199 protein-coding genes, 2 tRNA genes and 1 pseudogene (1 of these 202 cut by a window edge) are annotated in these 228,637 nt (G+C 72.8%); 103 read left to right on the top strand and 99 right to left on the bottom strand.

What is annotated here, in order from left to right; genetic code table 11:
• A partial coding sequence (locus BMY61_RS28305; protein ID WP_075004098.1) for a beta-N-acetylhexosaminidase occupies positions 1-1,736 on the bottom strand: 1,736 nt, incomplete at its 3' end.
• A gap of 221 nt (positions 1,737-1,957) precedes the next feature.
• On the opposite strand from BMY61_RS28305, the gene BMY61_RS28310 reads away from it, so the two are divergent.
• Positions 1,958-3,316 carry a Tim44 domain-containing protein gene (locus tag BMY61_RS28310; protein ID WP_236655880.1) on the top strand — a complete coding sequence of 453 codons (1,359 nt, stop codon included), beginning with the start codon at positions 1,958-1,960 and terminating at the stop codon, positions 3,314-3,316.
• 8 nt (positions 3,317-3,324) lie between these two features.
• Here BMY61_RS28310 and BMY61_RS28315 read toward each other — a convergent pair whose 3' ends face one another.
• From BMY61_RS28315 to BMY61_RS28325, 3 genes are all read right to left on the bottom strand, one after another.
• The gene (locus tag BMY61_RS28315; RefSeq protein ID WP_042443363.1) at positions 3,325-3,876 is read right to left on the bottom strand and encodes an SMI1/KNR4 family protein; all 552 of its coding nucleotides are present in this window, start codon (positions 3,874-3,876) and stop codon (positions 3,325-3,327) included.
• Between the two features lie 12 nt (positions 3,877-3,888).
• A complete protein-coding gene (locus BMY61_RS28320; protein WP_052438372.1) occupies positions 3,889-7,836 on the bottom strand; it encodes a DNA/RNA non-specific endonuclease in 3,948 nt (1,315 codons plus the stop codon).
• Positions 7,837-7,938: 102 nt separating this feature from the next.
• On the bottom strand, positions 7,939-8,859 hold the full coding sequence (locus BMY61_RS28325; protein ID WP_042443360.1) for an MBL fold metallo-hydrolase: 921 nt from the start codon (positions 8,857-8,859) through the stop codon (positions 7,939-7,941).
• An 82-nt stretch (positions 8,860-8,941) separates the two neighbouring features.
• Between BMY61_RS28325 and BMY61_RS28330 the strand changes: the two genes are divergently transcribed.
• Positions 8,942-9,811 carry a LysR family transcriptional regulator gene (locus BMY61_RS28330; RefSeq protein WP_042443358.1) on the top strand — a complete coding sequence of 290 codons (870 nt, stop codon included), beginning with the start codon at positions 8,942-8,944 and terminating at the stop codon, positions 9,809-9,811.
• Between the two features lies 1 nt (position 9,812).
• On the opposite strand, the gene BMY61_RS28335 is transcribed toward BMY61_RS28330, so the two are convergent.
• Entirely contained in the window at positions 9,813-11,984 is a 2,172-nt protein-coding gene (locus BMY61_RS28335) for an MMPL family transporter (protein WP_042443355.1), read from the bottom strand.
• A 480-nt stretch (positions 11,985-12,464) separates the two neighbouring features.
• On the opposite strand from BMY61_RS28335, the gene BMY61_RS28340 reads away from it, so the two are divergent.
• The 4 genes from BMY61_RS28340 to BMY61_RS28355 are packed head-to-tail and all read left to right on the top strand — an operon-like array spanning position 12,465 to position 18,014.
• Positions 12,465-13,880 (top strand): glycosyltransferase family 2 protein, encoded by a 1,416-nt coding sequence (locus BMY61_RS28340; protein ID WP_042443555.1) that lies wholly within the window; start codon positions 12,465-12,467, stop codon positions 13,878-13,880.
• Complete coding sequence (locus BMY61_RS28345; RefSeq protein ID WP_042443353.1) at positions 13,877-14,890, top strand: glycoside hydrolase family 26 protein; 1,014 nt, start codon at positions 13,877-13,879, stop codon at positions 14,888-14,890. The genes BMY61_RS28340 and BMY61_RS28345 overlap by 4 nt, the downstream gene beginning before the upstream one ends.
• On the top strand, positions 14,890-16,653 hold the full coding sequence (locus tag BMY61_RS28350) for an ArnT family glycosyltransferase (RefSeq protein WP_082014773.1): 1,764 nt from the start codon (positions 14,890-14,892) through the stop codon (positions 16,651-16,653). The genes BMY61_RS28345 and BMY61_RS28350 overlap by 1 nt, the downstream gene beginning before the upstream one ends.
• 11 nt (positions 16,654-16,664) lie before the next feature.
• Positions 16,665-18,014, top strand: a complete 1,350-nt coding sequence (locus tag BMY61_RS28355; RefSeq protein ID WP_042443351.1) for a UDP-glucose dehydrogenase family protein — start codon at positions 16,665-16,667, stop codon at positions 18,012-18,014.
• Between the two features lie 138 nt (positions 18,015-18,152).
• On the opposite strand, the gene BMY61_RS28360 is transcribed toward BMY61_RS28355, so the two are convergent.
• Positions 18,153-20,210, bottom strand: a complete 2,058-nt coding sequence (locus BMY61_RS28360) for an ArnT family glycosyltransferase (protein WP_052438371.1) — start codon at positions 20,208-20,210, stop codon at positions 18,153-18,155.
• Positions 20,211-20,448: 238 nt separating this feature from the next.
• Here BMY61_RS28360 and BMY61_RS28365 point away from each other — a divergent pair, with 238 nt between their 5' ends.
• The 5 genes from BMY61_RS28365 (at position 20,449) to BMY61_RS28385 (ending at position 26,312) form a co-directional block, all read left to right on the top strand.
• On the top strand, positions 20,449-21,090 hold the full coding sequence (locus BMY61_RS28365; RefSeq protein ID WP_042443349.1) for a TetR/AcrR family transcriptional regulator: 642 nt from the start codon (positions 20,449-20,451) through the stop codon (positions 21,088-21,090).
• Positions 21,087-22,613: an MFS transporter gene (locus BMY61_RS28370; protein ID WP_042443347.1), complete on the top strand. Its 1,527-nt coding sequence runs from the start codon at positions 21,087-21,089 to the stop codon at positions 22,611-22,613. The genes BMY61_RS28365 and BMY61_RS28370 overlap by 4 nt, the downstream gene beginning before the upstream one ends.
• Positions 22,614-22,723: 110 nt before the next feature.
• Positions 22,724-23,248 carry a PadR family transcriptional regulator gene (locus tag BMY61_RS28375; RefSeq protein WP_042443345.1) on the top strand — a complete coding sequence of 175 codons (525 nt, stop codon included), beginning with the start codon at positions 22,724-22,726 and terminating at the stop codon, positions 23,246-23,248.
• Complete coding sequence (locus BMY61_RS28380) at positions 23,245-23,955, top strand: ABC transporter ATP-binding protein (protein WP_042443342.1); 711 nt, start codon at positions 23,245-23,247, stop codon at positions 23,953-23,955. The genes BMY61_RS28375 and BMY61_RS28380 overlap by 4 nt, the downstream gene beginning before the upstream one ends.
• Positions 23,952-26,312 carry an FtsX-like permease family protein gene (locus BMY61_RS28385; protein WP_042443340.1) on the top strand — a complete coding sequence of 787 codons (2,361 nt, stop codon included), beginning with the start codon at positions 23,952-23,954 and terminating at the stop codon, positions 26,310-26,312. The genes BMY61_RS28380 and BMY61_RS28385 overlap by 4 nt, the downstream gene beginning before the upstream one ends.
• A gap of 43 nt (positions 26,313-26,355) precedes the next feature.
• Here BMY61_RS28385 and BMY61_RS28390 read toward each other — a convergent pair whose 3' ends face one another.
• Together BMY61_RS28390 and BMY61_RS28395 are read right to left on the bottom strand one after the other, a co-directional pair.
• The gene (locus tag BMY61_RS28390; protein WP_042443338.1) at positions 26,356-27,222 is read right to left on the bottom strand and encodes a carbon-nitrogen hydrolase family protein; all 867 of its coding nucleotides are present in this window, start codon (positions 27,220-27,222) and stop codon (positions 26,356-26,358) included.
• A 44-nt stretch (positions 27,223-27,266) separates the two neighbouring features.
• Positions 27,267-28,790, bottom strand: coding sequence for an APC family permease (locus tag BMY61_RS28395; RefSeq protein WP_042443336.1), 1,524 nt, complete (start codon positions 28,788-28,790; stop codon positions 27,267-27,269).
• Between the two features lie 141 nt (positions 28,791-28,931).
• Here BMY61_RS28395 and BMY61_RS28400 point away from each other — a divergent pair, with 141 nt between their 5' ends.
• Together BMY61_RS28400 and BMY61_RS28405 are read left to right on the top strand one after the other, a co-directional pair.
• Positions 28,932-29,534 carry a TetR/AcrR family transcriptional regulator gene (locus BMY61_RS28400; RefSeq protein WP_042443334.1) on the top strand — a complete coding sequence of 201 codons (603 nt, stop codon included), beginning with the start codon at positions 28,932-28,934 and terminating at the stop codon, positions 29,532-29,534.
• 35 nt (positions 29,535-29,569) lie between these two features.
• Entirely contained in the window at positions 29,570-30,427 is an 858-nt protein-coding gene (locus BMY61_RS28405) for a hypothetical protein (RefSeq protein WP_042443332.1), read from the top strand.
• A gap of 9 nt (positions 30,428-30,436) precedes the next feature.
• Here the strand turns inward: BMY61_RS28405 and BMY61_RS28410 are convergent, their stop codons facing one another.
• A complete protein-coding gene (locus BMY61_RS28410) occupies positions 30,437-31,696 on the bottom strand; it encodes an MFS transporter (RefSeq protein WP_042443330.1) in 1,260 nt (419 codons plus the stop codon).
• A gap of 163 nt (positions 31,697-31,859) precedes the next feature.
• Between BMY61_RS28410 and BMY61_RS28415 the strand changes: the two genes are divergently transcribed.
• The 4 genes from BMY61_RS28415 to BMY61_RS28430 all read left to right on the top strand — a co-directional run bounded on the left by BMY61_RS28415 (position 31,860) and on the right by BMY61_RS28430 (position 37,132).
• On the top strand, positions 31,860-32,744 hold the full coding sequence (locus BMY61_RS28415) for a helix-turn-helix domain-containing protein (protein WP_042443328.1): 885 nt from the start codon (positions 31,860-31,862) through the stop codon (positions 32,742-32,744).
• A gap of 10 nt (positions 32,745-32,754) precedes the next feature.
• A complete protein-coding gene (locus tag BMY61_RS28420) occupies positions 32,755-33,543 on the top strand; it encodes a class I SAM-dependent methyltransferase (RefSeq protein WP_042443326.1) in 789 nt (262 codons plus the stop codon).
• 22 nt (positions 33,544-33,565) lie between these two features.
• Positions 33,566-35,791, top strand: a complete 2,226-nt coding sequence (locus BMY61_RS28425; protein WP_042443324.1) for an MMPL family transporter — start codon at positions 33,566-33,568, stop codon at positions 35,789-35,791.
• 171 nt (positions 35,792-35,962) lie between these two features.
• Positions 35,963-37,132, top strand: coding sequence for a serine hydrolase domain-containing protein (locus BMY61_RS28430; RefSeq protein ID WP_042443322.1), 1,170 nt, complete (start codon positions 35,963-35,965; stop codon positions 37,130-37,132).
• Positions 37,133-37,147: 15 nt separating this feature from the next.
• On the opposite strand, the gene BMY61_RS28435 is transcribed toward BMY61_RS28430, so the two are convergent.
• Together BMY61_RS28435 and BMY61_RS28440 are read right to left on the bottom strand one after the other, a co-directional pair.
• Entirely contained in the window at positions 37,148-38,743 is a 1,596-nt protein-coding gene (locus BMY61_RS28435) for a DUF262 domain-containing protein (RefSeq protein WP_042443320.1), read from the bottom strand.
• Between the two features lie 24 nt (positions 38,744-38,767).
• Entirely contained in the window at positions 38,768-39,661 is an 894-nt protein-coding gene (locus BMY61_RS28440) for an oxidoreductase (protein ID WP_042443318.1), read from the bottom strand.
• A gap of 105 nt (positions 39,662-39,766) precedes the next feature.
• Here BMY61_RS28440 and BMY61_RS46530 point away from each other — a divergent pair, with 105 nt between their 5' ends.
• Together BMY61_RS46530 and BMY61_RS28450 are read left to right on the top strand one after the other, a co-directional pair.
• Entirely contained in the window at positions 39,767-40,306 is a 540-nt protein-coding gene (locus BMY61_RS46530) for a VOC family protein (RefSeq protein WP_042443316.1), read from the top strand.
• Between the two features lie 64 nt (positions 40,307-40,370).
• Entirely contained in the window at positions 40,371-41,096 is a 726-nt protein-coding gene (locus tag BMY61_RS28450) for a type 1 glutamine amidotransferase (protein ID WP_169791835.1), read from the top strand.
• Positions 41,097-41,153: 57 nt separating this feature from the next.
• On the opposite strand, the gene BMY61_RS28455 is transcribed toward BMY61_RS28450, so the two are convergent.
• Complete coding sequence (locus BMY61_RS28455; protein ID WP_218162006.1) at positions 41,154-41,588, bottom strand: MmcQ/YjbR family DNA-binding protein; 435 nt, start codon at positions 41,586-41,588, stop codon at positions 41,154-41,156.
• A 24-nt stretch (positions 41,589-41,612) separates the two neighbouring features.
• Complete coding sequence (locus BMY61_RS28460; RefSeq protein ID WP_042443312.1) at positions 41,613-42,518, bottom strand: LysR family transcriptional regulator; 906 nt, start codon at positions 42,516-42,518, stop codon at positions 41,613-41,615.
• A gap of 110 nt (positions 42,519-42,628) precedes the next feature.
• On the opposite strand from BMY61_RS28460, the gene BMY61_RS28465 reads away from it, so the two are divergent.
• The 3 genes from BMY61_RS28465 (at position 42,629) to BMY61_RS46535 (ending at position 45,715) form a co-directional block, all read left to right on the top strand.
• Entirely contained in the window at positions 42,629-43,600 is a 972-nt protein-coding gene (locus tag BMY61_RS28465) for an NHL repeat-containing protein (protein ID WP_143094561.1), read from the top strand.
• A 124-nt stretch (positions 43,601-43,724) separates the two neighbouring features.
• Complete coding sequence (locus tag BMY61_RS28470) at positions 43,725-44,990, top strand: flavin-containing monooxygenase (protein WP_042443308.1); 1,266 nt, start codon at positions 43,725-43,727, stop codon at positions 44,988-44,990.
• Positions 44,991-45,463: 473 nt separating this feature from the next.
• Entirely contained in the window at positions 45,464-45,715 is a 252-nt protein-coding gene (locus BMY61_RS46535; RefSeq protein ID WP_042443306.1) for a hypothetical protein, read from the top strand.
• Between the two features lie 28 nt (positions 45,716-45,743).
• Here BMY61_RS46535 and BMY61_RS45335 read toward each other — a convergent pair.
• Positions 45,744-46,019: pseudogene (locus BMY61_RS45335) on the bottom strand (IS5/IS1182 family transposase); the annotation flags it as partial.
• A gap of 192 nt (positions 46,020-46,211) precedes the next feature.
• Here BMY61_RS45335 and BMY61_RS28480 point away from each other — a divergent pair.
• The gene (locus BMY61_RS28480; RefSeq protein ID WP_161791207.1) at positions 46,212-47,066 is read left to right on the top strand and encodes a HEAT repeat domain-containing protein; all 855 of its coding nucleotides are present in this window, start codon (positions 46,212-46,214) and stop codon (positions 47,064-47,066) included.
• A gap of 236 nt (positions 47,067-47,302) precedes the next feature.
• Positions 47,303-47,512: a serine protease inhibitor gene (locus tag BMY61_RS28485; RefSeq protein ID WP_042443302.1), complete on the top strand. Its 210-nt coding sequence runs from the start codon at positions 47,303-47,305 to the stop codon at positions 47,510-47,512.
• Here the strand turns inward: BMY61_RS28485 and BMY61_RS28490 are convergent.
• The 4 genes from BMY61_RS28490 to BMY61_RS28505 all read right to left on the bottom strand — a co-directional run bounded on the left by BMY61_RS28490 (position 47,464) and on the right by BMY61_RS28505 (position 53,538).
• Positions 47,464-48,945 carry an aspartate ammonia-lyase gene (locus BMY61_RS28490; RefSeq protein WP_082014772.1) on the bottom strand — a complete coding sequence of 494 codons (1,482 nt, stop codon included), beginning with the start codon at positions 48,943-48,945 and terminating at the stop codon, positions 47,464-47,466. The genes BMY61_RS28485 and BMY61_RS28490 overlap by 49 nt on opposite strands.
• Positions 48,942-50,483 carry an APC family permease gene (locus BMY61_RS28495; protein WP_042443300.1) on the bottom strand — a complete coding sequence of 514 codons (1,542 nt, stop codon included), beginning with the start codon at positions 50,481-50,483 and terminating at the stop codon, positions 48,942-48,944. Before BMY61_RS28495 ends, BMY61_RS28490 begins: the two co-directional genes overlap by 4 nt.
• Positions 50,484-50,615: 132 nt before the next feature.
• Positions 50,616-51,980, bottom strand: coding sequence for an aminotransferase family protein (locus BMY61_RS28500; protein WP_042443298.1), 1,365 nt, complete (start codon positions 51,978-51,980; stop codon positions 50,616-50,618).
• Positions 51,981-52,026: 46 nt separating this feature from the next.
• Positions 52,027-53,538, bottom strand: coding sequence for an aldehyde dehydrogenase (locus BMY61_RS28505; RefSeq protein WP_042443296.1), 1,512 nt, complete (start codon positions 53,536-53,538; stop codon positions 52,027-52,029).
• Positions 53,539-53,666: 128 nt separating this feature from the next.
• Here BMY61_RS28505 and BMY61_RS28510 point away from each other — a divergent pair, with 128 nt between their 5' ends.
• Complete coding sequence (locus BMY61_RS28510) at positions 53,667-54,272, top strand: TetR/AcrR family transcriptional regulator (protein ID WP_042443544.1); 606 nt, start codon at positions 53,667-53,669, stop codon at positions 54,270-54,272.
• Positions 54,273-54,429: 157 nt separating this feature from the next.
• On the opposite strand, the gene BMY61_RS28515 is transcribed toward BMY61_RS28510, so the two are convergent.
• The 3 genes from BMY61_RS28515 to BMY61_RS28525 are packed head-to-tail and all read right to left on the bottom strand — an operon-like array spanning position 54,430 to position 56,764.
• The gene (locus BMY61_RS28515) at positions 54,430-55,617 is read right to left on the bottom strand and encodes a M20 family metallopeptidase (protein WP_236655879.1); all 1,188 of its coding nucleotides are present in this window, start codon (positions 55,615-55,617) and stop codon (positions 54,430-54,432) included.
• Complete coding sequence (locus tag BMY61_RS28520) at positions 55,614-56,294, bottom strand: DUF1028 domain-containing protein (protein WP_042443294.1); 681 nt, start codon at positions 56,292-56,294, stop codon at positions 55,614-55,616. Before BMY61_RS28520 ends, BMY61_RS28515 begins: the two co-directional genes overlap by 4 nt.
• Complete coding sequence (locus BMY61_RS28525) at positions 56,291-56,764, bottom strand: RidA family protein (protein WP_042443292.1); 474 nt, start codon at positions 56,762-56,764, stop codon at positions 56,291-56,293. The genes BMY61_RS28520 and BMY61_RS28525 overlap by 4 nt, the downstream gene beginning before the upstream one ends.
• Before the next feature lie 151 nt (positions 56,765-56,915).
• Here BMY61_RS28525 and BMY61_RS28530 point away from each other — a divergent pair, with 151 nt between their 5' ends.
• Positions 56,916-57,821 carry a LysR family transcriptional regulator gene (locus BMY61_RS28530; protein WP_042443291.1) on the top strand — a complete coding sequence of 302 codons (906 nt, stop codon included), beginning with the start codon at positions 56,916-56,918 and terminating at the stop codon, positions 57,819-57,821.
• Here BMY61_RS28530 and BMY61_RS28535 read toward each other — a convergent pair.
• Positions 57,818-59,125 (bottom strand): YhgE/Pip domain-containing protein, encoded by a 1,308-nt coding sequence (locus BMY61_RS28535; protein ID WP_042443289.1) that lies wholly within the window; start codon positions 59,123-59,125, stop codon positions 57,818-57,820. The two genes, BMY61_RS28530 and BMY61_RS28535, sit on opposite strands and share 4 nt — an antisense overlap.
• A gap of 61 nt (positions 59,126-59,186) precedes the next feature.
• On the bottom strand, positions 59,187-59,468 hold the full coding sequence (locus tag BMY61_RS28540; RefSeq protein WP_052438369.1) for a hypothetical protein: 282 nt from the start codon (positions 59,466-59,468) through the stop codon (positions 59,187-59,189).
• 79 nt (positions 59,469-59,547) lie between these two features.
• Between BMY61_RS28540 and BMY61_RS28545 the strand changes: the two genes are divergently transcribed.
• Positions 59,548-62,796, top strand: coding sequence for an AfsR/SARP family transcriptional regulator (locus BMY61_RS28545; RefSeq protein WP_042443288.1), 3,249 nt, complete (start codon positions 59,548-59,550; stop codon positions 62,794-62,796).
• A gap of 24 nt (positions 62,797-62,820) precedes the next feature.
• Here BMY61_RS28545 and BMY61_RS28550 read toward each other — a convergent pair whose 3' ends face one another.
• The 3 genes from BMY61_RS28550 to BMY61_RS28560 all read right to left on the bottom strand — a co-directional run bounded on the left by BMY61_RS28550 (position 62,821) and on the right by BMY61_RS28560 (position 66,042).
• On the bottom strand, positions 62,821-63,582 hold the full coding sequence (locus tag BMY61_RS28550) for an ABC transporter permease (RefSeq protein ID WP_042443286.1): 762 nt from the start codon (positions 63,580-63,582) through the stop codon (positions 62,821-62,823).
• Positions 63,579-64,535, bottom strand: coding sequence for a daunorubicin resistance protein DrrA family ABC transporter ATP-binding protein (locus BMY61_RS28555; RefSeq protein WP_042443284.1), 957 nt, complete (start codon positions 64,533-64,535; stop codon positions 63,579-63,581). Before BMY61_RS28555 ends, BMY61_RS28550 begins: the two co-directional genes overlap by 4 nt.
• Positions 64,536-64,662: 127 nt before the next feature.
• Complete coding sequence (locus tag BMY61_RS28560) at positions 64,663-66,042, bottom strand: lipase family protein (RefSeq protein ID WP_042443281.1); 1,380 nt, start codon at positions 66,040-66,042, stop codon at positions 64,663-64,665.
• Between the two features lie 159 nt (positions 66,043-66,201).
• Between BMY61_RS28560 and BMY61_RS28565 the strand changes: the two genes are divergently transcribed.
• Positions 66,202-68,715 carry a bifunctional lysylphosphatidylglycerol flippase/synthetase MprF gene (locus tag BMY61_RS28565; protein ID WP_052438368.1) on the top strand — a complete coding sequence of 838 codons (2,514 nt, stop codon included), beginning with the start codon at positions 66,202-66,204 and terminating at the stop codon, positions 68,713-68,715.
• 61 nt (positions 68,716-68,776) lie between these two features.
• Positions 68,777-69,955, top strand: coding sequence for a serine hydrolase domain-containing protein (locus BMY61_RS28570; protein WP_042443279.1), 1,179 nt, complete (start codon positions 68,777-68,779; stop codon positions 69,953-69,955).
• Between the two features lie 10 nt (positions 69,956-69,965).
• On the opposite strand, the gene BMY61_RS46540 is transcribed toward BMY61_RS28570, so the two are convergent.
• Positions 69,966-70,127 (bottom strand): hypothetical protein, encoded by a 162-nt coding sequence (locus BMY61_RS46540; protein WP_161791206.1) that lies wholly within the window; start codon positions 70,125-70,127, stop codon positions 69,966-69,968.
• 177 nt (positions 70,128-70,304) lie between these two features.
• On the opposite strand from BMY61_RS46540, the gene BMY61_RS28575 reads away from it, so the two are divergent.
• The gene (locus BMY61_RS28575; RefSeq protein WP_042443277.1) at positions 70,305-71,066 is read left to right on the top strand and encodes a S1 family peptidase; all 762 of its coding nucleotides are present in this window, start codon (positions 70,305-70,307) and stop codon (positions 71,064-71,066) included.
• 15 nt (positions 71,067-71,081) lie between these two features.
• Here the strand turns inward: BMY61_RS28575 and BMY61_RS28580 are convergent, their stop codons facing one another.
• The gene (locus tag BMY61_RS28580) at positions 71,082-71,702 is read right to left on the bottom strand and encodes an L-threonylcarbamoyladenylate synthase (protein WP_042443274.1); all 621 of its coding nucleotides are present in this window, start codon (positions 71,700-71,702) and stop codon (positions 71,082-71,084) included.
• Positions 71,703-71,839: 137 nt separating this feature from the next.
• Between BMY61_RS28580 and BMY61_RS28585 the strand changes: the two genes are divergently transcribed.
• Positions 71,840-72,454 (top strand): TIGR03086 family metal-binding protein, encoded by a 615-nt coding sequence (locus tag BMY61_RS28585; protein ID WP_042443272.1) that lies wholly within the window; start codon positions 71,840-71,842, stop codon positions 72,452-72,454.
• On the opposite strand, the gene BMY61_RS28590 is transcribed toward BMY61_RS28585, so the two are convergent.
• The 4 genes from BMY61_RS28590 to BMY61_RS28605 all read right to left on the bottom strand — a co-directional run bounded on the left by BMY61_RS28590 (position 72,427) and on the right by BMY61_RS28605 (position 76,071).
• On the bottom strand, positions 72,427-72,651 hold the full coding sequence (locus BMY61_RS28590; RefSeq protein ID WP_042443267.1) for a hypothetical protein: 225 nt from the start codon (positions 72,649-72,651) through the stop codon (positions 72,427-72,429). The two genes, BMY61_RS28585 and BMY61_RS28590, sit on opposite strands and share 28 nt — an antisense overlap.
• 155 nt (positions 72,652-72,806) lie before the next feature.
• On the bottom strand, positions 72,807-73,022 hold the full coding sequence (locus tag BMY61_RS28595) for a DUF3040 domain-containing protein (protein WP_042443265.1): 216 nt from the start codon (positions 73,020-73,022) through the stop codon (positions 72,807-72,809).
• A 112-nt stretch (positions 73,023-73,134) separates the two neighbouring features.
• Positions 73,135-74,871, bottom strand: a complete 1,737-nt coding sequence (locus BMY61_RS28600; protein ID WP_143094563.1) for a methyltransferase — start codon at positions 74,869-74,871, stop codon at positions 73,135-73,137.
• Positions 74,872-74,904: 33 nt separating this feature from the next.
• A complete protein-coding gene (locus tag BMY61_RS28605) occupies positions 74,905-76,071 on the bottom strand; it encodes a 4-hydroxybenzoate 3-monooxygenase (RefSeq protein ID WP_042443263.1) in 1,167 nt (388 codons plus the stop codon).
• A gap of 295 nt (positions 76,072-76,366) precedes the next feature.
• Here BMY61_RS28605 and BMY61_RS47950 point away from each other — a divergent pair, with 295 nt between their 5' ends.
• Positions 76,367-78,250 (top strand): putative Ig domain-containing protein, encoded by a 1,884-nt coding sequence (locus BMY61_RS47950; protein WP_063773185.1) that lies wholly within the window; start codon positions 76,367-76,369, stop codon positions 78,248-78,250.
• A gap of 76 nt (positions 78,251-78,326) precedes the next feature.
• Here BMY61_RS47950 and BMY61_RS28615 read toward each other — a convergent pair whose 3' ends face one another.
• Positions 78,327-78,914 carry an isochorismatase family protein gene (locus BMY61_RS28615; RefSeq protein ID WP_042443258.1) on the bottom strand — a complete coding sequence of 196 codons (588 nt, stop codon included), beginning with the start codon at positions 78,912-78,914 and terminating at the stop codon, positions 78,327-78,329.
• Positions 78,915-79,028: 114 nt separating this feature from the next.
• On the opposite strand from BMY61_RS28615, the gene BMY61_RS28620 reads away from it, so the two are divergent.
• Complete coding sequence (locus BMY61_RS28620; protein ID WP_143094572.1) at positions 79,029-79,991, top strand: GlxA family transcriptional regulator; 963 nt, start codon at positions 79,029-79,031, stop codon at positions 79,989-79,991.
• 128 nt (positions 79,992-80,119) lie between these two features.
• On the opposite strand, the gene BMY61_RS28625 is transcribed toward BMY61_RS28620, so the two are convergent.
• Complete coding sequence (locus BMY61_RS28625; protein WP_042443254.1) at positions 80,120-81,823, bottom strand: SulP family inorganic anion transporter; 1,704 nt, start codon at positions 81,821-81,823, stop codon at positions 80,120-80,122.
• Positions 81,824-82,161: 338 nt separating this feature from the next.
• Here BMY61_RS28625 and BMY61_RS28630 point away from each other — a divergent pair, with 338 nt between their 5' ends.
• From BMY61_RS28630 to BMY61_RS28645, 4 genes are all read left to right on the top strand, one after another.
• Positions 82,162-82,425, top strand: a complete 264-nt coding sequence (locus BMY61_RS28630; RefSeq protein ID WP_042443252.1) for a hypothetical protein — start codon at positions 82,162-82,164, stop codon at positions 82,423-82,425.
• A 100-nt stretch (positions 82,426-82,525) separates the two neighbouring features.
• Positions 82,526-83,356: an HlyD family efflux transporter periplasmic adaptor subunit gene (locus BMY61_RS28635; protein WP_042443251.1), complete on the top strand. Its 831-nt coding sequence runs from the start codon at positions 82,526-82,528 to the stop codon at positions 83,354-83,356.
• Entirely contained in the window at positions 83,353-85,578 is a 2,226-nt protein-coding gene (locus BMY61_RS28640; RefSeq protein WP_236655878.1) for an NHLP family bacteriocin export ABC transporter peptidase/permease/ATPase subunit, read from the top strand. The genes BMY61_RS28635 and BMY61_RS28640 overlap by 4 nt, the downstream gene beginning before the upstream one ends.
• Before the next feature lies 1 nt (position 85,579).
• Complete coding sequence (locus tag BMY61_RS28645; protein WP_042443248.1) at positions 85,580-88,498, top strand: NHLP bacteriocin export ABC transporter permease/ATPase subunit; 2,919 nt, start codon at positions 85,580-85,582, stop codon at positions 88,496-88,498.
• Positions 88,499-88,521: 23 nt separating this feature from the next.
• On the opposite strand, the gene BMY61_RS28650 is transcribed toward BMY61_RS28645, so the two are convergent.
• The 4 genes from BMY61_RS28650 to BMY61_RS28665 all read right to left on the bottom strand — a co-directional run bounded on the left by BMY61_RS28650 (position 88,522) and on the right by BMY61_RS28665 (position 92,781).
• Positions 88,522-90,192 (bottom strand): penicillin-binding transpeptidase domain-containing protein, encoded by a 1,671-nt coding sequence (locus BMY61_RS28650; RefSeq protein ID WP_052438367.1) that lies wholly within the window; start codon positions 90,190-90,192, stop codon positions 88,522-88,524.
• Between the two features lie 137 nt (positions 90,193-90,329).
• Positions 90,330-90,671, bottom strand: coding sequence for a hypothetical protein (locus BMY61_RS28655; protein ID WP_042443246.1), 342 nt, complete (start codon positions 90,669-90,671; stop codon positions 90,330-90,332).
• 87 nt (positions 90,672-90,758) lie between these two features.
• Complete coding sequence (locus tag BMY61_RS28660; RefSeq protein WP_042443244.1) at positions 90,759-92,114, bottom strand: sialidase family protein; 1,356 nt, start codon at positions 92,112-92,114, stop codon at positions 90,759-90,761.
• 100 nt (positions 92,115-92,214) lie between these two features.
• Entirely contained in the window at positions 92,215-92,781 is a 567-nt protein-coding gene (locus tag BMY61_RS28665) for a hypothetical protein (RefSeq protein ID WP_052438366.1), read from the bottom strand.
• A 566-nt stretch (positions 92,782-93,347) separates the two neighbouring features.
• Here BMY61_RS28665 and BMY61_RS28670 point away from each other — a divergent pair.
• Complete coding sequence (locus BMY61_RS28670) at positions 93,348-94,205, top strand: lytic transglycosylase domain-containing protein (RefSeq protein WP_143094565.1); 858 nt, start codon at positions 93,348-93,350, stop codon at positions 94,203-94,205.
• A 356-nt stretch (positions 94,206-94,561) separates the two neighbouring features.
• Here the strand turns inward: BMY61_RS28670 and BMY61_RS28675 are convergent, their stop codons facing one another.
• The 3 genes from BMY61_RS28675 to BMY61_RS28685 all read right to left on the bottom strand — a co-directional run bounded on the left by BMY61_RS28675 (position 94,562) and on the right by BMY61_RS28685 (position 96,736).
• Positions 94,562-96,187, bottom strand: coding sequence for a DEAD/DEAH box helicase (locus BMY61_RS28675; RefSeq protein ID WP_075004099.1), 1,626 nt, complete (start codon positions 96,185-96,187; stop codon positions 94,562-94,564).
• Positions 96,188-96,273: 86 nt separating this feature from the next.
• Positions 96,274-96,347: transfer RNA gene (locus BMY61_RS28680), tRNA-Met, on the bottom strand.
• 74 nt (positions 96,348-96,421) lie between these two features.
• On the bottom strand, positions 96,422-96,736 hold the full coding sequence (locus BMY61_RS28685; protein WP_042443242.1) for a DsbA family protein: 315 nt from the start codon (positions 96,734-96,736) through the stop codon (positions 96,422-96,424).
• A gap of 103 nt (positions 96,737-96,839) precedes the next feature.
• Here BMY61_RS28685 and BMY61_RS28690 point away from each other — a divergent pair, with 103 nt between their 5' ends.
• From BMY61_RS28690 to BMY61_RS28730, 8 genes are all read left to right on the top strand, one after another.
• Complete coding sequence (locus BMY61_RS28690; RefSeq protein ID WP_082014768.1) at positions 96,840-97,595, top strand: response regulator transcription factor; 756 nt, start codon at positions 96,840-96,842, stop codon at positions 97,593-97,595.
• Complete coding sequence (locus tag BMY61_RS28695) at positions 97,592-98,989, top strand: sensor histidine kinase (RefSeq protein WP_042443240.1); 1,398 nt, start codon at positions 97,592-97,594, stop codon at positions 98,987-98,989. The genes BMY61_RS28690 and BMY61_RS28695 overlap by 4 nt, the downstream gene beginning before the upstream one ends.
• 124 nt (positions 98,990-99,113) lie before the next feature.
• Complete coding sequence (locus tag BMY61_RS45340; RefSeq protein ID WP_143094566.1) at positions 99,114-99,602, top strand: hypothetical protein; 489 nt, start codon at positions 99,114-99,116, stop codon at positions 99,600-99,602.
• Positions 99,599-100,567 (top strand): FAD:protein FMN transferase, encoded by a 969-nt coding sequence (locus BMY61_RS28710; protein ID WP_042443236.1) that lies wholly within the window; start codon positions 99,599-99,601, stop codon positions 100,565-100,567. Before BMY61_RS45340 ends, BMY61_RS28710 begins: the two co-directional genes overlap by 4 nt.
• The gene (locus BMY61_RS28715) at positions 100,564-101,295 is read left to right on the top strand and encodes a ferric reductase-like transmembrane domain-containing protein (protein WP_042443235.1); all 732 of its coding nucleotides are present in this window, start codon (positions 100,564-100,566) and stop codon (positions 101,293-101,295) included. Before BMY61_RS28710 ends, BMY61_RS28715 begins: the two co-directional genes overlap by 4 nt.
• Positions 101,292-102,644, top strand: coding sequence for an NADH-ubiquinone oxidoreductase-F iron-sulfur binding region domain-containing protein (locus BMY61_RS28720; RefSeq protein ID WP_082014767.1), 1,353 nt, complete (start codon positions 101,292-101,294; stop codon positions 102,642-102,644). Before BMY61_RS28715 ends, BMY61_RS28720 begins: the two co-directional genes overlap by 4 nt.
• A gap of 5 nt (positions 102,645-102,649) precedes the next feature.
• Positions 102,650-102,874 (top strand): ferredoxin, encoded by a 225-nt coding sequence (locus tag BMY61_RS28725; RefSeq protein WP_236655877.1) that lies wholly within the window; start codon positions 102,650-102,652, stop codon positions 102,872-102,874.
• 94 nt (positions 102,875-102,968) lie between these two features.
• A complete protein-coding gene (locus BMY61_RS28730) occupies positions 102,969-103,574 on the top strand; it encodes a hypothetical protein (protein WP_042443234.1) in 606 nt (201 codons plus the stop codon).
• 18 nt (positions 103,575-103,592) lie between these two features.
• Here BMY61_RS28730 and BMY61_RS28735 read toward each other — a convergent pair whose 3' ends face one another.
• Genes BMY61_RS28735 through BMY61_RS28745 form a run of 3 tightly spaced genes read right to left on the bottom strand, consistent with a single transcriptional unit; the run spans position 103,593 to position 106,320 of the window.
• Complete coding sequence (locus BMY61_RS28735; RefSeq protein WP_052438364.1) at positions 103,593-104,375, bottom strand: hypothetical protein; 783 nt, start codon at positions 104,373-104,375, stop codon at positions 103,593-103,595.
• Positions 104,372-104,941 carry a CPBP family intramembrane glutamic endopeptidase gene (locus tag BMY61_RS28740; RefSeq protein WP_042443230.1) on the bottom strand — a complete coding sequence of 190 codons (570 nt, stop codon included), beginning with the start codon at positions 104,939-104,941 and terminating at the stop codon, positions 104,372-104,374. The genes BMY61_RS28735 and BMY61_RS28740 overlap by 4 nt, the downstream gene beginning before the upstream one ends.
• Positions 104,938-106,320: a hypothetical protein gene (locus tag BMY61_RS28745; protein ID WP_143094567.1), complete on the bottom strand. Its 1,383-nt coding sequence runs from the start codon at positions 106,318-106,320 to the stop codon at positions 104,938-104,940. The genes BMY61_RS28740 and BMY61_RS28745 overlap by 4 nt, the downstream gene beginning before the upstream one ends.
• A gap of 231 nt (positions 106,321-106,551) precedes the next feature.
• On the opposite strand from BMY61_RS28745, the gene BMY61_RS46545 reads away from it, so the two are divergent.
• Complete coding sequence (locus BMY61_RS46545) at positions 106,552-108,675, top strand: ribonuclease E domain-containing protein (RefSeq protein ID WP_042443226.1); 2,124 nt, start codon at positions 106,552-106,554, stop codon at positions 108,673-108,675.
• Positions 108,676-108,711: 36 nt separating this feature from the next.
• On the opposite strand, the gene BMY61_RS28755 is transcribed toward BMY61_RS46545, so the two are convergent.
• Positions 108,712-110,412: a DUF1003 domain-containing protein gene (locus BMY61_RS28755; RefSeq protein WP_052438363.1), complete on the bottom strand. Its 1,701-nt coding sequence runs from the start codon at positions 110,410-110,412 to the stop codon at positions 108,712-108,714.
• A gap of 129 nt (positions 110,413-110,541) precedes the next feature.
• Positions 110,542-110,952: a hypothetical protein gene (locus BMY61_RS28760; protein WP_042443225.1), complete on the bottom strand. Its 411-nt coding sequence runs from the start codon at positions 110,950-110,952 to the stop codon at positions 110,542-110,544.
• 77 nt (positions 110,953-111,029) lie between these two features.
• Between BMY61_RS28760 and BMY61_RS28765 the strand changes: the two genes are divergently transcribed.
• From BMY61_RS28765 to BMY61_RS28775, 3 genes are all read left to right on the top strand, one after another.
• Positions 111,030-111,524 (top strand): MarR family winged helix-turn-helix transcriptional regulator, encoded by a 495-nt coding sequence (locus BMY61_RS28765; protein ID WP_042443223.1) that lies wholly within the window; start codon positions 111,030-111,032, stop codon positions 111,522-111,524.
• Between the two features lie 67 nt (positions 111,525-111,591).
• Positions 111,592-113,412 carry a chloride channel protein gene (locus BMY61_RS28770; protein WP_042443221.1) on the top strand — a complete coding sequence of 607 codons (1,821 nt, stop codon included), beginning with the start codon at positions 111,592-111,594 and terminating at the stop codon, positions 113,410-113,412.
• A gap of 74 nt (positions 113,413-113,486) precedes the next feature.
• Positions 113,487-113,563, top strand: a tRNA-Met gene (locus tag BMY61_RS28775).
• A gap of 64 nt (positions 113,564-113,627) precedes the next feature.
• Here the strand turns inward: BMY61_RS28775 and BMY61_RS28780 are convergent.
• The 3 genes from BMY61_RS28780 to BMY61_RS28795 all read right to left on the bottom strand — a co-directional run bounded on the left by BMY61_RS28780 (position 113,628) and on the right by BMY61_RS28795 (position 118,480).
• A complete protein-coding gene (locus BMY61_RS28780; protein ID WP_063773184.1) occupies positions 113,628-115,076 on the bottom strand; it encodes an Ig domain-containing protein in 1,449 nt (482 codons plus the stop codon).
• Positions 115,077-115,372: 296 nt separating this feature from the next.
• A complete protein-coding gene (locus tag BMY61_RS47955; protein ID WP_236655876.1) occupies positions 115,373-117,523 on the bottom strand; it encodes a putative Ig domain-containing protein in 2,151 nt (716 codons plus the stop codon).
• A 360-nt stretch (positions 117,524-117,883) separates the two neighbouring features.
• Entirely contained in the window at positions 117,884-118,480 is a 597-nt protein-coding gene (locus tag BMY61_RS28795) for a PadR family transcriptional regulator (protein ID WP_042443220.1), read from the bottom strand.
• 92 nt (positions 118,481-118,572) lie between these two features.
• Between BMY61_RS28795 and BMY61_RS28800 the strand changes: the two genes are divergently transcribed.
• From BMY61_RS28800 to BMY61_RS28810, 3 genes are read left to right on the top strand one after another with little or no spacing between them, the layout of a single operon-like run.
• On the top strand, positions 118,573-119,709 hold the full coding sequence (locus BMY61_RS28800) for an LLM class flavin-dependent oxidoreductase (protein ID WP_042443219.1): 1,137 nt from the start codon (positions 118,573-118,575) through the stop codon (positions 119,707-119,709).
• Complete coding sequence (locus BMY61_RS28805) at positions 119,706-120,494, top strand: SDR family NAD(P)-dependent oxidoreductase (protein ID WP_042443218.1); 789 nt, start codon at positions 119,706-119,708, stop codon at positions 120,492-120,494. Before BMY61_RS28800 ends, BMY61_RS28805 begins: the two co-directional genes overlap by 4 nt.
• Positions 120,494-121,444 carry an alpha/beta hydrolase gene (locus tag BMY61_RS28810; RefSeq protein WP_075004101.1) on the top strand — a complete coding sequence of 317 codons (951 nt, stop codon included), beginning with the start codon at positions 120,494-120,496 and terminating at the stop codon, positions 121,442-121,444. Before BMY61_RS28805 ends, BMY61_RS28810 begins: the two co-directional genes overlap by 1 nt.
• A gap of 36 nt (positions 121,445-121,480) precedes the next feature.
• Here the strand turns inward: BMY61_RS28810 and BMY61_RS28815 are convergent, their stop codons facing one another.
• Positions 121,481-121,903: a hypothetical protein gene (locus BMY61_RS28815; protein ID WP_143094568.1), complete on the bottom strand. Its 423-nt coding sequence runs from the start codon at positions 121,901-121,903 to the stop codon at positions 121,481-121,483.
• A 228-nt stretch (positions 121,904-122,131) separates the two neighbouring features.
• Here BMY61_RS28815 and BMY61_RS28820 point away from each other — a divergent pair, with 228 nt between their 5' ends.
• The 4 genes from BMY61_RS28820 to BMY61_RS28835 all read left to right on the top strand — a co-directional run bounded on the left by BMY61_RS28820 (position 122,132) and on the right by BMY61_RS28835 (position 125,942).
• Entirely contained in the window at positions 122,132-122,554 is a 423-nt protein-coding gene (locus tag BMY61_RS28820) for an HIT family protein (RefSeq protein ID WP_075004107.1), read from the top strand.
• 86 nt (positions 122,555-122,640) lie between these two features.
• Positions 122,641-124,008 (top strand): GH1 family beta-glucosidase, encoded by a 1,368-nt coding sequence (locus tag BMY61_RS28825; RefSeq protein WP_042443210.1) that lies wholly within the window; start codon positions 122,641-122,643, stop codon positions 124,006-124,008.
• Between the two features lie 74 nt (positions 124,009-124,082).
• Complete coding sequence (locus BMY61_RS28830; RefSeq protein WP_042443208.1) at positions 124,083-125,348, top strand: MFS transporter; 1,266 nt, start codon at positions 124,083-124,085, stop codon at positions 125,346-125,348.
• A gap of 36 nt (positions 125,349-125,384) precedes the next feature.
• On the top strand, positions 125,385-125,942 hold the full coding sequence (locus BMY61_RS28835) for a DUF421 domain-containing protein (protein WP_042443206.1): 558 nt from the start codon (positions 125,385-125,387) through the stop codon (positions 125,940-125,942).
• On the opposite strand, the gene BMY61_RS28840 is transcribed toward BMY61_RS28835, so the two are convergent.
• Positions 125,936-127,354 carry a hypothetical protein gene (locus tag BMY61_RS28840; protein WP_052438360.1) on the bottom strand — a complete coding sequence of 473 codons (1,419 nt, stop codon included), beginning with the start codon at positions 127,352-127,354 and terminating at the stop codon, positions 125,936-125,938. The genes BMY61_RS28835 and BMY61_RS28840 overlap by 7 nt on opposite strands.
• 187 nt (positions 127,355-127,541) lie before the next feature.
• On the opposite strand from BMY61_RS28840, the gene BMY61_RS28845 reads away from it, so the two are divergent.
• The 3 genes from BMY61_RS28845 to BMY61_RS28855 all read left to right on the top strand — a co-directional run bounded on the left by BMY61_RS28845 (position 127,542) and on the right by BMY61_RS28855 (position 129,897).
• Positions 127,542-128,237, top strand: coding sequence for a DedA family protein (locus BMY61_RS28845; protein WP_052438359.1), 696 nt, complete (start codon positions 127,542-127,544; stop codon positions 128,235-128,237).
• Positions 128,238-128,303: 66 nt separating this feature from the next.
• Positions 128,304-128,792, top strand: a complete 489-nt coding sequence (locus tag BMY61_RS28850) for a MarR family winged helix-turn-helix transcriptional regulator (RefSeq protein ID WP_042443204.1) — start codon at positions 128,304-128,306, stop codon at positions 128,790-128,792.
• A gap of 7 nt (positions 128,793-128,799) precedes the next feature.
• Positions 128,800-129,897, top strand: coding sequence for an MFS transporter (locus tag BMY61_RS28855; protein WP_052438358.1), 1,098 nt, complete (start codon positions 128,800-128,802; stop codon positions 129,895-129,897).
• A gap of 21 nt (positions 129,898-129,918) precedes the next feature.
• Here the strand turns inward: BMY61_RS28855 and BMY61_RS28860 are convergent, their stop codons facing one another.
• A complete protein-coding gene (locus BMY61_RS28860) occupies positions 129,919-130,872 on the bottom strand; it encodes a GlxA family transcriptional regulator (protein ID WP_042443203.1) in 954 nt (317 codons plus the stop codon).
• Positions 130,873-130,965: 93 nt separating this feature from the next.
• Here BMY61_RS28860 and BMY61_RS28865 point away from each other — a divergent pair, with 93 nt between their 5' ends.
• The 3 genes from BMY61_RS28865 (at position 130,966) to BMY61_RS28875 (ending at position 134,020) form a co-directional block, all read left to right on the top strand.
• Complete coding sequence (locus BMY61_RS28865) at positions 130,966-131,148, top strand: hypothetical protein (protein ID WP_042443201.1); 183 nt, start codon at positions 130,966-130,968, stop codon at positions 131,146-131,148.
• Between the two features lie 93 nt (positions 131,149-131,241).
• On the top strand, positions 131,242-132,048 hold the full coding sequence (locus BMY61_RS28870) for a slipin family protein (RefSeq protein WP_042443199.1): 807 nt from the start codon (positions 131,242-131,244) through the stop codon (positions 132,046-132,048).
• 130 nt (positions 132,049-132,178) lie between these two features.
• Complete coding sequence (locus BMY61_RS28875) at positions 132,179-134,020, top strand: ABC transporter ATP-binding protein (RefSeq protein ID WP_042443197.1); 1,842 nt, start codon at positions 132,179-132,181, stop codon at positions 134,018-134,020.
• 55 nt (positions 134,021-134,075) lie between these two features.
• Here the strand turns inward: BMY61_RS28875 and BMY61_RS28880 are convergent, their stop codons facing one another.
• The 6 genes from BMY61_RS28880 to BMY61_RS28905 all read right to left on the bottom strand — a co-directional run bounded on the left by BMY61_RS28880 (position 134,076) and on the right by BMY61_RS28905 (position 140,125).
• Positions 134,076-135,521 (bottom strand): glyceraldehyde-3-phosphate dehydrogenase, encoded by a 1,446-nt coding sequence (locus BMY61_RS28880; protein ID WP_042443195.1) that lies wholly within the window; start codon positions 135,519-135,521, stop codon positions 134,076-134,078.
• 152 nt (positions 135,522-135,673) lie between these two features.
• Entirely contained in the window at positions 135,674-136,357 is a 684-nt protein-coding gene (locus tag BMY61_RS28885; protein ID WP_042443192.1) for a pyridoxamine 5'-phosphate oxidase family protein, read from the bottom strand.
• Between the two features lie 144 nt (positions 136,358-136,501).
• Complete coding sequence (locus tag BMY61_RS28890; protein ID WP_042443191.1) at positions 136,502-137,107, bottom strand: SUKH-4 family immunity protein; 606 nt, start codon at positions 137,105-137,107, stop codon at positions 136,502-136,504.
• A gap of 117 nt (positions 137,108-137,224) precedes the next feature.
• Entirely contained in the window at positions 137,225-138,364 is a 1,140-nt protein-coding gene (locus BMY61_RS28895; RefSeq protein ID WP_042443189.1) for an acyl-CoA dehydrogenase family protein, read from the bottom strand.
• On the bottom strand, positions 138,361-139,173 hold the full coding sequence (locus BMY61_RS28900) for a TIGR03084 family metal-binding protein (RefSeq protein ID WP_042443187.1): 813 nt from the start codon (positions 139,171-139,173) through the stop codon (positions 138,361-138,363). The genes BMY61_RS28895 and BMY61_RS28900 overlap by 4 nt, the downstream gene beginning before the upstream one ends.
• Positions 139,174-139,249: 76 nt before the next feature.
• Positions 139,250-140,125 carry a helix-turn-helix transcriptional regulator gene (locus BMY61_RS28905; RefSeq protein ID WP_042443503.1) on the bottom strand — a complete coding sequence of 292 codons (876 nt, stop codon included), beginning with the start codon at positions 140,123-140,125 and terminating at the stop codon, positions 139,250-139,252.
• 181 nt (positions 140,126-140,306) lie between these two features.
• Between BMY61_RS28905 and BMY61_RS28910 the strand changes: the two genes are divergently transcribed.
• A complete protein-coding gene (locus BMY61_RS28910; protein WP_082014764.1) occupies positions 140,307-140,963 on the top strand; it encodes a YbhB/YbcL family Raf kinase inhibitor-like protein in 657 nt (218 codons plus the stop codon).
• A gap of 28 nt (positions 140,964-140,991) precedes the next feature.
• On the opposite strand, the gene BMY61_RS28915 is transcribed toward BMY61_RS28910, so the two are convergent.
• Positions 140,992-142,593 (bottom strand): long-chain-fatty-acid--CoA ligase, encoded by a 1,602-nt coding sequence (locus BMY61_RS28915; RefSeq protein ID WP_042443186.1) that lies wholly within the window; start codon positions 142,591-142,593, stop codon positions 140,992-140,994.
• Between the two features lie 96 nt (positions 142,594-142,689).
• Entirely contained in the window at positions 142,690-143,586 is an 897-nt protein-coding gene (locus tag BMY61_RS28920) for an oxygenase MpaB family protein (protein WP_042443183.1), read from the bottom strand.
• Positions 143,587-143,647: 61 nt separating this feature from the next.
• Between BMY61_RS28920 and BMY61_RS28925 the strand changes: the two genes are divergently transcribed.
• Positions 143,648-144,289, top strand: a complete 642-nt coding sequence (locus BMY61_RS28925) for a dienelactone hydrolase family protein (protein WP_042443181.1) — start codon at positions 143,648-143,650, stop codon at positions 144,287-144,289.
• Positions 144,290-144,304: 15 nt separating this feature from the next.
• Here BMY61_RS28925 and BMY61_RS28930 read toward each other — a convergent pair whose 3' ends face one another.
• Positions 144,305-144,559, bottom strand: coding sequence for a hypothetical protein (locus tag BMY61_RS28930; RefSeq protein ID WP_042443180.1), 255 nt, complete (start codon positions 144,557-144,559; stop codon positions 144,305-144,307).
• 101 nt (positions 144,560-144,660) lie between these two features.
• Here BMY61_RS28930 and BMY61_RS28935 point away from each other — a divergent pair, with 101 nt between their 5' ends.
• The gene (locus tag BMY61_RS28935; protein WP_075004102.1) at positions 144,661-147,342 is read left to right on the top strand and encodes an alpha/beta fold hydrolase; all 2,682 of its coding nucleotides are present in this window, start codon (positions 144,661-144,663) and stop codon (positions 147,340-147,342) included.
• Entirely contained in the window at positions 147,339-148,220 is an 882-nt protein-coding gene (locus BMY61_RS28940; RefSeq protein WP_042443177.1) for an ABC transporter permease, read from the top strand. The genes BMY61_RS28935 and BMY61_RS28940 overlap by 4 nt, the downstream gene beginning before the upstream one ends.
• A 34-nt stretch (positions 148,221-148,254) precedes the next feature.
• On the opposite strand, the gene BMY61_RS28945 is transcribed toward BMY61_RS28940, so the two are convergent.
• Entirely contained in the window at positions 148,255-148,848 is a 594-nt protein-coding gene (locus BMY61_RS28945; RefSeq protein ID WP_042443175.1) for a helix-turn-helix domain-containing protein, read from the bottom strand.
• A gap of 81 nt (positions 148,849-148,929) precedes the next feature.
• Here BMY61_RS28945 and BMY61_RS28950 point away from each other — a divergent pair, with 81 nt between their 5' ends.
• Positions 148,930-150,537 carry a bifunctional NAD(P)/FAD-dependent oxidoreductase/class I SAM-dependent methyltransferase gene (locus BMY61_RS28950; RefSeq protein ID WP_042443173.1) on the top strand — a complete coding sequence of 536 codons (1,608 nt, stop codon included), beginning with the start codon at positions 148,930-148,932 and terminating at the stop codon, positions 150,535-150,537.
• Here BMY61_RS28950 and BMY61_RS28955 read toward each other — a convergent pair.
• On the bottom strand, positions 150,534-151,217 hold the full coding sequence (locus BMY61_RS28955; RefSeq protein WP_075004103.1) for a response regulator: 684 nt from the start codon (positions 151,215-151,217) through the stop codon (positions 150,534-150,536). The genes BMY61_RS28950 and BMY61_RS28955 overlap by 4 nt on opposite strands.
• Positions 151,214-152,494 carry a sensor histidine kinase gene (locus tag BMY61_RS28960; RefSeq protein ID WP_082014763.1) on the bottom strand — a complete coding sequence of 427 codons (1,281 nt, stop codon included), beginning with the start codon at positions 152,492-152,494 and terminating at the stop codon, positions 151,214-151,216. Before BMY61_RS28960 ends, BMY61_RS28955 begins: the two co-directional genes overlap by 4 nt.
• 133 nt (positions 152,495-152,627) lie before the next feature.
• On the opposite strand from BMY61_RS28960, the gene BMY61_RS28965 reads away from it, so the two are divergent.
• The 4 genes from BMY61_RS28965 to BMY61_RS28980 all read left to right on the top strand — a co-directional run bounded on the left by BMY61_RS28965 (position 152,628) and on the right by BMY61_RS28980 (position 156,394).
• On the top strand, positions 152,628-153,578 hold the full coding sequence (locus tag BMY61_RS28965; protein ID WP_042443491.1) for an ABC transporter ATP-binding protein: 951 nt from the start codon (positions 152,628-152,630) through the stop codon (positions 153,576-153,578).
• The gene (locus tag BMY61_RS28970) at positions 153,575-154,444 is read left to right on the top strand and encodes an ABC transporter permease subunit (protein WP_042443171.1); all 870 of its coding nucleotides are present in this window, start codon (positions 153,575-153,577) and stop codon (positions 154,442-154,444) included. Before BMY61_RS28965 ends, BMY61_RS28970 begins: the two co-directional genes overlap by 4 nt.
• An 88-nt stretch (positions 154,445-154,532) precedes the next feature.
• Positions 154,533-155,579, top strand: coding sequence for a S66 family peptidase (locus BMY61_RS28975; RefSeq protein WP_042443169.1), 1,047 nt, complete (start codon positions 154,533-154,535; stop codon positions 155,577-155,579).
• A 74-nt stretch (positions 155,580-155,653) separates the two neighbouring features.
• Complete coding sequence (locus BMY61_RS28980) at positions 155,654-156,394, top strand: SAM-dependent methyltransferase (protein ID WP_042443168.1); 741 nt, start codon at positions 155,654-155,656, stop codon at positions 156,392-156,394.
• On the opposite strand, the gene BMY61_RS28985 is transcribed toward BMY61_RS28980, so the two are convergent.
• From BMY61_RS28985 to BMY61_RS28995, 3 genes are all read right to left on the bottom strand, one after another.
• Positions 156,360-158,372: a hypothetical protein gene (locus BMY61_RS28985; RefSeq protein ID WP_052438356.1), complete on the bottom strand. Its 2,013-nt coding sequence runs from the start codon at positions 158,370-158,372 to the stop codon at positions 156,360-156,362. The two genes, BMY61_RS28980 and BMY61_RS28985, sit on opposite strands and share 35 nt — an antisense overlap.
• A 9-nt stretch (positions 158,373-158,381) precedes the next feature.
• Positions 158,382-158,774 (bottom strand): VOC family protein, encoded by a 393-nt coding sequence (locus BMY61_RS28990; protein ID WP_042443166.1) that lies wholly within the window; start codon positions 158,772-158,774, stop codon positions 158,382-158,384.
• A gap of 160 nt (positions 158,775-158,934) precedes the next feature.
• Entirely contained in the window at positions 158,935-160,101 is a 1,167-nt protein-coding gene (locus BMY61_RS28995) for a hypothetical protein (RefSeq protein WP_042443164.1), read from the bottom strand.
• 439 nt (positions 160,102-160,540) lie between these two features.
• Here BMY61_RS28995 and BMY61_RS29000 point away from each other — a divergent pair, with 439 nt between their 5' ends.
• From BMY61_RS29000 to BMY61_RS29010, 3 genes are all read left to right on the top strand, one after another.
• Entirely contained in the window at positions 160,541-162,295 is a 1,755-nt protein-coding gene (locus BMY61_RS29000) for a discoidin domain-containing protein (protein WP_042443162.1), read from the top strand.
• An 85-nt stretch (positions 162,296-162,380) separates the two neighbouring features.
• Entirely contained in the window at positions 162,381-165,431 is a 3,051-nt protein-coding gene (locus BMY61_RS48860; RefSeq protein ID WP_201777520.1) for a glycoside hydrolase family 3 C-terminal domain-containing protein, read from the top strand.
• Between the two features lie 224 nt (positions 165,432-165,655).
• Positions 165,656-166,411: an alpha/beta hydrolase family protein gene (locus tag BMY61_RS29010; protein WP_042443160.1), complete on the top strand. Its 756-nt coding sequence runs from the start codon at positions 165,656-165,658 to the stop codon at positions 166,409-166,411.
• Between the two features lie 44 nt (positions 166,412-166,455).
• Here the strand turns inward: BMY61_RS29010 and BMY61_RS29015 are convergent, their stop codons facing one another.
• The 3 genes from BMY61_RS29015 to BMY61_RS29025 all read right to left on the bottom strand — a co-directional run bounded on the left by BMY61_RS29015 (position 166,456) and on the right by BMY61_RS29025 (position 171,760).
• Positions 166,456-167,478, bottom strand: a complete 1,023-nt coding sequence (locus BMY61_RS29015; RefSeq protein WP_042443159.1) for a LacI family DNA-binding transcriptional regulator — start codon at positions 167,476-167,478, stop codon at positions 166,456-166,458.
• A 228-nt stretch (positions 167,479-167,706) separates the two neighbouring features.
• Complete coding sequence (locus BMY61_RS29020; RefSeq protein WP_082014762.1) at positions 167,707-170,286, bottom strand: RICIN domain-containing protein; 2,580 nt, start codon at positions 170,284-170,286, stop codon at positions 167,707-167,709.
• A gap of 193 nt (positions 170,287-170,479) precedes the next feature.
• Positions 170,480-171,760, bottom strand: coding sequence for an ROK family protein (locus tag BMY61_RS29025; RefSeq protein ID WP_201777519.1), 1,281 nt, complete (start codon positions 171,758-171,760; stop codon positions 170,480-170,482).
• A 160-nt stretch (positions 171,761-171,920) separates the two neighbouring features.
• Here BMY61_RS29025 and BMY61_RS29030 point away from each other — a divergent pair, with 160 nt between their 5' ends.
• From BMY61_RS29030 to BMY61_RS29045, 4 genes are all read left to right on the top strand, one after another.
• Positions 171,921-173,228 (top strand): extracellular solute-binding protein, encoded by a 1,308-nt coding sequence (locus BMY61_RS29030; protein ID WP_042443155.1) that lies wholly within the window; start codon positions 171,921-171,923, stop codon positions 173,226-173,228.
• A 153-nt stretch (positions 173,229-173,381) separates the two neighbouring features.
• A complete protein-coding gene (locus tag BMY61_RS29035; protein ID WP_042443153.1) occupies positions 173,382-174,344 on the top strand; it encodes a carbohydrate ABC transporter permease in 963 nt (320 codons plus the stop codon).
• Positions 174,341-175,192 (top strand): carbohydrate ABC transporter permease, encoded by an 852-nt coding sequence (locus BMY61_RS29040; RefSeq protein ID WP_042443151.1) that lies wholly within the window; start codon positions 174,341-174,343, stop codon positions 175,190-175,192. The genes BMY61_RS29035 and BMY61_RS29040 overlap by 4 nt, the downstream gene beginning before the upstream one ends.
• Before the next feature lie 48 nt (positions 175,193-175,240).
• A complete protein-coding gene (locus BMY61_RS29045) occupies positions 175,241-177,229 on the top strand; it encodes a hypothetical protein (protein ID WP_042443149.1) in 1,989 nt (662 codons plus the stop codon).
• Between the two features lie 63 nt (positions 177,230-177,292).
• Here the strand turns inward: BMY61_RS29045 and BMY61_RS29050 are convergent, their stop codons facing one another.
• Positions 177,293-178,213, bottom strand: coding sequence for a S41 family peptidase (locus tag BMY61_RS29050; RefSeq protein WP_042443147.1), 921 nt, complete (start codon positions 178,211-178,213; stop codon positions 177,293-177,295).
• A 55-nt stretch (positions 178,214-178,268) separates the two neighbouring features.
• Between BMY61_RS29050 and BMY61_RS29055 the strand changes: the two genes are divergently transcribed.
• Positions 178,269-178,766, top strand: coding sequence for an ArsR/SmtB family transcription factor (locus BMY61_RS29055; RefSeq protein WP_042443146.1), 498 nt, complete (start codon positions 178,269-178,271; stop codon positions 178,764-178,766).
• A 25-nt stretch (positions 178,767-178,791) separates the two neighbouring features.
• Here the strand turns inward: BMY61_RS29055 and BMY61_RS29060 are convergent, their stop codons facing one another.
• Positions 178,792-179,841, bottom strand: coding sequence for an ROK family protein (locus BMY61_RS29060; RefSeq protein WP_063773182.1), 1,050 nt, complete (start codon positions 179,839-179,841; stop codon positions 178,792-178,794).
• A gap of 103 nt (positions 179,842-179,944) precedes the next feature.
• Positions 179,945-181,627 carry a glycoside hydrolase family 27 protein gene (locus BMY61_RS29065; RefSeq protein WP_042443144.1) on the bottom strand — a complete coding sequence of 561 codons (1,683 nt, stop codon included), beginning with the start codon at positions 181,625-181,627 and terminating at the stop codon, positions 179,945-179,947.
• 316 nt (positions 181,628-181,943) lie between these two features.
• On the opposite strand from BMY61_RS29065, the gene BMY61_RS45355 reads away from it, so the two are divergent.
• Positions 181,944-182,720 carry a sigma 54 modulation/S30EA ribosomal C-terminal domain-containing protein gene (locus BMY61_RS45355; protein WP_075004104.1) on the top strand — a complete coding sequence of 259 codons (777 nt, stop codon included), beginning with the start codon at positions 181,944-181,946 and terminating at the stop codon, positions 182,718-182,720.
• Positions 182,721-182,798: 78 nt separating this feature from the next.
• Here BMY61_RS45355 and BMY61_RS29075 read toward each other — a convergent pair whose 3' ends face one another.
• Both BMY61_RS29075 and BMY61_RS29080 read right to left on the bottom strand, forming a co-directional pair.
• Complete coding sequence (locus tag BMY61_RS29075; protein ID WP_042443140.1) at positions 182,799-184,220, bottom strand: sensor histidine kinase; 1,422 nt, start codon at positions 184,218-184,220, stop codon at positions 182,799-182,801.
• Positions 184,217-184,990 carry a response regulator transcription factor gene (locus BMY61_RS29080; RefSeq protein ID WP_082014761.1) on the bottom strand — a complete coding sequence of 258 codons (774 nt, stop codon included), beginning with the start codon at positions 184,988-184,990 and terminating at the stop codon, positions 184,217-184,219. Before BMY61_RS29080 ends, BMY61_RS29075 begins: the two co-directional genes overlap by 4 nt.
• Positions 184,991-185,128: 138 nt before the next feature.
• Between BMY61_RS29080 and BMY61_RS29085 the strand changes: the two genes are divergently transcribed.
• Both BMY61_RS29085 and BMY61_RS29090 read left to right on the top strand, forming a co-directional pair.
• Positions 185,129-187,348, top strand: a complete 2,220-nt coding sequence (locus BMY61_RS29085; RefSeq protein WP_174514471.1) for an MMPL family transporter — start codon at positions 185,129-185,131, stop codon at positions 187,346-187,348.
• Positions 187,345-188,049 carry an LmeA family phospholipid-binding protein gene (locus BMY61_RS29090; protein WP_143094569.1) on the top strand — a complete coding sequence of 235 codons (705 nt, stop codon included), beginning with the start codon at positions 187,345-187,347 and terminating at the stop codon, positions 188,047-188,049. Before BMY61_RS29085 ends, BMY61_RS29090 begins: the two co-directional genes overlap by 4 nt.
• Here the strand turns inward: BMY61_RS29090 and BMY61_RS29095 are convergent.
• The 4 genes from BMY61_RS29095 to BMY61_RS29110 form a co-directional block, all read right to left on the bottom strand.
• Entirely contained in the window at positions 188,043-188,711 is a 669-nt protein-coding gene (locus tag BMY61_RS29095; RefSeq protein WP_042443135.1) for a response regulator, read from the bottom strand. The genes BMY61_RS29090 and BMY61_RS29095 overlap by 7 nt on opposite strands.
• The gene (locus tag BMY61_RS29100; protein ID WP_042443478.1) at positions 188,708-190,042 is read right to left on the bottom strand and encodes a sensor histidine kinase; all 1,335 of its coding nucleotides are present in this window, start codon (positions 190,040-190,042) and stop codon (positions 188,708-188,710) included. The genes BMY61_RS29095 and BMY61_RS29100 overlap by 4 nt, the downstream gene beginning before the upstream one ends.
• Positions 190,043-190,186: 144 nt before the next feature.
• Positions 190,187-191,374 (bottom strand): acyltransferase family protein, encoded by a 1,188-nt coding sequence (locus BMY61_RS29105; protein WP_042443133.1) that lies wholly within the window; start codon positions 191,372-191,374, stop codon positions 190,187-190,189.
• A 9-nt stretch (positions 191,375-191,383) separates the two neighbouring features.
• Positions 191,384-192,379: an alpha/beta hydrolase gene (locus tag BMY61_RS29110; protein ID WP_042443131.1), complete on the bottom strand. Its 996-nt coding sequence runs from the start codon at positions 192,377-192,379 to the stop codon at positions 191,384-191,386.
• Positions 192,380-192,647: 268 nt separating this feature from the next.
• Between BMY61_RS29110 and BMY61_RS29115 the strand changes: the two genes are divergently transcribed.
• Both BMY61_RS29115 and BMY61_RS29120 read left to right on the top strand, forming a co-directional pair.
• On the top strand, positions 192,648-193,556 hold the full coding sequence (locus BMY61_RS29115; RefSeq protein WP_042443129.1) for a PfkB family carbohydrate kinase: 909 nt from the start codon (positions 192,648-192,650) through the stop codon (positions 193,554-193,556).
• A gap of 327 nt (positions 193,557-193,883) precedes the next feature.
• Complete coding sequence (locus tag BMY61_RS29120; RefSeq protein WP_042443127.1) at positions 193,884-194,321, top strand: lytic transglycosylase domain-containing protein; 438 nt, start codon at positions 193,884-193,886, stop codon at positions 194,319-194,321.
• Here the strand turns inward: BMY61_RS29120 and BMY61_RS29125 are convergent.
• The 3 genes from BMY61_RS29125 to BMY61_RS29135 form a co-directional block, all read right to left on the bottom strand.
• Positions 194,315-195,367, bottom strand: coding sequence for an LLM class flavin-dependent oxidoreductase (locus BMY61_RS29125; RefSeq protein ID WP_042443125.1), 1,053 nt, complete (start codon positions 195,365-195,367; stop codon positions 194,315-194,317). The genes BMY61_RS29120 and BMY61_RS29125 overlap by 7 nt on opposite strands.
• A 95-nt stretch (positions 195,368-195,462) precedes the next feature.
• Positions 195,463-196,344, bottom strand: a complete 882-nt coding sequence (locus BMY61_RS29130) for a diacylglycerol/lipid kinase family protein (protein WP_042443120.1) — start codon at positions 196,342-196,344, stop codon at positions 195,463-195,465.
• The gene (locus BMY61_RS29135) at positions 196,341-197,990 is read right to left on the bottom strand and encodes an FAD-binding oxidoreductase (RefSeq protein ID WP_042443118.1); all 1,650 of its coding nucleotides are present in this window, start codon (positions 197,988-197,990) and stop codon (positions 196,341-196,343) included. Before BMY61_RS29135 ends, BMY61_RS29130 begins: the two co-directional genes overlap by 4 nt.
• Before the next feature lie 65 nt (positions 197,991-198,055).
• On the opposite strand from BMY61_RS29135, the gene BMY61_RS29140 reads away from it, so the two are divergent.
• From BMY61_RS29140 to BMY61_RS29150, 3 genes are read left to right on the top strand one after another with little or no spacing between them, the layout of a single operon-like run.
• A complete protein-coding gene (locus BMY61_RS29140; RefSeq protein WP_042443116.1) occupies positions 198,056-198,682 on the top strand; it encodes a TetR/AcrR family transcriptional regulator in 627 nt (208 codons plus the stop codon).
• Positions 198,683-198,730: 48 nt separating this feature from the next.
• Positions 198,731-200,281 (top strand): glycerol-3-phosphate dehydrogenase/oxidase, encoded by a 1,551-nt coding sequence (locus BMY61_RS29145; RefSeq protein ID WP_042443475.1) that lies wholly within the window; start codon positions 198,731-198,733, stop codon positions 200,279-200,281.
• A 42-nt stretch (positions 200,282-200,323) separates the two neighbouring features.
• Positions 200,324-200,812 carry a hypothetical protein gene (locus tag BMY61_RS29150; RefSeq protein WP_042443114.1) on the top strand — a complete coding sequence of 163 codons (489 nt, stop codon included), beginning with the start codon at positions 200,324-200,326 and terminating at the stop codon, positions 200,810-200,812.
• On the opposite strand, the gene BMY61_RS29155 is transcribed toward BMY61_RS29150, so the two are convergent.
• Genes BMY61_RS29155 through BMY61_RS29165 form a run of 3 tightly spaced genes read right to left on the bottom strand, consistent with a single transcriptional unit; the run spans position 200,792 to position 202,683 of the window.
• Positions 200,792-201,481: an SMI1/KNR4 family protein gene (locus BMY61_RS29155; RefSeq protein WP_042443112.1), complete on the bottom strand. Its 690-nt coding sequence runs from the start codon at positions 201,479-201,481 to the stop codon at positions 200,792-200,794. The genes BMY61_RS29150 and BMY61_RS29155 overlap by 21 nt on opposite strands.
• Positions 201,482-201,518: 37 nt before the next feature.
• Positions 201,519-202,259, bottom strand: a complete 741-nt coding sequence (locus BMY61_RS29160) for a hypothetical protein (RefSeq protein ID WP_042443110.1) — start codon at positions 202,257-202,259, stop codon at positions 201,519-201,521.
• Between the two features lie 7 nt (positions 202,260-202,266).
• Entirely contained in the window at positions 202,267-202,683 is a 417-nt protein-coding gene (locus tag BMY61_RS29165; RefSeq protein WP_042443108.1) for a DUF5997 family protein, read from the bottom strand.
• 99 nt (positions 202,684-202,782) lie between these two features.
• Between BMY61_RS29165 and BMY61_RS29170 the strand changes: the two genes are divergently transcribed.
• From BMY61_RS29170 to BMY61_RS29180, 3 genes are all read left to right on the top strand, one after another.
• Positions 202,783-203,580, top strand: a complete 798-nt coding sequence (locus BMY61_RS29170) for a LysR family substrate-binding domain-containing protein (protein WP_042443106.1) — start codon at positions 202,783-202,785, stop codon at positions 203,578-203,580.
• A gap of 138 nt (positions 203,581-203,718) precedes the next feature.
• Positions 203,719-204,618, top strand: a complete 900-nt coding sequence (locus tag BMY61_RS29175) for an NAD(P)-dependent oxidoreductase (protein WP_042443105.1) — start codon at positions 203,719-203,721, stop codon at positions 204,616-204,618.
• A gap of 120 nt (positions 204,619-204,738) precedes the next feature.
• A complete protein-coding gene (locus tag BMY61_RS29180) occupies positions 204,739-205,239 on the top strand; it encodes a cupin domain-containing protein (RefSeq protein ID WP_042443103.1) in 501 nt (166 codons plus the stop codon).
• Between the two features lie 13 nt (positions 205,240-205,252).
• On the opposite strand, the gene BMY61_RS29185 is transcribed toward BMY61_RS29180, so the two are convergent.
• On the bottom strand, positions 205,253-206,278 hold the full coding sequence (locus BMY61_RS29185) for a LysR substrate-binding domain-containing protein (RefSeq protein WP_082014758.1): 1,026 nt from the start codon (positions 206,276-206,278) through the stop codon (positions 205,253-205,255).
• Positions 206,279-206,348: 70 nt separating this feature from the next.
• On the opposite strand from BMY61_RS29185, the gene BMY61_RS29190 reads away from it, so the two are divergent.
• Both BMY61_RS29190 and BMY61_RS29195 read left to right on the top strand, forming a co-directional pair.
• Complete coding sequence (locus BMY61_RS29190; protein ID WP_169791834.1) at positions 206,349-207,425, top strand: YeiH family protein; 1,077 nt, start codon at positions 206,349-206,351, stop codon at positions 207,423-207,425.
• A 149-nt stretch (positions 207,426-207,574) separates the two neighbouring features.
• A complete protein-coding gene (locus BMY61_RS29195) occupies positions 207,575-209,830 on the top strand; it encodes a HelD family protein (protein ID WP_042443468.1) in 2,256 nt (751 codons plus the stop codon).
• Here BMY61_RS29195 and BMY61_RS29200 read toward each other — a convergent pair.
• A complete protein-coding gene (locus BMY61_RS29200; protein WP_042443101.1) occupies positions 209,790-210,980 on the bottom strand; it encodes a DUF2306 domain-containing protein in 1,191 nt (396 codons plus the stop codon). The two genes, BMY61_RS29195 and BMY61_RS29200, sit on opposite strands and share 41 nt — an antisense overlap.
• A gap of 91 nt (positions 210,981-211,071) precedes the next feature.
• Entirely contained in the window at positions 211,072-211,608 is a 537-nt protein-coding gene (locus tag BMY61_RS29205) for a helix-turn-helix transcriptional regulator (RefSeq protein WP_042443100.1), read from the bottom strand.
• Between the two features lie 61 nt (positions 211,609-211,669).
• On the opposite strand from BMY61_RS29205, the gene BMY61_RS29210 reads away from it, so the two are divergent.
• On the top strand, positions 211,670-212,041 hold the full coding sequence (locus tag BMY61_RS29210) for a cyclophilin-like fold protein (protein WP_042443098.1): 372 nt from the start codon (positions 211,670-211,672) through the stop codon (positions 212,039-212,041).
• Positions 212,042-212,063: 22 nt separating this feature from the next.
• Here BMY61_RS29210 and BMY61_RS29215 read toward each other — a convergent pair whose 3' ends face one another.
• Together BMY61_RS29215 and BMY61_RS29220 are read right to left on the bottom strand one after the other, a co-directional pair.
• Positions 212,064-212,435 carry a hypothetical protein gene (locus tag BMY61_RS29215; RefSeq protein WP_042443096.1) on the bottom strand — a complete coding sequence of 124 codons (372 nt, stop codon included), beginning with the start codon at positions 212,433-212,435 and terminating at the stop codon, positions 212,064-212,066.
• A gap of 215 nt (positions 212,436-212,650) precedes the next feature.
• Positions 212,651-213,415, bottom strand: a complete 765-nt coding sequence (locus BMY61_RS29220) for a HEAT repeat domain-containing protein (protein ID WP_342342540.1) — start codon at positions 213,413-213,415, stop codon at positions 212,651-212,653.
• Positions 213,416-213,468: 53 nt separating this feature from the next.
• Here BMY61_RS29220 and BMY61_RS29225 point away from each other — a divergent pair, with 53 nt between their 5' ends.
• Positions 213,469-214,083 (top strand): GNAT family N-acetyltransferase, encoded by a 615-nt coding sequence (locus tag BMY61_RS29225; protein ID WP_042443095.1) that lies wholly within the window; start codon positions 213,469-213,471, stop codon positions 214,081-214,083.
• A 52-nt stretch (positions 214,084-214,135) separates the two neighbouring features.
• Here the strand turns inward: BMY61_RS29225 and BMY61_RS29230 are convergent, their stop codons facing one another.
• Complete coding sequence (locus tag BMY61_RS29230) at positions 214,136-216,424, bottom strand: discoidin domain-containing protein (protein WP_042443093.1); 2,289 nt, start codon at positions 216,422-216,424, stop codon at positions 214,136-214,138.
• Between the two features lie 160 nt (positions 216,425-216,584).
• Positions 216,585-217,784: an ROK family transcriptional regulator gene (locus BMY61_RS29235; RefSeq protein WP_042443091.1), complete on the bottom strand. Its 1,200-nt coding sequence runs from the start codon at positions 217,782-217,784 to the stop codon at positions 216,585-216,587.
• A 193-nt stretch (positions 217,785-217,977) separates the two neighbouring features.
• On the opposite strand from BMY61_RS29235, the gene BMY61_RS29240 reads away from it, so the two are divergent.
• The 4 genes from BMY61_RS29240 to BMY61_RS29255 are packed head-to-tail and all read left to right on the top strand — an operon-like array spanning position 217,978 to position 222,511.
• The gene (locus tag BMY61_RS29240) at positions 217,978-219,306 is read left to right on the top strand and encodes an ABC transporter substrate-binding protein (RefSeq protein ID WP_042443090.1); all 1,329 of its coding nucleotides are present in this window, start codon (positions 217,978-217,980) and stop codon (positions 219,304-219,306) included.
• Positions 219,299-220,255 carry a carbohydrate ABC transporter permease gene (locus BMY61_RS29245; RefSeq protein ID WP_042443088.1) on the top strand — a complete coding sequence of 319 codons (957 nt, stop codon included), beginning with the start codon at positions 219,299-219,301 and terminating at the stop codon, positions 220,253-220,255. Before BMY61_RS29240 ends, BMY61_RS29245 begins: the two co-directional genes overlap by 8 nt.
• Positions 220,248-221,111 (top strand): carbohydrate ABC transporter permease, encoded by an 864-nt coding sequence (locus BMY61_RS29250; RefSeq protein WP_075004105.1) that lies wholly within the window; start codon positions 220,248-220,250, stop codon positions 221,109-221,111. The genes BMY61_RS29245 and BMY61_RS29250 overlap by 8 nt, the downstream gene beginning before the upstream one ends.
• Before the next feature lie 59 nt (positions 221,112-221,170).
• Complete coding sequence (locus tag BMY61_RS29255) at positions 221,171-222,511, top strand: GH1 family beta-glucosidase (protein WP_042443086.1); 1,341 nt, start codon at positions 221,171-221,173, stop codon at positions 222,509-222,511.
• Positions 222,512-222,673: 162 nt separating this feature from the next.
• On the opposite strand, the gene BMY61_RS29260 is transcribed toward BMY61_RS29255, so the two are convergent.
• The 4 genes from BMY61_RS29260 to BMY61_RS29275 form a co-directional block, all read right to left on the bottom strand.
• A complete protein-coding gene (locus BMY61_RS29260) occupies positions 222,674-223,156 on the bottom strand; it encodes a hypothetical protein (protein WP_042443085.1) in 483 nt (160 codons plus the stop codon).
• Between the two features lie 61 nt (positions 223,157-223,217).
• On the bottom strand, positions 223,218-223,487 hold the full coding sequence (locus BMY61_RS29265) for an ArsR/SmtB family transcription factor (protein ID WP_052438355.1): 270 nt from the start codon (positions 223,485-223,487) through the stop codon (positions 223,218-223,220).
• Positions 223,488-223,523: 36 nt separating this feature from the next.
• Positions 223,524-223,910: a helix-turn-helix domain-containing protein gene (locus BMY61_RS29270; RefSeq protein ID WP_042443083.1), complete on the bottom strand. Its 387-nt coding sequence runs from the start codon at positions 223,908-223,910 to the stop codon at positions 223,524-223,526.
• Positions 223,907-224,305 (bottom strand): type II toxin-antitoxin system RelE/ParE family toxin, encoded by a 399-nt coding sequence (locus tag BMY61_RS29275; protein ID WP_236655873.1) that lies wholly within the window; start codon positions 224,303-224,305, stop codon positions 223,907-223,909. The genes BMY61_RS29270 and BMY61_RS29275 overlap by 4 nt, the downstream gene beginning before the upstream one ends.
• Before the next feature lie 107 nt (positions 224,306-224,412).
• On the opposite strand from BMY61_RS29275, the gene BMY61_RS29280 reads away from it, so the two are divergent.
• Positions 224,413-224,925 (top strand): hypothetical protein, encoded by a 513-nt coding sequence (locus tag BMY61_RS29280; RefSeq protein WP_042443080.1) that lies wholly within the window; start codon positions 224,413-224,415, stop codon positions 224,923-224,925.
• Here the strand turns inward: BMY61_RS29280 and BMY61_RS29285 are convergent.
• The 3 genes from BMY61_RS29285 to BMY61_RS29295 form a co-directional block, all read right to left on the bottom strand.
• The gene (locus tag BMY61_RS29285) at positions 224,922-226,127 is read right to left on the bottom strand and encodes an MFS transporter (RefSeq protein ID WP_236655872.1); all 1,206 of its coding nucleotides are present in this window, start codon (positions 226,125-226,127) and stop codon (positions 224,922-224,924) included. The genes BMY61_RS29280 and BMY61_RS29285 overlap by 4 nt on opposite strands.
• A gap of 194 nt (positions 226,128-226,321) precedes the next feature.
• Positions 226,322-226,729, bottom strand: a complete 408-nt coding sequence (locus BMY61_RS29290; RefSeq protein ID WP_042443077.1) for a PaaI family thioesterase — start codon at positions 226,727-226,729, stop codon at positions 226,322-226,324.
• A gap of 45 nt (positions 226,730-226,774) precedes the next feature.
• Positions 226,775-227,248 (bottom strand): MarR family winged helix-turn-helix transcriptional regulator, encoded by a 474-nt coding sequence (locus tag BMY61_RS29295; protein WP_042443075.1) that lies wholly within the window; start codon positions 227,246-227,248, stop codon positions 226,775-226,777.
• Between the two features lie 124 nt (positions 227,249-227,372).
• Here BMY61_RS29295 and BMY61_RS48475 point away from each other — a divergent pair, with 124 nt between their 5' ends.
• The 3 genes from BMY61_RS48475 to BMY61_RS29305 all read left to right on the top strand — a co-directional run.
• Positions 227,373-227,495, top strand: coding sequence for a hypothetical protein (locus BMY61_RS48475; RefSeq protein WP_269083954.1), 123 nt, complete (start codon positions 227,373-227,375; stop codon positions 227,493-227,495).
• A gap of 44 nt (positions 227,496-227,539) precedes the next feature.
• The gene (locus BMY61_RS29300) at positions 227,540-228,142 is read left to right on the top strand and encodes a mycothiol-dependent nitroreductase Rv2466c family protein (protein ID WP_143094570.1); all 603 of its coding nucleotides are present in this window, start codon (positions 227,540-227,542) and stop codon (positions 228,140-228,142) included.
• A 143-nt stretch (positions 228,143-228,285) separates the two neighbouring features.
• A protein-coding gene (locus BMY61_RS29305; RefSeq protein ID WP_042443074.1) for an NADP-dependent isocitrate dehydrogenase crosses the window boundary here: on the top strand, positions 228,286-228,637 show its start. It continues 1,868 nt past the right edge of the window; the window shows 352 of its 2,220 coding nt (coding positions 1-352); the start codon lies at positions 228,286-228,288; its stop codon lies beyond the right edge, outside the window.

Consider the following 228,637-nt stretch of genomic DNA (forward strand, 5'->3'; position numbering starts at 1 on the left):
GTCGTCCCGGTGACCGTACCGCTGTACCCACCGGCCACCGAGTCGGCCACCGTCGAACCCGAGACACCGTCCATCGTCCAGTGGTCCACCAGCTGGATCGGTCGGGCCGGCCAGGTCACCTCGGGCGTGCGGTAGTAGCCGTACCCGAGGACGTCCCAGCGCGGTCCTTGGACGGCGATCCGCGAGGCGAAGTCGGTCCAGGCGGTCGACCCGGTCAGCACCGATGCCGGGGACCAGCCCTCCTCGGCCAGCGCGGGCAGACGGGGCAGGAGCATGAAGTCCGCGTAGCCCTCGATCTGGCCGGTCGTGTACGACGCCGGGACGGAGTCGGCCCAGAGCGCGCCCTCCACGCCGATGGTCGGGTCGCCGGGAACCGTTCCCGCGGGGATGCCGGCGGCGGACTCCAGCGCGGTGGTCGCCGCCGACGGATCCCAGCCGTACGCCTTGGAGAGCGGCACGTACCCGGCCCAGGTCAGGCCCAGGGGTGTGTTCGCGTCGTACTTCATGTCGAAGTAGGCGTGGGGCGCGGGGGCTTCGATGAGCTTCTCCCCGCGTTCCAGGCCGGTGGCGACACCGGTGTTGTCGCCCGCCCAGTACTCGAGTACGGAGTTGGTCGGGATGGTGGTGTCCTGGCCCATCTCGTTCCATCCGACGGGGGTCCTGCCGGACGAGGCGACGGCACCGGCCGCGCTCGACACCCACGCCCGGTACTGCGCCGCGGTGCCCGAGAACTCGTCGCCGCCTATGTGGAAGTAGCCGCTGCTGCTCATGGGGGCGATCTCGGCCGTGACCTTGTCCAGGAAGGTCTGGACGTCGGCGTCGTCGGCGGAGTTGTTCGGGTCGATCGGGATGTCGGCGGGGTCCTTGCCGGTGGCCATGGACGTGACCGCGGCCCCGGTGTGCGCGGGGCCGTCGACCTCCGGCACCACCGCGATGTACCGGGCCGCCGCGTAGGCGACGATGGCCTTGTAGTCGGCCTGGGTGTAGAAGCCGGGCCCGCCGTCGACGGCCCCGGAGGCCACCGGGATGTTGCTCCCGATCGTGGTCAGGTCCGGATAGGCGTTGATGGCGATGCGCCAGCCCTGGTCATCGGTCATGTGCAGGTGCAGCACGTTCAGCTTGTACATCGCGGCCTGGTCGATGACGCGCTCGACGGCCGCGACCGGGTAGAAGTGGCGCGCCGTGTCGATCATGATCCCGCGGTAGGCGTAGCGCGGGCTGTCCTGGACCGTCACCGACGGGACGGTCCAACTCACTCCCGCCTGAACCGTCGTGGACTCGATCTGCGCCGGCAGGAGCTGCCGCAGGGTCTGCACGCCGTGGAAGAGGCCGGCTGCGGTGTTCGCCGTGACGACGACCGACTTGGACGTGCTGCTCAGCGTGTAACCCTCCGGGCCGAGCGAGGACGGCCCGGTCGCGTCGAGGACGATCGAGTCCGCCGCCGTGTTTCCGCCGGAGACGACCGGCAGCGCCAGCCCGGTCGACGGGCGGGCGAGCCCCGCGAGAGCGGCCGCCACCCCCGCGACGTCGGTCGCCGGCGTGGTGACGGTGATCGACGTGTTCGTGTCGAAGGTGAAGGCCCCACCGGAGCCCGCCGCCTCCGAGGCCGGCTGGGGGACCACAGCCGGCAGCGCCGCCGCTCCCACTGCGGCTGCCGGTTCCGGCGTGCCGACGGCCAGCGGCAGCGCGCCGACTAACGCGAGTGCTGCGGCGGCGATGAATCGGATGGCTTTCATGGGATGGGGTTCTCCTGTCAGGCAGATCCGCGGACAAGGGGCGGTGCGGCGAACAGGGAGAGCATTGGGCTAGACCAATCGAGCGGGTCCAGGCCGCTGGACCATAGCAAGCGGTGACGCGACTGAACAGTGGCGAAGGCCCCAGCGTTCCGGGCGGACTCCCCTGGCCGCCCGGCTTGTAGGCTGGCCTGGAACATCTCTGTTTTCCTGGGGGAGGCCCGGTGCGTGCCCGTCGGTGGATAAGTGTGGTCGCGGGAGTCGTCGCGCTGAGCAGCCCGACGGTCGCCCACGCCCGTGGCGGAGGCGGCAGCCACGGGTTCCATGGCGGTGGGAGCAGCCACAGCGGTGGCTCCCACGGGTCGAGCGGCGGCTTCGGCCACGGCATCGGCGGCTTCGGCCATGGCTTCGGGTTCGGTTTCGGCAGCGGCTTCGGGGCCGGTGGCGGTGGGCTCCTCCCCTTGCTGGTGCTCGTCGCCGTGGTCCTGTTGATCCTGTGGCTGAGGTCCCGGCGCCGGAAGGCGGCGCAGACGGCCGGCCTGAACACCGTGTCGGACCGCACCGCGCACCGCTCGGACACCCAGGCGCGCGAACGCGCCGCCCAGGTCGGAGCACGGGTCGACGCCATCGCCGACACGGACGCGACCTTCGACCGCGCCGCGCTGGAGCGCCGTGCCGTCTGGCTGTACACGACGGCCCAGCGTGCCTGGACGGCACGCGACCACGCCACGCTGCAGCAGATCCTCTCCCCGGTGCTCTACGGCAAGTGGGCCGACGAGCTGCGCGACTACGAGTCGCGCGGCGAGGTCAACGTCGTGGAGATCCTGTCCGGCCCCGTCGTCGAGCTGGTCGACGTCGCGAACCGTGCGGGTGAGGTGAACGACACCGTCACCTTCCGGATCACGGCCACGCTCAACGACGTCGTCCGCCGCACCTGGGGCGGGGACTCCTTGCGCAAGGACGGCTCGACGAGCCCGGTCGAGTACTGGACGCTGCGCAAGAACCCGGTCGGCGAGTGGATCGTGTCGTCGGTGGAGCAGGCGGCCGAGGGAGCGCACCACCTGACCAGCGCCATCGAGACGGACGGCTGGGACCAGAAGGAGGTCGCCCGGGAGGCGGTCCTCGAGGTGGCCGGAAGGAGCGCGGCCAGGGGCGCGGGCGACCTCCTGTCGCTCACCAACATCTCGTGGAGCACGGACGCCGACGCCGCCGTCGGCGACCTGAGCGTGCTCGACGGCCGGTTCGACCGGTCGGTTCTCGAGGTCGCCGTCGAGCGGTTCCTCGAGGAGTGGGTCATGAACGACGGCAGCCTGGACTTCACGTCCGTGCGCACGGCCCACCGGACCGTCATGCGTGACGCGGTCATCACGTCGGTCAAGGTCCACTCGCTGGTCTCACGCGACCCGATCGTCTTCCGTGTCACGGTCGACGCGGAGGGCGTCTACTACGAGGTCGACCGCCGGACCGAGCAGGTGCTCCGCGGTGACGCGCGCAAGCGCCGGCCGCTCACCTTCGCTTTCGGCCTGCGGCTGGACGACACGTCGGCCGGCGCATGGAGCGTGGTCGCCGCCCACGCGGAGTAGCCGGGAGGCTAGACGGGCCGGTCGAACGGCTCGAAGGTGTGCGGCGTGGTGGGGAAGTCGTCGGTGAGGATCTCGGAGCGGATCCCGCCGCGGAGGAGGCCGAGCAGGAGCGGCGCGAACCCGAGGTCGAAACGCTCCCACCACTCGCCGCGGGCCTCGTTGACCATCACGGTCCAGGCGTCGGGGTCCTGCTCGGGCCGGGCCAGCCAGTAGAGGAACTCGCCGTTGTCGGTCGAGGCGAACGGGATCAGGCGGGCGCCGGGGTCCCCGAGCTCGGCGGGGCGGTCCTCGGCGCTGTCCCACAGGTAGTCGAAGGCCTCGGTGCGCTCCTCCGTCGACTCCGCGAGGTCGTAGTTCTCGTTGGGGCAGTCCGGCTCCAGGAGGTACAGGTAGCCGTCGAGGTACCCGCCTCCGACGTGCTCGACGAACTCCTTGTAGTCGCCGGGCAGCGCCGTCCCGAGCGTGCTCTCGACCCCGGCCCAGTCCACGGCCCGGTCCTCGGCCCGGTTCCGGCGGGATCCCTGGAGGAGCTGGGCGAGCTGCTCGACGGCTTCGTGCATGGCTGCTGCTTCCTACTTCCGCTTCTTGTTGCAGATGCTGATCACGTTGGTGCCACCCACGGAGCCCTTGGGTTGGAACTTGAAGCCCTTGTTGCCGTAGGCCTCGATCGTCACGCCCTTGGGAAGCAGGCTCCTGCCACTGTAGACGGGCGTCACCCGGTACCTGATGATCTCTCCGTTGTCGACGGCCTTGCGCACCTGGCCCTCGAGGTCGCGCATCACCGGTGTGTTGGCGTACTGGTGCATCGTCACGAAGTTGCGGGGGTCCTTGTTCGACCCTCCCAGCTGTGCGCCGAGCAGGTGGGCGCGGTTGTAGCCCTGGCCGGTGACCCACCCGGCCGGATCGACCTTCGGATCGGTCTTGCCGCCCATCATGTCCGACGACAACAGCGCCTCCACGCCGCGGGCGCGGCCGAGCCGGTCGAGCTTCTTGTACACGACCCGCCCGCCCCAGCTGGGGTCGCTCTCGTCGACGGCGCTGAGCCCGAGAGGGTCGCTGCTGCTGTGCGGGTTGGGGACGTAGGCGTCCGGGTTCGGCGAGGGGGCCAGACCGAGCGGATCGGGACTGGTGTAGCGCGCCGTCTCGGGGTCGTAGTAGCGCAGGACGTTGTAGTGGAGGTGCGTCTCCGGGTCGTAGTACTGGCCGGGGAAGCGCAGCGGGGTGTAGGTGGCGCTGGTGGCGGGCCAGGTGGTGTGGCCCCACAGGGTGGGCGTCGTGCGCCAGGCGACGGTTCCGGTCGCCGGGTCGACCAGCTCGGTCGGGGTGCCGACGAGATCGGTGACGATGGCGAAGAACCGGCGGTCGGTCTCGTCCCGGTCGGTCTCCTCCCGGGTGCCCGGGGCCGGGGCCCGGGTGATGGTCTCGCTCTGGGAGACGGGCTGCGCGCCGTTGTGGTCCCAGGTGAGCGTGTAGGGGCCGGGCAGGTAGGCGGCCCGCGTGGTCTGCTCGGCCAGGATGTGGCCGTCCCAGGTGAAGTCGGTCTGCTCCTCGACGGCCGAGCCGTCGGCGCTCAGCCGCTGCTTGGCGATGCGACGGCCGAACGGGTCGTACCGGTAGCGCCAGCAGGCCCCGTCGGGCGTGGTCACCTGGACGAGGTGGTCCTCGGCGTCCCAGGTGTACTGCCAGGTGTCGGGCTTGCGGGACAGCCTGGTGACCCGGCGTACGGTGATGCGCCCGACGGCGTCGTACTCGTACCGGACCCGCCCCGCTCCGGTCAGCAGGCCGTCCTGATAGGTGCGTTGCCCCACGGCGGCCCTGCCCCGCTCCGTGGCGGGCCAGTCGGCGGAGGTGAGGTTCCCGGCCGCGTCGTAGGCGTAGGACTCGGTCCAGGTCGCGGCGCGGACCGAGGTGACCCGGCCGAGCCGGTCGAGGTCGAAGGCTCGCGGGCCCGACAGACTGTCGCTGACGGCGGTGAGCCGGCCGTCGTCCCGGTACCGGTAGGAGCGTTCGTTGAGGACGCGCGACTCCCCCGGCACGTCGGAGCGCAGCACCTCGCCGAGGAGCCGATGGCGTTCGTCCCAGCTGCTCTCGAGCACGAGCCGTCCCGCGACGGTGCGGCGCCGTTCGCGGCCGGCGATGTCGTGGACGAAGTCGATCCGGCCGAGCGGTGTGCAGAGGGCGGTCGCCTGCCCTGCCGGGTCGTAGGCCCAGGAACTGGCGTGGCCGGCCGGGGTGGTCCGCGTCAGCCGCTGCCCCAACGCGTCCCAGGTACAGCTGACGGTGCGTCCGTTGACCGACTCCGACAGGACGTTGCCGAGGTCGTCCACGGTTCGCACCAGGTCGGCGTCGGGGTTGGTGGCGCGGACCAGGTTCCCTGCGGCGTCATAGGCGAAGGTCGTGATCCGGCCCGCGGCGTCGCGCAGGACGGTGTTGCCCACCTGGTCGTACCCGTAGTGGATCTCCTGGCCGAGGGCGTTGGTGACGGTGACCGTCTGTCCGGCGCCGTCCAGGAGGTAGCGGACGGCCCGGCCCTGGAAGTCACGCTCGCCCACCAGCCTTCCGGCCGCGTCGTAGCTGTAGGTCCACTGCCGGCCGAGGGCGTCGGTGACGCGGGTGAGCCTGAGGTTGGCGTCGTAGTCGAACGCCAGGCGGGAGCCGTCGGCCGAGGTGCGCGCCGTGAGCACCGAGAAGGGTCCGTACTCGAAGGAGCTGACCTGGCCGAGTTGGTCGGTGTAGACGAGCAGGTTGCCCTCGTCGTCGTAGGCGAAGGTCTCGACGGGCCCCGCTCCGGTCCGACGTGTCGTCAGACGACCTTCGGTGTCCCAGGTGTAGCGGACGGTGGTGCCCAGCGGGTCGGTCTCGGCGGTGACCCGGCCGAAGGCGTCGCGTTCGTACCGGATGACCGCCCCGGTCGGGTCCGTCACGGCGACCGGCAGGCCTGCCGCGTCGCAGTCGAGGCGGGTGGTGTGCCCGAGGGCGTCGGTGCTCGAGGCGAGGTGGCCGTTGTCGTCCCAGCCGTAGCGGGTGACGCCGCCGGCGGGGTCGGTGAGCGAGATACGGCGGCCGGAGTCGTCGAACTCCTGCCGCCAGGCCGCACCGCCGGGATACACGATCTCCGTCGGGACGCTGAGGTCGCCCGCGTAGGACAGGGTCGACACCCGGCCGTCCGGCCCGGTGACGGAGACCAGGTCCCCGGCGCCGTCGTAGGCGTAGCGGGTGGTCCGGCCGAGGGGGTCCGTCTGGGACAACAGGCGGTCGTGGTCGTCACGTTCGAAGCGGGTGGTGTGGCCCAGCGCATCCGTCCGCGCGGTGATCTGGGCCCGGTCGTTGACCTCGAAGCGCGTGGTGTTGCCGTAGGCGTCGATCTCGCAGTGCGTCCGCGACCCCGTGGCGGGATCGACGTCCCCGTACTCGAACCGGAAGCGCAGCAGGCCCTCCGGGCCACTCTCGTCCACGACGCGGCCCGACTCGTCGTAGACGTAGCGGTACTCGGTCCCGGCGCGGTCGCGCCACGAGACCACCCGGCCGGCCGCGTCGTTGACGTAGCGCGTGGCCCGGCCCGCCGAGTCGTACACCGTGACCAGGTGTCCGTCCTGGTAGCCGTAGCGCACCAGCAGCTGGTCGTGCCCGTCCTCGCCCGCACCCGCCAGACGGAGCGCCGTGATCCGACCGCTGTCGACGGTCGCCAGCAGTCGGTAGCCGCCGGAGTGGCTGATCGACGAGGGGGCGCCGTCCTGGTCGTAGGCGAGGTCGATCCGCCCGCCCTGGCCGTCGCGAACGCAGGTGAGCAGCGCTTCCGGAGTCCCCGCGAACGGGGTGAACTCCCGGACCGTCCCCTCGGAGCGGTCCGTCAGCGTGTAGCGGCCGGTGTGCACGTCGACGGCGAGCTCGCGGATGGCCGTCCCCGCGGGCGACTGGACCGGGTCGCCGGGCTCGGGATGCGGGTAGGCCTGTGCGGTGCGGTCGGCGGCAAGGTGGACGACGCCCTCGTCGTCGAGCTCCAGGCGCTCGTCGAACGGGCAGATCCAGCGCGGGCCCATCCAGGTCCCCGCCTGATAACCGGACTCGAAGGAGCGGGTGAACTCCAGCGGCATGGCGGCGGGCAGTTCCACGTCCACCTGGTTCATGAACATCCGCCCGGTCGCCATGTCGACCGGCTCGCCGCCCTCGCAGATGGTGAACGGTCCACGGCCCGCCTCGTGCGGGTCCTTGACCTGATCGCGACCCCGTCCGGGTCGGCCGGACGGCCCCCGGCCGCGCCCGCCGTCCCTCGGGCCGGGCACGCCTCCGTGGTCACCACCGTGCGGCTCGCCGACGTGCGGCGCGTGCGCGTCCTTCTCCGCGGCCTTGGCGAGATCCGCGGCGGTGCGCGCCTCGTTCTCGGCGGCGTGCTCGGCGACCTGGCCGGCCTTGTGCTCGGTGTCCTTCAGGATGCCGTGGTAGGCGTTCGAGAAGTCCTCCGCCAGGCCCTTGCCGACCCTGCGCGCCGCCCTCTCGAACGCCTGGGCTATCTGACCCACACGTGCCCCCGCCCGTACGCCTGTTCCAAGTCCACGTCAGAAACACGCTAGCAAAGCGTGGGTGGCGCTCCGGCAGGGGTCACGGCGGGGCTTCGGCCACCGTCATGCGTGCTCGGCACACAGGCAGGCGACGCCGGGGGCGATCCATTCCCGACCGGTCCACTCCGGGTGCCGTTCGATCAGCAACGCCTTGACCTCCGCCGCGATCTCCGCCTCCCCCATCGCCGAGTCGCGGCGCCGCCAGGTCTCCTCGCGCAGCTCGCGCAGGTAGGCGGCGACGTCGGCAAGCACCTGCGGACCGCCGACGTCGCCGTGGCCGGGCACCACGATCCTCGGCCCGGCCGCGGCCAGGCGGTCCATCACGTCCGCCCAGCCCAACCCCGAGACGTCCGTGTCGTGGGGCGGGAACCAGGGGAAGATCGCGAACTGTCCGGTCTCGGCCAGGTCGCCGGTGAACAGCACGCCCGCGTCCGGCACCTCGACCACCTGGTCACCCAGGGTGTGGCCGCGGCCGGTGGGCCGGAGCAGCACGGTGCGGTCGCCCAGGTCCAGCTCGCGTACGCCGTCGTACACCTCGTCCGGCCGGGGCACCCGGACGTCGTCGAGGCGCGTCGCGACCGCTCCGCCGAAGGAGCGGAACATCTCCAGGTAGCCGGGGCCCTTGGTGCTCAGGTCGGTGGCCTGCGCCCGGTTGACGAGATACGTGGCGGCACCGTCGAAGACCTGGGCGCCGAAGGCGTGCTCGGGGTGGAAGTGCGTGGTGGTCAGGTAGAGGCGGCGCCCTCCGGCGACCTCGGCGGCCAACGACAGGACCTGCTCGGCGTTGGCGGTGCCCATGCCGGTCTCGACGACCAGGACGGCGTCCCTGCCGCCGATGATGCCGATGTTGGGCACGAGGGGGACCCGCCGGTTGGGGATCACCAGAAGATCGGGGGCCACCTCCTCGGCGCCGCAGGTCTGCACGGCCGGGTCGGGCAGCGGTCCGTCGACCAACCGTTCGTTGGGCAGTAGCTCGTCACTCATGCTCCGATTCCACGACCGCGCCTCCGCCCGCGTCCAGGACCGGTTCGGACGGCCCGATACCGCGCGGGTATCATCCCAGCTCATGGAGGTACGCACGCTGCGCTACTTCGTCGCCGTCGCCGAGGAGCTCCACTTCGGCCGGGCCGCGACCCGCCTGCACATGAGCCAGCCGCCCCTCAGCCGCGCGATCCGGCGGCTCGAGAGCGATCTCGGGGCGACGCTGTTCCGGCGCTCCCCCGCGGGCGTCGCACTCACTCCGGCCGGGGAGACGCTGCTGGTCGAGGCCCGGCTCCTGCTGGACCGGATCGAGCAGATCCGGGTCCGGGTCGCCGCGGCGGCCGGTGCCGCGACCGTCACCGTCGGCCTGCTGGGCGACAGCAACGACCGCGACGCGCTCCGTCTGGCCACCGCCTACCGCGCCGGCCACCCGGGCGTCGAGGTCCGGATCCGGGAGACCGACCTCACCGACCCGACCTGCGGGCTGCGGGCCGGCCTGGTCGACGTCGCGCTCACCCGAGCACCCTTCGACGAGACCGGTCTGACGGTCCACCAGTTGCGCGCCGACCCCGTCGGCGCCGTCCTGCGCGCCGACGATCCGCTCGCCCGCCGCGCCGAGTTGCGACTCGCCGATCTCGCCGATCGCCGCTGGTTCCAGTTCCCGGACGGGACGGACGAGTGGTGGCGGTCCTACTGGAACGGCGGCGAGCGGCGCGAGGGGCCGACGGTGCGCGCCGTGCAGGAGTGCCTCCAGGCGGTGCTGTGGAACGGCACCGTCGGCCTGACCCCGCTCGGCCACGACCTGCCGCCGGAACTCGTCGTCGTGCCGTTGACCGACATGCCGCCGAGCCGCGTGGTCGTCGCCGCCAACGCCGGCGACGACCGTCCCCTGGTCCGCTCCTTCCTCACGGCTGCGGCCGCCGCCTACCGCGCGCGGCAGGCTCCGGGCTCCTGACTCAGTGCGAGAAGCGGATGTCCGGCAGCAGTCGGGCCAGCCCGCGCGGGCAGGCCCAGGCCGAACGACCCAGCAGGCGGAGCAGGACCGGGAGCAGCACCAGACGGATCAGGGCGGCGTCCAGGAAGACCGCGACACCGAGGATGACGCCCATCTCCTTGGGCGGCAGTGGGCCGGACAGGGCGAAGGTGAAGAACACCGCGACCATGACGCCCGCCGCCGCGAAGATCACCCGGCCGGAGTGCCGCAGCGCGCCGGTCACCGCCCGGTGCGGGTCTCCGGTGAGCTCGAAGTGCTCCTTGGCGGCCGCGAGCAGGAAGACCGTGTAGTCCATGGCGATCGCGAAGATCATCGCGAAGAAGAACACCGGTGCCCAGCCATCCAGGAAGCCCTGCGGGGTGAACCCCAGCAACCCGGAGCCGTGGCCGTCCTGGAACACCAGGCGGGCGACGCCGAACGCGGCGGCCGTGGACAGCAGGCTGGTGAGCGTGCCCGCCAGGGCTGCCAGCGGAGCGCGCAGCGCCAACAGCAGCAGCACGAAGCCGAGACCCAGGACGACGCCGATCACCAACGGCGTCCTGGCGTCCAGCGCGGACTGCAGGTCGAGGTTCTCCACCGCGGCCCCGCCGACGAGCGCGTGCTCCGGCAGGGCGGCGCGCAGGTGGTCGACGGTCGCGCCCAGCGCCTTGCTGGACGGGTCGACCGTCGGGACGGCCTGCACCATCACCAGGCCGGAGCCGTCGGTCGCGGACTGCGCGGGGGTGACGGCGGCGATGCCGGGTGTCGCGCCGGCGGCGGCGCGGACGGCGTCGGCCTCGGCGGCCGGGGCGACGATCTGCAGTGTGCCGGGCATCCCGGGACCGAAGGCCGCCTGGACCGCCGTGTACCCGACGCGCGCCGAGGCGTCCGGCGGGACGACGGTGATCGACGGCATGGCGGTGCGCAGGCCGATCAGCGGCGCGGCCAGGGCGAGCAGGACCACCAGGGCCGGCAGGCCGTAACGCAGCGGGTGCCTCCACAGCCGCTCGCCCCAGGAGGCGAAGCGCGGCGAGCCGTCGGCCTCCTCGGTCTCCGACTCCGCGGCCTTGCGGGCCCACGGCAGGCGGCCGTTGTCGACCTTGCGGCCGAGCCTGCCGAGGATCGCCGGGAGCAGGGTGAGCGTCGCGGCCAGCACGAAGGCGACGGCCAGCATGATGCCGGCGGCCATCGAGCGGAACGCCGGGACCGGGACGAGCATCACCGCGGAAAGGCTGACCAGCACGGTCGCCCCGGACAGCGCCACGGCCTTGCCGGCGGTGTCCATGGTCTCCGCGACGGCCTCCACGGCGTCGCCGCGCCTGGCCAGGGCCGCGCGGAAGCGCACCACGAGGAAGAGCGCGTAGTCGATGCCGAGGGCGAGCGCGAACATCATCGCGAAGTTCATGGCCCAGATCGACACCGGTGTGAGGTGGTTGAGCAGCACCAGCGCGCCGGCGGCGGAGGCCAGCCCGGAGATGGTGAGCAGCAGCGGCAGCCCGGCCGCGACCATCGAGCCGAACGCCAGGACCAGGATGGCCATGGTCACCGGCCAGCTCATGATCTCCGAGTGCAGCATGGCGTTGTGGTTGGCCTCGTTGAAGTCGCTCCACAGCACCGAGGAGCCGGTCGCGGAGACGGTCACCCCGTGCCCGGACAGGGCTGCCAGCGGGGCCTTCAGGTCGTCGGCGGCGCGCACCATGTCGTTGGTGTCGGCCCTCGCCCCGGCCAGCAGGATCGCGGTGCGCCCGTCCTTGCTGACGGTGGCGCCGGGCTGCGGGGCGACGACACCCGCGACGCGGTGGTCGGCGCTCAGCAGGGCCGTCGCCTCGGCGATCACCGACCGCGCGGCCGGGTCGTCCACCGTCCCCCTGTCGGTGTGCACGACCACCTGCAGGGCGGAGGAGGCGGCGCCGCCGAAGTGCCGCTGCGCCAGGTCGCGCACCTGCACCGACGCCGAGCCGTCGGCCTGCCAGCCCGCCCCGGCCAGGTCCGTCATCGCCTTGGGCGCCAGGGCGCCGAGGCCGGCGATGACCACCAGCCACAGCACCAGGGTCACCCGGAACCGCCGCGCGGCCGCGGAGCCGATCCGGCCCAGCAGGCCCGCACGCGACGGCGCCGAGTCCGGACGCGGGGGCCTGACCTCGACCACGCTCATGCCATCTCCTCCTCGAATGAGGCATTCGGATACCCCCATGGGTATCGCCTGCATCGAGGATAGGCATACCCAGGGGGGTATCGCAAAGTTTGATAACAGTTTGAATTCCAACTGTTTAGGATGTCCACTTCACACCACTTCGTGGCGACTTCTCCATCTGATCTTCACACTGTGCTCTTGTACGCTCCATGACTCTGGTTGCTCTTCGTCGCCTGAATCCGACCGGATCAGGACGACGGAGATGTCAGGGAAGGGTTCCTTGTGAGCGTCACGCGCGTTCCTTCGAGCGACCGCAGGTCAGGGGCACGGACGTCGCACCGCCGGCGCGGTCGGCGCTCGACGGCAACCGCAGCCGTACCCCGGCGGACCGTCGAGGAAGGCCTGCTGCCGCAGCCGCCCACCGACCGGGAGAAGTACGCGTACACCGCGCGTCGGCTGTGGATCCTCACCCTGTGCTCGGTGGTCAGCTTCAGCTGCCTGGTGGTCAGTCAGGTCGCCCTGGCGCGCTCGACCCGCTGGCTCTGGCTCTACCTGCCGTTCCTGGTGTTCACGGTCGTCTACTACCTGATCTCGCTGCGGGTCAACGGCTTCACTCGCGACTTCGACCTGAAGGCGCACCGGGCGAAGGTCCGGGCGTGGCGCCCGCAGGTGTACCCGACCGTCGACGTCTTCCTCCCCGTCTGCGGCGAGCCGATCGAGGTCCTGCACAACACCTGGACACACGTGGCGCGGCTGCGCGACCGCTACCCCGGGACGGTCACCCCGTACGTCCTGGACGACTCCGCGAGCCCGGCGCTGGCCGCGATGGCGCGCGACTTCGGCTTCGTCTACGGCACCCGCCCCAACCGCGGCTGGTTCAAGAAGGCCGGCAACCTGCACTTCGGCTTCGAGCAGTCGGACGGCGAGTACATCCTCATCCTGGACGCCGACTTCGCGCCGAGGCCGGACCTGCTGGAGGAGCTCGTCCCGTACATGGCCGACGACCCCCGCGTCGGCATCGTGCAGTCGCCGCAGTTCTTCCGGATCCTGGACTCGCAGAACTGGATCGAGCGCGGTGCCGGCGCCGTCCAGGAGCTCTTCTACCGGTCGGTCCAGGTCTCCCGTCAGCGGCACGACGGCGCCATCTGCGTCGGCAGCTGCGCCGTCTACCGGCGTGCGGCGCTCGCGGAGAACGGCGGCACCACGCTGATCGAGCACTCCGAGGACGTGCACACCGGCTTCGACCTGCGCGGTCTGGGCTGGGACCTGGCCTACGTGCCGGTGGCGCTGTCCACGGGCGTCTGCCCGGACACCGCGGGCGCGTTCTTCAACCAGCAGTACCGCTGGTGCTCGGGCTCGATGAGCCTGCTCGGGAGCGCGAAGTTCTGGAAGGCGAAGCTGCGCTTCAGCAGTCGGCTCTGCTACATGTCGGGCTTCTTCTACTACATCCACACGGCGCTGTTCACCTTCGCGTCGCCCGTCATCCCGATCTTCCTGCTGGTCGTCATGCCGGACAAGCTGCGGATCGACAACATGGCCCTGGTCATCCCGAGCCTGGTCTACACGACGCTGGTCTTCCCGCTGTGGCACCGCAACCCGTACCGCCTGGAGGCCTGGTCCGCCCGGCTCATGTACGGCTGGGCGCACGTCTTCGCGATCTGGGACATCGTCCGCCGCAAGCGGATGGGCTGGCAGCCCACCGGGTCCAACGGCGCGAAGAAGAACAAGACCCGACGCTTCTGGATCGGCCTGTACGCCTGGAGCGGCGGCACCGCGGTGGTCTGGGTCGCCACCGCCCTCTGGCGCATGTTCACCATGACCCCCATCGATTTCGCCCTGGTGCTGTCCTCCGGCCTGTTCTACGCGGTCGTCGTGGGACGCGCCCTGGTGCAGCCTCGCTCCCTGGATGCCGCATGACACCCCGCCACACAACGGTCCGGATCCGGTCCGCGGCCGTCGCCGTGCTCTGCCTCGTGCTCGTCCTCGCGGGCTGCGGCAGCAGCCGGCACGACTCCTCGGGCGGCCAGGCGGACGCGGGCGCCGCCTCCGCCGCCGCGGCGGCGCCGAGCACGCCCTACGACGTGACACCGCTGATCAAGCCGAGCCGCAAGTACCTCGGCGTGGCCCTGGCCACGGTGCCGAAGTCGATGACGGAGTACGACGCCTACTCGAGGGCGATCGGCAAGCGCCCCGACCTCGTCGAGTACTACGCCTCCTTCGGCGACGGCTTCGACGCCCAGGGCGTACGGCGCATCTACGACGACGGCGGCCTGCCGTACATGGCCTGGGAGCCCTTCGAGCCGTCCCTCGCCTCGATCGCCTCGGGGGCTTCGGACGCCTACGTCACGTCGTTCGCGCGCAGCGTCCGGGCGCTCAACCTGCCCCTCGCGATCAGTTTCGGGCACGAGATGAACGGCAACTGGTACGCCTGGGGCATGACGAAGGCCACGCCCGAGGACTTCGTGAAGGCCTGGCGCCACATCCACGACCTCTTCGAGCAGGCCGGGGCGACCAACGTGATCTGGGCCTGGAGCCCGAACGTGATCAACCCTGTGCCCTCGATCGCGCTCAAGCCCTACTACCCGGGCGACGCCTACGTCGACTGGGTGGGCATGATCGGCTACTACACGGTCACCGGGCAGAACACGTTCGACCAGCTCTTCGGACCGACCATGCGTCAGGTCCGGCAGTTCACCAGGCGGCCGTTCGTCATCGCCGAGACCGCCTCCCAGCTGGGCCCGCGCCGCCAGACCGACGTCGACGACCTCTTCGACGGCGTCGCCGCCCACGCCGACGTGGTCGGCTTCATCTGGTTCAACGTCCCCAAGCGGGCCGACTGGCGCATCCAGTCCACTCCCCACGCCCTCGCCGAGTACAGGAAGCGCGCCGCCGCGGACCTGTTCGGATTCGACGTTCGGAAGCCGTGATGGACCAAGAGTTCTACGACGTCCAGACCTACCGGTCCGTCCCCGCGCAGGGGCCCGGGCCCGGAACACCGGACGGGACGACGCCCGAGGAGTTCTACTGGTTCGGCGGCGACGACGCCGAGGCGCCCCAGCAGCTCGGCTACGAGGTCTACGAGCACTTCGCACCGGCTCCGGTGCCCGAGTTCGACCCCGCCTTCGACCCCGCGTTCGCCCCGGAGCCCGAGTACGAGATCCCGGAGGTCCCGGAGACCGGCTGGTCCGTCGCGGGCGGCAGGCGCCGCTCCTGGATCGGCCGGATGCTGCTGCTGAGCGTGCTCGTGGTCCAGGCCATGCTGTCCCTGCGACTGCACAACACCGCGTTCCAGGACGAGGCGCTGTACCTGTTCGCCGGCCACCAGGAGCTCGACCACCTGCTCCACGGCACCCCCCTGCCGATCGACTACTCCGGCTACTTCTCCGGCTCGCCCTGGCTCTACCCGGTCCTGGGCGCCGCGGCCGACAGCGTCTTCGGCCTGACCGGGGCCCGCCTGCTCAGCCTGCTGTTCATGCTGGGCGCCACCGTCCTGCTCTACGCGCTGAGCCGCCGGCTGTTCAACGAGCGCGTGGCCCTGTGCGCGGCCGCCTTCTTCACGGTCCTGCAGTCCACGATCACCCTCGGCTTCTTCGCGACCTACGACGCGCCCGCCATCTTCCTGCTCGCCCTCAGCGCCTGGATCGTGGTGCGCACCAACCGCGCGACGCCGCTCGCGGTGCTGCTCGCCGCGCCCGTCGCCGCCCTCGCGGTGGCCGTCAAGTACGCGGCCGGGCTGTACCTGCCCACCCTCGTGCTGCTGGCCGTCCTGGTCGGCTGGCCCTACCGGGGCCGTGCCCAGGCCCTGGTGCGCGGCCTGCTGCTGGCGCTCGGCACGGGCGGCCTGCTCGGCGCCGCCATGGTGTTCGGCCACATGACGGCGGGCCTGCAGACCACCACGACCTCCCGCGTCCAGGGCACCGACAGCGCCGCCAAGCTGCTGTCGGAGTCGGCGCAGTGGGGCGGACTGATGTTCGCCGTCGCCTGCGGGGGCGCCCTCGCGTACATCGTGCGCGAGCGCATGCACGAGGCGGTCGACGTCACCGCCGTGCGCAGCACCCGCCGTTGGCGCGCCGCCCTGGCGCTGCTGCTGTGCGGGACCGCGCTGCTGGCCCCGGCGTACCAGATCCACCTGCACACCTCGACGTCGCTGCACAAGCACATCGGGTTCGGCCTGCTGTTCGCCGCACCCATGGCCGGCATCGGCATCACGCGGTTGATGGGAGCCCACTTCCGCCAGCCCCAACTCGGCATCCTGGTCTGGGTGGTGATGCTGGCACTGGGCCTGTCCCAGTCGACCGCGCGGTTCACCAGCTGGCCCGACTCCACGCAGATGGTCCAGGTCCTGGGCCGACACACCAGCCCCACCGGCCGGTACCTCGCCGAGACCCGGGAGGTCCCCGTGTACTACCTCCACGGTGCGACGAAGGCGAACCAGTGGACCTCCACCTACGGCACCGGCTACAGCTACCGCGACGCCCACGGGCGGGTGTACCAGGGCGCCGACGGGTACCGGCACGCCGTCGCCGACGGCTGGTTCGACCTGATCCTCCTGGACGGCAAGTCCACGCCGGCCATGGACGCGGTGATCCGCCAGGCGATCACCACCGACGGCACCTACCGCCTCATCGCCTCCCTGCCCTTCACCACCTCCCAGGGACCGGGCACCTACCAGATCTACTCCAAGCCCTGAGAGGCCCCGGAATGCGCATCACCGTGATCGGCACCGGCTACCTCGGAGCCACCCATGCGGTCTGCATGGCCGAGCTGGGCCACCAGGTGCTCGGCGTCGACGTCGAACCGGACAAGGTGGCCGCGCTCCAGGCCGGCCGGGTGCCGTTCTACGAACCCGGCCTGGCCGAGCTGTTGGCGAAGCACGTGGCGAGCGGGCAGCTGCGCTTCACCACCTCCTACCAGGAGGCCGCGCGCTTCGGGCAGGTGCACTTCTCCTGCGTCGGCACCCCGCAGCAGGCGGACAGCCACAAGGTCGACCTGCGCCACGTCGACGCCGTGATCGAGTCGCTCGCCCCCTGGCTCGAAGGCCCCGCCCTGGTGGTCGGCAAGTCGACCGTCCCGGTCGGCACGGCCGCGCGCCTGGCCGCCCGGCTGGCCGAGCTCGCCCCCGCGGGCAGCGCGGCCCGGCTCGCCTGGAACCCGGAGTTCCTGCGCGAGGGGTTCGCCGTCGAGGACTCGCTCCGCCCCGACCGGCTGGTCCTCGGCATCGACCGGGACGCCCCCCGGGCCGACCAGGAGCTGGCCGAGCAGCTGCTCCGCGAGGTCTACGCGCCGCTGCTGGACGCGCGGACACCGCTGGTGGTCACCGACTTCGCCACGGCGGAGCTGGTCAAGACCGCCGCGAACGCCTTCCTCGCCACCAAGATCTCCTTCATCAACGCCATGGCCGAGATCTGCGAGGCCAGCGGCGCGGACGTCACGCAGTTGGCAGCCTCCCTGGCCCACGACGGCCGCATCGGCGGGCGGTTCCTGCGCGCCGGGGTGGGCTTCGGCGGCGGCTGCCTCCCCAAGGACATCCGCGGCTTCGCGGCTCGCGCCGAGGAGCTGGGCGTGGGCGAGGCCCTGTCCTTCCTGCGCGACGTCGACGCGATCAACCTGCGCCGCCGCGAACGCGTCGTGGACCTGGCCCGCGAGTTGTGCGGGGGCGACGTCGCCGGACGCCGCGTCGCGGTGTGGGGAGCGGCCTTCAAGCCCGACTCCGACGACATCCGCGACTCCCCCGCCCTCGATGTCGCCATGCGACTGCACCGCCTCGGCGCCGAGGTCACCGTCTTCGACCCCAAGGCCGCCGACAACGCCCGCAAGCTCCGCCCGGAGCTGGGCTACGCGCTCGACCCCGTGGACGCGGCGCGCGACGCGGAGGTGGTGCTCCATCTGACGGAGTGGCAGGAGTTCCGGGCCCTGGACCCGCGCCAGGTCGGCGCCGTCGCCGCCAGGCCGCAGATCGTCGACGGGCGCCCGGATCGCCCCGGAGCCGGCCTCGATGCGGACACCTGGCGCGCCGCCGGCTGGACCTACCGGGCCCTCGGCCGTCCCTGACGCCGCGCCGCCATCGCGTCGAGGATCGCGCGCATGGACGACCGGCCGGCCTCCGGTAGCTCCGTCGTTCCTGCTGCGGGCGGCTGCGGCGGCCCGGAGCCTTCGAGTGACACACGCGGGCGGGGAGGCCGCCTCGCCTCACCGGCAGTCGTACACCGCCACGGCACCGTCGTCCGTGAGGGGCCGGCAGACGGCCTCGACCAGCTGGACCCGGGGGTCGGCGCCGAGCAGCATGTTCTTGTCGGGAACGACGGCGAAGGAGATCTGCCCGGCGTGCATCTCCGACCCGATCGTGTCGACGGTCGGGAAGGGGACGTCACCGGTGAAACCGCCGACCGGCTCGAGCTCGGCGACGCCGCCCATGACGTAGCCGGCGGCCACCGACGAGGCGAAGACCAGGATCCGGGTGTGCCGCCTGGACTCCGCGTCGTGGTACACGCGCCCTCTGGCCAGCAGCAGTTGCCAGCGGGCCGCCGTGAACGACGCCTGCACGCCACCGCCGTAGCCCCTGATCCGCCCGCGTGCCGCGGCCGCCGCCGGGGTCGGCCGGACCAGCGTGCCGGTGGCGGCGAGCGGGGTGTCGAAGGCTCCCCCGGAGCGCTCGAGCAGCCAGACGTCCGCGACGACCGGCCCGGCGACCAGGGCCAGGCCCATCGCCGTCGCGGTGACCACCCCGCCGGTCACCCGCAGCCGACTTCGGCCGCCCTGGCCGGAACGAACGGCCCCGGAGCGGAACAGCACGACGGCCCCCGCCCCCGCGGCCGCGCCGACGACACCCACCGCCGCCCCGGCAGCGGCCTCGCCGTGACCGGCCAGCAGCGCCGCGCACCAACCGGCCTCCACCACCAGTGCCGACCCGAGCAACCACGTGGCCCGCCGGCCGCCGATGCGCGCGGCCGACCACAACCGCGCCAGACCCGTCCCGGCGAGCGCGGCGAGCGGAGGTATCAGCACGCTGACGTAGTAGTCGTGCATGAGATGGCTCGCGCTGAACACCGCGCCGTAGGTGCCGAGCCAGACCACCCACAGCCAGGCCGCCGCCCGCACCGGGTCCGGACGCCGGCCGGACTGCTTGCGCAGGCGCCGCCAGGAGGCCGGTCGACGCCGCAGCAGCAGGGCGGCGCCCGCGACGGTCAGCGGCCAGAGCCAGGCGCAGTCCGGGGCGAGCAGGCCCACGAAGAGGCGGTGCCAGGACGGTGACGAACCGTAGGAGGTGAGTCCGGCCTCCTGGTACCCCGGATCGTCCGCCCGCTGCTGCGCGGCCTCCCGCGCGTGCGCGGTCGGCGTTGCCAGCGGCGCCAACCCGAAGAGGTCGTTGTCGTCGAAGCGGCTCACCCCGTTGTACAGGAAGACCTGCTCGAACTCGGAGTTGTGCGTGCTGCCGTCCACGACCGGCCGTGACGCGGCGGGGGTGAGGGTGACCGCCACCACCCACACCAGCGACAGGCCCGTCGCCAGCAGCCCGAGCACACCTGTCCACAGCAGTCCGCGACGCCGTCCGGGGCGCGGGTCGGATGCCGGCTCGGAACCCGGGTCCGAACCCGGGTCGGAACGCTCGCCGGGACGCAGGCCGACCAGCAGGGCCACGGCGAGTGCGGGCAGCACGAGCCACGCCTCGGCCATCTTGGCCTGGAAGGCGACCGCGATCCAGAACGCCGCCATCAGCACGGACCGGCGCCGGTTCCGGGTGACCGCCCGCAGGACCGCGTCCGCCGCCAGGACCAGGCAGAGCAGGTAGAGCGGCTCGGGGAGGTTGCCCCGGGTCGAGGAGACGACCACCGGCGTCACCGCGAACAGGGCGGCGGCGATCAGCCCGGCCGCGGTGCCCGCGATCCGGCGGACCGCCCGGTAGAGCACCAGCACCGTCAGCCCGGTCTCGACGACCTGCGGCAGCACCATCGCCCACACCGAGTACCCGAACGCCCGCACCGACAACGCCTGGACCCACAGCGCCCCGGGCAGCTTGTCGAGCGTCATCGTGCCGCGCAGGTCGAAGGCGCCGTAGAAGAAGTTGTGCCAGTCGGCCGCCATGCTGCGGACCCCGGCGGCGTAGTAGGTCTCCAGTCCCTCGGTGGTGAGTGACCATGCCCCGAGGCCGGCGGCGACACCGGCAAGGACCAGCACCAGCAGCCGCGCCCAGGTGAACAGGCCGAGCAGTCGGCGGAGCAGAGCGGGCACGATGCGGGTCCGATCCATGGTCAGGGACTGATTCGACGACGCATCATGACGACCGCCCGCCGATGGATCAAGCTCGCGCCGGTCCGCGCGTCCGCGTTGTCCGGGTGCATCCGAAAGGTGACCGCGGAACGGTCACCAGACGCGTCGGCTTTACGAGACGGAAGAGTTTCGATACGCTTCAGTTCCGATACACCGTCGTTCCGATACTCTGGTGTTCCGATACCCGTCCGTTCCGAATGGTGGTGACCCGCAGCCGATGACCTCGACCACTCCCGTCCCCGGCCGCAAGCGCGACGCCTCTCGCGACGACGCGCTGCGCCAGGCCGCGCTCGAAGTCCTGGCGGAGGTCGGCTACGACCGCCTCACGGTCGACGCCGTGGCCGCCCGCGCCGGCGCGGGCAAGGCGACGTGCTACCGCCGCTGGGCGAGCAAGGCCGAGCTGGTCGTCGACGCGGTCAGCCACATCAAGGCCAAGCTGGAGCAGCCGAACACCGGCTCCCTGCGCGGCGACCTGATCGCGCTGACCTCCCACGCCACCGCTCGGGACGACTCGTTCCGGGTGGACGTCCAGTCCGGGCTCCTCACGGGGCTCGTCCGCGACGCCCAGCTGCGGGAGGTCTTCGCCGAGCAGTTCGTGGCGCCGCGCAAGGCCGTCTTCCGCACGATCTTCGAGCAGGCGGTCGAGCGCGGCGAGATCACGCCCGCCCCCAACGTCGAACTGCTCTCGGACATTGTCCCGTCCATGGTCTTCCACCAGCTCCTCACGACCGGACGGCCGCCGACCCCCGAGTTCGTCCTCAGGGTCATCGACGAGATCGTCCTCCCGCTCGCCCAGGCGACGCCCGAAGCCAAGAACCAGCAGCAGAACCAGAACCAGACAAGGACTCCCTCGTCATGAACGAGTCGACAGCCCAGCCCCTCGACCCCAGGCGGTGGCGGGCGCTGGCCTTCATCGGCCTCGCCCAGCTGATGGTCGTCCTCGACGGCACCATCGTGAACATCGCCCTCCCCTCCGCGCAGCACGACCTCGGCATCTCCGACGCGAACCGCCAGTGGGTCGTCACCGCCTACGCCCTGGCCTTCGGCGGACTGCTGCTCTTCGGCGGGCGCATCGCCGACCGCTGGGGGCGCCGCCGCGCCTTCATCATCGGCCTCATCGGCTTCGCCGGCGCCTCCGCGCTCGGTGGCGCGGCCGTCAACACCGGCATGCTGCTGGGAGCCCGCGCGCTGCAGGGCGCGTTCGGCGCGATCCTCGCCCCGGCCGCACTGTCGCTGCTGACGGTGATGTTCACCCAGCCCAAGGAGCGCGCGAAGGCGTTCGGCGTCTACGGCGCGATCTCCGGCGGCGGCGCCGCCATCGGCCTGATCCTCGGCGGTGCGCTCACCGAGTACGCAAGCTGGCGCTGGACGCTGTACGTCAACGTCCTCTTCGCCGTCGTCGCCGTGGCCGGCGCGATCTTCGAGATCAAGGAGCCGCACGGCAGCCGGAACACCAACCGTCTGGACATCCCCGGCATCCTCCTCGCCGGCTCGGGCCTGGCCTCGCTGGTCTACGGCTTCAGCAAGGCCTCGACCGACGGCTGGAGCTCGTCGACCACGCTCGGGTTCATCATCGCGGCCGTGGTGCTGCTGGCCGCGTTCGTGTTCGTCCAGGCCCGCACCAAGGCGCCGCTGCTGCCGCTGCGCGTGGTGCTGGACCGCAACCGCGGCGGCGCGTACCTGACCATCGGCATCGCGGTGGTCGGCATGTTCGGCGCGTTCCTCTTCCTGACGTACTACCTGCAGGTCGTGCTCGGCTACAGCCCGCTCAAGAGCGGCCTGGCCTTCCTGCCGATGGTCGTCGGCATGATGATCGGCGCGACGCAGGTCGCCGTCCGACTGCTGCCCAAGGTCCCGACGCGGGCGCTGATGGTCCCCGGCGCGCTGATCGCCGCCGCGGCGATGCTGATCCTGACGCAGATCTCGGTCGGCGGATCGTACGCGACCCACGTCCTGCCGGCGCTGCTGATGCTGGGCTTCGGCATGGGCCTGGTCTTCATGCCGGCGATGAACCTGGCGACCCGTGGCGTCAAGCCGCAGGACGCGGGCGTCGCCTCGGCGATGGTGAGCACCTCGCAGCAGGTCGGCGGCGCGATCGGCACCTCGCTGCTGAGCACCATCGCCAACAGCGCCACCGCGAACTACGCCTCCTCTCACGCGGCGCAGGTCCACTCGAAGGCGGACGGCGTGCAGCTCGGACTGCAGGCGATGGTCCACGGGTTCTCCGTGGCCTACTGGATCGCCGGGGGCCTGCTGGCCCTGGCCGCCCTGTCGGCGGGCCTGCTGATCAACGCCCGCCCGCAGAGCGGCGGCCCGGACGTCCACGCGAGCGGCGACGGCACCAAGGCCACCGAGGACGCCCCTCCGGTCTTCGCGCACTGACGCCTCCCAGTCCCGGAAGAGCGCCCGGCCACGACGCACCCGCGTCGCGGCCGGGCGCTTTTCGGACCAACTATGCACCACGTGTATACGTGGTGTGTATAGTCACTGCCATGACCATCGGACACACCCTGCTCGGGCTGCTGGAGTCCGGGCCGCGCCACGGCTACGACCTCAAACGCGCCTTCGACGAGCGCTTCGGCCACGACCGCCCGCTGCACTACGGGCAGGTCTACTCGACGATGGCGCGGCTGCTGAAGAACGGCCTCGTCGAGGTCGACGGCGTCGAGCCCGGGGGCGGTCCGGAGCGCAAGCGCTACGCCATCACCGACGCCGGGCTGACCGACGTCGAGCAGTGGCTCGCCTCCCCGGAGAAGCCCGAGCCCTACCTGCACAACACCCTGTACACCAAGGTCGTCCTCGCGCTGCTGACCGACCGCAGCGCGCAGAACATCCTGGACACCCAGCGGGCCGAGCACCTGCGCCTGATGCGCGAGCTCACCCGTCGCAAGCTCGACGGCGACTTCGCCGACCAGCTGATCTGCGACCACGCCCTGTTCCACCTGGAGGCCGACCTGCGCTGGCTCGAGCTCACCGCCGCCCGCCTGGACCAGCTCCGCGCCGAGGTGACCGCATGACCGGGAACGCTTCGACCCTCGAGTCCGAGCCCGTCCTCAGCGCGACCGCGCTGCAGAAGGCCTACGGCGCCACCCCCGCCCTCGACGGCGCCGACTTCGAGATCCACGCGGGCGAGACCGTCGCCGTGATGGGCCCCTCCGGCTCCGGCAAGTCGACGCTGCTGCACTGCCTGGCCGGGATCGTGCGGCCGGACGCGGGCGTGGTGCGGTACCGGGGGCAGGAGCTGTCCGCGATGGGCGACGCCGAACGCAGCGCGCTGCGCCGGGAGGAGTTCGGCTTCGTCTTCCAGTTCGGACAGCTGGTCCCCGAGCTCACCTGCCTGGAGAACGTCGCACTGCCGCTGCGCCTGGCCGGGGCCCGGCGCCGGGACGCCGAGCAGCGGGCCGCCCGCTGGCTGGAGCGGCTGGAGGTCGCCGAGCTGGGCCGCAAACGACCCGGCGAGGTCTCGGGCGGTCAGGGCCAGCGGGTCGCGGTCGCACGGGCGCTGGTGGCCGAGCCCCGCGTGGTCTTCGCCGACGAGCCGACGGGCGCGCTCGACTCCCTCAACGGCGAGCGGGTGATGCAACTGCTCTCCGCCGCCGCGCGGGAGACCAGGGCCGCCGTCGTCCTGGTCACCCACGAGGCCAGGGTCGCCGCCTACTCCGACCGCGAGGTCGTCGTCCGCGACGGCCGGACCAGGACGAACGTGTCGGCGGACGTCCGGTGACCGCCGCCACCACCTGGTTCAGGGATCTGCGCCTCGGCGCGCGCTTCGCCGTCAGCGGGCGGGAGGGCTGGTTCCGCACGCTGCTGACCGCCTTCGGCGTCGGCTGCGCCGTCGCCCTGCTGATGCTCGCGACGGCGCTGCCGGGCATGATGAACGCCCGCAACACACGCGGCGCGGAGCGGGATCTCAGCTACTACGGCGGCCCGCTGGCCGCCTCCGCCACGACCCTGCTCGTCCGTGACGCGAACACCACCTTCCACGGCGACGACGTCCACGGGGAGCAGGTCAAGCCCGAGGGGGCCCGGGTGCCGACCCCGCCCGGCCTGCCGGCCTGGCCCGCGGACGGCACGATGTACGTCTCCCCGGCGCTGCGCGCACTGCTCGCCTCGCCCGAGGGGTCGCTGCTCAAGCAGCGGCTGCCGTTCCGCGACGTCGGCACCGTGGGCGACGCGGGCCTGGTCGGCCCGAGCGAGCTGGCCTACTACGCCGGGGACGCGACGCTCGCCGCCCCGGCGGACGGCTCGCACGCCCCGGACGGCACCTACCGCACGAACAGCATCGGCGGACGCGCCGTCACGGACGGGCTGTCGCCGATCCTGATGCTGCTCACCGTGATCACCTTCGTGGTCCTGCTGGTGCCCGTGGGCGTCTTCCTCGCCACCGCGGTGCGGATCGGCGGGGAGCGGCGCGACCGCAGGCTGGCCGCGTTGCGGCTGGTCGGCGTCGACATCCGCGGCACCCACCGGGTCGCGGCCGGCGAGGCGCTGGTCGGCGCGGTGCTCGGGGTGCTCTCGGGCTTCGGCATCTTCCTGCTGGCCCGCCAGTTCGTCGCCTCCGTCGACCTGCTGGGCCTGAGCGTCTTCCCCTCCGACATCGCGCCGAACGCGGCCCTGGTCGGCTGGATCACGCTGGTGGTGCCGCTGCTCGCCGTGGCCGTCACCACGCTGTCACTGCGCGGAGTCACCATCGAGCCGCTCGGCGTGATGCGCGGCGGCGCGCCGCTGCGGCGCAGGCTCTGGTGGCGGCTGCTGGCCCCGGCGGTCGGTGCGGCCCTGCTGCTCTCGATGCGGCTCGGCTCCGACTTCACCGGCTCGGCCCAGCGTCAGCTCGTCGCGGGGGTGGTGCTGCTGCTGGTCGGCGTCACGATGCTGCTGCCCTGGGTGATGGAGCGGGTGGTCGGCCGGTTGGGCGGCGGGCCGGTGCCCGTCCAGCTCGGGAGCCGGCGGCTCCAGCTCTCCGGCGGCACCGCGGCGCGGGCCGTCAGCGGGGTCGCCGTCGCCGTGGCGGGCGCGATCGCGGTGCAGAGCCTGTTCTCCGCCTCGTCCGGCCAGTTCACGGTCGACACCGGCCGGGACCTGACCCGCGCCCAGGCGGGGATCAACGGCTCCGTCATCGACGCCGCCCAGGGCGCCGCCGTCGTCTCCAAGCTGCGCGCCACCTCCGGGGTGCTCGGCGCGACGAGTCTGCTGAGCGACTACACCGTGGCCGTACCCGGCTCGGACCAGCAGCTCACGATCCTGGTCGGCGACTGCGCGACGCTGGTCGAGTACGCCTCGATCACCGACTGCACGGACAGTGCGGTCGGCGGTGCGTGGCTGGTGAACAACCCGCCCGCGGGTGATCCCTCGGACGTCCAGCAGCCTCCGCTGCGTCCCGGCGAGCGGGTGGACCTGCACGGCACCGACCTCGGCTCGCAGCACCGGCTCCGGCCGGACTACTGGAGGATCCCGGCCACCCTGCGGACGGCGGCGCCCCGTCGGGGCCCGGACGGGATGCCCCGCACCGGTCTCTTCGTCACCCCGGCGACCCTGGCCCCGCAGCGCCTCGGCGAGACGTTCCTGACCAGCGCGATCAGCCTGTCGTCCAGCGACCCGGACGCCGTCGAGCGTGCCCGCACCACTGTCTCCCTCGCGGCCCCCGGACTGACCGTCGACTCCTACACCACGACCACGACCGACCGGAAGTTCGCCAACATCCAGCGCGGTCTGATGGTCGGCGCGATCGTCACGCTGCTGCTGATCGCCATCGGCATGGCCGTCTCGACCACGGAGCAACTGCGGGAACGCAAGCGCCTGCTGGCCGTCCTGGTGGCCTTCGGCACCAAGCGTTCGACGCTGGCCCTGTCGGTGCTGTGGCAGAGCGCCGTGCCCGTCGTGATCGGGCTCGCGCTCGCGCTCGTCGGCGGTCTCGGGCTCGGCGCGCTGCTGATGCGGACGACGTCCAGCGCCGTCCACTTCGACTGGGGCGTGGTCGCCACGATGCTCGGCGCCGGCCTGGCCGCGGTGGCCGTGGCCACTCTGCTCAGCCTCCCGGCGCTGTGGCGTCTGATGCGGGCGGACGGCCTGCGGACCGAGTGACGCCGAAGCCCGCGCGGGGAGGGGCCCGCGCGGGCTGCCGCGATTACTCCGCCCAGTCCGGGGCGCGGAACGAGCCGCCGTACATCGGCAGTTCGATGGTGTGTCCGTAGCGCGCCAGTTGGCTCCAGGGCCGGTTGATCCCGGCCGAGCCGTACTGCCGGACGCGGGTGACGGCGTCCAGGTCCAGGACGTCGACGAGGACCTCCTCCCCCGCGCCGGCCTGCTGGCGGACCGTCCCCTCCGGGTCGACGATCGCGCTGCCGCCGACTCCGCAGGGGTCGGCGGCGTTGACGTTGACGACGTAGAGCTGGTTGGTCCAGGCGTTGGCCCGGGCGCAGACCAGCTCCATCTCCCGGTCGCGCGTGGTGGTCAGCGTCGGCTGGATCACCACCTCCGCGCCCAGCCAGGCCAGCTGACGCACCGTCTCCGGGAAGGAGCCGTCGTAGCAGATGGCCAGGCCGACCTTGCCGACGCCCGGGATCTCGAAGACGGTGAAGGAACTGCCCGGGGTCGCGGTCTCGTACGGCTGCCAGGGGAAGACCTTGCGGTAGCGTGCCGCGATCTCCCCCGCCGGTGAGATCGCCAGGGCGGTGTTGTACACCTGCCCGTCCTCCGCCCGCTCGAAGACCGTGCCGGGGACCAGCCACAGCCCGGTCTCCCGCGCAAGCTCACCGAGGCGCTCCGTCAGCGCACCCGGCAGGGGCACCGCCGCGCGCCTCATCCAGCCCTTCGGCGCGGGCCGCAGCAGGGGGCCCTCCGCCGCGAGGAAGAGCTCAGGAACGACGACCAACTGGACGTGCGGGAACAGCTCCCGGGTCAGCCGGGTCTGCTCGGCGAAGCGCTCCCAGCTCGCTTCGAGGTCGTGAGGGACGGGTGCGGTCTGCAGCGCCGCGATGGCGAGAGTGCGCATGGTGCTCGGTTTTCCCATCGGTGGGGTTCGGGTGGGCCGGCTGGTCAGCTCGGGTCGGTCACGGTCTGCGCCGCGATCTCGGCGCGTCCGTCTCGGAAGAAGCGGGGGAAACGGGAGCGCGCCACCAGCATCACCGGCACGCCCAGCGCGATGGAGCCCACGCCCAGCAGGAAGACCCCGCCGACGCCGTCGAAGGAGGTGCTGCCGTAGTCGGGCTTGACCATGTCGTAGGCGCTGCGGGCGAACGCGGCCAGCATCATCAGGCCGCCCAGCGCCGGCAGCACGCCGCGCAGCAGCAGGTCGCGCGGGGATTCGCGCAGCCGGGCGCGGAAGTGCCAGACGCAGGCCAGCGCGGTGGCGCCGTAGTAGCAGGCGATCAACAGGCCGATGGAGAGGATCGCGTCGCCGAGGAAGCGGGAGGAGACCAGCTCCAGCAGCACCAGCACGCCACCGGCCGCGCCGCCGAAGAAGACCGTGCCGAAGGACGGCGTGCGGTGGCGTGGGTGGATCCGGGCGAAGGCGGCCGGCAGGGCGCCGTGCGCGGCCATGGAGAGCGTGCCACGCGGGTTGCTGACGAGACAGGTCAGCAGGGCCGAGATCGCCGAGACGGCGACGGCGAGCTTGACCACCGTCGCCAGGGCGGTGCCGACGACCGGGGGTGCGAGGGTGGCGAGCACGTCCGTGGCGTTGGCGGCGTTGCCGAGCCCGAGACCGCTCGTGCCCGTCCCGGCGAAGGCGACGGCGGCGTAGGCGGTGAAGAGATAGGTGCCGAGCAGCAGGAAGGTGGAGACCAGCACGGCCCGTCCGGGCACCTTGTCGGCGTCGCTGGACTCCTCGTTGACGGTGATCAGCGCGTCCCAGCCCCAGTAGATGAAGAGGCAGAGCAGCACCGACTCGGCGAAGGAGCCGGAGTCGCCGAAGCCGAAGGGGTTGATCCAGGCGAGCGAGGGTGCCGCGGCGCCGTGCCGCACCAGGGCGGCGAGACCGAAGCCGAAGAGGGCGAGCAACTGCAGCGCGAGCAGCACGTACTGGACCCAGGCGGCCAGTTGGACACCGCGCCGGGCGACCAGGGTGGTCGCGGCGATCAGCAGCAACGCGGTGGCCGTCGTGGCCAGGGCGTTGTTCGCGAGGCCGGCGAGGCCGACGACGTCGAGCAGGTAGCTCGCCCCGACCTGGGCCAGCGCGGTCATGGCGATCAGCGTGGCCATCTGGGGCACCCAGCCCCCGGTCAGCCAGCCGGGCATCGGGCCGAAGGCGCGGGTGGTCCAGACGAAGGTGGTGCCGCAGTCGGGCATCTCCCGGTTGAGCTCGCGGAAGGCGAAGGCGGTCAGCAGGATCGGGACGAACCCGACCAGCAGGGCGGCGGGGGCGAGGTGGCCGACGACGAGGGTGACCAGGCCGAGGGTCACCGCGATGGAGTACGCGGGGGCGACGGAGGCGAGTCCGAGGGCCACGGCGGCGAGCAGGCCGACGGAGCCGCTGCGCAGGCCCTTGTCGCCGGGCTCACCCGCCGCCGCAGCGGGCGGGGCGGCTGCGGGCTGGTGCTCGGTGGGTGGATTGAGCGTCACGGTGGGGCTCCTGACAGCAGGGGGCGGGACGCCGGGTTTGTTAAACGTGGATTTAAGAAGCACCGTGCGAGGCTGTCAAGAGCAAGGGCTTCCTTGTTAAAGTTCATACGAGCAGACAGGCCGGCGACAGCGAGGGACACCATGGCGGCGAAGAAGGGCGGCAGCAAGGAGGCCCGGCGGGCGGAGCTCAGCCGCGCCGTCGAGCGGGCGCTGCTCGCCCGCGGCCTGGAGGGCCTGCGCCTGCGCGACGTCGCGGAGGAGGCCGGAGTCACCCCGGCGGCCGTGCTTTACTACGGCGATCTGGACACCCTCGTCCACAGCACCTACCGGCAGGCGATCGAGCGCTTCAGCCTGGAGCGCGAGCAGGCCGCCGACCAGTTCCCCGACGCCCGGGACAAACTGACGGCCTGCATCGACAAGGGGGTGGCCTCGGGCCCGGAGGACGCACTGACGCTGCTGCTCTTCGAGTACTGGCCGCGCTCGCTCCGCGACGCGAGGGTCGCCGCCCTGGACAGCGCCCTGACGGAACGCCAGGTGGCGGTCTACGCCTCGATCCTGGTCCTCGGGCAGGCCCAGGGCCACTTCGTGCTGCCGGACCCGCCGCGCCAACTCGCTGCCAGCTTCGTCGCCCTGGAGGACGGCTACCAGATGGAGATCCTGGCGGGCCGCCGCAGCCGCGCCGAGGTGCTGCGGGCGATCCACGCCTTCGCACGCGCCGTCACCGGATACGACCCGGGGCAGTAGGGTCACCTCCGGACCGAACGGAAGAGGGACAGCAGGTGACACAGCAGGAGGACGGCCCGGGCTTTCTCGCCGCCCCGGATCGGTGGGCCGTGTGGCAGGGCGTCGCGTACCCCTGTTGGGGCCGCCCGGCCCTGTGGCCGCGGTTGGCGCTCCGGGCCCGCGACGACGGGCGCGCTCCGGCGGGCCTCGAACGACTCGACGACGACTCCGAGCACCGCTACGTCCACCTGGTCGACCCCGACCGGCTGGACGCCTGGCACGAGACGCACTGGACCTTCCGCTGGCGCGGCGAGCCCTTCCAGAGCTGCGGAATGCCGGACCCCGCCACCGCGCGGGGCCGCTACGAGGGCGAGGACGAGGAGTTCGCCCGGCTGCACCTGAATCGGCCGAACCACCGGGAGGGCGACTACCCCCTCGACGAGATCACCGACGTCGTCGAGCACCGCACCGACCTGCGCGCCCTGCGCGACGAGCGCCTGCGACTGCTCGCCGGGACCGACGGCTACCGGCCGCGCGCGTTCGCGGTCGTGGACGGTCGCGAACTCCCGGCCGCCCTGCAGGCGGACGCGTCAGGACGCGTCGCCGTCGGCGAGCCGGGTCAACAACATCTCGTCCGGGCAACGGAGTTGGAAGCCTGGTGGCGAGTGCACTGGACGTACGTCATGGACGACCAAGACACGCACTGCGGCAACCATCCCTTCAGCGCGCTCGGCCCGGAGCGCGACTGTGTGAAGGGCGAGTACATCGGCAACGCCACCTACGGCCTGGTCATGCACACCTACCTGCTGGACGAGGAGACGGGCCCCGACGGCCGCCGGATGTACACGAGCACCTGCTATCCGGACCGGATCACCGAGCTCACGAAGCACCGCACGGACCTGCTCGCCGACTGAAACCGCAGGTCAGGCCGGGACGGGCAGCGCCGAACGGCTCAGGTAGCGACGCTCGGTGGCGGTGGAGAGCGCGAGCAGGAGCGCGGCCAGGGCGGCGGCGCAGGTGACGGCAAAGGGCGCCGACGGGCCCGCCGCAGCCGCCGCCCAGCCCGCCACCGCGGTGCCGAGCGACTGGGCCAGGGTGATGCCGCTGACCAGTCCCGCCATGGCCTCGCCCAGCCGGCTCTCCGGCACGGTCCGCTCGACCAGCCCGAAGACGGTGATCATCTGGGGTGCGACGGCCAGCCCGACGCAGCCCACGGCGAGGGCCAGGCCGGCCAGCGTGCCGCACAGCAGCGGGAGCAGCAGGGCGGCCACCAGCAGCAGGACCGTTCCCGCGCGCAGCCGGGCCGGGAGGCCGAAGCGCGCCGGCAGGGCGGCCACCGCCACACCGGCGCAGGCGCTGGCCCCGCCCATCAGCGCGTAGATCAGCCCGGCCGCGCCGGGACGGCCCAGCTGCTCGGTCGTCGAGGTCACTCCCACCTGGATGGAGCCGAAGGCCACGCCGAGCAGCGCCATCGTGGCCAGCAGCAGCGCGTAGGGCGCGGCGAGCAGCCGGTCCTCCCGGCGGTCCGACCGATCCACGGACGCCCCGGCGACCGTCGACGGAGCAGGGGCACGGCGCGCATCGCTTCCGGGCGGCGCGCTCGGGTGCAGGGCGAAGAGGGTGCCGCAGGAGCCGACGAGGGCTGCCGCGAGCAGCATCGCCGCGGCCGGGGCGACCAGGGCGGCCAGCAGGCCGACCAGGGCGGGGCCGGTGGTGAAGGTCAGCTCGTCGATCAGCCCGTCGAGCCAGAGGGCCGCCGACGCCGGGCCGGAACGCCCGGCCGCCAGGTGCAGCCAGCGGCTGCGCGCCAGGGGGCCCACGGCCGGGGTCGACAGGCCGGCCAGCGCGGCCGGCAGGAGCTGCCAGCCCAGCGGACTGCTCCAGTGGGACGCCGCGACCAGGGCGAGCAGCGCGACGGCGTTCACCACGGCCAGCGGCAGTCCCACCCGCCGCTGCCCGTGCCGGTCGGCGCTGCGGCCCGCCACCGGCCCGCCGACCGCCTGACCGAGTGCCAGCGCCCCGGTGACGGCCGAGCCCCGCCAGACGCTGCCGGTCTGCTGACTGGCCATCAACAGCGTGCCGATCGGCGCCATCGCGGCCGGCAGACGACCGAGCAGTGACCAGGTGAGCACCCTGCCCCCGGTCAGCTCCACGGCGCTGCGGCACTTCTCCATGACGGACATCGCACGTCCCCCTCGGGCCGCCTCGGGACGCCCGCCTCCCCGACACGGCCCCGCGGTGACGACGTGCGGGTGGATCTTGACCGTAGTCCGTCCGGACCTGCGGCCGCATCGTAGGAAGCTCTGAAACAGGGCCTGTTGAGCCCCTGCCGGATACCATTCGAGGATGGGATCCGGCACGGGGGAACGTGACGAGACGATCCGGTGGGATCTCGCCTGCCCGGCAAAGCCCAGCCGGGTGGCGGGGACGAGCATGGCGGGATTCCGTGACCGCGGGGACGCGCCGGTGGACCTCAGGGTGGTCCCGCATCCCACCGTGACGCTGGCGCTGGTGTTCGGCCCGGGCACCCCCTTGGTGGACGACCCCGCCGGGGGACGCCATCGCGGCAGTTTCGTCGCCGGTCTCGGGACGGGGTCGGCCGGCGAGGTCCGGGTGCGCGGGGAGGAGATCGCGGGCGTGCAGGTCCGCCTCTCCCCCGCCGTGGCCTTTGCCGCACTGGGTGTCTCCCCGGACGAGTTGAGCGGCGCCGTGGTGACGCTCGACGAGCTGTGGGGCCGGGAGGCGGCGCGGATCCGCGAGCGGTTGGACGAGGCGCCGACGTGGCAGCACCGCTTCGCGCTGACGGAGGAACTGCTCGCCCGCCGCTGCGCCGAAGCACCGCCGGCGCACCCGGAGGTCGTCTGGTCCTGGCGCCGGATCGTGGCCGGTCGCGGCCTGGTCCGGGTCGAGGAACTGGCGGCCGAGGTCGGTTGGAGCCGCAAGCGGCTGTGGTCCCGCTTCCAGGCGCAGATCGGGCTGCCGCCCAAGCGGGCCGCGAACCTGGTCCGGTTCGACCACGCCGTGCACCGCCTGGCCGCGGGCGACCGCGCGGGCCGCGTCGCGGCGGAGAGCGGCTACGCCGACCAGTCCCACCTGCACCGGGACATCGCCATCCGCACCGGCGCCACCCCGGCGACCGTGCCCGGTTCACCGTGGCTGGCCGTCGACGCCCTCAAGTGGGGCAACCGGGCGGGGAACATTTCTTCAAGACCCGGGCGGCCGCCCCTGTGACGCTGCGGGTATGTCGAACAATCCCGATGACCTCCCCGCGCCGTCCCCGCTCCGACCTCGTTACGGCGTCGACGCGCCCGCCTTCGTCGCGTTCACCGGCGCGGTCGGCGCCGCCTGCTGCCTCGCCGCCGCCCGGTGGCGGTCAGGACGAACGCCCGCACGCACCGTCACGGCCGCCCTGGGCGCGACCGTGCTCGCCTCCACCGGCGTCTACCTGCACACCACGCTGCGCGGCAAACTGCGTTTCTGGGAACACGAGTTGGACCGGCTCGGGCTGAAGGGCGACGAGCAGCTGCTCGACCTCGGCTGTGGGCGTGGCGCCGTGCTGATCGCGGCGGCCCGGCGACTGCCCAGGGGACGCGCCCACGGTGTCGACCTGTGGTCCGGCACGGACCAGAGCGGCAACGGCCCCGAGGCCACGCTCGCCAACGCCGTCGCGGCCGACGTCGCCGACCGGGTCGAGGTGCACACCGCCGACATGACCGCGCTCCCGTTCCCGGACGACTCCTTCGACCTCGTGACCAGCGCGCTGGCCATCCACAACATCCCCTCCCGGGAGGCCCGCCGGCGCGCGCTCGACGAGGCGGTGCGGGTGCTGCGCCCCGGCGGGCACCTGCTCGTCGCGGACTTCTGGTGGGCGGCGCGCCAGTACACCGCGCACCTCGGACAGGGCACGCTCCGCCCGCTCGGCCCCGGCTACTGGTACGGCGGCCCATGGCTGGGCGTCACACTGCTGCGCGCCGTCAAGGACCACCCGTCGGCGGGCGCGGCCAACACGGCGACTGCGGACTCGCACTGACCGCGGAAGGGAACGGAGGATCATGTCAGCTCTCGCGCGCTGGTGCTACCGGCACCGCCTGGTCGTGATCGCGACCTGGGTCGGCCTTCTGCTCGCCCTCGCGGCCTTGTCGCAGGCGGTGGGGACGACCTACGACAACTCGCTCACCCTGCCGGGGACCGACTCGGGCAGCGCCCAGCAGCTGCTGCAACAGGGGGCACCGGCCCAGTCGGGCGACGACGACCAGATCGTGTGGCACGTCCGCGACGGACACGTCACCGATCCCCGGGTCGAGGAGCGGATCTCGGGGATGCTCACGCAGGTCTCCCGGCTGCCCGAGGTCGCCTCGGTCACCGGCCCGTACCGGCCGGGCGGCGGCGTCCAGGTGAGCCGGGACGGACGCACCGCGTTCGCCGCGGTGACCTTCACCCGCGCCGCGGACAACCTGGACCACGCGGACGTGAACCGGGTCATCGACGCGGCGGTCGCCGCCCGCGGGCCGGGCCTCGACGTCGAGCTCGGCGGCAAGGCGATCGCGGGCGCCGAGGAGACGCCGGCCTCGAACGCGTCGCTGATCGGCGTCGTCGCGGCCGCGGTCGTCCTGCTCGTCGCGTTCGGGTCGGTGTTCGCGATGGCACTGCCCATCGTGACCGCCGTGGCGGGGGTCGGCAGCGGCCTGCTGCTCATGGCCCCGCTCAGCCATGTCATGTCGGTCAACGGGATCGCGCCGATCCTGGGTGCGCTGATCGGTCTCGGCGTCGGTGTCGACTACGCCCTGTTCGTCGTGACCAGGCACCGGCACGGCCTGCAGTCGGGGCTGAGCCCGGAGCGGGCGACCGTGCAGGCCCTGAACACCTCCGGCCGGGCGGTCCTGTTCGCCGGCGCCACGGTCTGCGTCGCCCTGCTCGGGCTGCTCTCCGTCGGCCTGGACTTCATCGACGGGCTCGCCGTCCCGGCGGCGATCACCGTGGTGTGCACGGTGCTCGCCGCCGTCACGCTGCTGCCGGCGCTGCTCGGGGCGCTCGGGGTGCGGGTGCTGAGCCGCAGGCAGCGCCGTGTGCTGCAGGCCGGTGGCGCGGCGGGGGCCGGGAACACCGAGGGGTTGTGGGCCCGCTGGTCGCGCGTCGTGCCGCGGTTCCCGGCCGTGCTCGCCGCGTTGGGTCTGGCGGTGATGCTGGCGGTGTCCGCCCCGGTGCTGCACCTTCGGCTCGGTTTCGCCGACGCGTCCAACGACCCCCGCTCCACGCACACCTACCGGGCGTACGAGATGGTCGCCGAGGGGTTCGGCCCCGGCTTCAACGGCCCGCTGTACCTGGTGGCCGAGACGCGGACCGCGGCCGACCGCGCCGCGCTGGCCCGGCTCGACCGCGCGCTGGGCTCCCTGCCGGGCGTGGCCGCCGTGGAGACCGTGCCCGCCCGGTCCACCGGGACAGCGGACCCGAGTGGCGCGACGGAGGCGACGGGACCGGCCGTCGTGGTGACGCAGGTCCTGCCCACCACCGCCCCGGAGGACCGCGCCACCTCCGACCTGATCCACCGCCTGCGGGACACGGTCGTCCCGCAGTTCACCCGCGGCACCACGCTGGACGTCCACGTCGGTGGCCTGACGGCGACGTTCGTCGACTTCGCGGCGGTGACCGGCGACAAACTGCCCTGGCTGCTCGCCACGATCGTGGGCTTCGGCTTCCTGCTGCTCGTGCTCGCCTTCCGCAGCCTGCTCGTCCCGGCGGTCACGGCGGTGCTCAACCTGCTGTCGGCGGCGGCCTCGTTCGGTGTCCTCACCGCGTTCTTCCAGTGGGGCTGGGGCACCGACGCCTTCGGGATGGGCGCACCCAGCCCCATCGAGGGCTACCTGCCGGAGCTGGTGCTGGCGGTCCTGTTCGGCCTCTCCATGGACTACCAGGTGTTCCTGGTCAGCCGGATGGCGGAGGAGTGGGCGCTGACCCGGGACAACGCCCGTGCGGTGACGGCCGGGGTCACCCACACCGCCCGGGTGGTCACCGCGGCGGCGCTGATCATGATCGCGGTGTTCACCGCGTTCGTCCTCACCGGTCAGCGCAGCATCGCCGAGTTCGGCGTCGGACTCGCCGCCGCCGTGGCGCTGGACGCCTTCGTCCTGCGGACCGTGCTCGTCCCGGCGGTGATGTACCTGTGCGGCCGGGCCAACTGGTGGCTCCCCTCCTGGCTGGACCGGCGACTGCCCCACCTGGCGGTCGAGCCGCCCACGCAGGAGCCGGCCGCTCCCGCCCCCGGCCCCGCGCTCGTCTGACCGCGCGGAGCCGCGTGGTGGTGCGTCCCGGTCGAACCGGGACGCACCGCCACGGCATACCTGGGGTTGTCCCCATGGTCCGTAGGGAGCCACCCCCATGGGCGGTGCGGGCGATCGCCGCCAGGCTGGAGGGCGACCACCGCCGTCCCTCGACCGACGAGGTCTCGTCCCATGCGCCGTCCACGCCTTGTCCTGCCGGCCGTCGTCGCCGCCACCGCTCTGCTCGCCTGCGGCGCTGCGGTCACCCCGCCCGCGTCAGCCGCCACCGGCTCCCCACCCCCGCTGTCGGCCGTCCTGCGGACCGCGACGACGCGGGCGGTCGCCGACGGCTACCCGGCCGCGATCGCCTACGCCCGCCGGGGCGACGTGAGCGCCACGGCCGCCGCCGGGCTCGCCGACGTCGCGACCGGACGCCCGGCGCGGCCGGGTGACCGGTTCCGGATCGCCAGCAACACCAAGTCCTTCGTCGCGACCGTGCTGCTGCAGCTGGTCGCCGAGCACCGGCTCGGCCTCGACGACCCCGTGGCCAGGTGGCTGCCCGGCGTGATCTCCGGGGCCGGCAACGACGGCCGGCGGATCACCGTGCGCGAGCTGCTGAACCAGACCAGCGGCCTCTACGACCCCACCACCGACCCGGCGTTCTTCGCCCCCTACCTGGAACGCCACGACATGAGCTACGTCTTGACCCCTCGCCGGGTCGTGGCCGAGGCCTCGGCCCACCGGCCGCTCTTCGCGCCCGGCACGCGGTGGAACTACTCCAACACCAACTACCTGGTGGCCGGTCTGGTGATCGAGGCCGTCACCGGTCACAGCGCCGGGCGCGAGATCACCGACCGGATCCTGCGCCCGCTCGGCCTGACCCGCACCACCCTTCCGCTCACCGATCCGCACATCCACGGCCGTCACCTGCACGGCTACGACCTGTCCGGGCACGACGTCACCGTCTTCAGCCCGTCCTACGACTGGACCGCCGGAGCGATGATCTCCACCCTCGACGACCTGGCCGCCTTCGACCGGGCCCTCTTCTCCGGCCGGCTCCTGCCCCCGGTCGAGCAACGCGCCCTGGAGACCGCCCCGAAGGTCCCGGGCGACGACGGCTACGCACTGGGCGTGACCCACTCGACGGTCGACTGCGGCGCCGGCCACGAGGCCACCGTCTGGGAGACCGACGGCGGCGGCCCGGGCTTCACCAGCCTCTCCCTCACCTCCGCCACCGCCGCCGATCGCCAACTGGTGCTGGTCGGCACGGTCTTCGACCTCGGCCAGGACCTCCGCCACCAACGCCCCGTCCCCGCCTCGACCGCCTTCGACCCGGCCGGGACGGCGGTGTTCTGCCACTGAACGCCCGTCGGCGGCTCAGAGCTGCCACTCGGTCGCGAGCACCCTCATCAAGTCCGCGTGCCGCTGCCCGACGATCTCTGGGGTCCAGTCACCGCAGGTCAACACCTGAACCGTGAGGGCGAAGTTGCTGATCCCGTTCTTGGTGGAGAAGTAGCGCGACTTCTTGTCGGCGAAGTCGTAGTTCTGCGCGGCCGAGTTCTTGGCCCGGCTGAGGAGCACCAGGTTGCCCAGCCGATGGGTCCACAGCTCCCGCGCGTCGTCGTCGAAGAGCTCGGCCCACCTGGACCCGCTCGACGGCTTCTGCGGCAGGACGTGCTCGACGGTGATGACCGGGTGGTGGTAGCTCACCCCGGACCCGGCGGACAGGGCTTCGTCGAGCCGCAGCAGCACGTACTTGCGGATCTTCTGCTCCTGGTAGAGCCGGCCGTCCAGCCGTGCCAGCGTCTCCGCCCGTTCGACCGGGGTCAGCTCGAACGAGGGCGAGTCGAGGCCCCGTCCGTCGGCGAGCTCACGCAGCAGGTCGGCGTAGCGGGTCACGCGCGGCGTGGTGTAGACGCGACGGATCAGCATGCTGGCGGCCAGGCGCTCCAGCGCACGGAAGAAGCGGTCCAGCTCCCCCGGGTCGTGGCGGTGGTGCCGCAGGGCCCAGAGCGCGGGCGGGCGCCAGTCGTTGTTGTCGAGCTGGGCCAGGCGCCGGAACCAGCCGTTGACCCTTTCGTCGGCCGGTTCGTCACCGGTCGCGCTCGTGTAGCTCTGGTCCCGGATCTGCTGGTACGCGTCCGCGTACGGGATCACCACGTCGTCGACGAAGGTCCGGGCCCGGTCCGGCATGTACTGCGAGAGGACCTGCTCGGGAATGGCGAAGATTATCCGTATGTGGAGGAAGAGGTCGAGGAAGCCGTCGCGGCCGAGCGCCTCCTCGGCGTCCTCCCAGCTGGTGGCGCAGGCGTCCGAGGCCTCCTCGGAGAGGGCTCCGATGATCCGGGACTTGAAGATGTCGGTCGGTGACAGGTCCAGGCCGCGGGCGTTCATGACGCTGAAGATGCGGTGCGCGCTGTCGAGGTCCGAGGTGCTGACCAGGACGAGGAAGGTCCGCTCGGACAGCCGCTGGTGAAGTGCCTTGGCATTGGCCAGCACGGCGCGTTGCGAGTCCGTTCCCAGAGCGCCGGGCTTCAGCTCGAGAAGAGCGGGGAGGGCACCCGCGGTCTGGACGTACTTGGCGAAGAAGGCCGCGTCCCGGTCCCGCAGCCTGAGCCTCGGCCTGCTCTCCAGCCCGCGGACGCGGCTCCCCGGCTCCGCCACCATGACGTCGAGCTCGTGGCGCAACTCCTGGTCCGGAGCGAGGTCGCGGAGCACCGCGAGCAGGATGGTCAACGTCGTCAGCCGCTGTTGCCCGTCGATCACGTCGGCGAGCGGCGCGCTGCTGCTCTTGACCAGCACGACCGAACCGAGGAAGTAGGGCTCGCCACCGTGGCGCTCCAGCGCCTCGAGAAGGTCGGAGAGCAACTGGTCGGCCTGCTCGACTCCCCAGGCGTAAGGACGCTGGTAGTCCGGGATCCGGAAGTCGTAGTCACTGCTGAAGACCTTGTGCAGTGGGAAGTACCGCTGGATCCGACCGGTGGGACGGCCGGTGCCCTACGGGGTCGGGAACGGGAAGGCGACACCGGTCAGGCCTTCCGAGACGGCCCAGAGACGGCGGGCCCGTTCGGGATCGCGGGCGTTGTCGCTGAGGACCGCCGGGGCGGGGTGGCCCTTGAGCTCGCCGCGACCGTCGGGGCCGGTGTAGCTGCCGCCGGGCAGGGCCTGGGTGGCGGCGAAGAGGACCGGCAGGGCGCCCATCTCCTCGGACTGCGCCATGAACCGGTTGGTGAGGGACATCATGGCGCGCTGCACCGCGCTGCCCGTGCCGCGCTGCAGGTTGGTGGCCGCGTAGCCGGGGTGGGCCGCGTGCGCGGTGAGGGGCGAGCCGGCCGCGGCGAGGCGGCGCTGGAGCTCCTGGACGAACAGCAGGTCGGCCAGCTTGGACTGCTGGTAGGCCCGCCACGGGCTGTAGGAGCGCTCCGAGTTGAGATCGTCGAAGTCGATGTCCACACCGGGCCGGCGGTGGGCGTTGGAGGCGACGCTCACCACCCGGTCGGTGAGCCTGGGCAGCAGCAGGTTGGTGAGAGCGAACGGCCCGAGGTGGTTCGTGCCGAGCTGCATCTCGAAGCCGTCGACGGTGCGGCGCTCCGGGATCGCCATCACTCCCGCGTTGTTGACCAGCACGTCCAGCGGGCCCTCCCAGCCGGCGGCGAAGCGCCGCACCGAGGCCAGGTCGGCGAGGTCCAGCTCCCTCACCTCACAGCTCCCGCCGCAGGACCGCGCGGCGTCGGCGCCACGCCGGGTGTCCCGGACGGCCAGCACCACGTGCGCGCCGACGCGGGCGAGCTCGCGCGAGGTCACCAGGCCCAGACCGCTGGTCGCGCCGGTGACCACCACCGTCCTCCCGGTCAGGTCGGGCAGGTCTGCGGCGGTCCACTTCTCACCCATGCCTCGATTCTGGCCCCCGGCGCGGGCAGCGGCGAGTGGGTGGACTCCGCCGACGGGCGGTCCGGCCTGCTGCCGACCAGGCACTCCCGGACGCACACTGGCCCTATGAACGCCCCCGAGCCCGGACCCGATCCCGCGACCGTCGCCGCCCGCGCCGCCGAACGCGAACGTCTGCGCGCCGCCCACCTGCTCCCGCACGGGCGCCGACCCGCCTCCTCCGCCCGCGGCATCCACCACACGGCGCTGATCAGCAGCGATGTCGAGCGGACCATCCGCTTCTACCAGGACCTGCTGGGCTTCCCGCTGACCGAGCTGATCGAGAACCGCGACTACCCCGGGTCCTCGCATTTCTTCTTCGACCTGGGCAACGGCAACCTGCTGGCCTTCTTCGACTTCCCCGGCCTGGACGTGGGACCGTATGCCGAGGTCCTGGGCGGGCTGCACCACATCGCAATCTCCGTCGAGCCCTCGCACTGGCAGCGCCTGAGACAGCGTGTCGCGGACGCGGGCGTCGCCCACGAGGTGCACAGCGACGTCTCGCTCTACTTCCGTGACCCCGACGGCGCCCGCATCGAGCTCATCGCGGACCCGCTGGGCGAGATGTACGGCAGCCGGATCCTGGAACAGGCACCGCCCGCGCCGTGACCGCGCTCGGCTCCGCATGAGACGCTCTTCGCTCCGGAGGACGTCAGGTGGAGGCGGGACGGCTGTGAGGATCCTGGTGGTCCAGCACGAGGACGGGACCGGTCCCGGCATCGTCGGCGAGGCACTGGAGGCCGCGGGCCTGCGCCTGGACCTCCGGCATCCCTGGGCGGGCAAGGCGCTGCCGGACTCGTTGGCCGACCACGACGCCCTGCTGGTCCTCGGTGGTGCGCCCAACTGCGAGGACGACGCGGCGGCGCCGTGGCTGCCACAGGTGCGAGCGCTGATCCGGGAGGCGGTGGAGCGGGAGGTCCCCTTCCTCGGCATCTGCCTGGGCGCGCAGATCGCGGCGTCCTGCCTGGGCGGCACGGTGGTCCGGCGCGCCCGCCCGCCGGAGATCGGCGCGGTCCCGCTGCGCCGACTCCCGGCCGTCACCGACGACCCGGTCCTCGGGGCGGTACCGGACGGCGCGCCGGCCGCGCAGTGGCACTGGGACGAGATCGCCGGCCTGCCGCCCGGCGCGGTTCCGCTGCTGACCGGCGACGACTGCGACCACCAGGCGTTCCGCGTGGGCCCGGCGGCCTGGGGGGTCCAGTTCCACCCGGAGGTCCTGGGCGCGGAAGTCGCCCGGTGGGCCGCGTCCGACGGTCCGGCGACGCGGGCGGCGGGCGCCGACCCGGACGCCGCCGTCGCCTCGGTCCGCGCGGCGGAGCCGCGGCTGCGCGAGACCTGGACCGCGATGTCCCGCGCCTGGGGCGCGGTGGTCACCGCCCGCGCGACGACGCCGCACTGAGCGGCGCCCCGCCTGCGGCCACCCGGCCACGCTCCGGCCGGCCCGAGACCGCCCGGACTACCCGGACCCGGTGCGCCCCTGTGCGGCCTCCCAGGCGCGGCGGCGGGTGGCGGAGGTCTGGGACATCCACGCGTCCTCGATCAGCTCCCGCAGCAGGCGCCGGCTGATCTCACCGAGCCGGCTCGCCCGCACCAGCACCGACGGGTGCCCGTCGAAGTGGGGCGTGGTGAAGAACGGCGTGCAGGGGTCCTGGACCAGCGCCAGCTTGTCCTCCTCGTCGGGCACCCAGATCACGATGACGTCGGGAAGCCGCTCGCCGTGCTCGTCCAGCGCGTCCGGGCGCGGGGTGCGGAAGAAGACGAACGACCGGCCGCCGACCTGGTAGATCGCGTTGCCCGCGCGCTCGCCCTCGACGAGCGTCACATGGGGCATCGCCGAGGCGAGCTCGTGCACGTCGGCGACGCGGGCGGGTCGGGAGTCCCGTGGCGGCACACCCCTACGGTACGCCGGGCCCGCTCACCCCGCCGGGAGCCAACCCTCGCGGCGGGCGAGTCCGCGAGCCGTGTCGAGCAGCAGCTCCAGCGCGGGCGACAGGCCGGCGCGCTTCCAGACCATCCGCAGCCGCAGGGGCGGCAGGTCGTCCGCGAGCGGGACGGTCGCGGTTCCGACGGGCCCGCGCCCCGTCACGCTGGCCGGGACCAGGGTGAAGCTGCGGCGGTCCGTCAGATCCAGGTGGCTGAGGCCCTGGATGGGGTTCTCCGCGTACTCGAAGACCTCCCCGGTCCTCGCGAGGGCGTCGGCCATGAAATCGTGCCGGTCCGGCGCCAGGCGTCTCGGCGTGTGGAAGAAGCGCTGCCCGGCGAACTCGGCCAGGGCGACCGGGCCGTGGCCGACCAGCGGGTGGCCCTCGTCGACGATCGCGACGACGCGTTCGCGGCGCAGGGTCTCGTGGACGTACTCCGACCGCGGCGGGATGTCGCGGGAGAGGACGAGATCGTGGGTGTCGGACCGCAGCCCGGCGTCGAGGTCCGGCGTCCAGCCCTCGCGAGCCTCCAGGGTCACGCCGGGGTGGCGCTCCCGCATCGCCGAGACGAGCCTCGGCACCGTCTCGAACACGGCGGAGTAGATGTAGCCGACCCGGACGGTGCCGAGCTCACCACGTCCGGCCAACACCGTTCGCTCCAGCAGCCGTTCGCTGTCGGCCAGGATCGTCCGCGCGGACTCGACGAAGACCCGACCGGCCTCCGTGGGCCTCACCACGGGCCGCCGCTCGAACAGCTTCACACCCAATCGTCTTTCCAGCGCCCCTATCTGACGACTCAACGGCGGCTGCGCCATCTGCAGCCGCTCGGCGGCACGTTGGAATCCCCCCTCGTCGGCGACGGTGAGCACGTACCGCATCAGTCGCAGATCGATCCCCATACCCGGAGGGTATCCGCACACGACGCAAACGGTCTTGGACGGGCGGCGCCCGGCTTCACGAGACTGAGGGCGACGACCAGCGGTCGGATCGCTGATCGATGGAGGGGAACATGAAGAAGCTCCTGCCCGTCACGGGCGCGCTCGTTGCACTGACCCTGTCGCTCGGCGCGCTCGCGGGCCCTGCGGCCGCATCGGCCACCGCCACGCCCGCGCACGTCCTGGCCCACTTCGACTTCACCGAGCACCAGACCCCGGAGAACCTCGCGGTGGAGCCAGGCGGCGCGGTCGACCTCACCTTCTCCGTGGCCCGGCAGGTCGCCAGGGTCCAACCGGACGGCAAGGTCCGCGTGTTGGCCACCATGCCGCTGCCGAAGGACGGCGGCGCGAACACGCCGGTCCTCGGCTTCGCGGCCACGATGGGCCTGGTGCGCGGCGGCGACGGCACCGTCTACTTCCTCTATGCCGCCGGAAGCCGGAAGTTGACGGGCGTCTGGCGACTGCGGCCGCACGGGCGCCCGGAGCGCATCGCCGCACTGCCCGCCGACAGCCTCCCCAACGGCCTTGCCCTGGACGGGCACAGCGGCACACTCTACGTCGCGGACAGCGCGCTGGGCCGAGTCTGGTCCGTCCCGGTCGGCGGCGGGCGGGCGACCGTCTGGAGCGACGCGTCCGAGCTCGCGGCCGTGCACTACCTGGGTGCCAACGGCATCAAGGTCCACGATGACGCCGTCTGGGTGTCCAACACGGACCAGGGCACCGTCGTACGCATCCCCCTGCTGCCGGACGGCCGCGCGTCCCGGGACCCGCAGGTGTGGGCGAGCGGACTGGACGCGGTGGACGACTTCGCCTTCACCGGCCCGGGCCCGCAGCTCCTGGTCGCCCTGAACAAGAGCGACCAGGTGGTCCGTGTCGACCAGGGCGGGGTCGTCACCCCGGTCCTCGGTCCGGCGGACGGCCTGGAGAACCCGAGCTCGCTCGCGGTCGACGCCGGCTCGGTGTACGTCGCCAGCGCCGCATACCTCACCCACGTCGACCCGAACCTGCTGACCGCCTCGCTGGGCGCGCTGACCGGCCGAGACTGAACATCTGCAAAACAGATCACTCACAGCGAAAACCTCTATTGGACAGAAAACCGGCCCCGTTCGAGGATTTCTGGTGCGGCGCGGCAGCAAGCCGCGCACCGCCCGAGCGGAGGTTGAGGCTGACATGCCGAGTGAAGAGACCGAAGTCGTCGTCGTCGGGGCCGGTCAGGCAGGCGTGGCGATGAGCGAGCACCTGGGCGCCCACGGCATCCCGCACGTCGTCCTGGAGCGGCACCGGATCGCCGAGCGCTGGCGCACCGAGCGCTGGGACTCCCTCGTCGCGAACGGGCCCGCCTGGCACGACCGGTTCCCCGGGCTGGAGTTCGCCGACGTGGCCCCCGACGCCTTCGCCTCCAAGGACCAGGTCGCCGAGTACTTCTCCGCGTACGCGGAGAAGATCGGCGCCCCGATCAGGTGCGGCGTCGAGGTGACCTCGGTGCGCCGTCACGCCGGCCGGCCCGGCTTCCGGGTCGAGACCTCGACCGGCCCGATCGACGCACGCTTCGTGGTCGCGGCCACCGGCCCGTTCCAGCACCCGGTCATCCCGCCGGTCGTCCCGGACGGCGCCGTCCCGGTGCAGATCCACTCCAGCGGCTACCGCAACCCCGGGCAGTTGCCCGAAGGTGCCGTCCTCGTCGTCGGAGCCGGCTCCTCGGGCGTCCAGATCGCCGACGAGCTGCGCCGCTCGGGCCGCCGCGTGCTGCTCTCCGTCGGCCCGCACGACCGTCCCCCGCGCGAGTACCGCGGCCGGGACTTCTGCTGGTGGCTCGGCGTCCTCGGCCTCTGGGACGCCGAGACGCCGCCCCAGGGCGCCGAGCACGTCACCATCGCCGTCAGCGGCGCGCGCGGCGGCCACACCGTGGACTTCCGCGCACTGGCCGCAGACGGCATCGAGCTCCTCGGCATGACCGCCTCCTACGAGGCGGGCGTGCTGCACTTCGCCCCCGACCTGGCGGCGAACATCGCCGCGGGTGACGCCAAGTACCTCGCCCTGCTCCAGGCCGCCGACGCCTACGTCGAGCGCAACGGCCTGGACCTCCCCGAGGAGCCGTCGGCCCACGTCCTCGGCCCGGAACCGGCCTGCGTCACCGACCCCCGCCTCTCCCTCGACCTGGCCGAGGCCGGCGTCACCTCCATCGTCTGGGCCACCGGCTTCGCCACCGACTACTCCTGGCTCGACGTCGACGCCCTCGACGACCGCGGCCGCCCCCGGCAGCACCGCGGCGTCTCCAGCGAACCCGGCGTCTACTTCCTCGGCCTCCCCTGGCTCTCCCGCCGCGGCTCCAGCTTCATCTGGGGCGTCTGGCACGACGCCCGCCACATCGCCGACCAGATCACCATCCAGCGCAGCTACCTCACCCACGACGCCGCACGGCGGTCGGAGGCGTAGGAGCACACGCCCACGAGAGGTGACTCAGGCGGCCCGTCGCTCGACTCCCCGCAGCACGGCCGGTGCCGGCCGGGTTCGCCGCGGCGGACCGGCCGTCAGCAGCGGGGCGCGGGCCTCACGGTGAGCGCCCCAGCCGGCGGAGCACGCGGGCGAGGTCGAGCCGGCCGGGCGCACCCCAGGACGGCTGCAAGGCCGCCCCGCGGTAGAGGGTGACCAGTTCGGCTGCGGCTCTTCCTGCTGATGACCAACCGCATCCGCCGAGAACCGGCGGCCGCAGGGCCGGTGGCCCCACCTGGGTCAGCTCTGCGAAATGGGCTTGCGGTCCGGCGGGTGACGGTGGGGACACCACCCCGTAGGACGTTGTTTCCCTCGGTCCCGGCCGACCGCAGTGGGTGTCGCCCGTGAGGTGACCCGAATGCCTGCGGGGTGGCAGCATCGCCTCGTCATCGCGGGCATCCGAGGAGGTCAAGGGCGTGCTTCAGGGCGACGAAGTGGTGCGGGCCCTTCTGGCGGCCGTGGCGACGCTGGAGGATCTCGTCAAGGTCGGAACCGACTCGCAGATGGCCTTGAGCGCCCTGGAAGAGATCGCGTCTGAGCTCGACACGATGGACCCGGTGGAGAACCGGCGGTTCATCGAGGCGTTGGACCGTGTCGCTGCTGCCGAGCCGGACCGTGCCGTCTGGATCCAGGCCGTTCCGAGTGCGCTGGGCATTGGGCGGATCTGATCAGCCGGCCGTCAGGCGCCGGAAGCAGAGGAAGGCGGCGGCTACGCCGACGAAGCCGCCGACACCCCGCCAGCCAGGACACCGTCCGCTCGGCCACCCATCGGTGGCGGCCCAGGCGACCGGAGGTCTCGATCCCACCGCGGGCGGTCCGGTGCGGGATCCCCCGGCCTCGAAGCCATCGGCGCAGGTAGTCGTCGTATCCCGTGTCCGCGTGGAGCTTGCCCGGTCGCCGCCGGCGTGCTCCACGTCGGGAACGGATCGCCGGGATGCCCCGAACGAGCGCCTGCAGGACCAGGTTGTCGTGGGTGTGGCGGCCGAGATGCAGATCTGCCGGCACAGCGCCGACCACCTCCCTGCGGACGCCGGACGACCCTCCCCGGAACCACCCGCGCGAGCAACTCCCTCAGCTCGTCAAGCACCAGACGCTCGGCAGGACCCTCCACACCCGGCCCGACGCGGCATTCAGCCAGGGGGAACGGTGTCTAAGGTGAGCTGCATGGCAGGGACGGATCCGGGAGAAGGCCGCGCCGAGCGCGCCGCGTTGAGGCGTGCGTTGGAGGAGTTGGACGCACGGCTGGCCGTGAGCGCCGGGCGTGGGCCTGGGGCCCGTCTTCGGTTGGAACCCTTGGTGGAGACGCTGCGGACGCCGGAAGCCGCGTTCCTGCAAGCGGAGCTGGAGCAGCGGCTCGCCCACCACGTCGCCGCGGACGATTCCTTCGCTCGCGACCGGATTGCCCACGCCCTGGCGGGTGCCTGCGGCCGAGAAGCCCTACCGGCGGTGTTGCGTGCCATGGTGACCGATCGCAACGAGGACGGGGACATGCTGCATGTCGACATCCTCGATCTCTTCGAAGCCTGGCCGGAGGCCGCGTTCGAGCTGTCCATGGACTACACCGCTTCCGACGATCCGGGGCTGCGGAAAGTCGGCCTCTGGGGCGTGCGCTACTTCGACTCGCTCGGCACCAAGTACTTCGACCTGGTCGCCGACGCAGCCGGCGACCCGGACCCACGGGTGCGCGCCGATGTGATGACCACCCTCGGCTCGGCCTTCGCCCTGGGTGATCCCTCGCGGGCCCTGGCTGTCCGGATCGCCGGCACGTCCGACCCGGTGCCCGAGGTCCGACGAGCCGCCGCGGCGTCCCTCTGGCCGGCGCGAGAGGGAACAGCCACCGACGCGTTGCTCGCCCGCACCCGCGACCCTGACAGCCTGGTCCGATACTGGGCCGCACTGGCACTGTCCGGAAGGCCCGCCCCCGAGGTCCGCGTCGCACTCGAACGACTCACGGCGGACGAGGAGGCGGTGGTGCGCCGCGCTGCCCGCCAGGCCCTCGCGCCAACCCGGTGGCCATGAAGAGCTCCTCGGGCAGCAGCCTGAGCAAGCGGCTCGGAATTCGGCAACCGTGCCGTCATGCCCCGTCATGATCTTGAGATCCTCTGCAGCCGGATCTGCCCACCGTGGCCAAGGGCCTCCGGCACCCGGGACCCCCCGGGACGCCCGGGACGCCGGGCCGGAATGCCCGCAGGTGTGGAACGGACGCCGCGCGTCCGACGGGTTCCCGCCCCGCGGGCCGGGGAAGACCTGACGCCATGACCGACACCGGAAAGACGAGTTGGCCCGAGTTGACGGGCCTCGACGTGGTCGAGGCGGAGCAGGTCGTCCGCCGCGAGCGCCCCGACCTGAACATCGCGGTCTGCGGACCGGGGACCTTCCTCACTGCGGACTACCGCAAGGACCGGCTCGTTCTGCGTTACGACCCGGAGACCCGCTGCGTCACGGACGTCCCCTCGGTCGGCTGACCGCCGCCGAACGGGCCCGGTCCGGCAGGCCCGAGGGCGAGGCGTTCCGGGCTGAGCAGGAGGTCCAGTTCGGCCTCGGACAGCAGGCCGCGTTCCAGGACCAGTTCGCGGACGCCGCGCCCCGTCGCGAGCGCCTCCGCGGCGACCGCGGTCGCCGCGGTGTAGCCGATGGACGGGTTGAGTGCCGTGACCGTGCCGATCGAGTGGGCGACACCGTGGCGCAGGTGGTCGGCGTTGGCCGTGATGCCGGTGACGCAGCGTTCCGTCAGCGTCCAGCAGGCGCTGGTCAGCAGGGAGAGCGAGTCCAGCAGGCTGTGGGCGATCACGGGCTCGAACGCGTTCAGTTGGAGCTGGCCGCCCTCCGCGGCAAGGGTGACGGTGGTGTCGTGGCCGATGACGCGGAAGGCGACCTGGTTGACCGCCTCCGGGATCACCGGGTTGACCTTGCCCGGCATGATGCTCGAACCGGCCTGGACAGCCGGGAGGTTGATCTCGCCCAGGCCCGTGCGCGGGCCGGAGGAGAGCAGGCGCAGGTCGTTGCAGATCTTGGACAGCTTCACCGCGATGCGCTTCAGCACGCCCGAGAGCTGCACGAACGCGCCGACGTCCCAGGTGGCTTCGACGAGGTCCACGGCGGTGGTCAGGGGCAGGTCGGTCAGGTCGCGCAGACGCGCACACACGGTGGCCGCGTACTGCTCGGGCGCGTTGAGGCCGGTGCCGATCGCGGTGCCGCCGAGGTTGATCTCCAACAGCAGCCGGCAGGCCTCGCCGAGGCGTTCCACGTCCTCGCGGATCGTCACCGCGAACGCGCCGAACTCCTGGCCCAGCGTCATCGGCACGGCGTCCTGCAACTGCGTGCGGCCCATCTTCACCACCGGGGCGAACTCCACAACCTTCGCCGAGAACGCGTCGGCGAGGACGGTCAGCGTGGTGCGCAGCTGCCGCGCGCCGATCTGCAGGGCGATGCGGACGGCCGTCGGGTAGGCGTCGTTGGTGCTCTGGCTGAGGTTGACGTGCTCCAGCGGGTGGAGCTCCGCGTAGTGGCCGCGGGGGTGGCCGAGGAGTTCCAGGGCGCGGTTGGCGACGACCTCGTTGGCGTTCATGTTGCTGGAGGTACCGGCGCCGCCCTGGATGACGTCGACGACGAACTCGTCGTGCAGATGGCCGGCGCGGATCTCCTGGCAGGCGCGGACGATGGCGTCGGCGCGACGCCGGTCCAGCAGCCCGAGCTCGTGGTTGGCCTGCGCCGCCGCCTGCTTGACGCAGGCGAGGGCGACGACGAGCTCGGTGTGGGCGCTGATCGGGGTGCCGGTGATCGGGAAGTTCTCCACCGCGCGCAGGGTGTGGACGCCGTAGTAGGCCTCGGCGGGCACCTCGCGGTCACCGAGCAGGTCGTGCTCGACCCGGTGCGGACCGGTCACGGTGGCGGTCATCGCTGGTACTCCGGGAGTGCGGGGTCGGCCTGGACGCCGGGGCCGGGACGCCCCGCGCGGCGGTCCAGGCGGGCGGCGGTGACGCGCCCGAGGGCGCCGAGGGCGAGCAGGACCGCGACCGTGCCGAGCGTGAACGCCTCGAAGACGGTGCGCGAGACGCCCCAGGTGGCGGTGAAGTCGTAGCTCACGCCGAGGGCCTTCTCCAGCACACCGGGGAAGAGCGCGATCCAGGAGCCCAGCACGATGAAGGCGTAGACGAGCACCAGGCTGATCCGGAAGCCCCAGGCCCCGAACGGCACCCGGTAGGGCCGTGCCACGTTCGGGTGATTCCTGCGCAGGACGCCCAGCGCGGGGATGACGGAGAGATAGGACAGGAGCAGCGTGGTGACGGCGACGGTGAGGACGACCTTGAAGTCGGCGGCGGCCGTGCCGTTGACCAGCAGGGTGGCGGCGAGCATGAAGACGGTCGCGGTGACGCCGGAGACGAGGTTCATCCGGACGGGCGTGCCCAGGCGCGGGTGGAAGGCGCCCAGCGCCCGGCTGAAGAAGCCGCCGTCGGCGGCGGCCATGGCCTGCATCCGGTCGCTGACGATCATCCAGGCACTGCCCTGGGTCATCAGGACGAAGACGAAGAGCACGCTGACGGTGGTGAGCAGCGCGTGGCCGGCGCTGCCGTAGCTGCCGAAGACGAGGGAGGCGGCGTCGAGGAAGCCGGCCACGCCGGTGATCTGCTTGGCGGGCACCACGGCGAGGATCGCGAAGACGGGCAGCAGGTAGCAGCAGGCGGCGACGGCGCCGGAGACGCCGATGGAGACGGGCACGTCGCGCTTGGGGTTGCGCATCTCCTCGCCCGCGGCGTTGGGGGCCTCGAAGCCGACGTAGGCGAAGAGCAGGATCGGCACGAGCGCGAGGAAGCCGCCGGTGGTGGGGGCGAAGGTGGTGCCCGACAGGCCCTTGAAGCCGTGCTGGAGGCCGTAGCCGAACGCGGTCGCGGTGACGATGAGCATGACGGCGACCTTGGCGATCGCCCCGACTGTCGTGATCCACTTGCCTCGCCGCAGCGAGACGACGGCGGTGAGAATCGAGACCCAGATGAAGACCAGCTTGAAGACGTAGTCGGCCACGGTGCCGCTGCCGAGGTGGGTGACGTGCCCGTCCCAGGCGGCCGCGGCGGCGAAGACGAGCGAACCGCCGAGCCAGACGGGGTTGGTGACCCAGTAGAAGAGGGTGGTCAGCGCGGCGGCGGTGCGGCCGAAGGCGAGCCGCACCCACACGTAGGGGCCGCCCTCCTGCGGGAACGCGGCGCCGGTCTCGGCGAAGAGCAGGGCGTAGGGGACGAGGAAGAACAGGGCCAGCAGGGCGGTCCAGGTGACGGCCTCGCCGCCGCCGGTGGCGATCTGGCCGATCACGTCGGCGGAGATCACGGCGGCGACGCCGAGCGCCATGATGTCGAAGCGGCCGAGGCTGCGGTGCAGGTTCGGCACCGAGTCCGATCTGTCGTCGGGTACCTGACCGTCCGTTGCGGGAGCGGTGGACATGGCGGGGCTCCTCAGTGCGGGGAAGTGGGGTGGCCGGGCCGTTCCGGCGGCCGGCGGTGCCGGTGGGGGTGTGGAACGGCCCGGGTTCAGAGGAGGTGCGGTACGTGGGCGCGGGATCGGCCGCTCAGCCGCTCAGCCGCGCAGCTCGCCGTTCGGCCGGACGCGCTCCAGGACCTGGCGCATCGCGTCGACGGCCTCCTTGGCCTCCGCCTCCGTCATGATCAGCGCCGGGGAGAGGACCAGGGAGTGCGCGCAGTCGCGGACGATGACGCCGGTCTCACGGCGGATCACGTCCGGCAGCAGCGGCTGCAGCATCGGCAGCGGCTCGCGCGTGGCGCGGTCGGCGACGAGTTCGACGGCGAGCATCATGCCGACCGAGCGGATCTCGCCGACCACCGGCAGGTCGCCGAGCTGGGCCTCCAGCTCGCGGTGGAGGTGGCCACCGATCTCGGTGGCGCGGGCGAGCAGGCCCTCGCGCTCGATGATGTCCAGGTTCTCCAGGGCGACGGCGGCCGCGACGGGGTGGCCGTTGTAGGTGTAGCCCATCGGGAAGCCGTGGTCGGCGAGGAGCGCCTCGGCGACGTGGTCGCCGACGAGCAGCGCGCCCAGCGGGATGTAGCCGGAGGTGATGCCCTTGGCGGTGACGATGATGTCCGGGCGGACGTCGAAGTACTGGGCGGCGAACCATGTGCCGACGCGGCCGTAGGCGGTGACCACCTCGTCGAGGATCAGCAGGATGCCGTGCCGGTCCAGCACCTCGCGCACCCGCGGCCAGTAGTCGGCCGGCGGGACGAGCATGCCGCCGACGCCCATGATCGGCTCGCCGATCATCGCGGCGATGTTGCCGGGGCCGATCTCGGCGATCCGCTGCTCCAGCTCGGCGATGAGGAAGTCGCAGGGGTCCTCGCCGTGGTAGAGCTCGCTGCGGTACGGCCACGGCGGGGTCAGGTGGGAAACGTGCGGCATCATCGGGGCGAAGCCCTCGTGGTAGACCGGGAAGCCCGTCGCCGAGCCGCCGCCGTAGCCGATGCCGTGGTAGGCCTTGTTGCGGGCCAGGATCCAGGTGCGGTTCGTCTCGCCGCGGCGGTGGTGGTAGTAGCGCGCCATCTTGATGGCGGCCTCGTTGCCCTCGGAGCCGCCGGAGGTGAAGTAGACGTGGTTCAGGCCCTCGGGGGCGATCGAGGTGAGCTTGGTGGCCAGCTCGATCGCGGGGTCGTTGGAGAACTCCCAGAAGCTGGTGAAGTACTCGAGCTTGGCCATCTGCTCGTAGGCGGCGCGGGCCACCTCCTCGCGGCCGTGGCCGATCTGGGCGAGCCAGAGACCACCGGTGGCGTCGAGGTAGGAGCGGCCGTCGATGTCGGTCAGGCGGCAGCCGGAGCCCTCGGTCATCACGACGCGCTCGGTGACGGAGCCCGGCAGGTAGGGGTGGATGATCCGGGCGCGGTCCGCGTCGCGCAGCTGGTCGGGGGTCATCGGGGTACGGCTCGTGCGGCTCATGGTGGTGCCTTCCGTGCGGGGGTGGGAAAGAAGCTCGGGGCGTACGTCAGCCGTAGGAGATCCAGGTGGTCTTGAGGCCGGTGTACTTGTCGAAGGCGTGCAGCGAGAGGTCGCGGCCGAAGCCGGACTGCTTGAAGCCGCCGAAGGGCGTGGCGGGGCTCAGCGCGTCCACGGTGTTGACCGAGACCGTCCCGGCGTGGAGCGCCTCGGCGGCGCGGTGGGCACGGCCGAGGTCGCGGGTCCACAGGGAGGCGGCCAGGCCGTAGGGCGAGTCGTTGGCGATCCGGACCGCGTCCGCCTCGTCGCGGAACGGCAGGACGGTCAGCACCGGGCCGAACAGCTCCTCGCGGGCCATGGGCGCGTCCTCGGGCAGGCCGGTGACGATCGTCGGGTGCAGGTAGGCACCGAGGGCCAGGTCACCGTGGTCGGGGCGGGTGCCGCCGTGGACGACCCGGCCGCCGGCCGCGCGGGCCTCCTCGACGGCGGCGAGCAGACGCTGCGCCTGGGCCTCGTCGACGAGCGGGCCGAGGCGGGTGGCCGGATCGAGCGGGTCGCCGGGGACGTAGGCGGCGGCGTGCTCGGCGACGCGGGCGGTGAACTCCTCGGCGATGTCCGCGTGGACGAGCAGGCGGGTGTTGGCGGAGCAGACCTGGCCCGCGTTGAAGCAGAAGCCGAAGGCGGCACGCTCGGCGGCGGCGTCGAGGTCCGCGTCGGGGAAGACCAGGTTGGGGCTCTTGCCGCCCGCCTCCAGCCAGACCTGCTTGCCGTTGGACTGCGCCGCGTAGGAGAGGAAGAGCCGCCCGACGGCGGTGGAGCCGGTGAAGGCCAGCACGTCCACGTCGGGGTGGAGGCCGAGCGCGCGTCCGGCGGTCTCGCCGAGGCCGGGGACGACGTTCAGCACGCCCGCCGGAATGCCCGCCTCGACCGCCAGCTGCGCGAGCAGCAGCGCGGACTGCGGCGACTGTTCGGCGGGCTTGAGCACGACGCTGTTGCCGGCGGCCAGCGCCGGGGCGAGCTTCCAGGAGGCGAGGTCGAGGGGGAAGTTCCACGGCACGACGGCGCCGACGACGCCCAGCGGCACGCGGCGCACCAGCGCCAGGTTGCCGGGCGCGGCCGGGGCGATCTCGTCGTAGAGCTTGTCGACGGCCTCGGCGTGCCAGGCGAAGCAGCCGGCCGCGCCGGGGACGTCGACGGCGAGCGCCTCGGCGACGGGCTTGCCCATGTCGAGCGAGTCGTACAGGGCGAGCTCGGGGCCGTGCTGCTCGATCAGCTCGGCAAGGCGCAGCAGGCGCTTCTTGCGCGCCTCCGGCGCGAGGCCGGACCACCGTCCGTCGGCGTAGGCGGCCCGCGCGGAGCGGACGGCGTCGTCGACGTCGGCCGCGTCGCAGGCGGCGATCTCGGCGAGGGCCTTGCCCGTGGCCGGGTCGGTGTCGGTGAAGGTGGCGCCGGAGCGGGCGTCGCGCTGCTCGCCGTCGACGAAGGCGCGGGTCCGCGGGGTGAGCCCGGCGGCCAGGCGCTGCCAGTCGGCGTGGGAGAGGGGGGAGGTGGAGTCACTCATGGGAGGGGGTCCTCAGGTGTGCTCGCGAGTTCTTTGATGCGAGATTCAAACAATGGGTGAAGCCCGCGTCAATGACCGGAGCCAGTTTGGTATGGAAAATTTGATGCACGTGTCAGAGAATGCGTGACATGGCACGACCGAAAAACCAGGGAGCCCGCCGCGGGGCGCTGATCGACGCCGCCGGGCGGGCCATCGCGGAGCGCGGCATGGCGGGGCTCCGCATCAAGGACATCGCCGCCGAGGCGGGGGTCTCGGCGGGATCGGTCCTGTACTACTACCCGGAGCTGGACGACCTCGTCCTGGCGGTCCACCAGGACGCCGTCGAGCGGTATCTGACGCAGCGCCAGGCCGAGACGGAGACGCCCGGAGGCGACCCGGTGGCACGGATGCGGGCGGCACTCGCGTCGGGCCTGCCGCAGGGGCCGGAGGACGCGGTGCACCGGCTGCTCTTCGAGCTGCACGGCCTGGCCGACCGCAGCGCCGGGCACGCCGCGCTGATGGGCTCGCTCTTCGCCCGCGAGGTCGCGCTGTACTCGATGCTGCTCGAGATCGGCGTGGTCGCGGGCGCGTTCACGCTCACCACCACGGTGGCCGACGCCGCCCGCAACCTGGTCGCCCTGGAGGACGGCTACGGCCTGCACATCGTCGCCCGCAACCCGGTCGTGGACCGGGCCACGGCGCTGGGCCTGCTGACCGCGCACGCCCGCGCCGTCACCGGCTGCCCGGAGCTGTAGGGCTCCGCCCGGGGCCCACCCCCGGCGGACCTGGCGGCGGGCTCGAACCCGGTGCGGGCTGCCGGCCTCGCCGGACGCCGTCCGGCCTCGACCGGGCCCCCTCGAGCCACGGCGGCCTGCGGCCGACAAGGCCGAGCCGGAGCGGCCCCGCCCGCCCTCAGCCCCCGCCCGCCGCCAGGTCCGCCGCCGTCAGCGCCAGCGCCAGGGCGCCGTCGAGCAGGGCGGCGTCCGCCGTCGCGGTGGCGCAGGCGGCGGCGAACTCGCGCTGATGGTTGACGGCCGGCAGCGAGCCCACCCCGATGTAGGGGTGCAGGGCGCGCACCACGCGGGAGACGTTGCCCATGTCGGTGGAGGCCCGGTTCATCCGCGCCGCCGGATCGCCCGGCGGCGCGAAGCGGCGGCCGATCCCCTCGGCGTTGCGGCGGTAGCGGGCGACCAGCTCCGCGTCGTTGCGGAACTCCGAGTACGGCGGGCTCTCCGGCTCGATCTCCAGCGCGCAGCCGGAGGCCAGCGCACCGGCCCGGAAGCACGCCTCCACGCGGCCCTGGATCCGGTCCAGCTCCTCCAGGCTGGAGGCGCGCACGTACCAGCGCCCCTCCGTCCGTTCGGGGATCGCGTTGGGCGCCTCTCCCCCGCGGGTCACCAGCCCGTGCACGCGCGTGGTCGACGGCAGTTGCTGGCGCAGCAGACCGATACCGACCTGGGCGACGGTGAACGCGTCGGCCGCGTTGCGGCCCTGCTCGGGGTAGGCGGCCGCGTGGGCGGCCCGGCCGGTGTACTGGACGTTCAGGTGCGCGACGGCGAACGGCTCGGCCTCGGCGACGTCGACCGGGCCGGGGTGGACCATCATCGCCACGTCCACGCCCTCGAACGCCCCTCGCTCCAACATGAGGATCTTGCCGCCGCCGCCCTCCTCGGCCGGGGTGCCGAGGACGGTGACGGTCAGCCCGAGGTCGTCGGCGACCCGGGCCAGCGCGCCGGCGGCGCCGACGGCCGCGGCGGCGATGAGGTTGTGTCCGCAGGCATGGCCGAGTCCGGGCAGCGCGTCGTACTCGGCGCAGAGCGCGACGTGCAGCGGGCCGCTGCCGATCCGGGCGGCGAAGGCGGTGGGCAGCTCACAGACCCCAGGCGTGACGGCGTAGCCGAGCTCGTCGAGGAGGGAGGCGGTCCAGCGGGCCGCCTTCTCCTCCTCCCAGGCCGTCTCGGGGTTGGCGTGGAGCCGGTGCGAGAGGCCGGTCAGTCGGTCTTCGAGAGCACCGATCGTGTCGCGGAGCACCGCGCGCGCGGAGTCGGGCGCTTGCGCGAGAGCGGTGCTCGCACCGGTGTCCACCGCTCCGGTGCTCACAGGTCCCCCGGCACGCCGTAGCTGGGCGCCCGTTCGGGGGCCAGGGCGCGCTGGACGTAGGCGTCCTGCTGCGGTTCCCACCGGCGCCACAGCATGCCGAGCTCCGCGACCGGCTCGCCCTCGGTCCAGTCGACCCGCAGGTCGACGACGGGCCACGGCACGGCGTCGGCGACCAGCAGGCCCGCCGAGTGCAGCGGCCCCTCCTCGCCACCCGCCGCCAGACCGGCGGTCAGCGCGTCCAGCAGCCGCTCCGCCAGGGGAAGTTCCGAGGACGTCGCGGTAAAGGCGTCGACCATGGACTGCGGCACGCCCGCGTGCAGCAGCATGTTCCCGGCACCCACGCACTCCGCGCCGACCGCCTGCGCGTACGTGCCGAGCGCGTGCTCGCCGGAGAACGCGGCCGGGCTGCCCTCGGCTCCGACCGCCGTCAACTGGCGCCAGGCGATCAGGGTCTCGGTCTCGGCGGTGTGCCGCACCGCGTCGGACGCCGACGACCCGGCGGCCATGAGGTCCAGCAGCCACGGGCCGAGCCGGGGGTCGGTGACGTTCTGCGTGCAGACCGCCCCCACGCCCGCCCGCACGTGCGCGCAGCGGGCGGCGACCGCCGGGCTGGAGGAGGCGATGACCACGCCGACCTGCCCGGTGCGGGAGCACCGGGCGGCGAGGGAGAGCGTCACAGCAGCTCCCCTCGCTCGGCCGCCTTCGCGTGCCGGATCCCGGCGGCCTCGGCGCGGCGCGAGGCGGGGATGACGGCGGTCGCGTCGATCTCCACCAGCCACTCCGGTCGAGCCAGGGCGGAGACCACCAGCCCGGTGGAGACGTAGTGCACGCCCTTGAGCCAGCGGCCCATCACCTTGTAGACCGACTCGCGGAAGCGGATGTCGGTCAGGTAGATGGTGATCTTGGTGATCTCGTCCAGCGCGCTGCCGGACTCCTCCAGCAGCATGGCGATGTTGGCCATCGCCTTCTCCGCCTGGGCCTCGACATCGCCCACGCCGACGCTCTCGCGGGTCTCCAGATCCTGCCCGATCTGGCCGCGCAGGTAGACGGTGCCCTCGGCGACGACGGCCTGGGCGAGGTCGTTGGCGAGCCGCTGCTCGGGATAGGTGTCGGCCGTGTTGAAACGCCGGATGCGGTGGTGGACCATCAGTTCGCCTCTCCCGGGGCTGGTGAAGTGGGAGTCCTCGGCCGGAGGGCCGCACCACCACTATGGAATCGGGACTTCCGCCGGTAAAGCAGATCTTTTAGTGTTGGGTCATCTCCAAATCAGATACCGAATCCCAGGACGAGGTGCGGACATGGCGGAAGCGGTCGGGTTCACCCTGGCGCAGCTGCGGTACTTCGTGGTGGCCGCCGAGGCCGGCAGCATGACCGCGGCCGCCGAGCGGCTGCTGATCGCCCAGTCGGCGGTCTCCACGGCGGTGTCGAACCTGGAGCACCAGCTCGGCGTCCAGCTGTTCATCCGCCGCAAGGGCAAGGGCCTGGTGGCCACCCCGGCCGGGGAACGCCTGCTGCTGCAGGCGCGCGAGCTGCTCACGCACGCGGCCGACGTGGCCGCCGAGGCACGCGGCGGCGAGAGCGGGCTGAGCGGCCCGGTCCGGCTCGGCTGCTTCGTCACCCTCGCGCCCTTCGTCCTGCCCGGCCTGCTGGCGGCCTCGGCCGAGCGCCACCCGCAGCTCCAGGTGGACGTCCTCGAAGGGGAGGCGGACGAGCTCGACCGGGCCCTGCGCACCGGCCGGATCGACTTCGCGCTCACCTACGATCTCGGTCTCGGGCCCGGCATCGCGCGCGAGACCATCGCCTCGCTCCCGGCCCACGCGCTCGTCCCGGCCGACCACCCGCTGGCCTCCCGCGGCGCGATCGACCTGGCCGAGCTGGCCCACGAGCCGTTCGTGCTGCTCGATCTGCCGCACAGCCGCGACTACTTCTTCGCCCTGGTCACCGCGACCGGCGTCACCCCCGTGGTGCGGCACCGCTCGCACAACTACGAGGCGGTCCGCTCCCTGGTCGCCCTCGGTCACGGCTTCTCCGTCCTGCACCAGCGCCCGGCCACCGACCACACCTACAGCGGCGCCCGCGTCGCCGTCCTGGCCCTGACCAACGAGCATCCGCCCCTCGACCTGGTCCTCGCCCGCATGGACGGCGTCCGTCAGACCGCCCGCGCGGCCGCCGTGATGGACCTCGCCCACGAACTGCTGTCCTAACCGGCAGCAGGGACCTGCGGCTGCGGAGTGAGGCGCTTGAGCCCCTTGCGGTCGTAGTAGCGGGTCATGCCGAAACCGAAGAGCAGGGCGGCGACCGTGCCGATCGCGATCATGATCCAGGCCCGGGTCAGGCCCGCGTCGGCGCGGGCGTCGAAGTAGAGGATCGACCGCACTCCGGCGCTGAGTTGGCGCATCGGCTCGAACGCGCCGAGGAAGCGGTAGAAGGCCGGGGTCGCCTCCAGCGGCACGGTCGCCCCGGAGGAGGGCAGGGCCAGGGCGATGAAGACGAACATCGACACCAGCTGCCCGATGCTGCCGAACGCGGCGTTGATGGCCTGGACGCCGAGCCCCACGGCCAGGCAGGCGCAGTAGGAGAAGATCCACAGCAGCGGGATGTGCGCGGCGTCCATGCCGAGCACGGCGATGCACGCCACCATCACCAGCGTCGTGGTGAGCACCGAGATCCCGGCGGTCATGGCCATCTTGAGCACCAGCGTCTGGGTCCGGTCGATCGGGACGGTCGGGCGGCGGGTGTGCCAGGGGCCGATCTCACTGTCCGCGTAGCCGAGCGAGGTGTCCACGCCGTTGTGGACCAGGTTGCCCCCGATGAAGCCGCTGAGCACCAGCAGCAGCGTGTAGTAGAACGCGCTGAGCCCCAACCCGCTGTGCTGCCCGATGGGGTGGCCGACCTGCGTCACCACGGCGACCGGATCGGCCAGCAGCAGCCGGGTGGTCGCGTCGGTGCCCGCCGTCGTGGGCGAGGCGGTCAGCTGCCTGCCGATGGCCAGCGAGGCCTGGTGGGCGGCGTTCTGGTTGATCTGCGAGGCGAGCGAGGAGCCGAGGCTGCCCACCCCGGGGTTGGTGAGCACCGTGATCGTCGGTCGGGCCTTCGCCTCGGCCGTGGTCAGCGCCGTGACGGAGGCGGTGAAGTCTGCCGGGATCACCAGCGCGCCGTAGATCTTGCCGGAGGCCAGCTGGTCCTGCGCCTCGGCCTGGCTCACCTGCCGCCAGTCCACCGAACCGGCGGGCGAGGCCGCGACGATCGAGCGGGCCACCTGCGTCCCGAGGTTCTCGCGCTGCCCGGGCGGCGGCGCCCCAGTGTCCGCGTTCACCACGGCGACCGGCAGCCGGTGCAGGTTGCCGTTCGGGTCGATCACCCCGCCCATGTAGAGCAGTGACAGCACCAGCGCCACCAGCGAGGCGAGCACCGACGGGATCAGCCACAGCATCGGACGCCGCAGCAGTGCACCGGCACGGATCTGCCGCGCGACGTCGCGACCACGCGACGGGATCGGGGAGGCCATGAACCCTCACGCTAGAGCGCATGCCCCGGCGCCCCGCCGCACGACACGCTCCCGACACCACTCAGCTGCTGTGCAGGGCGGCGTCACAGTCCAGGCAGTGACGGGCGTGGTGCTCGGGCGGGTACCACGGGGCGTCGGGTCCGGCGGGGGTGTAGGGCTCGGGTTCGAGCTCGTCCGAGGAGACGCCGCAGAGGGTGCGCGGGAGTGGGGCGCCGGGGGCGCGGGGGTCGGGCTCGGCGGCGTGGACGGCGCGGACGCGGGCGCCGATGTCGGTCTCGCCGACGTCGGGGTCCACCACCTCCGTCGCGGGTTCCAGCTCCAGCAGGACGACGATCGCTGTCACGGTTCGATCCTGCGCCCGCCCGCGGGCCCGCGCATCCGCAGGCGGCGGCAGCACGCGGCCCCCGTGGCAAAATCAGCGGGTGCAGATCGCGATACTGGGGCCCTTGGCGGTGCGCACGGCCGACGGCGAGGTGGCCGACGTGCCGGGTGCGCGGTTGCGCGGACTGCTGGTGGCGTTGGCGCTCCGGCCGGGGAACGTCGTCCCCAAGGGGGCGCTGGTCGACTGGATCTGGGGCGAGCAGCCGCCCGCCGACGCGGCGAACGCCCTGCAGCGGCTGGTGTCGCGACTGCGCAAGCTGCTGCCGCCGGGCGTGATCGCGGGGCAGCCGGACGGCTACCGGCTGCTGGTGGCGCCCGACGACGTCGACGCCGTGCGGTTCGAACGCCTCGTCAGCGCGGGCCTGGCCCAGGGCGAGGACGTCTGCGCGCGGGCGCGGCTGCTGGGCGAGGCCCTCGGGCTGTGGCGCGGCGGCGCGCTGCAGGACGTCGGGCTGCCGGACAGTGCCGCGTGCGAGGCGGCGGTGGTCCGGCTGGAGGCGATGCGGCTGGCCGCCACGGAGGAGCGGGTCGACGCGGAGGCCACCCTAGGGCGCGGCCCGGAGCTGGTGACCGAGCTGACGGATCTGGTGGCCGCGCATCCGGTGCGGGAACGGCTGGTGGCCGCGTTGATACGCGCGCTCGCCGCGGCGGGACGGGACAGCGAGGCTCTGCTCGTGTTCCAACGCGCACGGGAGGAGCTGGCCGACGCCCTGGGCGTCGACCCCTCGCCGGAGCTGTCGGCGCTGCATGTCGCGCTGCTGCGCGGCGAGTTGGGGCGACGACACGTGCCGCAGCGGCGGGGGACGGCGCCGCGGGAGGCGGTCCGCCGCACCAACCTGCGGGCCGAACTGACCAGCTTCGTGGGCAAGGACGGCGAGGTCGTGGCGGTCCGCGAGCTGCTCGCCGGGCACCGCCTCACGACGCTGGTCGGCCCGGGCGGTTCCGGCAAGACCCGGCTGGGCGTGGAGACCGCGCGCACGCTGCTCGACGATCTGCCGGACGGCGCCTGGCTGGTGGAGCTCGCGTCCGTCGGCACGAACACCACCGCGGACACCGGGGCAGGCGACGGCGATGGCAGCGACGTGGCACAGGCGGCGCTCGCGGCGCTGGGCCTGCGCGACGCCCTGCTCGGCGACACCCCGCACGCCGATCCGACCGAGCGGCTGATCGCCGCCATCCGCGAGCGCGAGACGCTGCTGGTCCTGGACAACTGCGAGCACCTGGTCGAGTCCGCGGCCGTCTTCGCGCACCGGGTCCTCGGGGAGTGCCGTGGGCTGCGGATCCTGGCCACGAGCCGCGAGCCGCTCGGCATCACCGGGGAGGCGCTGTGGCCGGTCGAGCCGCTGGCCCTGCCCGGGCCGGGTGCGACGGCGGGCGAGATCGCGGCCTCCCCCGCCGTCCGGCTGCTGCGCGACCGGGCCGGGGCGGTGCGCCCGGACCTCACCACAGACGCGGGCTCACCCGCCACGCTCACCACGATGGCGCGGATCTGCCGGGCCCTGGACGGGATGCCGCTGGCGATCGAGCTGGCCGCGGCCCGGCTGCGCACGATGACCCTCGACCAGCTCGCGCACCGGCTCGACGACCGGTTCCGGCTGCTGACCGGCGGCAGCCGGACCGCGCTGCCGCGCCACCGGACGCTGCGCGCGGTGGTCGACTGGAGCTGGGAGCTGCTCAGCGACGCCGAACGCGCGGCGCTGCGGCGGCTCGCGGTGTTCTCCGGCGGGGCGGGCCTGGAGGCGGCGGAGCGGGTCTGCGCGGGTGAGGGCGTCGAGCCCGAGGACGTGCTGGAACTGCTCACCTCGCTGGTCGAGAAGTCGCTGCTGCTCGCGGAGAGCGTGGAGGGGGCGCCGGGCACGCAGGGCGACGCCGCCCCGCGCTACCGCATGATCAACACGATCCGCGAGTACGCGGCCGCGCGCCTCGCCGAGGCGGGCGAGGCGGAGCGGGCCCGTCTCGCGCACCTGGCCTGCTTCACCGAGCTGGCCGAGGCCGCGGATCCGCATCTGCGCCGCGCCGAGCAACTGGAGTGGCTGGCCGTGCTGGGGGCCGACCACGACAACATCGGTGCGGCGATGCGCGGCGCCCTCGCGGCGGGCGAGGCGCAGGCGGCACAGCGCCTCGCCGCCGGGGCCGGCTGGTACTGGTGGCTCGGCGGCCACCGGGTCGAGGGCATGGAGCTGATCGGCGCCGCCGCGCGGATGCCCGGCGAGTCGACGGACGGGGTCCGGGCCATGGTCTACGGGCTGGTCGTGCTGTTCGTCAGCTCCGGCCGGGGCGACGAACAGCAGGTGGCGGAGTGGATCCGCGAGGCCCACCGGTTCAGCCGGCACGGCCGGGGCGACTACCCGCTGCTGGGCCTGATCGACGCGGTGGAGCGCCTGCTGCACGGCCTCGACCAGTTCCTCACCGCGTTCGAACCGCTGCTGGAGGACGCTGACCCGTGGATCGCCGCGCTGGCCCACCTGCACATGGGCAAGACACGGATCATGCTCGGCCAGGGCGGCCGGGAGGCGGACGCCTACCTGGAGGCGGCGCTCGACCGGTTCCGGGCGATCGGCGAGCGCTTCGGCGTCTCCTTCGCGCTGACGGAGCTGGCGGACCGGATCGCCGTGCGCGGCGACTTCGCCACCGCGTGCGCGTCCTACGAGGAGGCGATCGCGGTCGTCACCGAGCTCGGTGCCGTCGAGGACGTCATCCGGATGCGGTCGTTGCAGGCGAAGCTCTACCGGCTGCTGGACGACGCACCGGGTGAGGCGGCGGCCCTCGACGAGGCGCAGCGCTGCGCGGAGCGGGTCACCTGGCCGAACGCGCTGGCCGAACTGGCCCTGGCGAGAGCCGACCTCGCCCGCTGGGACGGCGACGCGCAGCAGGCGCGGCACCAACTCGACCTCGCCACCGACCTGCTGGGCGAGGACGCGGCGCTGCCGAACATCCGTGCCCTGCGGCACGACGTGCTCGGCCGGCTGGCGGAGGACCTGGACACCGCCCGCGCGCACGCGGCGGCGGCATGGGCGGCGACCGCGGAGGCGGGCATCGCGCCGCTGACCGCGCAGGTGCTGGTCGGCGTCGCGGAGTTGGCGCTGCGCCGCGAGGACCCGGAGCTGGCCGCGCGGCTGCTCGCCGCGAGCGCACAGGCCCGCGGCCTGCCGGACCGCTCCGACCCGAGCGCGGCGCGCGTCGAGGACGACGCACGGAACCGCCTCGGTGACGTGGCGTTCGCCGAGGCGGTTCAGCAGGGCCAGGCGGCCGACCGGTCGCAACTGGTCGAGGCCGCGCTCGCGCCGTAGGCACCAGCGGGCCGGACCCCGGGATCAGGCGCGCTTCCGGAAGGTGGAGACCGCCCAGAGGTAGCCGACGACCGCGAACCCGACGCACCAGGCGAGGGCGACGACCAGGTGGCCGGTGTCCGGGTGGCCGGTCAGCAGTCCGCGCAGGGTCTCGATGACCGGGGTGAAGGGCTGGTACTCGGCGAACTGCCGCACACCCGCGCCCATCGTGTCGGCGGGGACGAACGCGCTGCTCAGGAAGGGCAGCATGATCAGCGGCACGGTGGCCATACCGGCCGACTCGACGGTCCTGGCGGCCAGGCCCATGGCGACGGTGAGCCAGCTGAGCGCGAAGGAGAGCAGCAGCATCAGGCCGATCGCGCCGAACCAGTCCAGGGCACTGGCGTGGGGACGGAAGCCCATCGCGAAGCCGAGGCCGATGATGGCCGCGTCGGCGATCAGGGCGCGCACGGTCGTCGAGACGACGTGGCCGGCGAGCACGGCACCGTGGGAGACGTCCATGGCCTTGAACCGGTTGATGATGCCCTTGGTCATGTCGCCGTTGACGGCGGCGGCGGTCGGTCCGAGGCCGTAGCCGATGGCCATCACCAGCAGGCCCGGCACCGCGTAGTCGACGTACTTTCCCTGGACCTTGAAGGCCCCGCCGAAGACGTAGACGAACATCAGCATCATCACCAGCGGGAACAGCACCGCGTTGAACAGCGCGACGGGGTTCCGGAGGGTGTGCTTGGCGTTGCGGCGCAGCATGACGGCCGAGTCGCCGAACGAGGTCGCGAGGGTGCTCATCGTGCGTTCGCCTCCAGGGCGTTCGTGTGGGTGGTGTCGGTGCGGCCGGTGAGGGCGAGGAAGACGTCGTCGAGGTCGGGGGTGTGCACCGAGAACTCCTCGGCGTTGACCCCGTGCTCGTCGAGGCGGTCGAGCACGGCCCGGAGCGAGCGCGAGCCCCCGTCGCTGGGCACCCGCAGGGTCAGCTCCTGGTCGTCACGGGTGGCGCCGGCGAGGATCGCGGCCGCCGCGTCGAGCTCGTGGGCGGCGGTGAAGCGGAGCCGCACGTGGGTGCCGGGCACCTGGCGCTTGAGCTCGGCGGGCGTGCCCTGGGCGACGATCCGGCCGTGGTCGAGGACGGCGACCTGCTCGGCGAGCTGGTCGGCCTCCTCCAGGTACTGCGTGGTGAGGAAGATGGTGGTGCCGTCCGCGACCAGCTCGCGGACGATGTCCCACATCGCGCGGCGGCTGCGCGGGTCCAGGCCCGTCGTCGGCTCGTCCAGGAAGATCACCTGCGGGCCGCCGACCAGCGTCATCGCCAGGTCCAGCTTGCGGCGCATGCCGCCGGAGTAGGTCGAGGCGAGCTTGTCGGCGGACTCGACCAGGTCGAACCGCTCCAGCAGCCCGGAGACGACCCGCCCGGCCGGGCGGATCCGCTTCAGGTCCGCCATCAGCTGCAGGTTCTCCCGGCCCGACAGCAGCTCGTCCACCGCGGCGAACTGGCCGGTCACGCCGATGAGCCTGCGGACCTGCCTGGTCGCCGTCGCGACGTCGTGCCCGGCGACGTGCACCGTGCCGGCGTCGGCCCGCATCAGGGTGGTCGCGATGTTCACCGTGGTCGTCTTGCCTGCCCCGTTCGGGCCGAGCAGGGAGAAGACCGATCCCGAGGCGACCTCGAAGTCGATGCCGTCGAGCACGACCTTGTCGCCGTATGCCTTGCGCAGTCCCTGGACCGCGATCGCCGAGTTCCTCATGACCACTACGGTCGAGGGCGGTCCTGTCACCGCTCTGTCATCGGGCTGACACGGGCCCTGACACCGCGGCGCCGGTGCATCGCCCCTGGTCGGAGCGGTGCACCGGCGCCTGCCCGGCGCGGGGACCCTAGGAGCCCGGTGTGGTGACCTGCTCCGGGGCCAGCGAGTTGCCCGCGGCGATGTCGCCGCAGCTGGACGGGGCGGTCCGGCCTGCGAAGCGGTCGGCCAGCCAGCCCAGCGCGGTGGGGGCCCAGGCGACGGCGGTGCCGATGTGGCTGAGCAGGTTGAACTGCTGGTACTGGATCGCCCGGTCGCCGGTGGCGCAGTACTGCCGGGCGAGGGCGCGCACGTCGCCGGCGACCATCACACCGTCGCCGGTGCCGATGCCGGGCACGTTGCTGAAGGTGCCCTCGAAGACGCCGCCGTCGCCCTGACCGATGTAGCCGGGGACGGTGGGCGAGGCCGCCGAGCCGAGGTTGATCTTGTTGACGGCGTCGACGAAGGCCGGCACCGAGTCGGGGTTCGCATACTGCGGCTTGGCCATCTGCTTCCAGGTGAGCCCGGGGTGCTCGCCGAGCGCGTTGACGATCGAGGCCTGCTGCATGGAGTTGTAGATCTCCAGGCCGTAGCTGCTCAGGTAGGGCTTGAGGTCGAGGCCGTAGGAGCGGGCCACACCGATCAGCGCCATCGGGATGACGCCGGTCCACACCACCGAGCCGTCGACGTAGCGCAGGTTGTGCGCCGGGTCCACCAGCAGACCGCCCTCGGCGAAGCCGACCAGCCGGCGGTTGACCTCCGGCGCGTAGGCGGGGGCCAGGGCGGCGGCCCAGTCGGTGGCGATCGCGCCGCCGGAGTAGCCCATCAGCCCGAAGCGGGTGTCGCCGTCCACGCCGGTGCCGTCGGCCCGGGTGGCGGCCCGGATCGAGTCGAGCGTCGCGGCGCCGTACTCCGGGCCGGCCGCGAAGTCGGCGGTCTGGCCCTCGGTGTCGGGGATGACGACGCTGTAGCCCTGGGCCAGCAACGGGACGAGCAGGACCGTCTCGGCGTTGGGGATGACGCCGCCCAGGGTGAGGTTGCCCGCGATGGCCCGGGAGGGGCTGTCCGCCGGGTTCAGCGAGTCGTAGAACGACTGGTAGGAGACGGCGCGGGTGCGGTCTCCGGTGAGGCTGCGGATCACCGAGGTGACGCCGGCGACGGGCCGGTTCTGCGCGTCGACGGTGCGGTAGAGCAGCTGGATCACGGTCAGCGGCGTCGGGATGCCGAGGACGTGGTACGGCAGCGTCCGCTGTTTCAGCACGGTGCCGGGCGCGATCGACGCCAGCGGGGTGCTGCCGTCGTAGGTGTAGAACGGGTCGTCCGTCGCCGAGGTCGTGACCCGCTGACTCGCGATCGCCGTGGTGGCGGCGGATGCGTGGGGCGCGGCGACGGCGGAGACGGCGGGAGCGGCGGCGGCTGTCGTGGTGGCGACGACGGCCGTGGCCAGGAGCCGGACGGCGGTTCTGGGCATGGGTCCTCCACGGTTCGTGAAACGGCTCACACGGACCTGACGCCGGAGTAAGTTACCGCTTGGTAAGTCACCTGCCCAGAGATCTGACCGAAGTTCATCAACATCGCAGGTCAGCGGCGTGCCCGCGCCGCGGCGGGCGAGCGGTGGAATCCTGGAGACATGACCGGAGCTGCTCTCGAGCAGACGGGTGGCGGTCGACTGCACCGCTGGTGGGCTGCGAGCGCCGGCGTCCTCGGCATCCTCGCCAAGGCGCCGCTGTCGCTCACCTTGGTCGTCGTCTTCCTTGTTCTCGGCCTCGGCGCGCGCGGCGCGACCGACTGGGCGGGCCTCGGCACCTCCACGGTCGCCGAGGGGCGCTGGTGGTCCCTGTTCACCTACGGCGTGTGGGAGTACGGCACCTTCGGCTTCCTCGTGGCGATCGGGCTCACCCTGATCACCCTGCTGCCCGCCGAACGACGCCTCGGCTCCGTCAAGGCCGGCTCGCTCTTCCTGCTCTGCCAGGTCGGCGGCGGCCTGCTGGCCGTCGCGGCCATGGAGATCGGCGGTGTCGCCGGGGACGGCTGGCTGGGCGGCCTCATCGGCAACCGGACCGTCGGCCCCACGCCCGGCCTGGTCGGGGTGGGGCTGGCCTTCAGCGCCACACTGACGGCGCTGTGGCGACGCCGCCTGCGGCTGCTGCTGGTGACGGGCACGCTGCTGTTCCTGTTCTACGCGGGCGAGGTCGTCGACCTCGCCCGGACCGGCGCCGCGGCGATCGGCCTGACCGCCGGCGTGCTGCTGTTCACGAAGCGGCGCTCGCTGCGCGACCTGCGGCTGCTGCCGTCCTCCCACGCCGAGACGCGGCTGCTGGTCGCGGTCTTCGGCTCGGTCCCGGCGCTCGGCCCGCTGGTCACCTGGTTCACCCGCGACCACGACGGACCGCTCGCGCTCTACCGCGAGCTGTTCATCGGCGTGGACACCTCGGCCGCCTCCGTCGACGCGGCCTGCGCCGGCCCCCTGGCCGGCACCCAGGGCTGCACCAACGCCCGCGTCGACTTCGCCCTGGCCAACAGCCCCGACGTGTTCGTCTACTGGGTGCCGCTGCTGCTCATCGCCGTGGTCGCGGTCGGACTGTGGCGCGGGCGCAGCATGGCCTGGTGGGCGGCGGTGATCCTGCGCCTCCTGCTGCTCGCGGCCCTGTTGCGCTACTTCCTGCTCAAGCACGAGACCGCCACCGGGTCCTTCACCCTCTACTCGATCCTCCAGCTGTGCGTCCCGACCGCGATGCTGGTGGTGCTCTTCCTGACCCGGCGCCACTTCCGGATCCGGGCCGAGCGGGAGACGGTGCTGACCTTCCTGTCGATCGCCGTGCTCACCTTCCTCGCCGTGGGCGCGGTCTACATCAAGTTCGGCTACGACGCGCGCGCCGAGTTCGACCCCGTCCCCGCCTTCCACCAGCTCGTCTCCGACTACCCCAAGCGCCTGGTGCCGCCCGCCTACCTGCCGTTGATGGGCAAGCACCTCGGCACCTTCCTGCCGGTCACCCTGCACGCGAAGGCGCTGTGGGAGTTCACCGGGCCGGTGTTCTGGCTGATCGTGCTGGGCGGGCTGCTGGTGGCCTTCTGGCGGGCCGGGGTCCGCCACAAGGTCGACAGCTCCGCCCCCGCCGAGGAGCTGCTGCTGCGCCACGGCGGATCGACGCTGTCGTGGATGTCCACCTGGCCGGGCAACGACCACTGGATCTCCCCCGACGGCGGGGCGGCGATCGCGTACCGCGTCATCGGCAACACCGCGCTCACGCTGGGCGGCCCCTACGGCGATCCGGCGAGCCGTGGACCGGCCGTCGCCGAGTTCACCGCGAGCTGCGACGACCGGGGCTGGACGCCGTGCTTCTACAGCGTCTCCCAGGAGACCAAGGACGTGACCGACGCGCTCGGCTGGTCCTCGCTCCAGGTGGCCGAGGACACCCTGCTGCTCCTGCCCGACCTCGCCTTCACCGGCAAGCGGTGGCAGGACGTGCGAAGCGCCCTCAACCGGGCCGGCAAGGCGGGCGTGAGCGCCCACTGGTACACCTGGCCCACGGCGCCGATCGCCGTGCAGGAGCAGGTCCGGGCCCTGTCGGAGGAGTGGGTTGCGGACAAGGGCCTGCCGGAGATGGGCTTCACCCTCGGCGGCCTGGCCGAACTGGAGGACCCCCGGGTGCGCATCCTGGTCGCGCTGGACCAGGAGAACACCCTGCAGGGCATCACCAGCTGGCTGCCCTGCTACCAGGACGGGCAGCCGGTCGGCTGGACGCTGGACTTCATGCGCCGCGGCAACGGATCGTTCCAGGGCGTCATGGAGTACCTGATCGCCACCGCGGCGCTGACGTTCAAGGACGAGGGCGCGCAGTACCTGAGCCTGTCCGGCGCGCCGCTGGCCCGGATGGACCGCGGCGAGCAGGCAGCCCCGCTGCAGCGCCTGCTCGACGTCCTCGGCCGTGCGCTCGAACCGGCCTACGGCTTCCGCTCGCTGCTGCACTTCAAGGCGAAGTTCCAGCCCACCTACCTGCCGCTGTACCTGGTCTATCCCGACCCCGCCCAGCTGCCCGCCATCGCCAACGCGATCGGCAAGGCCTATCTGCCGCATGTGACGACCGGTCAGATGCTGCGTCTGAGCCGCCGTTTCACCGCCGGCCAGACCCGTTGGGGTTGATCCCGGCCCGCACCGCGCGTGGCGGGCTGCACTCGGGCCCGGCGGGGCCTATCGAGGAGGTATGCGCCTCGGAATCCGCCACCGCAACCGCCTGGGCATCGCCGCGACGATCGCCGCCGCCTGCCTCGCGTCCGTCCTGCCCGCGGCGTCCGCCCCGGCGGCGCCCCGACCCGCGACGGCGCGCCCGTTGCCGGACACGGCGGCCCACCTCGACCGGGTCATCCAGGAGACGGCCGCCCAGGCCGGCGTCCCCGGCGTCATCGTCGGCATCTGGCGGCCGGGACACGCGCGCTACGTACGCGCGTTCGGCCTCGCGGACAAGGCCGACTGCACGCCGATGAAGCCCGACCTGTTCATGCGCATCGGCAGCGAGACCAAGACCTTCACCGTCACCGCACTGCTCCAGCTCGTCGACCAGGGCGTCGTCGGCCTCGACGACCCGATCGCGAGGTACGTCGCGGGCGTCCCGAACGGGCGCGACATCACGCTGCGCGAGCTCGCCGGGATGCGCAGCGGCCTGTTCGCCTACAGCAAGGACAAGGGTTTCCAGCACCTGCTGCAGACCCAGCCGCACCGGCAGTGGACCCCTCGCGAGCTGCTCGCCATCGCGTTCCGCCACAAGAACCAGTTCACGCCCGGGACGCGGTTCGACTACTCCAACACCAACACGGTGCTGCTGGGCCTCGTCGTCGAGAAGATGACGCACCGCACGCTGCGCGACGACTTCCGCGACATGATCACCCGACCCTCGGGCCTGGACCACACCTTCCTGCCGGTGGCCGCGGAGTTCCCACGCCCCCACGCGCACGGCTACACCGACGAGACCCCGACCGGCGCCGAGGCCGACGCGACGGACTTCAACCCCAGCTGGGGCTGGGCGGCCGGCGCGATGATCTCGGACCTGGAGGACCTGCGCCACTGGGCGGTGGACGTCGCGACCGGCCGGCTCCTGAAGCCGCAGACGCAGGCGGAGCGCCTGAACGCCCTCCCGACCGGCGCCCCGGGTGACGCGTACGGCCTGGGCATCGACATCAACCACGGCTGGGTCGGCCATGCCGGATCCCTGCCGGGCTACCAGAGCCTCACCGTCCACCTGCCCGCCGAGCAGGCGACGCTGGTGATCCTGCTGAACACCGACATCCCGTCGAACGGCGAGAACCCGAGCACCCTGCTCGGGCGCGCGATCACCCAGGTCATCAGCCCGAACAACGTCTACGGCGACGCCTCCGACCAGAGCTGACCGGCCCGCCTCAGTTCCAGTTCTCCTCGACGCGGGTCCGCTCGGCCTCGATCAGCGGGCGGACCACGTCCTCCACCGTGCGGTGGGAGATCTCAGCGAAGCCCTGGAGCCAGTCGACCAGGTCGGCGGGCAGGTGAAGGGCGATCCGGCGGATGGGGGGCTGCTCGGGCAACGGGGTCTCCTCTCGGTACGGTCCATTCCAGCACGGCGTTCCAGGGGAGGGCGTTCGCGCAGGTCAGAGCGGTGGAAACGTTCCACCGTCCCGGGCTGTCGTGATCTTGTGGTCAGGCCGCGGGCGGCGGCCTCATCGTGGTGGCGAAGGGACCGCCGAGAGGGAGAAGAGAACACGATGACGTCGATCACGCGACGGGTGGCCGGGCTGCTGACGGGTGCCGCCGCGCTGGTGGCTGCCGCGACCGTGCCCGCCGCGGCCGTGCACGGGGGGACGCAGGTGTCCGTCTCCGCCGCGCCGTACGCGGTGACGCTGGAGCTGCCGGGCGGACAGGAGTTCTGCGGTGGGTCGCTGATCGCGCCCACCAAGGTGCTCACCGCGGCGCACTGCGTCGTCAACGCGCCGAACCCGCTCCAGCTCACGGTCGTGTCCGGCCGGACGGACCTGCGCACCACCGCGGGCACCACCCGCCGTGTGGTGCGGTTCCAGGTGGACCCGGAGTGGAACGCCAACCGGTTCACCCACGACGCGGCCGTGCTCACCCTGGACCGCCCGCTGTCGTCCCCCACGATCCCGCTCGCGGGCGCCAAGGACACCGCCCTGTACGGCTACGGCCGCACCGCCACCGTCTACGGCTGGGGCTACACCGCGACCGGCGTCCCGGGCACGCACCTGAAGGCCGCGACGCTGCTGCTGGAGCCGCTCAAGGCCTGCGCACCCTGGACGGACCCGACCGACACCCCGCAGCTGAAGGTCTGCGGTCGGCCGCGTCCGAGCACGACCGACAGCGTCTGCCCGGGCGACTCCGGAGGCCCGCTGGTCGAGAACGGCGTGCTGATCGGCATCGTCTCGGCCGGCAACAAGTACTGCGACGGGCAGAACCCCGACTCGGTCTTCACCCGCGTCAGCACTGTCGCGCCGGAGCTCGGCCTGTCGTAGGAACGACGGCCGCGGCTACTCGAAGCGCGAGGTGTCACCGGCGCCCCGGCGGACGATCTCCGCGGCGCCGCTGGAGAAGTCGACCACCGTGGTGGGCTCGGTGCCGCAGTCGCCCGAGTCGAGGACCGCGTCCACCTGGTGATCGAGGCGCTCCTTGATCTCCCAGCCCTGGGTCATCGGCTCCTCCTCGTCGGGCAGCAGCAGCGTGCTGGAGAGCAGCGGCTCGCCCAGCTCGGCGAGGAGCGCCTGGGTGACGACGTGGTCGGGGATGCGGACGCCGACCGTCTTCTTCTTGGGGTGCAGCAGCTGCCGCGGCACCTCGGCCGTGGCCGGGAGGATGAAGGTGTAGCTACCGGGAGTCGCGGCCTTGATCGCACGGAACACGTTGTTGTTGATCTGCACGAACTGGCCCAGCTGGGCGAAGTTCTGGCACACCAGCGTGAAGTGGTGACGGTCGTCCAGCCGGCGGATCGACCGGATCCGGGCCAGGCCGTCGCGGTTGCCGAGCTGGCAGCCGAGGGCGAAACACGAGTCGGTCGGATAGGCGACGAGCGAGCCGGACCGGATCAGGTCGACCACGTTGTCGAGGATGCGGGGCTGGGGATTCTGCGGGTGCACGTCGAAGTACTTCGCCATTCGCCGAGCGTACGGGATCAGGCCCTGAACCCACCCGCATCACGGCTCTCGTCCACCCTCCTGGGTGTGAACCGGTCCTGACCGGGAAGTCTCATGGCCCGGGCGCAGACCCGGTGCACGAGGCGAGGAGTGACGGCATGGTCACCTACCGACGGGACGACGCACACGCGCTGCCGCAGAACTACACCGCAGCGCTGGACCTCTTCGGGCGGTTGGTCCGCCAGGTCGATCCCGGGCAGTGGGGCCTGCCGACGCCGTGCCGGCGCTGGACCGTGCGCGATCTGGTGCACCACGTGACCGTCCAGCACCTGTGGGTGCCGCCGCTGCTCGCGGGGGTCCCGGCCGCGGTGGTCGACGACCGGGTGGACGGGGACCGGCACGCGGAGGACCCGGTGCTCGCCTGGAAGCGGGCGTCCGCCGAGGCCGAGGAGGCCGTCCACACCAAGGGCGCGCTCGACCGGCCGGTCACCCTGTGGACGGGCCCGGCGCCCGCCACGCACCTGTGCAGCCAGCTGGCCATGGACACGGTCGTGCACGCCTGGGACCTGGCCCGTGCGATCGGCGCCGACACCCGGCTGCCGGACCCGCTGGTCTCCTTCGCGCTGCGCGAGCTGTCCGGCTACGCCGACCGGCTCGCCGCCTCCGGCCTGTTCGACCGGCCACGGCCGGTGCCGGCGCACGCCGACTCGCAGACCCGCCTGCTGGCGCTGACCGGCCGGGACGGTCAGACCGGGGTGGTCACCTCGTCGTAGGCGGCCCAGCAGGACGGGCAGCGCCCCTCCATCCGCACGTCGTCGATCAGCAGGATCTCCTGGAGCTCGCCGACGGGCGAGGTGAGCCGACCGCACAGGCCGAGCAGGCTGCCGTGCCGCACCACGTGCCAGTGGTGTCCGTTCCGGGCCATCTCACCCGGCTGGTGCTCGGCCCTGAGTTCGTACTGGCTGCTCATGTCTCCCTCTCCACGCCTGATGACCCGCGTCTGCCCCGGCGGCGCCGGCTCACACGTCCGCGCGGGCCTCCGCGATCGAGTCGAGTCACAGAAATCGAGAGCGGAGCCGCAGCACGCACTCCCCCGCGCCGACGGTCTCCGTCACCCCGAACCGCTCACCCGCCCGCAACGGCCTCACCGCCCGCTCCTCCCGCTTCGCCGCCGTCCCCGCACGCGCTGGAACGCCGACGGGGCAGCCAGCGCCGACGGCGGGGCCGCATGCTGCGCAGGGCGAGGTCGAGGGCCTCGTCCTGGCCGCGCAGCTGCTCCTCGATGAAGGCCAGGGTCCGTCGCTCCCGCTGGGTGAGGACCGGGCCGTCTCGTCGCTCCACGAGGCACCTCCTCGCATCCGTGTCCGCGCGCCTGCCCCGTCTGCGCGGACTCATGCAGCCGGTGTGAGGCCGCCGCCCGCACCCCGGAACCCGCCGTCACGCCGGGTCCCCCCTACGCGTGCGAGGGCGCCGACGCGTAGGGCCTGGGCAGCAGCGCCCTGCGGGCGTGCAGGACGCTGCCGTCCAGCGGCAGCGGGCCGCGGCCGACGAGGGTGAGCCCGGCGGCGGCGAGCAGGCGGGCGTAGTGGTCGGCGGTGCGCTCGCGGCCGCCGACGTTGCACATCATGTGCAGGTCCCAGGCGGTGGCCAGCGAGGGGGAGCCGTCGGCCGGCAGGACGCGCTCGACGACCAGCAGGTCGGCGTCGGCGGGCATGGCCCGGGCGCAGTGCCGCAGGATCTCCACGCAGCGCTGGTCGTCCCAGTCGTGCAGCACCCGGGACAGGACGTAGACCTGGGCGCCCGGCGGCACGTCCGCGAAGTCCCCGGCGACGTAGGCGCAGCGGGTGCCGCACCCGGCCGCGTCGAGGGTGCGCCGGGCGGCGGCGACGGCGTGCGGGCGCTCGAGGAGCACCCCGCGCAGCCGCGGGTGCGCGGTCAGCAGGCGGCCGATCAGCTCGCCGTTGCCACCGGCGATGTCGACGACGGTACCGGGGGTGGGCGCCTCGCCCGCGGCGGTGACGACAGGGTGCGCGGTGAGCGGCTCGAAGAGGCGTGAGCTGGCGGCCATGGACCGGTCGAACAGCTCGGCCAGCTCGGGGTGGCGGGCGAAGTGGTCGAAGTGGTTCTCGCCGAAGAGGTGGTCGAAGGCGACCTCGCCGGTCCGCACGGTGCGCCCGAGGTCCGCGAAGGACCGGTAGAACGGGCCGCCGTACATCAGGGCCAGCGGCCGCATCGAGCCGGGGCTGTCGGCGCGCAGCAGCGCGCCGACCTCGGTGAGCCGGAACGCGTTCCCCTCCTGCGCCACCACGCCGAGCATGGCGAGGTAGCGCAGCAGCCGGGCCAGGCTCTCCGGGTGGGCGCCGACGGTCGCGGCCAGGGCTTCGGGGGTGGTCGCCTCCTCCCGGTCCAGGCCGTCGGGCACCCGCAGGTCCGCGAAGGCGGCCAGGGCCTGCGTGGTCCAGGCACCGGTCAGCAGCCGCAGGAGCGTTTCGGCGGGCTGCCGCGCGCGGTGCTCGTCGAGGTGGGCGGCCAGCACCTCGCGGTGGTCGCCGGGGGCGTAGAGCTCGACCCGGCCGTAGCCGGCCTTGGAGTCGGCGGGAGCGGTGAAGTAGAAGACCGTGCCGTCCTCGTGCGGGTTGTAGCCGCCGCCGTCGGCGGCCGCGCCGTGGCGGGCGAGGATCGCGCGCATGCCGCGCAGCACCAGCGGATCGGGGCTGTCGACCTCGAAGGCGAGGTGCGCCTCGTGCTGGTGGGAACGCTCGCTCTCGGCGATCGGGGTGAGCACGGAGCCGCGCGGCACGTCGAGCGCGAACACCTCGACGGTGCGGTGCTCGCCCTGCGGGCCGGCCACGGGCGGGCGCAGGATCCGCACGTCCAGCTGCGCGGGCTCCCGCCCGTGCCGCGCGGCGAGGCGGTCACGGACGACGACGCTGGGCAGCGCGCCGACGTCCGACGCCAGCCCGCAGTCGGCCAGTTGGGCGCGGAGTGCCTCGTCCGACGGCGGGAAGAGCAGCAGCGCGGCGTGCGAGAAGCGAGAGCGGTCGACCAGAGCCCGCAGCTCCACTCCGTCGAGGCCGGGCAGCAGCAGGGCGAGCAGGGAGGCGGTGTCCTGCTCCCTGACGAAGTCGACTGTCGCGCGCAGGCGGGCGGCGTCGGTCGGGACCGCCGTCAGGGCAGGGGGCATCGTCATCTCGGTTCTCAACTCTCGGAATCGGAAGGGGCGTCAGACGCCGACGTAGTTCTCGGCGAACCAGTCCTGGTGGGCGCGCGAGGTGCGGAGCGACTCCAGCCGGGATCGCCGGAGCCCGTCGTGGAACAACGTTTCGCCGTCGGCCGCCGGCGTGCCGTGCAGGAGCTGGACCATCCAGTGCGAGAACTCCTGGGCCCGCCACAGGTGGGCCAGGCACGCGGCGGAGTAGTGGTCGAGACCGGCGGGGTCGCCGTGGGCGAGGTCGTCGACGAGCGCCCGCGCGAGGAGCTCCGCCTCCAGCACGGCGAGGTTGGCGCCCTTGGCGGCGGAGGGGGCGAGCAGACCGGCGGCGTCGCCGGCGAGGAGGAGCGAGCCGTGGCGCAGCGGTTCGAGGACGTCGGACTCCAGGTCGACGACGGTGCGCTGGACGATCCGGCCCCGGTGCAGGGCACCGTGCTCGGCGGCGCCGAGCCGCAGCTCCAGCTCCTCCCAGATCCGCTCCTCGGACCAGGCGTCGGCCGGGAGGCCGCGCTCCCACTGGAGGTAGTAGCGGGTGACCTCGGGGGTGCGCGCCATGTGTCCCGCGAAGCCGCGCGGGTGCACTGCGTAGCCGACCGCGTCCAGGCTCGGCGGCGCCTCGGCGAGCAGCCCGAGCCAGGAGACGCCGTGGTCACGGTGGTGACGGCGGACCGCGCCGGGCGGCAGGGAGCGCCGCGCGGCGCCGCGCCGGCCGTCGCACCCGGCGACGTAGCGGGCGTGCCACCGCTCCGACCCGCCGTCCGGTTCCTGAACCGTGACGGAGGGCCGGTCGCCGTGGGCGTCGAGCACGGCGAGGGCCTTCGTGCCAAAGCTGATCCGTCCGCCCGCGTCGAGGTAGTGCGCCAGCAGGTCAGCGACGAGCTCCTGCTGCGGGTAGACGGTGTGCCGCTCGCCCCGGCCCAGGGTGCCGTAGTCGAGGCGGAACCGGCCGCCCTCGGTGCGGAACTCGCAGACGGCGTGCTGCGTGCCGCGCCGGCGCAGGCCGTCGGCGAGGCCGTGGCGTTCCAGGATCCGTACGGTGTTGGCGGCGAGGTACCCGGCCCGTGCGCGGGCGTGCAGGTCGGCCTGCTCGGCCCGCTCCAGGATGGCGCAGTCGATCCCGTTCGCGTGGAGGAGGTTGCCGAGCACCAGCCCGGCGGGCCCGGCTCCGAGGATCACCACGTCGGCGGTGGTGTCCGTTCGAGTTCTCTGACTTGGCGTCACAGGGAGTCGATCATAAGGACCGGATTGTCCCTACCCGGACAAGATTCACCCGTATGCACCCGGAAGCTCGCAATTCTGCGCAATCCGGTACCGCCCCGGCCGTTCACCTGACTCATAGCGAACACACAGCAAGTGAACTTCCGCGTAGGAGTGGCGGATTCCTCTTGTCATGCTCACGCGCGGGCAGCACCGTGTCCGAGGCGGCCTGATCCGGTCGCCACGCAGCGATTCGGGAAGCCTTCGGGAGACCACCGTGAACCGGAAGATCCGAACGGCCGCAGTCACGCTCGCGGCCACGGCCGCGGCGTTGGCCGGCCTCACCGCGCCCGCCATGACGGCCGCGCACGCGGCCACGTCGGTGCCGCACTTCGACCACGTCCTCGTCGTGATCGAGGAGAACCACGCGTACAACGAGATCATCGGCAGCTCCTCGGCGCCCTACATCAACAACCTCGCCTCGCAGGGCGCGGTGTTCACCCAGTCCTTCGCGGTCACCCACCCCAGTGAGCCCAACTACCTGGAGCTCTTCTCGGGTTCGACCCAGGGCACCACCTCCGACAGCTGCCCGCACACCTTCTCCGGGCCGGACCTCGGCGGCGAGGCCCTCGCCGCGGGCGACAGCTTCACCGGCTACTCCGAGTCGATGCCCTCGGACGGCTACACCGGCTGCACCAGCGGTGAGTACGCCCGCAAGCACAACCCCTGGTCGTTCTTCTCGGACGTGCCCGCGGCCGACAACCGCACCTTCGGGGCCTACCCGAGCGACTACACCACGCTGCCGAAGCTCGGCTTCGTCGTCCCGAACCTGCTCGACGACATGCACGACGGCACGATCCAGCAGGGCGACAGCTGGCTGCAGAGCAACATCGACGGCTACGCGCAGTGGGCCAAGACCCACAACAGCCTCCTCGTCGTCACCTGGGACGAGGACGACTCCAGCGAGAGCAACCAGATCCCGACCCTGATGGTCGGCGCGGGCGTGACGCCGGGTCAGTACAGCGAGAACATCACGCACGACAACGTGCTGCGCACCCTCGAGGACAGCCTCGGCGTGGCGGCGACCGGCAACGCCGCGAGCGCGACGCCGATCACCGACGTGTTCGGCGGCACCCCCGCGAACACGGTCACCGTGACCAACCCGGGCACGCAGTCCTCCACCGTCGGCACCGCCGCCTCGGTGCAGGTCGCCGCGAGCGACTCCGCCTCCGGCCAGACGCTCACCTACGGCGCGACAGGCCTCCCGGCCGGCCTGTCGATCAACTCCTCGACGGGCCTGATCTCCGGCACGCCGACCACCGCCGGCACCTCGACCGTCACCGTCACCGCCACGGACCCGACCGGCGCCTCCGGCTCGACGTCCTTCACCTGGACGGTCAACGCGCAGCAGACCGAGACGGTCTCGGTCACCAACCCGGGCAACCAGACCGGCACCGTCGGCACCGCCGTCTCCTCGGTCCAGGTCTCCGCGAACGACTCGGCCGGCAAGGCGCTGAGCTACTCGGCCACCGGTCTCCCGGCGGGCCTGAGCATCTCCTCCTCCGGTCTGATCTCCGGCACCCCGACCGCCGCGGGCACCTCCAACGTGACCGTCACCGCGACCTCCGGCACCGCGTCCGGCTCCGCGTCCTTCACCTGGACGGTCAACCCGAGCGGCGGCGGCTGCACCAGCCCCGGCCAGAAGCTCGGCAACCCCGGCTTCGAGACCGGCAGCGAGTCGCCCTGGACCATGACCTCGGGCGTGCTGAACAACGACACCACCTCCGAGCCCGCCCACAGCGGCAGCTGGGACGCGTGGCTGGACGGCTACGGCGCCGCCCACACCGACACCCTGGCGCAGTCCGTGGCCGTCCCGGCCGGCTGCAGCTCGACCTTCTCCTTCTGGCTGCACGTCGACTCGGACAAGACCGGCACCACCGCGAGCGACACCCTCAAGGTCCAGGTCCTGAACAGCGCGGGCACCGTCCTGTCCACGCCGGGCACCTACTCGAACCTCAACGCGGCCTCCGGCTACACCCAGTACTCCTTCAACCTCTCCGCCTACGCGGGCCAGACGGTGACGCTGAAGTTCACCGGCGTCGAGGGCTCCGGGGCGCAGACCAGCTTCGTCGTCGACGACACGGCGCTGAACGCCTCCTGAGCACCTGAGCACCACCCTTCGAACCCGACACGGCCGCTACCCCCGGCGGCCGTGTCGTCTCGTTTCTCACGGTCCCTCACGCCAGCGCGGACCCGTGGGCCACGACCACGCCGTACAGGTCGTGCACGGTGGCCAGCGCGGCCTCGTGCAGCTGCCGCGCGGACACCGCGCCGACGGGCGTGTCCAGCGCGCGGGTCGCGCAGGCGTCGGCGACGACCGTCACCCGGTCGCCGCGCAGGAACGCGCCCTGAGCGGTGAACGCCACGCACAGATGGGTCATGAACCCGGCGACGATCACGTGATCGCGAGCGGCCGCGTCGACGAGCTCGGCGAGCTCGGTCTCCAGGAAGGCGTTCGGCGCGGTCTTCACCACCGTCGGCTCACCCTCCGCCGGGGCGACGGTTGGGTGGATCCGGCCGATCTCGGCCCGGATGTCGTACGGCGTGCCCGGGCCGCCGTCGTTGACGACGTGGATCACCGCCGCGCCGGCCGCACGGGCCCGGGCCAGCAGCTCGGCGCCCGCCTCCAGCGCCTCCTTCCAGCCGTCGAGCTCCATCACGCCCTCGGTGTAGGTGTTCTGGTAGTCGATCAGGATCACCGTGGAGTCGGCCAGTCGCGCCGGGGTCGCGTCGAAGCTGTTGAGGTCACGCAAGGTCGTCGTCATGGCTTCGACGCTACGATCCGGGCGGAGGATCGGACAATGTCGTCCGACTTGCAGATACGGACATGGAAGCGAAGGAACGCGCAGGTGGGAGCGGTCGCACGACGCCTGGTCATCATGGTGTTCGAGGGGGTGGACCTGCTCGACGTCACCGGTCCGCCGGAGGTCTTCGCACTGCTGCAGCGCGAGACGGCGGACGCGGCCGGCTACCAGGTGCTGCTGGCCGCGGCCACGCTGGAGCCGGTGCGTACCGCCGCCGGGGTGCGCATCCTGCCCGACGTGACCTTCGCGCAGGCGGCCGAGCGCCGGATCGACACCCTGCTGGTCCCCGGCGCCGTCGAGATGGACCCGCAGCGGCGCGTACGCGCCCTGACCGATCCGGAACTGGTTTGGCACGTCAAGGAGTTGGCGGCGCGTTCGCGACGTGTCGCCTCGGTGTGCGTCGGCGCCCACCTGCTGGCCGCCGCCGGGCTGCTGGACGGCAAACGGGCCACCACGCACTGGTCCACGGCGGACCAGCTCGCCCAGGAGTTCCCGGCCGTGACGGTGGACGCCGACCCGATCTTCATCCGCGAGGGCCGGGTGTGGACCGGCGCGGGCATCACCGCCTGCCTGGACCTGTCGCTGGCGCTGGTGGCGGAGGACTTCGGCGAGGCGGTGGCGCTGCGCGTGGCCCGGCAGTTGGTGATGTACCTGAAGCGGGAGAGCGGTCAGAGCCAGTTCAGTGTGCCGACGGAGCCCGCGGCCACCACCACCCGCCGCGTGGACGAACTGCGCCACCACATCCTGCGCCACCTGGACGCCCCACTGACCGTGACCGACCTGGCCCGCCACGCCAGCATCAGCGAGAGGCAGTTGGCGCGGGTCTTCAGGACGGAGCTCGGCGTCACCCCGGCGGCGTACGTGGAGTCCGTCCGTCTGGAGGCCGCCCGCAACCGGTTGGAGGCCACCGACGACACCCTGGAGCGCGTGGCCGCCTCCTGCGGCTTCCACACCGTGGACACCCTGATCCGCGCCTTCCGCCGCGGGCTGGACACGACACCCACGGAGTACCGCAGGCGGTTCCGCACCCTGGGGTGACCGCCCGGACCGGGGCATCCACTACGGCGTGACCAGGCGGGCGACGGCCTCGCGGTTCGCAGCGGCGGTGGCCGGCGTAGCGGGCTTCGGCTGGTAGGACATGCGTAGGGCTCCTTCGTCGTGCGGGGTCACTTCGAGGGGGCGCCGAGCGGCGCGTGGCTGAAGGCGTCGACGGCGTCGCCGACGGTGTCGAAGATGCGGCCCGGGCCGAGCTGCCTGCCCAGGCGGCTGGTCCCGATGAACTCGCGGGTCCACACCCGTGGGCGGCCGATCCACAGGTCGGCGTCGTGGTGCGCGAGTTCCTCGCGCAGCTCGCCGATGGTGTCCAGGACCTCGACGCCGAACCGGTAGCTCGCCGTCAGGTCGAGCACGACGACGCGGGCCCCGGCCTGCACCGCGAGGTCGACGACGGCGTTCTTGACCCGGGACGCGTTGCCGAAGAAGAGCGTCCCGTCGGGGCGGGCGACGAGCAGACCGGGCGTGGTGACGGCTTCGTCGTGCTCGTCGGCGTCCGCGTACACCGTCGTGCCGGGGAGGTGGCCGAGGACGGAGACCTTGGGGCGGCTGGCGGCGGCGATGAAGAGCAGCAGCGAGAGCAGGACGGCCAGCAGCAGGCCGGGCAGCAGGTCGAAGACGAGGACACCCATCAGCGCGGTCGCCGCGACGGCGAAGCTGGGTCGGTCGCGCTCCCAGTAACGGCGCATCTCCTTGACGTTGAGGAAGCCGCGGACGGCGACGACGACGATCGCGCCGAGGACCGGCTCGGGCAGGTCGGTGAAGAGCGGCGTGAGGAACGCTCCGGTGATCAGCACCAGCACGGCGGCGACCACCGAGACCATCGGGCTGCTACCGCCCGCCGACTCGGCCGCGGCCGAGCGCGAGGCGCTGCCGGAGACGGCGAAGCCCTTGAACAGGCCGACGGCGGCGTTGGCGGCGCCCATGGCGGTCATCTCGCGGCTGGCGTCGACCTGGTCGCCGTGCTTGCGGGCGAAGCTGCCGGCGATGGAGAAGCCCTCGGCGAAGCAGATCAGCGCGACGCCCATGGCGCCGCCCGACATGGAGACCCAGTCGTGCAGCGGCATGCTCGGCCAGGCCGGGGTGGGCACCGCGCGTGGGATTCTGCCGACCACGTCGACGCCGTGGTCCTTCAGGTCGAGCGCGGCGGACAGGACGATCCCGGCGACCAGGACGATCAGTGCGGCGGGCAGCCTGGGCAGGAACCGTTCCAGCACCAGCAGCGCCACGATCGCCAACGCGCCGACCAGGACCGTGGCCCCGCTCCAGGCGCCGATCTCGGACAGCACGTGCCACAGCCGCTGGAAGAAGTTGCCGTCCCCCGTCGACTGCCCGGTGAGCTTGGACATCTGCCGGACGATCATGGTCAGCGCCATGCCGAACAGGAAGCCGACCAGCGCCGGTTCGGCGAGGAAGTCGGCGATGAAGCCGAGCCGGCACAGGCCCGCGACGATCAGGGCCGCGCCCGCCATCAGCGCGAGCGCGGCCGAGAAGACCGCCGCCTTGTTCGGGTCGGTGGTCAGACCGGAGACCGTCGCCCCCGAGAGCACGGAGGCGGCGGACGTGGCACCGACGATCAGGAACCGGGAGCTCCCGAAGAGCGCGTAGGCGAGCAGCGCGATCGGGGCGGCGTAGAAGGCGTTCTGCGGCGGGACGCCGGCGATCTGCGCGTACGCGACGCACTCCGGCACGATCAACGCCCAGGCGGTGGCCGCCCCGAGGGAGTCCGGGCCGAAGCGCTTCCACCGGTACCGCGGGAGCCAGCCCCCGACCGGCCACCGTCGCCCCGCCCGTTGCCCGGGGATCGTCTCCGCCATCAGCCCTCCCTCGTGCCCACGTCCTCTCCATCCTTTGGGCACTCCTGCGGACCGCGACGCCGGTGGGCCGGACGGGTGACGCACATCCGGACACACCGCCCGCGCCGGGACATCACGACTCGCACGCAACCCTCCCGGGGTCTTTCACAGCGTCGCCACCAACGCCCGCGATTCATGGACGATCATGAATGCGAACCGCCCGGAATGTTCACAGAAAATCCGGGCCGACCTCGGTGGACATATATCCGAGCAGACTGGTTGGATCATCACAGGAAAGGGAGCCGGGAATTTCGGTTCCCCCTGTTGGAAATACCCAGAGCATTGAGAGGAAAGTACTCATGCGCAGCGACTTCACGCCTCAGGTCGAGACCCGCGAGATCGACGACACCGACCTGGACGGCGTGGCCGGCGGCATCGGGCTGGGCGCCGGCATCGGCATGAACAGCGGCCTCGGTGCCGGTCTGCACCTGTCCGGCGTCTCCGACACCCTGGGCGCCGTCGGCAACGCCCTCCCCGTGGGCGGCCTGGTCAGCACCGTCACCGGCCTCACCGGCACCACCGGCACCGTCTCCGGCCTGACCGGCCTGCTCTCGGGTATCTGACCCGGATATCCGATAGCCGGGCGGAAAAGCCCGGATCCAGGCCCTGGGACGCTTTTCGTGCCCAGGGCCTGAATCACGTCCTGGATTGAGGAAAAACCCTGTGCAGTTTCGGCAGAAAGCCCTTGCCAAACAGCGGTCGCCCGAGGACCTCCAGGTGCCCGCACAGCTGGCCCGGCCGCAGGGGCGGTTCGTTCTCCTGGTCACGGCGGCCGTGCTGGCCGCCGCCGGCTACTGGGCGGTGACCGGAACGATCGCCACCCGGGTGAACGAGCCAGGGATCCTCGTCCACGCGGAAGGCAGCTACGTCCTGCAGAGCCCCGTGGCCGGACAGGTCGTCGCCGTCTACGCCCGCGAGGGCGACACCCTGGCCGCGGGAGCCCCGCTCCTCGGCGTCCGGACCGGTCCCCGCCAGAAGCTGCAGACGGTGCGGACGGTCGCCGCCGGCCGGGTCGGCACGCTGGTGGCCGCACTCGGCTCGGTCGTCGCGACCGGCTCCGACGTGGCGACGGTGGAACGCGTCACCGGCCCGGACGAGCCGCTGGTCGCGGTGGTGTACGTGTCGGCGGACAGGGCCGCCGCCATCCCGGCCGGCGCGGCCGTGGACCTCACCGTCCAGTCCGTGTCCGTCCAGCAGTACGGCCTGCTGCTCGGGCGGGTCGCCCAGGTCGGCAGCAGCCCGCAGTCGCCGCAGCAGATCGCCGCCTTCCTCGGCAGCGACCGGCTCGGCCAGGCGTTCGGCGGCCAGGACGGACCGGGCGGACAGGACGGGAAGGTGGCCGTCGTCGTCCGGCTGGAACGGTCCGCGGCGACGGCGTCCGGCTACGCCTGGACCTCCGCCGAGGGCCCGCCGGGCCCGCTGCGCTCCGCCGTCCTGGTCAGCGCCGCCGTGCAGTTGCCCGGCCGGCACCCGATCGACTGGATCCTGCCGTGAGCCCCCGACACGGCGACGCGCCGACCCAAGGGCGGCGCCGCGCCGCCCCCGCACCCCGCACCAGGCGTCAGCGGACGGTGCGCACCCCCACCGTGCTCCAGATGGAGGCCGTCGAGTGCGGCGCCGCCGCACTCGCCATGGTGCTCGGCCACCACGGTCGGCACGTGCCGCTCGAGGAGCTGCGGCTCGCCTGCGGCGTCTCCCGCGACGGCTCGCGCGCCGGCAACGTGCTGAAGGCCGCCCGTCGATACGGCCTGACCGCCAAGGGCATGCAGATGGAACCCAGCGCCCTGGCGACCGAGGTGCACGCACCGGCCGTGCTCTTCTGGGAGTTCAACCACTTCGTCGTCTACGAGGGCACTGTCGCCCGGCCCGGCCGGCACGGGGTCCGGCTCAACGACCCCGCGAGCGGACGCCGGTTCGTCGACGCGGAGGAGTTCGACACGGCCTTCACCGGCGTGGTGCTGACCTTCGAGCCCGGCCCGGGCTTCCGGCCCGGCGGCCGACGGCCGGGCGTGCTCAGCGGCCTGCCCGCACGGCTGCACGGCACCCGGGGCACCACCGCGGCGGTGCTCGTGGCGGGTCTGCTGCTGGTCACCGTCGGCGCGGTGGTGCCCGCGCTCAGCCGCACCTACATCGACGACTTCCTGCTGGGCGGCCGGACCGAGGCGCTGCCGGTGCTGTTCGCGGCGCTGGCCGCTTCGGTGCTGCTGACCGCCGTGCTCACCGGCGTGCAGCAGGCCAATCTGCTGCGCGGCCGGATGATCGCGTCGACGCTGACCAGCGCGCGGTTCCTGCGCCACCTGCTGCGGCTGCCCGTCCCGTTCTTCGGCCGACGCAGCCCCGCCGACCTCGTCCAGCGCCTGCAGTCCAACGACTCGGTGGCCGAGACCCTGGCCCGCGACCTCGCCGCCGCCGCGGTGGACACCGTGGTCGTGCTGCTCTACGCGGTGCTGCTGTGGACCTACGACCCGCCGCTGACCCTCCTCGGCGTCGGCGTCGCCCTGCTCAACGTGGCGGCGCTGCGGCTGGTGGTGCGGCTGCGGGGCGCGGGCGTGCAGAAGCTGCGCGCGGACAGTGCCCGACTGACCAACACCTCCTACAGCGGGCTCCAGTTGATCGAGACGATGAAGGCCACCGGCGGCGAGACCGGCTTCTTCCGGCGCTGGGCCGGACAGCACGCGGTCACCCTCACCGGCGAGCAACGGCTCGGCCTGCCGAGCGCGGCGCTGGCCGTGGTGGCCCCCACCCTGGCCGCGCTGAACAGTGCGCTGATCCTGCTGATCGGCGGGCTGCGCGCGGTGGACGGCCGGATCTCGGTCGGGCTGCTGATCGCCTTCCAGGCCCTGGTGGCGAGCTTCACCGCGCCCGTCACCCGGCTCAACGCGGTGGCGGGCCGGGCGCAGGACTTCGCCGCCGACGTGGCCCGGCTGCGGGACGTCGAGAACTTCCCCGTCGACCCGGTGTTCGCGCGGTCCCGGTCCGGCGGCGGCGCGCGCCGACTGAGCGGGCACGTGGTGCTGCAGGAGGTCACCTTCGGCTACAGCTCGCTCGACGAGCCGCTGCTGCGCGGCTTCTCACTCGACGTCGGGCCCGGCCGCCAGGTGGCGCTCGTCGGCGGGTCCGGCAGTGGCAAGTCCACCGTGTCGCGGCTGATCTCCGGACTCCACCTGCCGTGGAGCGGCGCGATCAGCATCGACGGCCGACCGCTCGAGGAGATCCCGCGCACCGTCCTGACCGCCTCGGTCTCCTTCGTCGACCAGGACGTCTTCCTCTTCGAGGGCACCGTGCGCGACAACGTGGCGCTCTGGGACCCGTCCATCTCCGACGAGGCGGTCACCGAGGCGCTGCGCGACGCGGCCGTGCTCGACGCCGTCCGCGCGCGGGCGGGCGGCATCCACGGCCGGGTCGAGCAGGACGGCCGCAACTTCTCCGGCGGGCAGCGGCAACGGCTGGAGATCGCCCGCGCCCTGGCGCGCCGGCCCAGCGTGCTGGTCCTGGACGAGGTGACCAGTGCCCTCGACGCGGAGACCGAGCAGCTGGTCATGGACAACCTGCGCAGGCGCGGCTGCGCGTGCGTGGTCATCGCCCACCGCCTGAGCACGGTGCGCGACAGCGACGAGATCGTCGTGCTGGAACGCGGCGTCGTCGTCGAACGCGGCCGCCACGAGGAGCTGCTCGCCACGGGCGGCGCCTACGCGCGACTGGTCAGGGAGCACTGACGTGACCTCCGTTCACCCGCCGGTCCACGCCGACGCCTCGGGCCTCACCACCCTCGCCACCCTCGGCACCCTCGGCACCCTCGGCACGCCGGTCGACTGCACGGGGCTGCGGCGGCTGTCCCTGGAGGGGCCCGACGTGGTCTGGCTGGTCGTCGCGGGGGCGATGGACCTGTTCGCCGTCGACGAGGCGCTGCAAGGCCGTTGGCAGCCCCTGGGTCGGCTGGAGCCGGGGGAACTGCTGCCCGGTCCGGCGGTCGGCCCCCGGCACACCCTGGTCGGCCGACCCCTGCCGGGCTGCGTGCTGCACCGGATCCAGCTCCGGGAGCTCTTCTTCCACCCCCACCACTCCCCCGAGTGGTCCGGCTACGGCGCCGGCGGCCTGCTGTCCCCGCTGGAGGACGCCTTCGCACAGGGCGTCGGCCACGGACTGCGGTTGCTCTTCGAGGCGTGTGCCGACGGATGGGACTTCCGGGAGTTCGCCGACGAGGACATCCAGTGGCTGTCGCTCGCTCCCGGCAGCCTGGTCCACGGGGCCGTGCACGGTCACGCGACGGCACGCGACCTGTTCATCGAGCCGACGACCTGGCAGCGGCTCGTCGACCAGCAGAGCCGACTGCTGTTCGCCCTGGACCGCTGGATCGACGAGCTCGAACGCGCCCACCAGGACCGGGCGGAGGCCGGCGTCCAGGCGGGCGCGGCTGCCCGTGCCCAGGCCGACCGGGCCCTGCTCACCTCCCTCAGCGGATCGCCGCGCGACCGCTCCCAGCGCAAGCGCTCGGACCACGACCGCTCGGACCACGGCCGAGGCGGCGACCGGTCCGCAACGGCCCCCGCCACCGACGACGCCACGCTCACCGCCTGCCGCCTCGTCGCGGCGGCGGCCGGGATCGTGATCACCACGCCCGTCACCGGTGCCCCAGCCGAGGACGGCGCGGACGGCGCGGACGACCGGCAGTCGCCCGTCGAGCGCCTCGCCACGGCCTCCCGCTTCCGCACCCGACCGGTGCGGCTCTCCGGGCGCTGGTGGCGCGAGGACGCCGGACCGCTGCTGGGGTTCCGGGCCGGCTCCGGGGCCCCCGGCGCGCTGTTGTGGCGCCGTGGCGGCTACACCTGGGTGGACCCGACCACCCGCCGCCGCAGCCGGATCTCCGAGAGCAACGCCGACCACTTCGCACCCGAGGCCCTGCTCTTCCACCGGCCGCTCCCCGAGCAGCCACTGACCCTGTGGCGACTGCTGCGGTTCAGCCTGCACGGCACCCGGGCGGACCTGTACCGCCTGGTGCTCAGCGGTCTGGTGGCGGTGGCTCTGGGCACGCTCGTCCCCCTCGCCACCGGGCAGGTGCTCGGCACCTACGTGCCGAACGCCGAGAGTGACGCCGTCGTCCGCACCTCGGTGGCGATCCTCGCCACCACCCTGGTCTCGGCCGCGTTCCTGCTGATGGAGAACGTCTCGATCCTGCGCCTCGAGGGACGCGTCGAGGCCACCCTGCAACCGGCCGTCTGGGACCGGCTGCTGCGCCTGCCGACCCGGTTCTTCGCCGGGCGCTCCACCGGGGAGCTGGCGTCGGCCGCGATGGGCATCAGCGCGATCCGCCGGATCCTGTCCGGGGTCAGCTCGGTGGCCGTGCAGGCGGGCACCGTCGCCGTGGTCAACCTGGTCCTGCTGCTCGGCTACAGCGTCCCGCTGACGCTGGCCGCGCTCGCGGTGCTGGTGGTGATCGGGGCGGTCTTTCTCGGCCTGGGGCTCTGGCAGCTGCGCCACCAGCGGGCGTTGACCACGCTCACGAACAAGCTCAACAACCGCGCCTTCCAGACCCTGCGCGGCCTGCCCAAGCTGCGCGTCGCCGGGGCGGAGGACTTCGCCTACGGGGCCTGGGCGACCGAGTTCGCCCGCAGCCGCGAACTGCAGCGGCGGGTGGGCCGGATCCGGAACCTGACCACCGTGTGCAGCGCGGTCTACCTGCCGCTGTGCATGCTCGGCCTGTTCGCGCTGCTGGCGGGGCCGGCCCGGGGCGCGCTCTCCGCCTCCGGCTTCCTCACCTTCGCCTCCTCGCTCACCATGGTGCTCACCTCGGTGACCCAACTGACCGGCTCCCTGCTGGCGGTGGCTGCAGCGCTGCCGCTCTTCGAGCAGCTGCGGCCGGTCCTGGACGCGGCCCCCGAGGTGCCCGGCGGCAGTGCGCTGCCCGGGACCCTGTCCGGCGCGATCGAGGTCGCCAACCTGTCCTTCCGCTACGACGAGGACGGCCCGCTGGTCCTGCACGACCTCTCCTTCCGCATCGAGCCGGGCGAGTTCGTGGCCGTGGTCGGCGCCAGCGGGTGCGGCAAGTCGACGCTGCTGCGGCTGCTCGTCGGGTTCGAGCGACCCACCACCGGCGCCGTGCGCTACGACGGGCAGGACCTCGCCGGTCTCGACCGGGCGGCGGTGCGCCGCCAGTTGGGCGTGGTGCTGCAGGACGCGCAGCCGTTCGGCGGCTCGATCCTGGACTGCGTGCGCGGCACCGAGCCGCACACCGTCGAGGAGGTGTGGGAGGCCGTCGCGATGGCCGGCCTGGCCGAGGACGTCAGGGCGATGCCGATGGGCCTGCACACCGTGCTGGCCGACGGCGGGGGCACCGTCTCCGGGGGCCAGCGCCAACGCCTCATGATCGCCCAGGCCCTGGTCCGGCGCCCGCGCATCCTCCTGTTCGACGAGGCCACCAGCGCCTTGGACAACGAGACCCAGGGCATCGTCACCGCCGCCACGCGCGCGCTGCACGCCACCCGGGTGGTGATCGCCCACCGGCTCTCGACGGTGATGGACGCCGACCGGGTGCTCGTGCTGTCGCACGGGCAGATCGTCCAACAGGGCACGCCCGCGCAGCTGCTGGCCGAAACCGAGGGGCTCTTCCGCGAGCTGGTCCGCCGCCAGCTGGGCTGACGACGGACCGTGGTGGGTCCGGGTCAGCCCGCCAGCAGCACGTCGCGGGCGACGTAACCGGCCGACAGGACGCCCTCCTTGCCGCCGATGACGAGCGCGTCGACGGCCAGGTGGTTGGCGGTGTCGTAGGCGGCGAACCAGCCGTTGGTGCCCGTCGCGGTCTCCGCGGTACCGGTCTTGGCGCCGCCGTTGATGCCCGTCATCCGCGGCTCCGCGGTGCCGTAGGAGGCGGTCGCCGTGAGCAGCATCATCTGCCGCAGCGCGGACGCGGTGGCCGTGGTGATCGGGCGCTTGGCCGACTGCTGCGCCAACCCGGGCACCAGGATCGGCTGGTGGAAGGCGCCGTCGGCGATGGTCGCCGCGACCGAGGCCATGGCCAGGGTGTTCATGGTCACCCGGCCCTGCCCGATGGACTGCGCGGCCACCTGGTTGGTGCTGCCGCCCTCGTCCGGCACGTTGCCGTCGGTCGTCGGCACGCCGATGTTCCAGTCGCCGATGCCGAACACGTCCTGGGCCTCCTCGCGCAGGTCCCCGGAGTGCAGGTGGGCGGTGGCGGCGTCGATGAAACCGGTGTTGCAGGAGATCGCGAAGTCCTTGGCGATGTCGGCCTTCGGGTCCATCTCGTTCTGGAAGTTGTGGAAGGTCTGACCGTTGATCACGGTGCTCTTCACGCACGGGGACGAGGAGGCGGGGGTGAGGCCCGCCTTGTCGAAGAGTGCGGCCGAGGTGATCATCTTCATCGTCGACCCGGGCGCCGCGGCTCCGTTGAAGGCCGCGTCGCCGCCCCGGAAGGCCATCGCCCGGATCTCGCCGGTGGTGTAGTCGATCGCGACGACGTCGGACGGCATGGTGCCGATGTGGGAGTCCTTCACCGCCCGCTCGGCGGCGGCCTGGAGGCCGGCGTCCAGCGTGGTACGGATCGTGCCGGACACGGCCGGGTGGATCACCCGCAGCACCTTGGCCGTGGCGGTCCCGCCCTCCTGCGTGATCGAGACGCCCCGGCCGGGCGTGCGGGTGGCCTTGCCCGCGTAGCGGGTCTGCAGGGCATGCAGCACCCCGGCGAGCGAGGGGTAGGCCTTGCCGGTCAGCACCACGCCGTGGCGGTCCTCGACCTTCGCCGTGGTGGCCGGGATGCTCCCGTAGGTCAGCGACTGGCCGCTCTGCAGCCCGGGGTAGAGCACCGAGGGCGCCCAGTGGACCAGCGGCTTGCCGTCGACGACCACCACGTCGGCCGTGCCGGTGTAGTCGAAGCTCCCGCCGCCGCCGAGGGCGGCGGTCGCCTTGAACGAGGTGCGCAGCGCGTCCGCGACCGCCGGGTCGGGCGTGCCGGCGGCCACCCCGGTGAACGAGACGGCCGTCGTGTGCAGGCCGAGACCGTAGGTCTGCAGAGCGGGCTGGGCGGCGGTGGGCTGGTCGGTGTCCTGCGCGGCGGCGGTCGTGTCCGCGCCGGCCCAGGAGGCGAGGAACGCCTGCGTCGCCGCCACCGCCTGCACGGCCGTGGGCTGGGTGACCACCGGCACGTGGGCGGCGGGCTTGGCCGCGGGCTGCGAGGCGTGCGCGTAGGCAAGGGCGGCCACGGTCCCGGCGCCCCCGACGGCCACCGCGGCGATCGAGGCGATCAGCCACTTCCTGCTCCGCCGCCGGGAGGCGCGGTCGTCCCCCGACCACGTGGGCATGTCGAGGTCGCGCTGCATGATCTCCCCGGAGGACTGGGTGCGGACGGGCGCAGAGGCGGAAGGAAGCAGGTAGATCGTATGGGGCTTTCCGGAACGCCCGTCACCCACTCCCGGATTGTGGACGTTTCGTTACACGCCGTCACGGCTGCGGGTCGTCACGGCTGGGGTGGGGCGTCCCAGCGGTAGAGGTCGGGCATGTTGTGCCGGCCGCCGTCGTTCTGGTTCACGATCTCCGCGTTGGCCGTGTAGGAGGTCCCGTCCTTGAAGACCACCACGCAGCGCAGGTGGGCGGTGTCGCCGCGCATCGTGTCGCGGACGTGCGGGGTGCACGACACCGAGGCCACCGGCCGATGGTCGACGTTGGTGATGTGGTTCTGGATCGCCGTCTGCAGCTCGTAGTAGGCGTCGGTGTTCGGTCCGCACCCGGCCGCGCCCGCGAGAGTGAGGAGCGTCGCCGCCGAGGCCAGGATCCGTCCGCCGGTTCGGGCCGTCGTCATCACGCACTCCTGGTCGTTCGGTCGTCGTTCCGTCGGGGGCGCGGCAGAGCGTAGCGCGATCGGGGTACGCCGTCCGTCACCGTGGCGTCACGGAATGACGACGCCCACGGTGGAGGCCCAGATGTCGTCCTTGGTGGCCGTCGGCGCGACCGCGCTCCCCCAGGCCAGGGCGAGGCGGGTCGGTGTCAGCGCGGAGAACCCGAAGGTGTCGCCGGGCCACACCGAGCTCGTCCCGAAGCCCTGCGAGACCTGGACCGGCGCCGACAGCCAGCCCTGGGTGGTGGAGAAGGTCCGCAGGTACTGGGCGTAGCCGCGCGGGTCACTGTCGGAGAGCCAACCCACGTAGGCGATCCCGGCGGGCCCCGCGACGACCTGGACGACGTGCGGCACCTGGAGGGTGTCCGCCGGCGCCTGGACCGGAGCGGACCAGGTGGCGCCGTGGTCCCGGGAGTACGAGAGCCAGCCGGTGTCGCTGCTCGCCCCCTGGGTGTCCCACGTCGCGTACAGGGTGCCGTCCGGGCCGAGGGCCTCGGCGCCGTCGATCCACCACTCGGCGGTGTTCATCGTCCCGACGGAGGCGCCGACGGCGACGGGCGGGGAGAAGGTCGCGCCGCCGTCCGTGGAGCGTGTCGCGTAGAGGGAGGCGACGGTCAGGGTGTCGGTCGGGATGTTCGTGACGGCGTAGCCCTGGTAGACGACGTCGAGCGAGCCGTCCGGCTCGACGGTGATCGGCGCGCTGTCGGCGCCGCTGTTCGGGTAGCCGGGGCTGATGTGCGTCATCGCGGACCAGGTCCGCCCGCCGTCGGTGGACTTCTGCAGGACCGCGTTGACGTCCCCGGTCGCGAACGAGCAGCTGCCGCTCGTCGCGCACAGGAAGGTCACCGCGGCCGAGCTCGGCCCGTAGTCCCAGGTGAGGTAGAGCGTCCCGTCGGGTGCGGCGGCGATGAAGTCCCGGTCGCCCCAGTTGCCCGCGTCCGGCGGGGTGATCACGCCCGCGGTCCGGAAGCTCGCACCGTGGTCGGTGCTGACGTCGACCGTCGGATAGGTCTGCCCGGCACGGGACACCATGAACGCCACGTAAACGGTGCCGTCGGGCGCGACGGTGACGGCCGGGTCCCAGGACCGACTGCCCTTCTGCCCGATGCTGCCGGGCATGGTGAGCGGTGTGCCGAAGCTCGTCCCGCCGTTCAGCGAGGCCGAGAAACCGATGCCCTTGCACCCCATCCACGCGTCGTAGACGCCGCCGACGGCGGGGTCGGTGGCCTGGATGGTCTCGGCGTCCTGCCCCGCGCAGGAGGCGGAGAGATTCACGGGCGGGGAGGCGTTGTAGGAGGCGGTTCGGGGCGCGGCGTGCGCGGGGACGGCCGCGAGGGCGAGTGCGGCGACGACGCCGACGGCGAGGGTACGGGCGCGGGTACGGATGCGGATCCGGGCTGCCTGCACGTGCTGGTCTCCTTTGCCGGAAGGGGACTTGCGCAGTACAGCGATCCAGTGCAGCAGACGGGGGCCGGTACCACCAGAGTTGTGGCAGCACCTGCGGGACTCAGGGAACGACGGTCACGTCCAGTTGCCAATGCGTCGTCACTTCCGCTGGGGCACCCAGGTGTTGGCGGGTGTCGGCGGACAGGACGGCGGTCCCGGCGGCCACGGCCCGGGCGGTGGCGTCGACGGCCCCGGCACCGACGGTGTCGTCGAGCAGGGCCACGACCTGCGGAGCGCTGGTGACCACGGCCCGCCAGGGGGCGCCGGGCCGGGCGTCCAGGGTGATCCGGATCCGGGTGCCGACGTGGACGCAGACGCTGCGCACCTGGTCACCGCCGCCGGGAAAGGTGACGTCCACGGTGCCGCCGAGGCAGCCCGGACGACTGCTCGGCGTACCGGCCGCCCCCGCCGGGGTCGACGCTGTCGCGGTGGTCGGCGTTCCCGGCGCCGCGGAGGCGCTCACCCCGTCCACCGACCCGCCGCTCGCCGTCGGGCTCCCCACGAGCGACGGGACCGGTGCGACCGCCGCACCCGTCGGAGCGGCGGCGGGCCCACCACCAGCGCAGGCGGAGAGCCCGGCGACGGCCAGGACGGCTGCGGCGACCAGCGCGGTGCGGGGGTGAGGCATCGAGGCTCCCGGGGTCACAGTGGCGTCTGCGCGCGTTGGACGCCACTCGCCTCCTCCCGGTTCCGAGGTCCGGTGCGATAGGACCCGGCACGGCCCGGTGCGACCCGGCACGGCCCGGTGCGACCCGGCGCGACGCGCGACTGTCGATCTTGCCCGGTTTTGGTCGTGACCGGCCCGTGACCCGAATCGGCGCCCGCGGGTTCGATTCGTGGACGACCGTGCCTTGGCGCGCCCGGCCCGGCCCGCGATCCCACCCGCGGAGACCTCTCCGTGACCTCTGAGACGCAGGTCACCGACCCCGTGTGGCGTGCCGCACGTTACCGGCGGTATGGCTTGCTCCGCTTGTGAAGGGCATGTGACGGTGCTCGAGGCAGGCGGACCGATCGCCTGCCGGGAGCACGGTGACCGGCGCCCAGCGCCGACCTGTCAAACACCGAACGCTCCCCTGCTCGGTCGGGCCGTGCCCGAATGCCGCCGAGCGCACCCTGCGTTGCGACGCCGTCCCGGCGTGCGCGTGGTTCCGTGCGCTCTGCGGTGGTGGGCAGCCCCCTCGACATCGGAGTGTCATGCGTCCCCGGATCCGTCTTTCCCTCGTGCACCTCAACAAGCGCCTCTCCGCGGTGCGCATGAACAAGCGCATCACCGCCGGCGTCGGCGCCGCCCTCCTGGTCACCGGCGCCGCGACCGGTACCGCCGTCGCCCTGACCGGCAGCGACACCCCCCACACCGCCGCCGTGGCCTCCACCTCGGCCGTGGCGCGCCCCACCACCAACACCGCCAACCGCTCCGAGCAGCGCGCCCCGCTGGCCTCCGCCTCCGCCTCCGCGGACGCTGCCAAGGCCGCCGCCGCCGCGAAGGCGAAGGCCGACGCCGAGGCGAAGGCCAAGGCGGACGCCGCTGCGAAGGCGAAGGCCGAGGCCGACGCCAAGGCCAAGGCGCAGGCGCAGGCCGCGGCCCAGGCGCAGGCGGCTGCCGCCGCCAAGGCGAAGGCCGACGCCGCCGCGAAGGCCCAGGCGCAGGCTCAGGCCGCTGCCGCCGCGAAGGCCCAGGCCGCTGCTGCGGCTGCGGCTGCCGCCGCTGCGACGCCGACCTACTCCAACGACCTGAGCGGCTGGATCGCCCAGGCCCAGGCGATCCTGTCCGCCGACGGCGACCACGTTCCGCCGGCCGCCGCGATCCAGGCCCGCGCCATGACCGAGTCCTCGGGCAACCCCAGCGCCATCAACAACTGGGACTCCAACGCCGCCGCCGGCACCCCGTCCAAGGGCCTGATGCAGGTCATCGACCCGACCTTCGCGACGTACGCCCTGCCGGGTCACACCGACATCTGGAACCCGGTCGACAACATCGTCGCCGCCGTCCGCTACGCGAACGCCACCTACGGCGCCTTCGAGAACGTCGCCTACGGCAGCAGCGGCTACTGACCTCACCGGTCACCCGCACCCCCCAACACCCCGGGCCCGCCCAGCTCCCACGCTGCGCGGGCCCGGGGTGTTGCGTTGCCCTTCTGCTCGTCGGGGCTGCGGCGGTCGGTGCCCTTGAACGCGAACCAGCGAGCGCGAGCGCGGCGCACGCGGATCCGATCCGTCCTGTCGATCAGGCGGCCTTGTCAGCCGGTTGCCGCCCCGGGCCGTTCACCGAACTCGCAGGGGAAACCCCGGTCGACAAGGCACCGGGGCAGCAGCTCTCGGACACGAGTGCGCCGCCTGGAGGCCGACGGAGCCGACAAGCCGAAGAGGCGCCGTCCGCATACGCGGACGGCGCCTCTTCGGGGTGTCGGTCAGGCCTGGCTCTGGCCGCGGCCGCGGCCGTCGGGGCGGGGCTGACGGCGGGGGCGGTTGTTGGAGGCGGCGCGGGGGCCGGACTGGCCGGCGCGGGGGCTCTGCTCGCCCTGGCCGCTGCGGCCACTGCGCTGGGGGCGGCCCGAGCCCTCGGCACGGCGGGGGCGCTGCGAGCGCTCCGCCCGCGGCGCGGGCGCCGCCGCGGTCTGGACCGGGACGGGGATGGTGACCGGGACGCCGGACGGGCGCCGGGCGCCCGTGATCCGGACCAGCTCCGGGTCGCCAGGGCGGACCCGGTCGTCGTTGGGCCGGACGCCCGCGTCCCGCAGCAACTGCGTCATCTCACGGCGCTGGTGCGACAGCACCAGGGTGACCACGGTGCCGGACGCGCCCGCGCGGGCGGTGCGGCCGCCGCGGTGCAGGTAGTCCTTGGGGTCGGTCGGCGGGTCGACGTTGACGACGAGGTCGAGGTCGTCCACGTGGATGCCGCGGGCCGCGACGTTCGTCGCGATCAACGCGGTGACCTGGCCCTGCTTGAACTGCTCCAGGACCCGGTTGCGCTGCGGCTGCGACTTCCCGCCGTGCAGGGCCGCGGCGAGCACGCCGTTGGCGAGCAGGTCCTTGGCCAGGCGGTCGGTCGCGCGCTTGGTGTCCACGAACATGATCACGCGACCGTCGCGGGACGCGATCTCCAGCGTCACGTCGCGCTTGTCGCCGTCGTTCACGTAGAGCACGTGGTGCTCCATGCTGGTGACCGCGCCGGCGCTCGGGTCGACGGAGTGGGTGACCGGGTCGCTCAGGAAGCGGCGGACCAGGCGGTCCACGTTCTGGTCGAGGGTCGCGGAGAACAGCAGTCGCTGCCCGTCCGGACGGACCTGCTCCAGCAGCGCGGTGACCTGCGGCAGGAAGCCCATGTCGGCCATCTGGTCGGCCTCGTCGAGCACGGTGATCTCGACGCGGTCGAGACGGACGTCGCCGCGGTCCAGCAGGTCCCGCAGGCGACCGGGCGTGGCGATGAGCACGTCGACGCCGCGCTTCATCTCGCCGGCCTGGCGGCCGATGGACAGGCCGCCGACAACGGTGGCGACGCGCAGGTTGACGGCGGTCGCGTAGGGGGCGAGCGCGGCGTGCACCTGCTGGGCCAGCTCGCGGGTCGGCACCAGGACCATCGCCAGCGGCGCCTTGGTGTCGGCGCGGCGTCCGGCCGTGCGGGCCAGCAGTGCGAGACCGAACGCGAGGGTCTTGCCGGAGCCCGTGCGGCCGCGGCCGAGGACGTCACGTCCGACCAGCGCGTTGGGCAGGGTGGCGGCCTGGATCGGGAACGGCTCGGTGACGCCCTCGCGCACCAGCGTCGCCTTCAGGGCGCGCGGCAGCTCCATGTCCTCGAAGGACGCGACCGGCGGCAGACCCGGCGTCTCCGGCGTCGGCACCTCGAACTCGCCCTGCGGGGCGAGGACCTGACGCTTCGCCGGACGGCGCTTCGGCGCCCCGTAGGAGGAGCCGGCCGAGGGGCCGCCACGGCGCTGGCCGCCGCCCTTCTTCCCGGCGCGCTCCTCCGGGGAGAGGGGACGTCCGAAGCGCGTCGCCGGACGCTGATCGTTGGACCGATTGGTGCGGTGGTTCACGACGGACCTTCCACAGGGAGCCACAAGAAGAAGCCACAAAAAAGCCCTGTGGGCCCGGCCTTCTGGCCGGGCCCACAGAGTCGTAGTAGCGGGGACAGGATTTGAACCTGCGACCTCTGGGTTATGAGCCCAGCGAGCTACCGAGCTGCTCCACCCCGCGTCGGTACTTGAACCGTAACAGAGTTTCGCCGTCCATGTCGGATCCGCCGGGTGTGACGGCGCCCACGATGCCCCTCACTCGGCGGCCGGAGTCCCCCCGGCCAGGGCGGCCCGCAGCTCGTCGACGCCCGGAGCGCCCTGCACGGCACCGCTCGCGGACCGGTAGAGACGGCAGGACAGGCTCGGCACCGCCCCGGGCACCGCGAACGGGTCGACGCCGTCGACCAGCAGGGTGGGCGACCCCGTCATTCCGGTGGCCGCGGCCTGCTCGGCATCCCGCACCTCGACCCACTCCACCAGAACCTTCCGCCCGGCCAGCGCGGCGTCGAGCCGCTCGCCGACCAGTCCGGCGTTCGGGCAGTCCGGGACGGTGAGCACCGTGATCCGCATCGTCGACTCCTCCCGCTCTCCTCGCTCCGGTCTCTCGACGCTCCATCCTCTCAATACCGGGTTCAGGACGAGAGCGGAGGCAGCGGGGTTCTACGCTGGGGCAATGGCACAGGTCGGCGACACGGCAGCGGGAGCGGGACCGGCGGCGACGGCGGGTAACGCACTGGCCGTGCTGGTCGTGGAGGACGACCAGGGGATCGCCGACTCGCTGGTGCGCGGCCTGACCCGGGCCGGTTACCTGGTGCGCCGGGCCGGGACCGGAGCGGAGGCGCTGGCCGCGCGGCCCACCCCCGACGTGGTGCTGCTCGATCTCGGGCTGCCGGACCTGGACGGGGTGGAGGTCTGCCGACGGCTGCGCCGCCAGACGGACGCCGCCATCATCGTGGTCACCGCGCGCGGCGAGGAGGCCGACCGGGTGGCCGCCCTGGACGAGGGCGCGGACGACTACCTGGTCAAGCCGTTCGGCCTGGCCGAACTGCTGGCCCGGCTGCGCGCGGTGCTGCGTCGCACCCGGCCCAGCGGCGGCGAACTGGTCGTCCACGGGCCGCTGACCGTGGACCCGCGCACCCAGCGGGTCACCGTCGGCGGGCAGGAGGTCGCGCTGACGCCCAAGGAGTTCGACATCCTGCGCTGCCTGGCCGTGGACCCGGGCCGGGTGGTGACCCGGCAGGAGATCCTGGAGCGTGCCTGGGACGCCCACTGGTACGGGCCGACGAAGGTGCTGGACGTCCACATCGCCGCACTGCGCCGCAAGCTCGGCGTGCCGGGCCTGGTGGAGACCGTCTACGGCCGGGGCTTCCGGCTGGGCGACACCGACGCCGCGACGACCCCCTCGGCCGTCCCGGGGCCCGACGCGTGACCAGGCGCATCGCCCTCAGCGTGCTGAGTCTCGTGCTGGCCCTGCTGGTGCTCGCCGTGGTGCCGCTGGGCATCTCCATCACCGCCCGGGAGAACGACTCCTTCCGCGAGGAGACCGCCGCCCGGGCGCGGACCGTCGCCTCCGCCGCGGAGGAGCACCTGTCGGACCATCGCTCCGACGCGGACGCCCGTGAGCAGCTCGACGCCGCCGCGGCGCGTGGGGACTGCGCCCAGGTCTACGACGCGCACGGCACCCTCCTCTACGCGACGCCCTGCCCCACCGGCGCCCTGCCGCCCGGCGCGCCGGCCGAGGTGCTGCGCACCGGGAAGCCGCAGTCCGCCCAGCGCGACGACCGGTTGACCCTGGCCGTCCCGATCGGCGACACCGTGCCGCCGTCGGGGGCGCTGGTCTACTCCCGTTCCACCGACGGCCTGGACGAGCAGTTGCTGGCCATCTGGGGCTGGCTCAGCCTGTGCGCGCTGGGCGCACTCGGCGCGGGCGTGCTGGTGGCGGTGCGGTTGGCCCGCTGGGTCAGCCGCCCCCTGGTCGACCTGGACGAAACGGCGGCCCGGCTGGGCGAGGGCCGGCTCGACGCCCGCGCGACGGTCACCCGCGGCCCGCCCGAGGTGCGCCGGCTCGCCACCACGTTCAACACCATGGCCTCCCGCACCGAGAACCTCATGCACGGGCACCGCGCGGTGATCGCCGACGTCTCGCACCAGCTGCGCACCCCGCTCACCGCGTTGCGCCTGCGGCTGGACCTGCTGGCGGCCGACGCGGACCCGGAGACCGCACAGGAGCTGGGCGGCGCGCAGGACGAGATCGCCCGGCTGTCCCGGCTCGTCGACGGTCTGCTCGCGGTCGCCCGCGCGGAGAACTCCGTCCCCCGGCAGGTGGCGGTGCGCCTCGACGCCGTGGTGGCCGACCGGATCGCCGCCTGGGAGCCGGTGGCCGAGGAGCGCGGCGTCCGGCTCGCCACTCAGGGCCCGGCCGGGCTGACCGCGCTGCTGACCTCCGGCGATCTGGAGCAGGTGCTCGACAACCTGTTCGCCAACGCCCTGGACGCCGTCCCGACTGGCGGCCGGATCGTCGTCCGCGCGGTGCCGGACCCGAAGCAGGGCGAGGTGCTGCTCTCCGTCGTCGACGACGGCCCCGGCATGGACGAGGCGGCACGGGAGCGGGCGTTCCGCCGGTTCGACACCGGGCGGGCGAGCGGCACCGGGCTGGGCCTGGCCATCGTGCACCGCCTGGTCACCGCGAACGGCGGGCGGGCCGCGCTGGAGCCGACCCCGGGCGGCGGCCTCACCGTCCGACTGTGGTTGCTGGCCGCCCCGGTGGCCTCGCGTTCCGAGCGGCGGGAGCGCCGCGACCGCCGGGATCGGCCGAACGACTGAACCGTCCGCATGCGGACGCTGCATGTTTGCCACTTCTTAGTACTTCCTGAACCGGAATCCGACGCTCTGCTGGGCACGCTGGACGGGCAGACCAGCCGTCGCCGACCGCCCGAGGAGAGCCAGGATGGACTCGTCCGAGCAGCAGCCCGCCGCCCGCGCCCGTTCCCACCGCAGGGACCGCTCGGTGCGCCGCGTGGGCAGCGCCACCCGCTGGGTGACCGTGGCCGCCGCGGCCGGATCCGTCGCGCTGGCCACCGGCTACGCCCAGGCCTCCACGGGCGGCGGCTCGACAGGCACCACGAGCCCGTCGCCCTCCCCCTCCGCGTCCACGACGAGTCCGTCCCCGAGCGCGTCCGCGAGCAGTCCCTCGGCGCGCCCGAGCAGCGCCTCTCCCACGCCCACGCCCACCCGGACGGCGCCCAGCCCGACGACGCCTCGGCCGACGCCGCGCCCCACGCACAGCCTGATCCCCGCCCAGGTCGCCCCGGCGACCACCCGCGCCTACGTGCCGCCCGCCCCGGCCCCCACCACGGCCGCCCCCGCGCCGACCCAGGCCGCTCCGCCGCCCGCGCCGACCCCGCAGCCCACACACACCACCACGGGTGGCTCATGACCATCCCTCCCGTCGCCGCGGCGGAGCCCGGCCAGTCCTCCTTCCCGGTGTTCGGGACGACCGCGCATCTGCTGGTCACCGACCCGGGCACGCTGCCGCAGGCACTGCGGCTGCTGCGCACCGAGCTGGCCGCGATCGACGCGGCCTGCAGCCGCTTCCGCCCCGACTCTGAGCTCTCCCGCGTCAACGCGGCCGCCGGGACGGGCCACGCCGTGACCGTGGGCCTGCGGCTGGCCGAGGCCCTGGAGGTGGCGCTGACGGCGGCCGAGGAGAGCGGCGGCCTGGTCGACCCGACGGTCGGCGCGGCGGTGGTCGGCCTCGGCTACGACCGGACCTTCGCCTCCCTGCGCCCCGAGCAGCTGGGCACCCCCGTGACGGCGCCGGCGCCCGGCCGGCGCGCGATCGAGTGGGATCCGGCGCGACGTCGGCTGCGCCTGCCCGCCGGCACCGCCCTCGACCTCGGCGCGACGGCCAAGGCCTGGGCCGCCGACCGCGCCGCACGGCTGCTGGCCGCGTCGATCGGCTGCGGCGTGCTGGTCAACCTCGGCGGCGACCTGGCCGTCTCGGGCGCCACCCCGGCGGGCGGCTGGCGCATCGCCGTCGCCGACGACCACCGCGCGCCCGCCCCCGACTCCCCCGTCGTCGCCGTGACCGGCGGCGGGATCGCCACCTCCGGCACCGCCGTGCGCACCTGGCGGCGCGACGGCCACCCGGTGCACCACGTCGTCGACCCGCGCAGCGGCCGCAACCCCGAGCCGTGCTGGCGCACGGTCACCGTCGCCGCCGCGACCTGCGTGGCCGCCAACACCGCCGCGACCGCCGCCCTGGTCCTGGGCCCCGAGGCCCCGACCGTGCTGCGGCACGCCGGGCTGCCCGCGCGGCTCGTCCACGTGGACGGCACCGTGCTGCGCCTCGGCGGCTGGCCCGAGGACACCCCTGCGCCTGCCCCGGGAGACGCCGCATGAACGCCGCCCTGCTCGCCGCGAGCACCGCGCCGAGCCCTCTGTGGTACGCCACCCGCGCCGGCGGCACCGTGGCGCTGGTGCTGCTCACGGCCACGGTCGCGCTCGGCATCGCCGTCGGTGGCCGGCACGCGCCGCGCACCGTGGCCCGGTTCGAGGTCTCGGCGCTGCACCGGAACCTGGCGTTCCTGACGCTCGTCTTCCTCGCCCTCCACATCGTCACCGCGGTCCTGGACACCTTCGTCCACCTGGGCTGGTGGATCACGCTGGTGCCCTTCACGGCGAACTACCGCACGCTGTGGCTGGGGCTCGGCACGGTCGCCCTCGACCTGCTGCTCGCGGTCGCGCTGACCAGCGCGACCAGCGGGATCCGGCTCCGGCTCGGGCAGCGCCGGTGGAAGGCCGTGCACTGGCTCGCCTACGCCTCCTGGCCGATCGCCGTCTTCCACGCCGCCGGGACCGGGACGGACACCCGCGACACCCTCCAGCTCGCCCTCTACCTGATCTGCCTCGGCGCGGTCGTGCTCGCGGTGTGGTGGCGGCTGTTCCGGGCCGGGCCCGGACACGCCGTGGCCCGGTGGACGGCCGGACTGGCCACCCTGGCCGTGCCGCTGGCCCTGGTCGGCTTCCTGCACGTCGGCCCGCTCGCCCCCGGCTGGTCCCACCGCGCCCTCGCACCGGCCGTCACGACGACCGCCGCGCACGCAACGACGGAAGGGGTGACCCGATGACCGCCGAGGCCGCCTACGACGAGGCCCACGACGCCACCAGAGCGCTGCCGCTCGCCGACGGCTCCCGTCCCGGCCCGCACGGGACCAGGCTGCTGGCAGGCTGGTTCCGCACCGGCCGCGCCGCCGACCTGACCGACCACCTGGACCGCTACGGCCCGCTTCCCGCCACTGCTCCCGCACCGCTGCGGCAGGCCGTCGACGAGGCCGGGCTGACCGGTCGCGGCGGCGCCGCCTTCCCGACCGGCCGCAAGCTGAGCACCGTGGCGGCCGGACGCGGCCCCGCCGTCGTGGTCGCCAACGGCATGGAGAGCGAGCCGGGCAGCCTCAAGGACCAGACGCTGCTGCAACTGGCCCCGCACCTCGTGCTGGACGGGATCGCGCTGGCCGCCCGCGCCGTCGGCGCGAACGCCGCCCACCTGTGCGTGGCCCGGACCCGCACCGAGCAGGTCCGCGCGCTGCGCGGCGCGCTCGCCGAGCGCGTCCGGCTGCGGCTCGACCCGGTCCCGGTCCAGCTGCACGAGCTGCCGCACCACTACGTCTCCAGCGAGGAGAGCGCGCTGGTCCACTGGCTGAACGGCGGCGACGCCCGGCCCACCGCCACCCCGCCGCGCCCGTTCGAGAGGGGCGTCGGCAAGCGCCCGACGCTCGTCGACAACGTCGAGACGCTGGCCCAGCTGACCCTGATCGCCCGTTACGGCCCCGCCTGGTACCGCGAGGCGGGCGCGCCCGACGCGCCCGGCACCACGCTCGTCACGCTCAGCGGCGCCGTCCACCACCCCGGCGTCTACGAAGCCCCCATGGGCGCACGACTGGGGCAGCTCCTCGACCATGCGGGCGCGGCGGCCGAGCGGCTGTCCGCCGTCCTGGTCGGCGGCTACTTCGGCAGCTGGCTGCCGGCCGAGGCCGCGCTGTCGGCCCGGTTCACCAAGCAGGACCTCGCCCAGCTCGGCGCCGGTCCCGGCGCGGGCGTGCTGGTCGCCCTGCCGGAGCGCGCCTGCGGCCTGGCCGAGACCGCCGACGTCCTGGGTTTCCTCGCCCGCAACAGCGCCCAGCAGTGCGGCCCGTGCCGGTTCGGCCTGCCCGCCGTCGCCGAGGACTTCGCCGCGCTGGCCGCGGGCCGCCTCGACGGCCCGTCCCTCACGCGCCTGGAGCAGCGCGTCGGCCTGCTCGCCGGCCGCGGCGCCTGCCGCCACCCCGACGGCGCGTCCCGCCTGGCGGCGACCGCACTGCAGACCTTCGCCGCGGACGTCGCCCGGCACGTGCAGTTCGGCCCGTGCGGTGGCGCGTCCACGTCGCCGGTGCTCGCCGTGCCGCAGGGTGCGGTGCCCGGCCCCCAGGAGTGGAGGTGAGCGTCGTGCCGTTCACACGATCCCGTGAACTGGCGCTCCGGATCGACCGGATCGCCTGCGAGGGCCACGGCGCCTGTGCCGAGTTGCTGCCCGAACTGCTCTCCCTGGACGAGTGGGGCTTCCCGATCGTCCACCGCGCCGCCGTCCCGCCCGAGCTCGCCGCGCACGCGCGGCGCGCGGTCGCCGCCTGTCCGGTGCTGGCGCTGCGTCTGGAGCGTGGCCGGTCGTGACCCTGTCGACGCCGGGCTGAACGAGTTCTTAGTCACCGATCATGCAGACTCTGCGGACAGGTCCCCCGTCGGCCCGCCCGGAAGGAAGCACCCGGTGACCACAGCACCCGTCGCCACCTCGCGCCAGGAGCAGCGACAGTCACGCGGCCCCGAGGGCAACGCCCGGCTGACCGCCTCGGTGGGCACGGTCCTGCTCGTGCTGCTGGCCGTCCAGGGCTTCACCATCCTGTCCCTGACGCAGCTGCTGACGATCCACTTCTTCGTCGGCATGACGCTGCTCGGCCCCGTCGCGCTCAAGATCGGCACGACCTGTTACCGGGCCTACCGCTACTACCGCGGCGACCCCGCGTACCGCCGCGCCGGCACCCCGCCGCTGCTGCTGCGCCTGCTCGGCCCGCTGCAGATCCTGATGACGGTCGCGGTGCTGGCCACCGGCTGCACGCTGGCCCTGGTCGGCCCCGGCGATCTCGCGCACACCGTGCTGTTCCTGCACAAGGCCGCGTTCTGGCTCTGGGTCGGCCTGACCTCCGTCCACGTCCTGGCCCACCTCCTGCGCCTGCCGCGCCTGGTGAGCGCGGACCTCCGCCGCAGCGACCCCGTGACCGGCCGCGCCCTGCGCTGGACCCTCCTCGGCGCGTCCCTCGCCACCGGTGCGCTGATCGCTCTCGCAGGCGTGCACCTGGCCGCGAACTGGGGATAGCCCTCAGGGGAGTGCAACTCACGCTTCGCCGGAGCGTCTGCGATGAAGGCGGACCGCCAGGATCGCCGGGGCGAACGCCGCAAGCAGGCCGGCGAGTACCCACGGCAGGGTGCGCAGGGCCTCCCGCGCCGGGCTCACGCCCGGCGACGCGGCCGGCGCCGCGTGGTGCGTGACGCGGACCAGCGCGTAGTCGCCGAGGCCCGGGAGCGGGGACTGGTAGATGTCGTTGCCGACCCGGGTCGTGCGGAGGTCCTGCCAGGGCGCGCCCGGCGTCGCGCGGTACTCCATGACCGGCGCCGGCTGCTGCGCGCTCGGCGCGCGCAGGCTGATGACGCTGTCACTGGTCGGCCGCCCCGTCGCCGCGACCGGGCCCCGGTCGCTCGTCACCGTCACCCGGTAGACGTTCCCCCACACCGTCCCGTCGGACGGCGCAGCGCCGGTCAGCGCCAGCGGCGTTGCCTTCGCGGCCAGTTGGGTCGTGCCCGCCGGGATCGACAGCTGCGAGGCCGGAATGCCCGCCTGCACCTGCGGCCCGTTCTCGTCACTCACCGGCAGGAGCAACTGGGGGCCGACGCCCTTGAACACGATCCCGTCGTCCTCGCCCACCGACGGCGCCGCGGTGTGCTGGTAGCCGGGCGGTGCGACGACGTAGCGGTAGGGCTCGTCGGGGAAGCCGAGGCCGTCGTAGAGCGGTGGCGTGGCCGTCAGCGGGGTCAGCAGCCAGCCGAGCGCCAGCAGGCCGAGGCAGAGCGCGGACATCCGGACCGTCCGGCTGCGCGGACGCCTGAGCATCGCGCTCATCGGAGCCACCAGCCGGCCAGGTCGGCAAGCGTGTGGGCGACGGCGGGGGCCGTCACCGACCCGGCGGCCAGGCGCACCGCGCCCAGGCAGACGCCGACGGCCAGGTCCAGCGGCAGCACCTGCCAGCCGTAGACGGGCACGTGCAGCAGGGCGAACGCCAGGGCGGTCACCGCGACGGCGGCCACGTCGCCGCTCCGCTCCCTGGCCCGCTCGAACAGGGCGCCGCGCAGCAGCAGTTCCTCCGCCACCGCCACGTAGGCGACGACGGCCGACCAGAGCGGCAGCATCCCCTCCGGCTCGGCCACGCCGCCCATCGTCACCCGGCGCACGGCCGGGACGACGCACAGCACCGCCGCCAGCGCGGCACCCCACCCGGCCTGGCGGAGGTTCAGCACTGGCCTGGGCAGGCCGCAGACGAGCGCGAGGACGACCAACGCGGTCCCGAAGACCACTCCGGCGGTGGGCGACCCCGCCCCGGCCCGGCCTGCCAGGCTCACCCGCAGCGCGACCGCCAACGCCAACCCGACCAGTCCGCCCACGAACGGGAGATCCCGGGCGACCCTCATCGCGCCACCACCTCGCCGATCGCCGCCGAGGTCGCCGGCTTCGCGGGTGCCTCCTTGACCAGCGGTTGGGCCATGAGCACCAGACTCACCATCGTGTAGGCGACCATCGCCGCGACCCACGGCCACTCCGAGGCCTTCGCCGCCCGCTCGTCGCGACCGCTGCGCGCGAGGTGCCCGTGCGCGACCACCACGGCCACCACGTGCACCGCGACGATCACGACCACCGCGACGTACCAGAAGGCCGCACTGGGCAGCAGGTGCGTGTGCGGCTCGAAGCTGTCGTCGAACGGCGCAGGCAGCCACTGGCCACCGTCCAGCCCCGTCGGGTTGCCCAGCAGCGGGACCAGCAACTGGCCGTTGACCAGCAGGTACTGAAGATTGTGCGCGAACAGGTAGCCGTACGCGATCGGCAGCAGCGAGGGCAGGAGCCCGTGCAGCGCGGCGACGGGCCGCACGTCGTGCCCGCCCAGGCGCGCCACCGCGTGGGCGAACCCGCCGAAGACCAGCCAGGTCGCCAGCCCCAGCAGGGCGAACGCCGCGACGGTCTCCCACTGGACCGTCGTCGCCGAGGCCGTGGCGGCGTCCAGCACGTCCAGCCGCGCCCGCGACCACAGCGGCGTCGCGAGCAGCCCGTCGAAAGAGACCGAGACCAACAGCAGCAGCAGGAAGGCCATCCGGCTCGGCACGGCCTCGAACCCGGCCGCCAACCCACCACCGAAGCCCGACCGCCCCGGCGCCCCGAACCGGAACCGGCCCAGGCGCCCCCACGTCGCGAACAGCACCGAGAACAGCTCGCCCCGCGCAGTCCACGCCGGGGCACCGAAGAACAGTCCCGCCCCCGCCGACAGCGCCGCCCAGCCGAACAGCCCCCACGCGGTGACCCGCGGCAGCGTCGCGCTCTGGTTGAACACCAGCTCCCCGCAGGCCGCCGCGAAGAACGCGACCGTGGCCGGCCACCACCCGAGCCGGGCGGGCCACTGCACCGGCCGCGCGCTGCCGAGGAGCAGCCGCCGTGCGGTCGGGCTGTCGCCGAGACGGGCAAGGGCGGCGAAGGGGTTCAGCGGCCGGGTCCAGTCACCCAGCAGCCCGCAGGAGAGCGGCACGGCGATCCACACCACCAGCCAGAAGACCGTCGGCAGGATGTTCTCCGCCACCGTCTGCGAGCCGACCAGCCCCACCACGACCAGGCCGGCGAGCCCCACCACGACCAGGCCGGCGAGCCCCATCACGCCCACTGCGGGCGCCAACCACCCACGCGGCAACGGGGCTTCGAACTCGGCGCGCGCCGCGTCGACGGTGCCCGCCGCGACGCGTCGCGGCAGCACCACCAGGAAGGAGGCGAAGACCACCAGGGCCGCGCCGAGCACAAAATACGCCAAAGGGATCGGTAGTTCGTACCGCTTCCCGAACGCGTGCGCCAAGTACACCGCGCACCCCTCCACCTCGCCACACACCCCCCGGAGCAACGGCGACTATCCCACGCCCGGCTCACCTCGCGCGACGCGCCCGTGACGACTCGCGGGGACGTGCCCGACGCTGTGTCGGCCACTACCCCTATCGTGGTGGCCCACCGCCACCCGTCACCGACTCAGCCAGGGAACCATCCGCTTATGACTGTCGCCTCCGCCCACAGCAGCAGCGCCCTTCCCGCACCACTCCTGTCCCCCGAAGCCCGGGAGGACCTGCACCGTTACGCGGAGGCAGGCGGCTTCACCCTCCGCGCCGAGACCAACCCCTGGTACGCGGCGTTCGACTCCGTGGCCCGGATGGACGACGCCCGCGCCGCCTCCACGGTCCTCGCCGAGCTGCGCGGCCACCACGTCCCCGGCCTCCAGCAGGCCGCCGAACGGCTGGAATCCGTGCGCGGCCTGCGCACCCCCGCGACGGTCCACGAGACCGCGGCCGTCGTCGCCGTGCTCGCGCGGGTCCGCGCCACGCTCTCCGTCCTGCAGCCGCAGGCGTACGTCGCCTCCGCGGACACGCTGCACGCGCTGGCCGCCGCGACCGGGTCCGCCGCGTGGCGCACCGAGCAGGGCGTCAGCCAGTCCTGGTGGCGCCGCAGTCAGCTCGGCCGCCGGGCCCGCGCGCTCGCCGCGGGGCGCGCCCGCCGCGAGGACCTCCACCAGGCCCTCGGCGAGGCGTCCGCAGCGCGGGCCAAGTGGGCGTCCCTCACCGGCGACGACACCCCGCCGGCGCTCCCCCAGGACCTCACCTTCCTCGACGCGGCGGCGGACGCGGCGGAGGCGGCGCTCGCCGGCCTGGACGAGCTCTCCGCACTCCTCCAGCCCGGCACCGCGCTGGAGGAACTGCCCCTGGCGGACCTGGCCTCCCTCCTCGACGCCCTGGCGGCGGACGAGGGCACCCTCTACCGCCTCCCGCGCCTCCGCGAGCTCCACGACTCCCTCACGGCGCAGGGTCTCACCGACCTCCTCACCGAACTGACGGCGGAGCAGGCGGACGTGACCACCACGTCCTCCCTTCTCTCCCAGCGCAGTGCGCCTCCGGCGGAGTCCCTCCCGGACACGTCCACCCCCGCGGCGACCACGCCACAGACTGCGGAGGAGCCGGAGACCAAGGCCGAGGCCGAGGCCGAGGCGACCGCCGACCTCGAGCTCATCGACGCACCGGAGACCGACGCCGAAGCCAAGGCCGAGGCTGACCTGTTCGCCGAGGCCGAGCCGGAGGCCGACACCGAGCTCCTCACCGAGCCGGAGACCGAGCCCGAGGCCGCGGCGACCGCCGAGGCAGCAGGCGAGCTCCTCACCGAGCCGGAGACCGAGGCCGACACCGACGCGGCAGCCGAGCTGGTCACCGAGGACGGCGCCCCGGCTGACACAGAGCCGGAGGCCAGCACCGAGGTCGCTCAGGAGCCGGAGGCCAACGCGGACACCGACGCGGCAGCCGAGCTGGTCACTGAGGACGACGCCCCCGCTGACACAGAGCCCGAGGCCACCACCGAGGTCGAGCCGGAGGCCGACGCCGAACTCCTCACCGAGCCGGAGACCGAGGCCGACGCCACGGCCGAGCCGGCTCAGGAGCCGGAGGCCGAGGCCGACAGCGACGCGGCAGCCGAGCTGGTCACCGAGGACGACGCCCCGGCTGACACAGAGCCCGAGGCCACCACCGAGGTCGAGCCGGAGACCGAGGCCGACGCCACGGCCGAGCCGGCTCAGGAGCCGGAGGCCGACGCCACGGCCGAGGCCGCTCAGGAGCCGGAGGCCGACGCCGACGCCGAGGCCGACGCGGACACCGACGCGGCAGCCGAACTGGTCACCGAGGACGACGCCCCCGCTGACACGGAGCCCGAGGCCACCACCGAGGTCGAGCCGGAGACCGAGGCCGCAAGCCCGAGCGTCGGTGGCGAGACGGAGGCGGCCGCGGAGCTCATCGCCGAGGGCGACGCTGGGCCCGTCACGGAGGCGGAGCCGGAGGCCGAGGCGGCCGCCGCCGACGTCGTGGCGCCGGTCGTGGAGCCTGTGGTGGAGGTTCCCGCTGAGGCCGCGCCGCAGGCGCAGGCGGGCGGCGGGAAGCCGGACATCACGCCCGGGCGACCCGTCACGGCGTACTCCGCCGCGCAGCTCGAAGCGCTCGTGCGGTGGATCGACGCCGACGGCGGTGGCAGCCTCTCCGACGAGGAGCTGCTGCGGGCGGCGATGAAGGAGCTGGGCTTCTCCCGGCTCGGGCCGCGCATCAAGGAGGCGCTCGGCGCCGCCATCTCCGCCGCGCGCGGCTGACACGCGGGTGCCGACCCAGCGGCCCGGCCGGACGCCTCAGGCGTCCGGCCGGGCCGCTGCTGCCACCGCCTCCATCGCCGCGGATTCGCGCGGCGTCCGCGGACGGGCGCCGAGACCGAAGAAGCCGCCTTCGTTGTTCGCCTCCGCGACGACCTCGGCGATGCGGACCAGGAAGGCGCGGAACTCCGCCAGCTCCGCGGGGGCGACCCGGGCGATGACGACACTCGCCGCGTGGACGGTCTCCAACGCGGGCTTCTCGTAGTCGGCGTAGCGGGCGTCGGGGCGCAGGCCGGTGTCGAAGGACGAGGCCGCCGCCAACTCCCGGATCAGCCGCCGGGGGTGGGAAACGCTCGCCTCGCGCAGCAACTGCACCATCGCGACGATCTCGTCGGCGTCGACGTCGCCCTCGGCGAGGGCGACCAGCACGCCGGAGACGATCAACGCCCGTTGCAGAGTGATCCAGTCGTCGGCGTGGAAGTCCAGCTCGCCCACCCCGTCGCCGCCGCCGGTCCGCAGCACCTGGAAGCCGACATCCGCCAGGACGGTCGGCAGGTAGCGGACCGCGTCGACCGCCTGCGCCCGTGCGCGCTGGGACAGTTCGTCCCACGGGACGCCCTGCGGCTGCTGCTCGTGCTCCAGTCGCGCGAGCACCTGGGCCTCCTGCTCCTCGAAGGCCACGAGCATCCCGGCGTCCGGCGAGTCCTCGCCCGTCGTGGGGAACATGAGGCAGCCGATCGCCGCCAGGCTCTCACCGACCCGGCGCGCGTGCGCACGGCTCGTCTCCCGTGACTCCTCCGGCAGTTCGTGCCAGGGTCGCAGCGCGGACCGTCCACCCGCGCCGGTCTCGGCCGCAGCCGCCTGCATCCGGCTCTGGTGCAGCGCCTGGGCGAGATGCTCGGTGACCTGTGTGGACGTGTAGTCGGAGAGGCTCTCCACGACACGGTCCTGGGCGACCAGGCGGGCCTTCATGCGTCGGCATTCGTGCAGGATCGCCTCGGCGTCGAGGAAGGTCTGTTCGGAGCGGCGGTCGCCCGCGAGGCTCAGCACCTTCTGGCCGACCATGATCACGATCATGAAGACGAGCTGCGCGAAGGTCGACAGGAAGGTCATGAACGCGAACGGGTACGGGTCGAACCGCTGGAAGCCGAGCTCGGCCATGCCGATCCAGACCACCTGCGTGCCGGCGGCGATGTAGAACGCGCCCATGCTGCCCAGGCGCTGGGTGAGCCACGCGGCGATCCTCCCGTTGGCGCCGACGACCTGGTCGATCGCCTGCGGGGGCGCCTGGACCCGGTGCCGACGGATCCACGGGTGCGGGGTGGAGTCCAGCAGGCTGGCACCGCGGCCGAGGACCCGGTCGTGGCGGTCGAGATGCGCCTGGAGGTCCGCGACCTGCGCGAAGATGGCCTCGGCGTTCTCGTAGGTCTGCACCGCCCGGCGGTCGGCGGCCACGCCGAGCACCCGCTGCCCGACCAGGATCACGGCGCACAGCACCAACTGCACGACGTTGTTCAGGAACAGCAGGAACGAGAACGGGTACGGGTCGACCCCGTGCAGCGGGCCCCAGGTGGCCAGGGCCATCCAGCCGCCGCAGAAGACGAGGGTGACGTAGAGGGCGGGCATCGAGCCCACGCCCTGGGTCAGCGCCGCGGCGATCGCGCCGTTGACGCCGACCCGCTCGTCGGAGACCGTGACCGGCTGCTTGGGCAGGACGGCCGCTGCGCCGACTTCACTCACACGTGCTCCCCGGATAGATCCGACGCGGTGGCCGTTCCGGCACCCGCGCATCCCTGCAATCTATCCGCATGCGTCCGACTGATCACGATCGCCTGACGAACGGCCAATCTCCCTGCCCCCGAAGGCCGGTCACTCCATGGCGGCGGTGCTCGGGCGGCGGGCGCGGGCCAAGCCGGCGGGCAGGGCGACGCGCTGGGCGTGGTCGAGCTCGCCGACGAGGGTCGCCTCGGTGGCACGGAGGTGGGCGAGGATCTCGTGGGCCGTGAGCGGACCCATTCCGGGGACGGCACGCAGCAGCGCGCCGAGCGACATACCGGCGGCCACGGCGTCGCCGCCGTCCCAGGCGTCGAGGCAGATGTGCGCGAGGCGGGCGGTGCCACCCTCGGCGACGGCGGCGAGCAGCAGCTCCTGGGCGCGGTGCAGCTCAGGACTGAGGGCGTCCGAGCCCGCCCCGGACCGGGCCGACGAACCACGACGGGCCCTGCGGGACGTGGCAGACGTGGCAGACGTGGCAGACGTACGAGACGTGCGACCGATCATGATCTCCGCCTTCCTCCGTGGCTTGCTGTATACAAGGCTACCTCTGGGCAAGTCTTGCTGCATGCAATACTTCTCCCATGGCCAATCAAGCGACTCGCACCCCGCAGGCGACCCCGAGCGCGGACGAGATCCAGGCGTTCCAGCGCGCGACCCGCGATCTGATCGGCGTTGCTCTGCACAGCCTGGAGGCTGCGGGCGGCGGCATCTCGCTGCCGCAGATGCGCATGCTGCTCGCGCTCGACGACCTCGGGCGATGCCCCTCCTCCACGGTGGCCCGCACGCTCGGACTCGGCGCGTCGTCCGTCACCCGGCTGGCGGACCGGCTGGTCGGATCGGGTCATGTGCTGCGCGGCTCGGACCCGCACCACCGCAGCGTGGTCACCCTGGAGCTCGCCCCGCTCGGGCAGACCCTGGTCGACCAGGTGCTGCGGTGGCGCGAGCAGGAGCTGGCACGGATCCTCGCGCGGATCCCCCCGATGCTCCGCGCCGCCACGGCCGACGGCCTGGACGCCTTCCACCAGGTCGTGGGTGAGGAGTACGCCGCCGACCTGCACGGGCCCGTCCCCCTCTGACACCCACCTGCCCCATGCCCGTCGCCCGTCCCTCACGAGCGGCGAGAAGAAGAGAAACCGGAGCAACATGCGTACCGCGCACGCCTCCACGCCCGTCCGCCTCGGTGACTTCACCGCCCGACCCCGGATGCTGGCCATCACGGCCCTCGCCCTGGTCGTCGGCGGCATCGGCTCGCTCGCCGCGCTCGCCCTGCTACGGCTGATCGGGCTGGTCACCAACCTCGTCTTCTACCAACGTCTCAGCACCGCACTGGTCGCACCCGGCGCGGTGCACCACCCCTGGTGGCTGGTGCTGGGCGCGCCCGTCGTCGGCGGCCTGGTCGTGGGCCTGATGGCCCGCTACGGCTCGGAGAAGATACGCGGGCACGGCATGCCGGAGGCGATCGAGGCGATCCTGACCGGCGGCAGCCGGGTCCAGCCGAAGGTCGCGGTGCTCAAGCCCGTCTCGGCCGCGATCAGCATCGGCACCGGCGGCCCGTTCGGCGCCGAGGGTCCGATCATCATGACCGGCGGCGCGATCGGGTCGATCCTGGCCCAGCTCCTGCACCTGACCGCGAACGAACGCAAGACGCTGCTGGTCTCCGGCGCCGCCGCCGGCATGGCGGCGACGTTCAACTCGCCGCTCGCCGCGATCCTGCTCGCGGTCGAGCTGCTGCTCTTCGAGTGGCGCCCACGCAGCTTCGTGCCGGTCGTCGCCGCCGTCTCGGTGGCGACGGTCTGCCGCGGCTACCTGCTCGGCACCGCGCCCGTCTTCCCGGTGAACGCCGCCGGTCTGCACCTGGACCCGACCCTCGACGTGCTGGCCGCGATCGTGGGGCTGACCGGCGGGGCGCTGGCCGTGGCCGCGACCTGGCTGGTCTACCGGGCCGAGGACACCTTCGCGCGACTGCCGTTCCACTGGATGTGGTGGCCCACCATCGGCGGCGCGGTCATCGGCCTCGGCGGCCTGATCGAGCCGCGCGCGCTCGGCGTCGGCTACGACGTCATCGACCAGCTGCTGACCGGCCGCGCCACGCTCGACCTGATCATCGGCATCCTGACCGTCAAGACGGTCATCTGGGCGCTCTCGCTCGGCTCGGGCACCTCCGGCGGCGTGCTCGCTCCGGTCTTCATGATCGGCGGCGCGCTGGGCGCCTGGGAGGGCATGCTCTTCCCGCACGCGATCCCCGGCTTCTGGGGCATCCTCGGCCTCGCCGCCGTGGTCGGCGGCGTCATGCGCTCGCCGCTCACCGGCGTCGTCTTCACCCTCGAGCTCACCCACGCCTGGGGCATGCTGCTCCCGCTGGTGGTCTCCGCCACGGCCGCCTACGCGCTGTCCGCGCTGGTGCTCAAGCGCTCGGTCCTGACCGAGAAGATCGCGCGGCGCGGCCTGCACCTCACTCGTGAGTACTCGACCGACCCGCTGGAGACCTTCTTCGCCCGTGAGGTGATGCTCCCGCTCGACGGCGGCGGGCTGCTCACCGAGCACGACGACGTCACCCGCGAGCGGATCGGCGCCCTCAGCGGGCCGGACGACGCACTGGTGCCGGTCGTGGACACCCTCGACGGCACGCTCGTGGGCGTCACCACCCGCCGCCGGCTGGCCGATGTCGCATCCCCGCACACCGTGCCGCCCACGGTCCGCGAGGCCACGTCGCCGTGCCGGTTGGTCGTTCACCAGGACCAGACACTGCGCCAGGTCGCCTACCTCTTCGCGGAGACGGGCCTCAGCAGCGCCCCGGTCGTCGACCCGGCGACGCGGCGCCCACTCGGCGTCATCACGCTGCGCCACCTCCTGCACGCCCGGCTCCACGACCTCACCGAGGAGCACCACCGCGAACGCGTCCTCCCCCGCCAGGCCACCGGCGAGCGTCCGGCCGCTCTCGGGTCCGTCACCACCGGCGGCTGAGGACTGCGGGCCGCGACCTGCAGGGAATCGATTTCGGGTACCGGGCCGGGCTCTGTTAGAGTCTGAATCACCGACGCGGGGTGGAGCAGCTCGGTAGCTCGCTGGGCTCATAACCCAGAGGTCGCAGGTTCAAATCCTGTCCCCGCTACCAAGGCCCTGGGGCCCGGCCGTCACGGCCGGGCCCCAGGGTTTTTCCATGCCCCGGGGCCCCTGGGTCAGTGCGCGCGCACGGTCCAGGTGAAGGTGGTGCGGGCCAGCGCACCCGTCGCGTCCTTGGCCTGGACGGTCACGTGGAACGTGCCGCGCAGGGTCGGACGGCCGGTGATCACACCGGTGCGGGCGTCGATGTGCAGACCGGCGGGCAGACCGGCCACCGTGTAGGTGAGGCGCGAGCCGGGAGCGCTGTCGTGCCCGATGACCGCGACGCGGACGGCGCGGCCCACAGGGCTGTTCTGGTTGGCGATGTGACCGACCGTCACAGCATGGGCGTTGGTGACGATCGGGTGCGAGCCCTCGCAGCCACCGGCGCCGTGGTTGGCGTCGTTCGCCCAGGTCGTCTGCACCGGGAAGGAGCCGGTGGACAGCGCCAGGTTGAACGAGGCGCCGACTCCGGTACGGACCCAGGCGCACTTGTCGCCGTTCTCGCCACCCGAGCTGTCGTTGTCGGTGATCCAGCCACCGCTCGTGAGCACCGGGGAGGTGGGGTTGGCGGAGTAGGGGAACTGGTCGGTGATCGTCTCGGCGTACTCGTGACCGCCGACGATGGTGACCCCGTCCAGCGCACCCGCCGCACCGTTGACGAAGCCGGCGCCGCAGCTCTTGCCGGCGTCGGTCAGGTAGGGCATGTTCGTGAACGCGACCGAACCCACCGGGGAGTTGACCGCGCCGCCGCCGTCCAGGCCCGGGTCGCCGGTGAAGTCGTGCCAGGCGCAGAAGTTACCGCTGGCGGTGTTGAAGCCGTCGGGCGTGGTGCCGGTCGGCGAGGTGATCACGTACTGGACGTTGCGGTTGACCGCGGCCGTGTTGTTGCCGAAGTGCTGGGCGGCCTTGACCGCCTCCTGCGCGATCTGGTTGGCGGTCGCGGCACCCGGCGCCAGGGCCGAGTCGTCGTACCAGACGCCGGCGAGCGCGCCGCCCGTCGGGTAGCCGACGTGGGCGCTGGTGGCGGGGCAGCTCTTGGCCCCGGTGGGGATGCCCTGGCAGTACTGGGTCATCACCCCGGACCACTTCTCGGCCTTGGTGCCGAGGCCCTTGAAGAAGGCCTGCTGGCGGGGGGCCATGCCGGCCGTGTCACCGGACAGGGTGGTGTAGCCGTTGCCGTCCTTCGCGGCGGTGCCCCACTGGGAGCCCCAGTAGATCACGTAGACCTTGGGCGCACCGGTGGTGACGCCGACCCCGCCGGTGCCGCCGTGGTAGGTCATCGGCTTGGTCTCGTTGGCCTTGCCGCCGCCCGCGGACAGCGGTGCCGTGGCGTGCAGCTCGTGTCCGGCCCCGAGCTGCGGGAACGCGCCGTGCCGGTAGGCGTGGCCGCCGACCCCCGAGGTGAGCGTGACCGGCGCGGCGGAGGCCGACGCGGTGGCAGGCAGGACCGCGACCGCGGTGGCCGCGACTATCGCGGCCGCAGCGGACCCGGCCATGAGGGTCTGGGTACGGGTGAACGCCATGCAGGAGTTCCTCTCGCTTCGTGTCGAGGGGTCCTGCGCACCGACGACCGGCCAGGACCCCGGACGCGCGGCGGGGCCGCCAGGGCCTGTCCGGGGGACGTCCGGTGATCCGCGCATCGATGGAACACCTTCTCGAATTCCACAGACCGGACGCACCCCCGCACCGGTGGACGTTTCACCCCCGAGACGGCTGGTTCTCCTCCCCCGACCGGGGGGTGTCACCTGGTCGTACGTCGCGAAGCGACACAGCGGCCCCCTCCCCGCGAACGAGGAGGGGGCCGCCAACTACTGCTGGATCAGGAGGCGTTCACGGCGGTGTCGTCGATGACGAAGCTGGTCTGCAGGCTCGCGTCCTCACTGCCGGTGAACTTGAGGGTGACGGTCTGTCCGGCGTAGCTGGACAGGTTGAAGGAGTGCTGGCTGTAGCCACTGTTGGCGTTCAGGTTCGAGTAGGTCGCCAGCGTGCCGAGGACACTGCCGGTGCTGCTCAGGACCTGGACCTTCAGGGTGTCGTACGCCGTGGTCGTGGTGGTCTCGTCGGTGTCGATGTGGAGCCAGAAGGAGAAGGTGTCGGTGCAGCCGGCCGGGACGGCCACCTTCTGGGCCAGGGTGTCGGTGTGGGTGGTGCCGTAGCCGTCCAGCCACGCGTTCCAGCTGCCGCTGTGGGCGGGCTCACTCGGACCGTTCTGGCCGATGACGCCGGCCGTGGCGGTCCAGGAGGCGCTGCCGGACTCGAAGCCGGGGTTGGCGAGCTTCTGGCCGGGGCTGGTGCAGCCGCCGCCACCGCTGGGGTTGATCGTCCAGCTGAAGGACGTCGAGCCGGACGCGGTGCCGGAGGTCGCGGTCACGGTCACGCTCGAGGTGGCCGCGGTGGTCGGCGTGCCGGAGATCAGACCGGAGGAGGAGATGGACAGGCCCGCCGGGAGGCCGGTCGCGGAGAAGGTCAGCGACTTGCCGGCCGAGTCCGTCGCCGAGATCTGCTTGGAGACCGCGGTGCCCACCGTGCCGGTCTGGCTACCGGGGTTGGTGACCGAGACGGTCTCCGTGCTCGACGGGTTGACCGTCCAGGTGAAGGACGTGGAGCCGGAGGCGCCGGTCGAGTCGGTCGCGGTGACCGAGACGGTGGAGGTGCCCGAGGCGGACGGCGTGCCGGAGATCAGGCCGGAGGAGGAGATGGACAGGCCCGCGGGCAGACCGGTGGCGGAGTAGGTCAGGCTCGCGCCACCCGAGTCCGAGCCGTTGATCTGCAGCGAGACGGCGGTGCCGACGGTGCCGGTCTGGTTGCCGGGGTTGGTCACCGTGACGGAGTTGCCGCCGTGGTTGACGATGGGGTGCGAGATGGCGCACGCGTTGGTGTCGTTGGACCAGCTGGCCTGCTCGGTGAAGGTGCCGGTGCCCATGGCGACGTTGGCGGCGCCGCCGGCCTGGCCCGCGGCGATCCAGGCGCACTCGTCGGAGTTCTCCTGACCCGAGCTGGTGTTGGTCCAGCCGCCCGCCGGGAACTGGTCCGACATCATCTCGTGCCACTCGTGGCCGAGGGTCATCGTCCAGCCGTCCAGCGTGCCGGGGCTGTTGACGAAGCCGACGCCACAGCCGGAGCCGGAGTCCATGTTGTAGGGCTGGTTGGAGAACGCCAGCGGCCCGTCGGGAGAGTTGACGGCGCCGCCGGTCAGCGAGGAGTCGCCGGTGTAGTCGTGCCAGGCGCAGTACTGACCCTGGTAGTTGTCCGGGTTGGTGCCGGTCGGCGAGAGGATCACGTAGTACGCGTGCCGGTTGGACGCGGCAGTGGTGTTGCCGAAGTGGGTGGCGGCCTTGACGGCCTCCTGGCCCAGCTGGTTGCCGGTCGCCGCGGACGGGGAGGCACCGGAGTTGTCGTACCAGACTCCGGACAGGATGCCGCCGCTCTGGTACGGGACGTAGCTGGCGCCGGAGGCCGGGCAGCTGGTCGCACCGGTCGCCACGCCGTTGCCGTCACACCACTGGGTCAGGTCCGCCGACCACAGCTCGTTGCCGGTACCGATGCCCTTGAACATCTCCTGGGTCACCGGGGCCGCGCCGTCCGGGTCGCCGGAGAACGTCGCGTCGCCGGAGCCGTTGGTGCTCTGCGTGCCCCACTGGCTGCCGTAGAAGACCAGGTAGACCTGCGACTTCCCGTCGTTGACACCGACCCCGCCGATGCCGCCACCGTACGACAGCGTGTTCGCGCTGGTCGCCGTCGGCGAGGCGTGCGAGGACGCCCACTGCTTCATCTTCGCGCCCTGTGCGACGGTCGGAATCACGCCATGACGGTACGCGTGGCCGGTGGCCGGGTTGTACGGATTGGCCGTCGCCGGGCTCGCCGCGCCGGCCACGGGGGCCAGGCCCAACGCCAGTGCGCCGGCCAGGGAGAACGTCGTCAGCCCGGTCAGGGCCGCACGCCGCACTCCACCACGAAGGGATATGCCCATCGTCGAGGGATCCTCTCTCATCGGCAGCCCGGTGGGCTGCCCGGGGGGATGGGAACGGGCAGGGAAGAGCGGAGACGGCAAGAAATGTCGTGCACGCATCAAAAGACAACGCGCACGGGTGCGATGCCGCCGTGACTCCAGAGCGTTTGCCTTGCCACCACATGTGGGGGTGCTGTGTCTTGCATGCAAAGAGAAGCAGGAGCCTGACACCGCGTCAACAAGGACAGAAGAGGGGATTTATCGGGCCAAAGATCACCTGTCGCGGCCGCGCGGGGACGCGCGAGGGCTCACCCCAGGTCAGCGCACGCGGCACCCGACGCGGCCCGGCGCGGAAGGGTGGGGCCGGGCGCCGGATTCACATCAATGCGACGGATCCTCGCCCGCCCGCGCGGCCAGCATCGCATCAAGGTCCACCCGCAGCCCCTCCATCAACTCCGCCTGGGCCGCGTAGTACCGCTCGGACCACTTGAGCGCCAACAGCGGATAGGCCCAGCCGGGCTCGTCCGCCGCCCGGGCCAGATCGGCGGCGGCCCGGGCGCGCAGCCCCTCGGCATCCGCCCGGTGGTCCTCCAGGGTCCGCCGCAGCCGGTCCGGCTGCGCCAGGTGGCCGAGCCAGAGCCGCAGCAGCGGCGGGTGCTTGAGCATCGGTGGATCCACGGGCGCCTCCCGCGCCCAGACGCGGACGGCGCCCAGGCCCGCATCCGTGATCCGGTAGAGCCGCTTGGGCCGGGCACCGGCCTCGGGCTCCACCAGCCGCGAGGTGACGCAGCCGGCGCCCTCCAGGCGCCGCAGCTCGGCGTAGATCTGGCTGAAGGACGGGCTCCAGTAGAAGTAGCGCAGCGAGGCGTCCGCCCACTTCTTCAGGTCGTAGCCGGAGAGCTCCTCGCCGAAGGAGAGCAGCCCGAGCACCGCCCAACTGGTCGCGGGCAGTTGGAGAGGGGCATCGTCGTCGGCCATGACCGCGAGTGTAGGCAGATCCCGGTGACTTCTCTTCCCTCTGCACGATATGACTGCTAGTCATATTTCACACCGGCATATCAGGAGGCTCCATGAAGTTCTCCATGATCTTCGAAGCCCAACTCGCCGACCCCACGCCCGAGCGCGAGCAGCAGTTGCTCCGCGACAGCGTGGAGCAGGCCGTTCTCGCCGAGGAGGCGGGCTTCGACCGCATCTGGGCGGTCGAGCACCACTCCCTCACCCAGTACGCGCACATGAGCGCGTCCGAGGTCTTCCTCGCCTTCGTGGCGGCGCGGACCTCGCGCATCCGGATCGGGCACGGCGTGGTCACCCTGCCCTTCGGCTACCAGCACCCGGTCCGCGTCGCCGAACGCGCCGCGATGCTGGACGTGCTCTCCGGCGGACGGGTCGACATCGGCGGCGGACGCGGCGCGACCCGTCAGGAGATGTCGATGTTCGGCGTCGACCCGGACGACACCTATCCCCAGCTCGAGGAGGCCCTGCGGATCATCTCCGCCGCCTGGCGCGAGGAGCGCTTCGAGTGGCACGGCGGCATCGACATCGGCCCCGGGGCCGTGCTGCCGCGCCCCGTCCAACATCCGCACCCGCCGCTCTTCCTGGCCTGCAGCAAACGCGAGACACTGCACGCCGCCGCCGAACTCGGGCTCGGCGCCCTGGTGCTGGGATTCGCCGGGGCCGAGGACGTGGCCGCGATGCGCGCGGTCTACGACGCGGCGATCGCCGGGCGCAGCGGCAACCGCCTCGTCTCCGACCAGGTCAACGACCACTTCGCGGCGCTGTGCCCGACCGTCGTGCTGGACGACGCGGAGCGCGCCTACCGCCTCGGGACGCGCGGGCAGCGCTTCTTCGCCGAGTCCATCGCCCACTGGTACGGCGGCGGGCCGGCACCCGACCCGGCCGGCTACGCGGAGGAGGAGGATCACGTCGGCGCGCTCGCCCGCGAGCGGGACCAGCTGGTGGCCAGGCTCCACGAGGCCCGCGTCCCCGTGCGCCCGAGCGCAACGGGCACCTTCAACGCCGACCACGCGTACGGCGACGCAGGCACCGCACTGGCCTACGTCGAGCGGCTGCGCGCGATCGGGGTGGACGAGGTCATCTGCCTGATCCAGATGGGCACGGTGCCGCAGGAGGTGTGCCTGGAGACCATCCGGCAGTGGGGCGAGCGGGTCATCCCGCAGATACGGGCGAAGGAGTTGGCGGGCGTATGAGCGGGCGTACGGGCGAGCGCACGAGCGGGCGTACCAGCGGCACCGCCGTTTCGCTGGACGGGAAGGTGGTCCTGCTCACCGGCGCGGCCAGGGGCCAGGGCGCGGAGGAGGCACGGCAGTTCGCCGCGTCCGGGGCGCGCGTGCTGCTGACCGACGTGCGGGAGGAGGAGGGACGTGCGCTGGCAGCCGAACTCGGGCGCGAGCACGCGGTGTTCGTCACCCACGACGTCACCGACGCGGACGACTGGGCCAAGGCGGTCGAGCAGGCGGTCACCGCCTTCGGGCGCCTGGACGGGCTGGTCAACAACGCCGGGGTCTGGCGTGCCACGCCCGTCGGCGAGGAGACCCGGGCCGGCTTCGAGGCGATGCTCAAGGTCAACCTGGTCGGCCCGTTCCTCGGCCTGCAGGCGGCGCTGCCCGCGCTGCGGGACGCGGGCGGCGGCTCGGTGGTCAACATCTCCTCGATCGCGGGCCTGACCGGCATCCGCGGCCACGCCGCTTACGGCTCCAGCAAGTTCGGCCTGCGCGGCCTCACCCGCTGCGCGGCGCTCGACCTCGCGGCCGACCGGATCCGGGTCAACTCCGTGCATCCGGGCGTCATCGACACCCCGATGCTGCCCGAGGCCACCCGGGCCGCGACCCAGTGGCCGCACATCCCGCTCGGCCGGATGGGGACGGCGGCGGAGGTGGGCGAGATCGTGGCCTTCCTGCTCTCGGACGCCTCCGCCTACGTCACCGGCGCCGAGTTCACCGTCGACGGCGGCTCCACGGCCGGGAGGAGTTGATGACGTCGGGCGACGACGCCCTGCCGCCGTCGGCACGGCGCCTGTGCGACGCGATGACGGCGGCCTTCCCCGACCCCGCCCGCGCGCCGCTGGAGGCGGCGGCGCTGCGCCGCGCGGCGAGCGGCGGAGTCGCCCCGCGCGGCGGGCCGTCACGCCCGCTGCACGCCGTCGGCCCGTGCGTGGGCGCGCCCGTGCCGACGCGCGCCTACGACCCGGGCGGGGCCGACGGCGGGCGCCCGCTCGTGGTCTTCCTGCACGGCGGCGGCTGGGTGCTGTCCGGGCTGGAGACGCACGACCGCCTCTGCCGCGAGCTCGCGGCGCGCACCGGCGCCCTGGTGCTCGCCGTGGACCACCGCGCTGCTCCCGAGCACCGCTTCCCCGCCGCCGCGGACGACGCGGCGGCGGGGCTCGGCTGGGCCCTGGCCGAGGCCGGACGCCTCGGCTGCGACCCCGGGCGCGTGGTCGTCGCGGGCGACTCCAGTGGCGGCAACCTCGCCGCGGCCGCGGCCCTGGCCCTCCGGGACTCCCCTGTGGCCCCGGGCCAGGGCCTGGCCGGGATGGCGCTGGTCTACCCCGTCCTGGACGCCCTCCTCGACGGCGAGTCCACGACGCGGTTCGCGACCGGCTACTTCCACACCATCGCCCACCAGCGCTGGTACTGGCAGCAGTACCTGGGCCCGGACGGCGACCCGTTCCACCCCCGGGCCTCCCCCGGCCTCGCCCCCGATCTGGCGGGGCTCCCGCCCACGCTGCTGCTCCTCGCCGACTGCGATCCGCTGCGCGACGAGTCCCTCCGCTTCGCCCGCCGCCTGGCCGTCGCGGAGGTCCCCGTCCGCGTGGACCTCCGCCCCGGCACCTTCCACGGCTTCCTGGGCTGTCTCGGCGCCCTCCCGGCCGCGGCGGACGCGCTGGACGGGTTGGCGCACTGGATCACCGAAAGGCGTCGCTGAGGCACGGGGCGGGCCCCAGCAGCCCTTCGGGGCTGCTCAGTCCTCGATCTGGATGTTCTGGCCGGAGCCGGCGCTCGAGGTCACGCCCATGGTGGTACCGGGCAGCACGTTGGTGCAGAGGACGATGGATCCGCTGCCGGAGTACCGGACGTACCCGGCCTGGCAGGCGCCCCAGTTCCCGTTGCCGTAGTAGAGCCAGCCCTCGTAGCTGACGCCGGCCTGGCCCTTCCACAGGTTGAGGTCCTGGCAGGTGGTCAGGGACGTGCTCGGCTTGGTGAAGGGCGTGCCGCCGTACCACTCGGGGAGACCGTGCGCGTTCGTGCCGGACGTCCCCGTCGTGCCGCTCGGGAACTGGCAGCGGACCGTCGCCGTCGCCGCCTCGGCCGGCGCGGTGGCGACCGCCGACACGCCCCCGATGAGCGCGATGGCCGACAGGCCGGTCACCATTCGCTGAGGCATCCTCATCTGCTTCCCCTCCTGGGAGTCGAGGCTCCGGGCCGGAGCACGCCGATCCTTGCCGGGTGGTCGTCCCGACGGCCAGAGCCGCCGACCAGATGACGGATTCCCGGGACGGCACCGCCGTGACCTGTGGGAACGCGGCAGCCGGTGCAGACGCCGGGGGACGGCCGCGACCGGGTGCCCGCGCGCCTGCTTGGCCGCCGCGCCGTGCCCGTCTTGAATCGGCACGTGGACTGCACGTTCTGCGCGATCGCCGCCGGTGAGGCCGAGGCCGCGGTCGAGACGGTGTTCGAGGACGAGCTCGTGGTGGCCTTTCTCGACCACCGGCCGCTCTTCCCGGGTCACGTGCTGGTGATCCCCCGCCGCCACGTGCGCACCCTGACCGACCTCACCGACGAGGAGGTCGGGCCGTTCTTCGTCCGGGTGCGGCGGGTCACCGCCGCCGTGGAACGCGGGATGGAGGCGAAGGGCAGCTTCGTCGCCATGAACAACCGGGTCAGCCAGTCCGTGCCGCACCTGCACGTGCACGTGGTGCCGCGGAATCCGCGCGACGGGCTGCGTGGGTTCTTCTGGCCGCGCACCCGCTATCCGAGCCCCGCGGCGGCGGCCACGACCGCCGCAGCCGTGCGAGCGGCCGTGACCCCGGACTGACCGGCCCATTGACAGACGGGTGGGTGGAGACGACACTACCGCCAAAACATGAGGAGATCTCATGTTCCCCCATGAGAGCGGTGCACATGACGACCACGTCCGCCGAGCCGAACCCCCTCCCCCGGTTCCCCGCCGACTTCGTCTGGGGCGCCTCGACCGCCGCCTACCAGATCGAGGGCGCCGCCGAGGAGGAGGGCAAGGGGCCGTCGATCTGGGACACCTTCGTCCGGCGCCAGGGCGCGGTCCGCGACGGACACACCGGGGACACGGCCTGCGACCACTACCACCGCTTCGGCGAGGACGTCGCGCTGATGCGACGGCTCGGGTTGGACGCCTACCGCTTCTCGATCTCCTGGCCCCGGGTGCTGCCGACCGGCGAGGGCAAGGTCGAAGCGCGCGGGCTGGACTTCTACGACCGGCTCGTCGACGCCCTGCTGGAGGCCGGGGTCGAACCGACCCCGACGCTGTTCCACTGGGACCTCCCACAGGCGCTCGAGGACGAGGGCGGCTGGATGTCCCGCGCGACAGCGCACCGGTTCGGCGAGTACGCCGCCGCCGTCGCGGGGCGGCTCGGGGACCGGGTGCGGCGGTGGATCACCCTCAACGAGCCGTTCGTGCACATGTCCTTCGGCTACGGCTTCGGCGTGCACGCGCCGGGCCGGGCCCTGCTGCTCGACGCCCTGCCCGTCGCCCACCACCAACTCCTCGGCCACGGTCTGGCCGTGGCGGCGATCCGTGCCGCCGCGCCGGACGCGCAGGTGCTCATCGCCAACAACTGCTCCCCGGTCCGACTCCGCTCCGACGCCGACGCCGCGACGGACCGTCAGGCCGCCGACGCCTACGACGTCCTGCACAACCGCCTCTTCAACGACCCGCTGCTGACCGGCGCCTACCCCGACCTCGGCGCCTACGGGCAGCCCGACCCGGGCTGGGGCGGCATCGTCCGGGACGGCGACCTCGACGTGATCGCCGCACCGCTGGACGGGCTGGGCATCAACTACTACAACCCGACCTGGGTCACCGCCCCCGCCGACCCGGCCGGCGGCCTGCCGTTCGACCTCGCCGAGCCCGAACAGGCCTACCCCCGGACCTCCTTCGACTGGCCGGTCGTCCCGGACGGCCTGACCGAGCTGCTCGTGGGCCTCAAGGCCCGCTACGGCACGGCGCTGCCGCCCGTCTGGATCACCGAGAACGGGTGCAGCGCGCCGGCCGGTCTCGAGGACCGCACCCGCATCGACTACCTGGCCGGCCACCTGGACGCGGTCGCCCGTGCCCGCGCCCAGGGCGTGGACGTGCGGGGGTACTTCACCTGGTCGCTGCTCGACAACTTCGAGTGGGCCGAGGGGTACCACCAGCGCTTCGGCCTGGTCGAGGTCGACTTCGCCACCCAGGCCCGCACCCCCCGGGCCAGCTTCGAGTGGTACCGCGCGCTGATCGCCTCGCAGAAGTCCTGAGTCACCGCGCACCGCACGCGCTCCACCGTCTGCACGCCCCCACACCCGGCACGACCAGGCACGAAGGAGCCGCCATGAGCCAGGCCCTGCAGGAGGAAGAGAGAGACGGCGCCGCCGTCCTGGACGAACCGACCGTCCCGGTGCGGGCCGGCTGGACGACGTCGCTCTCACTGGCCACGCTCGCGGTCTTCATGGCCTTCATGACGCCGATCCAGATCCTGCTGCCGCTCCAGCTCCAGCACATCGACCCGCACGGCAAGAGCGGGGCACTGTCCCTGGTCACCGGTCTCGGTGCGCTGGTCGCCGTCGTGGTCAACCCGCTCGCGGGCGCGCTGTCGGACCGGACCACCAGCCGCTTCGGCCGCCGACGGCCATGGGTCCTCGGCGGCGCGCTCGCCGGCGCGGCGGGGCTGGCCGTCACCGCGGCCCAGCACAGCGTCGCCGGGGTCGCCGTCGGCTGGTGCCTGGGGCAGGCCGGACTGAACGCCATGCTGGCCGGGGTCACCACCCCCATCGCCGACCGGGTGCCCCTCTCCCAGCGCGCCCAGGTCTCCGGCTGGACGGGCCTGATGCAGTCCTTCGGCCTCGTACTCGGCGCCCTGATCACCACCCTGCTGGTCACCGGCGTCTGGTCCGGCTACGGCACCCTCGCCGTGCTCACCGTCGTTCTGGCCCTCCCGTTCGTGCTGCGTCACCCCGAGCCCGCGCTGCCGCGCGCCCTGCGGCCCGCCTTCGACGGCCGGGCGTTCCTGCGCTCCTTCTGGGTCAGTCCCCGCCTGCACCCCGACTTCGGCTGGGCCTGGCTCACCCGTTTCCTGATCAACCTCGGCAACGCGCTGGGCACGCTCTACCTCTTCTACTTCCTCTCCGACGCCGTCCACTACGGCGACCCCGGCACGGGCGTGCTGATCCTGACGGTCGTCTACACGCTCTTCGCCGCGCTGACCGCGATACCCGTCGGCCGCGTCTCCGACCGCGTCGGGCGCCGGAAGTCGTTCGTCGTCCTGTGCTCCGTGGTGATGGCCGTCGCCGCGGTGCTGCTCGCCCTGGAGCACACCTGGCCGGCCGCGCTCGCCGCGGCTGCGGTCCTCGGCGCCGGCTACGGCGTCTACCTCGCCGTCGACCAGGCCCTGGTGACCCAGGTCCTGCCGCAGGCCCGCGACCGGGCCAAGGACCTCGGTGTCATCAACATCGCCAACTCCGGCCCCCAGGTCCTGGCCCCGGCCCTGGCCGCGCCGATCATCGCCAACCTCGGCGGCTACACCGGCCTCTACCTCGCCACCGCCCTGGTCACCCTCCTGGGCGGCCTCCTGGTCCGCCGCGTCCGCGGCGTGGCATAGGCGCTCCCCGACGACTCGCTGCCTACAGTGGCCGGGATGTGGAACGACATGTTCATCGCGGGCATCTCCTACGGCGAGAAGGCCGCGCGCACGATCATCGTCTACCTGGCCCTGCTGATCCTGCTCCGCATGGTCGGCAAGCGCGGGCTCGCGCAGCTCAACACCTTCGACCTGGTGGTGATGCTGCTGCTGTCGAACGTGGTCCAGAACGCGGTCATCGGCAACGACAACTCCGTCAGCGGCGGGCTGTTCGGCGCGGCCGTCCTGCTGCTGACGGACTCCGTGCTGGTGCGACAGGGCGCCAGGTGGCCGTGGTTCGCCCGGCTGCTGGAGGGCACACCGACGGTGCTGGCCGAGGACGGCGTCCTGAACCTGCCGGCGATGCGCCGACAGGGCATCTCCCGAGGGGACGTCAGCCTCGCCGTGCACACCCAGGGCGGCGACGGCATCGAGGAGACGTCCCTCGTCCAACTGGAGCCCGGTGGCTCGGTCCTGGTCCGTCTGCGGAAGGGCGACCAGGTCGCCGACAAGGACGACGTGGCCGCGCTCCGAGCCCTGCTCGAACGGATCGAGGCGCGGCTGCCGCCTCAGTAGCCGGCGGCCACGCCGTTGAAGACGTCGGCTCCGAAGTCCGAGGCCGTCGCCGCGAAGCCGAGGTGCTGCTTGACGCCGAGGAGGTCCTCGAAGGTGCGCAGCGCCGAGTAGTGGTTGTAGCCGCCGGTCGTGTCCACACTGCCGGGGGCGATCCAGAACCGGTTCAGCAGCACCGCGCCGATCCGGCCTCCTCCGGGCATCGTCCCGGTCGGCGGCTCCTGGCCGGGCGTCAGGCCGGTGACGCCGAGCAGTTGGTAGTAGGTCCTGCCGCCGAACGCCGGGATCGGGGTGTTGAGCAGCGGGGAGTAGCCGGGGTTCGCGCTGCCGGGGCCGGGCCGCTCGTCGTCGGCGGCCGCGGTGTCCGTCACCGCGCCCTCGTCGAAGGTGATCATGACGAGCATCGAACCGTCCCGGTAGGCGGGCGAGTTCAGGATCAGCGGCATCCACGCCTTCAGGAAGGCGTCCGCGCCGACGAGTCCGCCCGTCGTGGCCCCGGCGGCGTTGACGCCGGCGCAGGTGTCGTCGTGGCCGTCGTCGCACACGTTCGGGCTGACCAGGGCGAAACGCGGGGTGGTGAACGGGCCGGCCAGGTCCTGGGCCAGGTGGCCCGCATAGTGGTAGCCGCCCCCGGGCCGGGCGGTGGCGCTGCCCAGCGGGACCACGTGGCGTGCGCAGGAGGCCGCGTCGTCGGTGACGGAGTGGAAGTAGACGAACGGGTTGTGCCGGTCGACGTACTGGTCGGTGATGCTCGACTTCACCTGCGCGCCGGTGGCGTTGGGGCCCTCGGCGTTGTTCGTGTCGTCGGCGCCGGCGCCGGCGGTCTGGGTCGGGTGGGCACAGTCGGTGCCGCCGAGCGGGTCGGGCGTGCCGCCGTCGCGGGCGGGGTCGTTGCCCATGTCCTCGGCGTAGGCGCGCCAGGCAAGGGCGGTCGGCAGGCCGGGCAGGTCGGACGCGGACTGCAACTGGTCGCCGATCGTCGCCACCCCGGAGGGGTAGACGCAGCCCTGGCCGTCGACCTGGCCGGGGTAGCGCGCCTGGTCGGCGTCGGGTGTGCCGGGGCGGACGTCGAGGTAGGCGCCGCCGCCGGCGGTGGTGCAGTCGCTGCTGGTGAGCAGGTTCGGGGCCTGGCCGGAAATCTGGGCGAGGTAGTTGTCGAGGCTGACGTGGCCCACCCCGTCGTAGTTCGACAGCAGCTCGCCTTGCGGGAGCACCGTGCCGTTGAGGTAGGTCGCGGGTGAGCCGGGGCCGAAGGTCGAGGCGAAGCTCTCGTTCTCCAGGTCGATCACGAGCACGTGACCGATGGCTCCTGCGGGCGGCAGCGCGCCGTCGACGCCGTGGCGAGGACCGCCCGGGCCGTGGGCGGCGGCGGGCGTGGCGGCGGTGAGCGAGAGGACGAGCCCGGTGGCGGCCATCGCTAACAGGCCGGCGCGCGGGGGCGTGCGTCGCGTCATGAGGGTTCCTCGTTCCGTCGTTCCAGATCAGGAGGTGACACGTGTTATCAGACGCCCGGCAGCTTGGCCCTCCCGGCCGAAGAACGCAAGAGTCGTGACACCACCACGTCCGAGTCGCCGTCGCGCCCGCTTTCCGCCGATAAGTCCGATGACCACGTACGCTGTTCCGAACCACTGGCACGCGGAGCGGGGGCAGGGCATGACGGCGGGCGTGACCACGATGCTCCTCGCCCTCGACCCCGACGCCCCGGAGTCGATCGGCTACGTGGCACTGTTCCTGCTCGTCGCATTCGGGGCGGTCATCCCGATCGTGCCCACCGCGGCCCTGGTCGCCGCGACCGCCGTGGCCGCCTTCCACTCCTCGACGGCACCACTGGACGTGCCGATCGTCGTGGTCGCGGGCGCGCTCGGCGCGTGGTGCGGGGACGTGGCGCTGTACAGCCTGGCCGGCCGTGCCGAGAACCGGTGGGCGGGGCGGATCCAGGAGAAGCTCGAACAGAGCCGGCACGGCCACCGCGCCGGCAAGGCGCGGGCCCGCCTGGAGGCGCACGGCCCGGGCGCCCTCGTGATCGCCCGACTCATCCCCGGCGGCCGCGTCCCGACGTTCGCCGCCTGCCTGCTCTCGGGGTGGTCCGTCCGCCGGTTCGCGCCGGCCGACATCCCGGCCACGCTGGTCTGGTCGACCGTCTTCGTCGCCGTGGGCGTTCTCGGCGGCGCGCTCTTCGCCAAGCCGTGGCAGGGCATCCTCGCCGCCGTCCTGCTGGTCCTGGTCGCGGGCGCGGCCCCGCTCCTGTGGCGGCGCCGACGCGGCCACCACCATGACGCGGAGCAGGAACGGGCCTGAACGGCCCGGGGCAAAAGTTCGCTTCGCGGATCATCCGCAAGCTGACGAGATCGGTACCCTGGCACCATGACCACGCCCGTGCCCGCCCCCGCGGAGTTCGACCTCTCCCACCTGCTCGACCATGCCGGATACGTGCTGCGCACCCGAATGGCGGCGGCGCTCGCCGAGATCGATCTGACGCCGCGCATGCACTGCGTGCTGGTGCACGCCCTGGAGGAGGAGCGCACCCAGGCGCAGCTTGCCGAGATCGGCGGGATGGACAAGACGACCATGGTGGCCACCGTCGACGCCCTGGAGCAGGCGGGGCTGGCCGAGCGCCGCCCGTCCAGCGTCGACCGGCGGGCGCGGATCATCTCGGTCACCGAGGCGGGCGCGCGCGTCGCCGCGCAGAGCCGGCGCATCGTCGACGGCGTGCACGCCGAAGCTCTCTCCTCCCTCCCGCAGACGGAACGGACGTTGATCCTGGAGGCCCTGACCCGCCTGGTCGACGGCAGCCTGGCCACCCCGGCCGAGGGCGTCGCGTCCGTGCGCCGATCCCGGGAGCGCAAGGCCTGATCTCGACATGTTGGTGACCCTCTTCCCGGCACCCGCCGAACGGGCGCGCGCCCTGGGCGCGTTCGCGTTCACCGGGTCGGCGGGTGCGGCGCTCGGACAGGTGCTGGGCGGCGTGCTCACCGACACGCTCGGCTGGCAGTGGGTCTTCCTCGTCAACGTGCCGATCGGCGTCGCGGCCGTCCTGCTGGCCCTGCGGGCATTGCCCGACGAGCCGGGCACCGGGCTCTCCGGCGGCTCGGACGCACTCGGCGCCCTGCTGGTGACGGGAGGTGCGATGCTCGCGGTGTACTCCATCGTCCAGGCCCAGCAGCTCGGTTGGGCCTCGGGGCGGGTCCTGGCCCTGGCCGCCACCACGGTCGTGCTGCTCGCCGCCTTCGTGGTCCGCCAGGCCAGGGCCGCGACACCGCTGCTGCCGCCGCGGATCCTGCGCTCGCGTCGCACCGTCGGCGCCAACCTCATCCAACTGCTGATCCTGGCCACCATGTTCAGCTTCCAGGTGCAGGTGGCCCTGTACCTGCAGAAGGTGCTGCACCAGAGCGCGCTGGCGACGGGCCTGGCCATGCTCCCGGCCGCGCTCTCCATCGGCGCCGCCTCACTGGGCCTGTCCGCCCGGCTGATCGGGCGGTTCGGCGAACGCACGGTCCTGCTGGCCGGCCTGGCCGTGCTGCTCGTCGCCCGACTGCTGCTCCTGGGCATCCCCGCCCACGGCAGCCCCGTGGATCTGCTGCCGGTGATGCTGCTGTCGGGCAGTTTCGGCCTCGCCATGCCCGCACTCACCGGACTCGGCATGGCCGGGGTCGAACCGCGCGACGCGGGCGTCACCTCGGGCTTGTTCAACACCACCCAGCAACTCGGCGCGGCACTCGGCGTCGCGGCGCTCTCGTCCGTTGCCGCCACTCGCACCGCGCAGTTGACCCGCCCCGGGGTGACCACGGAGACGGCACTGACCGGCGGTTTCCATCTCGCCTTCGGCGTCGGCGCGGTGCTGCTGGCAGCCGCGATCGCGCTCACCGTCGCCCTGCCGCGCCACCGCCCGCAGGCCGGGGCCGCGTTCGTGACCGAGCCCGGAGCATCGGCCGACCAGCCGGTGCCGAACCATCACTGACCGGTCGTCACCGGCCGTGCGTCACCGCGCCTGCGCGAAGCTGCGCCGGTAGTCCGCCGGAGCGACGCCGACCGCCCGGCGGAAGTGGTGGCGCAGCATCGCCGCCGTGGCGAAGCCGCTGGCGCGGGCGATCTCCTCGACGCTCATCGGCGTCTGCTCCAGCAGCCGCCGCGCGTGCAGGATGCGCTGGGCGGAGAGCCAGCGGTGCGGCGTGGTGCCGGTCTCGGCGACGAAACGGCGGGCGAAGGTGCGCTCGGACATGTGGGCCTGACGGGCCAGGTCGGCGACGCTGTGCTCGCTGTCCAGCCGCTCGGAGAGCCAGGCGAGCAGCGGATCCAGACTGTCCGCGCAGTACTCCGGCACCGGCTGGACGATGAACTGCCGCTGTCCGCCGTCGCGCTGTGGGGGCACCACCATGCGTCGCGCAATCGCGGTGGCCGCCTCCGAGCCGAGCTCGCGACGCACCAGGTGCAGGGCGGCGTCGATACCGGCGGCCGTGCCGGCGCTGGTGATGATGGAGCCGTCGTCGACGTAGAGCACGTCACGGTCGAGCGCGGCCAGCGGGAACCGGCCGGCGAACTCGTCGGCGTGCCGCCAGTGGGTGGTGCACGGCCGCCCGTCCAGCAGTCCGGCCGCGGCCACGGCGAAGGCGCCGCTGCAGACCGTCAGCAACTGGGCGCCTCGGGCGTGCGCGGCGCGCAGCAGCTCCAGCAGCTCCAGCGGGTAACCGTCCCGGACGGCGTACGCGGGCACGCCGACGAGGTCCGCCTCCAGGGCGGCGTCGAACCCGTGAGTGGTCGTCATCGTCGTGCCGACGGTGGTCCGGACGGGCTCGCCGGGGCGGGGCGAGCAGACCCGGAAGTCGAAGGGCGGCACGCCGTCCTCGGTGCGGTCGATGCCGAAGACCTCGGCCAGCACGCCGAACTCGAAGGGGGCGAAATCGTCGATCAGGGCGACGGCGACGGTGCGCAGCATGCGGCCATGATACGGCGGGCTTGGCAGGATATCGATGTACGACGACTCTTCTGCCACTCGTGGCAGGATCTGGACGGACAGAGAATTCTTGCCATGGGCATCCTGATCCTCGTCGTCTTCATCGCTCTTCTGGTCCTCGGTCTGGAGCGCAACGCACGCCTCCGTAGCCGTCAACTCCCCACCGGGTCGGCCTGGTCCACCCCGCACGAAGCCCGCGACCGCGACACCGAGCGGGTCCGCGACGAACTGCGGGCCCGGGCTCGGGGACAGGCCTGAGGTCTGTCCGAGCGACGGTGCACAATGGCTCGCGGTCGAAGCCCCGGAGAAGCCGGGACGGGTCGACCGGTTCGCTTCGAGGAGTGAAGAGCCATGGTGTTGGCCGTCGTCGGTGTCGTCGCGGTGCTGGGCCTGATCGGCCTGTTGAACAGCCTGCGCGTGGTGCAGCAGTACGAGCGCGGCGTGGTGTTCCGGTTCGGGCGGGTGCGCGAGGCCGTCCGCCAGCCCGGACTGACGCTGCTGGTGCCGGTCCTGGACAAGATGCGCAAGGTCAACATCCAGACCGTCACCATGCCGGTGCCGTCCCAGGAGGGCATCACCCGTGACAACGTCTCGGTGCGCGTGGACGCGGTGCTGTACTTCCGGGTCGTCGACCCGGTGACCGCCTCCGTCAAGGTGCAGAACTACTCCTTCGCCGTGTCGCAGGTCGCCCAGACCTCGCTGCGATCGATGATCGGCAAGAGCGAGCTGGACGAACTGCTCTCCGGCCGCGAGGCGCTGCACCAGGGCCTCGAGGTGATGCTGGAGAGCCCGGCCGCCGAGTGGGGCATCCACATCGACCGCGTCGAGATCAAGGACGTGGCGCTGCCGGAGTCGATGAAGCGCTCGATGGCCCGTCAGGCCGAGGCGGACCGCGAGCGCCGGGCCCGCGTCATCACGGCGGAGGGCGAGCTGGAGGCCTCGCAGAAGCTCTCGCAGGCAGCGCAGGAGATGGCGGCCACACCCGCCGCGCTGCAGCTGCGCCTGCTGCAGACGGTGGTCGAGGTCGCGGCGGAGAAGAACTCGACGCTGGTCATGCCGTTCCCGGTCGAGCTGCTGCGCTTCTTCGACGCCGCGACCGCCGCTCCCGCGGCGCAGCCGCTGCCGACCCAGCGCCAGGAAGCCGTCGACGAGGACTGATCCGCACCACCGCGACCGCGCTGGCGCGGATTCGCCCATTCGGGGAAAAAGCCTTGGACGGTCCGGACGCACGGGCGGGAGACTCAGTGCCCCGCCCCTTCGTATCCATACGGACGCCTCAGGACTTGGGATGCCCGAACCTCTCTCCGCCGAGGCACGACCGCGTCGCGGCGCGGTCCTCCTCGCCCTTCGACTCTACGGCCGGGAGCTCGCCCGGCTTCGACTGCTGACCCTGCCCGCCATGCTCGGGCCCGCTCTGGGCAACATCGGCATCGCCTACGTCGCCCCGCTGCTGGTGGCCAAGCTCGTCGCGCGGATCGCGGACGAACCGAGCTCCGGCACCGCGCTCGGACCGCTGCTGCCCTACGTACTCGGCTTCGCCGGCGTACTGCTGGTCTCCGAGGCGCTGTGGCGGCTCGGCCTGCACTGCCTCAACCGCGTCGACGGACTCGGCATCGAGCGGCTGTACATCCTCGGGATGGACGAGCTCTTCGCGAAGGACGCCGCGTTCTTCCACGACAACTTCGCCGGCTCGCTGACCAAGCGGGTGCTCAGCTTCGCCTCCCGCTTCGAGGAGTTCGTCGACACGCTCACCTTCAACGTGGTCGGCAGTCTGGTGCCGCTGGTGTTCGGTTCGGTGGTGCTCTGGCGCTACCAACCGCTGCTCGTCGTCGTGCTGCTGGCGATGATCCTACTGACGGCCGTGATCGTCGCACCGCTGATCCGCCGGCGCCAGGCACTGGTGGACCAGCGCGAGGAGGCGATCGCGCGGGTCTCGGGGCACGTCGCCGACAGCCTGATGAACATGGACACCGTGCGGGCCTTCGCCGCGGAGGAGCGGGAGGCGGCCGAGCACCGCTCCCGGGTCGCGGAGTCGCGGCGGCTCTCGCTGCGCTCCTGGGACTACGGCAACCTGCGCATCGACACCCTCGTCGCCCCGATGTCCGTGCTGACCAACGCGGTGGGCCTGCTGATCGCCGTCGCCGCGGCGGCGTCCGGCCAGGGCGGGGTCGAGGCGGTCGTGGTCGCCTTCACCTACTACTCCAACGCGACGCGGATCATGTTCGAGTTCAACCAGATCTACCGACGCCTGGAGAGCTCCATGACGGAGGCGGCGCAGTTCACCGAGCTGCTCATGGTCCCGCCGACCGTCGTCGACGTGCCCGAGCCGGAGCCGCTGCGGGCGCGAGGGGCGGACGTCACCTTCGACGAGGTGGTCTTCACCCACGGCGGCGCGGACCGTCCGCTCTTCGACGGCCTGGAGCTGGCCGTGGCGGGCGGCGAGAAGATCGGCCTGGTCGGCCGGTCGGGCGGCGGCAAGACCACGCTCACCCGGCTGCTGCTACGGATGACGGACATCCAGGGCGGCCGCATCCTGGTCGGCGGCCAGGACATCAGCCTGCTGCGCCAGGCCGACCTGCGCAGCCTGATCTCCTACGTCCCGCAGGATCCGGCCATGTTCCACCGCACGCTGCGCGAGAACATCGCCTTCGCCCGGCCGGAGGCCACCGAGGCGGAGATCCGCCGCGCGGCGGAGGCCGCGCACGTCACCGAGTTCGCGGACGGGCTGCCTGACGGGTTCGACACCATGGTCGGCGAACGCGGCGTCAAGCTCTCCGGCGGCCAGCGCCAGCGGGTCGCGCTCGCCCGCGCGATCCTGCGCGACGCGCCGATCCTGCTGCTCGACGAGGCCACCAGCGCGCTGGACTCCGAGAGCGAGGTCCTGGTCCAGGAGGCGCTGTGGCGCCTGATGGCCGGGCGCACCGCGCTGGTCGTCGCGCACCGGCTCAGCACCGTGGCCGGGATGGACCGTCTCGTCGTCCTGGACCGCGGCCGGATCCTCGAACAGGGCAGCCACCAGGATCTGCTGGCCGCCGACGGCGCGTACGCGAAGCTCTGGCAGCACCAGTCGGGCGGCTTCCTGAAGGAGCACGGCTCGCAGGAGGCCGAGGAGAGCCCTCAGCTCGCCTGAAGAAGGACCGGCCCCGCACCCTCGGAGAGGGTGCGGGGCCGGTCCGTTCCGACGATCAGACCGCGGGGGCCGGGAAGGTCGGGTACTCGACGCCGGAGATCGTCTGGACGACCCGGACGACCTGGCAGGAGTAACCGAACTCGTTGTCGTACCACAGGTAGAGGATGGCGTTGTCGCCCTCGACCTTGGTGGCGCCGGCGTCGACGATCGACGCGTGGCGGGAGCCGACGAAGTCCATCGAGACCGCGTCCGGCGCCGTGGTGAAGTCGATCTGGCGGCGCAGCGGCGACGTCAGCGACACCTCGCGCAGGTAGTCCAGGACCTCCTCACGGGTGGTCTCCTGGGCCAGCTGCAGGTTGAGGATGGCGATCGAGACGTCCGGGACGGGGACGCGGATCGAGCTGCCGGTGATCTTCGCCTTGAGGTCCGGCAGGGCCTTCGCGACGGCGGAGGCGGCACCGGTCTCGGTGATGACCATGTTGAGCGGGGCGGAACGACCGCGACGCTCGGCCTTGTGGAAGTTGTCCAGCAGGTTCTGGTCGTTGGTGAACGAGTGGACGGTCTCCACGTGGCCGCGGAGCACGCCGAACTTGTCCTCCATCGCCTTCAGCGGCGGGACGATCGCGTTCGTGGTGCAGGAGGCGCAGGAGATGATCTGCTCGTCCGGCTTGATGGTGTCGTGGTTGACGCCGTGCACGATGTTCGGGACGTCGCCCTTGCCCGGCGCGGTCAGCACGACCTTGGCGATACCCGGCTGCAGGTGCTTCGACAGGCCCTCGCGGTCACGCCAGCGACCGGTGTTGTCGATCAGGATGGCGTCGTTGATGCCGTACTGCGTGTAGTCGACCGAGGTCGGGTCGTCCGAGTAGATGACCTTGATCTCGTTGCCGTTGGCGACGATGGTGTTGGTCGCCTCGTCCACGGTGATCGAGCCGTTGAACTGGCCGTGGATCGAGTCGCGACGCAGCAGCGAGGCGCGCTTGACGATGTCGTCGGCCGCACCCTTGCGCACGACGATCGCCCGCAGGCGCAGGCCGTTGCCGGAGCCGGCCTTCTCGACCAGGAGACGGGCCAGCAGGCGGCCGATCCGGCCGAAGCCGTACAGCACGACGTCGCGGGACTCGCTGCGCTCGAGCTTGTTCGCACCGGTGGCACCGGCGACGGCCTCGGCGGTGAACGCCTCGACCGTGAGGCCGCGGGAGTCCGCCTTGTACGTCGAGGCGAGGATGCCGAGGTCGATCTGGGACGGACCGAGGTCGAGCGTGGTGAGCGCCTGGAGGAAGGGGAAGGTCTCGGTGACCGAGAGCTCCTCACCGGCGATCTGGCGGGCGAACCGGTGGGTCTTCAGAATGCTGACCACCGACTTGTTCACCAGGGAGCGGCTGTGCAGCAGGACGTTGACGTCCTTCTCCCGGTGCAGTCGGCCGATGATCGGAATCATCGACTCCGCGATCTCCTCGCGGTTCATCCAGTCCGTGAACACGTCGTCATTGACAGTCACAAAATCATCTTTCGCGGTAATCGAGCCGGGCGACGCCCATCATGTTAACTTCCGCCCACACGGCCCCGACGCCCGGACCGACGTGAGATTCACCGCAACGACCCGACCGGACGTTCGCGCCGACCGGGCCGCCATCCGCGGATCCGCGCAGGTCAGCGCGGGCCCGGCGTCGGCCCGGCGTCGACTCGGCCCGTCTGCAGGGCCGCGATGTGCGGCGGCAGCTCGATGCCCTCGGCCAGGTCCGGCGCGGGGACGGGGGCGCCGAGCACCGTGCGGATCGGCACGTTGCCCGCCCACAGGCCGAGCTCCGCGTCGGGGCCGTCGCCGTCCTCCGGCGGACCGGACGCGATCTTGACGGACGCCTCGGTCAGGTCGAGCGCGAGCAGGGCGGTGGCGGCCAGCTCCTTGCGGTTCGGCTGCCGTGCGTACTCCCACTGACCGGGGGCGCACTGCTCGGTGAGCACCCGCAGACCCTCGAGCTTCTCCTCGTCCGCCAGCAGGCGGGGCGTGCCGTAGATCATCACGCAGCGGTAGTTGATCCCGTGCTCGAAGACCGACCGCGCCAGGCTCAGTCCGTCGACGTGGGTCACGGTGACGCAGACCTCGGCCGCCGGGTCCTGCTGCAGGCTGCGGCTGGCGACGGAACCGTGGAAGTAGAGCGTGTCGCCGGTGGCGCCGTAGCAGGTGGGCACGACCATCGGAACGCCGTCCACGACCACGCCCAGGTGGCAGACGAAGCCGGCCGCGAGCACCGCGTCGAGGTCCTCCTTACGGGTGCTGCCGTTCTCCCGCATCCGCCGATGGCGAGTCCGGTCCGTGACTGCGATTTCTGACATTGTTCGCCCTCCAGGGCAACCGTTTCCGTCCCGCGTCAGCGAAATCGACACTGATTTCGCATCTCACCTGGCACGGTAGACGAGGGAGCGGAGCGGAATCAACGGTCTTTCGTCACGGCAGGCCGCCGCTTCGCCGGACCTGGCTCAGGCGATGCCGTCCGTGACCAGCTCCAGCACCCGGTGCCAGGTCGAGTCCGGGTGCGCGAGCGCGGCCGGGTCGACTCGCTCGATCGCCGCCCGCAGCCGGGCCTGCGGCGTCGGGCCCACCGAGGCATGGGGCGCGCCGTGGAGGCGGTCCAGCAGCTCCTCCGCGCGGCGCCGGACCACCGGGTCCGCCAGGGTCTGCTCGGCCTCGCCGCTGTAGCAGGGGCGCTCGGCCTCCAGCACGCACAGCAGGTAGGCGAAGACGTCGAGGCTCGAGTTGAGGACGCAGCTCCCGTCGGCGTCCTCGGGGGTGACGTGCACGACGCCGGTGGCGGTGTCGACGTCGACGCTGTCGTAGGGGATCTCGCCGAGGCACATCCGCCCGTCGGTGACGTCGCCCGCCTCCTCGTCCAGGTCGAGCGCCCGATGGAACCAGCCCTGGGTGTCCGCCTGGTCGGGCAGGCCGATCCGGGTGAGGAAGCCCCGGGTGGGCGCGTGCGTGAGGACGGCGGCCTGCACCTCCCCCACCGTGGCCAGGTCCGCCTCACCGAACACCTCCGCCATGGTGGCGCGGTCGACGAGGAGGGCGGGCTGCGGGTCGGGCACGACGTGGTCCTTTCGACCAGTGCGGCCAGGCGGCGCCCGCACGCGCCGGCGCCCCCGGATCAGGGCCGCTCCAGGAGCCAGGTTAGGGCCGCTCCGGGAGCCGGTTCGGTTCCGCCGTCAGGCGGTGAAGCCGAGGCGGCGGGCGGCCAAGCCGGTGAGGATCTCGTCGGCGCCGCCGCCGATGCCGAGGATGCGCACGTCGCGGTAGTGACGCTCGATCTCCGACTCGCGCATGTAGCCCATGCCCCCGTGGAGCTGCAGCGCCTCGTGGACCACCCACTCGGCCGTTTCGACGGCGCTGTTCTTGGCGAAGCACGCCTCGGTCACCACGTCCTCGCCGGCGATGTGGCGGGCGGCGACGTGGTGGGTGTAGACGCGGGCGAGATCGATGCGGCGGGCCATCTCGGTCAGCGTGTGCTGGACGACCTGGCGGGAGATCAGCGGGCGCCCGAAGGTGTGCCGCGCACGCGTCCAGTCGACGGCCAGGTCGAGCGCGCGCTGCGCGGTCGCGTACGCCTGGGCGGCCAGCGCCAGGCGTTCGGTGACGAACTGAACGGCGATCTGCACGAACCCGCTGTTCTCCGGCCCGACCAGGTTGGCCGCCGGTACCCGCGCCTCGACGAAGGAGAGCTCAGCGGTGTCCGAGCAGTGCCAGCCGAGCTTCTCCAGCCTGCGGGTGACGGCGAACCCGGGCGTGCCGCGCTCGACCACGAGCAGCGAGATGCCGTGCGCCCCCGGGCCGCCGGTGCGCACGGCGGTGGTGACGAAGTCGGCCCGGCAGCCGGAGGTGATGAACGTCTTGGCGCCGTTGACCACGTAGTGGTCCCCGTCACGGCGTGCTGTGGTGCGGATCGCCGCCACGTCGGAGCCCGCGTCCGGCTCGGTGATGCCGAGCGCACCGATCAGCTCGCCCGCGACCACCGGCCGCACGAAGCGGTCCAGCTGTCCGGGGTCGCCCGCGGCGACCAGGTGCGGGAGCGCGATGCCGCCGGTCAGCAGCGAGGCGACCAGGCCGCCGGAGCCACCGGCGTACAGGATCTCCTCAGTGACGGCGAGCGCGTCCAGCAGGTCGCCGCCACCACCGCCGACCTCGACCGGCAGGGCCACCCCGAGCAACCCCAACGCGGCTGCCGTACGGTGCAGTTCACGCGGGAGCTCACCCTCGCGCTCCCAGGCGTCCAGCTGGGGCAGGACCTCGCTCTTGACGAAGCGCCGTACGGTCTCCTGAAGTTGCGAGCGCTCGGGGGTCTCGTTCACGGCTCCTCCCCGCGCGGGGTTTCGACGCCGGCCTCACGGCCTCTGCCGGGCGGTCCGGCAAAGGCCTGGGCGACCCGCAGCCAGGTCGAGACGGACTCCCCGACCGCGACGAGGCCGGTCGCGGCGGCGTCGGCGCGCTGGGTGACGACCAGGCAGAAGTCGAGTGCGTCGCCGGTGAGCCGCTGCTCGGCCTCCTCCGGCCCGAACGTCCACCACTCGCCACCTGGCGCACGCAGTTCGACGCGGAACTCGGCAGCCGGTGGCGTCAGTCCGTGCACGCCGAAGGCGAAGTCGCGGGTACGGACGCCCAGACGGGCGATGTGCCGCAACCACGGCCCCGCCTCGGGGGCGAGCCCGAACGCCGCGCGGACATCCAGGCTGTGGGCCCAGGTCTCCATCAGGCGCGCCGTCGCCATCGACGCGACGCTCATCGGCGGGCCGTACCAGGGGAATCGGGTGTCCGACGCGGCCCCGGTCAACGCCTCGGCGAGTGCGGCGCGCCCGGCGCGCCACTCGGCGAGGAGCTGCGCTGCGGGCTTGCGCGCCTGCGCGTGCGCGGCGGCGTCGACGTAGTCCGCGCCGCCCGCGAGGGCGCGGCGCAGTTCGTCCCCGAAGGCCTCCGGAGTGCGCATGGCGACCAACGCCTTCTCGTCCGTCCAGGCGAGGTGGCCGATCTGGTGGGCCACCGTCCATCCGGCGGCCGGAGTGGCGGCTGACCAGTCAAGACCGTCCCGGTCCACCAGGTCGTCGAGCGCTTGCGATACGACGTGCAGGTCCGCGAGGACCGGGGCGGACTTGGAGTCGGCCATGGCGTCGCCTCCTTCGGCGTTGCAAGCGACGATGGCACCCGCCCAGGAAAAAATCAATGGTGCTTGATTCTTTCGCTCAGGCCACCGCGATGGGGCGAACGCCCGCCTCGCCCAGCCCTCGCGCACGGGCGACCATCAGCTCGCGCAGCGTCCGCTCGGTGGCCTCGTCCGCCGGGGTGACCGCCACCAGGCACTGGCCCGACCCCTCCCGCGTCGCCAGCACGTCGTAGCACAGGGAGAGTTCACCGCCCTGGGGGTGCCGCACGCGCTTGCTCCCGTGGGCCCGCTCCTCGACCGTGCGGTCGTCCCACCAGGCCGCGAACTCACGGCTGCCCGCGCACAGTTCGTCGACGACCGCGCGCAGCCGCCGGTCGTCGGGGTGACGGGCATGGTTGGCGCGCAGGTTGCCCACGGTCTCGCGGGCGATCCGGGTCCAGTCCAACTGGCTCTCGCGCAGTGCCGGTTCGAGGAACATCAGCCGGGCGATGTTGTCGGCGGAGCCCGTGCCGAACTCCTCCCCCAACAGTGCGGCCGCGGCGGCGTTCCGGGCCAGGACGTCGAGGCGGAAGTCGATCACGTACGCGGGCACCAGCGGCATCCCGTCCAACAGCACCCGCAACGACGCACCGACCGCGGCAGGCACGTGCGCGACCACCGGAGCCTCGCCGCGCGCGATCAGGTGCAGGTGCTCCCGCTCGGGCGGGGAGAGCCGCAGCGCCCGGGCCACGCCGTCGAGCACCGCGACGCCCGGGGTCCCGACCCGGCCCTGCTCCAGCCGGATGTACCACTCCACGCTGACGGCGGCCAACTGCGCCACCTCCTGTCGGCGCAGCCCCGGCGTCCGGCGACGCGCCCCCGCCGGCAGCCCGACCTCCTCCGGGCGGATCCGGGCCCGCATGGCCCGCAGGAACCCGGCCAGTTCCGTCTGCCGTCGCCCCGCCGTGTTCTCCATACCGACGATCATGCTCAGCCGGTCCGGGACGTGTCCACCGGTGATCGTGGCATTGCGCGTACCACCATCGGGCCGACCTCCCTCGACCGGGCGGCGGCCGGGATCGTTGGCCACGGCACCGGGACGAGCCCGGTGACACCCGCAACAGCCGATCACTCGGTCCCGACCCCAGGAGCCCGACATGCGCACCATCTTCCGTTCCAGGACCGCCCGCTGGTCCGTCGCGGTGGCGGCTGCCGCCGCGACCGTCGCGGTCGCCGTCCCGCAGATCGCGAGCGCCGCCGGGGCGCCGGCTGCCGCGGCCGCCCGGCACACCCCACACGACGGCTACGGCTGGACCACGGTCCGCAGCGGCATCCCGCGCTCCGCCGCACACTTCACCGTCACCAGCCCCGACATCCGCGACGGCGGCACGATCCCGTACCGCCACTGGGCCCACGCGTTCGGCTGCGCGGGCGGCAACCAGCAGATCCGTCTGGCCTGGCACGGCGCCCCCGCCGGCACCCGCGGCTACGCCGTCGTCATGGACGACCCCGACGCCCCCACCGGCGGCGGTTTCCGGCACTGGCTGACCTGGGACGTCCCGGCCACCGCCCACGCCCTGGGCGCGACCGCGGTGCGCGGGGCGGTCGTCGGCACGGACGACGCCGGCATCACGGGCTACCTGGGCCCCTGCCCGCCCGCCGGCGACGTCACCCACCACTACCGGTTCACCGTCTACGCCCTGGACACGCCGTCCCTGCAGCTGCCCGCCGCGACCCCGCCGGCCGTTGTGGAGTTCACGATGAGCAGCCACATCCTGGGCTACGCCCGCCTGACCGCGGACGCCCGTCGGTGAGTGCGTCGGGTGCTCCGGACGGTCCTGGTCAGGACGGCTCGGCGAAGCGCTCGCGCAGCACCCGCTTGAGGATCTTGCCCGTCGGGTTGCGGGGCAGCTCGTCGAGGAAGACCACCAGACGGGGCTTCTTGTAGGAGGCGATGCGCTCGCGGGTGAACGCGATCAGCTCCGCCGGATCGACCTCCCCCGCGTCCGCGCGCAGCACGACGGCGGCGGTGACGGCCTCGCCCCAGCGGTCGTCGGGCGTGCCGAAGACCGCCACGTCCAGCACGGCCGGATGCTCGGCAAGGGCCGCCTCCACCTCGATCGGGTAGACGTTCTCGCCGCCGGTGATCACCATGTCCTTGATCCGGTCGGTGATGAACAGATAGCCCAGCTCGTCCAGGTAGCCGGCGTCGCCCGTGCGCAGCCAGCCGTCCTCGGTGAACAGGCGGGCGTTGTCCTCCTCGCGGTGCCAGTAGCCCGGGGTGACGTAGTGCGAGCGGGTACAGATCTCCCCCACCGCGCCGGGCGGCAGCGGCTCGCCGGTGGCCGGGTCGACGACGCGGATCTCCACGTCCGGGCGGGGGTTGCCGGCGGAACGCAGCAGGTGGGCGCGGGGTCCGTCGGGGTCGTGATCCGCCGGCAGCAGGCGGGTGGCGGTGCCTGCCGTCTCGGTCTGCCCGTAGACCTGCAGGAAGTCGCAGCCGAAGACGTCCATCGAGCGCCGCAGCAGCACCGGGGTGATCGGCGAGGCGCCGTAGGCGATCAGGCGCAGCGCGGAGAAGTCACGCGAGGCGATGTCCGGCAGGGAGGTCAGCATGTGCAGCACCGCCGGGACGAAGAACACGTGGCTGATCCGTTCCCGCTCGATCAGCTCGACCACGCGCTGCGGCACCAGGTCCGGGACGGTGACCGTGTGCGCGCCCGCCACCAGCGCCTGGGCCAGCCAGGCCGTCCCGGCGATGTGGAAGAACGGCATCGCGTTCATGCTCACCGCGCGCTCGTCCCAGTCGAGTTCGCGCAGCAGATGGTCGCCCGCGTCGAGATTGCGCAGGGTCAGCCGGACGCCCTTGGGCTGCCCGGTGGTGCCGGAGGTGTAGAGCTGGAGGCAGACGGACTCGGCATCCCCCGCGCCGCCGCGCCCGGGGTCCCGGTCGGAGGCGGCGGCCAGCCACGGCTCGTAGGCGAGGACGTCATCCCCGCTCGTGGGAACGTCCGTGGGAACGTCCGTGGGAACGTCCGTCGAAGCGTCCACCGGGCCGTCGACGACGAGCCGCGCCTTGGGCAGCGCCGCGCGGATCGCCCGCGCGCCCGGCAGGAACTCCTCCTGCGCGAGGACCGCCGCGAACTCGGCGTCCCGCGCCACCGCGGCCAACTCGGGCTCGGCGAGGCGCCAGTTGAGCGGCGTCGCCACCAGCCCGGCCTTGGCGCAGGCGAGCAGGAACTCGGCCGACACGATCCCCGGGCGGACCAGGGCCCCGACCCGGGCACCGGGTTCGATCCCCTCGGCGAGCAGTGCCTGAGCCAGCCGGTTGCTGCGTTCGTGCAGATCCGCGTAGCGCAGGGTACGGCCGCCCTCGGAGACGGCAGGCGCTTCGGGGCGTCGGGCGGCGTGGTCACGTACGGCGTCGGGCAGGAACGGGCCCATGCGGGATCCCCCATCGTCGGCGGCGGGGTGCTGCGGGAGCACGAGACTGTCACGTCGGGCGCCACGCGCGAAAGCGGCCGGACCGGTGCGCTTCGATCAGTGGGCGGCCGGGTCGTTCGGCTCGGCGTGCGGCACCGGGCAGCCGCCGCCGGGGAACGTGCCGAGCTCCGCCAGACGGTAACCATCCTTGTAGCCCCGGATGTTGGGTCCCTGACGGGCGTAGAGGGGCTCCCGGCGCGACGGCAGCATCCGCACGACGCGGCCGCGCAGCCGCAACCCGCCCTGGACGAGCGCGCTCAGCGCGGCGGAGGGGGCGGCGTAGCCGAACGCCTCGCGCAGCTCGTCGTCCAGCAGGCAGACCGAGGCCCGCCGCATCAACCGCCCGGCGGCGCCCGGGTACCAGGACTGGAACAGGTCCAAGGTGGCGTCCGAGACGGACCGCCCGCCCTGGTCGAAGCGGAAGTGCTCGCGCTCGTAGGCGTCCAGCAGCGCCTCGAACTCGGCGAAGGTCTCCGGGATGTCGCGGATGCCCATGTGCTGCCCGAGCGTGCGGAAGTACAGCGTCGCCGCGCGCAGCTCGTGGTCGGTGTAGCGGCGCCAGCCGTAGGCGTCCAGCCAGCGCTTCGGCACCACCACGAAGGTGCTGAGCACGTAACGGAAGTCCTCGTTGCTGATCGGGTAGTGACGGTGCATCCGATTCATCCGCCGCAGCGCCTCGCGGCCCTGATCCGAGTCGAAGCCGTGCTCCAGGATCGCATCGAGGATCAACACCGTGTCGTCGTAGCGCTTCTGCGGGCGGGCGGCGAACTCGCCCGTCTGCGCCAGCAGTCGGCCGACGCTGGGCACGGCGTACGTGCGGTAGAGAGCGAAGCCGAGGGACTGGACGGTGTCCCAGGGGAACTCGTGAAAGCTGCTGATCCGGTAGATCTCCAGGAAGTCCTGCTCCGGGTCGAGCCGGTGGATCTGCTTCAGCCAGTGATCGCGTCGCAGCACGTCCCCACCGTAGGGCGTCGACCCGCGCGGGTCCACACCGTCGCCCGCGGCATCGGCGATGATGGACGGGTACCCGTCCCACCTGCGAAGGAAGCCGTCCGTGGCCCAGATCGTCCTCTTCCACTCCACCTACGGCCTGCGTCCGGCCGTCACCGACGCGGCGGAGCGCCTGCGCGCGGCCGGCCACGTCGTGCACACCCCGGACCTCTACGACGGGAAGACCTTCGACGACATCGAGTCGGGCCTCGCCCACCGGGACCTGATCACCCGCGAGGAGCTGCTGCGCCGCGCGGTCGCCGCCGTCGCCCCGCTGCTCACCCCGGACGGCCCCGGCCTGGTCTACGCCGGCTTCTCCCTCGGCGGCGCGATCGCCCAGAACCTCGCCCTCGCCGACGAGCGCGCCCTCGGCCTGCTGCTCCTGCACGGCACCTCCGACCTGCCGGCCGACGTCTCCACCTCCCTCCCGGTCCAGCTCCACGTGGCCGAGCCGGACCCCTTCGAGACCGAGGACTGGCTGAACGCCTGGTACCTCCAGCTCGTCCGCGCCGGCGCCGACGTCGAGATCCACCGCTACCGCGGCGCGGGCCACCTCTTCACCGACCCCGCCCTCCCGGACTACGACGCCGAGGCCGCCGACCGCACCTGGGCCGTGTCCCGCGCCTTCCTGGCGGAGCTGGACGAGCAGAGCGAGCAGGACGCGTAGAGCCCCAGCCCCTCATCAGGGGGAAACGATCTCGCCGCGCCGTCGGATCTCCGCCGCCTGTGCCCGTACGGCGTCCGCCTCGGCTCGCGCCCTGCCCCGGTCCACCTCGTCCGGCACCACGGCCGCCAAAGCGTCCAGGCAGCCCGCGATCCGCTCCCGCCAGTCGGCGAACAGGTCCGGGTCGGCCCCGGTGGGCCGCTCCGCCTTCACCGCACGGAGGTGAACCAGCGCCGCCTTCAGTTCGGGGCCGATCCCCAGGGCTCCTGTCACGCCGGGGACACTACCGGCAGGGTGGGGGCACGTCGCCGGGTGGGTGATCGTTGTGCCTACGATGCCCTCGGCCCCGACCGAACCGCCGAAAGGACCCGCTCATGCCGCCTGGACCCCGTCGGCTGTGGCGGTGGGCCGCCGCTGCCGTGACAGCGTTGGTGGTCGTGGGCGGGGGGACGGCCGTCGCCGCCGGGGGCGGGAGCGGTGCCGCCGCCGTGCAGGAGCAGGACCAGGTGTTCACGATGCCCGAGACGCCCGGGAGCGCGAGCACCGTACGCATCGACACCGCGTACTTCACCACCGGGGACGGCACGCCGCGGCCCGCGGTGCTGCTGGCCCACGGGTTCGGTGGCAGCAAGGACGACATGGCCGGGGAGGCGCGGTTCCTGGCGCAGCACGGGTACCGGGTGCTGACCTGGTCCGCGCGCGGGTTCGGGCGGTCGACGGGGGCAATCGGGCTGGACGCGCCGGACCGGGAGGTCGCGGACGTGGAGCGGCTGATCGACTGGCTCGGGAAGCGCCCGGACGTGGTGCGGGACGGGCCGGACGATCCGCGGGTGGGCATCGCCGGGGCCTCCTACGGCGGCGCGATCTCGCTGCTGACCGCCGGTCACGACCGTCGCGTGGATGCGATCGCGCCCCAGATCACCTGGTGGGACCTGAACGACGCGCTGTTCCCCGGCGGGGTCTTCAAGAAGCTGTGGGCCGGGGTCTTCTTCACCACCGGAAGCAGCGGTGCCAGTGGCTGCCGGTTCACCGCCGCCCTGTGCCAGGTCTACCAGCACGCCGCGTTGACCGGCACCACCGACGCCGCCACGACCGCGCTGCTCGCGCAGTCCAGCCCGGACTCCGTCGCCGCCTCGATCAAGGTGCCGACCCTGATCACCCAGGGCCAGAACGACTCGCTCTTCCCGCTCGCCCAGGCCGACGCGATGGCCCGCGCAATCCGAGCCAACGGCGCGCCCGTCGCCGTGGACTGGTCCTCCGGCGGGCACGACGGCGGGGACCAGGAGAGCTCCCGGGTCCAGGCCCGCACGCTGGCCTGGTTCGACACGTACCTGAAGCACGACCAGGGCGTCGACACCGGCCCGGCGTTCCGGGTGACCCGGACCGGCGGGGTGTCGGTGTCGGCCGGTCAGGTGGTGACCTTCGGCGCGAGCGCGGACAGCTACCCGACGATCAACGGCACCGCGCGCCGGACGGTCGCGCTGGACGGGCCGCCGCAGACGGTCGCCAACCCGGCGGGCGGGATGCCGCCGGCCGTCTCCTCGGTGCCGGGGCTCGGCGCGCTCGGACAGCTCGGCGGCCTGCTCGGTGGGAACGTGTCGCTGAGCCAGGACATGCCCGGACAGTACGCGGCGTTCCAGTCGGCACCGCTGGACAGCGCGCTCCAGCTGACCGGCTCGGCCGACGTCCAGGTCACCGTCGACACCGACGGCCAGGCCCCGGCGGTGCTGTTCGCCAAGCTCTACGACGTCTCCCCCGACGGCAGCGCCGTCCTGCCGCACCAACTGGTGACGCCGCTGCGGGTGACCGCCTCCGGCACGGTGGACGTACGGCTGCCCGCCGTGGACCACGACTTCGCCGCCGGCCACCGGCTGCGCCTGGTCCTGGCCACGACGGACCTCGGCTTCTCCTCCCCCGCCGCACCGGCGACGTACCGGGTCTCCCTCCCGTCCGGCGCCGCGCTGACGCTCCCCACGGACCCGGCGCTGCGCAACGACCGCTCCTCGCTGCCGCTCTGGGTCTGGGTGCTGCCGCTCGCCGCCGCGGCGATCGCCGTCGCGATCGTCGCGACGGGCCGCGGCGCCCGGCGGCGACGCGGCCCGCGCGGGCCGGACCCGGAGCTGGAGAAGCTGCCGCTGGTGGTGCGCGGGCTGTCCAAGCGCTACCAGGGCTCGACCGACCGCTACGCGGTCAAGGAGCTGTCGTTCCGCGTCGAGCGCGGCCAGGTGCTGGGCCTGCTCGGGCCCAACGGCGCCGGCAAGACCACGACGATGCGCATGCTGATGGGCCTGATCCGGCCGGACGCGGGCACCGTGCACCTCTTCGGGCACCCCGTCACCGCGGGCGCGCCGGTGCTGTCACGGGTGGGCGCGTTCGTCGAGGGCGCGGGCTTCCTGCCGCACCTGAGCGGCCGGGCCAACCTGGACCTGTACTGGCGCGCGACCGGCCGCCCGGCGGGCGACGCGCATGTCGCCGAGGCGTTGGAGATCGCCGACCTCGGCGAGGCCCTGGAGCGCCCGGTACGGACGTACTCGCAGGGCATGCGGCAGCGGCTCGCCATCGCCCAGGCGATGCTCGGGCTGCCGGAGCTGCTGATCCTGGACGAACCGACCAACGGCCTCGACCCGCAGCAGATCCGCGAGATGCGCGCGGTGATCACCCGCTATGCGGCCGGCGGCCGCACGGTGATCGTCTCCAGCCACCTGCTCTCCGAGGTCGAGCAGACCTGCACGCACCTGGTGGTGATGACGCAGGGCCGGCTGCTGGCCGCCGGTCCGGTCGCCGAGATCACCGGCAACGACGACGAACTGTTGGTCGGCATCGGCGAGATGGGCGCGGAGGAGCTTGACGCCGCGATCACCGCGATCGGCACGCTCGACGGCGTCGTCTCGGTGGCCCCGGCGCCGGAGGAGGCCGGGCTGCTGGTCCGTCTCGACGGCCTGGCCGTGGCCCAGCTCCTGGCCGAACTGCTGCGCCTGAACGTGCCCGTGGAGCGGGTCGGCCCGCACCGCCGCCTGGAGGACGCCTTCCTGACCCTGACCGGAGACCGCGCATGAGCACCAACCAGCCCGTCGAGACCGCCGAACCCGACTCCGGTGCGGCGGTCGGCTTCCGCCCGTCCCGCACACTGCCGTTGCGGGTGGAGGCACGCCGACAGCTGTCGCGGCGCCGGACGTTCGTCGTCTTCGGCGTGATGGTGGCGCTGCCGGTGATCGTCTGGCTCGCGCTGGCCGTGGGCGGCACGCCGTCGGGCCGCGACGGCAGCCCCTCGTTGATCCAGGCGGCCACCTCGTCCGGCGTCAACTTCGCCTTCGCGGTGCTCTTCATGGCCAGCGGCTTCCTGCTCAGCGTGCCCGTGGCGCTCTTCTTCGGCGACACGATCGCCTCCGAGGCGAGCTGGTCCTCGTTGCGCTACCTGCTGGCCGCGCCGGTGCCCAGGGCCCGGCTGCTGGTCAGCAAGCTGGCGGTGGCGCTGGGCTTCAGCGCCGTCGCGGTGCTGGTGCTGCCGCTGGTCGCGCTCGGCGTCGGCACCGCCGCCTACGGCTCGGGCGAGCTGCACCTGACCCTGGCCGGCTCGCTGACCACCGGCACGGCGACGGTCCGGCTGGCGCTGGTCGCGCTCTACCTGTTCGTCTGCCAGCTCTCGATCGCGGGCTTCGCGCTCTGGCTGTCGACACTCACCGACGCGCCGCTGGGCGCGGTCGGCGGCGCGGTGGGGCTGGCGATCCTCTCCGGCATCCTGGACAACATCACCGCGCTCGGCTCGCTCCGCGACTTCCTGCCCACGCACGGCATGTACGCCTGGGTGGACGTGCTGCAGACCGACCCGGACTGGACGGGGATGGTCGAGGGCCTGTCGCTGGCGGTCTCGCTGGCGCTGGTCTTCGGCGCGCTCGCGTTCCGCCACTTCCAGGCCAAGGACGTGGTGTCGTAGGGCCCCGGACGGGCGTCAGGGTCTGGCCCGGCCGCTATGCGTCCGCACGGCGCGGCTGCGCGCGGACGTGGATGCGCTCGCCCTGCGGGCCGAAGAGGCTGAGCACCTCCACCGGCTGGGTGCCGGTGCTGCCGAACCAGTGCGGCACCCGGGTGTCGAACTCGGCGGCCTCGCCCGCCTTCATCACCAGGTCGTGGTCGGCCAGGACCAGCCGCAGCTCCCCCGACAGGACGTAGAGCCACTCGTAGCCCTCGTGCGTGCGCAGGTCCGGCTCGCATCGTTCCGGCGGAATGATCATCTTGAAGGCCTGGACGCCGCCGGGGTTGTGCGTCAACGCCATGATCGTCGAGCCGTGCCGTTGCACGGGCCGCAGTCGCACCCGCGGGTCGCCGACCTCGGGCGCGCCGACGAGGTCGTCCAGCGGCACCCGGTGGGCGCGTGCGAGCGGCAGCAGCAGCTCCAGCGTGGGCCTGCGCTCGCCGGACTCCAGCCGGGACAGGGTGCTCACGGAGATCCCGGTGGTCTCGGCGAGCCCGGCCAGCGTGGCGCCGCGCTTCTTCCGGAGATCCCGCAGCCGCGGGCCCACTCCGGCCAGCACCCGTGCGTCGTCGAACCCCGCGTTTGCCATATCGGCAAGTTTACTTTGCCGATCCTCGAATGCGGCGCACCGTGGACGCAGCGAGAGCGCAGGGACGAGAGGAGACCCAAGGTGAACGACCGGCTGAACGAGGCCTACGACGTGGTCGTGGTGGGCGGGGGCGCGGCAGGACTGAGCGGCGCGGTGGCGCTGTCCCGGGCACGTCGCACGGTCCTGGTCGTCGACGCGGGCGATCCGCGCAACGCACCCTCGGACCATGTCCACGACTACCTCGGCCGCGAGGGCGCCGCACCGGCCGAACTGCTGGCCTCCGGACGCGCCGAACTGGCCGGCTACGGCGGCTCGTTCGCCACCGGCCGGGTGACCGGCGCGGCGAAGGACGGCGAGGGCTTCGTCGTCACCGTGACATCGGCCGACGCGGGCACGCACGCGGTGCGGGCCCGTCGACTGCTGCTGACCACCGGCCTGACCGACGAACTGCCCCGCCTGCCCGGCCTGGCGGAGCGCTTCGGCAAGGACGTGCTGCACTGCCCGTACTGCCACGGCTGGGAGGTCCGCGACCGGGCGGTCGGCATCCTCGGCACCGGCCCGCTCGCCTGGCACCACGCGGAGCTGTGGCGCCAGTGGACCGACCGCGTGCTCGTGCTGCGCCACGAGGGCCTCGACGCGCCCGACGCCGACCAGGCCGAGCGTCTCGCCGCACGCGGCATCCACGTCGTGGACGGACCGGTCACCTCCCTGGAATCGGCGGACGACCGGCTGACGGGTGTGCGGCTGGCCTCCGGCGAGGTCGTGGCCCTGGACGCACTCGTCGTGGCCCCGCGGCTGACCGCGCGGGCGGAACTGCCGCAGGCGCTCGGCCTGCCCGTCGTCCCCGTGGAGTACGGCGGCCAGGTCGTCGGCTCCCGCGTCCCGGCGGACGCGACCGGCGCGACGGAGGTGCCGGGCGTGTGGGTGGCCGGCAACCTCACCGATCCGACCGCCCAGGTGGTCGTCGCCGCGGCAGCCGGACTGCGGGCCGGTGCCATGATCAACGCCGACCTGATCGCCGCCGACACCCGTGACGCCGTCGCGGCCCACCGCGAACAGCTGCGCACCATGTTCGAGCAGGAGGCCTGGGAGGAGCGCTACCGCTCCCGCCCGACCCTGTGGAGCGGCAACCCCAACCCCCAACTGGTGGCCGAGGCAGCCGACCTCACCCCGGGCCGGGCACTCGACGTGGGCAGCGGCGAGGGCGCGGACGCGATCTGGCTCGCGTCGCGCGGCTGGCAGGTCACCGGCACGGACATCTCCACCGTCGCCCTCGCCCGCGCCACCGACCACGCCCGCGCGGCGGGCGCGGACATCGCCGAGCGGATCACCTTCTCCCACGCGGACCTGCGCGAGACCCCTCCGGCGCCGGGCTCGTTCGACCTGGTGACGGCCCAGTTCATGCACCTGCCCACGGCGCAGCGCCGCGCGCTGTTCGCCGCACTCGCCGCGGCCGTCGCCCCGGACGGCACCCTACTCCTCGTGGGCCACCACCCCCGCGACAAGCGCGACGGCGGCGGACCGGGCGTCCACCTCGACATGCTCTACACCCCGGAACAGGTCGCCGCCGACCTGGACCCCGCCCTCTGGGACGTCCGCACCGACACCCGCGCCCGCCGCGTGGTGGACCCGGAGGGCCGCGAACTCACCCTCCACGACGCGGTCACGGTCGCCAGGCGGCGACGCTAACGCTCGTCGTCGCCCTGGACGCAGACGAGGCCGGCCTCGTAGGCCAGGATCACCAACTGGACCCGGTCGCGGGCGCCGAGCTTCGCCAACAGCCGTGTGACGTAGGTCTTCACGGTGGTGACACTGAGCACCAGGGTCTCGGCGACCTCGGTGTTGGAGAGCCCCCGGCCGATCAGCGTCAGCACCTCCTGCTCGCGGTCGGTCACCTCCAACCGGGGGCGGTTGCGCGGTGTCACCGGCCGGCGGGCGAAGGTCGCGATCAGACGGCGCGTCACACTCGGGGCCAGGAGCGCGTCGCCGGAGGCCACGACGCGGACCGCGGTCAGGATGTCGTCCAGGGCCATGTCCTTGACCAGGAACCCCGAGGCCCCGGCGCGCAGCGCGCCGTAGACGTACTCGTCGTCGTCGAAGGTGGTGAGCATCAGCACCCGGCAGGTGTCGTCCGCGGCCAGGATCCGGCGGGTGGCCTCGATGCCGTCCATGCCGGGCATGCGGATGTCCATCACCACGACGTCCGGGCGCAGTTCGCCCGCCAGGCGGAGCGCCTGCGCACCGTCGCCCGCCTCGCCGACGACCGTCAGGTCGGGCGCGTCGGTGACGACCATCTGGAGCGAGGCGCGGATCAGCGGCTGGTCGTCGACGAGCAGCAGCCGCACCGGCGGGTCCGCGGGCGCGCTCACCCGGACGCTCCCGACGGTGTGACAGCCGACAGCAGCGGGAGGCGGGCCGAGACCCGGAACCCGCCCTGCGACCGGGGCCCGGCCTCGAACGCGCCACCGAGGAGGTCCACCCGTTCCCGCATGCCGACCAGGCCGAACCCGGCGGGGCGGGGTTCGCCGCCGCGCCCGGACGGACGGGCACAGCCCGCATCCGTCACCTCGACCCGGAGATCCTCGTCCCTCACGGAGACGAGGACCCGGCACGAGAGCGCCTCCGCGTGCCGGACGACATTGGTCAGCGACTCCTGCACGATCCGGTAGGCCGCCAACTGCACCTCCGGTGGCAGGTGCGACAGATCGCCGTCCACGTCCAGGTCGACACGGACGCCGGCGTCCGTCGTCGCCGCGGCGAGGCCGGACAGGTCGCCCAGACCCGGCGCGGGGTGCAGCGGCGCGCCGACGGAGCCGGGACGGTCCGCGGCCCGCAGCACGACCAGCATGCGGCGCAGGCCCGCCAGCGTCTCCCGGCTGGCCTCCTCGACCGCGCCGAGTGCGTCACGGGCCCGGTCCGGCTGGGTGGTGATGACCCGTCGGGCCGCACCGGACTGCAGGGCCACGATGCCGAGCGTGTGGGCGACCATGTCGTGCAGCTCGCGGGCTATGCGCAGCCGCTCGCCCGCCACCGCCTGCTCGGTGGCGTGCACGGCCCGCTCCGCCTCGTGCTCACGGGCCTGCTGCGAGAAGCGGCCGAGCAGGATCGAGACCAACGCGGTCAGCAGCACGGACAGTTCGCTCGGGGTGTCGACCGACCAGCCCATCGCCAGCCGCGCGGCGACGTGCCCGACCACGACGGCCACCGTCAGTGCGCCCGCAGCCCGCACCTGCCGCACCGGTCGCGTCGCGGCCACGAACCACAGCGCGAGGTCGCAGGCGAGGAAGTTCTGCACCTGGATCGCCAGGGAGTTGTGCACCATGGCGGTGCACACCCCACCCGCGAGCAGCACGGACAACCCGGTCAGCGGCATCCGGCGCAACAGCACACCGCCGAGCACGGTCAACGCCGCCGCCAGGAGCAGCAACACCTGGTTGCCGGGCGGCAGGTCCAGCCCCGGCCGGAAGTCGCGTGGCGACTCCCCGGGCAGCGGGATCAGCACGACGAGCACGGACGCCACGCCCACGCCCCAGGCGAGCACCGACCACACGCCGACGGGAACACGCCGCAGCAACGGCCGCCGCGCGGACCGGACGGACCCGCCCGCTGGACCGGGCGGAGCGGGCGGAGCAGGCAGAGCGGTCATGCCGTGATCGTAGGCGGGTCCGGCCCCGCCGACATCGGCCCACGGGCGTACGACCAGGGGTGACACCGCCGACCCTCAGGTGTCGGCGGCGGGCCGACGACGCGTCGGCCGTTCGCGGGGCACGGTGGTGGACGTGATCGAAGTCAACGACCTCACCAAGCGCTACGGCTCCACGACGGCCGTCGACGCGCTGACCTTCACCGTCCGGCCCGGATGCGTGACCGGCTTCCTCGGCCCCAACGGCGCGGGCAAGAGCACCACGCTGCGCATGATCATCGGTCTGAACGAGCCCACCGGCGGCTCCGTCACCGTCCAGGGGCGGGCGTTCCGCCGCCGCCCGCGCGGCCTGCGGCACGTCGGCGCGCTGCTGGACGCGGGCGACGTGCACGGCGGCCGCAGCGCCGCCGCCCACCTGGGCGTACTGGCCCGCACCAACGCCATCCCGCTGCGCCGGGTCGGCGAGGTGCTGGACGAGGTCGGGCTGGACGCGGCCGCGCGACGCCGGATCGGCGGATTCTCGCTCGGCATGAAGCAGCGCCTCGGCATCGCCGCCGCGCTGCTGGGCGACCCTCCCGTGCTGCTCTTCGACGAGCCGCTGAACGGACTGGACCCGGAGGGCGTGCGCTGGGTGCGCGACCTGTTCCGGCGTCTGGCCGGCGAGGGCCGGACCGTGTTCGTCTCGAGCCACCTGATGACGGAGATGGAGCACACCGCCGACCGACTGGTCGTCATCGGCCGCGGCCGGCTCATCGCCGACGAGCCGCTGGCGGCTTTCGCCGCCCGGGGCGCGGGCGCGCGCGTCCGGGTCCGCACGCCCGACGCCTCCGCCCTGGCGGATGCCGTGCAGGCGGCGGGCGCGACGGTGACCCGCGACGGTGACGGCGTGCTGCTGGTGGGCGGCCTCGGCAGCGACCAGATCGGCGACCTGGCCTTCGAGCACCGCCTGCGCCTGCACGAACTCAGCGTCACCAGCGCCTCGTTGGAGCGCGCCTTCATGGAACTGACCGCCGACAGCGTCGAGTACACCGCAGGAGAGGCATCCGCGGGAGAGGCATCCGTGAGAGAGGCAGGAGACGCCCGATGACCGCCTTCAGCCCGGTCCCCACCGCCTCCGACCGAGCGGTCACGCAACGGGACGACCCTCGCCCCCGCTTCCGCGACCTGCTCGCCGGCGAGTGGTTCAAGCTCTGGTCGATGCGTTCGATGCGCTGGGGCTACGCGCTCAGCGCCCTCGGCGTCCTGTGGCTCAACGCCAACTCCGCGATCGCGGACGTGCAGGACTGGAGCCACTTCAGCGCGGCGCAGCGCGCCTCCTTCGCCCCCGGCGGCTCGTTCGCCGACTCCTTCACCAACAACGCGGGGATCACCGTGCTGCTGGTCGCCGGCACACTCGGGGCGATGTCGCTGGTCAGCGAGTACGCCTCGGGCCTGATCCGGGTCAGCTTCGCGGCCGTCCCGGCCCGCCGGGCGCTGCTGGCTGCGAAGATCGCGGTGTTGACCGCCGCCATGCTGGCCTTCGGCCTGGTGGTCACCTTCGCGTCCTTCGGGCTGTCCGAGGCGATCCTGTCGAGCAAGCACGCGGGGATCTCGCTCGCCCAGCCGGGCATCTGGTCCGGCCTCGCGGCGGCGATCCTGCTCCCCACCGTCAGCGCCCTCGTCGGCCTCGGCCTGGCCGCGGTGATCCGGCACAGCGCCGCCACCGTCGTCGCGGTCGTCACCGTCCTGCTGCTCGTGCCGGACTTCCTGACGGACAACCACTACTGGACCGCCTGTCTGGCCCACGCCATGCCGTTCCGGGCCTTTCAGTTCCTCCACGACCTGACGCCCTACCGGGTCAACCCCTACGTGAAGTTCCCGGTGCAGCCGGAGGGCGAGTGGTGGGTCTTCCTGCTGTGGCCGCTGGTCTCGGTCGTCGTCGCCCTCGTCCTGGTGGACCGCCGCGACGTGTGAGGCGCGACCTGCGAGACGCCGGAGGCGACCGGGGGCCTCGTCGAAATCGCGACGACGGACGGCACCCGCTGCTCGTAGCATCGTGCGCATGCATACCGAAGTGCCGTGGGCCCCCAAGCTCTCCCCGGGCGACGCCGTCGCCGTCGTGTCGCCGTCCGCCGGGCTGCCGGCGTTGTTCCCGGCCCCGTTCGAGCTGGGGCTGCGCCGGCTGCGGGACGAATTCGGGCTCGTACCGGTCTGCTACCCGGCCACCCGGCGCCTGGGCGCGACACCCCAGGAGCGCGCCGCCGACCTGCATGCGGCCTTCGCCGATCCGCGGATCAAGGCGGTCGTCTCCAGCATCGGCGGCGACGACCAGATCCGGGTGCTGCCGCACCTGGACCGGGAGCTGCTGCGGGCCAACCCCAAACCGTTCTTCGGATACAGCGACAACACCAACCTGCTGGTGCTGCTGTGGAACCTCGGTGTTCCCGCCTACCACGGCGGCTCGGTGATGACGCAGTACGGTCGGCCCGTCACGATGCACCCGGCCACGGTCGACACGCTGCGCGCGGCGCTGTTCGAGGCCGGTCCGCGCGTGCTGCGCGAGCCGGAGCGCGTCGACTCCGTCGTCGGGAACTGGGCGGACGCCGGGACCTTCACCCGCGAGCCGGAGAGCGAGCCCGCCGAGCCCTGGCGGTGGCACCGAGCCGACCGCCGGGTCGAGGGCCGCAGCTGGGGCGGCAACCTGGAGATCCTCTCCTGGCTGATGATGGCCGACCGCGAGATCCTGCCGCCGGACGCCTACGAGGGGTGCGTCCTGCTGCTGGAGACCTCCGAGGAGATGCCGAGCGCCCCGGACGTCTACCGGATCCTGCGCAACATGGGCGAACGCGGCCTGCTGCGGCGCTTCCCCGCGCTGCTCATGGCGCGGGCCAAGGCCTGGAACTTCGACCGTCCGCTCGGCCCGGCCGAGCGCTCCGCCTACCGCAAGGACCAGCGCGAGGCCGTGCTGCGGGCGTTGGCCGAGTACGCGCCGGAGACCATGGCCGTCCTCGACGTCGACTTCGGCCACACCGATCCGCAGCTGGTCCTCCCCTACGGGGGCCTGCTCACCGTCGACGGCCCCGCCCGGCGCATCACGGCCCGCTACTGAGCAGCGGCGCCGAGCGCGCTCGCGACGGGAAAACCAGGTGTCGCCGGGTGCGCGGGCGTGGCACGCTCCGTCGGATGAACCGTGACCAGCTCTCCCTGATCGCCCACACCCACCACCCGATCGCGGCGCCGCTCGGCGACGCGTCGGTGGCCGCGCTGCTGGACCACGCCGTCGCCCGCGAGGACGCCCGCGTCCTCGATCTGGGCTGCGGCAGTGGCGAATGGCTGCTGCGTGCGCTGACCCGGCACCCGAAGCTGCGGGCCGTGGGAGTGGACCTCTCCGCGCGCGCCCTCACCGAGGCCGCGGAGCGGGCCGAGGCCCTCGGCGTCGCCGACCGGCTGACCCTGGTCGAGCAGGACGCCGACGCCTTCACCAACCCCCACGGCTTCGACGCGGTGCTGTGCGTCGGCGCCGTCCACGCCTTCGGCGGCCTCCCGGCCACGCTCACGGCCGCCTCCCGCCACCTCGCCCCCGGCGGTCGCCTGCTGGTCGGCGACGGCTACTTCGAGCGCGAGCCCGCCCCGGAGGCCCGGGAGATGCTCGGCGACTCCGGCGACCTGCCCACCGTCATGGCCCAGGTCACCGCCGCCGGCCTGGTACCCGTCCAGGGCCACCTGTCCACCCGCCAGGAACTCGACGCCTACGAGTGGGCCTGGACCGGCTCCCTCGCGAACTGGGCCCTGGACCACCCCGACGACCCCTCCTGCGCCCAGGCCCTGGAGGTCTCCGCCACCCACCGCAACGAGTGGCTCCGCGTCTACCGCGACACCTGGGGCTTCGTCACGCTGGTGCTGCGCCGCCTGCCGGGGGCGTAGGGACCGCGCGGTCGGCCATGACCCGGAGCACGGCCACCGGCACGGCCGGGTTCCGGGACGCCCACTCGGCGTCCCCGCACGTTCCCAGCCGCTCCGCCAGCACCGTGGCGGGGAGCCCGGGGTGGCGCAGAGCGGCGAACCGCACGGAGTCCTCCGGATCGTCGGCCAGCCGCGCCGCTGCGGCGGCGGACAACCGCTCGTCCTCGGCGGCGCGGTGCCGGACCTGGCCGTCCAGGTCACGGGTGAACCGCTCGACGAGCTCCGGCGTCGACTCCGGGTCGTCCAGGGCCAGGCGGCGCAGCCGCGGGTTCGGGTCGTCGGCGTAGTGGAGCAGGCCCGTGCGGGGGAAGTTGGGGTGGCTGCGCGGGCGGCCCGGGGAGCTGAAGCTGCCCGACCACCACGCGCAGACGCGCAGCAGCATCTCCGCGGGCGCGTCGTCGCAGGACTCCGCCAGGAAGAGCTGCACCACCCGGTCCTCGTCGTCGGCGAGCAACGCCACGACGTCGGCCGGGAGACGGCGAGCCCGCGCCACGCTGCGACGGATCAGCGGGTGCGTGGAAGCGGCGAGCCGGCGCATCGCGTCGACGTCGTCGTGGAGGGCCATGACCCAGGGCAGGCCGTACGAGCGCTGGCCCGGGTCGAACTCAATGACGACAGCGGCCCGTTGGTCCTCTGTGAGCTCGGGGCGCACCGAGACGGCCAGCCGCACGCCCGGGTCGGGGTCCTGGGCCAGCCGGGCGACGAACTCCGGCTCCAGCCGCCCATTTCGGGCCAGAGCGCGGCGCCGGTCCACATCGTCGCCCCCGAGGCACCACTCCACCAGGTCGCGAGCGAGCCGGCAGTTCTCCAGGTCCTGCGCGTCGAGCTGCTCGCCCTCGAAGTCGGCGCGGGAGAGCGGGTGTTCGCGGTGGTGCCGGAGCACGGCGTCGCGACGGACCCGGGGCTCGGGGTCCGCGCGCAGCGCGGCACGGGCCGTCTCCGACAGCTCCGGCCACGCCACCGCGCACGCCTTGCGCCGCACCGCGGTGTCCGGGTCGTCGACCAGTCCGGCCGCCGTCTCCGCGCTCACGCCCTGCAGGCCCAACGCCTCCGCGCGCACGCGGGCGGAGGGATCCGCGGCGAGGCGACGCAGGACGGCCTGCGGAAGGACGACCTTGCGGTCCACCGCGAGCGTGGTGAGCGCCCAGCGCCTGCGGGCGTCCTCCTCGCCGAGGATCAGCCGCTCCCATTGCTCAGGCGTGATGTTCGGCTGCACCTCGGCGGCGAACGCGCGCACCTTCCAGTCGGGGTGGTTGAGCACCGCCTCCACCTCCTCGGCAGGCAGGGGGCGCCACATGGCGTGGCGGGACTCCGCCAGCAGCCGGGCGCGCAACTCCTGCGGAAGGGAGGGGTTGGCGTTGAGGCCCTCGATCCAGTGCTTGGGCAGGTGGGTCTCGGACGCGGCCCGGGCCTCCAACGCCGCCCAGGCAGCGGCCTGCTCCGCCTCGCTCGCGCGCGCCGCCGCCTCGGCCGCCGCGTCCAGTCGTTCCCGCAGGCGATCCACCACCGTCAACCGGACCGCGTCGGCCCCGCTCACCACCGCGACCAGCATGTCACCGCCCGGCGACGCCGTCACGAACTCCAGGCCGCCCGGCTCCTCACCGAGCACGCCGGCCAGGTCCCAGGTGTCCGTCAGGCGCACGCGGGTCCAGTGGCGAGGCCTGCGGGCGGCCCAGGGCCCTCCGAGGTCGACCAGGAAGACGCCCTCGGCGTCCGGCACCCCGGCCTCACGCGTGAGGCGCTCCCAGGCCTGGTTGACGGACGCCGCCGCCTCCCGCCACGGGCCGGGGACGGTGACCACCGGCGCGTCGGCCCCGGCTCCCGCGAGCAACCGCCACGCGGCGGACGGAGGCAGCATCGCCTCCGTCCGCCACTGGCCCGCCTTCTCCAGCCCGGCCTGCTCCAGCAGCGCCGTCAGTTCCGCTCCCCCACGCCTCACAGGTGCATGCTACGACGGCAGGTGGGCGTCGTAGGGACGGGTGATGATCTCCAGGCCGTGGCCGGACGGGTCGAGGAAGTAGACGCCGCGACCGCCGTGGTGGTGGTTGATCTCCCCCGGCTGCTTCAGGTGCGGGTCGGCCCAGTAGGGCACCCCCTCCGCCTCGATGCGGGCGAAGGCGGCGTCGAACTCCTCGTCGGAGACGAGGAAGGCGTAGTGCTGCATGACGATGGACTCGGCGGGGATCGTGGCGAAGTCCAGCGTCACCCCGTTGGCGGTGGCGACGGGGACGAACGGGCCCCACTCGGGGCCGACCTCCAGCCCGAGGACACGGGCGAGAAAGGCGGCGGACTCCCGGTTGTCGCGGGCGTGGACGATGGTGTGGTTCAACTCGACCGACATGGGTGGAATGCCTCCAAGGGCATCTCCCGGCACCTCCATGTCTCACCCGGTCGGTGACCGACACGCGATGCCGCCCGCCGATCGTAACCCGACGGCCACGCACGACGGTGGCCTCCGTCCGGCTACGGACGAAGGCCACCGGCTCGGGCCGTTCGACGTGTCAGTCCCGACCGTCGGCGCCGACGAACAGCAGGCCCTTGGGGCTGGACAGCTTCACAGCGCCGGTGTTGACCGCCGTCACCACGCCGGTGCGCGGGTCGACCACGGACAGCGCCGGGACGTTGGGCAGGTCGCCGTCGCCCGGGGCCGGCTGGCTGGCGAAAAGCGTGCCGGGGCGGACGCCCTCGGTGCGCGCCTCGTAGATCCGGCCGCCCTTCTGGTCCACGACGAAGAGCACGCCGTCGCCGCCACCGAGGACGATGTCGTCCAGCTGCGGGGTCGCGGTGGCCTTGGTGGGGCCGGCGTTGACCAGGTTCAGCACCGCCAGGCTGTGGTGCTTGTCCTTCAGACCGCCCACCAGCACCAGCTTGCTGTCCGCCTGCGCGTCCTGGATCAGCACGCCGCCACGCGGGCCCGGGATCCACCGGTTGGAGTCCGGGTCGGTCAGACCCAGCTTCTCCGTGGCCGGCGCGCCCTTGGCCCGGTTGATCACGCGGGCGGTGTCGGCGACGCCGAAGACCGGCGCGAGCTTCGCCGTGGTGCCGTGCAGGGTCACGGTGTACGCGGCCGGGGCGTTGTTCGCGCCCGGCAGCGAGACGTCCGGGTTGGAGTGCGCGACGTAGATCGTGCCGTCGGCGGCGACGGAGATCGCGTCGGTGCCGCCGTTGACCCCGTCCGAGCCCTTCTGGGCCGGGCTCGGCGAGTAGTGGTAGTGCTCGATCGTGGCGGAGCGGCGCGTCGGGGTGATCGTGTAGAAGGAGGAGTTGAGGTCCTCGTTCACCGTCACCAGCAGGCGCTGGTGCCGCGGGTCGGCGGTGAGCCCGTCGACGCGGCCGGGCAGCGTCCAGTGGCGGACGACCTTGCCGGTGCGCAGGTCGAAGCCGACGATGTCACTCTTGCTGCCGGCCGGGCTGCCGTCCGGGCCGGCGTTGTTCTGGTAGGCGACGTAGAGCACGTCGCCGAGGCGGGTCAGGTCGTCCGGGTTGGTGTAGCCGGCCGGGGCGGACGCGAACAGGTGCAGCTTCAGGGCCGGAACGCTCGGCTTGTGCGCCGCGGCCGCGGGCTTCGCGGCGGGCGCGGTGGCGGCGGTGGCCGCCGGGACCGCCACGGCGGTGGCGGCGAGAGCCGCGACCACACCGACGGCGGTGCGCAGGGTGCGCAGGGACATCACTCGCTCCAGGGGATTCATGGAGGATCGGCCCGGCAGGTGCCAGGCCGAGGGCCAATCTGCTGACTGCGCCGGTGGGGCCGCAAGGGAGGCTGTCGGGTTCCTTCGCACTGTTCACCCGACCGTCGACGGCGTGTCGCTCCCGCGTCGTTCCCGACCACGATTTCTGCACCGGGAGCGCGCGGGCGCCCGGCTGGCAATCCCCCGATGCTCGGTGACTGCCACCCCCATCCGGGGGCTTCTCGCCGACCGGCCGACGCCGAGCTGACGGAGCGACAACTACCGTGTCGGCACAGCCTCGGAGAACGCTCTCAGGCCTTGACATGACCTGCACGGCTCCTCAGACTGCTCCTGCGAGAGAGCGCTCTCTCAGCGCTCCCCCTCACTCTCGCTGTGCGTCCCACCCACCTTCACGCACGCGCGCCTGAGGAGTCGCCGCATGCCCGTTTCCCTGCCCACCCCCCACCGGAAGGCACCGCTTCGCGCGCTGCTCTCCGTGGTCGCCCTGCTCGCCGGCCTGCTGCTGGCACTGTCGCAGTCACCATCCGCCCACGCCGCCACGACCCTGCTCTCGCAGGGCAAGCCGGCCACCGCCTCGTCGCTCGAGAGCGCCGCCTTCCCCGCCTCGGCGGCCGTCGACGGCAACACCGGCACCCGCTGGTCGTCCGCCTTCGCCGACCCGCAGTGGCTCCAGGTCGACCTGGGCTCCAGCGCAGCCATCAGCCAGGTCGTGCTCCAGTGGGAGGCCGCCTACGCGACCGCCTACCAGATCCAGGTCTCGAACGACGCGACGAACTGGACGACGATCTACTCCACCACCACCGGCGCCGGTGGCACCGAGACGCTCAACGTCACCGGCACGGGCCGCTACGTCCGCATGTACGGGACCGCCCGCGCCACCGCGTACGGCTACTCCCTGTGGGAGTTCCAGGTCTACGGCGCCGCGGGATCCGGCGGCGGCACCTCCTGCGGCACCACGAACGCGGCGCTGAACGCACCCGCCACCGCCTCGTCCACCGAGAACGCGGGCACCCCGGCCTCGGCGGCCGTCGACGGCAACACCGGCACCCGCTGGTCGTCCGCCTTCGCCGACCCGCAGTGGCTCCAGGTCGACCTGGGCACCAGCCAGACCATCTGCCAGGTGGTCCTGCAGTGGGAGACGGCCGCCGGAAAGGCCTACCAGATCCAGGTCTCCGACGACGCGACGAACTGGACCACGATCTACTCCACCACCACCGGCGCGGGCGGCACCGAGACACTGAACGTCTCCGGCACCGGCCGGTACGTCCGCATGTACGGGACCGCCCGCGCCACCCAGTACGGCTACTCCCTGTGGGAGTTCCAGGTCTTCACCGCGAGCTCCGGTGGCACCGGCGACCCGTTCTGGGGTGACACCAGCACCATTCCGCCCGCGCAGAACGTGCTGATGGTCAAGGTGCTCAACCGCACCAACGGCGCCTACCCGGACAGCCAGGTCTACTGGAGCTTCAACGGGCAGACGCACTCCATCGCGGACCAGCCCTACCTCGACATGCCCGCCAACTCCTCGGGCCGGATGTACTTCTACCTCGGCTCACCCACCAGCAAGTACTTCGACTTCATCGAGTTCACCGTCGGTGCGGGCGTGTTCAACGGCAACACCACCCGGGTGGACGCCTGGGGCCTGCCGATCGCGATGCGACTGCACGCCACCGACGGCTACGACGTGCAGGTGGGCGACACGCAGCAGGTCTTCGACGAGAGCCGCTCGCAGCTGTTCACCGACTTCCAGAACGCGGTGCCGCAGGAGTTCAAGGTGCTGGCGCAGACCCAGGCGCCCTACCGGATCATCGCACCCGGCTCCGACCCGAGCTTCCAGACGGGTGGCGTGAACGCCAACTACTTCACCGCGTACGCGAACTCGGTCGGCGTCAACGAGACCACCTCGAACATCTTCGGCTGCGCGGGCACGCTGGCGAGCAACGCGGCCGAGTGCGCGGCGCTCAACCGCCATGTGGCGACGCTGCCGCAGGCGCAGTGGTCCGACCCGACACAGTACTACCTCGCGGCGCCCGCCAACTACTACGCCAAGTTCTGGCACGACCACGCGATCAACGGCCTCGCGTACGGCTTCCCGTACGACGACTACGCGGGCCAGTCCTCGTACATCTCGCACGCCAACCCGCAGTGGCTCGAAGTCGCCGTCGGCTACTGAGCGCCCCGTACGAGCGAAAGGACGACATGCACGCACAACGCTCGCCGGGGTTCACGCCAGTGCCCCGACGTACCGTCAGAACCGTGTGGACGGCGGCGCTCGCCGTCCTGACCCTGCTCACCGCCTTCTTCGTCTCCGGCGCACCCGCCGCGCAGGCGGCCGGAACCCTGCTGTCGCAGGGCAGGACCGCCACCGCGTCCTCGGTCGAGAGCGCCGCGTTCCCCGCGTCCGCGGCCGTCGACGGCGACAGCGGGACCCGCTGGTCCAGCCCGCCACCGCGTCCTCGACCGAGAACGCCGGGACCCCGGCCTCGGCGGCCGTCGACGGCAACACCGGCACCCGCTGGTCGTCCGCCTTCGCCGATCCGCAGTGGCTCCAGGTGGATCTGGGTTCGACGCTGACGATCTGCCAGGTCGCGCTGAACTGGGAGACCGCGTACGCCACGGCGTTCCAGATCCAGACCTCGACCGACAACACCAACTGGACGACGATCTACTCCACCACCACCGGCACGGGCGGCGTGCAGACCCTCAACGTCTCCGGCACCGGCCGCTACCTCCGGATGTACGGCACCGCCCGGGCGACGGGTTACGGCTACTCGCTCTGGGAGATGCAGGTCTTCACGGGGGGCAGTGGCAACTCCGGTGGCGGCACCGGGAACTGTGGCACCACCAACGCGGCCCTCGGCCACCCGGCGACCGCCTCCTCGATCCAGGACAACAACCCCGCGTACGACCCCTTCTACGCCACCGACGGCAGCACGCTGACCCGCTGGTCGAGTGCCTCCGCCGACCCGCAGTGGATCGACGTCGACCTCGGCGGCAACCTGCCGATCTGCCAGGTGGTGCTCCAGTGGGAGAACGCCTACGCCTCCGGGTTCCAGATCCAGACCTCGACCGACAACACCAACTGGACGACGATCTACACCACGACGACCGGCACCGGCGGCACCCAGACGCTCAACGTCACCGGTACCGGGCGCTACGTCCGGATGTACGGCACGGCGCGCGGGACGGGCTACGGCGACTCGCTGTGGGAGTTCTCCGTCTACACGGTCGGCAACCAGACCGTCACCATCCCGCCGCCCACGCCGCAGCCGGCCCCGGGCAACTGCCCGTGGCTCAACGAACCGAACGTGGCCGTCTCGACCCGCGTAGCCCAGCTCATGGGCGCCATGACGCAGGACCAGAAGGACGCCATGCTCTACGGCGACGGCTCCAACGTCTACATCGGCCAGATCGCCGGACAGCCCGCGCTCTGCATCCCGAGCGTCAACCTGGAGGACGGGCCGAGCGGCGTCGGTGACGGGCTCGGCGGCGTCACACAGTTCCCGGACGGGGAGGTGTCCGCGGCCACCTTCGACCCCGGCTACGAGCACAGCTTCGGTGTCGCGGCCGGCCAGGAGTTCGCGGGCAAGGGCGTGAACGTCTCCCTCGGCCCGACGATCAACATGGTCCGCGACCCGCGCTGGGGCCGCGCGTACGAGACCTTCGGCGAGGACCCGTACCTCACCGGCGAGATCGTCAGCGCGGACGTCCAGGGCATGCAGAGCCAGGGCGTGATGGCCGAGGTCAAGCACGCGGCCGCGTACAACATCGAGCAGCCGAACGCGCCCGGCAACGAGATCATCGACCCCCGCACGCTGCAGGAGATCTACCTGCCGGGCTTCCAGACCGCCATCGAGAAGGGTGGCGCGGCGGCGCTGATGTGCGGGTACAGCATGGTCAACGGCAACTACTCCTGCCAGAACCCGGCCATCGAGAACGTACCGATGTACCAGCAGGCCGGCTTCCAGGGGTTCATCACGTCCGACTGGGGCGGTATCCACTCCACCGTGCCGTCGGCCAACGCCGGTGAGACGGTCGAGATGCCCTTCGGCGGGTTCTTCGCCTCGTCGCTGGAGCAGGCCGTCGCGGCGGGCCAGGTCACCCAGGCGACCTTCGACACGATGGTCTCGCGGGTGCTGACGCAGATGTTCCGCTTCGGCATGTTCGACAAGGCGCCGAGCGGCTCCACGACCGCCATCGTCGCGACGCCCGCGCACCGCGCGGTCGCGCTGCAGGGCGACGAGGAGGGCACGGTGCTGCTGAAGAACAACGGCGTCCTGCCGCTCGACCCGAACGGCAGCGAGTCGATCGCCGTCATCGGCACCGACGCGAGCTCCGGGGCGATCACCGGGGGCGCGGGCAGCGGCAGCGCCACCAGCACGGGCACCTACGACCCGCTCTACGGCCTGCAGCAGCGGACCGCCGGGACGAACGTCTCGGTCACCTACAACGACGGCTCGGACCAGGCCTCCGCAGTCGCGCTCGCGCAGTCCTCGAAGGTGGCGATCGTCTTCGCGGCCGACAACTACGGGCACGAGGAGTCCGACAACACCACGCTCAACCTGCCCAACAACCAGGACGCGCTGATCTCTGCGGTCGCGGCGGCCAACCCGAACACGATCGTCGTGCTGAACGACAACTCGGCGATCATGATGCCGTGGCTGAACCAGGTCGCGGGCGTGTTCGAGGGCTTCTACCAGGGCCAGGAGTTCGGCCAGGCGATCGCGGCGCTGCTGTTCGGCGACGTGAACCCCTCCGGGCACCTGCCGATCACCTTCCCGACCTCGCTCACCCAGGTGCCGGCGAGCACCGCCGCGCAGTGGCCGGGCGTCAACGGGACGGTGCAGTACTCGGAGGGGCTCGACATCGGGTACCGGTGGTACGACGCGAACAACGTCACGCCGCTGTTCCCGTTCGGGTTCGGCCTGAGCTACACCAACTTCTCCTTCGGCAACCTGCAGGTGGGGCCGCTGAACAACAACCAGGCGACGGTGACGGCCACCGTCACCAACACCGGCAGCAGGGCCGGCACGGAGGTGGCGCAGCTCTACGTCGGCGATCCGGCCTCGGCCGGTGAACCGCCGCACCAGCTCAAGGGGTTCCAGCGGATCACGCTCAACCCCGGCGCGTCCGGCACCGTGACCTTCACCGTCACGGCCCACGACCTGGCGTCGTGGGACACCGGCAGCGGGCACTGGATCGCGGGCGCGGGGAACTACCAGATCCTGGTCGGTGACTCCTCGCGCAACCTGCCGCTGTCTGGCGGGCTGACGCTCTCGTCGCCGATCACGGACGACGCGATGGACTGAGCCGTCGGCCCGGTTCAGCGCCGCCCCCGCCGAGTCGGAAAACGACTTGGCGGGGGCGGCGCCGCCTCTGCTACCTTCCTCCTGATCGTGACAGCGACGAAGGAGGTGAGACCCATGAACGCAGGTTCCGTGTGGGTGCTCCCTCCGTCGGTCACGGTCGGGCGAGCGGCGTAGCCGTCGCTTTCGGGAGCCCCGCGTCAACGCTCTCCCGAAAGGCGACAGCCATGAACACTCTGACTTTCACCAGCACGACCGTCTCCGGCACCGTTCTCGAGCGCGAGTTCGCCGTGAGCGGCATTCCCGGTGTGCTCTGGTCCCCGGCCACCGACTCCGGCTCCCGTCGCGCGCCGCTGGTCCTCATGGGCCACGGCGGCGGCAACCACAAGAAGCACCCGGCGATGTCGGGCCGCGCCCAGCGGCTCGTCGAGGGGTGCGGGTTCCATGTCGCGGTGATCGACGCGCCTGCTCACGGCGGCCGACCGCTCACCGAGCACGACGAGCAGGAGCGGGAGCTGATGACGGCGGCGATGGCCTCGGGTGAACCCGTCGGTCCGATCGTCGTGCGCTACAACGCCTGGCTCGCGGAGCAGGCGGTGCCCGAGTGGCAGGCGACCCTGGACGCGCTGCAGGAGCTGCCGGAGATCGGCACGGACGGGCCCGTCGGCTACTGGGGCATCAACATGGGCACCGCGATCGGTGTGCCGTTCGTGGCGGCCGAGCCCCGGATCCGCGCCGCGGTCTTCGGCCAGCACTGGCCCCATCTGCTGACCGACCACGCGAAGCAGATCACCGTGCCGGTCGAGTTCGACATGCAGTGGGACGACGAGCACATCTCACGCGAGCACGCGCTCGCCCTCTTCGAGGCCTTCGCCTCGACGGAGAAGTCCCTGCACGCCAACTCGGGTCGGCACAAGGAGCTGCCGCGCTTCGAGGCGGACAGCGCAGTGCGGTTCTTCGCCCGTCACCTCGGCGTGAGCTGACGAGCCGACGCGGCGCCCGGCTTCGGCCGGGCGCCGCCGAGCTGTCAGGCCGACTCGCGGACCACGAGCGCCGGTTGGAAGACCCGCGACTGCAACGTCCGCTCCGGCGCCGCGATCTGCTCCAGCAGGAGTTCCGCCATCTGGCCCGCCATCGCCTCGACCGGCTGGCGGACGGTGGTCAGCGGCGGGTCGCAGGTCAGGGCGGCGCTGCTGTCGTCGAAGCCGACCAGGGCCATCCGGTCCGGGATGGCGACGCCCGCGCGGTGCAGCACGCCGACCGCGCCCAGCGCCATCAGGTCGGAGGCGACGAAGACGGCGTCCGCGTCCGGTGCGGCGGCAAGCAGGGCGCGCATCGCGTCGGCACCGCCGGCCTGGGTGAAGTCACCCTCGGCGTGCGCGGCCTCGGTGAGGCCGTGGTGGGCCAGGCGCTCGCGGAAGGCCGCGTGGCGCTCGCGGCCGGCGGGGGTGTCCAGCGGCCCGGAGGCGTGCGCGATCCGGCGGCGGCCCAGGGCGACCAGGTGGTCGACGGCGAGGAAGACGCCGGCGCGCTGGTCGAGCTCGACGAAGCTGATCGGCAGCGGCTCGCTCGGGCGGGCGAAGAGCACGGCCGGGACCTTGGCCTCCGCCAGTGCGGCGGGCAGCGGGTCGTCGGAGTGGGTGGAGACGAGCACGACGCCGTCGACGTGCCCCTGGCGCAGGAAGTTGATCAGCTGCCGCCGGGAGGGCTCGTCGTCGACGATGGCCAGCACCACCTGCACACCACGCGGCCGGACGGCCTGGGTGACGCCGCTGACGACCCGGCCGAAGAACGGGTCGGCGAAGATCTGCCCGGCGCTCATGTCCGAGACCGCGAGCGCGATGGAGCCGGTCGTGCGCGTGACCAGCGAGCGGGCCGCGAGGTTCGGCGTGTAGCCGGTCTCGGCGATGGCCCGCTCGACGGACTCGCGCAGGCTCGGAGCCACCGAGGCGTTGCCGTTGACCACCCGCGAGACCGTGGCGCGGGACACCCCGGCGACCTTGGCGACATCGACGAGCGTGACCACGTCCGGTGCGGGCTTCTTCGACATGCATGAGTTATACACGCCGCCCCTGAGCCGCGGGCGGGGTCGGCCCGGTCACTCCGGGACGAGGACCCCGCTCAGGTGGTCGACGGCGACCTGCGCGTGCAGGCGCACACCGGCGTCCAGGGCGTCGGGGCGTCGGCGTGCCGCGTCCCGCTGACGCCAACCCCGACGCGGGGGCGCCGCCGCCCGGACCGGCCGGGACGGCGGCGCCGACTGCTCAGGGCCCGGGCGTCAGCCGAGGGTCCACTGCTGGAGCGAGGAACCGGTGTTCGCCTGCTGGGTGACGAGCGCGCCGTCGGCCGCTCCGGCGGTCGTCAGCAGCAGGCCGGTGTGGACGTTGGTCAGGGTGTAGGCGCCGGAGGCGAGCGCGGCCACCGTCCACTCCTGGTTGGGGTTGCCGGTGCAGGCCCACTGGATGACGGCGGTCCCGGCCGCGGTGTTGCCGCCGTAGTCGTCCATGCAGAGCTTGGAGTAGGCGTTGACCACGGTGTAGGAGCCGTCGGCCTGCTTGGTCAAGGTCCAGCTCTGGTTCGCTCCGCCATTGGTGGACCAGGTGTCCAGCTGGGTGCCCTGCGCGGTCGACCAGTTGGGGTCGTCCAGGGCCTCGCCGCCCAGGGTGAGCGTGTGGCTGCCGCTCAGGTCGGCGGAGCCGCCTGCGGCGGTGAAGCCGAGCGTCTGGGCGGAGACGGGGCGGGTGTCACCGGCCGTCCCGGTGTTGTTCCAGGCGCGCTGCGGCGCAGTGGCGACGGCGGTGGTGCCACCGGTCAGGCTGAGTGCCAGGTCGCTGTAGCGGTTGACCAGCCGGTAGCCGCCGGTGGGCGTCGAGGAGCCACTCGAAGCCGGGGACTGCATGATCGTCTGGATCGACCACTGCTGCCCGGCCGTGGGCCCGCTGCTCGCGAGCTTGCCGAGCGTGACCGGCGCCTCCCAGGCCCGGCCCGCGTTCTTCGTCGAGTCGACGCCGAGGGCCTGGGCGCTGCCGGTGTTGGCGACGGTGTAGAAGCCGTCGCCGGTCGGCGTGAACGTCCACTGCGCTGCCGTGCCGGACGGGGCCGTCGTGGTGGTCACGGCAGTGCCGCTCTGCGTCAGGTAGGCACCGCCGCCCGCGCCGATCTCGTAGCCGACGCCACTGGTGACCGGCGAGGCCGGCAGCCCGGCCGAGGACGAGGGGGCGACGGTGAACTGCGTGTACTCGGAGTCGTTCGGCGTGCAGGAGTACTCGCAGTAGGAGCGGAAGGTCCTGCCGACGATCGCGCCGCCGGTGAGGCTGGTCGGGTCCAGGAACCAGCGGTACCAGGAGCTCTGGGCCGGCCCGGCGGAGCCGATGTCGGTCCATTTCTCGGTGGCCAGGTCGTCGGTCACGTAGAAGTGCTGCGGCTGGTTGCTGCCGGCCTCGTTCTCCGGCGTGCCGAGGTACTTGCCGAGGTAGGCGTCCCAGGCGATGTTCAGCACCGACAGCTGCGAGCTGACCGGCGTCGTCCCGGCGGCGACCTGGGTGGCGATGCTCCCGCTCGTGCCCGGCGAGTAGCCCTGCGCGGGCGGGATCCAGCCGGAACCGACACCGTCGGCCGGGATCACGTCGCTCTCCGACCCGCCGACGCCCGGCTGCGACCAGGCGCCGTCGTACCACTTGCTCCACGACGCGGAGCTCATCTTCTGTGCGATGGGCGCGCGCGCCACGTGCTCCTGGAAGGCGCCCCAGCCGCCGGTCTTGTCCACCAGCCGGGACATGTAGAACACGTAGAAGTACCCGGACCGCTGGTCGACGAAGAGGCGGGGGTCGCCGTCGCCGTAGTAGTAGGTCTGGTTGGGGAAGGTGGCGGTGTCGTTGCGGACGGTGCTGTAGGGCGTGGTGACGGCGTGGCCCTGGATGGTCCAGCTGGCGCCCTGGTCGGTGGAGGACGCGTAGTCGATCGCGTCGTAGTGCGTGCCGTCGCCGAAGGGCTGCGGGGTGAACTCGTTGTGCACCAGCCCGTACCAGGTGCCGCTGTCCGGGTCGACCCAGACGCCCACGAGGTCGCAGTAGTTGCGCTCGGCGTAGCCGGAACCGGAGGGCGCGTCGGTGGCGTTGACGCCGGTCGGGCTGTTGTTGCAGAACGCGGTGGTGTCCTTGTTGGTGCCGCTGTTGCTGATCGACGCCTTGGTGGCGGTGTCGAAGTTCGAGCCGGAGTAGAAGTCCCAGCTGCGGCCGTCGGTGGCGCCGTAGAGCGAGTGGGCGGACTGGTAGTAGAACTGCCCGTTCCTGTCGAGGTAGGGGAAGGCCGGGGTGTCGTCGCCGTTGATGCCGTTGGTGCCGGAGGCACCGGCGGAGAGCGTGTACGCGGCGGCGGGGGCGCCCGCGGCCTGCCAGTTCTGCAGCGCCTGCGAGGGGTTGCAGGGCGCCAACCCGACGCCGTCACCCGCCACAACGGAACTGCCTTGCACCTGAAGGCACTTGCCGGACTGGGCGCTGAGGATCGTGGTGTCCGGCTGGAACGCGAAGTGCTGTTCCGGCGCGGAGCTCGCGCAACCGGCGAGCTGCAGCAGCGCCCCGTTGGCCACCGAACCGCCGGCGACGGCGAGACAGTTGCCGAGCACCCCGACCGTGCCGTCGGCGTTCCAGGTGAAGTTCTGTTCGGCGGAGCCGTCACAGGCGGCGAGCTGGACCGGATTGCCTGCGGTGGTACCGGCGTTGACGTCGTCCAGACACTGACCGCCGATGGTGACGGTGCCACTGGAGGCGGCGGCCACGGCGGGGAGTTGCGGTAGGCCTGCGGCGACGACGGCGAGCACGGTCGCGGCCAGCAGGCGCGGCCGGAGGGATCGACTCATGGGGGTCCTTCCACTCGGGGAGGAGCGGGGCGGGTTGATTAGTTCCGCCAGAATCCGAACTAATCGAGTCCGCGTCAAGACCTCGGACGCCGGGGGCGCGAGGAACTGCGCGAAAAGCCACCCACGGCCTCGCGGCCCCGAGCGGACAGGGCCATCCCCCTCGGCTGGGCCACTCGCGCAGTTCCTCGCGCCCCTACGGGAGTTGCAACACCTGCATGATGGCGATCGGGTCCTGGTAGACCGCGTCCAGCGCCAGGTACGCGCCGCCGCGCGCCGGCGCGGTGAAGCCCAGGACGGACGGGACGAGCTCGCAGCCACCCGCATCGGGGGCGATCACGGTGTCGCGGACGCGATCCCCTATGGCCGCCACCAAGTACTCGCCGAACACCGCGAAGTGACCGCCCAGCACGAGCAGGCGCGGGTTCAGCACGTCCACCAGCAGCGCGACCCCCGCGCCCAGCGCCCGGGCCAGCGTGTCCAACGCGGCCAGCGTGCGGGCGTCGCCCGCCTCGGCACGGCGGGACAGCTCGGCAAGGCGCTGCTCCACGTCCACCGAGGGGTCGTGGACCGGGTCGTCCCGGTCCGCGGCCAGCCGCAGCAGCGCCGCCAGGCCGACGGCCGTCTCCCAGCAACCACGACGGCCGCAGGGGCACTGCTGCTCCGGGTCGCCCAGCGGCAGGTGGCCGACCTCGCCGGCGAAGCCGGCATTGCCGCGCAGGAGCTTGCCGCTCGCGATGATGCCCGCGCCGACGCCGGTGGCGCCGGTCAGGTAGACCAGGTCGCGCACGCCGGGGGTGTCGGTCGTGACGAACTCCGCGATCGCGCCGAGCTTGGCGTCGTTCTCCAGGTGGATCTCCGGCGCGGCACGCCCGAGCCTGCGGCGCAGGCCGTCGACGGCCGAGACCTCCCGCCAGCCGACGTTGGACGCGTAGGTGACCACGCCCCGGACCGGATCGATCACGCCGGGCGCGGCCAGCGTCACGCCGATGGTCCGCACCCCGGTCCTGGCCAGCTCGTCCATCGTCTCGGCGACCAGCCGGGCGACGGTGTCGAGCACCGCCTCGGCCGGGGTCGCCGCGACGTCGACGGCAAGGCGACGCTGGGCGACGACGTCACCGGGCAGGTCGAGCGCGATCACGCTCACGTAGTCGACGTTGACCTCGACGCCGACCCCGCACAGGGACCGGCCGTCCAGCTCGACCACCTGGCCGGGTCGGCCGACCGCGCCCTCGCGTTCGGCGCCGCCCTCGCGGACCAGGCCGCCCTCCATCAGCTCGGCGATCAGGTTGGTGACGGTCGCCTTGGGCAGCCCGGTGTCGGCGGCGATCCGGGCGCGGGACCGGCCGCCCTCGCCGTGCAGCAGGTTGAGGATCAGGCTGAGGTTGGCACGGCGGGTCGAGGACCGGTCCTTGGCCCCCGGAGGCCCGGCCATGGCCAGGTCGCGCGGGTACGTCTCGACAGCTCGGGTTGCCACGGCTGCTGCCCTCCCCCTTCGTCGGTGGGACTGCCGCTCCAGACCTGTGACTGTAGCGGTCCTGCTGGGTGTCTTGACTGTGACTCGCTTTTGTTCCAACAATAGCCGAACTAATCGAGCAAGCCTCCTTCCCCTCTGAAACGGGAGCCCTGCCTTGACGATGCACTCCGGAAGAGCGGTGGCCACGGCCGCCGCCCTCATGACGGCCACCGCTCTGCTCGCCGGCTGCTCCAGCAGCGGGTCCACCACCGGATCCGCCGCCTCCTCGGGGCCGGTCAAGCTGGACTTCTGGGGCTGGGCGCCCGGCTACGACCAGTCGGTGGCGCTGTGGAACAAGTCGCACCCGGACATCCAGATCACTTTCGACAAGACCGCCTCCGGCTCCAAGGGCGGCTACACCAAGATGCTGACCGCCGTGCAGGCGGGCAATGCGCCGTGTCTGGCCCAGGTCGGCTACGAGACCCTGCCCAGCTTCGCCGCCGCCGGCGCGCTCCAGGACGTCACCGACGCCACCGCCTCCGCCAAGAGCCAGTTCGCGGACTGGACCTGGAACCAGGTCACGATCGGCGGCAAGACGTACGGCGCGCCCGTCGACACCGCGCCGATGGCCCTGATGTACCGCAAGGACCTCTTCGCCAAGTACGGCATCACCACGCCCCCGGCCACCTGGGACCAGTACGCCGCGGACGCGGCGAAGGTGCACGCCGCCGACCCGAGCGTCTACCTCGGCGACTTCGGCAACGACGCCTACAACTACGCCGGCCTGGCCTGGCAGGCGGGCGCACCCTGGTTCGGCACGGCCAACCAGCAGTGGCAGGTGAGCATCAACAGCGCGGGCAACGCGAAGGTCGCCTCCTACTGGCAGGGCCTGCTCGACAAGAAGCTGCTCAAGACGGACCCGAGCTACGACCCGTCCCTGTACGCCGACATGGCGAGCGGCAAGATCCTCTCGGACGTCAACGCCGTCTGGGACGCCCCGATCATCGCTTCCAGCGTCAAGGGCACGTCCGGCCAGTGGGCCGTGGCCCCGATGCCCGTCTGGGACGCGAGCAACCCGGTCTACGGCAACGACGGTGGCTCCGCCACCGCGGTCCTCAAGGGCTGCGCGCACGCCAAGGAGGCGGCGGAGTTCGCCCTCTGGATGAGCACCGACCCCGACAGCGTCGCCAACCTCATCAAGGTCACCGGCATCTACCCCGCCGCGACGTCGGGCCTCAGTAACCCGGCCCTGTCGGCGCCGGACCCCTTCTACGGCGGCCAGAAGATCTACGACGTCTTCAACGCGGAGATGCCCCACATCAACACCTCCTGGCAGTGGGGCCCGACGATGACCCAGACCTCCACCGACCTCGGCGACGGCCTCGGCCAGGCGGGCACCGGCGGCGCGACGCTGCCGAGCGTGCTGGGCACGGTCCAGAGCAAGACGGTTGCCCAGATGAAGCAGCAGGGCCTGACCGTCACAGGGTGAGTTGCACTCACCTCAGGGGCGCGGGGAACTGCGCGAGCAACCACCGACGTACGGACGGCCCTGCTCGCTCGGTGAACGACGTGGGTGGGTGGCTTGTCGCGCAGTTCCCCGCGCCCCCATGCAGTGCAACGTCTCGTCTGCAAAAGGACACGCATGACCACCGCCACCTCGCGGCAGGCGACCGCCTCGACACGCGCGCCCGCCGGACGCACGCAGTCCCGCCGCACTCCCGCGCATCTGCGCCGCGCGCGGACCGCGGCGCTGTTCCTCGCGCCGTTCCTGCTGCTCTTCGTCGCCATGTACGCCGCACCCATCTGCTACACCGTCTACCAGAGCCTCTTCCGGATGCACCGCGACGGGCTCGGGCTCTCCGCGCCCACGCAGGTCTTCGCGGGGCTGTCCAACTACGGAACCGCCCTCGCCGACCCGGCGTTCCGCGGCTCACTGCTCCGCGTCCTGCTGATCGGCATCGTGCAGGTGCCGGTGATGCTCGGGCTCGCGCTCGGTCTCGCGCTCCTGCTGGACGCCAGGACCACCCTGTTCAAGCGGTTCTTCCGGCTGGCGTTCTTCCTCCCGTACGCGCTGCCGGGTGTCATCGGCGCGATCATGTGGTCCTACCTCGTCGCACCCGGGCTCAGCCCGATCACCGCGGCCGCGCACCACCTGGGCCTGCACCTGGACCTGACCTCGAACGCCATGCTCGCCCCGACCATCGGCAACATGCTGACCTGGGGCTGGACCGGCTACAACATGCTGATCATCTACTCCGCGCTGCAGGCGATCCCGGCGGAGCTCAGCGAGGCCGCGACGATGGACGGCTGCTCGGCCTGGGGCATCGCCTGGCGGATCAAGATCCCGCTGGTGCGGCCCGCGCTCGTGCTGACCACCGTCTTCTCCATCATCGGCACCGCACAGCTCTACAACGAGCCGGCCATCCTGCACAACGTCGCGCCCAACCTCAGCAGCACCTACACGCCCATCTACGCCGCCTACGACGCCGTGGACGCCAACAACTTCAACGCCGCCGCCACCGAGTCGGTCATCCTGGCGCTGCTGGCCTTCGTGCTCTCCTTCGGCTTCCTCAAGCTCGTCCAACGCCGGGGAGCCGCCCTGTGAACACCGCCCTCCGCAACCCCGCCCGCTGGGTCACGCTCGGCGTGCTGGTCGTCGCGTCCGTCTACTTCCTCGTCCCGGTCTGGTGGCTGCTCGTCTCCTCCACCAAGACCAACGCGGACCTCTTCTCCGGCAACGGCTTCTGGTTCGGCCACTTCGCGTTCTTCGCCAACCTGCGGCAGGTCTTCACCCAGCAGGGCGGGATCTACTCGCAGTGGCTGGTCAACAGCGCCGTCTACGCCGTCGGCGGCGCGGCCGTCAGCACGCTGATCTCCGCCCTCGCCGGGTTCGCGCTCGCCAAGTACCCGTTCCGCGGGCGTGAGTTCACCTTCAACACGGTGCTCGCCGCAGTGCTGGTCCCCCAGCCGCTGCTGGCCATCCCGCTCTACCTGATGTTCTCCAAGGTCCAACTGGTGAACACCTACTGGGCCGTCCTGCTGCCCAGCATGGTCAGCCCGTTCGGGGTGTACCTGGCCCGGATCTACGCGGCCGCGTCCGTGCCGGACGAGCTCCTGGAGGCGGGACGCATCGACGGGGCCGGCGAGGTGCGGATCTTCGGCACCATCGCGCTGCGCGTCATGGCCCCGGCGCTGGTGACCATCTTCCTCTTCCAGTTCGTCTCGATCTGGACCAACTACCTGCTGCCGGTGCTGATGCTGGCCAACGACAGGCTCCAGCCGGTCACCGTCGGCATCGTCGGCTGGCAGTCGCAGCGCGGCATCGGGCCGACCGCCGTGCCGTTCAACATCGTGGTCACCGCCGCGATGGTCTCCGCGATCCCTCTGGTCGTCCTGTTCCTCTCCCTGCAGCGCTTCTGGCGGTCCGGCCTGACGGCCGGCTCCGTCAAATGAACCGCGTGTCAAGTGACCGCCCCTTCAACCCCGTCAAGGAGGCCCCGCGTGCCCGCCCGGTACCACCTGCGGTTCCAGCTCCACCCCGGCCCGGACGCCGCGGCCCAGGCCGCCGAACTGGCCAAGTTCTGTGGCGAGGCAAGCGTGGACGAGGTCGTCCTGCTGCTGGGCGCCGAGGAGTTGTACGCCGGCCATCCGGCCGGGCCTGCGGAGGACCTGCTCGTCGAGACCGCCGCGACCGCTCTCGGCGTGCTGCGGGAGGCCGGTCTCGAGGTCAGCCTCAACCCGTGGGTCACCGCCGGCCACGCCGACCGCGGGCGGGCCGACACGCTCGGCTTCACCCCGATGGTGGCGCCGGACGGCACCGTCGCCTCGGCGCAGGTCTCCTTCGCCTGCCCGCGCTGGCGGGCGTGGATCACCGCCCACTACGCGCGCTTCGCCGCCCTGGGCTTCCGGGTGCTGTGGCTGGAGGACGACTTCCGCTACCACAACCACGCGCCGCTGCCCTGGGGTGGCGGCTTCGAGCAGCCGATGCTGGACCGGCTCGCGCGGCTGGTCGGCGAGCCGGTGACCCGCGAGCAGGTGGTCGCGGCCGTCACCGCGCCCGGAGCGCCCCACCCGTGGCGGGCGCTGCTGCAGCAGGTGTGGCGCACCGCCCAGTTGGAAGTGGCCGCCGACCTCGCCGACGCGGTCGCCACGCACTCCGGTGGCGCGTCGCAACTGGGGCTGATGAGCTCGACGTTGGGCGTCGCCTCGGTCGAAGGCCGGGACTGGTCGAAGCTGTTCCAGGCGCTGTCGGTGGGCGGGCGCGTGGCCCACCGCCCGCACTTCGCCGCCTACAGCGACACGCCGGGACGCGAACTGAGCTCCTCCGTCTGGATGCTGGAGCAGCAGCGGGCCCTGCGGCCGAGCTGGGCCACCAGCGAGCCGGAGATCGAGAACTGGCCGCACACGGCCTGGTCCAAGTCCGACACGCAGACCTGGTCGGAGCTGGTCACCGCGGCCCTCGCCGGCTCGGACGCGCTCTTCCTCAACCTCCACCCGATGCACTCCGGCCGGGCGCAGCGCTACCCGCGCATCGCCGAACTGCTGCGCCGCTCCCGACCCGCGCTCGACCTCGTGACGGACGAGCGCGCGGACGGCTTCGAGACACTGGGCGTGGGGCTGCCGTTCCGGCAGGACGTGGCCGCGCACGTGCGCACCCGGACCGGCGGTGACCTCGCCGAGCTGTCCGTCGACCCGGGCCGGACGGCCGACTTCCTGATGCGCTACGGCGTCCCGGTCGCAGCCGGCGTCGGGCGCGTCAACGCCCTGTTCGGGACGCTGGCCTGGGCGTTCACGGACGCGGAGGTGGAGCGGCTGCTCTGCGGCGGCCTGCTGGTGGACGGCACGGCCGCCGCGATCCTCACCGAGCGGGGCTTCGGTCCGCTGCTGGGCCTGGAGGCGGCGGAGCTCGTGGGGCGCGAGCAGCACCCGGCCGAGCCCGGCCCGTACGCGGTCGAACGCCACCAGGGCGAGGAGGGCGAGATCTGGCTGAGCGTGAACACGCAGCCCGCCCTCGCCCGCCTCTCGCCCCTCCCGGAGGCCACCGTCACGACGCGGATCACCACGCCCGACGGGCGGTTCTGGGGGCCCGGACGCTGCCACTTCCGCAACCAGCGCGGCGGCCGCGTCGTGGTCCTGGCCGCGACCGCGCCCGAGCAGCTGCCCTTCGACGACGACGGTCAGCGGCTGCTGCACACCGCCGTCCGCTTCCTGGAGGGCGACCGGCCCGCACTCCCCCTGGTCGACGGCGGCCCGCACCTGGTCCCGCACCTGGTCCGCACGCCGGCCGGCCACCGGCTGGCCGTGGCCAACGGCAGCGCGGACGCGGCGCGCGTCCGGGTCACCTTCCCCGACCCGGCGCCCGCGGCCACGGCCACGCTCCTGGCCCCGCTCGCGCCGCCCGCGGCGGCGGGTGCGGGACGGCACGGCTCCGCACTGGTGACGGACGCCGAGCTACCCCATCGCGGTTGGCTGCTGCTGCACTGGAGTTGACCGCCCGCAAGCCCGTTCCGCCCCGGCCGCCGGTTCCTCCCGTACGGCGGCCGGGGCGGAGCGTCAGCCCTCCTCGGCGGCGAGGCGCTCCTGGGCCAGGGCCAGCGCGCGGGCCGGCGCGTCCGCCGCGTCGCAGGGCACGTCCGGCTGGACGCCGACACCCTCCCAGTTCGTGCCCGAGATCGGGTTGACCCCGCGGGCGACCGGTATCGACGCCTCCAGGTGCGGGTGCACCGTCCACCCCTCACGCGGGTGCGCGCCTCCGCCGGTGACCTCGCCGACGATCTGGGCGCGACCGAGCTGCTGCAGGTCGTAGGCGAGCTCCTCGCCGCCGGAGAAGGTATCCCCGCTGGTCAGCACGTACAGCGGCTTGGTGCCGCCGAAGCGCGCGCCCGGCACGTGCGGCGGCGTCCAGGACTGCTCGGCGGTCTCGCCCTGGCGCGACAGCATGGTGTTGAGGTGGGTGCGGCCGTCCAACAGGTAGCCGCAGATGAAGGCGACCGTGTCCGGGTCGCCACCGCGGTTGCCCCGAATGTCCAGGACGAGGGCGCGGGCCGGGGCGACCAGCGTCAGCGCCGCGGCGAGCGGCTGCGCGGCCCAGTCCAGCGGGAACACGGCCGGTGCGATCTCCAGCAGCGCGACCCCGCCGTCCAGCAGCTCCACGCGGGGCACCCCGCCCAGCGAGGCGTCGAACTTCCGCCGCATGGCGGCGAGGGTGGCCTCGCCCTTCTCGGCCGGCACCGGCTCGGTGTGGAACTTGAGCCCGAGGTGCAGATCCCCGTTGACCGACCGCAGGTCGGCGGTGACGGCCTCGGCCAACTCCTCCGGGCTGTCGGTCTCGTAGGCGCCCTCGGCGCCACGGCGGCGCAGCAGGGCGGCGAGCTCCTCGGCGAGCTCGGGAAAGACGTAGTGCTCGGCGACCAGTGCGGCGGTCGCCTCGACGACGGCGGTGACATCCAGCGTGGGTGACGAGGTGGTGGTCATGGGAGGAGTAGACCAAGGGCTTGCGAAAGCGTCAACCAGACTTAACACTTAACTCGTGAGCGACACCCAGAGGATCAGCACACCCGAGCAGCATGCGGCACTGGCGCACCCCGTCCGCCAACGGCTGCTCTTCGCCCTGAAGCGGCAGCCGTCGACGATCAGCAAGCTCGCGGCCCAACTGGGCGTGAACAAGGGAGGCGTCTCCCACCACCTCAAGGTCCTGCGCGACGCGGGCATCGTGCGCGAGGCCGGCACGCGCACGGTCCGCGGCGGCACGGAGCAGTACTACCGCCTGACCGCGCCCCACCTCCTGGTCGACGACCCCCAGCCGGAGGGCACGGCCGCGCTGATGGGCGCGGTCGCACAGGAACTGGACCGCTCCCCGGTGGACCACCTGCTCCGCCTGCGCCACCTACGCCTCTCGCCCGCGAGGGCCGCGCAGTTCAAGGAGATGCTGATGCGCCTGGTCGACGAACTGGAGGAGGACCCGGAGGGCGAGCCGATGCACGGCATCCTGGTGACGCTCTACCAGGAAGCCGAGTTCAGACGTTGAGTTGCACCATCAGGGGCGCGAGGCTCTACCGAATTGCGGCTCCGCCGCGTGGGCGCGACAAGCCACCGGCACGCGGACGGTCCTCACTGCGCAGGGCCATCCGCACGTCGGTGGTTGTCCGCGCCCCGCGGCGGAGCCGCTCATCGACAGAGCCTCGCGCCCCCAGGTGGTGCAACTGATCCAGCGCGAGCAGGCCTGCCCCGATGCAGCCCGCGTCGCGGCCGAGGCCGGCCGGGACGATCTCCGGGGTGGTCTGGAAGCCGAGGCGCTTCTCCAGGGCCGCCCGGAGCGGTTCGACGTAGGGGCGGCCCACCTGGGCCACGCCGCCGCCGACGACGATGCGGCGGGGGTCGAAGAGGGTGACGGCCGCGGCGAGGCCGTCGGCAAGGGCGGGGACCGTGCGGTCCCACAGCCACTCGGCGACGTCGTCGCCGGCCTGGGCGCGGCGCCAGACCTCCTCGGCGCCGACCTGCTCGCCCGTGGCGCGGCTGTACGCGCCGGCGAGGGCCGCGTCGGAGGCCACGGTCTCCAGGCAGCCGCGCCGACCGCAGGCGCACAGCCGGCCCCGCGGACGGACGATCAGGTGGCCCAGTTCACCGGCGGACCCGTGGCCGCCGACCAGGACGCGGCCGTCGAGGACGAGCGCGGCGGCGATGCCCGCGCCCATCTGCACGAAGAGGAAGGACCGGCAGCCGCGCCCGGCGCCGAGCCGGGCCTCGGCCCACGCGGCGGCGCGCACGTCGTGGCCGAGGGTGACCGGGACGCCGAGCTCCTCGGCGGCCCACTGCCGGATCGGAACCTCGCGCCAGCCCAGGTTGGCGGCGAAGGTGCAGATCCCGGAGGCCTGGTCGATGATGCCGGGCACGGCAATGCCCGCGGCGACGGGGCGGTGGACCGCTGCCAGCCCCGCGGCGAGGTCGAGGACCGTCTCCACCACCGCGTCCGGGCCGCGTTCGATGCCGGTGTCCGCGCTGGCGCGGTGCAGCACCGTCGCGTCCGGGGCGAGGACGGCCGCCCGGATCCGACTGCCTCCGGCGTCGAGTGCCAGGACGGCCCCCTCACTGCTGTGCATCATTCGTGCTTCTCCCCCCGGTCGTGCCGCGCTCGAAGTTGTGTCTTTTATAGGGACGGCGCGCAGGACTCTGCAACGGGCACGGCACAATCGGGGACGAACAGGACTACTGCGGGAGGGACCAGGTCTGGTTGTCCTGGTTGTAGCCGCATGGCCAGATGTCGAGCCTGGTGCCGTTGGCCGAGCCGCCCCCGTACACGTCCAGACAGTCGCCCGAGTTCGGGTTCACCAGGTTGCCCGACTGCTGGTAGGCCCACTGCTGCCCGGCCGAACCGTCGCAGGTGCGCAGGTCGACGTAGGTGCCGGCGGTGGTGGCGGAGCCGGGGACGTCCAGGCACTTGCCGAGCGTGCGGACGGTACCGTCACCGGGCAGCGTCCACTGCTGGTTGGCGGTGCCGTAGCAGCCGTAGACGATGATCGGATTGCCGTCGGCGGTTCCGGAACCGGAGTCGTCGAGGCACTTGCCCCCGATGCCGGTCACCTGGCCCTGCTGCACCGTTCCGCCGCAGCCTGCGCTCGGGGTGATCCGCAGCATGGCGGTCCCGTGGGCGGGGATCGACGCGGTCAGTGAACCCGTTGTCGTGGAGGTGGCGCCGGACCACAGGTCCTTGACCCCGAAGGTGCAGCCGCTGCCGCCGGTGAAGCCGACCGCCGACGTCGTGGTGCTCGCCGAGACCGTGGACCCGGAGCGGTTGAGGATCGCCACCGCCCGGTCACCGCCCGCCAGCGGGCGGGTCAGCACGTCCAGCGTGCCGTTCTGCGAGACGACGTAGCCGGGATGCCCGAGGGTGTCCTGGTCGACGGCGATGACCGCGCTGTTGCCCAGGTCCGCGACCGAGGCGGCGCTGAGCTGCGTCACGTCGTCACTGAGGATCATCGGCGCGCCCATCTCCGCCCACAGCGAGAGCTGGCTGCGCGACTCGTCGGCCGTCAGGCCGCCGTCACCGGCGATGAGGAAGTCCGGGTCGTTCCAGTTGCCGGGGCTCTCGTAGCGGTGGATCGGGTTGTTGTAGCCGTAGTTGGTCAGCACGCTGCTCCAGCGGCTGGTGTTCGGCTTGGAGGAGTCGTAGGTCGCGACGTCGTAGCCCTCGCGCCACAGCTGCCCGTACTGGCCGACCCAGCCCAGCACGGTGTCCCAGTCGGCCGTGCCCTCGAAGTAGGCGGGCGCCGACTCGGAGAAGACGATCGGACGGCCGGTCGCCCGCAGCGCCTGGCTCATCTGCTGGTAGGCGCTCTGGTAGGTCTGCACGGAGGTCTGACCGGACACCGAGGGGACGTTGCAGCCGTCCAGCTTGAGGTAGTCCACGCCCCAGGAGGCGAAGAGGTTGGCGTCCTGCTGCCAGTGGCCCCAACTGCCGGCGTAACCGCCGCAGGTGGAGGTACCAGCGTCCTCGTAGATGCCGAACTTGAGACCGAGGGCGTGCAGTTGCTGACCGACGTAGGCCATCCCGTCCGGGAAGCGGCTGGGATCGGCCTGCAGGTTGCCGTTGGCGTCGCGACTGCTCTGCATCCAGCAGTCGTCGGTGGTGACGGTGTTGTAGCCCTTGGCCGCCAAGCCCGTGGAGACCAGCGCCCGGGCGTTGGCCAGGATCGTCGACTCGGTGTAGCCGCACTGGAAGTGGGCCCAGTCGTTCCAGCCCATCGGTGGGGTGAGCGCGAGCGCGGTGCCGGAGGTCGCCGTCGGCGAGGCACTCGCCTGCGGCGCCGCGGCCAGTCCTGCCGTTAACGCGGCGACGGCGGACGCGGCGGCGACCAGGCCGCGCACGGTGTTCTTTCCTGAACGGGGCACGGTTGTCCCTTCGGAAGAAGTGGATGACGCCGCGTCACACGCGCTGAGGGGGCGCGCGCCAAGAGGGGGTTCGCACGGGGTTGCGACGTCCGCACCGATGCTAGGGAACCATTGCGCGGATGCCTAGACATGTGTGCGCATAATTGCGCGCCATCTGGTGATGTGATCAGAACTGCGCAACACGTGGAACAGTTGCCACCCCGCCGACGAATCGGGACGTTCGGCACTGGACACTCTTCCTGACGGGTGTGGAAGATCTGCTGCGCGGGGACGTTCCCCGGCGGCTGGAGAGGCGAACTGCGGAGGGCTTGGGCTCGTGAACGAGGCGATCTTTGTGCGCGCCGACGGGGTGGCGCTGGATCTCGCCCACGAGGTGCGGCGGCGCGTCGGCGATCTGGTCAGCGGGACGGACGCGCTGGTCGAGGCGTTGCGCGTGCGCCTGAGCCGCACCCATGACGAGGACGCGGAGCAGACGGTCTGTCAGGTCGACGCGGAGGTCGACGGCCGCCGCGTGCGCGTCCAGCGGCTCGCCGCGGACGCCCGCCAGGCGGGCGACCGGCTGGTCGAGGGCCTGCGACAGCGGATCGCGGAGGTCTCCCTCGAGTGGCGGCCCCGCCCGTGGACCGAGCGGGCCGACGCACCGGAGGAGCTTCCCGCGGCTACGCGCGCGAGCACTCCGTGGTCGGAACGCGCCGCCAGCGCGGGGCGGGCGATGCTGCCGGCGATCGCGCGCATCAAGGAGCCCCTGCTCGTGTGGTGCGCGCCCGAGGTCGCGGTCCGCACGCTGGACGCGATGGACTACCAGGCCCACCTTTTCACCGACCCCGCCACCGAGCAGGACTCCGTGGTCTACCGCGCCGGCCCGACCGGCTACAGGTTGGCCTCCACGTGGCCGGCGGAGACGCCCCGGTACGACACCTCCCTGCTGACGCTCTGCCCGCGCCCGGCACCGCGCCTCAGTGACGACGAGGCGGTCCAGCGCTGCGCGGACGCGGAGCTGTCGGCGCTGTTCTACGCCGATCCGTCGACCGGGCGCGGCCGTCTCCTCTACCGCCGCTTCGACGGCCGCTTCGGCCTGGTCCGCGGGGAGTAGCTTTTTCGCCAAGGGGACGTGGCAACACCTCAGGGGCGCGAGGAACTGCGCGACAAGCCACCCACGTGCAGATGGTCCTCATCGAACAGGGCCATCCGCACCGGGTGGTTGCTCGCGCAGTTCCCCGCGCCCCTGAGGAGGTTGCAACTTGACCGTGAAGCACGCGCCGCCTTCTGGGCCGTGGCCCTGCGCGGTGATGTCACCGCCCAGGCGGGCGGTGAGGCGGTGGGCGATGGCCAGGCCGAGGCCGCTGCCGACCGTGCGGGTCGCCCGGTAGCGAGAATGCAGCGCGCCCGGCTCGAAGGCGACGGCGATGTCGTCCTCGGTGAGGCCCGGGCCGCCGTCGCGGACCTGGAGCACCGCGGCACCCTCCTCGGCATGGACGGCCAGGACCACCGGGGCACCCGCGGGCGTCACCCGCAGCGCGTTCTGGACCAGGCCGTCCAGCAGCTGCCGGACCCGGAACGGGTCCGTCGTCACCATCAGCGGAGCCTCGGGGCGTTCGACCCGCAGCTCCACGCCGTGGCTCGCGCAGGGCCCGGACCAGAACGCCGCCGCCTCGGCGACCACGACGCCGAGGTCCGTGGCGGCAGCCTCGACGTGGAAGTCGTCCGCCTCCAGACGAGCGAGAGCGAGCAGATCGGCGAGGAAGCGGTCCAGGCGTCGGGTCTCCTCCGCAAGCGTGCGACCGACCTCGGGGACCTGCTCCGGCTCGATCAACCCGTCGGCCAGGGCCTCCGCGTAGCCCTGGACCGCGGTCAGCGGCGTGCGCAGCTCGTGGGAGACGGAGAGCAGGAACTCCCGTTGCCGGTTCTCGCTGCGGGCCAGTGCCTGGTCGAGGGTGGTGAGCGCGCGGCCGATCTCCGCGGCTTCGCGCGGACCGCCCGTCGGCGCGACCACGCCGCGCTCGCCCTCGGCGAGCCGGTGGGCGACGGCCGCCGAGGCCGTCAGCGGGCGGGCGAGGCGCCGTGCCAGCAGGCCTCCGGCGAGGGCCGCGCCGAGCAGGCCGACGAGCAGCGGCAGCGCGATGTCGCGGCGGATCTGGTCGGTGGTCCGGTCGACGGTCGCGTACGGCTCGGTCAGCACCACCGCTCCGCCCGACGCGGTCGGGCTGCCGACCACGAGCACGTCCTGGCCGGCCAGCAGGCCGTCCGTGGAGACGGTCCGTCCGGCCAGCAGCGTCGCCCTGGAGGCGAGGTCGAGCGCGGGCGCGGCCCCTCCCGTGACCGTTCCGTCGGCGGCGAGGACGGCGAACTGCTCGCCGTTCGGGCCGGCCAGCCTCTCGGCGCCGTGGAAGAGGACCGGGGAGAGTGCGGGGAGGTGGCTGAGCAGCGTGGCCTGGCGGGTCAGGGTGTCGCGCTCGCGCTGCTCGGCGGCGTGCGCCGCGGACTGCCACGCGACGAGCCCGGTCAACAGCGCGGCGACGGCCGCCACGACGGTGGTGAGCAGGACGAGATGCCCGGCGAGCGTGCGCCGACGGCGCGGAGTCCGCGCGGTCACGCGCCCTGACCCGTCGTGCCTGTCGCGCCTGTCGCGCCCGTCGCGCCCGTCGCGCCCGGCGTACCGGTGGTCCCCGGCGCGGTCGCGCTGTAGCCGACGCCGCGCACCGTGCGCAGCGGGCTCGCGTCGCCGAGCTTGGCGCGCAGTTGGGAGACGAAGACGTCGACCATGCGGGTGTCGCGGTAACCGGGGTAGCCCCAGACCTGGGCCAGCAACTGGTCGCGGGTGAAGACCCGGCCGGGGTGGCGGACCAGGTGAGCCAGCAGGCCGAACTCGGTGGCGGTCAGGTCCACCGGCTCGCCGTCACGGTGCACCGTGTGCGCGCTCGGGTCCAGGGTGAGCGGGCCGAGGCGGATCACCGGCTGCGGGCCGGGGCCGGCCGCGCGGCGCAGCACGGTGCGGACCCGGGCGACCAGCTCGCGCGGGGAGAACGGCTTGACGAGGTAGTCGTCGGCGCCCAGCTCCAGGCCGAGGATCCGGTCGGCCTCCTCGCCGCGTGCGGTGACGAGCAGGATCGGGGTCCAGTCGCCGGCCTCGCGCAGGGTCCGGCAGAAGGTGATGCCGTCCAGGCCGGGCAGGCCGATGTCGAGCACGATGGCCACGGGGTGCATCCGCCGCGTGGCGGCGAGCCCGGCGGCGCCGTCCGCCTCGACGTGCACGCCGAAGCCCTCACGGGTGAGGTAGAGGCGCTGGACGTCGGCGATGTGCCGCTCGTCCTCCACGATCAGCACCAGGCCGTGCGAGGGTGAACCGGCTGCGGGGACGTTCATACGGGCGGGCCTCTCGGGGATGCGGACAGGCCGATGCTAACCGGGCCACCGGCCCGCATCCGAAGCACGCCGTCACCCTTACACTCCCCGAACATTGCGCCAACACGGCGCTCACCCCGTCCCGCCAGAGTGAGGCCCATGATCACCGAAGCGGGCTCAAGGCCCGGAACCGGAGAGCCCGTCACGGCCCGGCGGAGCGGCCTGCACCGGATCGGGCGCTGGTGCGCCCGGCACGCCGTGCGCGTCGTCGCCGCCTGGCTGGTGCTGTTGGTCGGCCTCGGCGTCGCCAACCACCGTTGGGGCGGCACCTACGCCGACAGCTTCTCCCTGCCCGGCACGGCCTCGCAGACCGGCAGCGACCTGCTCAAGGCCCACGACGGCAACGGCTCCTCCGGCGTCACCGCGCCCGTCGTCCTCGACGCGGCGGGCCACGGCACGCTGGGCGACCACCGGACCGCGATCGAGACGGCCGTGGGCAACCTGCGCCGCCTGCCCGACGTGCTCTCCGTCGCCGACCCGCTGACCGCGCCGGGCGCGCTGGACGCGAACGGCACGATCGGCACCGTCGCCGTGCGGTTCTCGAGCAACCCGGCCTCCTTCGCCCCCTCCTACCTCACCGGCGTCGACGCGGCCGTGCGGCCGCTGCGCACGGACGCGGTCACCGTCGAGTACGGGGATCCGCTCGGCCAGCTGGCGCAGCCCAAGTCCGCCGACGCCCTCTCCGAGGGGATCGGCATCGGCGTGGCGCTGCTCGTGCTGCTGGTGGGGTTCGGCAGCGTGGCGGCGACGGGGCTCCCGCTGCTCACCGCCGTCCTGGGCCTGGGTGTCGGGCTGAGCGGGCTCGGCCTGATCGCCGCGCACACGAGCTTCGCGCAGGCCGCCCCGACCCTCGCGGCCATGATGGGCCTCGGTGTCGGCATCGACTACGCGCTCTTCCTGGCCACCCGGTTCCGCGCGCTGCTGCGGGCCGAGGAGGATCTCGAGGCGGCCGAGGCCGTGGGCCGGACGGTGGCCACCAGCGGGCGAGCGGTCCTGGTCGCGGCCGCGACCGTGGCGATGGCGCTGGCCGGGCTCTACGCCTCCGGGATCGGCTTCATCGGTGCCCTGGGCGCGGCCGCCGGGGTCACCGTCGTGGTCGCCGCGGGCGCCTCGCTGACGCTGACGCCCGCGCTGCTGGGCCTGCTGGGCCGCCGCATCGACCGGCTCCACGTGCGCACCCCCGTCGCCGAGCCGACCGGGGACGGCGACGTGTGGCACCGCTGGGCCGCGCAGGTCGGCCGTCGCCCGTGGCTCTTCCTCGCGGGCGGGGCCGCGCTGCTCGCCCTGCTCGCCACGCCGGTCGCCTCGATGCACCTGGGCCACGTCGACGCGGGGGCGCAGCCGACCTCGCGCACGGACCGGCGCGCCTACGACCTGATCGCGCACGGCTTCGGCGCCGGCGCCAACGGCCCGCTGACCGTCGTGGTGCAGCTCGACGGCGCCGCGGTCTCCGATGCCTCGCGCCGGCAGCAGCTCGCCTCGACGCTTCGCACGGACCTCGCGGCGGTGCCCGGTGTGGCCTCGGTGACGCCGCCCGCGCCGAGCGCCGACGACGTGCTGCTGACCAGCACGGTCACGCCCACCACCGGCCCGCAGGACGGCGCGACCACCGCCCTGTTCCACACCCTCCAGAACACCACCCTCCCGCACGCGTTGGCGGGCACCGGCGCCACCGGCTACGTCACCGGCGTGACGGCGGCCGGGCTCACCTTCACCGACCAGCTGATCGCCAAACTGCCCCTGATCATCGCGGTGGTGGTGGGCGCGGCCTTCCTGCTGCTGCTCACCGTCTTCCGCAGCCTGCTCGTCGCGCTCAAGGCGGCGGTGCTGAACCTGCTCTCGATCGGCGCCGCCTACGGGGTGGTCGTGGCGGTCTTCCAATGGGGTTGGGGCGGACGGTTGTTCGGGGTGACCGAGAAGGTGCCGGTCGAGTCCTACGTGCCGATGATGATGTTCGCCATCGTCTTCGGGCTCTCCATGGACTACGAGGTCTTCCTGCTCTCCCGCATCCGCGAGACCTGGCTGCGCCATCACGACAACCACCGCGCGGTCGCCACCGGCCTGGCGGTGACGGCCCGCGTGATCACCTGCGCGGCGCTCATCATGACCAGCGTCTTCCTGGCCTTCCTGCTCTCCACCAACACGGTCGTGAAGATGCTGGCGCTGGGCCTCGGCGTCAGCGTGGTCATCGACGCGACGGTGGTCCGGCTGGTGCTGGTCCCCGCCACGATGTACCTGTTCGGACGCGCCAACTGGTGGCTGCCCGGCTGGCTGGACCGGCTGCTGCCGCACCTCGACCCCGAGGGGGCGGAGCAGTGAGCCCCAGGGTGGGCCCCACCCCGCGCGGGCGCCGGGTCCTCGCGGTCGCCGCCGCCCTCACCGTGACGGTCGCTGTGGCCGCCGGAGCGGGCGAGTACGCGGCCGACCGCGTGATCCGCGACCGGATCGCGGCCGCCGCTCCCGCCCTCGGCGCCGATCTGACGGTCGGCGAGAGCGGCTCGGCCCTGTGGGACGTCGCCGAGCAGCGCATCCCGCGCCTCGACGTGAGCAGCGACGACGCCACCCTCGGGCAGCTGGGGCCGGTCGACGTCCAGGCCCGCCTCGACGACGTCCGGTTCGACGGCGCGGCCGCGACGGTCTCCGGCTCCTCGGCCGAGGTGACGGTCCCGGCCCAGGCGGTGGCGGACGCGGTCCAGGCCGCCGCGCCGTCCGTGACCGTCGGCGGCGTCACCGCCCGACCGGGCAGCGGCACCCTCGTGGTCGCCCTGGGCCTGGGCGGAGCAGCGCAGTTGACGCTGCGCCCGGTCCTCCAGGACGGACGGGTGGTGGTGACGGCGGTCTCGGCCACCGTGCTCGGCGCGCCCGTGCCTGCCGACCGGCTCGCGGCACTGACCGCCGGGATCGGCCGGGGGGCCCGGCAGGACTACCCGCTGGGCCTGCACGCCACGTCGGTGGCGGTCACCGCCGACGGCCTGCGGATCCAACTGACGGGAGGACCGAGCCCGCTCCGGCGTCAGTAACCGGCCGGCCGCACCAGGCCCGTCTCGTAGGCGAAGACGGCCGCCTGGGTGCGGTCGCGCAGGTTCAGCTTCACCAGGATCCGGCTGACGTGCGTCTTCACCGTCTGCTCGGCGACGACCAGCTCGGTGGCGATCTCCGCGTTCGACAGGCCGTTGGCGATCAGCGAGAGCACCTCCGTCTCCCGCTCGGTCAGATCGCCCACGCGCTCCTTCAGCGGCGTGCGCGGAGCACCGGGCAGGCGGGCGAACTCCGCGATCAACCGTTTGGTCACCGTCGGCGCCAGCAGTGCCTCCCCGGCGGCCACCACCCGGACCGCCTGGGCGAGTTCGGCCGCCGAGGCGTCCTTGAGCAGGAAGCCGCTGGCACCGGCGCGCAGCGCCTCGTAGACGTACTCGTCGAGGTCGAAGGTGGTCAGCACCAGCACCTTGACCGTGCTCTCCGGCGGCCCGGTGATCCTGCGGGTGGCCTCGATGCCGCCGAGCTGCGGCATCCGCACGTCCATCAGGACGACGTCCGGCCGCAGTTCGGTCACCTTCTCCAACGCGTCCAGCCCGTCGACCGCCTGGCCGACCACCTCGATGTCGGGCTCGAGGTTGAGCAGGACGGTGAAACCCTGACGAACCATCATCTGGTCGTCGACAATCATCACCCGGATGGTCATGCGCGGTCCTCCCCCGCTGGGACACTGTTGATGTCGATCCGGCCCGCCGGCAGCAGGGCGAAGACCTCGAAGCCGCCGTCGGGCGTGGCACCGGTCGCCAGCTCGCCACCGAGCATCGCGGTGCGCTCCCGCATGCCGAGCAGGCCGTGCCCGGCACCCGGCGACGGCGCCGGCCGTCGCGTCGGTGCGGTGTTGGTGACGCGGACCCCGAGACCGGCGGCCCGGTAGTCCAACTCCACGCGCACGGCCGCACCGGGCGCGTGCCGCATGGCGTTGCTGAGCGCCTCCTGCACGATCCGGTACGCGGAGAGCTCCACCCCCGGCGGCAGCGTGCGGGGCTCCCCCGCCGTCTCCGACTTCACCGTCATCCCCGCCGCGCGGACGTTCTCCAGCAGCTCGCCGAGCCGCTCCAGCGTCGGCTGCGGCGCGTCCTGCGTGCCGTCCGCGGCCGGCTCCTCCGACCGCAGCACGCCCAGCACCCGGCGCAGTTCGGCCAGTGCCTCGACCGCGTTGGCCCGGATGCCCGCGAGGTTCTCGACCAGCTCGGCGGGCGGGTTCTCCACCAGGTGCGGCGCGACCTGCGCCTGGATCGAGATCACCGACATGTGGTGCGCGACCACGTCGTGCAGCTCGCGCGCGATCCGGTTGCGTTCCTCCAGCAGGGTGCGCCGGGCCCGCTCCTCCGCGGTGAGCTCCTCCTGCTCCACGAGCTTGCTGCGCGCCTCACGGCCGGCCCGTATCGAGACGCCCAGCAGGACGACGACGGCGAAGAGGATCACCGCGAACCCGATCGCGGTGGCCTGCCCCGGCGGCTTGTACAGCTGCGCGAGGAACCCCGCGAAGACGGTCACCCCGAAGGCCTCGATCGCGACGCGCCCACGGACCTGCAGCGAGAGCAGGAAGAGCAGCACGGCCTGCACGGTGATCGTGGCCGGGGTCCACCCCGCCTGAATGTTGCGGTCCGCGTCGGCGAGCGGGAACGAGACCCCCCGCCCCGGCGCGAGCGCGGTCGACGTCCACGCGCCCACGACCATCACCAGCGTCGCGACCCACCAGGCCCGCAGTGGCTGCCAGAGCGACGCCACGAGCGCGCCGGACTGGATCGCGGCGAGGGCGAGGCCGAGCGGGACGCCGAGGCTGTACGCGAAGGCGTACTGGTTGGTGTTGATGCCGAAGAAGATGGCCGCGACGAGCGACACCGGCACGAGGATCCACCGCGAGACCCGCTTGCGCGGCGGAGCCGCGGTGAGCGCGGGCACGACCAGGTCCTCCCGCAGCTCGCGCAGGAGCGCGCGGAACCGCTTCACCTTCAGACCCCCGTCTTCGTTCATCTCGACCACCTTAGATCCAGTCGCACTCCCCAGGGGCGCGGGGAACTGCGCGGGCAACCACCCAGTGCGGATGGCCCTGTGCGTTGAGGACCATCCGCACGTCGTGGGTTGCTCGCGCAGTTCCCCGCGCCCCTGACAGTGCAACTACCTCAGAGTGCCCACGACTGGCCGCAGCTTCTCCGAGCCCGGGCTGCCCGCCACGCGGATCGTGCGGGACTTGCGGCGGCCCTGCTCGTGGTGGCGGAAGGTCAGCCAGCACAGCGACAGCATCGTCGCGAAGACCGGCAGCCATGCGAGCCGGGCCAGGATCCACGACGCCGTGTCCGGCGTCGTGTGCAGGCCCAGCAGCGGTTCACCCGCCAGCAGGCCCAGCGCGGTGACGGCGATCATCGACGTCTGGTGCCACAGGAAGATCGTCATCGCGGAGAGGTTGACCACCGCCACCGCCGCCCACGCGGCCGGGCGGGCCAGCACCCGGCGCAGGGGACCGAGCAGCAGCAGCGCCAGGCCGCACTGGGCGAGGCCGAAGGTGACCGCCGCCAGGGTCGGCGGGTTGAGGTTGGAGATCTTCGCGCCGGGGACGCCGACCATGGAGGCGGGGTAGCCGGCCTGGGTGACGAGCAGGGCGGTGGCGACGGCGCCGCCGATCAGCAGCACCCACCCGGTCGTCCGGCCGCGCAGGCCCTCACGGGCCCACATCGCGCCGAGGCAGTAGGGGACGAGCCAGCCGGCGGGCAGGTTGAGCCAGCCGAGCCAGGCGGGGCCGTGGAAGGCGAAGCGGATCAGGTCGACGTGCAGGACGACGGCCAGCGGCCACAGCGGGTTCAGCTTGGAGACCAGTGGTGTCGCGGCGGTCAGTACGGCGAAGACCAGCAGGAACCACATCGGCGACAGGACCAGCTTGACCAGCGCCTCGACCGTCCCGAAGCCGACGCCCGCGAACAGCAGGGCGGAGGCGGTCACCGCCCACACCGCGAGGACCGCGAGGACCGGTCGGAAGAGCCGGAACAGGCGGGCCCACAGCCAGGTGAGATAGCCGTCGCCGCGCGCCTTCGCGGAGGTGTAGCTCTTGGTGGCGACCTGTCCGCCGACGAGGAAGAAGACGGCCAGGGTCTGGAAGATCCAGGAGACCGGCGTGAAGGCCGGCATGTGCTGGAGCGGGCTGACGACGTGGATGCTGCCGCTGTCGACGACGATCGCGGTGACCAGCCAGTGGCCCAGGACGACGCCGAGGATGGCGAAGGCCCGCAGGGCGTCGATCGCGCGGTCCCGCTCGGGTGGGGTGGCTGCGTCGACGCGCGCCGCGAACCGGCGCAGGGAGGTGGTACGCACGGGGTTCTCCTAGGAAGCGGCGTGAGTGGGAGCGGTGGAGTCCGCGGCGCCGGAGACGATCGAGGCGATGCTGCGCAGCGGTGTCGAACCGGGCTTGAGGTAGTCGCTGTGGCTGCCGTTGCCGGCGGCGAAGAGGTGGGCGCCGAAGCCCGGGGAGACCGGGTCGGTGCCGAGGCCGAGCGTGGTGAACAGGACCGGCACGCGGACGTGCGGCACGTTGGCGATCCAGTCGTGGCCTGCGCGTCCGGCCCAGACGGTCGCGGTGGTGTGCAGGTCGGAGACGTCGGCGATGTCGCTGCCGACGCCGGGGCTGCCGTACAGGACGAGGTCGGCGACGTGCAGGCCGCTCGCCGCGCGGGCGCAGACGGTGGAGCCGTAGGAGTGGCAGACCAGCGAGGTGCGGGCGGCGGGCCGGAAGGCCTGCAGCTGGTGGACGAAGTCGTCCAGCACCGGTGCCGCCTCGTCGGCGCGGCCGTCGGTCAGCACGACGGGGCTGACGGTGTCGGGCGTGGCGTAGCCGAGCCAGGCGACGACGGCCGCGTGCGCGGCGTTCCCGCCGAGCTGTGCCTCCAGCGCCTGGGCGCCGGCGGCGAAGCGGTCGTAGGTGCTGAGGCTGGTGTCCGAACCGGGGACGAGGACGGCGACGGTGCGCGCGGTGGCCAGGTTGCCGAAGACCTCGACGGTGCGGCCGCCGTCGCGGCCGTCGAAGGAGAGGAACTGCCGGTCGGGCCCGGCCAACTCACTCAGCTCGGCGGCTCGTTGCGTGTCACCGTACTGCGCGGCCATGGCTTCGGCGGCCACGATGTCGGCGCGGTTGGCGGCGTAACGGTGCGTCAGCTCCGCTTCACCGCCGCCCGCCGTGAGCGGTCCCAGCACGGCGGGCACGGGCGCCGGCACGGCCGACGCCTTGGCCGCGCCGGCCAGCGGCACCGCCACGCATGCGGCGACGGCGGCCGCGAGCAGCCCTCGACGGAGCCGCCGGACGACGTTCGGGCGGGTTGCCATGGCCGTTCTCCTCCTCGTTCCCGGACAGTGGTGCGTTCTTCCGGTACCGAAGCTAGGAATCGGGCCTTGTGGTCGGCGTCCCACCGGGGGACGCACTTGCGCTGTAGCTCCCGGGTACTACGGGGTGGCAGGGAGGTCCCCGTCGGGGTGAGCGGCGCGACGGCCTTGCGCAAGCCGATGAAAAGTCTTGCCCCCGGCCCGTCGCGGATGTTTGACTCTCCCTCAATCACCCACCACGGGTGCGAATGCGCAGGTGAGGGGCGGCGGGATGAGCGCGGAGATCGACGTGCTGGTACTGGGCGGCGCCGGGGTGGACACCATCGTGCACGTCCCCGAGCTACCCCTGCCCTTCGCCGACAGCTACCCGATCAGCCCGGGGATCGAGACCAGGGCGGGCCAGACGGGCGACTTCCTCGCCCTCGGGCTGCACTCCCTGGGACTACGCGTCCACCATCTCGACCTGTTGGGGGACGACGACGCGGGCGCCCTGGTCCGCGCGCTGCACGCGGAACGGGGCATCGCACTCACCACGGTCCCCCAACCCGCGGGCACCAAAAGGGCGGTGAACCTCGTCGACCCACTCGGGCGACGCCTCTCGCTCTACGACGCGACGCGCTCCGCACCCGAGGACCGCCTGCCCGATCCCCTCGTCCGCGAGCTCGCCACCGCCGCCCGGCACGCGCACGTCTCCATCACCCACCCCTGTGCCCACGCGCTGCCGACGTTGCGCGCCTGCGGCGTCACGGTCTCGACGGACCTGCACGACTGGGACGGCGAGAACCCCTACCACGAGCCCTTCGCCCACGCGGCGGACGTCGTGTTCGTCTCCGCGACCCGGCTGCCCGACCCGGAGCCGGTGATGCGGCGCATCACCGAGCGCGGCCGCGCCCGCGTCGTGGTGGCCACCGCGGGCGCCGAGGGGGCGTTCCTGCTGGCGGACGGCGAGCTCCACCACGTCCCCACGGCCGCACCGCCCGCCCCGGTCGTCGACTCCAACGGCGCGGGTGACGCCTTCGCCGCCGCCTTCCTGTGGGCCTGGCTGGCCGGGGAGCCACCGCTGCGGGCCGCTCGCTTCGGCGCCGTCGCCGGCGCCCACGCCTGCACCGTCCCGGCCACGCGCCACGACCCGATCACCCGGGCCCAGTTGCTCTCCCAAGGTGGTCCAGGTCACGCCTGACCTGCGAAATTCGTCCGTTTTGTTCCTCAAACTGTGGCCTGGCCCACTTTCGGGGCCGATTTCCTTGCCCGTCCGATCCGTGCCGTGTTTCCGTGAATGACGTCGGACGAACACGGCACCCAGCCGGGACGGACGACACCGCGGTCCCCACGACCGCGGGCCGGGGCCGGATGCCCCCAAGGCGGGAGTACCCCGCCGCGCAGATCGATCGCGTCTCCTCGCGGTGTGCGACCGCGTGCGATCACAGCCGTCTGCGCCTTCACCGAGCGGTACCCGAACCGCGGCGCTCCCACGCCGCGACGTGCCGTTCCCTGTCTCTGGAGCAACATGAACCGCAAGGCTCGTCTGGCCACCCGTCTCGCCGTTGCCGGTGCCATCGCCGGTGGTGCCGTTCTGGGCACCGTCGGTGCCGCCAACGCCGCGACCCCGAGCTACGGCAACGACCTGGGCGGCTGGGTCGCCCAGGCCCAGTCGATCCTCGCCGCCAACGGCGACCACGTCCCGTCGGCCGCCGCCATCGAGGCCCGTGCCATGACCGAGTCCTCCGGCAACCCCGGCGCCGTCAACAACTGGGACTCCAACGCCGCCGCCGGCACCCCGTCGGAGGGTCTGATGCAGACCATCCAGCCGACCTTCGACACCTACGCGCTGCCGGGTCACACCGACATCTGGAACCCGGTCGACAACATCGTCGCCGCCGTCCGCTACGCGAACGCCACCTACGGCGCCTTCGAGAACATCGCCTACGGCACCTACGGCTACTGAGCCGCCGTCAGGCCACTTGGGCGCCAGCCCAACGCGGGGCCGAGCGACGTCGCGATGTCCGTCAGGATCTGCACGTAGTCCTCGGCCTCGAAGGTGAACGGGAGGGCGAAAGCCACCTCGTCCACCTCCCTGAAGCCCGCATGCGCGTGGAGCCGTTCGGCGATCTGCGCGCTCGGGCCCACCAGATCCGGGGCGAAGAGCAGCCGCCCCGGGCCCTGCGGCACCGCCGTCCGCGGCATCCGCTGCGCCGCGTACGCCTCGTACCTGGCCCGCTGCTCAGGAGTCGCGCTGTCGGTCGGGATGACGACCAGCCCCTGCGAGACCCGCGCCCGCGCACCCTCGGGGTGCGCCGCGCGGAACGCCCGGATCTGCTCCGCCTGGATACCCGCGAAGTCGAAGCTCCCGTCGGCCGCGGGCTCCCCCTCCGCCTTGACCACACTGCTGGTCAGCAGGTTCATCCCGTTCTGCGCGGCCCACAGCACCGAGCGGGTGCTCGCTCCGCCGTACCACATCCGCCGGATCAGGCCCGGCGCGTACGGCTCGACGCGCTCGGAGAAGACCTCGAAGCCCTCGGTGCCACCCTGGTCGCTCGCCTTCTCCCCCGCGACGAAGTCCAGCAGGCGCCGGACCCGCTCGTAGCCGAAGTCCTCCGCGTCGCCCGTGTCCGGGTAGAGCGCCTGCCGCACCTGGTCGTAGTGCATGGGCTCGCCGACGCTCACGCCCGGGTGGAGGCGGCCGCCGGAGAGCAGGTCCACCGTGGCCAGGTCCTCCGCGAGCCGCAACGGGTTCTCCCAGCCCAGCGGGATCACCGCGGTGCCCAGCTCGATCCGGCGGGTGCGCTGACTCGCCGCCGCCAGCACGGCGACCGGCGAGGAGATCCCGTACTGCAGATGCCGGTGGCGCAGCCACGCGCTGTCGAAGCCGAGGCGCTCGCCGAGCTCGATCAGCTCCAGCGTCGACTCGTGCCCGGCGCGCGGGTTCTCCCGGTCGAACAGCCCGATGGTGAGGAAGCCCAGCTTGCGCAGCGGCTCCGAAAGAGGCGGCACGACAGCCCTCCGTCCGTGGTGGTCATCGACTCGGACGAACTCGGTCCCGGACGCCATTGTTCCAGGACGGAGGACTGTTCATACGACTGCAAGAATCACGCCAGCAGCTTCAGCGCCCCCGGCAGCAGCGTGATGCGGGCCGGCAGGGTGGCGACCTCGTCGCCGTCCGCGCAGACCGGCACCGGCCGGTCCGCGTCCACGGTCACCGAGGTGCCGGTCAGCAGCGTCACCTCGGGGCGCGCGGTGTGCGTGCCCTTCTTCGCCTCGCCCATGAAGCTGACCACCTGGTGGCGCGGGCCGTCGCCGACGACCATCACGTCCAGCCGCCCGTCGTCGGGCTCGGCCGGCGGGACGATCCGCAGGCCGTGCCCGTAGGCGCCGGAGTTGGCGACGACGACGGTGTGCGCCCGGACCTCGCGCCGCTCACCGTCCACGTCGAGGGTGTAACCGGCCGCGCGCCAGCGCAGGATCGCGCGGACGGGGGCGAGCCGGTAGACCAGCAGGGCCGGCAGTCGCCGGTTGGCGTTGATGATCTGCGTGGCCAGCGAGTCGATGCCGATATAGACGTTGCCGGGCGCGATCACGCCGTTGACGTCCAGCACGTCGAACGCGCGCGGCTCGCCCTCCAGCAGCAGCCGGGCCAGCCCGGCCGGGTCCTCCGGCAGGCCGAGCCGCCAGGCGAGGTCGTTCCCGCGCCCGGCCGGCACCATGCCCATCGTGCCCTCGCCGCGCACCACCCCGTCGGCGACGTCGCGGACCATGCCGTCGCCTCCGACGGCGACCACGACGTCACCACGCTCGGCGGCCTGCCGGGCGACGGTGACGGCGTGCTCCCGGCTCTGCGTCGGGATCGCCCGGACCGTCGCGCCGGCCGCGAGCAGCCGCTCGGCGACCGGCTGCCAGTGCTCGAAGCCGTGCCCGCCACCGGAGATGGGGTTGACGACGGCGGTGAAGGAGCGCCCTTGTGGCCCGGTCACGGGGTCACCGCCGCGTCGCCACGCAGCGGGAGGTTCTCGATGAGCACACCGGGGTTGAGCACCCCGGCCGGGTCCAGGGCGTGCTTGACGGCCTGCAGCGCGTCGACGGCCAGCGGGCCGATCTCCTCCGCGTAGGTGGCCCGGTGGTCGGTGCCGACGCCGTGGTGGTGGGTGATCGCCGCGCCGCAGGAGCGGATCGCCGCGTTGGCGGCGGCCTTGGCAAGGCCCCACTGGGCGACCGGGTCCTCGGTCTGCGCGCAGGCGACGGTGAAGTAGAGCGAGGCGCCGGTCTCGTACAGGTGCGAGATGTGGCACAGCACGAGCGGCGGGGTCCCCTGGCCGCTGAGCGAGTCCGTCAACGCCTCGGTGACGGCGGCGCGCAGCGCGTGCAGGTTGGACCAGAAGGTGACGGTCTCCAGCGTCTCGATCAGCACGCCCTCGTCGAGCAGCGGGTCGCGCAGGTAGGGGGCGCGGTAGCGGCCCTTGCGCCAGCTCTCGCCGCCCTCGGTGCCGAGCAGCTCGCCGCCCGCGTCGCGCAGCACGGCCGTGGCTCCGGCTCGGCGGGCCTCGACGTCGGCCGCGGTGCCCTCGTAGCCGGCGACGGCCAGGCAGCCGCCGGGACCGCCGCCGAACATGGCGGCCGGGTCGGCGAGGTTGATGCCGGTCTCGGCCTCGTCGGACAGGCGCAGCACGGTGGGCTCGGGGCCGTCCTGGACCAGGCGGCGCAGCGCGGTGGCGCCGGTCTCGAAGTCGGGGAAGCGCCACGACTCGAAGACGCGCACCTCGGGCCTGGGCCGCACCCGGACGGTGACGGAGGTGATCACACCGAGGGTGCCCTCGGAGCCGAGGACCAGCTGCCGCAGGTCCGGCCCGGCGGCCGACTTGGGGGCGGTGCCGAGCTCGACGGTGCCGCGCGGGGTGGCCAGGGTGAGGCCGACGACCATCTCGTCGAAGCGTCCGTACCCGGCCGAGGACTGCCCGGCGGAGCGGGCCGCGGCGTAGCCGCCGATGCTGGCGCCCTCGTAGGACTGCGGGAAGTGGCCGAGGGTGAAGCCCTCGGCGCCGAGCGCCGCCTCGACCGCCGGGCCGCGCAGGCCGGCCTGGAGCGTGGCGGTACGGGAGACCGGGTCGATCGCGAGCACGCTGTCGAGCCGCTTGAGGTCGAGCGCGACGACGCCCGCATAGCCCTCGCGGACCGGCGCGAGTCCGCCGACGACGGAGGTACCGCCCGAGTACGGGACGACGGCCACGCGGTACCGGCTGCACAGCTGGAGCAGCGTCACCACCTCGTCGTGCGTGGCCGGGTAGAGCACGGCGTCCGGCGCGTCGGAGGCGTCACCGGACCGCGCCTTGAGCAGGTCCGGGGTGGACCAGCCGCGGGTGTGCGCGAGGCGGGCCTCGTGGGCGGCGCTCACGTGCTCCTCGCCGACGACGGCGGCGAGCTCGGCGAGGGTCGCGGCGTCGAGGGCGACGGCGGGCAGCTCGATCTGCGCGGGGTCCAGGGCGGGTGCGGGCTGCTTGACGCCGAAGGCGGCAAGCGTCTCCTTGGCCGCCTCGGGCAGGTGCGTGGCGTGCGCCGGGTCGCCCCAGCGGAAGGGGTGGAACGCCACCACGGGCAGGTCGTTCTCGGACGCGGACTGGGTCATCCAGATTCCTCGGGCTCGTCTCGTCGCTGGCGGGCCGGAGGCTCGCTGATACACTTCTACATGTGATGTCGCAGCGAATCAACAACACGGGCGAGCTCAGGGCCGCCAACGCCATCCCCGAGGAGCAGATCCTCGACGCGGCCCACCGCCTGCTGCTCACCATCGGCCCGCAGCGGATGACCATGGCCGACCTGGCCCGCCAGGCCGGCGTCTCCCGCGCCACGCTCTACCGGCGCTGGGGCTCGGTGCGCGAGGTCCTGGCCACGCTGACCATCCGGGCCTGGACCGAACTCGCCGAGCAGGCCTTCCCCGCCGAGGCGCGGGCCGAGGTCACCCGCGCGCAGATCGTCGACGGCGTGGTCACCCTCGCCCGCAGCATCCGCACCCACCCCCTGCTGCGGACGATCGTCGAGACCGACCCCGAGTTCCTCACCCCCTACCTGCTGAACCGGCGCGGCACCAACACCGACCACCAGCTCGCCCTGCTGGAGCTCGCCCTCGCCGCAGGCATGGCCGACGGCTCGGTCCGCCGGGAGGACCCGACGGTCCTGGCCCAGGCGGTCCTGCTCACCACCTGGTCGTTCACCCTCACCGGCCCCGTCCTGGCGGGCGCCGCCGACGGCACGGGCCCGGCCGTGGACCGCCTCGACGACGAACTGCGGCACCTGCTCGACCGCTACCTCGCCCCCTGACGCTCCCGCTTCCCACCCCGGCCCGGCAGACAGGACCCTCGCGTGACCATGCAGCAGCACAGCCACTCCGCCTCCCTGAACGCCGCCCGCCGCGCCCGGGACCTCGCCGCGCTGCGGGAGGCCGCCGGCCGTCCCGGCCCGGCCGTCGACGTGCTGGTCATCGGCGGCGGCGTCACCGGCGCGGGCGTCGCGCTGGACGCCGCCTCGCGCGGCCTGTCCGTCGTCCTGGCGGAGAAGCACGACCTCGGCTTCGGTACCAGCCGGTGGAGCTCCAAGCTGGTCCACGGCGGTCTGCGCTACCTCGCGTCCGGCGCCGTCGGCATCGCGCACGAGAGCGCCGTCGAGCGCGGCGTGCTGATGGAGCGGACGGCCCCGCACCTGGTCCGCGCCCTGCCGCAGGTCGTCCCGCTGCTGCCCGGCACCGGCGCCTCCGGCGCCGCCCTGGTCCGCACCGGCTTCCTCGCCGGCGACGCGCTGCGGATCGCCGCCCGCACGCCCTCCGCCACACTGCCGCGCTCGCGCCGCCTCTCCCGCGCGGAGGTGCTGCGTTACGCGCCGACCGTCGAGGCCGCCGGGCTGCGCGGCGGCCTGGTCTTCTGGGACGGCCAGCTCACCGACGACGCACGCCTGGTGACCGCGCTCGCCCGCACCGCGGCCGCGCACGGCGCACAGGTCCTGACCCGATGCGCCGTCAGCGACGCCTCCGGCAACGGCGCGACACTGACCGACACGCTCACCGGCGAGAGCATTCCGGTCCGGGCGGCCATGGTCGTCAACGCGGCCGGTGTGTGGAGCGGCGAGGTCGCCCCCGCCATCACCCTGCGACCAAGCCGGGGCACGCATCTGGTGTTCCGCCAGGAGTCCTTCGGCGGGCTGACGGCCGGGCTGACCATCCCGATCCCCGGCGAGACCAACCGCTTCGTCTTCGCCCTCCCCGCCCCCGACGACCGCGTCTACGTCGGCCTGACGGACGAGGAGGCCCCCGGCCCGATCCCGGACGTCCCCGAGGCGACGGACGCCGAGGTCGACTTCCTGCTGCGCACCCTCAACACCGCGCTGCGGTCGCCGCTCTCACGCGAGGACGTCATCGGCACCTTCGCGGGCCTGCGCCCGCTGCTGGACACCGGCTCGGGCCGCACCGCCGACGTCTCCCGCAAGCACGCGGTACTGACCACCCCTGACGGCCTGGTCACCGTCGTCGGCGGCAAGCTCACCACCTACCGCCGCATGGCCGAGGACGCCCTCGACGCGGCCCTCGCGGCACACGGCCGCACCGCGGCCCCCTGCCGCACCCGCAACCTCCCGCTGGTCGGCGCCGCCGACCGCGCCACCCTCTCCCACGTCGCCGCACCGCTGCGCCTCGTGCAGCGTTACGGGACCGAGGCCGTCGACGTCCTCGCCGAGGCGGCGGGCGACCCGAAGCTCCTGGAGCCCATCGCCCCGGGCACCCGGACCACCATGGCCGAACTCCTCTACGCCGTCCGGCACGAGGGCGCGCTCGACACCGGTGACCTCCTCGACCGCCGCACCCGCATCGGCCTCTCCCCCGAGACCCGCGCCGCCGCACTGGCCGCCGCGGAGTCGGCGCTCGCGGGGTAACCCCGTCGACACCGCCCGAACCTTCACCCCACGATGGCGGGCATGACCACGCCCGACGAAGCCGCAGCAGGACTCCGGAGCACCGCCACGCTCTGGAGCAACGGCCGCTGCCCGGCCGCCGCCCTCGCGGACGCGGCCTGCGACGCCCTGGTCGCAGGCCTGGACACCCCTGGGTTGCGTGAGCTGGCCGCGGTCAACCACCGCGACGCGGACTACGACGTCCCACGCCTGCTCCCCACCGCCATGAAGGAGTTGGGGCTCACGCTGCACCCGCACGGCAGCCCTGCCGCCCAGGAGTCCTGGGCTCGCCTCCTCGCCGCGGACACCCTCGCCGGACGGCTCACGCCGCGTGAGCTCGCCGACGAGATTCACCTGCAGTTCGGCCACCGCCTGCCCCCGGCCGAAACGCTGGCGTCCCTGAGCGACGAGTACCACCAGCTGGAGTACACCGGCCGCACCGCCGCATCCGTCGACGCCGAGGTGCTCGCCGAGGCCCGCCGCCTCGCCGGCTCAGCAGGCGGAGAAGCCTGACACCCGCCCCTCGAAGTACTCCAGCGCCGCCTCCGACCGGGCGCGGACGTAGAGGAAGCAGCCGCCGACCTCCCGTACGAGCACGTCCGGGCCGACGAACCAACGGGTGTCGTAGCTGAACGCGGGGAGCTCCGTGCACCACGTCGTCAGATGCTCGGCGTCCGCACTCGAATCCGAGAAGCCCGTGCAGCCGGCACTCGTCAGTACCTCGGACATCACCAGGTTCAGACAGGAGGCCTGGAGCCCGGCATCCCACGACTCCCACCGCTCCTGGGACTTGTCGGCCAAATCCGCCCTGACGACCGCGGCCGGATTCTCCTGGTCAAGGTCGTCGACCAGGACACCCCACACGCAGCAACCCTGGTTCTCCGTCCGGAAGACCAGCGCGCCGTCGACGACGCGCAGCTCGCCCGGCGCCATCAGCGGGTGCTCGTTGCGCGTCAGGTCGTCCCGACGGCCGAGCAGCGAGTAGAGATCCCGCAGGGCCACCGGGATCGGGACGCCCAACCGCTCCTCCGCTGCGGTCAGTTCGGCCTCGGTGCACCCGTCGCCGGGCTGGAGCGGCCGCTCGGCCCAGTGGGCCACGAAGTCCGTGAGGAACGAGCGGGCCTCCGCCCGGTCGCGCAGGGCGGCCGGGAGGCGGGCGGCGAGGTCGAAGGTGTCCGTCATAGGCCCGCACCCTACGGCGCGGGTCCGACAGCTCCCGTCAGCTGCGGGGCGGGAGCTCGATCCAGAGGGCCTCGGCTTCGCCGATGAGGTGGCCGGTGCTGCCGTAGAGCGCCGTGACGGTGCTGTACTTGCGGCCGTCCTGGGCGATCAGGCGGGCCGTGACGACGCACGGTTCGCCGACGGACGGGGTGCCGTGCACGGTCGCGGTGATGCGGCCGAGGACGACGTCGCGGGTCTCGAGGTCGATCGTCCAGGCGCCCGGGCAGTCGAGCGCCGCCCACACGAACTCCCGGCGGACGGTGACGCCGTCCGGGCCCGCGAGGGACGCCTCCGGCGTCCAGGTGCAGGCGTGGAGGCCGGCGCCACCTGCGACCGCGCCCGCGGACAGGTGCAGGCCCGGGGCCTCGCCGCGGCCGGTGCCGCAGGCGAAGCAGCCCGGGAACGGGTGCCGGGCCAGGCCGCGGTAGTCCTGCTCCGCCGCCTTGGCCGCCTCGAACGGGACGGGCTCGGGCGTGCCCAGCCCGGCCAACGCCGCCGGGGCCGCCTCGCCGATCAGGAGGTCGTCGTGGTGCAGCACGACGCCCCCGGCGTCGGTCACGGTGACGGTCATCGGCGTGTCCAGCGGCGGCGGCTTGCGCAGCGACACCACCGCGGACGCCGGCGCGCCCGGCAGGCGGCCGGCGAGCGCGCCGGCGAAGTACCCGCCGTTGGCCGAACCGGGCGGGCCGTTGAAGAGCGGCGGAACGATCAGATCGGCTGTGGCGACGGGCTCGGTCATCTGCCGGTCACTCGCCCTGCGGCTTCGCGGCGCGGCGCACGGCGTCCGCGGCCTGCTTCTCCTTGATCCGCACGGTCTCCTTGCGGACCTCCGCCTGCGTGTCCCGCTCCAGCTGCAGCCAGCGCGGGTTCTCGGTCTTGATGGCCTCGATCTCGTCGGTGGTGAGCGGCTCGCCCAGGCCGTTGCGCAGCAGGCCGGAGACGGAGACGCCGAGCTTGGCGGCCACCACCGGGCGCGGGTGCGGGCCGTTGCGGCGCAGGTCGGCAAGCCACTGCGGCGGGTCCGCCTGCATGGCGTTGAGCTCGTCCCGCGAGACGACGCCCTCCTGGAACTCGGCCGGGGTGGCCCCGAGGAACACGCCGAGCTTCTTCGCCGCCGTGGCGGGCTTCATCGTCTGGGTCGTCTTGGGCTTGCTCGCAGTCATGCGTCAAGGGTAGCGAGCGTGGGACACCCCTGGTCACAGCCACCGCTGCAGCACGGTGCCGGAGCCGACGGCGCGTCGCTCCCCCGGTAATCTGGCCACGTGACCGAGACGCCCGCTTCCTCCGCCTTCCGCCTCGCCTACGTCCCGGGCGTGACGCCCGCCAAGTGGGCGCGGGTCTGGACCGATCGGCTCCCGGAGACCCCGCTCGACCTGGTCCTCGTCCAGGCCGGGGCCGCCGAGCCCGCGGTGCGTTCGGGTGACGCGGACGCGGGCCTGGTCCGCCTGCCCGTCGACAAGACGGACCTGCACGCGATCCCCCTCTACACCGAGACGACCGTCGTGGTGATGCCGAAGGACCACCGCCTCGCGGAAGCCGCCGAGGTGCCGGTGGCCGAGCTCGCCGAGGAACTGGTGCTGCACCCGCAGGACGACGTGCTGGGCTGGGACGGGCAGCCGCCCGGCCAGGCGGCCAAGGAGCGGCCGGAGACGACCAAGGACGCCCTGGAGCTGGTCGCGGCCGGTATCGGCGTCGTGCTGGTGCCGCAGTCGCTGGCCCGCCTGCACCACCGCCGCGACCTCACCTACCGGCCGGTCCCCGAGGGCGACGCGCCGCAGTCGCAGATCGCGCTCGCCTGGCGACAGGACCGCGGTTCGGAGCTGGTCGAGGAGATGATCGGCATCGTCCGCGGCCGCACCGTCAACAGCTCGCGCGGCAGCACGGCGACGGCCGCCGCCAACCAGGCGCCGAAGCAGAAGCCGTCCGGCCGCAAGCCGGCTTCGTCGCAGCCCCAGCAGAAGCAGCAGTCGAAGCAACAGCCGAAGCAGCGGCAGCAGAAGCCCGCGGCCCGCGGCGGCAAGCCGGGCGCGAAGGGCGGCCGCTCCGGCCGCCGCGGCTGAGCGGAATTCCGAATTCCTCCCGCATCGGGGTGACGGGCGAACGACTGATCGAGTCCGAACCGAAAAAAGAACCGGTGGCTCCGAATTCTGGCTAGATTACGGCTCGGAAACGGCGGAACGATCACGGGAGCGACGCGCATGACACAGGCCGACGGGACGACGGACCGCACGGTGGGCTTCGTCGGGCTGGGCGCGATGGGCCGCGCCATGGCCGGCAGGCTGCTGGGGGCCGGGTACGGCGTGCGGGTGTGGAACCGCTCCCCCGAGTCCGTCGCGACACTGGTCGCGCAGGGCGCGGAGGCGGCACCGGACCCGGCCGGGGCGTTCGCGTGCGAGGTGGTCTTCTCCATGCTCGCGGACGACCGTGCCGTGGAGCTGTTGCTCGACCCGGCGCTGCTGCGCGGGGCCCGACCGGGCCTGGTGCACGTGAACATGGCCACCGTCTCGGTCGAGCTCGCCAAGCGAGCCGCCGCCGTCCACGCGGACCACGGCGTCGGCTATGTCGCCGCGCCGGTGCTCGGACGGCCGCCCGTCGCCGAGGCCGGGCAGCTGACCGTCCTCGCGGCGGGTGCGGCGAAGACGCTCGACCGCGTCGAGCCACTGCTGTCCGTGCTCGGACGCCGCGTCTGGCGGCTGGGCGCGGAACCGCACCTGGCCAACGCGCACAAGCTGGCCGCGAACTACCTGATCGCCTGTGCCATCGGCGCGATGGCGGAGGCCGCCGCACTCGTCGACGCGGTCGGCGGCGAGCCCGCCGACCTGATCGGCGTGATCACCGACAGCATCCTGCCGGGCCCCGTCCACACCGGTTACGGCACGATGATCGCCGACCGCCGCTACGAGCCCGCCGGGTTCCGCGCCGCGCTCGGGCTGAAGGACGTGAACCTCGCGCTGACGGCCGGCGCGGAGGTGAACGTCCCGCTCCCCCTCGGCGGCGTGCTGCGCGACGCCCTCCTCGACGCGCTCGCGCACGGTGACGGGGACCGCGACTGGGCCGTCCTGGCCGAGGTCGCCCGGCGCCACGCAGGCCTGGCCTGACCCGCACGGACACGGCGAGTGGCCCAGACGATCTCGTCCGGATTGGCCCTGCCCGTCGGGCCACTCACGCGGGAAGACTGTCGGTGAGCGACCGAGCAGCGCGATCCGAAGGAGCCCGCCATGTCCTACCCTCCCGCCCGCTACCTGGACGAGTCCGGCCAGGTCAGCGCGACGCTGCGGCGGGCCGACGCCGCACCCGACCTGCTGATCGGCACCCGCACCCAGGTGCACCACCTCGCCACCGGCGCCTCGACGGACGGCCGGTTCGGCCTCTACCGCTGGGACATGAGCGCCGACCGCACGGGCGGTCCGAGCGGGCACTTCCACCGGACCATGTCGGAGTCGTTCTTCGTCCTGGAGGGCACCGTCTCGCTCTACAACGGTGACGCGTGGGTCGACGCCGGCGCGGGCGACTTCCTCCACGTGCCGCCGGGCGGCATCCACGCGTTCAACAACGACTCCGGCGCCCCCGCGTCGATGCTCGTCCTCTTCACTCCCGGCGCCCCGCGCGAGGCCTACTTCGAGTCGCTCGCCGAGATCACCGCGAGCGGCCGCACACTCACCGACGAGGAGTGGCTCGAGCTCTGGGCCCGCCACGACCAGTACCCCGCGAAGGCCTGAGCAGACGCACGCCCTACCCCTCGTCGCGACGGGAGCGGGAGGAGCGCCGGGCCACGTCCAGCAGGAGCCTGGCCGGCGCCGTGAGCTCGGTGCCGCTGCGCCAGACCGCGCGCAGGACGCGACTGAGCGCCACCTCCGGCGCCACGGGCACCTCGACCAGCCGCCCTGCGGTGAGATCGTCGGCCACCGCCAACAGCGACAGGACCGCCGGGGCCGCGCCCTGCGCCGCCGCGCTGCGCAGCGGGCCCGTCGCCCCGAGCTCCAGCACCGGCACGGACGGCCCGACCCACGGCCGCAACGCGCGCTCCAGGGTGTCGCGCGTGCCGGAGCCGGGCTCGCGCAGCAGCAGCGGCGTCTCGGCCAGCTCGGCGCCGGAGACGGGCGTGCCGCGCCGCGCCCACGGGTGGTCCGGGGCGGTCACCACGGCCAGCCGGTCCCGCCCGACCGCGAGCGAACGCAGGTCGCGCGGGACGAACGGGCCCTCGATGAACCCGAGGTCGGCCTCGCCGTGCCGCAAGGCCTCGATCACCTGGTGGCTGTTGGTGACCCGCAGCCCGACGTGCGTCGCGGGGCTGAGTCGGCGCAGGCTCACCAGCCAACCGGGCAACAGCTGTTCGGCCAGGGTCAGGCTCGCGGCGAGGCGCAGTTCGCCACGCTGCTGCGCCTGCAGCGCGGCGAGGCCCTCCGCCAGCACATGGGCCTGCTCCAGCACCCCTCGCGCCCAGTCGGTGACGACGAGCCCCGCGTCGGTCAGCCGTGACCCCTGCCGTGAGCGGTCCAGCAGTTGCAGCGCGAGCTTGCGCTCCAGGGTGCGCAGCCGCGCGCTCGCGGCCGGCTGGGTGATCTGCTGCTGGGCCGCCGCTCGCCCGATGCTCCCCGTGTCGGCCACGGCGACGAGCAACTCCAGCGTCTCCAGGTCCGGCAGCCGCCGCGACGCCGGCGTCCGCGCGGCGGCCGCGCCGCCGGCCGGTCCGCCCAGGGGATCGCCCGGCCCGTGCCGTTGCGCCGCGTGGTCGTCGGTCGCATGGTCGTCGGTCATAGGGAAACCCTATGACGTGCCACCGGGTTTTCGGCTACCGCCTCCACCGCCACCGCCCAAGAGTGGTCTCGTGACGATCATCCCCGCGCGCCTCGGTCAGAGCCCGACCACCCCCTCGCGGCTCTCCGAGCGCCTCACCGCCGCACGCGCGAACGTCGGCAGGACGGCGCCCGGACTGGTCGCGGCGGGGGCGGCCGTCGCCGTCGCCGAGGGCGTGAGCCACCTGGTGCCGGCCGTCTCTCCGATGACCGCCGCCGTGGCGCTGGGCGTCCTCGCGGGCAACCTGCGGGCGGGAGACGTCCGGGCGCTGCCCGCCGCCACCCGGCCGGGCCTCGCGGTCGCCGCCAAGCGGGTGATGCGGCTGGCGGTCGTCCTGCTCGGGCTGAAGCTCGCCCTGAGCGACGTGCTGTCGCTGGGCTGGCCGACCCTCGTACTGGTGTGCGCGGTCGTCGCCGCGACCTTCTTCGGCACCCAGTGGCTGGGGCGCAAGGCCGGCCTGCCGGGCGACCAACCGCTGCTGATCGCCACCGGCTTCTCGATCTGCGGTGCCTCCGCCGTCGCGGCGATGAACGGCGTCACCGAGAGCGAGGAGCGCGACACCGTCACCGCCGTCGCGCTGGTCACGCTCTGCGGCACCCTCGCGATCGCCGTGCTGCCGCTGCTGCACCACCCGCTCGGCCTCACCGACCTTCAGTTCGGCCGCTGGACCGGCGCGAGCGTGCACGACGTGGGCCAGGTCGTCGCGATCGGCCAGACGGCGGGCGCCGCCGCGCTCGGGCAGGCGGTCGTGGTCAAACTGATGCGCGTCGCCCTGCTCGCCCCGCTGGTGACCGGTGTCGCGCTGGTGCGGTCCCGCCGCGCGGGTGGGACCGCGGCGGGCGAGAAGCGTCCGGCGGCGTTGCCGCTGTTCCTGGTCGGCTTCCTGGCCTGCATGGCGCTGCGCAGCACCGGGTGGCTCTCGGCCGGGTTCGTCGACACCGCGAACCAGATCGACGAGCTGCTGATGGCAGGCGCGCTCTTCGCCCTGGGCAGCACCGTCGACGTGCGGAACCTGCTGCGGACCGGCCGCCGGGCCCTGCTGGTCGGGCTGGCCTCGTGGATGCTGATCGCGGCCGTCTCCTACGCGGGCGTCCTGCTCACGACCTGAAAAACACAAAAGACCGGGATTGCATCCCGGTCTTTCCGCTCGTATATTGAGAGATTCCTCGTCAGTTCTCATGACCACGGGTCGAGAAAGTCGAGGAATCTTTACGGTTTCACTATATCCGAGCGGGAGCGGCTTTGTCAAACGACGGAATTCGCCAGGAACAGGAATTCATCGACCTGCTCCGCGCACGTCTGGGCGCGCTGGAGGCGCAGGCCGAGTCCGCCGTCCAGGCCGCGCTGGGCCAGGAGGTGACCAACGCTCAGACCCGTCTCGAACGCGACGTGCGCGTTGCCGAGAACTCCGGGCTGCTCGCCGCCTACGCCTCCGGTGAGCACGGCCTCTGCTTCGGCCGGCTGGTCTTCCGCGACGGCGCCGACCACCACATCGGCCGCCTCGGCATTCGCGCGGACGACGAGGAGCGCACGCCGCTCGTCGTGGACTGGCGCGCCGACATCGCACGCCCCTTCTACCTCGCCACCGGTTACGAGCCGATGGGCCTGCGGCGCCGACGGCACATCACCACCGAGCGCAACCGGGTCACCGCCCTGCACGACGAGATCCTCGACCTCGGCGACGCCGAGCGCTCCGGGTTCGAGGGCTCGGACGCCGACGACGTGCTGCTGGCCGCCCTCGACGCCGCCCGCACCGGCCGCATGCACGACATCGTGCAGACCATCCAGGCCGAGCAGGACCGCATCATCCGCGCCCCGCACCACGGCGTCCTCGTCGTCGAGGGCGGCCCCGGCACCGGCAAGACGGCCGTGGCCCTGCACCGCGCCGCCTACCTCCTCTACGCCCAGCGCGAGCTGCTGGCCCGCCGCGCGGTGCTGATCGTCGGCCCCAACCCCGCCTTCCTCGCCTACATCGGCCAGGTGCTGCCCTCCCTCGGTGAGACCGGCGTCCTGCTGGCCACCCCCGCCGAACTCTTCCCCGGTGTCCGCGCCACCGGCACCGACACCCCGGCCGCCGCCGCGGTCAAGGGCGCCGCCGCCATGGCCGACGCGCTCGCCGCGCACCTGCGGGACCTGCAGGCGCTGCCCGATCCGGCGCTCGTGGTCGAGCACGACGACGGCGTGCTGATCCTCACCCGGGAGATCGCCGCCGCCGCGCGCGAGCGCGCCCGCGCCACGCAGCTGCCGCACAACCTCGCCCGCCCGCACTTCGCCTTCGCCGTCATCGACGCGCTCACCGAGCAGTTGGTCGAGCGCCTCGGCCACGACCCGTTCGGCGACGAGAACCTGCTCGGCCCCGACGACCAGGCGCTGATCGGCAAGGCCGTCGCCGCGAGCGCGGCCGTCCACGCCGCCATCGACGAACTGTGGCCGCAGCTCACCCCCGAGCAGTTCCTCGCCGACTACCTGGAGGAGCCGACCCACCTCCCGCCCGCCGACGCCGAGGCCGTCCGCCGCCCGCACGACTCCCGTCCCGAACTCCCCGCCCGCTGGGAGTGGACCCCGGCGGACGTACCGCTGCTCGACGAGGCGGCGGAGCTGCTGGGCGAGGACGACTCGGCCCGCCGCGCGGCGGAGGAGGCGCTGCGGCAGGAACAGATCGCCTACGCGCAGGGCGTGCTGGACCTCTCCTACGGCTCCCGCACGCAGGAGTTCGAGGACCGCGACGACGAGGACTCCGAGTACCTCGCCGCCCACGACCTCATCGACGCCGAGCGCCTGGCGGACCGTCAGGAGGAGGTCGACCACCGGACCGCGGCGGAGCGCGCCGCGGCCGACCGCACCTGGGCCTTCGGTTACGTGATCGTCGACGAGGCACAGGAGCTGTCGCCGATGGCCTGGCGTCTGCTGATGCGCCGTTGCCCGACCCGTTCGATGACCCTGGTCGGCGACCCCGCCCAGACCAGCGAACCGGCCGGCTGCGGCAGTTGGGACGCGGCGCTCAGTCCGCACGTCGCCGACCGCTGGCAGCGCGTGGTCCTGGACGTCAACTACCGCACCCCCGCCGAGATCATGGACACGGCCGCGGCGGTCCCCCGCACCGCGGACCCGTCGTTCACCCCGCCTCGCTCCGTGCGCAGCACGGGCGTGCGGCCGTGGGCGCTGAACGTCCCGACAGCCGAGGAGCTGCCCGGCGCGGTGGCGAAGGCGGTCGCCGAACACACCGCGCCGGATCGGCGGCTGGCCGTGATCGCCCCCGAAGCCGAGCTGGACGCCCTGGCAGCGGTAGTGCCCGAAGCCGCGCGGGGCGTGTCACCGGACCTGACCCAGCCGGTCGTGCTGCTCGCTCCGGCGCAGGCGAAGGGGCTGGAGTTCGACACGGTGCTCGTCGTGGAGCCGGACGGCTTCGGGGCGAACGAGCTCTACGTGGCACTCACCCGGGCGACGCAGCGGATGGGGGTGCTGCACACCGCTACGCTGCCGTTCGGGCTGGAGTTGGAGACGGTCCGCTGACGTCGCGCGCCCGTGTGATCTCCCGGGCGACCAGTGCGCGCAGGCCCACCACCGCGGTCGCCCAGAAGGCGAGGACGCCGCAGCCGATCGCGGCTCCCGCCGCGACCGCGGTGGTCTGGTCGACGCCCAGCGCACGCTGGAACGGCACGACGCAGGCGGCCGAGAAGACCGGAGCGAGGCACAGGGCGACAAGGTGGATCCGCCACTCCTCGCCCGCCCAGCTCCGGCCGTTCCGACGTGCGACGAGGATGCGCCACGTCATCAGCGCGGCGGTCGCCCCGAACGGGACGAGGTATCCGAGCACCAGGCGGTGGTTCTGCGCGCCGCCGGCGGCCAGCAGCGACGAGGTGAGCCACCCCAGCGCGGCCGCCCCGACGAGCGCGGCCGCGGCCAGGACCCACCACGGCACCCAACTGCGCCCCATCCCGGCCAGTTCCTCCCGGCGGTCCAGCCGCCGGGACGCGACCAGCGCGCCGACCGCGACCAGCGAGCCGAGGTGCATGACGGCGATCTGGTTGATCTGCGTCATCGGGATGCCCGGGAACAGCACGGGCAGCGCGCCCCACTCGAAGCGCAGCAGCGGCGCGGTCATCAGGAACGCGTAGCACAGCAGCATCCAGCGCTGGTGGATCTCCGGCATGCGCTGGACGGCGGCCACGATCCCGAAGGTGACGCTGAAGACCGTGCCGACGAGGATGGTCGCCAGCACGATCCAGAAGGCGGGGCCGCTGAACGCGTCGCGCGGGGCGGTGCGGAGCAGGTAGATCGCGGCGCCGGCCATGCAGACGTAGACGGTGACGGCGAAGACCACGCCCAGCGTGCGGTGGAGGCGGGCCCGGCGCCGCACCGCGGTGAGGAGTTGGAGGGGCCCGAGCAGCATCAGCAGGCCGCCGAGCACCGAGTGGACGATCAGCGCGGCAAGGCTGTGGTCATAGGGCTTGATCCGGGTGGCGAGCGCGTCGGCAACGTAGCGGGGGCTGGTGAGGTGAGCGAGGAAGGACTCACCGATGGCGGGCGCGCCCGGGTGGGCGTAGGGCCACAGTTCGGTCATGGCGATCGGGGCGTAGCCGATGCCGACGGCGATGACGACGATCGCCGCCAGGCGTCCCCAGCTGACACCGGTCCTGGCCCGGCTCGTAGGACGGTTCACGGCGGCCCCCTCGCGCGCTCGATAGTCCTTCCTGGACTATCGAGAAGGTAGGGCGGAACCAGGGACGGGTCAAGAGGTTGTTACCGAGGAGTCAGCTCACGTCGTCGGCGACCGCGGCGCCGCGGCTCTCCACCCACTGCCAGAACTCGACCATCATCCGCTCGTAGCGGATGCCGAACTCCAACGCCTCGCGCTGGCCCCGCGTGATCAACTCCCCCACGGACTCCGCCAGACCCTCGTACTCCGCGAGCGTGCGCTCGTGCTCGACGACCTGCACGGGGGCGTGCACGTCGGGACGGCCGCCGAACCAGAGCTTGAGGATGCCGCGCTCGCGCGCCTCGACCGGGACGAAGGCCGAGTCCGCCAGCCATCCGGCGAGCTCGCCGGAGCCGGCCTCGGTGAGCCGCATGACGCGACGGTTGCGGCCGCCCTCCTCGCGGACCTCGGAGAGCAGACCGGCGGCGAGCAGCCGGTCGCACTGCGCGTACACCTGCGCGTGCGGCATCGCCCAGAACGGCGCCACGGTCCGCGCCGCCTCGACCTTGACGTCGTACGGGCTCGCCTCGCCCAGCTGGTCGATGATGCCGAGGACGAGGAAGGAGGAGGTGGTCAACCGGGTCTCAGCCATGCGGTGACGGTATCGTGAGACGCCATTGACAAATTGTTGAAGCCGGGGTTTCCCTGCTGCCATGCAGATACGGATCATCTGGCCCGCCGGCACCGCCACCGCGACCCTGCGCTCCACCCCGACCAGCGAGGCGCTGCGCACGGCCCTGCCGTTCCAGTCGACGGCGAACACCTGGGGGCAGGAGGTCTACTTCGGCACCCCCGTCAGCGTCCCCGTGGAGCCCGACGCCCGGCAGGTCGTCGAGCCCGGCACCGTCGCCTTCTGGACCGACGGCGACAGCCTCGCCCTCCCGTTCGGACCGACCCCGATCTCCCGTGGCGACGAGTGCCGCCTCGCCAGCCCGTGCAACCTGCTCGGCACTCTCGACGGCGACCCGCAGGCCCTGCGCACCGTCCGCGACGGCGACTCCGTCCGCGTCGAACTCCTCGGCTGAACCCGCCCGGACCGCACTCGCCTCAGCCGAGGACGACCAGCAGCGCGACTGCCAGCAGCACGGCGTACACCCCGGCCCCCACCAGCGGGCCGGGCCACGCCGAACGCCCTTGCCGCACTCGGGCCACGGCCACCGCGAGACCGGCGCCCACGCCGACCAGCAGCCCGGCCCACGGCAACGCGACCACCACCGTCCAGGTGCCCCCGTCACAGATCGCGGCGTTCCCGCTCGGCGCGCCGGTGCCACAGCTGTCGGTGGCGAAGACCATCCCGAACGAGAACAGCGCGTTCACCGCCCCGGCCACCAAGCCGAGCACGACGCCGGCCGCCACCACCGCGCCCACCCCGCGGCGCGTCGGCGCCTGCGGCGGTGGCTGCAGCCCGTACGGATTCACCCGGCGCTCCCCTCGTCGGCCACGGTCAACGGCAGTGTCCCAGACGCCCCGTCACCGCCTGGCCTGGTTCCGCCGGCCCGGTTACGCCCGACCGCCCGACAGCCCGACCGGCGGCAACGGGCACCCGCCGGCTCCCTCAGTCCCCCTCGTCCCCCTGCTCCTCGTCGTCCTCGTCGTCCTCGTCGTCTCGGCATGCCGCCACCGTCTCGCGGACGTCACGGGAAGGGTCGCTGGCAAGGGTGTCCAGCAGAGTGGCGACACCTGGCGTCGACCAGCCCGCGACGGCGTAAACCAGGTTCTCGCGCACCTCGGGATCGGGGTGGGGTGGCGAAACGGGCCAGCTCGGCGACCGGGCCGCGGCGGCGCATGCCGAACCAGCGCAATGCCTCATTGACCACCGCCGACTCCCCCGGCTCGCCCGCCGCCGCGAGACGGGCCAGCAGGACCGGCACGGGCGGCGGCGGGCCGTCCAGCGGATGCGGGTGGCGTTCGCGCAACCGGCGGGCGCCGTACGCGCCGCGCTCACGACAGCCGAAGCAGGTGCAGGGACGCCGGCCGTGGGCGTCCGGGAGGTGACGCCAGCCGACCGACTGTGGAACCGGGCGGATCCGGTGCACCTCCGCGGCCGTGATCGCCCGCGGGACGAAGACCTCCCAGCCGCGCGGATCCGCCAGCGCGCCGACGCGGCGGACCGCCTCGGCCGCCGGGACCGTCGCCTGCCCGTCGCGCCGACGCTCGGAGTAGTGGCCGACGAGCACCGGCTGCGCGTCGTCGATACGGACGTGCACGGCCACCAGGCTGCCGCGCGTACCGAACCACGCGAGCTCGCGCAGCCACTGATGGGTGAGCGTGTAGGACGGCAGCACCGGGAAGCAGTAGACGCCGCGCGCGCCGCCCTGACCACGACTGTCCGCCCGCAGGCCCGAACGGCGGATGCGGCGGTCGTCGGCCGAGGAGGCGAGGTGCACGAACATGGCCATGACCCCGCAGGATAAGGGTCGCCACCCGCCCCGCGTGGATCTATCGTGACCGCATGAGCAGCCAGGAGCAGCCGCTGAGCATCAGGACCGCGCGCGCCGACGACGTCGACGCCGTGGTCGCCGCACTGACCACCGCGTTCTTCTCGGACCCGGTGTGGGGACCGGCCTTTCCCGACCCCGGGCGGCGGGCCGCGCAGGCCGGGGCGCTCTGGCGGCTGTTCGCCGCGTCCGCGCTGCGGTACCCGTGGCTGCTGGTGACCGAGCACGTCGAGGCCGCCGCGCTGTGGATCCCGCCGGGCGGGACGGAGCTCACCGACGAGGAGGAGCACGGGTTCGCGGACTTCCTCCGCGAGACCACCGACGCCGACACCGCCGCCGGGATCCTCGGGATCCTGGAGCCGATGGAGGCCGCGCGCCCGCAGGAGCCGCACTTCTACCTGAGCCTGCTCGGCACCCACGACGACCATCGCGGCAAGGGCCTCGGCATCGGCCTGCTGAGCGCGAGCCTCGACCTGATCGACGAGATGAACATGCCCGCCTACCTGGAGTCGAGCAACCCCGTCGCCAACGACAAGCGCTACGCCGCCGTCGGCTTCGAGCCGATCGGCGAGCTGACGATGCCGACGGGGCATCTCGTCACCACGATGTGGCGCCCCGCGCGCGGCTGAGCGGGGAGGCGTGGCAGCCGCGCGCGGAGCGTGAGGGGTCAGAGCGGCGTCGTCACGGGTAGCTGACGACGTCGCTCGGGCCGCCGAAGGTGGAGCTGACGGGAGCGCCGGTTCCGTTGATCACGGTGTCGATCCCGCCGCTGCCGTTGAGGAACACGCTCAGCAGGTCGTGGAACTGGACGCCCGGGGTGTTCGGGGCCTGGAAGGCCATCGAGCTGTGGATGTCCTGCCCCTGGTTGAAGTACGAGTAGCTGCCCATGCCGTAGCCCTGGAAGCTGGTGACACCCGGCGCGACATAGAAGGCCGGGTAGCCCTTCTGCGTCGAACTCGACATCCACGAGGCCTGGTTGGGCACCTCGTAGGGGTTCTCGTTCTGGAAGAAGACGACCTCGCCACCCTGGCCGTTCCAGACCGTCTCGTTCTTCTGGAAGTGCTCCACCGCGAGGCCGGTGGCCACCACGTTGTTGCCGTTGACGACGAGGCCGGTGTCGCTCTGGTCACCGGTCCAGGTGCCGGCGCCGGCGCCGTGGTCCGCGCGCCAGATCCAGGCGTCGTCGATCAGGGAGTTGTTGCTGTCGTCCTCCAGGGCGGTGGTGGCCGAGCCGGCCGTGGCGCCGCCGATCCGGAAGAAGACGTCGTCCAGCGAGACCGGGTCGGCTGCGTGGCTGACGCCGGAGCCGGGCGTGCCGACGGTGACCAGCGTCGGCGAGGTGACCGGGCCCGCGTCGAAGATCACGCCGGTGACGTTGACGCCGTCGACGTCCGCGATGTTCAGCGTGGTGTTGCCGTTGCTCGGCACCAGGGTCGGGAAGCCGAGGCCGACGATCTTCGTGTCCGGGTGGGTCACGCTGATCGTGCTCGGCACCTGGTAGACGCCGGGCGTGAAGAGCAGGTTGTCGCCCGCCGCCAGCGCCGCGTTGATCTGGTCGACGGTGGCGGTCGGCTGCACCACGAAGAAGGTGGACAGCGGCAGCGAGACGCCCGGCGTGGAGCCGTTCGCCCAGCTCGGGCCGGAGGAGTTGGTCTGCGTGGAGGGCGCGAAGACCTGGTAGTTGCCGCTGCCGTCGAGGTAGAGGTAGGGCGCCTCGCGGGTCACCGGGCAGGTGGCGAGCGTGGTGTAGGAGTTGGGGCCGCCGCTGTCACCGGAGTTGGCGGCGAAGGACTGCGCGGGCGCACCCGGGTCGCCGCAGAAGACCTGGTTCCACACGGCGTTGCTCCAGCCGTCCAGGCTGGAGTTGCGGGTGAAGAACTGCTGCTGCGAGCCGTTGGTGACGGTGCCGCCGGTGAACTGGGAGTCGGCGACGAAGCCGCCGCTGGCCCAGTCCGGGGAGCCGGTGCAGTAGTCCATCAGGCTCAGGTTGCCGTTGATGTGCACCCGGCGCAGCGGCGCGGCCTGGGAGACGGCCCAGAAGTCGTCGCCCGCGTAGCAGCCGGTCATGCCGGTGACGTTGATGGTCAGGTTGGTCAGTGAGCGCCAGAAGTTGGTGGTGGCGTAGCACTGGGTCTGCACCCCGCCGTTGCACTGGTTGTACACGTCGACGGTGCCGTTGATGACCGTGTCACCGGGGTTGAGGCCGAGGCCGGCGACGCTCTCGTAGAAGCCGACGGAGAAGATCAGCGGGTTGGCCGTGGAGCCGTAGGTGCCGGGCTTGAACAGGATCGCGTAGCGGGCGGTGCCGAACTCGTTGCCGCCCTGAGCGTTGGCGATGGTGTTCAGCTGGCTCTGGATGGACGCCTGCGACATGGTCGGGTCGAAGACGATGACGTTGGAGCCGAGGCTGCCGCCGGTGGGCGGCGGGGGCGTGCCGCCGCCGGAGCCGTAGACGGAGAACTCCCAGAGGCTGTAGCCCCACTGGGTGTTGCGCGCGGTCCCGTACATGCGGATGTAGCGGCCGGAGCCGGACACGTTCAGCGTCTCGGTACCGCCGGGGCCCGCGGCGGTGGAGTAGATCGTGGTCCAGTTGGTCGCGTCGTTCGAGGTCTGGATCTGGTAGGCCTTGCCGGAGGCGGTCTCCCAGTTGAGCACGACCTGGCAGATGGTCTGGGTCGAGCCGAGGTCGACCTGGAGCCACTGGGGATCGGAGAAGGCCGACGACCAGCGGGTGCCGGTGTTGCCGTCCACGGCGTTGGTGGCCGGGAAGCTCGCGCTCTCCGTCGAGGACGCGGTGGCGGGCTTGTTGAGGGCGAGGTCGGTGGTTCCGCAACTCGCTGCGGACGCACGGGTGGCGACGCCCGCCTGGGCCGCGAGGGCGGCCAGCAGCAGGGCCAGCACGCCGAGCAGGGCCGCGAGCGGGCGTCCCCGCGAACGGCTGCCGGCGGGGAGGACGGCGACGGATCTCATGGCACTCCTAGCACGGTGGGTGGGAGTGGTGCAGGGGTGAGAGAGCGCTCTCTGCGCTGAGCATCGTGAAGCCGTGTCGAGCCGCTGTCAATACAGAAGGCGAACGGTCGCCGAAGACGTGGAGGTTGGGGCCCGCCCGAGGGGACCCCCTGGAGCGGCCCTACGCCCCGGCCTCCAGGAAGCGCGCCACGGGCAGCGTCGCGGCGCCGAGCGCCACCGCGTCGGCGCCCAGGGCGCCGAGGTCGATCGAGGTCAGCGAGTAGGGCAGGTGCAGCGCGTGCTCCCGGACGACCTCGCGGATGCGGGGGAGCAGACTCGGCGCGAGGGCGAGGCCGGCCCAGCCGCCGATGATGACCCGCTGCGGGTTCAGGAAGTTGACGACGTTGGCGATGCCGATGCCGATCCGCACGGCCGTCTCGTCGAGGACGGCGCGCGCCGCGTCCCCGGCGGGACCGGCCTGCTGGGCCTCGGCCAGGATCGACCGCAGCGCCCCCTCCTCGTCGGCGGCGTCGACCACCGCCGCGTCCACCGCCTCCTGGTAGCGGGCGATGATCGCCTCCGCGCCCACGTAGGCCTCCAGGCAGCCGCGGGATCCGCAGCGACAGAGACGGCCCTGGTACTGGACGTTGAGGTGCCCCCACTCCCCCGCGCTGGTCGTCGAGCCGCGGAACGGCGCACCGTCGGCGATGACCGAGGCGCCCGCGCCGGAACCGAGCAGCAGGAAGACGGCGCTGTCCACGTCCCGTCCCGCACCGAACCACATCTCCGCCTGGGCCAGGGTGGTCGCGCCGTTGTCGATGAAGAGCGGCAGCGCGGTGTGCTTGCGCAACAGCTCCTCCAGCGGGAAGGCGTCCCAGCCGACGGTCTGGCCGTGGATGACGGCGAAGGGCTGGTGCTGCACGATGCCGGGGACGCCGATGCCGACACCGAGGACGGGCGCCTCGGCGCCGGCGACGAGCTCGGCCAGCCCACTGGCGATCCCCGGGACGACGGACTCCGGGTCCAGCGAGCCGCCGACCACCGGCACGTCCAGCGCGGCCAGTTCGCCGAGGCCGAGGTCGAACCGCTCCAGCCGGATCCGGGTCTCGCCCACGTCGATGCCGATCACCTCGAAGCAGGAGGTGTCCACACGCAGCAGGATGCGCGGGCGCCCACCCTCGGACTCCACCGCGCCGGCCTCGACGACCAGCCCGGCGTCCAGCAGGTCGGCCACGACGTTGCTGACGGAGGCGGAGCTCAGACCCGTCGCCTGGATGAGGTCCTGGCGGCTGAGCGGCCCGTGGAAGTAGAGCTGGCGCAGCAACCGCGCGCGGTTGGCGCGCCGCAGGTCACGGACGTTTCTGCGGCCTTCGTCGGTCATCCCGCCCCACCCTCACCAGTTCTGCCTCGATCGGCACTCTAGGGCCTGCCCGGGACCTGCCCGAGGGTCCACCTACACGCAACCTGTTGACGGTTGATTATCTCACAGGTTAAATCACGTCTCGAACTAAGTCATGAGCAAAGCCTTCCCCCTCAGGGCCTCGCCGATCCGCCCCCACCCGAAAGGCTCTCCCATGCGCGTCTCCAGACCAGCCCTGCTGACCCTCGCCGTCGCCACCGCACTGCTGGCGTCCGCCTGTTCCTCCTCCGGCGGCTCCGGGGGCACGGGCAGCAGCGGCTCCGCGGCGGGGACCACTCTGACCTACTGGGCCAGCGACCAGGGCGGCTCCATCGCCCAGGACGTCAAGGTGCTCACGCCGGAGCTCGACGCCTTCACCAAGCAGACCGGCATCAAGGTCAAGCTGGAGGTGATCGGCTGGAACGACCTGCTCAACCGGATCCTGGCCGCCGCGAGCTCCGGCCAGGGCCCGGACCTGGTCAACATCGGCAACACCTGGTCCGCCTCGCTCCAGGCCACCGGCGCGTTCCTGCCGATCAGCGACGACGTGATGAAGCAGATCAACGGCACCGGCCGCTTCCTCCCCGGGGCGCTGGCCGCCACCGGCGCGCCGGGACAGCCGCCCGTCGGCGTGCCGATCTACTCGATGGCGTACGGCCTCTACTACAACAAGGCGATGTTCCAGGCCGCCGGGATCACCCAGCCGCCCACCACCTGGGACGACTTCGTCGCGGACGGCAAGAAGCTGACCAAGGCCGGCCAGTGGGGCGTCTCCGTCGAGGGCGCCCAGACGCCCGAGAACGCCCACCACGCCTTCACCTTCGCCAAGCAGATGGGCGGCAGCTTCTACGACTCCTCCGGCAAGCCGACGTTCGACACCCCGCAGAACGTGGCCGGCATCAAGCGGTACGTCGACTTCATGGCCGCCGACAAGATCGCCAACCCGAGCGACGCGGAGTACTCCAACGGCACCGAGGCGGTCAAGGACTTCGCGACCGGCAAGTCCGCGATGCTGCTGTGGCAGTCGGCGGACGCCACCCTGGCCCAGTACGGCATGAACCCGAGCCAGTACGGCGTCGCGCCCGTCCCGTTCGACGCGGCCTCGCCGTCCGGCCCGAACCACGTCGACTCCATCGTCGCCGGCATCAACCTGTCGATCTTCGCGAACACCAAGCACAAGGACGCGGCGATCTCCTTCATGAAGTTCATGACCAGCCAGCAGACGCAGATGGACCTCAACAAGGCCTACAGCTCGCTGCCCTCCGTCTCCGACGCCTACGGCGACCCGGCGTTCCAGACCCAGACGGTCAAGACGCTGCAGAGCGTGCTGGCCAACTCGGCCGCGCCGATGCCCGCCGTGGCCACGGAGAGCCAGTTCGAGACGGTGATCGGCGCGGTGGTGCAGAACCTCTTCGCCGACGCGGCCTCCGGCAAGCCCGTCACCGACGCGAGCATCGCCGCCCAGCTCGACCAGGCGCAGCAGAAGCTCCAGGCCGGTGGCTGACGCGCGCACCCCGGCCGCGCACCCGAGCCGCAACTGGGCTCGGGTGCGCCGCGCCGGCCTTCCCTATCTCCTGCTCCTGCCGGCGGTGGTCTTCGAACTGCTGGTGCACGTCGTGCCGATGCTCACCGGCATCTACATGAGCTTCAAGCACCTGACCGAGTTCTTCATCCGCAACTGGAGCGCGGCACCGGCCGCCGGCGTCGACAACTACCGCTTCGCGCTGGACTTCAACAACGCGGTGGGCAAGCAGCTGCTCGAGTCCTTCTGGACCACCTGCGAGTTCACGGTGCTGACGGTCGGCCTGTCCTGGCTGCTCGGCACCGGCGCGGCCGTACTGATGCAGGACCCCTTCCGCGGCCGCGGGCTGCTGCGCACCTACTTCCTGGTGCCGTACGCGTTGCCCGCCTACACCGCCGCGATCACCTGGGAGTTCATGTTCCAGCGCGACACCGGTCTGGTGAACACGCTGCTGGTGCACGACCTGCACCTGTTCAAGACCGCTCCGTTCTGGTTGATCGGCGGCAACTCATTCTGGGCACTGCTGATCACCGCCGTGTGGCGGACCTGGCCGTTCGCGTTCCTGGTCGTCACCGCGGGCCTGCAGAACATCCCCGGCGACCTCTACGAGGCGGCGGCCCTGGACGGCGCCGGCATGTGGCGGCGACTGCGCTCGATCACGCTGCCGCAGCTGCGGTCGGTCAACCAGGTGCTGGTGCTGGTGCTGTTCCTGTGGAACTTCAACGACTTCAACACCCCCTACACGCTCTTCGGCAACGTGCCGCCGCCGCAGGCCAACCTGATCTCGGTGCAGATCTACGACACCTCCTTCCAGAACTGGAACTTCGGCTCCGGCTCGGCGATGTCCGTGCTGCTCCTGCTCTTCCTGCTCGTGGTCACCGCGGTGTACCTGCTGCTCACCAACTGGAGGAGGAGGTCGTCCGATGCCTAGGCCGCCTCGCAGCCCGCTGGCCCCGCCGGTCTCGTTCGTGTGGACGCGCCGGATCGCGCTGAGCGCGCTCGGGATCTTCACCTTCCTGCCCCTGTGGGTCATGGTCAGCGGCTCGCTCAAGCCGCTGCGCGACGTGCAGGCGGCCTGGAGCTGGATCCCGACGAACCTCACCCTCCGTCCCTACGTGGACATCTGGAGCACGGTGCCGCTCGGGCACTACTTCGTCAACAGCCTCGTCGTCTCCTCCTGCTCGACGGCGATCTCCGTGGTCATCGCGATCCTCGCCGCGTACGCGGTCAGCCGCCACCGGTTCCCCGGGCGGCAGCTGTTCAGCGTGACGGTGCTGTCGACCCAGATGTTCCCCGGCATCCTCTTCCTGCTGCCGCTGTTCCTCATCTACGTCAACATCGGCACCGCGACCGGCGTCCAGCTCGACGGCTCGTGGCTGGGCCTGATCGTCACCTACCTGACCTTCACGCTGCCCTTCTCGATCTGGATGCTCGTCGGCTACTTCGACTCGATCCCACGGGAGTTGGACGAGGCCGCGAAGGTCGACGGGAACGGTCCGATCGGCGCGCTGGTCCGGGTGATCGTGCCGGCCGCGCTGCCCGGCATCGTCACGGTGGCCGTCTACTCGTTCATGACCGCGTGGGGCGAGGTCCTCTTCGCCTCGGTGATGACCGACGACTCGACCCGGACCCTGGCCGTGGGCCTGCGCAACTACGCGTCGGAGAACGACGTGTACTGGAACCAGATCATGGCGGCCTCGCTCGTCGTCAGCATTCCGGTGGTCGTGGCCTTCCTGCTGCTGCAGCGCTACCTCGTCGCCGGGCTCACCGCGGGCTCCGTCAAGTAACCCGCCCACCCCCTTTCACCTGGATTTTTCCTTCCCCGCACCGTGAGCTGAGGAGAACCATGCCTTCGCCCGACACCTCCGCCCTCGGCCCCGAGTTCCTCTGGGGGGCGGCCACCTCCGCCTACCAGATCGAAGGGGCCGCGGCCGAGGACGGCCGGTCCCCGTCCATCTGGGACACCTTCTGCCGGGTGCCCGGCGCCGTCGCAGGCGGCGACACCGGAGACGTGGCCACCGACAGCTACCGCCGCTGGCCCGAGGACGTCGCCCTGATGCGCACGCTCGGCCTGGACACCTACCGCTTCTCCATCGCCTGGCCGCGGATCGTGCCGGACGGCACCGGCGCCGTGAACCAGGCCGGGCTCGACCACTACGACCGCTTCGTCGACGGGCTGCTGGAGGCGGGCATCCGTCCCAACGCCACGCTCTACCACTGGGATCTGCCGCAGGCGCTGCAGGACCGCGGCGGCTGGCCCGAGCGCGCGACGGCGGAGGCCTTCGCGGAGTACGCGGCGGTCGTCGCCGCCCGTCTCGGCGACCGCGTCACCGACTGGGCCACGCTGAACGAGCCGCTGTGCAGCGCGTGGATCGGTCATCTGGAAGGCAAGATGGCCCCCGGCCTCACCGACCTGACCGCCGCCGTGCGCGCCTCCTTCCACCTGCACCTCGGGCACGGCCTCGCCGCGCAGGCGCTGCGCGCGGCAGCCCCCGGCCCGGTGCGGGTCGGCCTCGCCAACAACCTCAGCCCGATCGAGCCCGCCTCCGACAGCGAGGCGGACCTCGCGGCTGCCCGCCGCGCCGACGGCCACATCAACCGCTGGTGGCTCGACCCGATCTTCGGGCTCGGCTACCCCGAGGACATGCTCTCCGTCTACGGCGTGGACCTCCCGGTCCAGGGCGACGACCTGAAGACGATCGCGCAGCCCCTGGACTGGCTGGGCGTCAACTACTACTTCCGCCAGATCGTCGCCGACGACCCGACCGGCCCCGTCCCCGGTTTCCGCCAACTCCCCGGCCCCGGCGCGCAGACGGCGATGCCGTGGGAGGTCCACGCCCCCGGCCTCGAGCAGTTGCTGCTGCGCGTCACCCACGAGTACGGCGCGCGCGACCTCATGGTGACGGAGAGCGGCGCGGCGTTCGACGACGTGGTCGGCCCGGAGGGCCGCGTCGACGACGCGGAGCGGACGGCGTACCTGGAGCAGCACGTCGCCGCGGTCGCGCGGGCGGCGGCGGCGGGGGCGCCGGTGTCGGCGTTCTACTACTGGTCCCTGCTGGACAACTTCGAGTGGGCCTACGGGTACGCGAAGCGCTTCGGGCTGGTGCACGTCGACTACGCGACACAGCAGCGAACCATCAAGGCCAGCGGGCACCGGTACGCGGAGATCATTCGGCAAGCGCGCTAGTTGCACCGTCCAGGGGCGCGGGGATCTGCGCGACAAGCCACCCAGGTCATGGAGATCCCGAGCGGACAGGGCCATCCCGCTCGGGTGGGTTGCTCGCGCCGCGCGGCGGAGCCGCATATCGGCAGAACCCCGCGCCCCTGGTGGCTGCGCTGCCTGAAGGCGCTAGGCGCCTGCCACGGCTGCGGCGGGCTTCGGGAGGGGCCAGGTGACGGTGGCCGACATGCCCGGCGGGCGGGCGCCGGTGAAGTCGAGGGTCAGGCTCGTGTAGCGCAGCTGCCCCGGGTGGCCCGTCCACGGGACGGGCTCGGTCAGGCGGACGTTCACCGGGAAGCTGTGGAAGTGCCCGGCTGCGCAGTACGGCTTGCAGTCGTTGGCGACGTCCGTGCCCGTCCCCGTCGCGGCGTCCGCGGACCACGTCGACCAGTGCAGCCCGGTGAGGTAGTTGTTGCCGTCCCCGCACGCGAGCACGTACGTGGCGGGCTTCGTCTGCGCCTTGCCCGCGCAGTCCAGCAGCACCACGGTCGTCGACGACGCCGGCTTGGCCGGCTGGTGCGAGCCTGAGGTGGAGGAGGAGGTCGCGGCAGCCGCCGGCACCAGCGTGGCACCGCCCGCCAGGAGTATCGCTGCCAGTTTCAGTAGTGCCATGTGCGCTCCCCTGGGGCTCTCTCGGGTAGGCCCCAGGCTACGTCGCCGTCCACGGAACCGCCTACCGCAACACGGCCTCCAGCAGGTCCGCGCCCAGCGAGGCGGTGACGCCGCTGTCCAACTCGTAGGGGACGTAGCGGCCGCGCCGTCCGGCGGTCAGCAGGCCGGCCCGGCGCAGCACCGCAAGGTGGCGGGAGACCTCGGGCGCGGTGAGTTCCGGGTGCGCCAGGGCCTCCAGCCGGGCCGCCACAACGGCCATCGGCACCGGGGCGGCCGCGTGCGGGGCCGCCACCGGGTACGGCAGCACCGGCTGCCGGCCGGGGGCGTGCACGCTGACCAGGTGGGGGTCGCCGACGACGGACGGGATTCAGACCCGCTGTGGTTGCGGCTCCACCAGGGAGACGGTCGCGCCGTGGGCGTCGACGGAGAAGTGCAGGGACGCGTCGAGCCCAGCGGCGAGCCGCGTCAGCAGCGCGAGGGTGACCACGACGTCCGCACCCTCGATGCGCTCCACCGTCCGCAGCGACAGCCCGATGCGGGAGGCGAGTTCCGCCGCCGACAGCCCGAGGTCGACCCGGCGGTCGTGGACGACCTTCGCCAGCGCCATGGTGAGCCGGTGCTCCTGGCGTTCCTGTTCCAACTCCAGCGACTCGCGGTGGCCGTCGACGCGCCGACGTTCCCCGGCGAGCTTCCAACGGCTGTGCGTGCCACCGTGCGGCCCGGCATGGACCCCGGCCGGCGTTCCGCCGATCATCCCGTGCCCCCGTCCCCCTCGCGTACGAAGATCCCGTGCGCCGCGCCGTGCTCGGTCCGGCACTCGTGGCGGGCCCGCACCGCACGCTCGATCTGGGCCTGCTCGTGCGTGCGCGTCTTGCGGAAGACGGTCAGCAGCACGATCCGGCGCGCCTCCTCGTCGATCCAGTAGGTGACCCGCGTGGCCACGCCGTCGAGGCTGGGCCGCAGTTCCGACACGCCGTCGCGCAGCGGGCGGGCGTGCGGGGAGGGGGTGTCCGGTCCGAGCTGGGCGAGGAGCTCGGCGTAGGTCTCGACGCGCCGGAAGAGCCGGCCTGGCAGCAGCTCCAGCCAGGCGCGTACCTCCGGCTCCAGCTCGACCGAGTATCCGGCGGCCACGGTCCCCATGGCACCCATAGGGCCAGGGTAGGTGGCCCCCTCGCGCCCGGCACGTCGGCTGTGGGCGAACAGGTCGGGCCGCCGTCGACCCTTGCAGAATCTTGTAATGGTGTAATCATCGAAACATGAGCAAGCAGAGCACGACCGGGGAGTCCGTCGCGGAGTGGTTCGCGGCGCACCTGCCCGAGGGACTGTTCGGGGAGACGCCGGCGGTGGTGGTCGACCGTGAGGAGATCACGGTCGTCGGCCCGCTGCCGGCCGAGGCGAGCGGCGAGGACGCGTCGGCGGAGGACGCCGTCGCCGTGTACCGGGAGAACACGCGCGCCGAGCGGATGCGCGTCGCACAAGCGGCGGAGGAGCGCTTCGGCAAGAAGGTGTCCTGGGGCGTCCGCCACGAGGGCCGGAGTCTGATGTTCACCCACCTCGCGGTCCCGGCGATGACGCGCCTGCGTCAGCCGGAGCGCCAGGTGCTGGACACGCTCGTCGCCGCAGGCGTCGCCCGCAGCCGCAGCGACGCGCTCGCGTGGTGCGTCCGCCAGGTCGGCGAGAACGCGGAGGCCTGGCTCGGCGACCTCCGCGACGCGCTGCGCCACGTCCAGGAGGTCCGCCGCCAGGGCCCGGGCGCGAGCCAGGGCTAGGACGCACGTCGCCCGACCGCGGACGCGCGGGAGAGCAGCATCACCGCGGGAGACAGGAGCAGGGCGGCCGAGCCGACGAACAGGCCCGGCCGCAGGCCCCATCCCTGGGCCGCCGCGCCGCCCAGCAGCGCGCCCAGCGGCGCCAGGCCCGTCCCCAGGAAGGTGAGCGTCGCCGCCACCCGCGCCTGGAGTGCGACAGGGGTCGCCGCCTGCCGCAGGGTCGTCATGGCGACGTTCACGACCTGGCCGGTGCCGCCGAAGACGAGGCCGATCGCGACCAGGGCGACGACCGTCGCCACGGAGGACCCGCGCAGCGCGGGGACGCACAGCATCGCGCAGTCTCCCAGCGTGGCCGCGCCGACCAGCACGAACCGGCGCGGCAGCCGCGTCGCCAGGACCGCGCCCAGCACCGCGCCGACCCCGGTCGCCCCGAGGGCGACCCCGACCGCCGCACCCGGCAGGTGCAACCCCCTGGGCAGGAACAGCAGATAGACCGTCGTGACAGCGGCCAGGGCGAACTGGAACGCCGCCGTCGCCAGTGCCACCGCCCGCAACGGCGGATGACGGACGACGAACCCGAGCCCCTCGGCGATCGGCCGGAAGAGACCTTGCTCCGGTGGTGCCGCGGCCGCCTCCTCACCGCGGACGCGCCGCAGCGAGAGCGCCGACGCGACGAAGAGCATCGCGCCGAAACCGATCGCCCACGGCGGCGCGAGCAGCGAGACGAGCCCTCCGCCGATCGCCGGACCGGCGATCTGCGCCGCCGACCGGCTGCCCTCCAGCGCTCCCGTCGCGCGCGGCAGCGACGGGCCCGGCACCAGTCGCACCACGCCCGCCTGGTAGCCGACGTCGAACAGGACCGACAGCACCCCGACGAGGAACGCCGCGACGAACAGCGCGGTCGCACCGAGCCGTCCGGACGCGACCGCCGTGGCCACCGCCGCGAGCAGCAGGGCACGGCCCGCGTCGGCGAGCGTCAGCACGACGCGGGTGCGGTGGCGGTCGACGAGGGCGCCGGCAAACAGGGAGAACAGCAGCGCGGGCGCCTGTCCGGCGGCGCGCAGCGCGCCGAGTTGCGTCGCGCCGGCGTGGAGCGTCAGGACGGCGGTGAGCGGCAGCAGCACCGAGGCGGCCTGTTCGCCGAGCTGGGAGATGGTCTGGCCGAGCCAGAGCCGTCGGAAGTCCGGTTCGTTCCGGAGCACGGGTGACCCCTCGGTCCACGGGAGCAGGCAGGAGTGGACTCACGGTGCCGTGCGGGAACGGCACGCGGTGACGGGCCGTCGTCGGCCCTGGCGTCAACGCGTGCTCGGACGACCGGGCATGCTCGGTTCCTTCCTCCTCCTCGTGGTCGTGGCCCTCGTGGTCGTGACCCTCGTGATCAGGTGGGAACGCGCGCTCAACCCAGCAGGGCGTAGACGGCCGTCGCCTGCGCGGCCAGGGAGTCGCCCGTGGTCATGGTGATGTCCGCGAAGGCGAGGCTGCGGCCGAGCTTCGTCAGGCGGGCGTCCACCAGCACGTCCGCGCCGACCACCGCGCGCTGGAACGAGGTGGAGAGCTGGACCGTCGTCATCGGTACGAAACCGCCGCGCGAGGTGGCGACGGCGATCACCGTGGCGGTGTCGGCGGCGGCCATCAGCGCCTGACCGGACAGGGCGCCGCCCTCGCGGGCGAGCCGGGTGGACCAGGGCAGCCGCAGCACCGCGTGGGACCGGCCGGTCTCCTCGACAGTGAGGCCGAGGTCCAGCACCCACGGGGCGAAGTTCTCGGCGAGCAGCTTCTCGGCCAGTTCCACGGTGATCGGCATACGCACAGCATGACGGCAGGTCACCCCCGCCCGCCAGAGGCCGATTCAGTCGGCGGAGCGGGCCGCGTCCGTCAACTCCCGCAGCGCCGCACGGAACTGCGCGAAGCGCTCGGGCCCCAGGAGCTCGGTCTGGCGGCGCTCGTAGGCCGTTATCACCTCGGCGGCGGCGGCGCGCTGGGCGATTCCGCGTTCCGTGGGGACGACGAGCTTGGCCCGGCGGTCGCCGGGGTCGGGCCGCCGCTCGACGTAGCCGAGGGCCTCGAGCTCGTCGACGATGGTCCCGACGATCTGCTTGTGCTGGCCGGAGGCGCGGGACAGCTCGACCGCGCGGACGCCCTCGGGGCGCAGGTGGGCCAGGACCGAGCCGTGGCGGGCACCGAGGTCGGCGAAGCCGCGCTCGGCCAGGGCCTGCCACAGCTCGCGTTCGAAGGCGCGATAGAGCGTGGAGATGAGCACCCCCAGATCGTTGGCGGGGCCGGCGACGGGCTCGGGTGAATTGTCACTGTTATTGACCGTCATGACTCGTGACCATAGCGCAGCTTTCGCCGCTCCGAAAGTAGTCACGATCCTTGACGGTCAAGATCCGTGACTATATAGTTCTGGATGTCGGCAGGACGCCGACACCGACGGAGAGGAACGCACCGTGCTCACCTTGATCCACCCCCACCTCGCCCGCAGCTTCTCCCAGCAGAAGAGCTCGGAGCTGCGCGACCGCGCCTGCCGGGCCGCCCTGGTCCGCCGGGCCGCCCGCCGCCCTCAGCGCTGACCTCCCACACCCTCGTACCGCACCGACCAGAGAGCAGGATCCCCGTGACCACCACCGTCGACTTCTACTTCGACCCCGCCTGCCCGTTCGCCTGGATCACCTCCCGCTGGATCCTGGAGGTCGAGGCCCAGCGCCCGATCGACCTCACCTTCCGCCCCATGAGCCTCTTCGTGCTCAACGAGGGCCGCGAACTGCCCGACTGGTACCGCGAGTTGGTCAACAAGTCGATCGGCCCGGTGCGCGTTGCCGTCGCGGCGGCCGAGCAGCACGGCACCGCGGTGCTGCGGGACCTCTACACCGCGCTCGGTACCCGCATCCACAAGCAGAAGGAGCAGGACTTCGACCTGGTGATCCGCGAGTCCCTCGCGGAGGTCGGGCTGCCGGCGGAGCTGGCCGAGGCCGCGCACGACCCGTCTTTCGACGAGGCGGTGCGTCACAGCCACCACGAGGGCATGGACCCGGTCGGCGAGGACGTCGGCACGCCCACCCTCCACGTCGACGGCGTGGCCTTCTTCGGCCCGGTGCTCTCCTCCGTCCCGCGCGGCGCCGACGCCGCGAAGATCTTCGACGGCGTCCGAGCGCTCGCGAGCTACCCGGACTTCTTCGAGCTCAAGCGCACCCGCACCGGCTCGCTCAACTTCGACTGAGGTCTCCGCCGCCAAGGCCTCGACCCGCGAGCAGGCTCGGCGGCCCGTGACGAGGCTCGGCCCGTGAGGCGGGGGCTCGGAGCATGTATCTTGATGTCGAGACGTTCCACACGTGAAGGTAGACGCGAAAGCGGGAGTACCCGGTGACTGACTCGACCATCATCTACACGCACACCGACGAGGCCCCGGCCCTGGCGACGTATTCGCTGCTGCCGGTGATCCAGGCGTACGCCTCGACGGCCGGCGTCACCGTGGAGACCCGCGACATCTCCCTCGCCGGACGCATCATCGCCGTCTTCCCCGAGCGTCTCACCGAGGACCAGCGGATCCCGGACGCGCTCGCGGAGCTCGGCGAGCTGGCCAAGACGCCGGACGCCAACATCATCAAGCTGCCGAACGTCTCCGCCTCGGTCCCGCAGCTCAAGGCGGCCATCGCCGAGCTGCAGGCGCAGGGCTACGCGCTGCCGGACTACCCGGACGAGCCGAAGACCGACG

This window comes from Streptacidiphilus jiangxiensis (assembly GCF_900109465.1).
GTDB classification, from domain to species: domain Bacteria; phylum Actinomycetota; class Actinomycetes; order Streptomycetales; family Streptomycetaceae; genus Streptacidiphilus; species Streptacidiphilus jiangxiensis.

Coding starts and splice junctions, on each gene's coding strand:
- BMY61_RS28650 (WP_052438367.1), bottom strand. CDS start 90,192: ATGCAGCGCGACCTCGACATGCCCACGTGGTCGGGGGACGACCGCGCC.
- BMY61_RS29010 (WP_042443160.1), top strand. CDS start 165,656: ATGAACACTCTGACTTTCACCAGCACGACCGTCTCCGGCACCGTTCTC.
- BMY61_RS29275 (WP_236655873.1), bottom strand. CDS start 224,305: ATGGGTGCCATGGGGACCGTGGCCGCCGGATACTCGGTCGAGCTGGAG.
- BMY61_RS28375 (WP_042443345.1), top strand. CDS start 22,724: ATGACCATCGGACACACCCTGCTCGGGCTGCTGGAGTCCGGGCCGCGC.
- BMY61_RS29115 (WP_042443129.1), top strand. CDS start 192,648: ATGAGCGCGGAGATCGACGTGCTGGTACTGGGCGGCGCCGGGGTGGAC.
- BMY61_RS28360 (WP_052438371.1), bottom strand. CDS start 20,210: ATGGATCGGACCCGCATCGTGCCCGCTCTGCTCCGCCGACTGCTCGGC.
- BMY61_RS28505 (WP_042443296.1), bottom strand. CDS start 53,538: ATGAGTGACTCCACCTCCCCCCTCTCCCACGCCGACTGGCAGCGCCTG.
- BMY61_RS28425 (WP_042443324.1), top strand. CDS start 33,566: ATGTCAGCTCTCGCGCGCTGGTGCTACCGGCACCGCCTGGTCGTGATC.
- BMY61_RS28940 (WP_042443177.1), top strand. CDS start 147,339: ATGAGCACCAACCAGCCCGTCGAGACCGCCGAACCCGACTCCGGTGCG.
- BMY61_RS29270 (WP_042443083.1), bottom strand. CDS start 223,910: ATGATCGGCGGAACGCCGGCCGGGGTCCATGCCGGGCCGCACGGTGGC.
- BMY61_RS28865 (WP_042443201.1), top strand. CDS start 130,966: ATGGGCATCCTGATCCTCGTCGTCTTCATCGCTCTTCTGGTCCTCGGT.
- BMY61_RS29155 (WP_042443112.1), bottom strand. CDS start 201,481: ATGACGGACACCTTCGACCTCGCCGCCCGCCTCCCGGCCGCCCTGCGC.
- BMY61_RS29260 (WP_042443085.1), bottom strand. CDS start 223,156: ATGGCACTACTGAAACTGGCAGCGATACTCCTGGCGGGCGGTGCCACG.
- BMY61_RS28975 (WP_042443169.1), top strand. CDS start 154,533: ATGCATACCGAAGTGCCGTGGGCCCCCAAGCTCTCCCCGGGCGACGCC.
- BMY61_RS28350 (WP_082014773.1), top strand. CDS start 14,890: ATGGACCAAGAGTTCTACGACGTCCAGACCTACCGGTCCGTCCCCGCG.
- BMY61_RS29235 (WP_042443091.1), bottom strand. CDS start 217,784: ATGACCGACGAAGGCCGCAGAAACGTCCGTGACCTGCGGCGCGCCAAC.
- BMY61_RS28370 (WP_042443347.1), top strand. CDS start 21,087: ATGAACGAGTCGACAGCCCAGCCCCTCGACCCCAGGCGGTGGCGGGCG.
- BMY61_RS29020 (WP_082014762.1), bottom strand. CDS start 170,286: ATGAGTCGATCCCTCCGGCCGCGCCTGCTGGCCGCGACCGTGCTCGCC.
- BMY61_RS28550 (WP_042443286.1), bottom strand. CDS start 63,582: ATGAGCACCCTCGCGACCTCGTTCGGCGACTCGGCCGTCATGCTGCGC.
- BMY61_RS28760 (WP_042443225.1), bottom strand. CDS start 110,952: ATGATCGGTCGCACGTCTCGTACGTCTGCCACGTCTGCCACGTCTGCC.
- BMY61_RS28575 (WP_042443277.1), top strand. CDS start 70,305: ATGACGTCGATCACGCGACGGGTGGCCGGGCTGCTGACGGGTGCCGCC.
- BMY61_RS28400 (WP_042443334.1), top strand. CDS start 28,932: ATGGCGGCGAAGAAGGGCGGCAGCAAGGAGGCCCGGCGGGCGGAGCTC.
- BMY61_RS28655 (WP_042443246.1), bottom strand. CDS start 90,671: ATGACGACGGCCCGAACCGGCGGACGGATCCTGGCCTCGGCGGCGACG.
- BMY61_RS28835 (WP_042443206.1), top strand. CDS start 125,385: ATGTGGAACGACATGTTCATCGCGGGCATCTCCTACGGCGAGAAGGCC.
- BMY61_RS28315 (WP_042443363.1), bottom strand. CDS start 3,876: ATGCACGAAGCCGTCGAGCAGCTCGCCCAGCTCCTCCAGGGATCCCGC.
- BMY61_RS28490 (WP_082014772.1), bottom strand. CDS start 48,945: ATGACCGCCACCGTGACCGGTCCGCACCGGGTCGAGCACGACCTGCTC.
- BMY61_RS28800 (WP_042443219.1), top strand. CDS start 118,573: ATGAAGTTCTCCATGATCTTCGAAGCCCAACTCGCCGACCCCACGCCC.
- BMY61_RS29120 (WP_042443127.1), top strand. CDS start 193,884: ATGAACCGCAAGGCTCGTCTGGCCACCCGTCTCGCCGTTGCCGGTGCC.
- BMY61_RS28685 (WP_042443242.1), bottom strand. CDS start 96,736: ATGCGGATCACGGTGCTCACCGTCCCGGACTGCCCGAACGCCGGACTG.
- BMY61_RS28365 (WP_042443349.1), top strand. CDS start 20,449: ATGACCTCGACCACTCCCGTCCCCGGCCGCAAGCGCGACGCCTCTCGC.
- BMY61_RS28460 (WP_042443312.1), bottom strand. CDS start 42,518: ATGGGGATCGATCTGCGACTGATGCGGTACGTGCTCACCGTCGCCGAC.
- BMY61_RS28850 (WP_042443204.1), top strand. CDS start 128,304: ATGACCACGCCCGTGCCCGCCCCCGCGGAGTTCGACCTCTCCCACCTG.
- BMY61_RS29240 (WP_042443090.1), top strand. CDS start 217,978: ATGCGCGTCTCCAGACCAGCCCTGCTGACCCTCGCCGTCGCCACCGCA.
- BMY61_RS28735 (WP_052438364.1), bottom strand. CDS start 104,375: ATGAGCGCGATGCTCAGGCGTCCGCGCAGCCGGACGGTCCGGATGTCC.
- BMY61_RS28630 (WP_042443252.1), top strand. CDS start 82,162: ATGCGCAGCGACTTCACGCCTCAGGTCGAGACCCGCGAGATCGACGAC.
- BMY61_RS29160 (WP_042443110.1), bottom strand. CDS start 202,259: ATGACCGAGCCCGTCGCCACAGCCGATCTGATCGTTCCGCCGCTCTTC.
- BMY61_RS46545 (WP_042443226.1), top strand. CDS start 106,552: ATGACTGTCGCCTCCGCCCACAGCAGCAGCGCCCTTCCCGCACCACTC.
- BMY61_RS28485 (WP_042443302.1), top strand. CDS start 47,303: ATGACCGACACCGGAAAGACGAGTTGGCCCGAGTTGACGGGCCTCGAC.
- BMY61_RS28935 (WP_075004102.1), top strand. CDS start 144,661: ATGCCGCCTGGACCCCGTCGGCTGTGGCGGTGGGCCGCCGCTGCCGTG.
- BMY61_RS29145 (WP_042443475.1), top strand. CDS start 198,731: ATGCAGCAGCACAGCCACTCCGCCTCCCTGAACGCCGCCCGCCGCGCC.
- BMY61_RS28910 (WP_082014764.1), top strand. CDS start 140,307: ATGCGCACCATCTTCCGTTCCAGGACCGCCCGCTGGTCCGTCGCGGTG.
- BMY61_RS28565 (WP_052438368.1), top strand. CDS start 66,202: ATGACCGGAGCTGCTCTCGAGCAGACGGGTGGCGGTCGACTGCACCGC.
- BMY61_RS28470 (WP_042443308.1), top strand. CDS start 43,725: ATGCCGAGTGAAGAGACCGAAGTCGTCGTCGTCGGGGCCGGTCAGGCA.
- BMY61_RS28390 (WP_042443338.1), bottom strand. CDS start 27,222: ATGCGCACTCTCGCCATCGCGGCGCTGCAGACCGCACCCGTCCCTCAC.
- BMY61_RS28625 (WP_042443254.1), bottom strand. CDS start 81,823: ATGGCGGAGACGATCCCCGGGCAACGGGCGGGGCGACGGTGGCCGGTC.
- BMY61_RS29175 (WP_042443105.1), top strand. CDS start 203,719: ATGACACAGGCCGACGGGACGACGGACCGCACGGTGGGCTTCGTCGGG.
- BMY61_RS29085 (WP_174514471.1), top strand. CDS start 185,129: ATGATCACCGAAGCGGGCTCAAGGCCCGGAACCGGAGAGCCCGTCACG.
- BMY61_RS28570 (WP_042443279.1), top strand. CDS start 68,777: ATGCGCCTCGGAATCCGCCACCGCAACCGCCTGGGCATCGCCGCGACG.
- BMY61_RS29250 (WP_075004105.1), top strand. CDS start 220,248: ATGCCTAGGCCGCCTCGCAGCCCGCTGGCCCCGCCGGTCTCGTTCGTG.
- BMY61_RS29220 (WP_342342540.1), bottom strand. CDS start 213,415: ATGGCCATGTTCGTGCACCTCGCCTCCTCGGCCGACGACCGCCGCATC.
- BMY61_RS28690 (WP_082014768.1), top strand. CDS start 96,840: ATGGCACAGGTCGGCGACACGGCAGCGGGAGCGGGACCGGCGGCGACG.
- BMY61_RS29180 (WP_042443103.1), top strand. CDS start 204,739: ATGTCCTACCCTCCCGCCCGCTACCTGGACGAGTCCGGCCAGGTCAGC.
- BMY61_RS28830 (WP_042443208.1), top strand. CDS start 124,083: ATGAGCCAGGCCCTGCAGGAGGAAGAGAGAGACGGCGCCGCCGTCCTG.
- BMY61_RS28620 (WP_143094572.1), top strand. CDS start 79,029: ATGGTGTTCGAGGGGGTGGACCTGCTCGACGTCACCGGTCCGCCGGAG.
- BMY61_RS28855 (WP_052438358.1), top strand. CDS start 128,800: ATGTTGGTGACCCTCTTCCCGGCACCCGCCGAACGGGCGCGCGCCCTG.
- BMY61_RS28870 (WP_042443199.1), top strand. CDS start 131,242: ATGGTGTTGGCCGTCGTCGGTGTCGTCGCGGTGCTGGGCCTGATCGGC.
- BMY61_RS28670 (WP_143094565.1), top strand. CDS start 93,348: ATGCGTCCCCGGATCCGTCTTTCCCTCGTGCACCTCAACAAGCGCCTC.
- BMY61_RS28440 (WP_042443318.1), bottom strand. CDS start 39,661: ATGGGTGAGAAGTGGACCGCCGCAGACCTGCCCGACCTGACCGGGAGG.
- BMY61_RS28995 (WP_042443164.1), bottom strand. CDS start 160,101: ATGTCCCTGCGCACCCTGCGCACCGCCGTCGGTGTGGTCGCGGCTCTC.
- BMY61_RS28665 (WP_052438366.1), bottom strand. CDS start 92,781: ATGCCTCACCCCCGCACCGCGCTGGTCGCCGCAGCCGTCCTGGCCGTC.
- BMY61_RS29015 (WP_042443159.1), bottom strand. CDS start 167,478: ATGTCGAAGAAGCCCGCACCGGACGTGGTCACGCTCGTCGATGTCGCC.
- BMY61_RS29110 (WP_042443131.1), bottom strand. CDS start 192,379: ATGGCAACCCGCCCGAACGTCGTCCGGCGGCTCCGTCGAGGGCTGCTC.
- BMY61_RS29060 (WP_063773182.1), bottom strand. CDS start 179,841: ATGATGCACAGCAGTGAGGGGGCCGTCCTGGCACTCGACGCCGGAGGC.
- BMY61_RS28915 (WP_042443186.1), bottom strand. CDS start 142,593: ATGGGCCCGTTCCTGCCCGACGCCGTACGTGACCACGCCGCCCGACGC.
- BMY61_RS28740 (WP_042443230.1), bottom strand. CDS start 104,941: ATGAGGGTCGCCCGGGATCTCCCGTTCGTGGGCGGACTGGTCGGGTTG.
- BMY61_RS28335 (WP_042443355.1), bottom strand. CDS start 11,984: ATGAGCGTGGTCGAGGTCAGGCCCCCGCGTCCGGACTCGGCGCCGTCG.
- BMY61_RS28355 (WP_042443351.1), top strand. CDS start 16,665: ATGCGCATCACCGTGATCGGCACCGGCTACCTCGGAGCCACCCATGCG.
- BMY61_RS28875 (WP_042443197.1), top strand. CDS start 132,179: ATGCCCGAACCTCTCTCCGCCGAGGCACGACCGCGTCGCGGCGCGGTC.
- BMY61_RS28500 (WP_042443298.1), bottom strand. CDS start 51,980: ATGAGCCGCACGAGCCGTACCCCGATGACCCCCGACCAGCTGCGCGAC.
- BMY61_RS28480 (WP_161791207.1), top strand. CDS start 46,212: ATGGCAGGGACGGATCCGGGAGAAGGCCGCGCCGAGCGCGCCGCGTTG.
- BMY61_RS29135 (WP_042443118.1), bottom strand. CDS start 197,990: ATGACCCAGTCCGCGTCCGAGAACGACCTGCCCGTGGTGGCGTTCCAC.
- BMY61_RS28585 (WP_042443272.1), top strand. CDS start 71,840: ATGGTCACCTACCGACGGGACGACGCACACGCGCTGCCGCAGAACTAC.
- BMY61_RS28410 (WP_042443330.1), bottom strand. CDS start 31,696: ATGTCCGTCATGGAGAAGTGCCGCAGCGCCGTGGAGCTGACCGGGGGC.
- BMY61_RS28720 (WP_082014767.1), top strand. CDS start 101,292: ATGACCGCCGAGGCCGCCTACGACGAGGCCCACGACGCCACCAGAGCG.
- BMY61_RS28980 (WP_042443168.1), top strand. CDS start 155,654: ATGAACCGTGACCAGCTCTCCCTGATCGCCCACACCCACCACCCGATC.
- BMY61_RS29225 (WP_042443095.1), top strand. CDS start 213,469: ATGAGCAGCCAGGAGCAGCCGCTGAGCATCAGGACCGCGCGCGCCGAC.
- BMY61_RS28925 (WP_042443181.1), top strand. CDS start 143,648: ATGGACGGGTACCCGTCCCACCTGCGAAGGAAGCCGTCCGTGGCCCAG.
- BMY61_RS29165 (WP_042443108.1), bottom strand. CDS start 202,683: ATGACTGCGAGCAAGCCCAAGACGACCCAGACGATGAAGCCCGCCACG.
- BMY61_RS28825 (WP_042443210.1), top strand. CDS start 122,641: ATGACGACCACGTCCGCCGAGCCGAACCCCCTCCCCCGGTTCCCCGCC.
- BMY61_RS28970 (WP_042443171.1), top strand. CDS start 153,575: ATGACCGCCTTCAGCCCGGTCCCCACCGCCTCCGACCGAGCGGTCACG.
- BMY61_RS28860 (WP_042443203.1), bottom strand. CDS start 130,872: ATGCTGCGCACCGTCGCCGTCGCCCTGATCGACGATTTCGCCCCCTTC.
- BMY61_RS28530 (WP_042443291.1), top strand. CDS start 56,916: ATGGCGGAAGCGGTCGGGTTCACCCTGGCGCAGCTGCGGTACTTCGTG.
- BMY61_RS29210 (WP_042443098.1), top strand. CDS start 211,670: ATGCAGATACGGATCATCTGGCCCGCCGGCACCGCCACCGCGACCCTG.
- BMY61_RS47955 (WP_236655876.1), bottom strand. CDS start 117,523: ATGGGCATATCCCTTCGTGGTGGAGTGCGGCGTGCGGCCCTGACCGGG.
- BMY61_RS29295 (WP_042443075.1), bottom strand. CDS start 227,248: ATGACGGTCAATAACAGTGACAATTCACCCGAGCCCGTCGCCGGCCCC.
- BMY61_RS28465 (WP_143094561.1), top strand. CDS start 42,629: ATGAAGAAGCTCCTGCCCGTCACGGGCGCGCTCGTTGCACTGACCCTG.
- BMY61_RS29035 (WP_042443153.1), top strand. CDS start 173,382: ATGACCACCGCCACCTCGCGGCAGGCGACCGCCTCGACACGCGCGCCC.
- BMY61_RS28840 (WP_052438360.1), bottom strand. CDS start 127,354: ATGGCCGCCACCGGGCTCGTCCTCTCGCTCACCGCCGCCACGCCCGCC.
- BMY61_RS45340 (WP_143094566.1), top strand. CDS start 99,114: ATGGACTCGTCCGAGCAGCAGCCCGCCGCCCGCGCCCGTTCCCACCGC.
- BMY61_RS28885 (WP_042443192.1), bottom strand. CDS start 136,357: ATGTCAGAAATCGCAGTCACGGACCGGACTCGCCATCGGCGGATGCGG.
- BMY61_RS28810 (WP_075004101.1), top strand. CDS start 120,494: ATGACGTCGGGCGACGACGCCCTGCCGCCGTCGGCACGGCGCCTGTGC.
- BMY61_RS29205 (WP_042443100.1), bottom strand. CDS start 211,608: ATGGCTGAGACCCGGTTGACCACCTCCTCCTTCCTCGTCCTCGGCATC.
- BMY61_RS28795 (WP_042443220.1), bottom strand. CDS start 118,480: ATGGCCGACGACGATGCCCCTCTCCAACTGCCCGCGACCAGTTGGGCG.
- BMY61_RS28900 (WP_042443187.1), bottom strand. CDS start 139,173: ATGGCCGACTCCAAGTCCGCCCCGGTCCTCGCGGACCTGCACGTCGTA.
- BMY61_RS29100 (WP_042443478.1), bottom strand. CDS start 190,042: ATGAACGAAGACGGGGGTCTGAAGGTGAAGCGGTTCCGCGCGCTCCTG.
- BMY61_RS29290 (WP_042443077.1), bottom strand. CDS start 226,729: ATGCCGATCACCGTGGAACTGGCCGAGAAGCTGCTCGCCGAGAACTTC.
- BMY61_RS28780 (WP_063773184.1), bottom strand. CDS start 115,076: ATGGCGTTCACCCGTACCCAGACCCTCATGGCCGGGTCCGCTGCGGCC.
- BMY61_RS28590 (WP_042443267.1), bottom strand. CDS start 72,651: ATGAGCAGCCAGTACGAACTCAGGGCCGAGCACCAGCCGGGTGAGATG.
- BMY61_RS28600 (WP_143094563.1), bottom strand. CDS start 74,871: ATGACGATGCCCCCTGCCCTGACGGCGGTCCCGACCGACGCCGCCCGC.
- BMY61_RS28495 (WP_042443300.1), bottom strand. CDS start 50,483: ATGTCCACCGCTCCCGCAACGGACGGTCAGGTACCCGACGACAGATCG.
- BMY61_RS28615 (WP_042443258.1), bottom strand. CDS start 78,914: ATGACGACGACCTTGCGTGACCTCAACAGCTTCGACGCGACCCCGGCG.
- BMY61_RS46530 (WP_042443316.1), top strand. CDS start 39,767: ATGAACGCCCCCGAGCCCGGACCCGATCCCGCGACCGTCGCCGCCCGC.
- BMY61_RS28380 (WP_042443342.1), top strand. CDS start 23,245: ATGACCGGGAACGCTTCGACCCTCGAGTCCGAGCCCGTCCTCAGCGCG.
- BMY61_RS28945 (WP_042443175.1), bottom strand. CDS start 148,848: ATGGCAAACGCGGGGTTCGACGACGCACGGGTGCTGGCCGGAGTGGGC.
- BMY61_RS28345 (WP_042443353.1), top strand. CDS start 13,877: ATGACACCCCGCCACACAACGGTCCGGATCCGGTCCGCGGCCGTCGCC.
- BMY61_RS29000 (WP_042443162.1), top strand. CDS start 160,541: ATGCCCGTTTCCCTGCCCACCCCCCACCGGAAGGCACCGCTTCGCGCG.
- BMY61_RS29080 (WP_082014761.1), bottom strand. CDS start 184,990: ATGAACGTCCCCGCAGCCGGTTCACCCTCGCACGGCCTGGTGCTGATC.
- BMY61_RS29095 (WP_042443135.1), bottom strand. CDS start 188,711: ATGACCATCCGGGTGATGATTGTCGACGACCAGATGATGGTTCGTCAG.
- BMY61_RS29185 (WP_082014758.1), bottom strand. CDS start 206,278: ATGACCGACGACCATGCGACCGACGACCACGCGGCGCAACGGCACGGG.
- BMY61_RS29150 (WP_042443114.1), top strand. CDS start 200,324: ATGACCACGCCCGACGAAGCCGCAGCAGGACTCCGGAGCACCGCCACG.
- BMY61_RS28430 (WP_042443322.1), top strand. CDS start 35,963: ATGCGCCGTCCACGCCTTGTCCTGCCGGCCGTCGTCGCCGCCACCGCT.
- BMY61_RS28815 (WP_143094568.1), bottom strand. CDS start 121,903: ATGCCTCAGCGAATGGTGACCGGCCTGTCGGCCATCGCGCTCATCGGG.
- BMY61_RS28415 (WP_042443328.1), top strand. CDS start 31,860: ATGGGATCCGGCACGGGGGAACGTGACGAGACGATCCGGTGGGATCTC.
- BMY61_RS28580 (WP_042443274.1), bottom strand. CDS start 71,702: ATGGCGAAGTACTTCGACGTGCACCCGCAGAATCCCCAGCCCCGCATC.
- BMY61_RS28770 (WP_042443221.1), top strand. CDS start 111,592: ATGCGTACCGCGCACGCCTCCACGCCCGTCCGCCTCGGTGACTTCACC.
- BMY61_RS28710 (WP_042443236.1), top strand. CDS start 99,599: ATGACCATCCCTCCCGTCGCCGCGGCGGAGCCCGGCCAGTCCTCCTTC.
- BMY61_RS28715 (WP_042443235.1), top strand. CDS start 100,564: ATGAACGCCGCCCTGCTCGCCGCGAGCACCGCGCCGAGCCCTCTGTGG.
- BMY61_RS28990 (WP_042443166.1), bottom strand. CDS start 158,774: ATGTCGGTCGAGTTGAACCACACCATCGTCCACGCCCGCGACAACCGG.
- BMY61_RS29230 (WP_042443093.1), bottom strand. CDS start 216,424: ATGAGATCCGTCGCCGTCCTCCCCGCCGGCAGCCGTTCGCGGGGACGC.
- BMY61_RS28525 (WP_042443292.1), bottom strand. CDS start 56,764: ATGGTCCACCACCGCATCCGGCGTTTCAACACGGCCGACACCTATCCC.
- BMY61_RS28510 (WP_042443544.1), top strand. CDS start 53,667: ATGGCACGACCGAAAAACCAGGGAGCCCGCCGCGGGGCGCTGATCGAC.
- BMY61_RS29280 (WP_042443080.1), top strand. CDS start 224,413: ATGAGCAAGCAGAGCACGACCGGGGAGTCCGTCGCGGAGTGGTTCGCG.
- BMY61_RS28905 (WP_042443503.1), bottom strand. CDS start 140,125: ATGGAGAACACGGCGGGGCGACGGCAGACGGAACTGGCCGGGTTCCTG.
- BMY61_RS28535 (WP_042443289.1), bottom strand. CDS start 59,125: ATGGCCTCCCCGATCCCGTCGCGTGGTCGCGACGTCGCGCGGCAGATC.
- BMY61_RS28845 (WP_052438359.1), top strand. CDS start 127,542: ATGACCACGTACGCTGTTCCGAACCACTGGCACGCGGAGCGGGGGCAG.
- BMY61_RS28555 (WP_042443284.1), bottom strand. CDS start 64,535: ATGAGGAACTCGGCGATCGCGGTCCAGGGACTGCGCAAGGCATACGGC.
- BMY61_RS28420 (WP_042443326.1), top strand. CDS start 32,755: ATGTCGAACAATCCCGATGACCTCCCCGCGCCGTCCCCGCTCCGACCT.
- BMY61_RS28960 (WP_082014763.1), bottom strand. CDS start 152,494: ATGACCGCTCTGCCTGCTCCGCCCGCTCCGCCCGGTCCAGCGGGCGGG.
- BMY61_RS29255 (WP_042443086.1), top strand. CDS start 221,171: ATGCCTTCGCCCGACACCTCCGCCCTCGGCCCCGAGTTCCTCTGGGGG.
- BMY61_RS28560 (WP_042443281.1), bottom strand. CDS start 66,042: ATGCCCAGAACCGCCGTCCGGCTCCTGGCCACGGCCGTCGTCGCCACC.
- BMY61_RS28805 (WP_042443218.1), top strand. CDS start 119,706: ATGAGCGGGCGTACGGGCGAGCGCACGAGCGGGCGTACCAGCGGCACC.
- BMY61_RS28765 (WP_042443223.1), top strand. CDS start 111,030: ATGGCCAATCAAGCGACTCGCACCCCGCAGGCGACCCCGAGCGCGGAC.
- BMY61_RS29050 (WP_042443147.1), bottom strand. CDS start 178,213: ATGACCACCACCTCGTCACCCACGCTGGATGTCACCGCCGTCGTCGAG.
- BMY61_RS29030 (WP_042443155.1), top strand. CDS start 171,921: ATGCACTCCGGAAGAGCGGTGGCCACGGCCGCCGCCCTCATGACGGCC.
- BMY61_RS28330 (WP_042443358.1), top strand. CDS start 8,942: ATGGAGGTACGCACGCTGCGCTACTTCGTCGCCGTCGCCGAGGAGCTC.
- BMY61_RS28325 (WP_042443360.1), bottom strand. CDS start 8,859: ATGAGTGACGAGCTACTGCCCAACGAACGGTTGGTCGACGGACCGCTG.
- BMY61_RS29140 (WP_042443116.1), top strand. CDS start 198,056: ATGTCGCAGCGAATCAACAACACGGGCGAGCTCAGGGCCGCCAACGCC.